General features: G+C 56.0%; 223 protein-coding genes, 2 tRNA genes and 2 pseudogenes (2 of these 227 running past the window's edge). 92 read left to right on the top strand and 135 right to left on the bottom strand.

Going from position 1 to position 230,686, the window contains the following annotated elements; translation table 11 throughout:
• The 4 genes in view from BUQ90_RS08435 to BUQ90_RS08420 are tightly spaced (at most 24 nt apart) and all read left to right on the top strand, a layout consistent with a single transcriptional unit that may run on beyond the window.
• Positions 1-747, top strand: partial view of an acyl-CoA dehydrogenase family protein gene (locus BUQ90_RS08435; protein ID WP_074204562.1) — the 3' portion only. It extends 558 nt beyond the left edge of the window; only the last 747 of its 1,305 coding nucleotides appear in the window; the start codon falls outside the window, past its left edge; the stop codon is at positions 745-747.
• A 10-nt stretch (positions 748-757) separates the two neighbouring features.
• Positions 758-1,843 (top strand): Zn-dependent alcohol dehydrogenase, encoded by a 1,086-nt coding sequence (locus BUQ90_RS08430; RefSeq protein WP_074204561.1) that lies wholly within the window; start codon positions 758-760, stop codon positions 1,841-1,843.
• A gap of 24 nt (positions 1,844-1,867) precedes the next feature.
• A complete protein-coding gene (locus BUQ90_RS08425; protein WP_074204560.1) occupies positions 1,868-2,929 on the top strand; it encodes a phosphotransferase family protein in 1,062 nt (353 codons plus the stop codon).
• 16 nt (positions 2,930-2,945) lie between these two features.
• A complete protein-coding gene (locus BUQ90_RS08420; protein WP_074204559.1) occupies positions 2,946-3,740 on the top strand; it encodes an SDR family NAD(P)-dependent oxidoreductase in 795 nt (264 codons plus the stop codon).
• 8 nt (positions 3,741-3,748) lie between these two features.
• On the opposite strand, the gene BUQ90_RS08415 is transcribed toward BUQ90_RS08420, so the two are convergent.
• Complete coding sequence (locus BUQ90_RS08415) at positions 3,749-4,399, bottom strand: hypothetical protein (RefSeq protein WP_074204558.1); 651 nt, start codon at positions 4,397-4,399, stop codon at positions 3,749-3,751.
• A 110-nt stretch (positions 4,400-4,509) separates the two neighbouring features.
• Positions 4,510-5,022 carry a hypothetical protein gene (locus BUQ90_RS08410; RefSeq protein ID WP_074204557.1) on the bottom strand — a complete coding sequence of 171 codons (513 nt, stop codon included), beginning with the start codon at positions 5,020-5,022 and terminating at the stop codon, positions 4,510-4,512.
• 258 nt (positions 5,023-5,280) lie between these two features.
• Between BUQ90_RS08410 and BUQ90_RS08405 the strand changes: the two genes are divergently transcribed.
• Positions 5,281-7,275 carry a pyrroloquinoline quinone-dependent dehydrogenase gene (locus BUQ90_RS08405; RefSeq protein WP_074204556.1) on the top strand — a complete coding sequence of 665 codons (1,995 nt, stop codon included), beginning with the start codon at positions 5,281-5,283 and terminating at the stop codon, positions 7,273-7,275.
• Positions 7,276-7,296: 21 nt separating this feature from the next.
• On the opposite strand, the gene BUQ90_RS08400 is transcribed toward BUQ90_RS08405, so the two are convergent.
• The 5 genes from BUQ90_RS08400 to rpsM form a co-directional block, all read right to left on the bottom strand.
• Positions 7,297-9,450, bottom strand: coding sequence for a prolyl oligopeptidase family serine peptidase (locus tag BUQ90_RS08400; RefSeq protein WP_074204555.1), 2,154 nt, complete (start codon positions 9,448-9,450; stop codon positions 7,297-7,299).
• A gap of 84 nt (positions 9,451-9,534) precedes the next feature.
• The gene (gene rplQ / locus BUQ90_RS08395) at positions 9,535-9,957 is read right to left on the bottom strand and encodes a 50S ribosomal protein L17 (protein ID WP_074204554.1); all 423 of its coding nucleotides are present in this window, start codon (positions 9,955-9,957) and stop codon (positions 9,535-9,537) included.
• A 136-nt stretch (positions 9,958-10,093) separates the two neighbouring features.
• Positions 10,094-11,152: a DNA-directed RNA polymerase subunit alpha gene (locus tag BUQ90_RS08390; RefSeq protein WP_074204553.1), complete on the bottom strand. Its 1,059-nt coding sequence runs from the start codon at positions 11,150-11,152 to the stop codon at positions 10,094-10,096.
• Between the two features lie 108 nt (positions 11,153-11,260).
• Positions 11,261-11,650 (bottom strand): 30S ribosomal protein S11, encoded by a 390-nt coding sequence (gene rpsK, locus BUQ90_RS08385; protein ID WP_074204552.1) that lies wholly within the window; start codon positions 11,648-11,650, stop codon positions 11,261-11,263.
• Between the two features lie 60 nt (positions 11,651-11,710).
• Positions 11,711-12,079: a 30S ribosomal protein S13 gene (gene rpsM, locus BUQ90_RS08380; protein ID WP_074204551.1), complete on the bottom strand. Its 369-nt coding sequence runs from the start codon at positions 12,077-12,079 to the stop codon at positions 11,711-11,713.
• 271 nt (positions 12,080-12,350) lie between these two features.
• Here rpsM and BUQ90_RS08375 point away from each other — a divergent pair, with 271 nt between their 5' ends.
• Entirely contained in the window at positions 12,351-13,814 is a 1,464-nt protein-coding gene (locus BUQ90_RS08375; protein WP_204244753.1) for an H-type lectin domain-containing protein, read from the top strand.
• Between the two features lie 33 nt (positions 13,815-13,847).
• On the opposite strand, the pseudogene BUQ90_RS08370 reads toward BUQ90_RS08375, so the two are convergent.
• The 39 genes and pseudogenes from BUQ90_RS08370 to BUQ90_RS08175 all read right to left on the bottom strand — a co-directional run.
• Positions 13,848-14,435: pseudogene (locus tag BUQ90_RS08370) on the bottom strand (RimK family alpha-L-glutamate ligase); the annotation flags it as partial.
• 51 nt (positions 14,436-14,486) lie between these two features.
• Complete coding sequence (locus BUQ90_RS08365) at positions 14,487-15,509, bottom strand: hypothetical protein (protein WP_159437070.1); 1,023 nt, start codon at positions 15,507-15,509, stop codon at positions 14,487-14,489.
• 96 nt (positions 15,510-15,605) lie between these two features.
• Positions 15,606-16,961 (bottom strand): NADP-specific glutamate dehydrogenase, encoded by a 1,356-nt coding sequence (gene gdhA / locus BUQ90_RS08360; RefSeq protein WP_074204548.1) that lies wholly within the window; start codon positions 16,959-16,961, stop codon positions 15,606-15,608.
• 134 nt (positions 16,962-17,095) lie between these two features.
• A complete protein-coding gene (locus BUQ90_RS08355) occupies positions 17,096-17,695 on the bottom strand; it encodes an SRPBCC family protein (protein ID WP_074204547.1) in 600 nt (199 codons plus the stop codon).
• Positions 17,696-17,755: 60 nt separating this feature from the next.
• Entirely contained in the window at positions 17,756-18,406 is a 651-nt protein-coding gene (locus BUQ90_RS08350; protein ID WP_074204546.1) for an adenylate kinase, read from the bottom strand.
• A gap of 39 nt (positions 18,407-18,445) precedes the next feature.
• On the bottom strand, positions 18,446-19,819 hold the full coding sequence (gene secY / locus BUQ90_RS08345) for a preprotein translocase subunit SecY (RefSeq protein ID WP_074204545.1): 1,374 nt from the start codon (positions 19,817-19,819) through the stop codon (positions 18,446-18,448).
• 177 nt (positions 19,820-19,996) lie between these two features.
• Positions 19,997-20,551: a 50S ribosomal protein L15 gene (gene rplO / locus BUQ90_RS08340; protein WP_074204544.1), complete on the bottom strand. Its 555-nt coding sequence runs from the start codon at positions 20,549-20,551 to the stop codon at positions 19,997-19,999.
• A gap of 45 nt (positions 20,552-20,596) precedes the next feature.
• Positions 20,597-20,776 carry a 50S ribosomal protein L30 gene (gene rpmD, locus BUQ90_RS08335; protein WP_074204543.1) on the bottom strand — a complete coding sequence of 60 codons (180 nt, stop codon included), beginning with the start codon at positions 20,774-20,776 and terminating at the stop codon, positions 20,597-20,599.
• 6 nt (positions 20,777-20,782) lie between these two features.
• On the bottom strand, positions 20,783-21,514 hold the full coding sequence (rpsE, locus tag BUQ90_RS08330; RefSeq protein WP_074204542.1) for a 30S ribosomal protein S5: 732 nt from the start codon (positions 21,512-21,514) through the stop codon (positions 20,783-20,785).
• 1 nt (position 21,515) lies between these two features.
• Positions 21,516-21,869, bottom strand: coding sequence for a 50S ribosomal protein L18 (rplR, locus tag BUQ90_RS08325; protein WP_074204541.1), 354 nt, complete (start codon positions 21,867-21,869; stop codon positions 21,516-21,518).
• Positions 21,870-21,872: 3 nt separating this feature from the next.
• Positions 21,873-22,406, bottom strand: coding sequence for a 50S ribosomal protein L6 (rplF, locus tag BUQ90_RS08320; RefSeq protein WP_074204540.1), 534 nt, complete (start codon positions 22,404-22,406; stop codon positions 21,873-21,875).
• Between the two features lie 2 nt (positions 22,407-22,408).
• Complete coding sequence (rpsH, locus tag BUQ90_RS08315) at positions 22,409-22,804, bottom strand: 30S ribosomal protein S8 (protein ID WP_074204539.1); 396 nt, start codon at positions 22,802-22,804, stop codon at positions 22,409-22,411.
• Positions 22,805-22,816: 12 nt separating this feature from the next.
• Positions 22,817-23,122, bottom strand: a complete 306-nt coding sequence (rpsN, locus tag BUQ90_RS08310; RefSeq protein WP_074204538.1) for a 30S ribosomal protein S14 — start codon at positions 23,120-23,122, stop codon at positions 22,817-22,819.
• A 65-nt stretch (positions 23,123-23,187) separates the two neighbouring features.
• Positions 23,188-23,763, bottom strand: coding sequence for a 50S ribosomal protein L5 (gene rplE / locus BUQ90_RS08305; RefSeq protein ID WP_074204537.1), 576 nt, complete (start codon positions 23,761-23,763; stop codon positions 23,188-23,190).
• Positions 23,756-24,079 (bottom strand): 50S ribosomal protein L24, encoded by a 324-nt coding sequence (rplX, locus tag BUQ90_RS08300; protein ID WP_074204536.1) that lies wholly within the window; start codon positions 24,077-24,079, stop codon positions 23,756-23,758. The genes rplE and rplX overlap by 8 nt, the downstream gene beginning before the upstream one ends.
• Positions 24,080-24,081: 2 nt before the next feature.
• Positions 24,082-24,450: a 50S ribosomal protein L14 gene (rplN, locus tag BUQ90_RS08295; protein WP_074204535.1), complete on the bottom strand. Its 369-nt coding sequence runs from the start codon at positions 24,448-24,450 to the stop codon at positions 24,082-24,084.
• A gap of 60 nt (positions 24,451-24,510) precedes the next feature.
• Complete coding sequence (gene rpsQ, locus BUQ90_RS08290; RefSeq protein ID WP_084192573.1) at positions 24,511-24,822, bottom strand: 30S ribosomal protein S17; 312 nt, start codon at positions 24,820-24,822, stop codon at positions 24,511-24,513.
• A gap of 9 nt (positions 24,823-24,831) precedes the next feature.
• Positions 24,832-25,035 (bottom strand): 50S ribosomal protein L29, encoded by a 204-nt coding sequence (gene rpmC, locus BUQ90_RS08285; protein WP_204244779.1) that lies wholly within the window; start codon positions 25,033-25,035, stop codon positions 24,832-24,834.
• Positions 25,036-25,073: 38 nt separating this feature from the next.
• The gene (gene rplP, locus BUQ90_RS08280; protein WP_074204533.1) at positions 25,074-25,505 is read right to left on the bottom strand and encodes a 50S ribosomal protein L16; all 432 of its coding nucleotides are present in this window, start codon (positions 25,503-25,505) and stop codon (positions 25,074-25,076) included.
• 30 nt (positions 25,506-25,535) lie between these two features.
• Positions 25,536-26,231, bottom strand: coding sequence for a 30S ribosomal protein S3 (rpsC, locus tag BUQ90_RS08275; RefSeq protein WP_074204532.1), 696 nt, complete (start codon positions 26,229-26,231; stop codon positions 25,536-25,538).
• A gap of 3 nt (positions 26,232-26,234) precedes the next feature.
• Positions 26,235-26,618 carry a 50S ribosomal protein L22 gene (rplV, locus tag BUQ90_RS08270; RefSeq protein WP_074204531.1) on the bottom strand — a complete coding sequence of 128 codons (384 nt, stop codon included), beginning with the start codon at positions 26,616-26,618 and terminating at the stop codon, positions 26,235-26,237.
• The gene (rpsS, locus tag BUQ90_RS08265; RefSeq protein ID WP_074204530.1) at positions 26,618-26,893 is read right to left on the bottom strand and encodes a 30S ribosomal protein S19; all 276 of its coding nucleotides are present in this window, start codon (positions 26,891-26,893) and stop codon (positions 26,618-26,620) included. Before rpsS ends, rplV begins: the two co-directional genes overlap by 1 nt.
• Before the next feature lie 2 nt (positions 26,894-26,895).
• On the bottom strand, positions 26,896-27,732 hold the full coding sequence (gene rplB / locus BUQ90_RS08260; protein ID WP_074204529.1) for a 50S ribosomal protein L2: 837 nt from the start codon (positions 27,730-27,732) through the stop codon (positions 26,896-26,898).
• Between the two features lie 5 nt (positions 27,733-27,737).
• Positions 27,738-28,046 carry a 50S ribosomal protein L23 gene (locus BUQ90_RS08255; protein ID WP_074204528.1) on the bottom strand — a complete coding sequence of 103 codons (309 nt, stop codon included), beginning with the start codon at positions 28,044-28,046 and terminating at the stop codon, positions 27,738-27,740.
• Entirely contained in the window at positions 28,039-28,665 is a 627-nt protein-coding gene (gene rplD / locus BUQ90_RS08250) for a 50S ribosomal protein L4 (RefSeq protein ID WP_074204527.1), read from the bottom strand. Before rplD ends, BUQ90_RS08255 begins: the two co-directional genes overlap by 8 nt.
• Positions 28,666-28,668: 3 nt before the next feature.
• Positions 28,669-29,529 (bottom strand): 50S ribosomal protein L3, encoded by an 861-nt coding sequence (gene rplC, locus BUQ90_RS08245; protein ID WP_074204991.1) that lies wholly within the window; start codon positions 29,527-29,529, stop codon positions 28,669-28,671.
• A gap of 192 nt (positions 29,530-29,721) precedes the next feature.
• Entirely contained in the window at positions 29,722-30,033 is a 312-nt protein-coding gene (gene rpsJ, locus BUQ90_RS08240; RefSeq protein ID WP_074204526.1) for a 30S ribosomal protein S10, read from the bottom strand.
• Between the two features lie 133 nt (positions 30,034-30,166).
• Positions 30,167-31,357: an elongation factor Tu gene (gene tuf, locus BUQ90_RS08235; RefSeq protein WP_074204525.1), complete on the bottom strand. Its 1,191-nt coding sequence runs from the start codon at positions 31,355-31,357 to the stop codon at positions 30,167-30,169.
• 149 nt (positions 31,358-31,506) lie between these two features.
• Complete coding sequence (gene fusA / locus BUQ90_RS08230) at positions 31,507-33,600, bottom strand: elongation factor G (RefSeq protein WP_074204524.1); 2,094 nt, start codon at positions 33,598-33,600, stop codon at positions 31,507-31,509.
• A gap of 138 nt (positions 33,601-33,738) precedes the next feature.
• Positions 33,739-34,209 carry a 30S ribosomal protein S7 gene (rpsG, locus tag BUQ90_RS08225; RefSeq protein WP_074204523.1) on the bottom strand — a complete coding sequence of 157 codons (471 nt, stop codon included), beginning with the start codon at positions 34,207-34,209 and terminating at the stop codon, positions 33,739-33,741.
• A 23-nt stretch (positions 34,210-34,232) separates the two neighbouring features.
• On the bottom strand, positions 34,233-34,604 hold the full coding sequence (rpsL, locus tag BUQ90_RS08220) for a 30S ribosomal protein S12 (RefSeq protein WP_067198316.1): 372 nt from the start codon (positions 34,602-34,604) through the stop codon (positions 34,233-34,235).
• A 212-nt stretch (positions 34,605-34,816) separates the two neighbouring features.
• A complete protein-coding gene (locus BUQ90_RS08215) occupies positions 34,817-35,290 on the bottom strand; it encodes a DUF3592 domain-containing protein (protein WP_074204522.1) in 474 nt (157 codons plus the stop codon).
• A 191-nt stretch (positions 35,291-35,481) separates the two neighbouring features.
• A pseudogene (locus BUQ90_RS17980) lies at positions 35,482-35,598 on the bottom strand (PEPxxWA-CTERM sorting domain-containing protein); the annotation flags it as partial.
• A gap of 635 nt (positions 35,599-36,233) precedes the next feature.
• A complete protein-coding gene (trhA, locus tag BUQ90_RS08205) occupies positions 36,234-36,869 on the bottom strand; it encodes a PAQR family membrane homeostasis protein TrhA (RefSeq protein WP_074204520.1) in 636 nt (211 codons plus the stop codon).
• 53 nt (positions 36,870-36,922) lie between these two features.
• Positions 36,923-37,300, bottom strand: a complete 378-nt coding sequence (locus BUQ90_RS08200) for a DUF1304 domain-containing protein (protein WP_074204519.1) — start codon at positions 37,298-37,300, stop codon at positions 36,923-36,925.
• Between the two features lie 74 nt (positions 37,301-37,374).
• Entirely contained in the window at positions 37,375-38,205 is an 831-nt protein-coding gene (locus BUQ90_RS08195; protein ID WP_074204518.1) for a TauD/TfdA dioxygenase family protein, read from the bottom strand.
• Positions 38,206-38,689: 484 nt separating this feature from the next.
• Complete coding sequence (locus BUQ90_RS08185; RefSeq protein ID WP_159437069.1) at positions 38,690-39,910, bottom strand: sterol desaturase family protein; 1,221 nt, start codon at positions 39,908-39,910, stop codon at positions 38,690-38,692.
• A 13-nt stretch (positions 39,911-39,923) separates the two neighbouring features.
• Positions 39,924-40,460, bottom strand: a complete 537-nt coding sequence (locus tag BUQ90_RS08180; protein WP_074204515.1) for an isoprenylcysteine carboxyl methyltransferase family protein — start codon at positions 40,458-40,460, stop codon at positions 39,924-39,926.
• On the bottom strand, positions 40,460-41,521 hold the full coding sequence (locus BUQ90_RS08175; protein WP_074204514.1) for a type III polyketide synthase: 1,062 nt from the start codon (positions 41,519-41,521) through the stop codon (positions 40,460-40,462). Before BUQ90_RS08175 ends, BUQ90_RS08180 begins: the two co-directional genes overlap by 1 nt.
• 155 nt (positions 41,522-41,676) lie before the next feature.
• Between BUQ90_RS08175 and BUQ90_RS08170 the strand changes: the two genes are divergently transcribed.
• The 5 genes from BUQ90_RS08170 (at position 41,677) to BUQ90_RS08150 (ending at position 46,030) form a co-directional block, all read left to right on the top strand.
• Positions 41,677-42,717: an AraC family transcriptional regulator gene (locus BUQ90_RS08170; RefSeq protein WP_074204513.1), complete on the top strand. Its 1,041-nt coding sequence runs from the start codon at positions 41,677-41,679 to the stop codon at positions 42,715-42,717.
• Between the two features lie 115 nt (positions 42,718-42,832).
• Positions 42,833-43,687, top strand: coding sequence for a sterol desaturase family protein (locus BUQ90_RS08165; RefSeq protein ID WP_074204512.1), 855 nt, complete (start codon positions 42,833-42,835; stop codon positions 43,685-43,687).
• A gap of 251 nt (positions 43,688-43,938) precedes the next feature.
• On the top strand, positions 43,939-44,766 hold the full coding sequence (locus tag BUQ90_RS17685; protein WP_074204990.1) for a phasin family protein: 828 nt from the start codon (positions 43,939-43,941) through the stop codon (positions 44,764-44,766).
• 145 nt (positions 44,767-44,911) lie between these two features.
• Positions 44,912-45,337, top strand: a complete 426-nt coding sequence (gene clpS, locus BUQ90_RS08155; protein WP_084192570.1) for an ATP-dependent Clp protease adapter ClpS — start codon at positions 44,912-44,914, stop codon at positions 45,335-45,337.
• A gap of 33 nt (positions 45,338-45,370) precedes the next feature.
• The gene (locus tag BUQ90_RS08150; protein WP_074204511.1) at positions 45,371-46,030 is read left to right on the top strand and encodes a DsbA family oxidoreductase; all 660 of its coding nucleotides are present in this window, start codon (positions 45,371-45,373) and stop codon (positions 46,028-46,030) included.
• Between the two features lie 6 nt (positions 46,031-46,036).
• Here BUQ90_RS08150 and BUQ90_RS08145 read toward each other — a convergent pair whose 3' ends face one another.
• The 8 genes from BUQ90_RS08145 to BUQ90_RS08110 form a co-directional block, all read right to left on the bottom strand.
• On the bottom strand, positions 46,037-46,465 hold the full coding sequence (locus BUQ90_RS08145; protein ID WP_074204510.1) for a VOC family protein: 429 nt from the start codon (positions 46,463-46,465) through the stop codon (positions 46,037-46,039).
• Complete coding sequence (locus BUQ90_RS08140) at positions 46,462-47,289, bottom strand: DUF1295 domain-containing protein (protein WP_074204509.1); 828 nt, start codon at positions 47,287-47,289, stop codon at positions 46,462-46,464. Before BUQ90_RS08140 ends, BUQ90_RS08145 begins: the two co-directional genes overlap by 4 nt.
• Entirely contained in the window at positions 47,286-47,933 is a 648-nt protein-coding gene (locus BUQ90_RS08135) for a lysophospholipid acyltransferase family protein (protein ID WP_074204508.1), read from the bottom strand. Before BUQ90_RS08135 ends, BUQ90_RS08140 begins: the two co-directional genes overlap by 4 nt.
• Before the next feature lie 106 nt (positions 47,934-48,039).
• On the bottom strand, positions 48,040-48,555 hold the full coding sequence (locus tag BUQ90_RS08130; RefSeq protein WP_159437068.1) for a thermonuclease family protein: 516 nt from the start codon (positions 48,553-48,555) through the stop codon (positions 48,040-48,042).
• Positions 48,556-48,622: 67 nt separating this feature from the next.
• Positions 48,623-48,967, bottom strand: coding sequence for a PilZ domain-containing protein (locus BUQ90_RS08125; protein ID WP_074204507.1), 345 nt, complete (start codon positions 48,965-48,967; stop codon positions 48,623-48,625).
• Positions 48,968-49,168: 201 nt separating this feature from the next.
• A complete protein-coding gene (locus BUQ90_RS08120; protein WP_074204506.1) occupies positions 49,169-50,119 on the bottom strand; it encodes a cation diffusion facilitator family transporter in 951 nt (316 codons plus the stop codon).
• A gap of 127 nt (positions 50,120-50,246) precedes the next feature.
• Positions 50,247-50,426, bottom strand: a complete 180-nt coding sequence (locus tag BUQ90_RS08115) for a PspC domain-containing protein (protein ID WP_074204987.1) — start codon at positions 50,424-50,426, stop codon at positions 50,247-50,249.
• A gap of 247 nt (positions 50,427-50,673) precedes the next feature.
• The gene (locus BUQ90_RS08110) at positions 50,674-50,916 is read right to left on the bottom strand and encodes a hypothetical protein (protein WP_074204505.1); all 243 of its coding nucleotides are present in this window, start codon (positions 50,914-50,916) and stop codon (positions 50,674-50,676) included.
• A 142-nt stretch (positions 50,917-51,058) separates the two neighbouring features.
• On the opposite strand from BUQ90_RS08110, the gene recF reads away from it, so the two are divergent.
• Complete coding sequence (gene recF, locus BUQ90_RS08105) at positions 51,059-52,153, top strand: DNA replication/repair protein RecF (protein WP_074204504.1); 1,095 nt, start codon at positions 51,059-51,061, stop codon at positions 52,151-52,153.
• A gap of 271 nt (positions 52,154-52,424) precedes the next feature.
• Positions 52,425-53,048 (top strand): molybdenum cofactor guanylyltransferase, encoded by a 624-nt coding sequence (mobA, locus tag BUQ90_RS08100; RefSeq protein WP_143182761.1) that lies wholly within the window; start codon positions 52,425-52,427, stop codon positions 53,046-53,048.
• A gap of 25 nt (positions 53,049-53,073) precedes the next feature.
• Here the strand turns inward: mobA and BUQ90_RS08095 are convergent, their stop codons facing one another.
• The gene (locus BUQ90_RS08095) at positions 53,074-53,340 is read right to left on the bottom strand and encodes a hypothetical protein (RefSeq protein ID WP_074204502.1); all 267 of its coding nucleotides are present in this window, start codon (positions 53,338-53,340) and stop codon (positions 53,074-53,076) included.
• A 199-nt stretch (positions 53,341-53,539) separates the two neighbouring features.
• Here BUQ90_RS08095 and BUQ90_RS08090 point away from each other — a divergent pair, with 199 nt between their 5' ends.
• Positions 53,540-54,970: an amidohydrolase gene (locus tag BUQ90_RS08090; protein ID WP_074204501.1), complete on the top strand. Its 1,431-nt coding sequence runs from the start codon at positions 53,540-53,542 to the stop codon at positions 54,968-54,970.
• 22 nt (positions 54,971-54,992) lie between these two features.
• Here BUQ90_RS08090 and BUQ90_RS08085 read toward each other — a convergent pair whose 3' ends face one another.
• A complete protein-coding gene (locus tag BUQ90_RS08085; RefSeq protein ID WP_074204500.1) occupies positions 54,993-56,594 on the bottom strand; it encodes an AbgT family transporter in 1,602 nt (533 codons plus the stop codon).
• Between the two features lie 224 nt (positions 56,595-56,818).
• On the opposite strand from BUQ90_RS08085, the gene BUQ90_RS08080 reads away from it, so the two are divergent.
• Both BUQ90_RS08080 and BUQ90_RS17680 read left to right on the top strand, forming a co-directional pair.
• Complete coding sequence (locus BUQ90_RS08080) at positions 56,819-57,661, top strand: class II aldolase/adducin family protein (protein ID WP_074204499.1); 843 nt, start codon at positions 56,819-56,821, stop codon at positions 57,659-57,661.
• Between the two features lie 118 nt (positions 57,662-57,779).
• Entirely contained in the window at positions 57,780-57,953 is a 174-nt protein-coding gene (locus BUQ90_RS17680) for a hypothetical protein (protein WP_159437067.1), read from the top strand.
• Here BUQ90_RS17680 and rimO read toward each other — a convergent pair.
• A complete protein-coding gene (gene rimO / locus BUQ90_RS08075; protein WP_074204498.1) occupies positions 57,946-59,310 on the bottom strand; it encodes a 30S ribosomal protein S12 methylthiotransferase RimO in 1,365 nt (454 codons plus the stop codon). The genes BUQ90_RS17680 and rimO overlap by 8 nt on opposite strands.
• 140 nt (positions 59,311-59,450) lie before the next feature.
• Here rimO and BUQ90_RS08070 point away from each other — a divergent pair, with 140 nt between their 5' ends.
• The 5 genes from BUQ90_RS08070 to BUQ90_RS08050 all read left to right on the top strand — a co-directional run bounded on the left by BUQ90_RS08070 (position 59,451) and on the right by BUQ90_RS08050 (position 62,272).
• Positions 59,451-59,861, top strand: a complete 411-nt coding sequence (locus BUQ90_RS08070; RefSeq protein ID WP_074204497.1) for a DUF1761 domain-containing protein — start codon at positions 59,451-59,453, stop codon at positions 59,859-59,861.
• 118 nt (positions 59,862-59,979) lie between these two features.
• Complete coding sequence (locus tag BUQ90_RS08065) at positions 59,980-60,312, top strand: ArsR/SmtB family transcription factor (protein ID WP_204244752.1); 333 nt, start codon at positions 59,980-59,982, stop codon at positions 60,310-60,312.
• Positions 60,309-60,875 (top strand): SRPBCC domain-containing protein, encoded by a 567-nt coding sequence (locus BUQ90_RS08060; RefSeq protein ID WP_074204495.1) that lies wholly within the window; start codon positions 60,309-60,311, stop codon positions 60,873-60,875. The genes BUQ90_RS08065 and BUQ90_RS08060 overlap by 4 nt, the downstream gene beginning before the upstream one ends.
• Before the next feature lie 11 nt (positions 60,876-60,886).
• A complete protein-coding gene (locus tag BUQ90_RS08055; RefSeq protein ID WP_074204494.1) occupies positions 60,887-61,432 on the top strand; it encodes a DUF4287 domain-containing protein in 546 nt (181 codons plus the stop codon).
• Between the two features lie 342 nt (positions 61,433-61,774).
• On the top strand, positions 61,775-62,272 hold the full coding sequence (locus BUQ90_RS08050; RefSeq protein ID WP_074204986.1) for a GNAT family N-acetyltransferase: 498 nt from the start codon (positions 61,775-61,777) through the stop codon (positions 62,270-62,272).
• 23 nt (positions 62,273-62,295) lie between these two features.
• Here the strand turns inward: BUQ90_RS08050 and BUQ90_RS08045 are convergent, their stop codons facing one another.
• Together BUQ90_RS08045 and BUQ90_RS08040 are read right to left on the bottom strand one after the other, a co-directional pair.
• The gene (locus BUQ90_RS08045; protein ID WP_159437066.1) at positions 62,296-62,778 is read right to left on the bottom strand and encodes an SRPBCC family protein; all 483 of its coding nucleotides are present in this window, start codon (positions 62,776-62,778) and stop codon (positions 62,296-62,298) included.
• A 28-nt stretch (positions 62,779-62,806) separates the two neighbouring features.
• Positions 62,807-63,487, bottom strand: coding sequence for a glutathione S-transferase family protein (locus BUQ90_RS08040; RefSeq protein WP_084192566.1), 681 nt, complete (start codon positions 63,485-63,487; stop codon positions 62,807-62,809).
• A 128-nt stretch (positions 63,488-63,615) separates the two neighbouring features.
• Here BUQ90_RS08040 and BUQ90_RS08035 point away from each other — a divergent pair, with 128 nt between their 5' ends.
• The 3 genes from BUQ90_RS08035 (at position 63,616) to BUQ90_RS08025 (ending at position 65,466) form a co-directional block, all read left to right on the top strand.
• Entirely contained in the window at positions 63,616-63,972 is a 357-nt protein-coding gene (locus BUQ90_RS08035) for a winged helix-turn-helix transcriptional regulator (protein ID WP_074204492.1), read from the top strand.
• Between the two features lie 105 nt (positions 63,973-64,077).
• Positions 64,078-64,608: a DUF7282 domain-containing protein gene (locus tag BUQ90_RS08030; RefSeq protein ID WP_074204491.1), complete on the top strand. Its 531-nt coding sequence runs from the start codon at positions 64,078-64,080 to the stop codon at positions 64,606-64,608.
• 78 nt (positions 64,609-64,686) lie between these two features.
• On the top strand, positions 64,687-65,466 hold the full coding sequence (locus BUQ90_RS08025; RefSeq protein ID WP_074204490.1) for a phytanoyl-CoA dioxygenase family protein: 780 nt from the start codon (positions 64,687-64,689) through the stop codon (positions 65,464-65,466).
• A 30-nt stretch (positions 65,467-65,496) separates the two neighbouring features.
• On the opposite strand, the gene BUQ90_RS08020 is transcribed toward BUQ90_RS08025, so the two are convergent.
• Complete coding sequence (locus BUQ90_RS08020; RefSeq protein WP_074204489.1) at positions 65,497-66,396, bottom strand: phytanoyl-CoA dioxygenase family protein; 900 nt, start codon at positions 66,394-66,396, stop codon at positions 65,497-65,499.
• A 179-nt stretch (positions 66,397-66,575) separates the two neighbouring features.
• Between BUQ90_RS08020 and BUQ90_RS08015 the strand changes: the two genes are divergently transcribed.
• Positions 66,576-67,220 (top strand): PEPxxWA-CTERM sorting domain-containing protein, encoded by a 645-nt coding sequence (locus tag BUQ90_RS08015; protein WP_074204488.1) that lies wholly within the window; start codon positions 66,576-66,578, stop codon positions 67,218-67,220.
• Between the two features lie 76 nt (positions 67,221-67,296).
• Here the strand turns inward: BUQ90_RS08015 and BUQ90_RS08010 are convergent, their stop codons facing one another.
• The 5 genes from BUQ90_RS08010 to serS form a co-directional block, all read right to left on the bottom strand.
• Positions 67,297-68,022 (bottom strand): esterase/lipase family protein, encoded by a 726-nt coding sequence (locus BUQ90_RS08010; protein WP_074204487.1) that lies wholly within the window; start codon positions 68,020-68,022, stop codon positions 67,297-67,299.
• Complete coding sequence (locus BUQ90_RS08005) at positions 68,019-69,092, bottom strand: potassium channel family protein (protein WP_074204486.1); 1,074 nt, start codon at positions 69,090-69,092, stop codon at positions 68,019-68,021. The genes BUQ90_RS08010 and BUQ90_RS08005 overlap by 4 nt, the downstream gene beginning before the upstream one ends.
• A gap of 7 nt (positions 69,093-69,099) precedes the next feature.
• Positions 69,100-70,188 carry a M23 family metallopeptidase gene (locus BUQ90_RS08000; protein WP_074204984.1) on the bottom strand — a complete coding sequence of 363 codons (1,089 nt, stop codon included), beginning with the start codon at positions 70,186-70,188 and terminating at the stop codon, positions 69,100-69,102.
• A 116-nt stretch (positions 70,189-70,304) separates the two neighbouring features.
• On the bottom strand, positions 70,305-71,072 hold the full coding sequence (surE, locus tag BUQ90_RS07995; RefSeq protein ID WP_074204485.1) for a 5'/3'-nucleotidase SurE: 768 nt from the start codon (positions 71,070-71,072) through the stop codon (positions 70,305-70,307).
• Complete coding sequence (serS, locus tag BUQ90_RS07990) at positions 71,072-72,355, bottom strand: serine--tRNA ligase (RefSeq protein WP_074204484.1); 1,284 nt, start codon at positions 72,353-72,355, stop codon at positions 71,072-71,074. Before serS ends, surE begins: the two co-directional genes overlap by 1 nt.
• 215 nt (positions 72,356-72,570) lie before the next feature.
• Between serS and BUQ90_RS17860 the strand changes: the two genes are divergently transcribed.
• The 4 genes from BUQ90_RS17860 to BUQ90_RS07970 all read left to right on the top strand — a co-directional run bounded on the left by BUQ90_RS17860 (position 72,571) and on the right by BUQ90_RS07970 (position 76,556).
• The gene (locus BUQ90_RS17860) at positions 72,571-73,572 is read left to right on the top strand and encodes a hypothetical protein (protein ID WP_239447372.1); all 1,002 of its coding nucleotides are present in this window, start codon (positions 72,571-72,573) and stop codon (positions 73,570-73,572) included.
• Positions 73,573-74,352: 780 nt separating this feature from the next.
• Positions 74,353-74,778: an RNA polymerase-binding protein DksA gene (dksA, locus tag BUQ90_RS07980; protein WP_074204983.1), complete on the top strand. Its 426-nt coding sequence runs from the start codon at positions 74,353-74,355 to the stop codon at positions 74,776-74,778.
• A gap of 234 nt (positions 74,779-75,012) precedes the next feature.
• On the top strand, positions 75,013-75,423 hold the full coding sequence (locus BUQ90_RS07975) for a PilZ domain-containing protein (RefSeq protein WP_239447371.1): 411 nt from the start codon (positions 75,013-75,015) through the stop codon (positions 75,421-75,423).
• Positions 75,424-75,515: 92 nt separating this feature from the next.
• Positions 75,516-76,556 carry a CaiB/BaiF CoA transferase family protein gene (locus tag BUQ90_RS07970; protein ID WP_074204482.1) on the top strand — a complete coding sequence of 347 codons (1,041 nt, stop codon included), beginning with the start codon at positions 75,516-75,518 and terminating at the stop codon, positions 76,554-76,556.
• Between the two features lie 7 nt (positions 76,557-76,563).
• On the opposite strand, the gene BUQ90_RS07965 is transcribed toward BUQ90_RS07970, so the two are convergent.
• The 3 genes from BUQ90_RS07965 to BUQ90_RS07955 are packed head-to-tail and all read right to left on the bottom strand — an operon-like array spanning position 76,564 to position 79,736.
• A complete protein-coding gene (locus tag BUQ90_RS07965) occupies positions 76,564-77,331 on the bottom strand; it encodes a LytR/AlgR family response regulator transcription factor (RefSeq protein ID WP_074204481.1) in 768 nt (255 codons plus the stop codon).
• On the bottom strand, positions 77,331-78,494 hold the full coding sequence (locus BUQ90_RS07960) for a sensor histidine kinase (protein ID WP_074204480.1): 1,164 nt from the start codon (positions 78,492-78,494) through the stop codon (positions 77,331-77,333). Before BUQ90_RS07960 ends, BUQ90_RS07965 begins: the two co-directional genes overlap by 1 nt.
• Positions 78,495-78,500: 6 nt before the next feature.
• A complete protein-coding gene (locus tag BUQ90_RS07955; protein ID WP_239447370.1) occupies positions 78,501-79,736 on the bottom strand; it encodes a DUF2891 domain-containing protein in 1,236 nt (411 codons plus the stop codon).
• A gap of 180 nt (positions 79,737-79,916) precedes the next feature.
• Here BUQ90_RS07955 and BUQ90_RS07950 point away from each other — a divergent pair, with 180 nt between their 5' ends.
• The 5 genes from BUQ90_RS07950 to BUQ90_RS07930 all read left to right on the top strand — a co-directional run bounded on the left by BUQ90_RS07950 (position 79,917) and on the right by BUQ90_RS07930 (position 85,133).
• Entirely contained in the window at positions 79,917-81,209 is a 1,293-nt protein-coding gene (locus tag BUQ90_RS07950) for an MATE family efflux transporter (protein ID WP_074204479.1), read from the top strand.
• Between the two features lie 208 nt (positions 81,210-81,417).
• Positions 81,418-82,734, top strand: coding sequence for a cell wall hydrolase (locus BUQ90_RS07945; protein WP_239447399.1), 1,317 nt, complete (start codon positions 81,418-81,420; stop codon positions 82,732-82,734).
• A gap of 127 nt (positions 82,735-82,861) precedes the next feature.
• Positions 82,862-84,235 carry a class II 3-deoxy-7-phosphoheptulonate synthase gene (locus BUQ90_RS07940; RefSeq protein ID WP_074204478.1) on the top strand — a complete coding sequence of 458 codons (1,374 nt, stop codon included), beginning with the start codon at positions 82,862-82,864 and terminating at the stop codon, positions 84,233-84,235.
• 2 nt (positions 84,236-84,237) lie between these two features.
• The gene (locus BUQ90_RS07935) at positions 84,238-84,471 is read left to right on the top strand and encodes a hypothetical protein (RefSeq protein WP_084192564.1); all 234 of its coding nucleotides are present in this window, start codon (positions 84,238-84,240) and stop codon (positions 84,469-84,471) included.
• A 116-nt stretch (positions 84,472-84,587) separates the two neighbouring features.
• Positions 84,588-85,133 carry a DUF4136 domain-containing protein gene (locus BUQ90_RS07930; RefSeq protein ID WP_074204477.1) on the top strand — a complete coding sequence of 182 codons (546 nt, stop codon included), beginning with the start codon at positions 84,588-84,590 and terminating at the stop codon, positions 85,131-85,133.
• Positions 85,134-85,138: 5 nt separating this feature from the next.
• On the opposite strand, the gene BUQ90_RS07925 is transcribed toward BUQ90_RS07930, so the two are convergent.
• The 6 genes from BUQ90_RS07925 to BUQ90_RS07900 all read right to left on the bottom strand — a co-directional run bounded on the left by BUQ90_RS07925 (position 85,139) and on the right by BUQ90_RS07900 (position 93,199).
• The gene (locus BUQ90_RS07925; RefSeq protein ID WP_074204476.1) at positions 85,139-87,415 is read right to left on the bottom strand and encodes a CHASE2 domain-containing protein; all 2,277 of its coding nucleotides are present in this window, start codon (positions 87,413-87,415) and stop codon (positions 85,139-85,141) included.
• A gap of 49 nt (positions 87,416-87,464) precedes the next feature.
• Positions 87,465-88,811: a FecR family protein gene (locus BUQ90_RS07920; protein WP_074204475.1), complete on the bottom strand. Its 1,347-nt coding sequence runs from the start codon at positions 88,809-88,811 to the stop codon at positions 87,465-87,467.
• A 2-nt stretch (positions 88,812-88,813) separates the two neighbouring features.
• Positions 88,814-89,515, bottom strand: coding sequence for a response regulator transcription factor (locus tag BUQ90_RS07915; RefSeq protein WP_239447369.1), 702 nt, complete (start codon positions 89,513-89,515; stop codon positions 88,814-88,816).
• A gap of 528 nt (positions 89,516-90,043) precedes the next feature.
• Positions 90,044-90,505, bottom strand: coding sequence for a DUF4396 domain-containing protein (locus tag BUQ90_RS07910; RefSeq protein WP_074204474.1), 462 nt, complete (start codon positions 90,503-90,505; stop codon positions 90,044-90,046).
• Between the two features lie 10 nt (positions 90,506-90,515).
• A complete protein-coding gene (locus tag BUQ90_RS07905; protein ID WP_338044522.1) occupies positions 90,516-91,268 on the bottom strand; it encodes a copper resistance protein B in 753 nt (250 codons plus the stop codon).
• 107 nt (positions 91,269-91,375) lie between these two features.
• Positions 91,376-93,199 carry a copper resistance system multicopper oxidase gene (locus tag BUQ90_RS07900; RefSeq protein ID WP_074204473.1) on the bottom strand — a complete coding sequence of 608 codons (1,824 nt, stop codon included), beginning with the start codon at positions 93,197-93,199 and terminating at the stop codon, positions 91,376-91,378.
• A gap of 69 nt (positions 93,200-93,268) precedes the next feature.
• Here BUQ90_RS07900 and BUQ90_RS07895 point away from each other — a divergent pair, with 69 nt between their 5' ends.
• Complete coding sequence (locus BUQ90_RS07895; RefSeq protein WP_074204472.1) at positions 93,269-93,544, top strand: metal-sensitive transcriptional regulator; 276 nt, start codon at positions 93,269-93,271, stop codon at positions 93,542-93,544.
• A 112-nt stretch (positions 93,545-93,656) separates the two neighbouring features.
• Here BUQ90_RS07895 and BUQ90_RS07890 read toward each other — a convergent pair.
• Positions 93,657-93,731, bottom strand: a tRNA-Gln gene (locus BUQ90_RS07890).
• Positions 93,732-93,812: 81 nt separating this feature from the next.
• The gene (locus tag BUQ90_RS07885; protein WP_074204976.1) at positions 93,813-94,910 is read right to left on the bottom strand and encodes a branched-chain amino acid aminotransferase; all 1,098 of its coding nucleotides are present in this window, start codon (positions 94,908-94,910) and stop codon (positions 93,813-93,815) included.
• A gap of 95 nt (positions 94,911-95,005) precedes the next feature.
• Between BUQ90_RS07885 and BUQ90_RS07880 the strand changes: the two genes are divergently transcribed.
• Positions 95,006-95,518, top strand: coding sequence for a MarR family winged helix-turn-helix transcriptional regulator (locus tag BUQ90_RS07880; RefSeq protein ID WP_074204471.1), 513 nt, complete (start codon positions 95,006-95,008; stop codon positions 95,516-95,518).
• 1 nt (position 95,519) lies between these two features.
• Here BUQ90_RS07880 and proC read toward each other — a convergent pair whose 3' ends face one another.
• From proC to BUQ90_RS07860, 4 genes are all read right to left on the bottom strand, one after another.
• Entirely contained in the window at positions 95,520-96,338 is an 819-nt protein-coding gene (gene proC, locus BUQ90_RS07875; protein WP_074204470.1) for a pyrroline-5-carboxylate reductase, read from the bottom strand.
• A gap of 2 nt (positions 96,339-96,340) precedes the next feature.
• On the bottom strand, positions 96,341-96,847 hold the full coding sequence (locus tag BUQ90_RS07870) for a type III secretion system chaperone family protein (protein WP_074204469.1): 507 nt from the start codon (positions 96,845-96,847) through the stop codon (positions 96,341-96,343).
• Positions 96,848-96,997: 150 nt separating this feature from the next.
• Positions 96,998-97,357, bottom strand: coding sequence for an accessory factor UbiK family protein (locus tag BUQ90_RS07865; protein ID WP_074204468.1), 360 nt, complete (start codon positions 97,355-97,357; stop codon positions 96,998-97,000).
• 67 nt (positions 97,358-97,424) lie between these two features.
• Positions 97,425-97,973, bottom strand: coding sequence for a TspO/MBR family protein (locus BUQ90_RS07860; RefSeq protein ID WP_074204467.1), 549 nt, complete (start codon positions 97,971-97,973; stop codon positions 97,425-97,427).
• A 269-nt stretch (positions 97,974-98,242) separates the two neighbouring features.
• On the opposite strand from BUQ90_RS07860, the gene BUQ90_RS07850 reads away from it, so the two are divergent.
• Positions 98,243-100,072 carry an ABC transporter transmembrane domain-containing protein gene (locus BUQ90_RS07850; protein WP_084192561.1) on the top strand — a complete coding sequence of 610 codons (1,830 nt, stop codon included), beginning with the start codon at positions 98,243-98,245 and terminating at the stop codon, positions 100,070-100,072.
• Positions 100,073-100,242: 170 nt separating this feature from the next.
• Here the strand turns inward: BUQ90_RS07850 and BUQ90_RS07845 are convergent, their stop codons facing one another.
• The 4 genes from BUQ90_RS07845 to BUQ90_RS07830 all read right to left on the bottom strand — a co-directional run bounded on the left by BUQ90_RS07845 (position 100,243) and on the right by BUQ90_RS07830 (position 102,861).
• Positions 100,243-100,695: an ExbD/TolR family protein gene (locus tag BUQ90_RS07845; protein WP_074204465.1), complete on the bottom strand. Its 453-nt coding sequence runs from the start codon at positions 100,693-100,695 to the stop codon at positions 100,243-100,245.
• Positions 100,696-100,737: 42 nt separating this feature from the next.
• Positions 100,738-101,256, bottom strand: a complete 519-nt coding sequence (locus tag BUQ90_RS07840) for an ExbD/TolR family protein (protein WP_074204464.1) — start codon at positions 101,254-101,256, stop codon at positions 100,738-100,740.
• A 115-nt stretch (positions 101,257-101,371) separates the two neighbouring features.
• Complete coding sequence (locus BUQ90_RS07835) at positions 101,372-102,121, bottom strand: MotA/TolQ/ExbB proton channel family protein (RefSeq protein ID WP_074204463.1); 750 nt, start codon at positions 102,119-102,121, stop codon at positions 101,372-101,374.
• An 83-nt stretch (positions 102,122-102,204) separates the two neighbouring features.
• Positions 102,205-102,861, bottom strand: a complete 657-nt coding sequence (locus tag BUQ90_RS07830) for an energy transducer TonB (RefSeq protein WP_074204462.1) — start codon at positions 102,859-102,861, stop codon at positions 102,205-102,207.
• 264 nt (positions 102,862-103,125) lie between these two features.
• On the opposite strand from BUQ90_RS07830, the gene BUQ90_RS07825 reads away from it, so the two are divergent.
• From BUQ90_RS07825 to BUQ90_RS07805, 5 genes are all read left to right on the top strand, one after another.
• Positions 103,126-103,974 carry a hypothetical protein gene (locus BUQ90_RS07825; RefSeq protein ID WP_204244751.1) on the top strand — a complete coding sequence of 283 codons (849 nt, stop codon included), beginning with the start codon at positions 103,126-103,128 and terminating at the stop codon, positions 103,972-103,974.
• Positions 103,975-104,106: 132 nt separating this feature from the next.
• On the top strand, positions 104,107-105,405 hold the full coding sequence (locus BUQ90_RS07820; protein WP_074204461.1) for a homoserine dehydrogenase: 1,299 nt from the start codon (positions 104,107-104,109) through the stop codon (positions 105,403-105,405).
• A 157-nt stretch (positions 105,406-105,562) separates the two neighbouring features.
• On the top strand, positions 105,563-106,537 hold the full coding sequence (gene glpX, locus BUQ90_RS07815; protein ID WP_074204460.1) for a class II fructose-bisphosphatase: 975 nt from the start codon (positions 105,563-105,565) through the stop codon (positions 106,535-106,537).
• A gap of 25 nt (positions 106,538-106,562) precedes the next feature.
• A complete protein-coding gene (locus tag BUQ90_RS07810) occupies positions 106,563-107,786 on the top strand; it encodes an alpha/beta hydrolase (RefSeq protein WP_074204459.1) in 1,224 nt (407 codons plus the stop codon).
• Positions 107,783-108,370, top strand: coding sequence for a uracil-DNA glycosylase family protein (locus tag BUQ90_RS07805; protein ID WP_074204458.1), 588 nt, complete (start codon positions 107,783-107,785; stop codon positions 108,368-108,370). Before BUQ90_RS07810 ends, BUQ90_RS07805 begins: the two co-directional genes overlap by 4 nt.
• Here BUQ90_RS07805 and BUQ90_RS07800 read toward each other — a convergent pair.
• Positions 108,367-108,858 (bottom strand): flavodoxin family protein, encoded by a 492-nt coding sequence (locus tag BUQ90_RS07800; protein ID WP_074204457.1) that lies wholly within the window; start codon positions 108,856-108,858, stop codon positions 108,367-108,369. The genes BUQ90_RS07805 and BUQ90_RS07800 overlap by 4 nt on opposite strands.
• 3 nt (positions 108,859-108,861) lie before the next feature.
• The gene (locus BUQ90_RS07795) at positions 108,862-109,815 is read right to left on the bottom strand and encodes an MBL fold metallo-hydrolase (RefSeq protein WP_084192645.1); all 954 of its coding nucleotides are present in this window, start codon (positions 109,813-109,815) and stop codon (positions 108,862-108,864) included.
• Positions 109,816-109,915: 100 nt separating this feature from the next.
• Between BUQ90_RS07795 and recJ the strand changes: the two genes are divergently transcribed.
• The 6 genes from recJ to BUQ90_RS07765 all read left to right on the top strand — a co-directional run bounded on the left by recJ (position 109,916) and on the right by BUQ90_RS07765 (position 117,761).
• The gene (gene recJ, locus BUQ90_RS07790) at positions 109,916-111,682 is read left to right on the top strand and encodes a single-stranded-DNA-specific exonuclease RecJ (protein ID WP_074204973.1); all 1,767 of its coding nucleotides are present in this window, start codon (positions 109,916-109,918) and stop codon (positions 111,680-111,682) included.
• Between the two features lie 183 nt (positions 111,683-111,865).
• Positions 111,866-111,940, top strand: a tRNA-Glu gene (locus tag BUQ90_RS07785).
• Positions 111,941-112,459: 519 nt separating this feature from the next.
• The gene (locus BUQ90_RS07780) at positions 112,460-113,671 is read left to right on the top strand and encodes a DNA cytosine methyltransferase (protein WP_074204455.1); all 1,212 of its coding nucleotides are present in this window, start codon (positions 112,460-112,462) and stop codon (positions 113,669-113,671) included.
• On the top strand, positions 113,668-114,702 hold the full coding sequence (locus tag BUQ90_RS07775; RefSeq protein WP_074204454.1) for a phosphoribosyltransferase-like protein: 1,035 nt from the start codon (positions 113,668-113,670) through the stop codon (positions 114,700-114,702). The genes BUQ90_RS07780 and BUQ90_RS07775 overlap by 4 nt, the downstream gene beginning before the upstream one ends.
• Positions 114,695-116,740, top strand: a complete 2,046-nt coding sequence (locus BUQ90_RS07770) for an ORC-CDC6 family AAA ATPase (RefSeq protein ID WP_074204453.1) — start codon at positions 114,695-114,697, stop codon at positions 116,738-116,740. Before BUQ90_RS07775 ends, BUQ90_RS07770 begins: the two co-directional genes overlap by 8 nt.
• On the top strand, positions 116,733-117,761 hold the full coding sequence (locus BUQ90_RS07765; RefSeq protein WP_074204452.1) for a hypothetical protein: 1,029 nt from the start codon (positions 116,733-116,735) through the stop codon (positions 117,759-117,761). Before BUQ90_RS07770 ends, BUQ90_RS07765 begins: the two co-directional genes overlap by 8 nt.
• 163 nt (positions 117,762-117,924) lie before the next feature.
• Here the strand turns inward: BUQ90_RS07765 and BUQ90_RS07760 are convergent, their stop codons facing one another.
• From BUQ90_RS07760 to BUQ90_RS07745, 4 genes are all read right to left on the bottom strand, one after another.
• Positions 117,925-118,491: a hypothetical protein gene (locus BUQ90_RS07760; RefSeq protein ID WP_074204451.1), complete on the bottom strand. Its 567-nt coding sequence runs from the start codon at positions 118,489-118,491 to the stop codon at positions 117,925-117,927.
• Positions 118,492-118,641: 150 nt separating this feature from the next.
• Positions 118,642-120,285 (bottom strand): recombinase family protein, encoded by a 1,644-nt coding sequence (locus BUQ90_RS07755; RefSeq protein ID WP_074204450.1) that lies wholly within the window; start codon positions 120,283-120,285, stop codon positions 118,642-118,644.
• Positions 120,282-120,704 (bottom strand): DUF2924 domain-containing protein, encoded by a 423-nt coding sequence (locus BUQ90_RS07750; RefSeq protein WP_074204449.1) that lies wholly within the window; start codon positions 120,702-120,704, stop codon positions 120,282-120,284. Before BUQ90_RS07750 ends, BUQ90_RS07755 begins: the two co-directional genes overlap by 4 nt.
• Before the next feature lies 1 nt (position 120,705).
• Entirely contained in the window at positions 120,706-120,948 is a 243-nt protein-coding gene (locus tag BUQ90_RS07745; protein WP_074204448.1) for a DUF3489 domain-containing protein, read from the bottom strand.
• 220 nt (positions 120,949-121,168) lie between these two features.
• Here BUQ90_RS07745 and BUQ90_RS07740 point away from each other — a divergent pair, with 220 nt between their 5' ends.
• Positions 121,169-121,396 carry a hypothetical protein gene (locus BUQ90_RS07740; RefSeq protein ID WP_074204447.1) on the top strand — a complete coding sequence of 76 codons (228 nt, stop codon included), beginning with the start codon at positions 121,169-121,171 and terminating at the stop codon, positions 121,394-121,396.
• Here BUQ90_RS07740 and BUQ90_RS07735 read toward each other — a convergent pair.
• Entirely contained in the window at positions 121,393-121,605 is a 213-nt protein-coding gene (locus BUQ90_RS07735; protein ID WP_074204446.1) for a helix-turn-helix domain-containing protein, read from the bottom strand. The two genes, BUQ90_RS07740 and BUQ90_RS07735, sit on opposite strands and share 4 nt — an antisense overlap.
• Before the next feature lie 94 nt (positions 121,606-121,699).
• Here BUQ90_RS07735 and BUQ90_RS07730 point away from each other — a divergent pair, with 94 nt between their 5' ends.
• The gene (locus BUQ90_RS07730) at positions 121,700-122,194 is read left to right on the top strand and encodes a hypothetical protein (protein WP_074204445.1); all 495 of its coding nucleotides are present in this window, start codon (positions 121,700-121,702) and stop codon (positions 122,192-122,194) included.
• Between the two features lie 128 nt (positions 122,195-122,322).
• Here BUQ90_RS07730 and terL read toward each other — a convergent pair whose 3' ends face one another.
• The 7 genes from terL to BUQ90_RS07695 all read right to left on the bottom strand — a co-directional run bounded on the left by terL (position 122,323) and on the right by BUQ90_RS07695 (position 132,408).
• Positions 122,323-123,843 (bottom strand): phage terminase large subunit, encoded by a 1,521-nt coding sequence (gene terL, locus BUQ90_RS07725; RefSeq protein WP_159437064.1) that lies wholly within the window; start codon positions 123,841-123,843, stop codon positions 122,323-122,325.
• A complete protein-coding gene (locus BUQ90_RS07720; RefSeq protein WP_074204444.1) occupies positions 123,833-124,261 on the bottom strand; it encodes a DUF5681 domain-containing protein in 429 nt (142 codons plus the stop codon). Before BUQ90_RS07720 ends, terL begins: the two co-directional genes overlap by 11 nt.
• A complete protein-coding gene (locus BUQ90_RS07715; protein ID WP_074204443.1) occupies positions 124,261-125,607 on the bottom strand; it encodes a site-specific DNA-methyltransferase in 1,347 nt (448 codons plus the stop codon). The genes BUQ90_RS07720 and BUQ90_RS07715 overlap by 1 nt, the downstream gene beginning before the upstream one ends.
• Positions 125,608-125,688: 81 nt before the next feature.
• Positions 125,689-126,285: a hypothetical protein gene (locus BUQ90_RS07710; protein ID WP_074204442.1), complete on the bottom strand. Its 597-nt coding sequence runs from the start codon at positions 126,283-126,285 to the stop codon at positions 125,689-125,691.
• Between the two features lie 944 nt (positions 126,286-127,229).
• Positions 127,230-127,961, bottom strand: coding sequence for an SDR family NAD(P)-dependent oxidoreductase (locus BUQ90_RS07705; protein ID WP_074204441.1), 732 nt, complete (start codon positions 127,959-127,961; stop codon positions 127,230-127,232).
• Positions 127,962-128,097: 136 nt separating this feature from the next.
• Entirely contained in the window at positions 128,098-129,846 is a 1,749-nt protein-coding gene (locus BUQ90_RS07700) for a flavin-containing monooxygenase (protein WP_074204440.1), read from the bottom strand.
• Positions 129,847-130,077: 231 nt separating this feature from the next.
• Positions 130,078-132,408 (bottom strand): TonB-dependent receptor, encoded by a 2,331-nt coding sequence (locus BUQ90_RS07695; RefSeq protein ID WP_159437063.1) that lies wholly within the window; start codon positions 132,406-132,408, stop codon positions 130,078-130,080.
• A 191-nt stretch (positions 132,409-132,599) separates the two neighbouring features.
• On the opposite strand from BUQ90_RS07695, the gene BUQ90_RS07690 reads away from it, so the two are divergent.
• Genes BUQ90_RS07690 through BUQ90_RS07680 form a run of 3 tightly spaced genes read left to right on the top strand, consistent with a single transcriptional unit; the run spans position 132,600 to position 134,705 of the window.
• A complete protein-coding gene (locus BUQ90_RS07690) occupies positions 132,600-133,364 on the top strand; it encodes a ThuA domain-containing protein (protein WP_074204438.1) in 765 nt (254 codons plus the stop codon).
• Entirely contained in the window at positions 133,361-133,948 is a 588-nt protein-coding gene (locus BUQ90_RS07685) for a carboxymuconolactone decarboxylase family protein (RefSeq protein WP_074204437.1), read from the top strand. The genes BUQ90_RS07690 and BUQ90_RS07685 overlap by 4 nt, the downstream gene beginning before the upstream one ends.
• Position 133,949: 1 nt before the next feature.
• The gene (locus BUQ90_RS07680) at positions 133,950-134,705 is read left to right on the top strand and encodes an SDR family NAD(P)-dependent oxidoreductase (protein ID WP_074204436.1); all 756 of its coding nucleotides are present in this window, start codon (positions 133,950-133,952) and stop codon (positions 134,703-134,705) included.
• On the opposite strand, the gene BUQ90_RS07675 is transcribed toward BUQ90_RS07680, so the two are convergent.
• From BUQ90_RS07675 to BUQ90_RS07645, 7 genes are all read right to left on the bottom strand, one after another.
• Positions 134,702-135,547 carry an SDR family NAD(P)-dependent oxidoreductase gene (locus tag BUQ90_RS07675; RefSeq protein ID WP_143182758.1) on the bottom strand — a complete coding sequence of 282 codons (846 nt, stop codon included), beginning with the start codon at positions 135,545-135,547 and terminating at the stop codon, positions 134,702-134,704. The two genes, BUQ90_RS07680 and BUQ90_RS07675, sit on opposite strands and share 4 nt — an antisense overlap.
• The gene (locus BUQ90_RS07670; RefSeq protein WP_074204434.1) at positions 135,475-136,794 is read right to left on the bottom strand and encodes a spinster family MFS transporter; all 1,320 of its coding nucleotides are present in this window, start codon (positions 136,792-136,794) and stop codon (positions 135,475-135,477) included. The genes BUQ90_RS07675 and BUQ90_RS07670 overlap by 73 nt, the downstream gene beginning before the upstream one ends.
• Positions 136,794-137,486 carry a TetR/AcrR family transcriptional regulator gene (locus tag BUQ90_RS07665; protein WP_084192556.1) on the bottom strand — a complete coding sequence of 231 codons (693 nt, stop codon included), beginning with the start codon at positions 137,484-137,486 and terminating at the stop codon, positions 136,794-136,796. The genes BUQ90_RS07670 and BUQ90_RS07665 overlap by 1 nt, the downstream gene beginning before the upstream one ends.
• The gene (locus BUQ90_RS07660; protein ID WP_159437062.1) at positions 137,483-138,679 is read right to left on the bottom strand and encodes a cytochrome P450; all 1,197 of its coding nucleotides are present in this window, start codon (positions 138,677-138,679) and stop codon (positions 137,483-137,485) included. Before BUQ90_RS07660 ends, BUQ90_RS07665 begins: the two co-directional genes overlap by 4 nt.
• Before the next feature lie 46 nt (positions 138,680-138,725).
• The gene (locus BUQ90_RS07655; RefSeq protein ID WP_239447397.1) at positions 138,726-140,030 is read right to left on the bottom strand and encodes an aromatic ring-hydroxylating oxygenase subunit alpha; all 1,305 of its coding nucleotides are present in this window, start codon (positions 140,028-140,030) and stop codon (positions 138,726-138,728) included.
• 763 nt (positions 140,031-140,793) lie between these two features.
• Complete coding sequence (locus BUQ90_RS07650) at positions 140,794-141,777, bottom strand: alpha/beta hydrolase (RefSeq protein WP_074204971.1); 984 nt, start codon at positions 141,775-141,777, stop codon at positions 140,794-140,796.
• A gap of 33 nt (positions 141,778-141,810) precedes the next feature.
• Positions 141,811-143,214: an MFS transporter gene (locus BUQ90_RS07645; protein WP_074204430.1), complete on the bottom strand. Its 1,404-nt coding sequence runs from the start codon at positions 143,212-143,214 to the stop codon at positions 141,811-141,813.
• A gap of 147 nt (positions 143,215-143,361) precedes the next feature.
• Here BUQ90_RS07645 and BUQ90_RS07640 point away from each other — a divergent pair, with 147 nt between their 5' ends.
• Positions 143,362-143,565, top strand: a complete 204-nt coding sequence (locus BUQ90_RS07640; RefSeq protein ID WP_074204429.1) for a tautomerase family protein — start codon at positions 143,362-143,364, stop codon at positions 143,563-143,565.
• Between the two features lie 5 nt (positions 143,566-143,570).
• Here BUQ90_RS07640 and BUQ90_RS07635 read toward each other — a convergent pair whose 3' ends face one another.
• On the bottom strand, positions 143,571-144,872 hold the full coding sequence (locus BUQ90_RS07635; RefSeq protein WP_074204428.1) for an MFS transporter: 1,302 nt from the start codon (positions 144,870-144,872) through the stop codon (positions 143,571-143,573).
• 40 nt (positions 144,873-144,912) lie between these two features.
• Entirely contained in the window at positions 144,913-145,338 is a 426-nt protein-coding gene (locus BUQ90_RS07630; protein ID WP_074204427.1) for a GlcG/HbpS family heme-binding protein, read from the bottom strand.
• Positions 145,339-145,476: 138 nt separating this feature from the next.
• On the opposite strand from BUQ90_RS07630, the gene BUQ90_RS07625 reads away from it, so the two are divergent.
• The 5 genes from BUQ90_RS07625 to BUQ90_RS07605 are packed head-to-tail and all read left to right on the top strand — an operon-like array spanning position 145,477 to position 151,044.
• Complete coding sequence (locus tag BUQ90_RS07625) at positions 145,477-146,952, top strand: aldehyde dehydrogenase family protein (RefSeq protein WP_159437060.1); 1,476 nt, start codon at positions 145,477-145,479, stop codon at positions 146,950-146,952.
• Positions 146,945-147,694 (top strand): SDR family NAD(P)-dependent oxidoreductase, encoded by a 750-nt coding sequence (locus tag BUQ90_RS07620; RefSeq protein WP_074204426.1) that lies wholly within the window; start codon positions 146,945-146,947, stop codon positions 147,692-147,694. The genes BUQ90_RS07625 and BUQ90_RS07620 overlap by 8 nt, the downstream gene beginning before the upstream one ends.
• Before the next feature lie 13 nt (positions 147,695-147,707).
• Positions 147,708-149,048, top strand: a complete 1,341-nt coding sequence (locus BUQ90_RS07615; protein ID WP_074204425.1) for an aconitase X — start codon at positions 147,708-147,710, stop codon at positions 149,046-149,048.
• Positions 149,045-149,467 carry an aconitase X swivel domain-containing protein gene (locus BUQ90_RS07610; RefSeq protein WP_074204424.1) on the top strand — a complete coding sequence of 141 codons (423 nt, stop codon included), beginning with the start codon at positions 149,045-149,047 and terminating at the stop codon, positions 149,465-149,467. Before BUQ90_RS07615 ends, BUQ90_RS07610 begins: the two co-directional genes overlap by 4 nt.
• Positions 149,464-151,044, top strand: coding sequence for a phytoene desaturase family protein (locus BUQ90_RS07605; RefSeq protein WP_074204423.1), 1,581 nt, complete (start codon positions 149,464-149,466; stop codon positions 151,042-151,044). Before BUQ90_RS07610 ends, BUQ90_RS07605 begins: the two co-directional genes overlap by 4 nt.
• Here BUQ90_RS07605 and BUQ90_RS07600 read toward each other — a convergent pair.
• Positions 151,041-152,111, bottom strand: coding sequence for a WD40/YVTN/BNR-like repeat-containing protein (locus BUQ90_RS07600; RefSeq protein ID WP_074204422.1), 1,071 nt, complete (start codon positions 152,109-152,111; stop codon positions 151,041-151,043). The two genes, BUQ90_RS07605 and BUQ90_RS07600, sit on opposite strands and share 4 nt — an antisense overlap.
• Positions 152,108-152,650, bottom strand: a complete 543-nt coding sequence (locus BUQ90_RS07595) for a hypothetical protein (RefSeq protein WP_074204421.1) — start codon at positions 152,648-152,650, stop codon at positions 152,108-152,110. Before BUQ90_RS07595 ends, BUQ90_RS07600 begins: the two co-directional genes overlap by 4 nt.
• Positions 152,651-152,737: 87 nt before the next feature.
• Between BUQ90_RS07595 and BUQ90_RS07590 the strand changes: the two genes are divergently transcribed.
• From BUQ90_RS07590 to BUQ90_RS07570, 5 genes are all read left to right on the top strand, one after another.
• On the top strand, positions 152,738-153,508 hold the full coding sequence (locus BUQ90_RS07590) for a GntR family transcriptional regulator (RefSeq protein ID WP_074204420.1): 771 nt from the start codon (positions 152,738-152,740) through the stop codon (positions 153,506-153,508).
• 156 nt (positions 153,509-153,664) lie between these two features.
• Positions 153,665-155,038, top strand: coding sequence for an aminomethyltransferase family protein (locus BUQ90_RS07585; protein ID WP_074204969.1), 1,374 nt, complete (start codon positions 153,665-153,667; stop codon positions 155,036-155,038).
• 10 nt (positions 155,039-155,048) lie between these two features.
• Positions 155,049-155,915 (top strand): methylenetetrahydrofolate reductase, encoded by an 867-nt coding sequence (locus tag BUQ90_RS07580; protein ID WP_074204419.1) that lies wholly within the window; start codon positions 155,049-155,051, stop codon positions 155,913-155,915.
• A 12-nt stretch (positions 155,916-155,927) separates the two neighbouring features.
• Positions 155,928-156,785, top strand: a complete 858-nt coding sequence (gene purU, locus BUQ90_RS07575) for a formyltetrahydrofolate deformylase (RefSeq protein WP_074204418.1) — start codon at positions 155,928-155,930, stop codon at positions 156,783-156,785.
• Positions 156,786-156,897: 112 nt separating this feature from the next.
• Positions 156,898-159,168: a TonB-dependent receptor gene (locus tag BUQ90_RS07570; RefSeq protein WP_159437058.1), complete on the top strand. Its 2,271-nt coding sequence runs from the start codon at positions 156,898-156,900 to the stop codon at positions 159,166-159,168.
• A 67-nt stretch (positions 159,169-159,235) separates the two neighbouring features.
• On the opposite strand, the gene BUQ90_RS07565 is transcribed toward BUQ90_RS07570, so the two are convergent.
• Positions 159,236-160,096, bottom strand: coding sequence for an alpha/beta hydrolase (locus BUQ90_RS07565; protein WP_074204416.1), 861 nt, complete (start codon positions 160,094-160,096; stop codon positions 159,236-159,238).
• A 1-nt stretch (position 160,097) separates the two neighbouring features.
• Entirely contained in the window at positions 160,098-160,790 is a 693-nt protein-coding gene (locus tag BUQ90_RS07560) for a cysteine hydrolase family protein (protein ID WP_074204415.1), read from the bottom strand.
• 127 nt (positions 160,791-160,917) lie between these two features.
• On the opposite strand from BUQ90_RS07560, the gene BUQ90_RS07555 reads away from it, so the two are divergent.
• Together BUQ90_RS07555 and BUQ90_RS07550 are read left to right on the top strand one after the other, a co-directional pair.
• A complete protein-coding gene (locus tag BUQ90_RS07555; RefSeq protein ID WP_074204414.1) occupies positions 160,918-161,397 on the top strand; it encodes a RidA family protein in 480 nt (159 codons plus the stop codon).
• The gene (locus BUQ90_RS07550; protein ID WP_084192550.1) at positions 161,390-162,406 is read left to right on the top strand and encodes an ester cyclase; all 1,017 of its coding nucleotides are present in this window, start codon (positions 161,390-161,392) and stop codon (positions 162,404-162,406) included. The genes BUQ90_RS07555 and BUQ90_RS07550 overlap by 8 nt, the downstream gene beginning before the upstream one ends.
• Here the strand turns inward: BUQ90_RS07550 and BUQ90_RS07545 are convergent.
• Positions 162,403-164,010, bottom strand: coding sequence for a sodium:solute symporter family transporter (locus BUQ90_RS07545; RefSeq protein WP_074204412.1), 1,608 nt, complete (start codon positions 164,008-164,010; stop codon positions 162,403-162,405). The genes BUQ90_RS07550 and BUQ90_RS07545 overlap by 4 nt on opposite strands.
• 119 nt (positions 164,011-164,129) lie before the next feature.
• Between BUQ90_RS07545 and hisD the strand changes: the two genes are divergently transcribed.
• The 4 genes from hisD to BUQ90_RS07525 are packed head-to-tail and all read left to right on the top strand — an operon-like array spanning position 164,130 to position 168,225.
• Entirely contained in the window at positions 164,130-165,458 is a 1,329-nt protein-coding gene (hisD, locus tag BUQ90_RS07540; RefSeq protein WP_074204411.1) for a histidinol dehydrogenase, read from the top strand.
• A gap of 1 nt (position 165,459) precedes the next feature.
• A complete protein-coding gene (locus BUQ90_RS07535; protein ID WP_074204410.1) occupies positions 165,460-166,224 on the top strand; it encodes an SDR family NAD(P)-dependent oxidoreductase in 765 nt (254 codons plus the stop codon).
• A gap of 4 nt (positions 166,225-166,228) precedes the next feature.
• Complete coding sequence (locus BUQ90_RS17570; RefSeq protein WP_143182757.1) at positions 166,229-167,158, top strand: cupin domain-containing protein; 930 nt, start codon at positions 166,229-166,231, stop codon at positions 167,156-167,158.
• Entirely contained in the window at positions 167,155-168,225 is a 1,071-nt protein-coding gene (locus tag BUQ90_RS07525; RefSeq protein ID WP_074204408.1) for an ester cyclase, read from the top strand. The genes BUQ90_RS17570 and BUQ90_RS07525 overlap by 4 nt, the downstream gene beginning before the upstream one ends.
• Here the strand turns inward: BUQ90_RS07525 and BUQ90_RS07520 are convergent.
• Genes BUQ90_RS07520 through BUQ90_RS07500 form a run of 5 tightly spaced genes read right to left on the bottom strand, consistent with a single transcriptional unit; the run spans position 168,222 to position 172,668 of the window.
• Positions 168,222-168,977 (bottom strand): HpcH/HpaI aldolase family protein, encoded by a 756-nt coding sequence (locus BUQ90_RS07520; RefSeq protein WP_074204407.1) that lies wholly within the window; start codon positions 168,975-168,977, stop codon positions 168,222-168,224. The genes BUQ90_RS07525 and BUQ90_RS07520 overlap by 4 nt on opposite strands.
• Positions 168,974-170,125: a cobalamin-independent methionine synthase II family protein gene (locus tag BUQ90_RS07515; RefSeq protein ID WP_074204406.1), complete on the bottom strand. Its 1,152-nt coding sequence runs from the start codon at positions 170,123-170,125 to the stop codon at positions 168,974-168,976. Before BUQ90_RS07515 ends, BUQ90_RS07520 begins: the two co-directional genes overlap by 4 nt.
• Before the next feature lie 14 nt (positions 170,126-170,139).
• Entirely contained in the window at positions 170,140-170,847 is a 708-nt protein-coding gene (locus BUQ90_RS07510) for an alpha/beta fold hydrolase (protein ID WP_074204405.1), read from the bottom strand.
• 4 nt (positions 170,848-170,851) lie between these two features.
• A complete protein-coding gene (locus tag BUQ90_RS07505; RefSeq protein ID WP_074204404.1) occupies positions 170,852-171,877 on the bottom strand; it encodes an amidohydrolase family protein in 1,026 nt (341 codons plus the stop codon).
• Entirely contained in the window at positions 171,868-172,668 is an 801-nt protein-coding gene (locus BUQ90_RS07500) for an NAD(P)-dependent oxidoreductase (RefSeq protein WP_084192549.1), read from the bottom strand. Before BUQ90_RS07500 ends, BUQ90_RS07505 begins: the two co-directional genes overlap by 10 nt.
• Before the next feature lie 77 nt (positions 172,669-172,745).
• On the opposite strand from BUQ90_RS07500, the gene ligK reads away from it, so the two are divergent.
• The 3 genes from ligK to BUQ90_RS07485 are packed head-to-tail and all read left to right on the top strand — an operon-like array spanning position 172,746 to position 174,725.
• Entirely contained in the window at positions 172,746-173,420 is a 675-nt protein-coding gene (ligK, locus tag BUQ90_RS07495; protein WP_074204402.1) for a 4-carboxy-4-hydroxy-2-oxoadipate aldolase/oxaloacetate decarboxylase, read from the top strand.
• A complete protein-coding gene (locus BUQ90_RS07490) occupies positions 173,413-174,474 on the top strand; it encodes a 4-oxalomesaconate tautomerase (RefSeq protein WP_074204401.1) in 1,062 nt (353 codons plus the stop codon). The genes ligK and BUQ90_RS07490 overlap by 8 nt, the downstream gene beginning before the upstream one ends.
• A gap of 59 nt (positions 174,475-174,533) precedes the next feature.
• Positions 174,534-174,725: a hypothetical protein gene (locus BUQ90_RS07485; RefSeq protein WP_074204400.1), complete on the top strand. Its 192-nt coding sequence runs from the start codon at positions 174,534-174,536 to the stop codon at positions 174,723-174,725.
• Positions 174,726-175,203: 478 nt separating this feature from the next.
• Here the strand turns inward: BUQ90_RS07485 and BUQ90_RS07480 are convergent, their stop codons facing one another.
• From BUQ90_RS07480 to BUQ90_RS17565, 3 genes are read right to left on the bottom strand one after another with little or no spacing between them, the layout of a single operon-like run.
• Positions 175,204-178,320 (bottom strand): efflux RND transporter permease subunit, encoded by a 3,117-nt coding sequence (locus BUQ90_RS07480; RefSeq protein ID WP_074204399.1) that lies wholly within the window; start codon positions 178,318-178,320, stop codon positions 175,204-175,206.
• Positions 178,317-179,492 (bottom strand): efflux RND transporter periplasmic adaptor subunit, encoded by a 1,176-nt coding sequence (locus BUQ90_RS07475; RefSeq protein WP_159437057.1) that lies wholly within the window; start codon positions 179,490-179,492, stop codon positions 178,317-178,319. Before BUQ90_RS07475 ends, BUQ90_RS07480 begins: the two co-directional genes overlap by 4 nt.
• Positions 179,493-179,499: 7 nt before the next feature.
• Positions 179,500-180,138, bottom strand: a complete 639-nt coding sequence (locus BUQ90_RS17565; RefSeq protein WP_074204397.1) for a TetR/AcrR family transcriptional regulator — start codon at positions 180,136-180,138, stop codon at positions 179,500-179,502.
• Between the two features lie 298 nt (positions 180,139-180,436).
• Between BUQ90_RS17565 and BUQ90_RS17675 the strand changes: the two genes are divergently transcribed.
• Complete coding sequence (locus BUQ90_RS17675) at positions 180,437-180,583, top strand: hypothetical protein (protein WP_159437056.1); 147 nt, start codon at positions 180,437-180,439, stop codon at positions 180,581-180,583.
• A 165-nt stretch (positions 180,584-180,748) separates the two neighbouring features.
• Here BUQ90_RS17675 and BUQ90_RS07460 read toward each other — a convergent pair whose 3' ends face one another.
• The 5 genes from BUQ90_RS07460 to BUQ90_RS07440 form a co-directional block, all read right to left on the bottom strand.
• Positions 180,749-182,083 (bottom strand): MFS transporter, encoded by a 1,335-nt coding sequence (locus BUQ90_RS07460; RefSeq protein WP_074204395.1) that lies wholly within the window; start codon positions 182,081-182,083, stop codon positions 180,749-180,751.
• Positions 182,076-182,444 carry a nuclear transport factor 2 family protein gene (locus BUQ90_RS07455; RefSeq protein WP_074204394.1) on the bottom strand — a complete coding sequence of 123 codons (369 nt, stop codon included), beginning with the start codon at positions 182,442-182,444 and terminating at the stop codon, positions 182,076-182,078. The genes BUQ90_RS07460 and BUQ90_RS07455 overlap by 8 nt, the downstream gene beginning before the upstream one ends.
• A 113-nt stretch (positions 182,445-182,557) precedes the next feature.
• Positions 182,558-183,013 carry a hypothetical protein gene (locus BUQ90_RS07450; protein WP_239447367.1) on the bottom strand — a complete coding sequence of 152 codons (456 nt, stop codon included), beginning with the start codon at positions 183,011-183,013 and terminating at the stop codon, positions 182,558-182,560.
• 18 nt (positions 183,014-183,031) lie between these two features.
• Positions 183,032-184,366 carry an MFS transporter gene (locus BUQ90_RS07445; protein WP_074204393.1) on the bottom strand — a complete coding sequence of 445 codons (1,335 nt, stop codon included), beginning with the start codon at positions 184,364-184,366 and terminating at the stop codon, positions 183,032-183,034.
• Between the two features lie 165 nt (positions 184,367-184,531).
• Positions 184,532-186,640 (bottom strand): tetratricopeptide repeat protein, encoded by a 2,109-nt coding sequence (locus BUQ90_RS07440; RefSeq protein WP_159437054.1) that lies wholly within the window; start codon positions 186,638-186,640, stop codon positions 184,532-184,534.
• 230 nt (positions 186,641-186,870) lie between these two features.
• Here BUQ90_RS07440 and BUQ90_RS07435 point away from each other — a divergent pair, with 230 nt between their 5' ends.
• The 4 genes from BUQ90_RS07435 (at position 186,871) to BUQ90_RS07420 (ending at position 194,289) form a co-directional block, all read left to right on the top strand.
• Positions 186,871-187,380, top strand: a complete 510-nt coding sequence (locus BUQ90_RS07435; protein ID WP_074204391.1) for a hypothetical protein — start codon at positions 186,871-186,873, stop codon at positions 187,378-187,380.
• A 105-nt stretch (positions 187,381-187,485) separates the two neighbouring features.
• Positions 187,486-188,367 (top strand): alpha/beta hydrolase, encoded by an 882-nt coding sequence (locus tag BUQ90_RS07430; RefSeq protein ID WP_074204390.1) that lies wholly within the window; start codon positions 187,486-187,488, stop codon positions 188,365-188,367.
• A gap of 186 nt (positions 188,368-188,553) precedes the next feature.
• Positions 188,554-189,468: a LysR substrate-binding domain-containing protein gene (locus BUQ90_RS07425; protein ID WP_074204389.1), complete on the top strand. Its 915-nt coding sequence runs from the start codon at positions 188,554-188,556 to the stop codon at positions 189,466-189,468.
• Between the two features lie 243 nt (positions 189,469-189,711).
• Positions 189,712-194,289, top strand: a complete 4,578-nt coding sequence (locus BUQ90_RS07420) for an autotransporter outer membrane beta-barrel domain-containing protein (protein ID WP_084192546.1) — start codon at positions 189,712-189,714, stop codon at positions 194,287-194,289.
• 246 nt (positions 194,290-194,535) lie between these two features.
• Here BUQ90_RS07420 and BUQ90_RS07415 read toward each other — a convergent pair whose 3' ends face one another.
• Together BUQ90_RS07415 and BUQ90_RS07410 are read right to left on the bottom strand one after the other, a co-directional pair.
• The gene (locus BUQ90_RS07415) at positions 194,536-196,074 is read right to left on the bottom strand and encodes an aromatic ring-hydroxylating oxygenase subunit alpha (protein WP_074204387.1); all 1,539 of its coding nucleotides are present in this window, start codon (positions 196,072-196,074) and stop codon (positions 194,536-194,538) included.
• Positions 196,075-196,141: 67 nt separating this feature from the next.
• Positions 196,142-197,392, bottom strand: coding sequence for a cytochrome P450 (locus tag BUQ90_RS07410; RefSeq protein ID WP_074204386.1), 1,251 nt, complete (start codon positions 197,390-197,392; stop codon positions 196,142-196,144).
• Positions 197,393-197,827: 435 nt separating this feature from the next.
• Here BUQ90_RS07410 and BUQ90_RS07405 point away from each other — a divergent pair, with 435 nt between their 5' ends.
• On the top strand, positions 197,828-198,238 hold the full coding sequence (locus BUQ90_RS07405) for a nuclear transport factor 2 family protein (RefSeq protein WP_074204385.1): 411 nt from the start codon (positions 197,828-197,830) through the stop codon (positions 198,236-198,238).
• A gap of 147 nt (positions 198,239-198,385) precedes the next feature.
• Here BUQ90_RS07405 and BUQ90_RS07400 read toward each other — a convergent pair whose 3' ends face one another.
• Entirely contained in the window at positions 198,386-198,970 is a 585-nt protein-coding gene (locus BUQ90_RS07400; RefSeq protein ID WP_074204384.1) for a hypothetical protein, read from the bottom strand.
• A 262-nt stretch (positions 198,971-199,232) separates the two neighbouring features.
• Here BUQ90_RS07400 and BUQ90_RS07395 point away from each other — a divergent pair, with 262 nt between their 5' ends.
• The 7 genes from BUQ90_RS07395 (at position 199,233) to BUQ90_RS07365 (ending at position 208,273) form a co-directional block, all read left to right on the top strand.
• Positions 199,233-199,781, top strand: a complete 549-nt coding sequence (locus BUQ90_RS07395; protein WP_084192545.1) for an RNA polymerase sigma factor — start codon at positions 199,233-199,235, stop codon at positions 199,779-199,781.
• Positions 199,778-200,773 carry a FecR family protein gene (locus BUQ90_RS07390; protein ID WP_074204383.1) on the top strand — a complete coding sequence of 332 codons (996 nt, stop codon included), beginning with the start codon at positions 199,778-199,780 and terminating at the stop codon, positions 200,771-200,773. Before BUQ90_RS07395 ends, BUQ90_RS07390 begins: the two co-directional genes overlap by 4 nt.
• 53 nt (positions 200,774-200,826) lie before the next feature.
• Complete coding sequence (locus BUQ90_RS07385; RefSeq protein WP_159437053.1) at positions 200,827-203,229, top strand: TonB-dependent receptor; 2,403 nt, start codon at positions 200,827-200,829, stop codon at positions 203,227-203,229.
• A gap of 107 nt (positions 203,230-203,336) precedes the next feature.
• Entirely contained in the window at positions 203,337-204,719 is a 1,383-nt protein-coding gene (locus BUQ90_RS07380; protein ID WP_074204381.1) for a vanadium-dependent haloperoxidase, read from the top strand.
• Between the two features lie 4 nt (positions 204,720-204,723).
• Entirely contained in the window at positions 204,724-205,743 is a 1,020-nt protein-coding gene (locus BUQ90_RS07375; RefSeq protein WP_074204380.1) for a hypothetical protein, read from the top strand.
• Between the two features lie 25 nt (positions 205,744-205,768).
• Positions 205,769-206,893, top strand: a complete 1,125-nt coding sequence (locus BUQ90_RS07370) for a YHYH protein (protein ID WP_074204379.1) — start codon at positions 205,769-205,771, stop codon at positions 206,891-206,893.
• 138 nt (positions 206,894-207,031) lie between these two features.
• Complete coding sequence (locus BUQ90_RS07365; protein WP_074204378.1) at positions 207,032-208,273, top strand: cytochrome-c peroxidase; 1,242 nt, start codon at positions 207,032-207,034, stop codon at positions 208,271-208,273.
• A gap of 158 nt (positions 208,274-208,431) precedes the next feature.
• Here the strand turns inward: BUQ90_RS07365 and BUQ90_RS07360 are convergent, their stop codons facing one another.
• Together BUQ90_RS07360 and BUQ90_RS07355 are read right to left on the bottom strand one after the other, a co-directional pair.
• Entirely contained in the window at positions 208,432-209,574 is a 1,143-nt protein-coding gene (locus BUQ90_RS07360; protein ID WP_074204377.1) for a S1 family serine peptidase, read from the bottom strand.
• A complete protein-coding gene (locus BUQ90_RS07355) occupies positions 209,547-210,194 on the bottom strand; it encodes a hypothetical protein (RefSeq protein ID WP_074204376.1) in 648 nt (215 codons plus the stop codon). Before BUQ90_RS07355 ends, BUQ90_RS07360 begins: the two co-directional genes overlap by 28 nt.
• A 94-nt stretch (positions 210,195-210,288) precedes the next feature.
• On the opposite strand from BUQ90_RS07355, the gene BUQ90_RS07350 reads away from it, so the two are divergent.
• The 3 genes from BUQ90_RS07350 to BUQ90_RS07340 all read left to right on the top strand — a co-directional run bounded on the left by BUQ90_RS07350 (position 210,289) and on the right by BUQ90_RS07340 (position 216,777).
• Entirely contained in the window at positions 210,289-213,621 is a 3,333-nt protein-coding gene (locus BUQ90_RS07350) for a caspase family protein (RefSeq protein WP_074204375.1), read from the top strand.
• On the top strand, positions 213,618-215,639 hold the full coding sequence (locus tag BUQ90_RS07345; RefSeq protein WP_074204374.1) for a caspase family protein: 2,022 nt from the start codon (positions 213,618-213,620) through the stop codon (positions 215,637-215,639). The genes BUQ90_RS07350 and BUQ90_RS07345 overlap by 4 nt, the downstream gene beginning before the upstream one ends.
• Positions 215,640-215,745: 106 nt before the next feature.
• Positions 215,746-216,777, top strand: coding sequence for a S1 family serine peptidase (locus BUQ90_RS07340; RefSeq protein ID WP_159437052.1), 1,032 nt, complete (start codon positions 215,746-215,748; stop codon positions 216,775-216,777).
• Positions 216,778-216,841: 64 nt separating this feature from the next.
• On the opposite strand, the gene BUQ90_RS17850 is transcribed toward BUQ90_RS07340, so the two are convergent.
• The 4 genes from BUQ90_RS17850 to BUQ90_RS07320 form a co-directional block, all read right to left on the bottom strand.
• Positions 216,842-217,111: a hypothetical protein gene (locus tag BUQ90_RS17850; protein ID WP_239447366.1), complete on the bottom strand. Its 270-nt coding sequence runs from the start codon at positions 217,109-217,111 to the stop codon at positions 216,842-216,844.
• A 33-nt stretch (positions 217,112-217,144) separates the two neighbouring features.
• Positions 217,145-219,082: a TIR domain-containing protein gene (locus BUQ90_RS07330; protein WP_074204371.1), complete on the bottom strand. Its 1,938-nt coding sequence runs from the start codon at positions 219,080-219,082 to the stop codon at positions 217,145-217,147.
• Between the two features lie 151 nt (positions 219,083-219,233).
• A complete protein-coding gene (locus BUQ90_RS07325) occupies positions 219,234-221,234 on the bottom strand; it encodes a DUF4231 domain-containing protein (RefSeq protein ID WP_074204370.1) in 2,001 nt (666 codons plus the stop codon).
• 31 nt (positions 221,235-221,265) lie between these two features.
• A complete protein-coding gene (locus BUQ90_RS07320; protein WP_074204369.1) occupies positions 221,266-221,709 on the bottom strand; it encodes a potassium channel family protein in 444 nt (147 codons plus the stop codon).
• 260 nt (positions 221,710-221,969) lie between these two features.
• On the opposite strand from BUQ90_RS07320, the gene BUQ90_RS07315 reads away from it, so the two are divergent.
• Complete coding sequence (locus BUQ90_RS07315) at positions 221,970-222,869, top strand: ABC transporter ATP-binding protein (RefSeq protein WP_074204368.1); 900 nt, start codon at positions 221,970-221,972, stop codon at positions 222,867-222,869.
• Positions 222,870-222,883: 14 nt separating this feature from the next.
• The gene (locus tag BUQ90_RS07310) at positions 222,884-226,474 is read left to right on the top strand and encodes an ABC transporter permease/M1 family aminopeptidase (RefSeq protein WP_074204367.1); all 3,591 of its coding nucleotides are present in this window, start codon (positions 222,884-222,886) and stop codon (positions 226,472-226,474) included.
• 155 nt (positions 226,475-226,629) lie between these two features.
• Here BUQ90_RS07310 and BUQ90_RS07305 read toward each other — a convergent pair whose 3' ends face one another.
• Positions 226,630-228,390, bottom strand: coding sequence for a helix-turn-helix domain-containing protein (locus tag BUQ90_RS07305; protein ID WP_074204366.1), 1,761 nt, complete (start codon positions 228,388-228,390; stop codon positions 226,630-226,632).
• Positions 228,391-228,908: 518 nt separating this feature from the next.
• On the opposite strand from BUQ90_RS07305, the gene BUQ90_RS17560 reads away from it, so the two are divergent.
• Positions 228,909-230,686: the 5' portion of a YadA-like family protein gene (locus tag BUQ90_RS17560; RefSeq protein ID WP_074204365.1), read on the top strand. 1,900 nt of this gene lie beyond the right edge of the window; the window shows 1,778 of its 3,678 coding nt (coding positions 1-1,778); its start codon is at positions 228,909-228,911; its stop codon lies off the right edge, out of view.

Below are 230,686 nucleotides of genomic sequence, written 5' to 3'. Positions count from 1 at the left end.
CGCTGCAAAATCGCGATCGTGATGGGCAAAACCAGTTTCGAGGGCAGCCGCTATACGCAGCAGTCCCAGATCCTTGTACCGACCGATGCGGCGGGCGTGAATGTCGTCCGCCACTTGCCGGTCTTCGGATATGATGATGCACCGCATGGTCATATGGAGGTCGAACTGAAAGACGTTCGGGTTCCGGCCTCCAACATCATTCTCGGCGAAGGTCGCGGTTTTGAGATCGCGCAGGGCCGCCTGGGACCCGGCCGGATCCATCACTGCATGCGGACCATCGGCGTCGCAGAAGAAGCGCTGGAAAAAATGGTGCGCCGCCTGCAATCGCGGATCGCTTTTGGCAAGCGCATTTCCGAGCATAGTGTCTGGGAAGAACGCGTCGCCCGCGCCCGGATCGATATCGACATGAGCCGCCTGCTCTGCCTGAAAGCGGCGGACATGATGGACAAGGTCGGCAACAAATATGCCAAGGCCGAGATCGCCATGATCAAGGTTCAGGCTCCAATGATGGCATTGAAAATCATTGATGATGCGATCCAGGCCCATGGCGGCGGCGGCGTTTCGAACGACTTCGGTCTGGCCAGTGCCTATGCGCACCAGCGGACCCTGCGTCTCGCCGACGGTCCGGACGAGGTGCACAACCGCACCATCGCCAAGATCGAATATGGCAAATATGCCGAAAGCGCCGAGGGCAGCAAGATGAAGAAGGAAGAGTTCTCGTCCGGCGACCTCGCCGTCACGCGCTAGGAGCGGATTCATGAAAGCTGCCATTCTCCGGGAAGCCGGCCAGCCGCTAACGGTTGAAAATGTCTCCATCGACAGGCCCAGGGCGCGCGAAGTGCTGATCCGCACGGCCGCCTGCGGTCTCTGTCACAGCGACTTGCATTTCATGAATGGCAGCTACCCGCATCCCCTGCCCGCGATCCCCGGCCACGAAGCCGCGGGAATCGTCGAGGCGGTGGGTGACGAGGTCCGCAGCGTCAAGGTCGGCGATGCGGTCATCACCTGTCTGTCGGCCTATTGCGGTCATTGCGAATTCTGTGTCAGCGGACGCCTGTCGCTCTGCCTTGGCGGGGACACCCGGCGCGGAGCAGAGGATGCGCCACGGATTTCGGCAGAAGACGGATCGGTGGTGAACCAGATGCTCAATCTGTCCGCCTTTGCCGAACAGATGCTGATCCACGAAAATGCCTGCGTCGCGATCGATCCGGAGATGCCGCTCGACCGGGCGGCGGTGATCGGCTGCGCGGTGACCACTGGCGCCGGTACCGTATTCAACTCGTGCAATGTCACGCCTGGCGAATCCGTGGCGGTTGTGGGTTGCGGCGGGGTTGGCCTGGCCACCATCAACGCGGCCAAGATTGCCGGTGCGGGCCGGATCATTGCTGCCGATCCTATCCCGGAGAAGCGCGAAATGGCGATGGCCATGGGCGCAACGGATGTTGTCGATGCCGGCACCGAAGGCGCTGCCGGGGAAATTGTCGAAATGACCCAGGGCGGCGTCGATCATGCAGTGGAAGCCGTTGGCCGCCCGCAATCTGCGCAGCTCACCGTCGATGTCCTGCGCCGTGGCGGCACCGCCACCATCCTCGGCATGATGCCGCTGGATGAGAAAGTCGGTCTCAGCGCGATGGACCTGCTGTCCGGCAAGACCCTGCAAGGTGCGATCATGGGGGACACCCGCTTCCCCGTGGACATTCCCCGGCTGGTCGATTTCTACATGAAAGGCGTCCTGAAACTCGATGAACTGATTTCGGACCGCATTTCGCTGGAACAGGTGAACGAGGGTTTCGAAGCCATGGAAAAGGGTGTAACCGCCCGTTCCGTCATCGTTTTTGACTAAATACCCAGGAAGAGGAAACTTCCCATGAACCCACAAGAAGATATGGTTGGCACCATGGCTGTGCCTGAAAAGGACAAGCTCGACGAAGCCAGTTTGCAGAACTGGATGGAGGCCAATGTCGAGGACTTTGCTGGCCCCATGACCATCACCAAGTTCAAGGGTGGCCAGTCCAACCCGACCTACAAGATTGAAACACCGGGCACGGACTATGTCCTGCGCAAGAAACCGTTCGGCAAATTGCTGCCCTCGGCCCACGCAGTGGATCGCGAGTTTCGGGTCATTGCCGGACTGCATCCGGCCGGATTTCCCGTGGCAAAGCCCTATGGCCTGTGTGACGATGATGATGTCATCGGCACGATGTTCTACATCATGGGCATGGCAGACGGGCGGACCCTGTGGGACGGCACTCTGCCCGGCATGGAACCGGAAGAGCGCAAGGCCATCTATCATGAAATGATCGACACGCTGGCGCTGCTGCACAGCTATGATCCAGCCGAGCTCGGCCTGGAAAATCACGGCAAGCCCGGCAATTATTGCGAGCGCCAGATTTCGCGCTGGACCCAGCAATACCGGCTCTCCGAACTGCAAAAGATCCCCGAGATGGATCAGCTGATCGAATGGCTGACCAAGACCATTCCCGAACAGAAAAGCTTCGGCATCGTCCACGGCGACTATCGTCTCGACAACATGATCTTCGAAAATGACGCGCCCAGGGTGATTGCGGTGCTGGACTGGGAACTGTCCACACTCGGCGATCCGATTGCGGATTTCGCCTATTGGCTGATGGCCTATGAAATGGAACCGGAAGGCCGAAGTGGATTGAAGGGCGTCGATCTGGCTGCCCTGGGCATCCCCTCCCGTGAAGAAGCGATAGCCCGCTATTGCGAGAAAGCCGGGATTGACGAGCTGCCGCCGATGGACTGGTATCTTGCCTATAATCTCTTCCGGATTGCTGCTATTCTGCAGGGCATTCAGAAGCGCGTTGTGGATGGTACGGCCAACAGCGCGGCTGCTGCGGAAATGTCCGACCGGGTGACGCCACTGGCGCAGGCCGGTTGGGAAGCAGCCAAGCGCGCTGGCGCCTGAGCGGGAGGAACAGAACATGGCGGATCTTCAGGACAAGGTGGCAATCATTACCGGAGCGGGAAGCGGCATCGGCCGTTCTGCCGCCCGGCTTTTTGCCGATCATGGCGCGAAAGTCATCGCCAGCGACGTCACCGATGCGGTGGATGAGACGGCCAGCGGATCGGACGGCAATATTATTGCGATCAAGGCCGATGCCGGGAGTGAAGGCGATGTGGAAATGCTCGTCGAGGCCGCGGAACAGCGCTTTGGCGATCTCCATGTCTTTTTCGCCAATGCGGGAATCGGCGGCGGCTTCGAAGGCATTTTCGACAGCAGCGTCGCGGAATGGCAGGAAGTCCTGCGCGTCAACCTGATCGGACCGTTTCTGGCGGCCAAATATGCCGGCAAGGTTATTGCCGAAAGCGGCCATGGCGGATCGATCATCTGTACCGCCAGTGTCGCCGGCATCCGCTCGGGCGCGGGCGGCCCCGCCTATTCGGCTTCAAAAGCCGGGGTGATCAATCTGGTGAAAGTCGCCGCCCAGCAATTTGCGACATCCAATGTCCGCTGTAACGCCATCTGCCCCGGGATTACCGAAACCGGAATGACGCAATTCATCTACGACAAAGCCCGCGAAAAGGGCAAGGAGGACCGGCTCGGTTACCTCAATCCCCTGCGCCGTGGTGCCGGACCGATCGAGATGGCGGAAGTGGCCTTGTTCCTGGCCTCCGACCGGTCATCCTATGTCAATGGACAGGCGATTGCCGTTGATGGCGGGTTAAGCGCTTCGCACCCTGTCACGCGCCAGGAATTTGGCCGGACAGCAGTCTAGCGAAACCTCTAGTTGGCCAGCGCGAGGCCACCCGAGCCCAGCTGGACAAAATCCACACGCCCATTGGTCGTTCCGCAGAGAAACGTGCTTTCGCCGCTGTTGGAAATGCTGCCTTCGACGCGCCAGCCATTGCCATCTCGTGTGACGGACTGGATCTGTTCGACCCTTGCTTCCTGGCCGGCCTGGCGTTCGGCGGCATTGGAGCAGACGTTGATTGCCATATCCATGGATCGCAGATCCCTGTCCTGATCGCGGCTGCTGCGGCGATCCGAACGCCGGTCATCATAGCGCCGGTCGTCACGTCGATAGTCGCGGTCCTCATAGCGGTCGTCGCGTTTGTCCCTGGATGCCGCGCTCGCAATGGCAGCAATGCCGCCGATCACGAGGATCCCGGCCAGAATATCGCCGCCGTCAATCCGGCCGCGATGCCGGCGATAGCCGCGATAGCCTCTGTAACCCCGATAGCCTCTGTAGCCGCGATATCCACGCCAGCCAGCCGCGGTTTCAGCCGCCGGCGACCAGCCGAGACTGTCCATGTCAATCGGCATCACCGGTGCGGTGGTGGCCGGACTAACCGGTGCGGCGGCAGCCGGAGTGGCGCCGGAAATGACGAGAGCCGCAGACGCGGCTACAGCGGAAACTGTTTTGGAAATATGCATATACTTACCCCTGTATCCCCAGATTCTGTACTCAAGAATCCATTATGTCACTATATATAGAAGGTTCAGCCTGTCACCAGGCTGAACCATAGTTTTACATCTGGGCGTGATCAGTAGCGCCGGGCATAATCCAGCCCTTTGTAGCGCACATTGGTCACCCGGCGGCCGTCAATGCGGCAGGTGAACCGGCCCTTGTCGACATAGCGACCATAGCGGCCTTTTTCGACCAGGATACGGCCCTTGACCCGATAGCCATAGCGAGTGCGGTCAACGTCACGGACCCGCGTTACGGTTGCCCGGCCACGCGTGGGTGCCCGGTTCTCGGCGGCGCGGATGCAGCGATTGATCGCCTTGCGCTTGCCGATCCGGCGGTAATTGTGCCGATAGCCGTTGTTATAGCCCCGATCACCATAATAGCCGCGGTCGTACCGAACATCGTGATAGCCCCGATCTTTCTTGCCCGAGCTGGCGATGGCAGCAATCGCACCGACTACGGCAACACCGGCCAATACTTCTCCAGCGCTGATACCATTGTCCTTGTCCCGGGCCTGAGCCGGGGTTGCAGAAACAGCCATTGCAGCAGCAGCAGCGGTTCCAACGAGCGCTTTATTGAGCGTGTTCATATCCACTTTCCTTTCACACTGCCCGAAACCATTTCCCGAGCTTGCAGAGCTGTTATAGGGGTGCCGTTTTGAGCAGGGACTGAACTGGCTCGACAGCCTTTGTTCAGGTTAAAGGCTATTTATATGAACAATAATTCTTGTTATTTTTCATCAATTAAATTCGATATCGGCCTTTGACCCCTCTGAAAATGAGGTGAAATCTGACAATCCGGATCCAGACCGCTGGGAGAAATCTGACAACTGTGCTAGCCCGGTGGGATGAAATTCAGACCGCGGCGCATCTTTCTGCTCCTCCTGCTTTTGCTGGGCGTCATCAGCATCGCCGGCGGGTCAGCCGTCTGGACGCTTTTTGGTTCGGCAGAGAAGCTCAAAATTAATGGACAGGCCGAAATTGTCCGCAAAGATATCGGCAAGCTCGGCCAGCGATGGGCCCAATATGGCGGCGACAGGGCCGGTCATCGCTTCGTTGCGGCCAGATCAATCACGCCAGACAATGTCGGCCAGCTGGAAATTGCCTGGATACACCGCAGCGGCGCACTGGCGGATCGCCCAGAAGGGGACCTGCGCCGGGCCGCCCTGCAAACCACGCCGATACTGGTCGAGGGATCCCTGATATTCTGCACGCAGTTCAATCAGGTCATCGCGATCGACCCCGGTACGGGCGCAGAAAAATGGCGGTACGATCCACAGGTCCCGACAGATGTCCGACCGGCCAATCAATATACCTGTCGCGGTGTCTCCTACTGGACGGAAGATGCAGAAGGGGAAGAATCCCTGTGCTCTTCGCGGATCCTGACCGGAACCGTCGACGCCCGACTGATTGCTCTGGATGCCAAAACCGGCGCGCTGTGCGAGGAATTTGGCGAGGGTGGCACCGTCCGGATCAAACCGTCCATCGCACTGCGCTGGCCCGGCGAGTTTCAGATCACCTCCGCCCCGGCCATCATGGGAGACATTGTGGTGACAGGGACGGCCATTGGCGACAACCTCCGCACCAATGCCCCCCAGGGCACCGTATTCGCCTTTGATATCCGGACCGGTGAACCGCTCTGGTCGTTCAATCCCCTCGCCGGTCCCACCAAAACCCCGACCGGGCACACCAATGTCTGGTCAACCATCGCCGTCGATGAGGCACGCGAACTGGTCTTCCTGCCAACCTCCAGCCCCAGCCCCGACTATTACGGCGGCAACCGGCCCGGCGACAATCGCTACGCCAACAGCGTTGTCGCGCTGAACGGCAATACCGGAGAGGTCGTCTGGCATTTCCAGACCGTGCACCATGACGTGTGGGACTATGATGTACCGGCTCAGCCAGGGCTTTATCAGGTCTGGCGCAATGGCGCAGCACGGGACGTGGTGGCCCAGGTTACCAAGACGGGTCTGATTTTCGTCCTCGACCGGGAAACAGGTGAACCGGTCTTGCCGGTCGAGGAGCGTGCCGTGCCGCAAGGCGGCGTGGATGGCGAATTGCTGTCTCCAACCCAGCCCTTTCCGGTCGCAACCCCGCCAGTGGTCCCGAACAAACTGGATCCCGCAGATGCTTTCGGCATCACACTCTGGGACAAACTGGCCTGCAAATCCCGGCTGGAAGCCCTGCGCGCCGAAGGCCTGTTCACTCCGCCCACGACTGGCGGTACCCTGTCCCTGCCCTTTACCGGCGGTGGCGCGAACTGGGGCAGCGCCGCCTATGATCCGCAGCGCAACCTGCTGGTCGTCAATATGAACAATATCGCCTCCTACATGCAGATGCATCCGGACAAGTCCGAACGTGAGCAGGTTGGGGAAATCAGCGATGATGACGAATTCGCACCGATGGAAGGGGCACCCTATGCGATGACCCGGGCGCCGGTGCTGTCCCCGCTGGGGCTGCCCTGCTCCCCGCCACCCTGGGGCGTGCTGGCAGGGATTGATCTCGCCAGCGGTGAAATTGTCTGGCGGCAGGTTCTGGGAACAACGGAAGACCTGGCGCCTGGGGGTCTGGGACTGAAATTGGGCACACCGGCCCTCGGCGGCCCGATGATAACCGCCGGCGGTCTTGTCTTCATCGGTGCAGCGGCTGATGACTATTTGCGCGCCTTTGATGTCGCGACCGGGCAGGAGCTCTGGAAAGGTCGCCTGCCTGCCGGTGGTCAGGCGACGCCGATGAGTTATGTGTGGAAGGGTCGGCAATATGTGGTCATTGCCGCTGGCGGCGCCTCCAATCTGGGCACCCGCCAGGGCGATCATATTGTCGCCTTCGCTCTGCCCGAATAAGACCTTCGGGCAGCAGCCGGCCTATTTCAGCTCCAGTCCGATCGCATCGGCCATGAAACCGTAGATGTCCGAATATTCGGCGATCACCTTGTCGGTCGGCTTGCCGCTGCCATGCCCGGCCCGGGTCTCGATCCGGATCAGATGCGGCTTTGCGCCAGTATTCGCGGCTTGCAGGCGTGCGATATATTTGAAGCTGTGGCCCGGCACCACCCGGTCGTCCGTATCAGCGGTCGACACCATCAGCGCCGGATAGTCGGTCCCGTCCTGGATATTGTGATAGGGCGAATAGGCGAGAAGTGTCTGGAAATCGTCTTCCTTGTTGGGATAGCCATAATCATCCACCCAGTAGCGCCCGGCGGTGAACCGGTCAAAGCGCAGCATATCCATGACACCGACAGCAGCATGGCCCGCAGTGAACAGGTCGGGGCGCTGGTTCATCACGGCACCGACCAGCAGACCGCCATTGGAGCGCCCTTCGATCGCCAGTCCGTCTTTCGGCGTAATCCCCTCGGCAATCAGATATTCACCGGCCGCGATGAAATCATCAAAGACATTCTGTTTGTTGTCCAGCCGCCCGGCATCATGCCACTCGGCGCCATATTCGCCGCCGCCGCGCAGATTGGCCGAGGCAAATACGCCGCCCGCTTCGATCCAGGCCAGCCAGGCCGGCTTGTATTGCGGCATAACCGAAATATTGAACCCGCCATATCCATAGAGCAGGGTCGGCGCGCCTTCCGCCAGGTCAAGGTCCTTCTTGTGGACGACGAACATCGGAATCCTGGTGCCGTCCTTGCTTTCGTAGAAGCGCTGGGAAACGGCGATCATGTCCGGATCGAACGGCAGTTCGGGCCGCGCCCACACGGTTGGTGCGCCGGCCGCGTCAAACTTGTAGATCGTGCTCGGCTGGTTGAAGCTGTCAAACGCAAAGGTGCCCGTTTCGTCCTTCGCCGATCCGTGCAACTGGCTGACCTGGCCCAGTCCCGGCAGATCGACCACGCCCAGCGGCTTGCCATCCAGCGCAAACAGTTCCAGCCGGCTTTTCGCATCATCGATATAATTGACCGCGATCTTGTCTCCGATCATCACCGCTTCATCGATCGTGGCGCTGTGTTCCGGGACCAGCTCAACCCATTCCCGGTTTTCTGCACCAAGATCAATCTTCACCACTCTCTGGCGCGGGGCGTCCTTGTTGGTGACAAAATAGAGCGTATCGCCCACGCCATCGATCAGCGACCAGCTGTGATCAAAGCCTTCGACCAGCGTTTCCGCGTTGATCTCCGGGGAATCCACCTTGACGAGCGTCATTTCATAGCGGTCATCCGTACCGGAAGAGGAAGTGATGACCACCCATTTCTTGTCGGATGTCAGCTCGGCAAAATGATTGAGTTCCGGACGGTCCTGCGTCTCATAGACCTTGATGTCCTTGGCCTGCACGGTGCCGAGCACGTGGACATGGAGACTGTGATTTGTGTTCAGCGACTGAAACGCCGCGCCTTCTTCCGGTTCCGGGAAGCGTGAATAGATAAAACCGCTCGATCTCGGCATCCAGGCGAGATTGGTGAACTTTGCCCATTCCACCTTGTCCGGCAGCACTTCTCCGGTGTCGACTTTCACGACCTTCAGCGTCCGCCAGTCCGATCCGCCATCCTGCACGGCGTAAACGAGATGGCTGCCATCACCTGACGGGGCCCATTCTGCCAGCGCTGTCGCACCATCGTCGGACCATGTCGACGGATCGAGCAGCACACGCTCCTCCCCGCCGTCCACATCGCGCACATAAAGGATCGCCTGGTTCTGGCCACCGCTCTTGCGCTCGTAAAAATATTTGCCGCCCGCTTCGACAGGCGCATCGAGATCGTCATAGTCAAACAGCCGGGTCATCGAAGCTGCGAGGGCTTTTGTACCGTCCAGCTTGTCCAGATAGCCATCAGTCAGTGCATTTTGTGCCGTAACCCATGCCGCCACATTCTCGTCCTCGCGGACGTCATTTTCCAGCCAGCGATAGGGGTCGGAGACATAGATACCAAATTGTTCGTCCACAACATCGACGGTACGCGTTTCTGGATAGGTCAAAAGGCTGGTGTCCTCATTCTCGGCGGTTTCCGCCAGCGCTGAAGTGGAAGTCACTGTCATGGTGGCCGCCGTGGCCAGGGCAATCAGACCGGAAATACGCATACCTGTTCTCCAACGAAAAAGAGGCCGCGAGCTTATCGCCCGCGACCTCTGATATCAATTGAAACCGTATGATGTCCGACCGGTTTATGCCTCTTCGAAGTCTTCTTCGACATTCTGGTCGGGACCGCTGTCCTGACCTTTGGCATCTTCGTCGCGGTCCACCAGTTCGATGACGGCCATTGCGGCGGCATCGGAGTCGCGGAAACCGGCCTTGATGATCCGGGTATAACCGCCATTGCGGTCGCTGTAGCGTTCGGCGAGAACGTCAAACAGCTTCTTTTCCTGCACATCGTCCATCAGCCGCGCATGGGCAAGGCGACGGTTGGACAGGCCGCCCTTTTTCGCCAGTGTGACCAGCTTCTCGACATAGGGACGCAATTCCTTGGCCTTGGGCAAGGTAGTCATAATCTGCTCATGCTTGATCAGAGCGGCCGACAGGTTTTTCAGCAAAGCCTGACGATGTGCTCCGGTCCGCTGCATCCGGCGGCCCTTCATTTTATGACGCATGGTATTTACTCCTCTTTGCCGACCCTTCCAGGCGGGAAACCGGTTCCCACTTTCCCTGAAGGGATCGGACGTTCAAAAAGGGGCCGTATCAGGTACCCCAGTTCAGGCCGGTTTCAGGGTCGGCCAGTTTCCCTGTTTAACCCAGCAGCTCTTGTTCAAGCTTCTTGGCCATTTCCTCGATATTTTCAGGCGGCCATCCGGGGATATCCATGCCGAGGCGCAGGCCCATGCTCGACAGCACTTCCTTGATTTCGTTCAGGGATTTGCGGCCAAAGTTCGGGGTGCGCAGCATTTCGGCTTCGGTCTTCTGCACCAGATCGCCAATATAAATGATATTGTCGTTCTTGAGACAGTTGGCCGAGCGGACGCTGAGTTCCAGCTCGTCGACCTTCTTGAGAAGGTAACGGTTGAGCTGATTGGCATCGCTTTCCTGCTGGCTCTGAGCTGCGGCCATGCCGATGGGCGAAGACACGCTTTCGAGGGCTTCCTCGAAATGCACAAACAGCTGCAACTGGTCCTGGAGAATGCGCGCGGCATAGGCGATCGCATCTTCCGGGGTTACCGTGCCGTCGGTATCGATGGTCAGGTTCAGCTTGTCAAAGTCGAGCTCCTGTCCGACACGCGCATTGTCGACCTTGTAAGAAACCTGGCGGATCGGCGAATAGAGCGAGTCAACCGGGATCAGACCGATGGGCGCATCTGCCGGCCGGTTCGCAACGGCAGGGACATAGCCCTTGCCGACATTGACGGTCAGTTCCATGTTAAGCGAAGCGCCTTCGTCGAGGTGACAGATCACCAGATCCGGGTTCATCACTTCGATGTCACCGGAAACCGCGATGTCGCCGGCCTTGACTTCCGCAGGGCCGGTCGCGGAAAGCTGCAGCCGCTTGGCGTCTTCGCCTTCCATCTTCAGCGCAATCTGCTTCACGTTCAGGACGATGTCGGTCACATCTTCACGCACACCCGGCAGCGAAGAGAATTCGTGCAGGGCATTTTCGATCTTGATCGACGTGACGGCGGCACCCTGAAGGGAGGACAGCAGAACACGGCGCAGTGCGTTGCCGATGGTCAGACCGAAACCGCGTTCCAGAGGTTCGGCAATGAAGGTTGCCTTGCGCTTGGGATCACCACCGGATTTAATGTCGAGAACATTGGGCTTTTTCAGTTCTTGCCAGTTCTTCATATTGACAGTCATGGACTTCCCCTAGTGAGTTCTAAAGAGCGGGCTGGACGTCATTTCCGCTCTGAAATTGTAAAAACCGGAGGCAACCAGCCGGAAAACCTCCGCAAACTTGAAAGGCAATCAGACCCGGCGACGTTTCGACGGGCGGACACCATTGTGCGGGATCGGCGTTACATCGCGGATCGAGGTGATGGTGAAACCAACGGCCTGAAGCGCACGAAGGGCCGATTCACGACCGGAGCCAGGGCCTTTCACTTCGACTTCGAGGGTCCGGACACCGTGATCAGCCGCCTTCTTGCCGGCATCTTCAGCCGCAACCTGTGCCGCATAGGGTGTCGATTTCCGAGAGCCCTTGAAACCCATCATGCCTGCAGAGGACCAGCTTATCGCATTGCCCTGGGCATCGGTGATGGTGACCATCGTGTTGTTAAATGTGGCGTTGACGTGCGCTACGCCTGCCGAGATATTTTTGCGCTCGCGCTTTTTGATGCGCTGAGGTTCGCGTGCCATGTGATCAATTCCTACCTAAATTCCAGAAAAGACATGTCGCCGTATGAAACGGGGACAGTCCTATTTTTTCTTGCCGGCAATCGCCTTGGGCTTGCCTTTGCGGGTGCGGGCATTGGTATGCGTACGCTGTCCGCGAACCGGCAGGCCTTTGCGATGGCGCAGGCCACGATAGCAGGCGAGATCCATCAGACGCTTGATGTTCATTGCGTTTTCGCGACGCAAATCCCCTTCAACCGTATGATCGGCATCAATCGTTTCGCGAATGTGCAAAACTTCCTGATCGGTCAGGTCCTGCACGCGACGTGCGGGATCGATTTTCAGTTTTTCGACAATTTCAGCCGCTTTTGTGCGTCCGATACCGTGAATATAGGTGAGCGCGATAATTACGCGCTTGTTTGTTGGGATATTTACCCCGGCAATACGTGCCAATATTTTTCTCCTGCTCCACAGAACCGGCGGAATTCCGGCCCTATCTCATCGCCAAGCTGTTAAAAACACACTCAAAACGCACAAAACCAGCGCGCACCACAAAGGTGTTGCCGGTCTTATCGGGTTTCGAATAATGGTCGCTTAGGCTGAGTCGCCGCCGCTGTCAATAGCAGTTTGCCGCGATTTCGGCGCTATCTGCACCAACCAGATTTTACAAGTTTGATCGCCGGGGTCAAATTATCCTTAACCCTGTTTGGATATGTTTCCGCGTATGTGGGGACTGAAACGGGCCAGAATGCGGAATGCGCGCTGGACAGCCATGCTGTTGGCATTGGCTGTGTGGCCGGCATTTCTGTCGCCTGCAATGGCGGGGCGCTTTGAAGCTGGCTCGTTCACCGCCCATGACACTTTTGGCAATCGCAATCCGGTCCGTGTCACCTTTCAGCAGCCGTTTGACACCGTGCCCATTGTCGTCGCCCTCGCCGACACGGCTGGCAACAACTCGGCCTCCATTCGCATCACCAATGTTTCGACAACCGGCTTTGACGAGCTGATCCTCGAACCGGACAACTGGGACGGTCAGCATATTGCCCAGAATGTCCACTATATCGCCGTCGAACCCGGACGGCATGTACTTCCAGACGGGCAGATTGTCGAAGCCGGCCGGATCAGCACGGCAGCAACCCAGTTCGGTTCCGGCGTTGCGGGCACGGCGAGCTGGCAATCGGTGAGCTTCTCGGAACTCTTGCCCGGCACGCCGAGCGTGATCGCCCAGATCCAGTCAGCCAACAGCGAAACGCAGAGCGTCGCCAATGCGCCGTCCCGGCCCCATATCACGGCGATCATGCAGGGTCTGACCAGCGCCGGCTTTCAGGTTGCTCTGGATCGCAGCCAGGCCAATAGCGGCCCGATACCCTCGTCGGAAACCATTGGGTGGATCGCCTTTCCAGGCAATCTCTCCGGGACGTTTCCCGATATTGCCAGCAACCCGGTCACCTGGAGTAGCGTGAATACCGGCGCGACCATTCGCGGCTGGGACAATGGCTGCTTCACCAGTGGCATTGGCCAGACCAGCAGCAGCCGTATCGTGGTGGCAAAGAAAATCAGCCGCAACAATGCTGACGGCGGGTGGTTTCGCCGATGCAGCCTGAACAGCAGCACAATCGGCCTGCGCGTGGACGAAGACCGCGATCAGGACAATGAACGCAGTGTCGCTTCAGCCGATGCCGAGCGAGCCTCGATCATCGCCTTTTCCCGCTCCTTCCACGCGCTGCTCGAACCCGACATTTCGGCCTCCAAGGTCCATGTCACTTTCGAAGATCCCTTTGGCGGTGAATTTGCCCTGCCCGACGCCGTCGTCGAGTATCTGATCACCGTCGAGAATGATGGCAATGCGCCGCCCAATCACGACAGCCTTATCCTGACCGAAGCCCTGCCCTCCAGCCTCTCGCTGGTCGTCAGCGATTTTGCCGGCCCGGGCAGCGGACCGATCCAGTTTCAGGACGGCAGCCCCAGTTCCGGACTGTCCTTCAGCTTTGCCGGATTCGGCAATTTTGCCGATTCTGTGGATTTCTCAACCGACGGCGTGAATTTCACCTACACGCCCAGCGATTCCGGAGACGGCACCGATCCCGCGGTCACCCATATCCGGATCCAGCCGGCGGGCTTCATGGCCCCCAACACCGGCACAGGCGCAACCAGCTTCGCAATCCGGCTGAAAGGGAAGATTAACTGAAATCGCGGCGCGGAACTCAATCCATCCGAAAACTCACCCCCTGCCCCGCGTTTTGGTCTTTCCGGCTTTCGCATGTTTCTCGACAAATTCGATAATCTGCCCGGCAACATCCTTGCCGGTGGCGATTTCAATTCCTTCCAGCCCGGGAGAAATGTTCACTTCCATGATCACGGGACCGTGATTGGAGCGGAGCATGTCGACGCCGCAGACATTCAGACCCATTTGTTTGGCGGCCCGAACCGCGGTTGACGGTTCTTCGAGCGTGATCTTGATGATCTGCGCACTGCCGCCACGGTGCAGATTGGAACGAAAATCATCGGGCGCACCCGTCCGTTTCATGGCCGCGACCACCTTTCCGCCCACAATAAGTGCCCGGATGTCGGTTCCGCCGGCTTCCTTGATGAATTCCTGCACCAGGATATTCACGTTCGCCCCGCGAAAGGCCTCTATCACCGACTTGGCACTGGACATGGTTTCGGCGAGCACGACCCCGATGCCCTGCGTCCCTTCGAGCAACTTGATCACTACCGGCGGACCGTTAACCGCCTTGATGATCTCCTCAGCCTGTTTGGGGTCATTAGCATAGGCCGTCAGCGGCGGATGCTGCTCCAGTAGAAAAGAATCGGCAAGGCGATTTTGGTCTAACGCATCGCTGGAATGGTGTTTTGGTTCTTAGCCACCGCAGGAAAAAACACTCAAATAATAGTCGGTCGTGTTGGAAGTGGTATGGACGGAATACTTTTCGCCAGTTGCTTCTCCGGCCGCTGCAACAAGATTCTCGCCAATTGATGCTTCCGCTGCCTCTCGTCGAACCTGCCGCCCTGATGCAGGGTAGGAATCGGCTCCTTGCCGCTGTGTCAATAATGTCCGCAATCTAACTCGGCCGATAGCGAGGTTTCCTCCCAACAATGTCCTGGATTTGAGAAAATCGGCTATCTGTCTCGCTTCCTGCAGATTTTTCTGCTGAACGACCGGATCGGAATTCTCGCACCAAAAAACGTCGATGGCATAACCTCTTCTTGCACCCGCCTTTACGGTTAATGAGACTGGCAGTGCCTCGGGATCAGACTGTGCGGCCATCACTCCCCTGCTGTCTTTGTTTAGCAAATTGTCGACAATGCCTCGATCTTGCTGTTCGGATTTTTCAATTCGTGCTGCCTCCTGTTCAGTTGTTGGAGGGGGTTGCGAGTCGGAAGAGTTTCCCCCGCTGGTGGGAGACCGCTCGCTTTCAACTTCCTTGTCAGCATCGATATCTTCGAGACATTTCGCCGGTTTGGTACCTGACAGCCGTGGGTTTCTCAAAAGGTCTTCCAGATGTTCTTTCCTGTTCAATTGCAGCTCGTGGGTGGCCGCGATCTGCCCGCCCACAACGCCAAAATCGAGGAGCCCCATATCGAACTCATCGTAGTTTGGGATTTTTTCGCCGATCAGTTCGCAGATTATGAACAACTGATTTTCTGCAGCTTCAGGATCTGAAATCCTTATCTCCGCCGCTCGGAAGTAGTTTTCATATAACGCAAGCAGCTTTTGATCGACATTGGCAGCCGAGCTGTTCAGCCCGGCACTATTGGTCGACACAAACGTCGCCCATGTAATGACCAGAGTTGCAGCCATCAATGCCAGCGTGGCGACCAAATTGAACAAGTTGAAGGAGCTTTTCGAACTTGCTCCAGTGTCGTCATCGTCCTTGGCCATCGGCATCATTCCCCATTTTTCCAAAAACCGGGCTGCTGTTGACCTTAGCTAAATGCAATATCAGCCCGTCTGAGATTTGAAAAACTCTTGCCTCGCTCAAACCACTCCGTAGGCCAGCATCGCGTCTGCGACTTTCTTGAAGCCCGCGATATTGGCGCCCTTTACATAGTCGACATAGCCGTCACCCTGGTCGCCATATTCCACGCATTTGTCGTGGATGCCTTCCATCAGCTCGGTCAGCATTTCGCCCAGACGCTCGTGGTTCCAGCTGATCCGCTCGGCATTCTGGCTCATCTCCAGGCCGGAAACCGCGACGCCGCCGGCATTGGCAGCCTTGCCGGGACCATACATGATTTTTGCATCATGGAAGACATGGACGCCTTCGAGAGTGGTCGGCATGTTCGCGCCTTCGGATACGGCCATCACGCCATTATCAACCAGCTCCCTGGCTTCTTCCTCATTGAGCTCGTTCTGTGTCGCGCACGGCAGTGCCAGATCACAAGGCACATTCCAGGGCCGCTTGCCCGCGTGGAAAGTCGCGGCAGTATAATGATCGGCATATTCGCTGATCCGGCCACGCTTGTTGTTCTTCAGATCCTTGATCCAGTCGATTTTTTCCTGATCGATGCCGTCCGGGTCGTGGATGAAGCCGCCACTGTCTGACAGTGTCAGCACCTTGCCGCCCTGTTTGGTAATCTGTTCGGCCGCATGGGTGGCGACATTACCGGATCCGGAGATCACGGCCGTCTTGCCATCAATGCTGTCCTTCTTGTGCTTCAGCATGTTTTCCATGAAATAGACCGCGCCATAGCCGGTCGCTTCGGGGCGCATCTGCGAGCCGCCATATTCCATGCCCTTGCCGGTCAGCACGCCTTCCCAGCGATTGGTAATGCGCTTGTACTGGCCAAACATGTATCCGATTTCCCGCGCGCCCACGCCGATGTCGCCAGCAGGGACGTCGGTGTCCGGTCCGACATGCCGATACAGTTCGGTCATGAACGACTGGCAGAAGCGCATGACTTCCGCATCCGACTTGCCCCGCGGATTGAAATTGGCACCGCCCTTGCCGCCGCCCATGGGCAGCCCGGTGAGCGAATTCTTGAAGGTCTGTTCGAACGCGAGGAATTTCAGGACACTTTCGGTCACGCTGGGATGAAAGCGAATGCCGCCCTTATAGGGACCGATGGCATTGTTGTTCTGCACCCGCCATCCGCGTTGTACGCGGATATTGTGATTGTCATCTTCCCAGCAGACGCGGAAGGAGACAACCCGGTCTGGCTCGGCAATCCGCCGCAGGATCTGCGCGCTGTGATATTCTTCCTTGTCTTCCATGAAATCGAATATATCGGTGGCGACTTCCTGCACCGCCTGGACAAATTCGGGTTGCCCGGGATTGCGCTTTTTCACGCCTTCCATGAATGTTGGAAAATCTACATGATCGGAAACAGCCATTGTCTCACTCCCCTTGGTTAGTGACTAATTCTGCGCCCGATTGTTAATCGCGATTTCCCTCGAATCACGATCATTTGATTTTGCATCATAAGGCCATTTTACTCGAATGGTAAAGCCTTGAAATTCCAGCCGGTTCAGCTCTCTTCTTCGACGGGTTCCGCATCCTCTGACGCTTCACCTTCCGGCTCCGGATCTGGTGCGAACAGCGCTGCGAGACGGGTCAGCTGCTCGCCAATCACGCCGTCCACAGCCGGACCAATCTGGTCGACCGGAAACTCCATATATCCGCCGACTTTATAGGTGAAACGGACCGCGGTCTGGTCACCTTCGGGCTTCATTTGCACGGTCAGCGTGCCGGTCACCGCCTCGCCCTGCAGCGGACCCAGCGCACCGGACATCCGCAGCATCCGATTCTTGTGTGCGAAAATAACGCGCATATGCTGCACGCTGCCATCAGAGGTCTTGATATTGTCTTCGTCCGTGGTGCTGATCAGTTCACAGAAACAGCCACCGGCCTGCGGCACGAGGTAGAAATTTTCCGCATTGCCGGTCCAGCTATGGTCGCCGTTCCAGTATTTGGACGGGGCAATCAGGGCCTTCCAGACATCTTCCGGCGATCCCGCGATCTGGGTCTGGTGACGAACGGTAAATCCGTTCTCGGCGCTATTGGTGACTTCTGCGGTGGCAGGTGATGCAACAAGTGCCAAGCCGATCAGCAGTGCGGATTTGTTCAAGACTGTTCCCCCTCGTTTGACTTGGGGGATTCCTAACGGACTGCGCGGGGCAGCGTCAATCTAATCCAGCGACAGGACCGCTTCAATCGCGTCGCTCACCGCTTGCATGCTGCCCATGCCGTCGACCTTGCTGACCAGATCACGTGCTTCGTAGATCGGCAGGATCGGCGCCGTCTTGGCGCGATATTCCTGCATCCGCGTGCGCACGGTTTCTTCGGTATCATCCGGGCGGCGCTTGAACTCGCTGGAGCCGCAGACGTCGCAGACGCCTTCCTTGGCTGGCAACTTGAAGGTATCGTGATAGCCCTCACCGCAATTGCCGCAGGTGAAGCGTCCGGTAATCCGGGTGACCAGCGCGTCTTCGTCGACCTCGAGTTCAATCACGCGGAACAGCTTGCGGCCCCGGGCCGAAAGGATCTCGTCGAGCGATTCTGCTTGGGCGGCGGTACGTGGATAGCCGTCGAAAATGACACCCTGATCCGGACCTAGCTCGTCCAGCTTGTCGCCGATAATGCCGGATACCACTTCGTCGGGAACCAGTTCCCCGGCGTCCATAAGTGCTTTGGCCTTGAGCCCGACCTCGGTGCCGGCCTTGACCGCTGCACGCAGCATGTCACCGGTCGACAGCTGGATCATCCCGTGTTCGTCTTCCAGACGGCTGGCCTGTGTGCCTTTGCCCGCGCCTGGTGGTCCCAACAAGATGATGTCCATGGCTGTGCCCCTTTTATGCAATTTTGTCTGATTCGGGTCCTAGCGCCGCCGCCGGCCACCCTTGAGCTTCGCTTTTTTCAGCAAGTCCCCATATTGCAGGGCCAGCAAGTGGCTCTGGATCTGGGTCACGGTATCTACCGTCACGTTCACCACAATCAGCAGGCTGGTGCCTCCGAGGAAGAACAGCGGCAGGTTGGTCTGCGCCATGACATATTCCGGCAGAACACAGACAAAGGCGAGATAGGCTGCCCCGACCACGGTGATCCGGGTCAGCACATAATCGAGATAATCCGCGGTATTCTTGCCGGGACGGATACCGGGAATGAAGCCGCCATTCTTCTTCAGGTTTTCAGCGGTTTCTTCCGGGTTAAAAACCACCGCCGTGTAGAAGAAACAGAAGAAGATGATGCCGGCAGCGTAGAGCCCCATATAGAGCGGTTGCCCGTGCGCCAGATACTGGTTGAGCGCAATGATGAAGTCGCCCCATGCCGATTCACCGGCCGTCGTGTTTCCGGCAAACTGACTGACGGTCAGCGGCATCAGCAGCAGCGAGGACGCGAAGATCGGCGGGATCACACCGGCGGTGTTGACCTTCAGCGGCAGATGGCTGCGGTCCGCCTGCATCACGCCATTTTGTGTCGCGCGTTTGGGATATTGTATGAGCACCCGTCTTTGCGCGCGCTCCATGAAGCTGATGAACAGGATCAGGCCGATAACCATGGCGAGCAGGCCAACGATCAGCAGCGGGCCGTAGGAACCGGTTCGGCTGCCTTCGAGCAGGTTGCCCACGAAACGCGGCATCTGGGCGACAATGCCGGCCATGATGATCAGCGAAATACCGTTACCGATCCCGCGGCTGGTAATCTGTTCACCCAGCCACATCAGGAACAGCGTACCGCCAACAAGGCTGATCACCGCGCCAACACGGAACATCGGACCAGGATTGACCACCGCCTGCAGTCCCGATTGAGAGGCGAAGCTCTCCAGGCCAACGGCGATAAAATAGCCCTGAATGGCGGTCAGACCGACCGTACCATAGCGGGTATACTGGTTGAGTTTCTTGCGTCCGGCCTCGCCTTCTTTCTTGATCGCAGCGAGTTGCGGCGACAGGGCTGCGGCGAGCTGCACCACAATCGACGCCGTGATATAGGGCATCACTCCCAGCGCAATGAGGCTCATCCGTTCCAGCGAACCGCCGGAAAAGGTGTTGAAGATATCGAGAACGCCGCCACGGGTCTGGTCATACAAATCTGCCAGAACGACCGGGTCGACACCGGGAAGCGGGACAAAGCTGAGCAGCCGGAAAATTACCAGAGCTCCGAGCGTGAACCAGATTCGCTTGCGCAGTTCGGTGGCTTCTCCGAACTTGGCCAGGCTCAAATTTGCTGCAACCTGATCGGCTTTTGATGCCATGCTAGTTATTCCTTGCCCCGCTGTTCATGGGAAACAGGTCCCAATTCAATGCATCGAACCCATATCGGATGTTGCGGTCTCAAAAACAAGGCTCTTGGACTTCAACCCGTCGCGACACAGGCGAAAAAGAGCGGCTCCGGAAGACGGGAATGTCTGCCGGAGCCGCTATTAACTTGATCAGGCTTTCTTTTTGGCCCGATTTGCGGCCTTTTTCTCTTTGGCCGGCTTCGAAGGGGTCTTCTTCTTTTCGCCCTTCGCGCGATATTCGACATCCGCTTTCAGGATCTCGACCTTGCCGCCAGCTTTCTCAACCGCTTCAACAGCAGCCTTGGAAGCACCGGCAACCGCAATCGTGATCTTGGCCTTGAGTTCGCCTTTGGCGAGCAAACGGACGCCATCCTTGCCACCGCGGGCCAGGCCGGCAGCCTGCAAAGCCGCGTGATCCAGCGTGCCCTTGTTGGCCAGCTTCTTCTCGTCAATAAATTTCTGGATCATGCCCAGGTTCACCACCGCATGGTCCTTGCCAAACGGGTTGTTGAACCCGCGTTTCGGCAGACGCATGTGGAGCGGCATCTGGCCGCCTTCAAAGCCGTTAATCGAGACACCGGAGCGGGACTTCTGGCCTTTCATGCCACGTCCGCCGGTCTTGCCTTTGCCGGAGCCTATGCCGCGGCCGATACGGGTGCGCAGCTTGCGCGCGCCGTCATTGTCTTTGATTTCGTTCAGTTTCATGTTTTGCACTCGCTTTCGCTTTAATTCGCACGGTTGTGGGGGATATTACCCTTCAACAACCTCTACCAGGTGATGCACCTTGCGGATCATGCCGCGAACTTCCGGCGTGTCTTCCAGTTCGGAAACCCGGTGCATCTTGTTCAGGCCCAGTCCGATCAGCGTCTTGCGCTGGCCTTCCGGGCGACGGATCGGTGAACCGATCTGCTTGACTTTGATTTTCGCCATGATGAATTACTCCGTTACGGCAGCAGCGTCAGCCTGGGCTTCCGCTTCCGAAGCACCCCCGCGGCCCAGCAGGTCGGCAACTTTCTTGCCGCGACGCTGAGAAACCGCTTTCGGGCTGCTCTGGTCACCAAGCGCCGCAAAGGTCGCCCGGATCATGTTATAGGGGTTGGACGTGCCGTTGGACTTGGTCACCACGTCGGATACGCCAAGACTTTCGAACACGGCACGCATCGGACCACCGGCAATGATACCGGTACCCGGAGGTGCCGAACGCACGGTAACCTTGCCCGCACCGAAATGGCCTTTGCCATCATGATGCAGCGTCCGGCCTTCACGCAGAGGCACACGTACCATTTTCTTCTTCGCCGCCGCAGTTGCCTTGGTAATGGCTTCCGGAACCTCGCGGGCCTTGCCCTTGCCGAAGCCCGCACGGCCCTTGCCGTCGCCAACCACAACCAGAGCTGCAAAACCGAAGCGCTTGCCGCCCTTTACGGTCTTGGAGACACGGTTGATGTGCACCAGCTTTTCAATCAGCTCTTCGCCCTGGTCCTGATCGCGCCCGCGACCACGGCCACGACCGCGTCCACCGTCACGACCACCACGTCCGCCACGGTTTCCACCGCGACCCTGGCGCTCGTTCGGGCGATCCTGCTTTGCAGCAGCATCCGTTGCCGGTGCGGCTTCTGCCGGTGCAGCGGTTGCTTCCGCGCCTTCTGCTGGTTTGTTTTCGTCAGCCATCTTAAAACTCCAATCCGCCTTCACGTGCTGCGTCGGCCAGAGCCTTCACACGTCCGTGAAACAGGAAACCGCCACGGTCAAAAATTACTTCCTTTACGCCAGCTTTCTTGGCTGCTTCCGCAACCCGCTTGCCGACATCAGCCGCCGCGGCGCTGTCTGCACCGGTCTTGACCTTGGAGGACTTGTCGAGTGTCGACGCTGCGGCCACGGTTGTTCCGGCTGCATCGTCAATAATCTGCGCATACATGTGCCGACTTGTACGATGAACGGACAAACGAGGCTTTGTGAGCCCGCGCTTCCGCAATTTGCTGCGAACGCGTTGCTGGCGCCGTTTGAATTGAGAAATATTCGCCATGGCTTATTTCTTCTTCCCTTCTTTGCGGAAAATATATTCTCCGCGATATTTGATGCCTTTGCCCTTGTAAGGCTCGGGTTTGCGCCAGCGCCGGATTTCCGCGGCAACCTGGCCAACCTGCTGCTTGTCGATCCCGCTGATTTCGACCGTGGTCTGATCAGGGGTCTTGATGGTGATGCCTTCCGGAATGTCAAAATCGACATCATGGCTGAAACCGAGTTGCAGGTTCAGGACCTTGCCCTTTACCGCGGCACGATAACCAACACCGCTGATTTCGAGAGTCTTGGAAAAGCCTTCGGTAACACCCTCAACCAGGTTCTGGACCAGGGTCCGCTGCATGCCCCAGAAGGCGCGTGCGCGTTTCGACTTGTTCGCCGGCGTGACCATCAGGCCGCCGTCGCCCAGTTCATAGGACAGGTCGTCCACCATCGGAGTGGAGAGTTCGCCCTTGGGTCCTTTGACCTTGACCAGCCCGTCTTCCATGCTGGCGATAACGCCGTCAGGAATGGCTACTGCTTTTTTTCCGATACGGGACATGATTAGAATACCTCGGCCAGTACTTCGCCGCCGACATTCTGCTGCCGCGCTTCCGCGTCGGACAGAACGCCTTTTGGCGTGGATACGATTGTGATGCCAAGGCCATTGCGTACGGTCGGCAGATCGGAAGATCCGCTGTAGATACGACGACCAGGCTTTGAAACACGGGCCACGTGGCGGATCGCCGGCTCGCCTTCAAAATATTTCAGTTCAATGCGCAGACCAGGGTGCTTGTTCACCTCTTCTTCGCTGTAGCCGCGAATATAGCCTTCGCGCTGGAGAACTTCGAGAACAGCACCACGCAGCTTGGACGCGGGAGAAACCACGCTGTCCTTGCGAGCCTGCTGTCCGTTGCGGATGCGGGTGAGCATGTCACCCAAGGGATCGGTAAAAGCCATGTTATCTTCCCTTTACCAGCTGGATTTCGTTACGCCGGGGATCAGGCCCTTGTTGGCCATGTCACGCAGCTCGATACGGCAGAGACGGAACTTGCGATAATAACCGCGCGGACGTCCTGTGGTTTCGCAGCGGTTGCGCACGCGGGTAGGATTACCGTTGCGCGGGATTTCCGCCATTTTCAGACGCGCCATCAGACGTTCGGTCTCGTCGAGAGACTCGTCATTGGCCATCGCCTTCAACTTCGCATATTTGCCGGCATATTTCTTGACCAGCTTCTTGCGTCGTTCGTTTTTGTTAATGGAACTCAGTTTCGCCATGACTTAAGTTCTCTTCCTTTCTTGCGTGTTCCCGACCGGGAACGGGTAAATTGGTTGCGCAGAAATTACGCTGCTTCTTGCTCTTCTTCCTGCGGGAACGGGAAACCGAACAGTTTCAGAAGCTCACGGGCTTCGTCATCTGTATTGGCACTCGTCGTCACAATGATGTCCATGCCGCGGACGACGTCGATGTCGTCATAGGCAATTTCCGGAAAAATAATCTGCTCTTTCAGGCCCATGGCAAAGTTGCCACGTCCGTCGAAGCTTTTCGGGTTCAGACCACGAAAGTCCCGGATCCGCGGCATCGCCACGGTCACCAGACGGTCAAGAAACTCGTACATCCGCTCGCGGCGCAGCGTGACCTTGCAGCCAATCGGCATGCCTTCACGCAGCTTGAACGTCGCGATCGAGTTTTTCGCCTTGGTGATGACCGGCTTCTGACCGGCAATCAATTCCATTTCAGCGGCTGCGGTCGCGACTTTCTTCTTGTCCTGACTGCCTTCGCCAACACCCATGTTGATCGTGATCTTGGTGATCTTCGGAACTTCCATGGGATTGGAATAGTTGAATTTTTCCTGCAGCGCCTTGACGACTTCCTCGTCATATTTCTTGCGCATGCGAGCTACATATTTGTCAGCCATCGACTTTCTCCCCGGACTTGACAGCTACGCGCTGCATTTTTCCGTCTTTGGTCTTTTCGAAACGCACCCGGGTCGGCTTGCCGTCTTTCGGATCGGCAAGTGCCACCTTGCTGATGTGCATCGGCGCTTCGCTGCGTTCCAGACCGCCCTGCGGGTTGGCCTGGGTCGGCTTGCGGTGACGGATCGCGACATTCACGCCGGAAACCAGCACCTTGCTGTCTTTCGGCATGACCTTGGTCACTTCACCGGATTTGCCCTTGTCCTTGCCGGACAGAACGACAACCGTGTCACCCTTTTTGATCTTTGCATTGGCCATGTTCAGAGTACCTCCGGAGCCAGGCTGATGATTTTCATGTGCTTTTTGGCACGCAGTTCGCGGACCACGGGGCCAAAGATACGCGTGCCGATCGGCTCCTGCGCATTGTTGACCAGAACGGCAGCATTGCTGTCAAAGCGAATGACCGATCCGTCTTTCCGGCGGATGTCCTTCTTGGTGCGCACGATCACCGCACGGTGCACGTCGCCCTTTTTCACCTTGCCGCGAGGAGCCGCTTCCTTGATCGACACAACAATAATGTCGCCAACGCCGGCAAAGCGACGCTTTGAGCCGCCCAGCACCTTGATGCACTGCACGCGTTTGGCTCCGCTATTGTCAGCGACCTCCAGGTTCGATTGCATCTGGATCATGGATCCAATTCCTTCTTCATTCCGCTCCGGATTGCCCGGGCCCAGTTAAACTTCGTTGCTTCAGCTCTCGGCTTTCACTTCGCCTTCGTCTTCGGCCGTGACTTCCGAAACCTTTGGAGTGGCAGGAGCGGCGGCAGCGCCAACGCGTTCCAGCACCTTCCAGGTCTTCAGCTTGGAAATCGGCTTCGTTTCCTCAATGCGCACGGTCTCGCCGGTGCTCATCTCGTTATTTTCATCATGCGCATGGTATTTTTTCGACCGCCGCATGATCTTTCCGTAGAGCGGGTGCTTCACCTTGCGCTCGACGTTGACGACAATGGTCTTGTCGCCCTTGTCTGACACTACCGTGCCGGTGAGAATACGTTTTGGCATATCGGTTCCTTACGCCTTTTCTGCAGCAGCGGCTTTCGCGCGCTCGGTCTGCAATGTTTTGATCTGTGCAATGGTCCGGCGGACTTCGCGCATCCGGCTCGGCTTTTCGAGCTGGTTGGTCGCAGCCTGAAAACGGAGGTTGAATGCCTCTTTCTTCAGATCACCGAGATCGGTCTCGAGCTGATCGTCGGTCTTGGTGCGCATGTCTTCCATCTTGGCACTGCTTGAATTTTTCTTGTCGGCCATGACCCTTATCCTTCCAGGTGTGACGTATCGCCAAGGCGCGCCACAACTTTCGTCTTGATGGGAAGCTTCATCGCAGCGCGCTCGAAAGCAACGGCAGCGATCGGTCCCGGAACACCGTCCAGTTCGAACATGATCCGGCCCGGTTTCACCTTGGCAGCCCAGTATTCAACCGAGCCCTTGCCCTTGCCCTGACGGACTTCTGCAGGCTTCTTCGAAACCGGCACATCCGGGAACACGCGGATCCACAAACGGCCCTGCCGCTTGATGTGACGCGTGATCGCACGGCGGGCTGCCTCGATCTGGCGTGCAGTGATCCGCTCGGGTTCCAGGGCTTTCAGGCCATAGGAACCGAAGTTCAGCGTCGTGCCGCCGGGCGCCTTGCCCTTGATCCGGCCCTTGTGAGCCTTGCGGAACTTTGTTTTCTTTGGTTGCAGCATGATGCTCTACCTATTCCCTAAATCTAGCAGTTATCGCGACGGACGGACGCCGGAAGTCTGTGCTTCCACCATCAGCCGGTCCTGAGCCATCGGGTCGTGCCCCATGATCTCGCCTTTGAAAATCCAGACCTTGATACCGATAATGCCGTAAGCGGTGAGCGCTTCATGCTCGGCATAGTCGATATTGGCGCGCAGCGTATGCAGCGGCACGCGGCCTTCGCGGTACCATTCGACGCGCGCGATTTCTGCACCACCGAGACGGCCACCACAGACAATCTTGATGCCTTCGGCGCCGAGACGCAGTGCGGACTGAACCGCGCGCTTCATCGCCCGGCGGAAAGCCACACGACGGATCAGCTGATCGCCGATGCCCTGCGCCACCAGTTTCGCGTCCACTTCCGGCTTGCGGATTTCAACGATGTTCAGCGACACGTCGCTGGACGACATTTCACTGAGCTTGCGACGCAGCTTCTCGATGTCCGCACCCTTTTTGCCGATGATGACACCGGGGCGGGCAGCATAGATCGAAACGCGGCAGGTTTTGGCCGGGCGCTCGATGACAACCTTGGAAATCGCTGCCTGCGGCACGGTTTCGAGGATATATTTGCGCATCTTGATGTCTTCCATCAAGAGATCGCCATAATTGTCCCCTTCCGCATACCAGCGGCTGTCCCAGGTCCGGTTGATCTGCAGGCGAAGCCCGATAGGATTACTCTTTTGACCCATGGTTTACGCCTCTTCTTCTTCATGCTCGCGAACGACGATGCGGACGCGGCTAAATGGCTTGATGATCTTGGCGGAGCGGCCACGGGCGCGGGCTTTCCAGCGCTTCATGGTCAGTGACTTGCCGACACTGGCTTCGTGAACGATCAATGCGTCAACATCCAGATTGTGGTTGTTTTCCGCATTGGCGATCGCCGAGGCCAGAACCTTGCTGACATCCTTGGCCATGCTCTTCTTCGAGAATGACAGGATGTTCAGTGCGTCTTCCGCTTTCTTGCCGCGGATCAGTTGCGCAACCAGATTCAGCTTCTGGGCAGAACCACGAATGGAATTGCCAACAGCCAAAGCTTCATTGTCGCCAACGCGGCGGGGTGATGATGCCTTACCCATTATTTCTTGCCTTTTTTGTCAGCGCCATGGCCGTAATAGTTGCGCGTGGGCGCAAACTCGCCAAGCTTGTGACCGACCATGTCCTCATTCACCGAGACGGGAATGAATTTCTGGCCATTATACACGTTGAAGGTCAGTCCAACGAAATCCGGAAGAACAGTGGAACGACGCGACCAGGTCTTGATCGGCGCGTGACTATTCGCTTCCTGTGCATCCTGCGCTTTTTTCAGCAGGTGGAGGTCAACAAATGGACCTTTTTTGATGGAACGAGCCATGCTTACCTCTTCTTCTTCGCGTGACGCGACCGGATGATCATCTTGTCGGTCTGTTTATTCTTGCGGGTCCGTGCGCCCTTGGTCGGCTTGCCCCACGGGGTCACCGGATGGCGGCCACCGGAGGTCCGGCCTTCACCACCACCATGCGGGTGATCGACCGGGTTCTTGGCGACACCACGGGTGAGAGGACGACGCCCTTTCCAGCGGGTGCGTCCGGCCTTGCCGAAATTCTGGTTGCTGTTGTCGGGGTTCGAGACCGCGCCAACAGTGCCCATGCAATCGCTGCGGATATAGCGCTGTTCGCCCGAGTTCAGACGCACAATCACCATTCCGCGGTCACGACCGACAATCTGGACATAAGCACCGGCGGAACGGGCAATCTGACCGCCCTTGCCTGGTTTCATTTCCACATTGTGGATGATCGTGCCGATCGGCATCTGCGACAATTTCATCGCATTGCCCGGCTTCACGTCAACCTTTTCGCCAGAGATGACCGTGTCACCTACTGCGAGACGCTGCGGAGCGATGATGTAGCTCAACTCGCCATCGTCATATTTGATCAGCGCGATGAAGGCCGTCCGGTTGGGATCATATTCGATCCGCTCGACCGTTGCCGAAACATCAAATTTCCGGCGCTTGAAGTCGACCAGGCGATATTTCTGCTTGTGACCACCAGCAATGCCGCGCGATGTCACGTGGCCCTTGTTGTTGCGACCACCTGTCTTGCGCTTGCCTTCAACCAGCTTCTTGACCGGCTTGCCCTTCCAAAGGCCGCTCTTGTCGACCAGGATAAGACCACGCCGGGCGGGGCTGGTTGGTTTATAGGATTTGAGTGCCATTGCCCTTAAACTCCCGTGGTGATGTCAATCGTCTGACCTTCGGCCAGCGTGACAATCGCCTTTTTGACATTGTTGCGCGTATAGGGACGACCCCGCCAGCGCTTGGTCTTGCCCTTCTGGACCATCGTGTTCACACCCTTGACCTTGACGTCAAACAGCGCTTCCACAGCAGCCTTGATCTGCGGCTTGGTCGCGTCATTTGCGACCTTGAACACCACAGCGTTATTTTCGCTGAGCAAGGTGGTTTTTTCTGTAATGTGCGGGCCGACAATTACGTCATAGTGACGAATGTCCACAGCTTCTTTTTTAGCCATTGAAGCGCGCCTCCAGCTTTTCCACTGCGGCGCGGGTCAGCACCAGAGTTTCGTGGTTGAGAATGTCGTAAACATTGGCACCGGCTGCCGGCATCACGTTCAGACGCGGAATGTTGTTCGACGCCTTCGAGAAAGCATCATTCACCGCTTCACCGTCCATGACCAGGGCCGACTTGCCGAAACCGAGCTTTTCGATATTGGCCAGAAGCGCTTTGGTCTTGGCATCTTTCAGTTCAATATTTTCGAGCACGATGAGATTGTCGTTCTTCGCCTTGTCGCTCAGCGCCATTTTCAGACCCAGTGCACGAACCTTTTTGTTCAGCGACGGATTGAAATCGCGCTTGCGCGGACCGTGGGCCTTGCCGCCGCCGACAAAGATTGGCGCCCGGCGCGAACCATGACGAGCGGTACCACCACCCTTCTGGTTGCCGAACTTCTTGCCGGTACGAGCGACATCACCGCGTTCCCGAACAGCACGGGCCGTTCCGCGGGCTTTTTCACGCTGCCAGTTGACGACGCGGTGCAGAATGTCTGCGCGGGCCTCAACGCCAAATACGTCATCATTCAGCTCGATGTCGCCCTTGGCCTTCGCGTCGAGGGTTTTGACTTTGAGTTTCATCGCTTAACCCTCCTTCTCGTCAGAGTCTTTGGCATCATCTGCCTTGGTTTCCTCGGCCGGCGTTTCTGCAGGAGCTTCCGCTGCGGCTGCCGCCACTTCTTCGTCGGTCGGACCAGCTGGGGCTTCGATCGCGGCATCCGCTTCGATCATGCCAGCCGGTGCATCTTCAGTCGCTGTTTCATCGGCGTTGCGACGCATCGCACCCGGGAACGGAACACCTTCCGGAGCCGGCACCTTGACGGCATCCTTGACCAGCAACCAGCCGCCCTTGGCACCGGGAACGCTGCCGCGGACAAAAATCAAGCCGCGAGCAGCATCTGTGCGCACGACTTCGAGATTTTGCTGGGTCCGGTTCCGCGCGCCCATGTGGCCCGCCATTTTCTTGCCCTTGAAGACCTTGCCCGGATCCTGGTTTTGACCAGTCGAACCATGGGCACGGTGAGAGATGGAGACACCATGTGTCGCTCGCATACCACCGAAGCCCCAGCGCTTCATCGCACCGGCAAAGCCCTTACCCTGGGTCACGCCCTGGATGTCGACCATCTGGCCGGCAATAAAGTGGTCTGCGGTTACGGTTGCACCGACGGGGAGCAAGCCTTCTTCGCTCTCAACCCGGAACTCGGCAACACGCGCCTTGGGCTCGACTTCCGCTTTCGCAAAAGCTTCCCGCTGTGGTTTGTTTACATTTTTCGCTTTACGGGCACCTGCACCAAGCTGAACAGCATAATAGCCATCCGGATCCTGCTTGCGGGCTCCGACAACCTGACATTCTTCCAGCGAGAGAACGGTAACCGGCACGTGCCGACCGTCTTCCTGGAACAAGCGGGTCATCCCCATTTTTTTCGCGATCACGCCAGTACGCACGATCATTTCTCCTTAACAGAGGCCGACGGGACCATTCCCCCCGGCTTGCCAACCCAAATTGTCATGCATCACCCCGTCCGGGCTGTATTGCACCACATCAGATGTGGCGCGAGACGGGGGACGCTACCCGGTAACAACCGGAGGTATCCCAATGTCTTCGAGGGCCTCCGACTATCCGAAGGCCAGACTGGCTCAGGCCAGTTTGATCTCGACATTCACACCGGCAGCCAGGTCGAGCTTCATCAAAGCATCCACAGTCTGCGGTGTCGGCTGCACGATATCGAGCAACCGCTTGTAAGTCCGGACCTCGAACTGCTCACGCGACTTTTTGTCAACGTGCGGGCCGCGGTTTACGGTAAATTTCTCTTTGTGCGTCGGCAATGGAATCGGTCCACGGATCAGCGCGCCAGTCCGGCGAGCCGTGTCAGCGATATCGCCGGTTGCCTGATCCAGTACCCGATGATCGAATGCCTTGAGGCGAATGCGAATATTCTGCGTTTCCATAAACCTTATACCGATGCGAAAGAGCCAAAAATAAACCGCCCCGATTTTCTGCCCGAAACGTCGGACGATTAAGCCGGAGCGGCGAAAAACTGGCCGCCCGAATCAGTGACCCGGGCGGCGATGCAGTCCTATATTACTTTGTTACGGTGCTGACAACCCCTGAACCAACGGTCCGGCCGCCTTCACGAATAGCGAAGCGGAGGCCAGCGTCCATGGCGATCGGCGCGATCAGCTTGACGCCAATTGTCACGTTGTCACCAGGCATAACCATCTCGGTGCCGTCCGGCAGGATCACTTCACCGGTAACGTCCGTCGTACGGAAGTAGAACTGCGGACGATAGTTGGCGAAGAATGGCGTGTGACGGCCACCCTCGTCTTTCGACAGCACATATACTTCGGCATTGAACTCGGTGTGCGGGGTAATCGAACCCGGCTTGCAGAGAACCTGGCCACGCTCAACTTCTTCACGGGCAACGCCGCGGATCAGAGCGCCGATATTGTCGCCGGCTTCGCCGCTGTCGAGCAGCTTGCGGAACATTTCAACACCGGTAACGGTGGTCTTGGTGGTGTCCTTGATGCCAACGATTTCAACTTCGTCACCAACATTCACAACACCGGTTTCCACACGGCCGGTTACAACCGTACCACGACCGGAAATCGAGAACACGTCTTCGATCGGCATCAGGAAGTCCTGATCAACCGGACGATCCGGCTGCGGGATGTGCTCGTCAACGGCAGCCATCAGCTCAAGGATCTTTTCCTTGCCGATATTGTCGTCGCGGCCTTCGAGGGCAGCCAGAGCAGAACCGGCAACGATGGGAATATTGTCGCCATCGAAGTCATAGGAAGACAGAAGTTCACGAACTTCCATTTCAACCAGCTCGAGCAGCTCTTCGTCATCAACCTGGTCAACCTTGTTCATGAAGACAACCAGAGCAGGTACACCAACCTGACGGGCGAGCAGGATGTGCTCACGAGTCTGGGGCATCGGGCCGTCGGCTGCGTTCACAACCAGAATGGCGCCATCCATCTGGGCCGCACCGGTGATCATGTTCTTCACATAGTCAGCGTGACCCGGGCAATCGACATGCGCGTAGTGACGGGCTTCGGTTTCATATTCAACGTGTGCCGTTGAAATGGTGATGCCACGCTCGCGCTCTTCGGGAGCCTTGTCGATGTTCGCGAAGTCAACAGCTTCACCGCCGGTTGCTTCTGCCAGAACTTTTGTGATGGCCGCAGTCAACGTCGTTTTACCGTGGTCAACATGACCGATGGTGCCGATGTTGCAATGCGGCTTGTTGCGCTCAAACTTCTCTTTAGCCATTTTATTTACCTCTGATTTTCTATCGTCTTGATAGTCTGTGCCGCGCTTTGGCGAGACTATCCAAATCTGTCAACACCCTTTTGCGCATCCGGCTTTTTTTGCCCGTCGCGCAAAAGGAAGCGCAAGTTATTTCAAAAAGAAATCCGGCCTTAGGCCATCTTCTCCTTCAGCTCGGTGGCAACATTGTTCGGCACTTCCTCATAGTGAGAGAATTGCATCGAATATTGCGCGCGACCCTGGGTGAACGAACGCAGTTCATTCACATAGCCGAACATGTTGGCCAGCGGCACCATGGCATCGACTGCCTGGGCGATACCGCGGGTGTCGGTACCCTGGATCTGACCACGGCGACTGTTGAGGTCACCGATCACGTCACCAAGATAGTCTTCCGGCGTGATCACTTCGACCTTCATGATCGGTTCAAGCAATTTGATGCCGGACTTCTGCGCCGCTTCCCGCATCGCGGCACGTGCCGCGATTTCGAAAGCCAGTGCCGAAGAGTCAACGTCATGATAGGCGCCGTCATAGACCCGGATATGGAAGTCGATGATCGGGAAGCCGATCAGCGAACCGGTTTCCGCGGTTTCGCGCATGCCCTTTTCAACAGACGGGATATATTCCTTCGGAATGTTACCGCCCTTGATTTCGTCTTCAAAGGTGATGCCCGCACCGCGCTCGCCCGGCGTGACTTCAAACTTGATCCGCGCGAACTGACCGGAACCACCGGACTGTTTCTTATGCGTATAGTCCGTGTCGACCGGCTTGCCGAGGGCTTCGCGATAGGCCACCTGCGGCGCACCGACATTGGCTTCGACCTTGAATTCACGCTTCATGCGATCGACCAGGATGTCGAGGTGCAATTCGCCCATGCCCTTGATGATCGTCTGACCGCTTTCATGGTCAGTCGTCACGCGGAACGAAGGATCCTCGGCTGCCAGACGATTGAGGGCGACGCCCATTTTCTCCTGGTCGGCCTTGGTCTTCGGTTCCACCGAAAGCTCGATAACCGGATCCGGGAATTCCATCCGTTCCAGAATGATCGGGTTGGACGCATCACACAGCGTATCGCCAGTGGTGGTTTCCTTCATGCCGGCAAGCGCGACAATGTCGCCTGCAAATGCCTCGTCAATGTCCTTCCGGTCATTGGAGTGCATTTCCAGAATACGGCCGACTTTCTCTTTCTTGTCCTTGACCGAGTTGAGCAGCGTGCCTTTTTCCAGCTTGCCGGAATAGATGCGGCAGAAGGTCAGTGAACCGACAAACGGGTCGTTCATGACCTTGAAGGCGAGCGCAGAGAAGGGCTCGTCATCCGAAGACGGACGCGAGGCTTCTTCGTCGCTGTCAGGCAGAACGCCCTTGATCGCCGGAACGTCGAGCGGACTCGGCATGAAGTCGACAACCGCGTCGAGCAAAGGCTGCACACCCTTGTTCTTGAACGCCGAGCCACAGAGAACCGGAACGAAGCTCTGGTTCAACGTACCCTTGCGGATCAGTGCCTTGAGCGTTGCCGCATCGGGCATGTTGCCTTCGAAATAGGCTTCCATCGCCTCGTCGTCCTGCTCGATAGCCAGTTCGATCAGCTTCTCGCGATATTCCGCAGCTTCTTCCGCCATGTCTTCGGGGATTTCGCCATAGGTATATTCGGCGCCGAGATCTTCGTTCTTCCAGGTGATCGAACGCTCGTTGATCAGGTCAACGAGACCGACCAGGTCGGCTTCAATGCCGATCGGCAGATACAGAACAGCCGGGGTCGCACCGAGACGCTCGATGATCGAATTCACGCAGAACTTGAAGTCGGCGCCGGTCCGGTCGAGCTTGTTGATGAAGCACATCCGCGGCACTTTATATTTGTCCGCCTGACGCCAGACGGTTTCGGACTGCGGCTCCACGCCGGCCACGCCGTCGAAACAGGCAACCGCGCCGTCGAGTACACGCAAGCTGCGTTCGACTTCAATGGTGAAGTCCACGTGACCCGGCGTGTCAATGATGTTGATCCGGTGCTCGGGACCCTGGCGGTCTTCGCTGTTCCAGAAACAAGTGGTCGCAGCAGAAGTAATGGTGATACCCCGCTCCTGCTCCTGCTCCATCCAGTCCATCGTCGCCGCGCCATCATGCACTTCGCCGATCTTGTAGGACTTGCCGGTATAATAAAGGATACGTTCCGTGGTGGTCGTTTTCCCGGCATCAATATGGGCCATGATGCCGATATTGCGATAGCGTTCGAGCGGATGGCTGCGTGCCATAGTCTTTACTCCAGTGTGAAGGGGAACCAAAATCTGGCCGCCCTATAGTTAATATGGCCGGTTTTGACCAGCCTTGATTGGTTTCAATTGCTACGTTTGAAAGAGCCGGAGCAACAAACCCCGGCTCGTTCGGAAATACTACCAGCGATAATGCGCGAAGGCCCGGTTGGCTTCGGCCATCTTGTGCGCATCTTCCCGCTTCTTCACCGCGTTGCCGCGATTGTTGGAAGCGTCGAGAATCTCACCGGACAGACGCGCTGCCATGGTGGTTTCACTGCGCGAGCGGGCGGCAGAGATCATCCAGCGGATGGCCAGTGCCTGGGCACGCTCGGGACGCACTTCAACGGGAACCTGATAGGTCGCACCACCGACACGGCGGCTGCGGACCTCGATGCCCGGCTTGATATTGTTCAGCGCATCATGGAACAGCTGCAGCGGATCTTTCTTCGCCTTGGCTTCGACGCTGTCCAGCGCACCGTAGACGATTTTCTCCGCGACGGATTTTTTCCCGTCGAGCATGAGGTTGTTCATGAATTTCGAAAGAACCTGGTCCTTGAACTTGGGATCAGGAAGGATAACCCGTTTCTCGGGACGACGACGACGTGCCATTTTCTATAACTCCGTATCTGATCTTATTTCGGACGCTTGGCGCCATATTTGGAACGGCTCTGCTTGCGGTCCTTGACACCCTGGGTATCGAGAACGCCGCGCAGGACGTGGTAACGCACACCGGGAAGGTCGCGCACACGGCCGCCGCGGATCAGCACCACGCTATGCTCCTGAAGGTTGTGGCCTTCACCGGGAATATAGCTGATGACTTCGCGCTGGTTGGTCAGGCGAACCTTGGCAACCTTTCTGAGAGCGGAGTTTGGTTTCTTGGGAGTCGTGGTATAGACACGGGTGCAAACGCCGCGCTTCTGCGGGTTGGCTTCCATTGCCGGAACCTTGGACTTCGTCTTCTGGGGCACCCGCCCTTTACGGACGAGCTGATTAATCGTTGGCATAAAGTCTTCACCTTATAATACTAGATAAACTAGGGTTACTCTGGCGCCCGAAGGCGGCCCAGTGTTTTGCCTATGTCAGTTTTCCGCTGCGCCGAGTGCGACCCGCAACAACAGAAGCGCGGCCCTTAGCGGGGATTCGTTTGAGGGTCAAGGGGTGACCGGGGAAGGAAATCCGGCGATTGCCGGTGGCCACATAACCCCGAAAGCGAAAGTCAGGGCGCACTTAGCTCGTCATCAACATCCGCACCATCGGTTTCAGCATAGCCACCCGCCTGCCAGCCCACGGCCAAGGCACCCAACGCCAAAACCGTGAATGCCATTACCGGCCGCCAGGGATGATGCCGTCCCTCGATATCCGCGCGCTCGGGGTTGTGAGGATCATATCTTATGGTGACCGGCAGATCGACCTCGCCCGGCTCATCTTCAAAAACAGTGGAACTTTGCACTTCATACTCGTCCGCTGGACCAGTCCGAAAACGAACAATAGGCGCATAGGAAACGGTTCCGTCAGAGGTCCGCTTTTGCCAACGGACTATCGTGCCGCCGACACTGACACCGTTGATCAGCCGCAATGCGCGAAAGGCCAGGCCTGCGGCGCCGATCAACCCGGCCATACCCAAAGTGCTGAAGACCATCGCGGGCGTATTGGCAAACAGCCGTGCGAGAATATCGGTCAGATCGGGCATGGTGACGGGAATAGCACGGCATAACCGCAATTTGGGAGGAATATGTTGGAAAACCGGAATAGTGGAATCCGGTCCCAAAATGAGCAGCAGCGACTATGGCAGCATTATCCCGAAAGCGGACATTGGCGCGCAAACAAAAGCCCTGTTAGAGCGATCTGGCAGGGCTTTTGGGTAAACGTTTTGGCCGGATACTATGTGTAGTTGACTTTCAAAGTGGTTTTACGCTGACGCCGCATCGCGCCGCCAATAGCACCGAAACCAAAGATCATGAATGCCCATGTGGCCGGTTCTGGAACTGCAGACGTGGAGATTCTATTCGCCACCCAAATTCCGGGACCGCCATTCCCGCCGGTGACTTGGTTAAAGAAACTGGCGTTCGGTGCAGTCGAAAAGTTGTTGACGAAAATGCAGAAACTGTTTGCTGAGCCGAGACAACTACCGTCGTCTGTCACATCCGTAGCGAGAGTCAGAACATCTCTGGAACTGTTGTAGGCATATTCTGCTGAGTAGGGCAGAGTCGACGAAATTATGTTCAGTCCATTGGTTGTCCTATTAACATCTGAGCTGTTATCAAATGTGACAGAAAATACGACTGAAAACGGATCCGCTGGAGCAACGGATCCATTACCGAAGCGCAACGAAAAGTCTGAACCAGTAATGTCGAGAGATTTCATCACTATCGCTGCATTTGCGCAACCGGGGGCAGCAAGCATCGCGATGGCGGTAGAAATCAGAAGAGTTTTTCTCATAATTTTCCCTTTTGTGGCTCTGTATTTGCCAAGCGACAAGAAATTATTACTTCCTTGTGCTTTTGATCAATCCCACGGTCAGCTAACAAGTTAACAACAAGTTTCCAATTCAAATCTCAGAAGATCTATCCAGCCTGTCTCAGTTTGGTACGTTTCCCGACTTCCGCTTTTGCGCCCAAAGCGGACTGTTCCATCTACCCAACCAGCCCCGCCCAGATCGAAACGAAGAAACTCGCGCCGCCGAACATGACGAAACCGTGCCAGATCGAATAGCGGAAGGGCAGCGTCTTGCGGGCGTAGACGATCGCGCCGAGGGAATAGAACAGGCCGCCCGCCAGCATGGCCCACAGGGATAGCGGCGGCAAATGGTCCATCAGTTCGGGCACACCGATCAGACCCATCCATCCCATGCCCAGATAGGAGGCCATCGACCAGCGCGAGTCCAGGCCCTTGCCGAACATCTTGAACAGCATCGCCGGAAAGGCCAGCGCCCAGATGATGGCCAGCAGGAACAGGCTGAACTCGGTATCCGCCATCACGAACAAGGGCGTAAACGTCCCCGCTATCGTCAGATAAATCGCGGCATGATCGATCCGCCGCAGCATCAGGCGCTGGTTGTGATAGGGCGACAGATGGTAGAACATTGAAATGATGTGCGAGAACAATGCGCCGATCACATAGACTGCGATCGCCGCAATCACCGCCGGGCCGTGATCCGTCGCCCGCACCATGAGCGCCGCACCGGCGAGCAGGATCAGCAGCAATCCGATGGCATGAACAATAAAGTCCGCGCGGCGTTCGGGTGTCCTTGAAGTAGGGTAAGTTTGCATGGGATGGGGTTCACAGCATATTGACCGCGATGAGTCACGCCCAAATCGTGCGATCAGCCCTTTCGTCCCCAAGACAACCAGACCAGCACAAGGCCCACGACCGCCGGCAATGTCTGTACGACCGCTATGCGCGGGGCGACAGTGACTGCACCGAATAATCCGGCGACGGCGACAAACAGCAGGAAGCAGGTCGCAACATTGCGCCGCCACAATGTGTCCTTGATAAACAGTGACCAGATCAAACCCGCCGCCAGAAAGCTGTTATAAATCCCCTGATTGGCGGCCATGGCCTTTGTGGGTTCGAACAGGTCGACGGGAAAACTGGAAAAAACCACCGGCCCCCTGGTGGTCCAGGCGAAGATTTCAAACCAGGCAATATAAAGATGCAATACCGCGATCAGGCCGATGACAATGGCTGCGAGTTTTGACATGTTTCTGCTCCCTGGTCCCAGACCATCACTATAGGCCGCCAGTCCACAAGTACAAACGCTCGCTATTGAGGCACTCAAACCCCCGCCAACGCTCCACCGGCTAGCGTGATCCGGTGCATCAGACGCTCCTGGCCCGGATAGTCATTATTGGCAAAATGCCAGGTGCTGCGATTGTCCCAGAAGGCGACCGAGCCGGGTTGCCATGCGAACTGGCAGGTGAATGCGGGCTGGTCGACATGCTTGTAAAGATGATTCAGCAGCGCGAAACTCTCTTCCCGCGTCCAGTCTTCGAAGCCGATCGTATGGCCCGGATTGACGTAGAGGATCTTGCGCCCGCTTTCGGGGTGGCGGATGACGGCAGGATGGATGGCGTCGCCGACCCGGTCCATGCCGCCGAGCGTCTGCGCCAGATCGGTTTTGCGGTAATAGCCATCCTCGCCATAAATATGCCGGTTGCTGTGGATCGCGCGCAGCCCTTCCAGCGTCCGCTTGAGGCCATCGGACAGCGCATCATAGGCCGCCGCCAGATTGGCGAAGCGGGTGTCGCCACCGCTGTCGGGCAGCGTGCGGGCAACCAGGATCGAGCCGAGCGCAGGTTCCGCGTCATAGCTGTGATCGGTGTGCCAGCCGCCGCCGATATTCATCTGCTGGTCTTTGGTCTTGCGAACCTCGGCAATTTCCGGATGGGCGTCGGAGGGCTTGAAGAACTTGTTGAGCACGATGTCGCCAAAACGGGTCGCGAACCGGTGATGCTCTTCAGGCGGCAGATCCTGGTCGCGAAAGAAGAGCAGGCCGTGCTCGACAAAGGCGGCCTTCAGATCGGCGAGCGCGGCATTATCAATCTCCGCCAGCTGGACATCGCCCACGACCATGCCGCAGCCTTCGGAATAGGGAGTGAGTTTCATGGGGATGAGTCTAGCGCAGAAATCAGGCTATTGCCAAATCCCTCCTTTGCCCTTTCCGTCATCCTGAACTCGTTTACCTTCGGTGGCCTTCGGCTCAGGATCCATGGTGCAATCATGAACAGTAGTGTGAACGGAGAAATGGATGCTGAATCAAGTTCAGCATGACGCGCATGGGTCCTTGCGTGACTCCCACTCCTGGCGCCTTCGCGTCTTCGCGTGATCTGCAATTTTGGGATATCCCGATACTCAGCCGCGACACTCCCGCCGGCGAGACGAAAGACCCCCTTTCCTACTCGCCCTTTCTCCGTCAGAATTCCGGCTCCGGCTCTTTGAAATTTTGCATTCAGGAATGTTGTGAGTATTTTGTTTCGCAAGACTGTCACCCTGCGCATTGGCCTGGTGCCACGATATGTTTTTGCTGATTTTCAGATAGTTAGTGGCCGCAACGCCGCTCTTCCATCAGGTTGACACAGTGTCACCTTTGTCACCCTTGCGACCGGAGTTCGCCCAGTTCCGCTTCCACGGGAATTCCGTCCTCGGTCTCAGGCTCCCCTTCCGGTCCGAACACCTTCTGGTCCGGGAGGAACGGCGCGATATACAGCCCCGCCATGGTCATCGGATAATTGGGCGCGGTGCCGATGCCGATGCGGTCGTGGGGGCGTTCGCCCTTCACCTTGTGGAAGGTGCCGAACAGGATATCGAACAGGATGAACTCGCCGCCATAGTTGGAGTCACCAACCTTTTTGTCGGGATAATGGTGGTAGCGATGATTATCGCCGATCGAGAATATATATTCCCAGAAGCCCAGTTTGAGGTCGATATTGGCGTGCTGGAAAATACCGATGGTCAGCTGCATGAGAATCGCGATCATGGCGATTTCGGCCGATGGTTGCAGCAACGCATAGGGAAAGGCAAACAGGATCGCCTGCCCCACAACTTCCACCGGATGACTGCGGATGCCGTTCAGCCAGTAGAGGCGCTTGACCGAATGATGCGCCGCGTGAAAGCGCCACAGAAACGGCACTTCATGCAGGGCGCGATGCAGCCAGTAGCGGAAGAAATCCTTGATCAGGATGAACAGGAACACCTGCACCACGATCGGCAGGTGACCGGGCCAAAGGCCATGGCCATAGGATTCCAGCATCTCGATCATGCCGACCAGGAAAAGGACCTGGATCAGATATTTGGCAAAGCCGTTCCAGAATGCACCGGAAATGAACATCATCAGGTCGACCGAGCTGTCATTACCGCCTTCCAGCCAGTTACGACTATAGGGCAACAGCCGTTCCAGCGGTGCCACGATCAGGCCAATGACAACAGGGATGAGCGCCAGCGTTGTGATCGACTCTGTCGACGCGCCCGCCTCGGTAGCTGTGAGACCAATGAAAAACCCGGCAATCATGATGACGGGAAAAAGCGAATGCTGCAATATGCGTTTCAGCAGGGTCCCTTCCAGCTTGTAAGACAGTCCGTCCAATTGCCGCAAAGCCGCGTTCATCGGCCTGACGATTATCCAGGACCCGATGGCTTCGACAAAGTTGAGCGGAATCCCGGCCCATTTTTCGATAAACCTAGCAATTCCAGCCTGTTCAGGCAGGTGCCGGTTTTGATAGGATTGCAATTCCGTGGATGGACCGCCTGCCATATTGACCCTCGCGCTCTGATTCTTCGCGAGCATAATGACGATTATTGGACTTTTAGTCAATTACAAGATCCGGTCAGGCATTATCTCCGCGACCTTGCAACACGGCATTTTCCACTCCGATCCGGTGACGCAAAAGCAGGGCGTTGAGGATGGAGAAAAACAGTGCCACCCACGGCAATCCCAGCATTAGCGGGACAATGGCGATTTCCAGGACAACGACGGTATAGTTGGGGTGCGAGAGGAATTGATAGGGGCCGCGTTTCACAAGGTCGAAATGGGGAGCAGAGATGATCCGGGTGGTCCACCATCTGCCGATGCTTGCCAGCGTCCAGACCCGGAGGATCTGGGTTCCGACAAAGAGCGCCAGCATCAGCGGCGCGATTGGGCGCAGCGGATCGACCATCAGGAAGATCACCGCCAGCCAGGAGCCATGGAGCAGAATGAACCAGTGATAATGGTCAGCTCCGAATTCCTCGCCGCCTTCCGCCAGCAGGCGCCGCGTATTGCGGTTGGCGTAAACCAGCTCCGCCAGTCGCTGCGCGACAATGTAGATGAGTATCCAGGTGACCAGCGTGGGAGACGTGCTGAAGATCGTGCCGATCTGTTCCATTAATCCTCCCTCGGGTCGAGAATGGCGAGGGCCGAAGTGAAACCAGGGCCCAGAGCCGTCAGCAAAACTGGCCGGTCCGGTTTGCCACGCAACAAATGCTCGAGAACGAACAGCACGGTGGGTGACGACATGTTGCCATATCTTTCCAAAACGCTTCTTGTTGCGGTGATAGCTGCAATTTCCGGGGCGAAATAATTTTCCAGCGCATCAACCACCCGTCCGCCACCGGGATGGCAGGCTGGCTCGGAAAGGTCTGCCATTGCGAGGCCTTGCTCTTCAAGGAACCGGTCGCAAAACGGGGCGAAATCGCGGGCAACAAACGTCGGGATATCGCGGGCGAGAACCAGATCAAAACCGGTCTGACCGATTTCCCAGCCCATCATATCGCGTGTGTCGGGCCAGGTTTTCTGTTCAAAGCCGCGGAAGGCCGGACCAGGCTTGCAATCCGGACGGCCGCTGATCACCGCGGCAGCACAGCCGTCCGCGAACAAGGCCGTGGCGATCATGTTTTTCTTGTCAAACTGGCTGTAGTCATAAGACAGGCTGCAGAGCTCAAGAGAAACAAGCAGGATATTCTGACCTTCTCCGCCATTGGCCAGATCAGAGGCCAGTCGCAGTCCCAGAACGCCACCGGCACAGCCATAGCCAAAAACCGGAACCGTCCGAGTGGAAGAAGGGAAGCCCATGGTCTCGATCATGCGGCTGGGAATGGAGGGGGTCATTGTACCGGTTGTGGAAATCATGACGATGGCATCAATGTCAGCGGGGGTCATACGGGCGCGATCCATTGCTTCAGCCGCAACCTGTTCTGCGAGTGTCCGGCCAACGCGATCATAACATGCCGCGCGGTCGGGCCAGCTACGCTGTTCGAGATAATAGTCCGGCTCACATGCCAGATAGCGCTGGTCAATTCCCGAATTGCCGAGGATTTGCTCCAGCCGGGCTGGCAGGGCTGCGCCGCGGGCGCGAGCCAGAATGGCGAGAACCTCTGCCTGACTGATGCGATGGTCGGGGACAGCAGTGGCAATGGATTGCAAGCGGGGATGTTTCAAACCGGGCATGGGGCATATTCGCGGAGCATGCGCTTGTTGTTACACGGTCAATCCATCGAGACCATATAATTCTCGCCAAAAAATCGATAGCCCGAGCCATCAAATAGCCATTGCGATGGCGACGGTAATCACTAGCATGGCATTAAACAGGGAAGGCAGCCATTTTGAACCTGACGGTTTTTGAACAACTGGATACGCTCTTGCGGTTGCTTGCCATTGGCGGCCTGTTCACGATGATCATCCTGCTTCTGACAAGTGCCACCCGGCCCGGTTTGAAATGGACAGCGATCGGATTGATGATTGGCGCGACCGGCTATCTGGTCAATTCATCTACAACCATGCATTTGTCGGAACCTTACCGGACTTTTGTCGACGGATTATCGATTTCCACAACATTCTGGATATGGCTTTTTGCACATCGGTTGTTTGAACGACAAATTGCCAAACCGCTTTTCCTGGCGCCCTTGCTGCTTGCACTGTTCTGGATCGTCGCTCACATCTTGCCCCATCTTCAATGGTTTACATTTTACGCGATCCATTTTGTCTCGCTGGCAATGGTCATTCATCTGATCCTGATCGCACTGGTCGGTCGCGCAGATGATCTTGTCGAGAAGCGCCGCAAAATCCGGATGTTCCTGCCACTATTTGTCGGGCTCCAGGTCGGTGGAGTTCTGACCTATGAAATTCTGTTTGGTGCCGTAGATGGATATCCTGTCATTTCTTCAATCAACGCCACCTTGATTCTGACGCTGGTTATGGGCGCGGCGCTTTCACTGCTCCGCGTCGACAACGAGATATTGTCAGAAAAGCCGGCTGCTGAGCAGGTTTCTGTGCCTGCAAACCATTTCTCGCCGTCTGAAACTGTGCTGCATGATAAATTGATGTCAGCGATGGAAGCAGGACAATATCGAACTTCATCCCTGACCATTCAGATGCTCGCCGAATATCTGGACACCCCCGAACATCGCCTGCGGGCTCTGATCAATCGCAAACTCGGCCATCGCAACTTCTCCTCCTTTCTGAACGGCTATCGAATCCGGGAAGCGAAGACCAAATTGGCAGATCGCGATTTGGTGGATGTGCCCATTCTGACAATCGCGATGGATCTAGGCTATGGATCGCTCGCCCCGTTCAATCGCGCGTTCCGTTACGAAACCGGCCAGACACCTAGTGATTTCCGCAAAAGTACCATTGATCAAAACTGAAAAAACATGATCCTTTTCGAAATTGCACAGCCTTTTTTGACATTGAGGAGAATTGTCCCGGCCAATGCACCACTGTCTTGCCATCACATAGGCCACAAGACTGATGGAGAGAAATATGCCGGACCTTATTGATGCAATTGTCGACCATATGATCGGAGCCTTTACTTTTGATCTCGGGCGATATCTGATTGCCGCAGGAGTGTTGTCCCTGCTCCTCTGGATATTTCGTAAATGGAGCGATGCGCGGCGGATCCAGTCAAGGCGAGCCGGCATTGCGGACTACAAGCGAGAGTTCTTTTCATCGATGCGGACGGTGCTTGTCTTCGGACTGACCACGATATCCACCGTGCTCATGGAGGCGGCAGGATGGGTCACCATCACCGCTGGAGAAATCATCTGGCCGTTATTTGTCCTCCAGCTGCTGGCCATGATTGTGGCACATGATGCCTATTTTTACTGGATGCATCGCTGGCTCCACACCAAAACGATGTTCCGCTTTTCCCATCTGCACCACCACAAGTCGCGGACCCCGACGCCCTGGTCAGCGTACAGCTTCTCGTCCTTTGAAGCTGTGGCGGAAGCTGCATTTGTACCTGTATATCTGCTGATCGTGTCGGTTTTGGCCGGAGGCATGTATCCGTTTGCCATTTTCCTGTTCCTTGCACACATGATCATCCGCAATGTCATGGGGCATTCCGGCGTCGAGCTTTTCCCCGCCGGATGGACACGCGGTCCGCTGGGCTGGATCACAACGACCACGCATCATGATCTGCACCACAGTCAGGGTCACAGCAATTTCGGACTCTACTTTACATGGTGGGATCGCTGGATGGGGACCGAGCATCCGGAATATGAAGCGAAATTCAACGCTGTTGCGAAACCGATAGGATGGAATGTGAAGGCCGCATCCCAGATCAGTATCATCGCTTTCGCCTTGCTATCAGTCGCAACCACTGCGCGATGGGTCTGACAGGAACTGGAACAACTGGACGGTTGATTGACCACTCACCGCATCAAGGCCACTGCCTGACTTTGATGCGGTGCATGAATTGGGCTTCTGCAGCATTTTTCTGCTCGATATGACAGTATATTTCCAATTATATATCTGTATTTGTTATGTTTATCTGAATTTCAAATTTTATTGTGCACTGCAACATTTATCCTTGACATCGCGCCCTGCCTCCCTTATTTGTGCACTGCAACAAACAAATGGAAGCTCTTATGGCCGACACGAACAACCCAGTATCCGAAACCCAGCCTGCCGCAAAACGGCCGGCTACGCTTTCTGCTGAAGCTGCCTATGCCGCAGCTGCGTCGGCAGAACCTGTAAAGACGACCGAGACCAAAGCGGAACCGGTTGTCACCAAAAAGGCAGCAGCGCCGGCAGTGACCACTGCCAAACCTGCCGCTCCCGTGAAAAAGGCTTCAAAACCCGCTGCAAAGAAGCCTGCAGCAAAGAAAGCGACAGCGAAGAAGGCCGCGCCGAAAAAAGCCGCCACCAAAACTGCCGCGAAACCGAAATTGAAAAAAGGAACGAAGAAAATGGCTACTGCAAAGAAAACTGCTGCCAAGAAGGCTGCACCGAAAAAAACTGCAACTGCAAAGAAGACCAACCAGGACGTAACCGCAAAAATCCGCGCTCGCATTGAAGAGCTCGCTGCGACCGCCCAGGAACGTGCCAAGGATGCCGCCGAACGCGCAACCGAAGTTTCGAAAACCGCCGTTGAATTCAATCGCGAAAATGTCGAAGCACTGGTAGAAAGCGGCAAGATCGCTGCCAAGGGTGCACAGGAACTGGGCAAGACCAACGTCAAGTACACCCGGGAAAACCTTACCGAAGCCAGCCGTGTTCTGAAAGACCTGTTCAGTGTAGCAACGCCGCGGGACTTCTTTGAAAAGCAGGCTGACTACATGCGCAGCAACCTTGACCGCGTCATGGACCAGACCTCCAGCAATGCCGATGCTGTGACCAAGATCGCCGGCAAGGCGTATCAGCCGATCGCTGATCGTGTCAGCGACATCCGCAAGGAACTGAAAAAGGCTGCTTAAGCTTTTTACAGGATGAACCAAAAGGGGTCGCTCCTGCCGGGAGCGGCCCTTTTTGTTGGGACGGACGGCAATTTGTCGATATTCGGCCCTGACTGATCAAAGGACCACTTGCCCTCGGCGGCAAAAATACCATATTCTTTTCGACATGAGTGACTCAGAGATTCTCTTTCCGGTAACCGCAACAACCGCCTCCGATCTGGCTCTGGCCATTCTGGCGGCGGGCGATGATGATTCGCCGGAAAATCCGGATAGCCCAGGCAATGGCGATGGTGATGATACGGATCTCGGTATTGCCACAAAAACGCGGGTCAAAACCAAGAAGCCGAGTCCCTACAAGGTCCTGCTGTTGAACGACGATTACACGCCGATGGAATTTGTGGTTCTGGTCCTGAAACGCTTTTTCAAGATGGATATCGACGAAGCGACACGGGTCATGCTGCATGTCCATCAAAAAGGCGTCGGTGTGTGCGGCACATTCAGCTACGAAGTGGCGGAAACCAAAGTCACGCAAGTCATGGACTTTGCCCGCAAGAACCAGCACCCGCTGCAATGTACTCTCGAAAAAGCCTGAGCACTTCGCAACTCCAATATAAAGGAAATACCCATGTCAGAAACCCCGGTCGTCACCGTAGATATTGTCTCTGACGTGGTCTGTCCCTGGTGTATCATCGGGTTCAAGAAACTGGAGCAGGCAATGCAACGTTTCGAAGGCAAGGCCCGATTCGAGCTTGCCTGGCATGCCTTTGAACTCAACCCGGGGATGCCGCCGGAAGGTCAGGACATCAACGAGCATATGGCCCAGAAATATGGCGCTACGCCCGAACAGAGCAAGGCGAACCGCGATCGTCTCCGTGATGCGGGGAGTGATCTGGATTTCGAGTTCCAGTATCGGGAGAACATGCGCATGGTGAACACGTTTGATGCGCACCGACTGCTCCACTGGGCTGGCGAGACCGGCAAGCAGACTGAATTGAAACTCGCTCTGTTCAAGGCCCATTTTACCGACGGTCAGGACGTGAGCGACCATGAAACGCTGGTAGATATTGCCAAATCTGTTGGTCTGAGCGCGGAACGCGCTGCCAATATTCTGGAAACCGGGATGTTTGCTCCCGAGGTTCGGGCGGTGGAAGCGGAGTGGCAGGATCGCTTCATCACGGGCGTGCCAGCCTTTATCTTCAACAAGAAATTCATGGTACCGGGTGCCCAGGACAGCGACGTGTTTGCCCAGATCATCGAAAGCAAGATCCTGGCCAAGGCGGCCTGATTCTGGCTATTCGACTGTCTCCAGCAGCTCGATGATATTCCCGAACGGATCGCGCCCGTAGACAGCCTTGAGGGTTCCGAAATCCACTGGCGGCCCGACAAATGTCATGCCCGCCAGTGACAGGCGCGCGCATTCGGCGGTGATATCTTCAACCTCCAGCGCAAAATGAGGATAGCCCAGATCCTGCGGTTCCGAACGCCTGTCTCCTTGGTTGGGCCGGGAATATTGCCACAGCTCAATCCGGATATTACCGGTCACAAGCATCGCCATGCGGGCTTCAAACCCCGGAATGCCCACCGCCTCACCTGCTTTCTTGTGATCGGCGGAGATCGTCGATTCCTGCTCCACGACAAAGCCAAGCGCATCGCGATAAAAATCCAGCGCAAGATCGAGATCGGACACACCAATAGCTATATGATGCACACCCCTGATCATCCCGCCTTGTCCCCTCCCGACAGCGATCTGGGTGGCCGCGGGAAAAATGCTGAAGTCCGCGCAATATAGTCCGCATATTGGGGTTTCGTCTTTTGCAGCGATTTTTCGAGCATCGGCGCCCCGCTCCATTTCATCAGCGTGAACGACAGGAACAATGGCCCCACAACGGCGACCCAGACTGGCCAGCCGGTGGTAGCCGCGACAAGCCAAATGCCCCACCAGGCACAAAAGTCACCGAAATAATTTGGGTGCCGGGTGTAGCGCCACAGACCCGTGTCCAGCACCTTGCCCTTGTTTGCAGGGTTAGAGCGAAAAGCCTTCAATTGCATGTCGCCAATCGTCTCGAAAAGAATGCCGGTCAGCGCCAGCGCGATCCCGGCCCACGCGACCGGACCGATTGTCTGATCTCCCGCCAGCAGGATGCCGAGCTGCGCGGGCAGGCATACCAGAAAGAGCAATGGGATTTGCAAGGCCCAGGCCTTGAAAAAGGCGGCCTTTGCGAAAGACCAGCCCAGCTTGTCCGTCGCCCGGCCCAGAATTCTGGCATAACGGGGGTCTACCCCTTCCTTCCGCCAGCGCAGGAACAGAAAGGTGCCCAGACGCAATCCCCAGAACAGGGTGAGTGCCCAGATCACCCAGGCCAATATGCCCGGCTCTGGCACTTGCATGATCGACGCGCCCGCCATGATTGCCATGCCGTAAGCCCAAAAGGAGTCGATGAAGGACACGTCTCCGATTTTGACCGAGATCAGCCAAAGGATGATCATCAGGCCAACGAGAAGCGCAAAATTGGAAGCCAGTGCAATCAACAGTTCGGGAGTCATGGGTTCTCGCCGGAATTCCCGTCCGGTGATCCTGCGTCCGTCGCGACCAGGTCGCGCATTGCTTTGTCAGGATATTTCGGGATCACGCTGTGGTAGAACTCGCTGATCCGCGCCATGTCCGCCTTGTAATCACCTGTCAGCTTCACCGATGGTCCCAGGCCGCCAGTTTTCTTGGGATAGTCCATCATCCCGATGATCAGCGGCACCTTGGCCTTCAAGGCGATGTAATAGAAGCCCGTGCGCCATTGCCTGACGCTGCCACGCGTGCCTTCCGGGGGAATGGTCAAAATGAAATCGTCGCGTTTGCGGAATTCCTCAACCATGGCGTCGACCATATTGTTGGATTTGGATCGATCGACCGGAATACCACCCAACCGCCGCATCATGTCACCGAACGGCCATTTGAACAATGTGTCCTTGCCGATCCAGTAGGAGTTGATGCCCAGCTGGTTTGTCAGTCCGAAAAAATAGAGGAAGTCCCAATTGCTGGTATGTGGTGCCGCGATGATCACACATTTGCGCGGCGGCGGGTTCTCCTGGACAGCTTTCCACCCGTTCAGCTTGTACATGAATACCGAAAAACGCCGCACGATTTCGGACAGCCAATTGGGTTTGATTTCGCTGTGCACTTTGCCTCCCCGCATGTGCATATCTTTGCACCGGTTGGAACATAGGTGGTTTCTGGCACAGCGCAATGAAAGATGTCCCAAAGGGCATTAAAGGGCAGCTCGAAACCTGAACGCCCAGGCTTCACGAACCACGCGGATTTTCAGCGCGCCAGACTTCCGGTCGCTGAAACGGACCCTGCCAGATCCCGCGCCGGGCTTTCTTCGCTTCGGATTCTTCCGTTCCATAAGTTGTTTCATCGAACCGGCCGCCAGAAACCGCATGGCCGGACTGCACCAGCGAAGAGCCCAAGTCCCGGTTTTCGCGGTCACGACAGGTGACAATGGCCCGTCCAAACTGATCCCTCGCCTGGACAGTGCAGGACCAGACTCCCCGTCCGAGAATTTCCTTGAGCTGTTGGCGCGCCGCCCTACCGCAGGGCCAGGGACTTCCCTCTCCACTGGTACACGTCTGCCGAAATTCGGGCGCGTCGATACCCTGCAAGCGATATTCTTCATCTTCCGATTTGAAACTGTCGCCATCAATCACGGCAATGGATTTGCCATCGATCCGGAGAACCTCATTGCGCATGAACAGGCCTTGCCATAGCATGACCCCGCCGATGAGAAGCAGCGTCAAAATCAGGGAACTTTTTTTCAATTTGGAAGATCGTGCCATGCCGGAAACCCGACTAGCCGCGATACCCGGATTGGCGCAAGCCGAACCGTTATTGTTTCAACTGGGGATATTTCGTCACAATATGGTCGAAGACTGCGGGATACAGGGCCTTGGTGAATTCGCACCCGTAAAAGTCCCCTTCGATCCAGCAAATCTTGCTTTCAATCGCGTTGAACGACGGCAGGGTCATGAAAATATTCTTTTCTCCGGTCAATCGGGTCATGCAACGCATGCGAAAACCGGTCAGTGACAGATCCATGATCATGGCCTGTACCCGTCCCAGGCCCGGCTCGCGGACCTCGGCTTCGATTTCCACGCCAGTCCGGGTGGAGACGCGGTCGTCCCCACGCTTCATCTGCTTGTCCAATTCCCTCTGATCTGGCCGTGCGTTCATCTTGAGCACTTTCCTCGCTTTTCCGCATTTGAGGGCCCGCATGACTGAGTGGCCAGCGCGCATCGCCCGGCCAGCCTGCATCTGATCCCTGACAGAAATCTAACAGCAGTTGCTTATGCAAAAGTTAACAGGAGGCTTATCGGGTCAGGTTAACGGGAGAATTCGGAAGCAGGATGACACGGCTCGCGCTCGAAAACCCGATCAGGACTGGCAATCCGTCTGGCATTCTCCGGATTCCTCATCCTCCAGCTCAATCTGAATGGTAATGTGGTGGATGGCAAAGCGGGCCTTCATGTCGCGCTGCACATCAGCGAGAAATCCCTTGCCCGGATGTCCGTCAGGAATGACCAGATGCGCGGTCATCGCATTCTCGCTTGTGCTCATCGGCCAGATATGAAGATCGTGCACCGTTTGCACACCGGGCAATTGGGCCAGCGCATTCATGACTTCCTCGGCATCGATATCGCGCGGTACACCGGCCAGGGACATGCGTACCGCTTCCCGCAACAGGCCCCAGGTGCTCCAGAAGATCAACGCCACAATCCCGAGACTGACCAGCGGATCGATCCAGTTCAGACCAGTGAGGAAAATCGCAATGCCGCCAAGGACGACACCAGCCGAAACGCCGGCATCTGCCATCATGTGCAGAAACGCGCCGCGGATATTGATATCTTCTTTCTGTCCGCGGACGAACAACATGGCGGTGGCAAAATTGATGACGATACCGATCGAAGCCACAATGATCACCGTTGTCGAGGCGACGGGACTGGGTGTCCTGAACCGTTCGATCGCTTCCCAGGCGATCGCACCGCATGCCACGAGCAGGAACAGGCCGTTAAGCAGAGCTGCGAGGATGGAAGAGCCACCCAGTCCGTAAGTAAATTGTTTGCTGGGGGGGCGTTTGGACAGTTCGGCACCGGCCCATGCTACGGCCAGGCCGAGTACATCGGACAGGTTATGTCCCGCGTCTGCGATGAGCGCCATCGAACCGGCGAGAATGCCAAAGGTAACTTCGACAATGATATAGATGATGTTGAGAGCTATGCCAAAAGCAAAGGCCCGGCTGAAATCCGTGGGCATGTGGCCGTGCGGGCCATGGCGATCGTGATGGCTGTGAGACAGGTGACTGTGATGATGGTGATGACCTGACATCAGCGCTCCGATAATCTGTCCGACGGACTATGCCATCATCAATTACACGTTATTATCGGAGCGGTCTACTGAACTTATATAACTTTTTCCGTATGTTATATCATGATTTGAAGGGCTGAACCGGAGTTCAGTCGACGATCAGGCCGAGAGCGATGTAAATCAGGACCGGCGCGCCGATACCGAACAGGGCAGCGGCAACAAAGCCAATCCGCCAGATCGTAACATCAATTCCGCTCCAGTTGGCGAGACCGGAACATACGCCCATCAATTTGCCATTGGCCTTGTCGAGACGAAGTGCGTTTTTCATCGGGTTGCTTTTTCCTTTTCTGGTTTCGGTTGAAGTGGGCCAGCTGCGGGGGGTGCTGGTGGTCTGTTTTTCCTTGCTGGTCATCAGATCACCATGGAGCCGGCATTGTTGAAAGCGGGAGCGATGCTCGTGCTGATCAGAACTGCGGCAGAAGCCAGGGCAGCAAATGCAGCGGCGAAGTGGTTTTTCAAATTCAGGGTCATGAGTTTTCCTTTTGGGTGTAATTTGGCTGGTTCAGATTTGCTGATCAGGCGATCAGGTTTGCGGCATTGTCGACTGCAGGTCCGATGCTCGCGCTGAGCAGGACGGCGGAGGAAACAAGAGCGGCAAAAGCGGCGGCGACATTGTGAGACATATTCGAGATCATTTTTCTTTCCTTTTCCAAAACTGGGTCTTCGCGGTTTTGTTTGCGAAGTTGCCCCATACATTGCACAGGCCGTGCCAGTTTTAATTTATCTTTATATTTCAACAGTTTATGCGATTTTTCCATATTTCGCCATGTCATCCAATCCTGATTAGTGGGAAATATTCCTAACTTTTAGCATTTCCTGAACGAGAAATGAATGAACCTGTAAAATCCCGCGAATTTTCTTCTCAAGCTGCGGGGCCGGGGCTAGGACAATTCCCGCATCATGACGATATCCCGGCTGACATTGCAGAATTTCCGAAACTACGCAGAGTTGCGACTGGACGTCTCACCGGGGCTGATCATCTTCAGCGGGGAAAATGGGGCTGGAAAAACCAATATTCTGGAAGCGGTTTCCCTGTTGGCCCCGGGACGCGGACTGCGCCGGGCACCGCTGCGAGACATCGCACTGGCCGGAGGTGGCGGCGATTTCGCGGTGGCCGGTACCATTGGCGAAACCCGGCTTGGCACCGGCATCAGCGCCGAACATCCGGACCGGCGCAAGTCGCGGGTCAATGGCGCACCGGTTCCAACCAACGAACTTGGCGAGTGGCTTTCGCTCTTGTGGCTGACGCCGGCCATGGATCGGCTGTTTCTCGAAGGCGCGGCCGGTCGGCGGAATTTTCTCGATCGCCTGGTGACGGCGCTGGAACCGGGTCACGCCAGAAATACCGCCCGATATGAAGCCGTGCGCCGCGAACGCAACCGGTTGCTGGCGGAAGAGTTTTCTCCCGATCCGGAATGGCTGGATGCCCTCGACCGTCAGCTCGCCGAATTTGGCAGCGCCATCGCCGAGGCCCGATCTCGCAATGCCACCGCGCTCAATGCACGGATCGGAACGGCAGATGACAGTCTGTTTGCCGCAGCGGAGCTGATACTGGACGATGGTGGCTTGCAAACGGAAGAACAGCTGCGCGCCGCTCTGGCAGCCGGCCGACAGGCAGACAGGGCCGCCGGGCGTACCCTGCTCGGCCCGCATCGCACCGACATGACCGTGTTTCACAAGGCCAAGAACCAGGCTGCAGCATTGTGCTCCACCGGCGAACAAAAGGCCCTGCTCCTGTCGATCGTGCTCGCCCATGCCGATCTGATCGGCGAGCAGCGTGGCATGCGTCCGGTCCTGCTTCTGGACGAAGTGGCTGCACATCTCGATCCGGGACGACGCGCAATATTGTTCGAGCGGCTGACCGACCGGGGCGGACAGGTCTGGCTAACCGGCACCGAACCGGAGCTCTTTTCGGATGCCCCGGCCGGCGCCCAGAGGCTAACGGTCCACAACGCAACAGTCAGCCCGGACGAAAGCGAAGATCGAAGAAGTTAAGAGATTCTTCAGCACGAAATTTCACGAATAATTGGCTGAGCGACCCTATGCTTTCGGCCATGCGATCGAAATTGACATCTGCAGCGCGCATTGCCGGAGGCAGCATTGTCGCCATACTTCTGGCCGTCCAGGCGTTCGCGTTTCCGGTTGCGGTCTGATCGATATGGCCAGCACCCCCGGTGCCTGCCTTCCCTGGCAATGCCGTTTCATGCCTGTTGCCGCCCGCAAGCCGCATCACTAGGATAAAATCCTTACTCAGCAGGAATTCGGTTTGCCCGCATCAGACAGCCCCCATTGCCTCGTCATTCTGGCCGGTGGTCAATCGCGCCGAATGGGCAGGCCCAAAGCCACCATTCTGTTTGACGGTCAACGGCTGATCGACCGGCTAATCGCACGTTACGAAGACATGGCCGACCGGATCATTCTGTCCGCTCCGGAAGATTTTGGCACTGGACTGCCGTTCATTGCTGATGATCCGGATAGCCCGGGCGGCCCGGTGGGCGCGATCTACACGCTGTCGAAGAAAATCAGAGATGTCTGTCCCGGGGCGGAGCGTTTTGTCACGGTACCGGTGGATGCCCCCTTCCCCCCCAAGGATCTGATTTCAAGACTGACCGGTCCCGACGGCTGTACGGTGGCGGAGGGGCAGGAAAGGCTGCATCCGACTTTCGGCTGCTGGGATCCGGCCATCATCTCCGCGGTTCATCATACACATGAGACAGGAGATCGCGCGCCTTCCCTGCACTGGCTGGTAAAACAATGCGGGGCCAGGACGGTATTCTGGGAAGAAGACAAGGCATTTCTCAACATCAACACGCCGGAGGAGCTGGCAGCTGCAAAAGACCGGGAAAAGGAAAAGCCGGCGCACGGGAGGAACGTGCACCGGCTTCGTTGATCCTGAGGAGGATATTGCTTCCGCGTTATTTCATGCGGCGCAATTCTTTCCTGGTCAGGCTGGTCATCAGCTTGCCGTCAGTTTTGGAAAGTGTCTCCGCCTGAACCCGGATGACCTTGCCCTTGTAGATGACCATGACATCGCCATCGTCGGCAACACGGTTCACCTTGGCAACGCTTGCGCCATTGGCGTCGTAGAGGCGTTCGTTGCGTGCAGCATCCGCTGCAAATGCGGAAGAAGCGGTGACTGCTGCAGCCACGGTTCCGAGGAGCAAAGATTGAAATTTGGTCATGATGGTCGTTCCTTCTTGGGAGAGGTTTGAGGATCATGAACTTCTGAATTTAAGTTGCAATGTGAAATGTTGCACCTGCGAGTTGCATTTTTGCAATTGACCACCGCGACCCCCCGGCGACGTAGCGAAAGGGTCGCGGTTGCCAGCAGTCTCCCAATCGGGCAATTATCCGGTTGCTATCAAAAACGAGGGGAAGATTATGAAGAAGCTGGCACTCGTTCTGCCGATTTTGGCGCTTTCAGGCACCGCACAGGCACAAGCCACATTGTCCGAGTCGGATATTCTCGCCAGCATCGATGGCAGATATGAGCAACTGGCTGATACCGCTCGCACAATCTGGGAACTGGCAGAAGTCGGCTATCAGGAAGAAAAGTCCAGCGAGCTTCTCAAGCAGAATTTGCGTGCGCAAGGGTTTTCCATCAAATCCGGCGTGGCTGGAATTCCCACAGCATTTGTTGCGGAATACGGAACCGATGGTCCTGTCATTGGCATATTGGCGGAATATGATGCCCTGCCCGGCATAAATCAGGATGCTCTGGCCGTCCGGTCACCGATAGCCGGGAAAAACGCATCGCATGCTTGCGGCCATAACCTTTTTGCTGCCGGTTCGGTCGAAGCCGCCATTGCCGTGCGCAAATGGCTCAAGGAAACCCGGACTCCCGGCAGGATCCGGCTCTATGGAACACCAGCCGAAGAAGGCGGCAGCGGCAAGGTGTATATGGTCCGGGAAGGTCTGTTTGATGATGTCGACTTTGCCATCCACTGGCATGCAGCAGACGAAAATTCCGCTGCAGCGCGCACAACCCTCGCCAACCGGTCTGCCAAATTCCGTTTCCGCGGTGTGTCCGCACATGCCGCGGGTGCGCCGGATCGCGCCCGGTCCGCACTGGACGGGGTCGAAGCGTTCAACATGATGGTCAACATGATGCGCGAGCATGTGCCGCAGGATTCGCGCATACATTATGTCATCACCGAAGGCGGGACCGCTCCCAATGTTGTGCCGGATTTTGCCGAAGTCTTTTACTATGTCCGGCACCCGGACCCGGATGGTGTAGAGGCGATCTGGTCACGGGTCGAAGAAGCTGCCAGAGGCGCAGCGCTGGGGACGGGAACCACGGTGGACTGGGAAGTGATCCACGGGAACAACCCGCTGCTCGTGAATGAACCGATGGCCCGGATGATGGACAGCAAACTGCGGCAGCTGGGCGGGATCACCTATAGTGCTGAGGAACAAAAATTTGCAGAGACGATCCACGCCGGGTTTGACAAACCGAAAAATGCGCTGGGCAGCCAGGCCATGATCCAGCCCTATGATGTGACGCTGGGTTACGGGTCCACAGATGTAGGAGATGTATCTTTTGCCACCCCGACAGTGGGAGTCCGGACCGCGACCTGGGTGCCAGGGACTTCGGCGCACAGCTGGCAGTCTTCTGCGGCGAGCGGCATGTCAATCGGGTTCAAGGGTACCGAGCTTGCGGCCAAGGCGATGACACTGGCTGCCATTGAGCTCTACACCAATCCCGATCTGCGATCCGAAGCACGAGCGGCTTTTGATGAAGCGCGCGGGCCGGACTATGTCTACAAATCGCTGCTGGGCGATCGCAAGCCGCCGCTCAACTATCGCAAATAATCCGGCGTCGAACGGCCTTTGATCAACTGGTAGGTGGCGGTGCGAACACCGGTGCTGCCGGTCCAAGCGGAATTTCGAATGCCACCCAGACCATGATCAGGGCCAGACCCGCGCCCAGCAGCCAAAGCGCATAGGGCAGCATCATGGCCGTCAGATTGCCGATCCCGAAATCGGCTTTCCAGCGCTGGCAGAAAATCAGGATCAGCGGGAAGTAAACCATCAGCGGCGTGATGATATTCGTCGCACTGTCACCCACACGATAGGCAGCCGTAGTGGTTTCCGCGCTCACACCGATCAGCATCAGCATCGGGATAAGTATCGGCGCCAGCAATGCCCATTTGGCACTGGCCGAACCAACAAAAAGATTCATCACACCGACAAATATCACGACCAGCGCGAGCAATATCGGGGCTGGCATGTCCAGGCTCTGCAAAAGCTCAGCGCCGTGCACAGCTGTGATCAGACCGAGGTTGGACCATCCGAACATGGCGACAAAATGGGCGACCATGAACGCCAGTACCAGGAAATAGGCCATGTCCTTCATGCTGTCGCTCATCATGTCGACCAGATCGCGATGCGTCTTGATATTGCCGAAGCCCTTGCCGTAAGCCCAGCCCGCGAGCAGGAACAGAAGAAAGAAACCGCCAACCAGTGACTGGTAGAACGGTGTCAGTTGCGCTTCGGCGGCAGCGCTTTCGTTAATCAGCGGGGTGCCGGGACCGAACAGCATGATCAGCCAAAGGGCAATCACGCCCAATACCGCGAGACCGGCATAGCGCATCCCGCGCCGCTCCTTTTCATCCAGCGGACGGTCTTGCACCTCATCATCAACGGAAACCGCATCACCGGACTTGCTATCGCTGGGGTTCAGGGGGCCGGAATAATGGCCAAGCCGCGGCTCAATGATCCGGTCGGTCACATACCAGATGACCGGCAGGAACACGAAGGTCATGACAAAAATGAAATACCAGTTGCCGGCAATATTGGCTTCCCAGCCAGGAAACACGGTTTCTGCGGCGGCCTGGGTAATGCCAAACAGCAACGCGTCCAGCTGTCCGGGGAACAGATTGGCCGAAAAGCCTCCCGATACTCCGGCAAAAGCTGCCGCGATTCCGGCAATGGGGTGTCTGCCAGCAGCCGCAAATATGACGCCTGCCAGCGGGATCAGCACAACATAGGCCGCGTCGGCGGCCAGATTTCCCATCATCGCCACCAGTGCCACGATCGGGGTAAGCAGGAAGGTCGGCGCCCCGCTGACCCCTGCCCGCATCGCCGTGCCGAACAACCCGGATCGTTCCGCAACACCGGCACCGAGCATGACGACCAGCACATAGCCCAGCGGATGGAAATGCGTGAAGGTCTTGGGCATCTCGACCCAGATACGCTGGATATTCTCTGCCGACAGCAAGGCCGTTGCGGCGATAACCTGGGATTGTCCGGTATCCGGATCAATCGCGACCGGATGAACCGCGGACCAGCCCAGCCAGTCGGCAATGACCGACAGCGCGATCACAAACAAAATCAGGTAGAAAAAAAGGAAGACCGGGTCGGGGAGCTTGTTCCCTGTCCGCTCGATCCAGCCAAACACGCCCTTGTTCAAAGTCTCCGAACCACCAGTTGTCATATGATCTTCCTGTAACACCCTTTTGACGGGACCTAACAGTCTGAACCGGATAGCGGTCAAGAACAATGATTTGTGATAGACAGTATCTATCGCTGACAGGAATTGTGTCAGGACAGCCGACTCCCGCTGGCCTCGCAAAAAAGCTTGTGCTACCTTCCGCGATGCAAAATGAGAATTGTCCGAAAGGCATTCCGTCCGATATTTTTCTGTCAGGAGAACTACTCATGGCCACCGCCGTCAAAGATGCTGCCACCGCAATGCCCGTAACCGCCGGGTTCAACATTCCGGATCCGTCCACTATCGATCGACTGGAGGGGAAAGTTTCGCCGGAAGAATGGCAATTGCGCTGTGATCTGGCCGCGACCTATCGCCTGTGCGCCATGCATGCCTGGACAGATCTGGTCTTCACCCATATCTCCGCACGGCTGCCCGATGAGGATGGCGAAGAACGGTTCCTGATCAACCCCTATGGCGTGATGTTCGATGAAATGACCGCGTCTTCGCTGGTCAAGATCGACCTCGATGGAAATATCAAGCAGGATACGCCCTATTTCATCAATCCGGCCGGGTTCACGATCCACAGCGCGGTACACAGTGCGCGTGAGGATGCCGGCTGTGTTATTCACGTGCACACGCCTTATGGCATCGCCGTTTCGGTCCAGAAGGACGGCCTGCGGCGCTACACGCAGTTTTCGATGCAGGTGCATGATGACGTGGCCTATCATGACTATGAGGGTATCGCGCTGGAACTGGACGAGCGCGAGCGGCTGATCGCCGACATGGGCGACAAGAGCCTGCTCATCCTGCGCAATCACGGCACGCTGACCGTCGGACCGAATTGCGCCATCGCATTCCTGCGCATGTATTTCCTTGAAAATGCCTGCAAGACCCAGATCATGGCGCAGTCCGTGGGCAGTGCCGACAAGCTGCACGAGGAAAGCGAAGACATGGGACACCGCGTCTTCCAGCAAAGTGCACCCGCCTTTGCGCCGGGGCTAGGAGACAACCTGATCTGGCCCGGCCTGATGCGCAAGCTCAACCGGACCAATCCCGGATTTGATTACTAGCACGCAATCGCCGGCGTCTTCGACTCTTTGGACATTTTCCGGACGACCGGGAAATATCATCTCGTTTCCCGCTTCAAGGTGTGTTATAACAATGACACACACTTGAGGAGAATAGAAAATGAGCAAATCTGAAGAGCTGTCAGTCGCCGAATTTTTCCGGTTCGGGATGGAAGCGGCAAATCATAGCGCTGCGCTGGAAATGCAACGGCAAGAGATGTCGGAAAGATCGGAAAGAGGAGCCAGAGTCTCCGCCGAAGGAGCTGCCGACCGGAAGGACAGCGAACTCAGCTGACCGGCACGCCATAAAGGTCATGCGCGTCGGCGTCTTCGATCAGCGCATCGACAATGTCTCCGACGGCAAGCGTCTCTCCGGCATCGCGCAGGAAGACATTGCCGTCAATTTCCGGCGCATCGGCCTGTGACCGGGCGGTCGCACCGATGTCGCCATCTTCGTCCGGTTCGCCAATGTCATCGATGATTACGGGCAATGTCCGCCCGACCTTGGCCTGCAACTTTGCGGCGCTGATCCCTGCGGTTTTTTCCATCAGGCGCTGATAACGCTCTTCCTTGACCTCTTCCGGCACGGCCCCGTCCAGATCATTGGCAGCAGCGCCTTCGACCGGTTCGAAACGAAAGCCGCCGACCCGGTCGAGCTGGGCTTCTTCCAGCCAGTCGAGCAGATACTGAAAATCCTCTTCCGTCTCACCCGGGAAGCCGACCACAAAGGTCGAGCGAATGGTGAGGTCCGGACAGATGTCGCGCCAGCTCTTCACCCGCTGCAGCACCTTTGCTTCATTGGCGGGCCGCTTCATCCGCTTCAAAACATTGGGCGCGGCATGCTGGAAGGGAATGTCGAGATAGGGCGTGATCTTGCCGTCGGCCATCAGCGGGATGACCTTGTCGACATGCGGATAGGGATAGACATAGTGCAGCCGGGTCCACACACCCAGTTCGCCCAGCGCTTCCGCGAGATCGGTCATGTGGGCGCGGACTTCCCTGCCCTGGCCAACCGGACCATTCCACGGCCGCGACTGGTGCCGGATATCGACGCCATAGGCCGATGTGTCCTGCGAGATAACCAGCAGTTCCCTGGTGCCCGCCGCCACCAGCTTTTCGGCTTCCCGCAAAATGGCATCCGGCCGACGCGACACGAGATCACCGCGCAGCGAGGGGATGATGCAGAAGGAACAGCGGTGATTGCAGCCTTCGGAAATCTTGAGATAGCTGTAATGACGCGGGGTCAGTTTCAGGCCTGCTTCCGGCACCAGGTCAACAAACGCCCCCCGTGCCGCGGGAGCTGCGGCATGTACGGCGGTGACGACATCTTCATATTGATGGGCACCGGTGACAGCCAGCACCTCAGGAAAGCGCGCGCGAATGGTATCGGCTTCATTGCCCATGCAACCGGTGACGATGACCCGGCCGTTTTCCGCCATGGCCTCGCCTATGGCTTCAAGGCTTTCTTCCTTGGCGCTGTCCAGAAAGCCGCAGGTATTGACCAGCACGACATCCGCGCCGGCATAGTCCGGCGACAGGTCATATCCGTCGGAACGGAGCTGTGTCAGAATGCGTTCGCTGTCGACCAGCGCCTTGGGACAGCCCAGGGACACCATGCCGACTTTGGGCGGGGAAGGAATTGCGGTTGCCATGATGGGGGAGCCTTTAGGCGGAATTTCTGGCCGAGTCACGCCTCCAGTGCCGCGGCAGCGCAGCAAACCCCGTCGCTGACTGGCGAAATTCGGAATTTGAGTGTAAAACCAGCAGGTTCATAAATTTTGGGGAGGATGAAATGAATATATTTGACGTCAACTGGATCGCGGTCGTTGTCGCCGCACTGGCCGGCTTTGTGGTCGGGGGGATCTGGTACGGCCCGGTCATGGGCAAGAAATGGATGGGTGCTGTCGGACTGACCGAGGAAGACATCAAGGGCGGAAATATGGGGATGATCTATGGCGGAGCCTTTGCCTTCAGCCTTGTCGCCTCCTGGACTCTGGCCCATACGTTCGCAACCTATGCCGTGGACCTGAGCTTTGCAGTCAAGGTGCTCACCGCATTTGGTGTCGCACTGGGCTTCATCGTGCCGGCCATCGGAACCAATTATCTGTTCTCGCAAAAGGGCAAGGCGCTATTTTTCATCGACGCGGGCTACTGGTTGCTCTTCTACACGGCCATGGGTTGCGTGCACGCCTGGCTGGGTTGACGGTACTGTAACCGACCGAAAAATGGACGAACTGGACGCTTGAACGCCGCCTGAAACCTTGCGACTTGACTTATATGTAATAATGTAATTACATATATACATGCTTGACGAGTCGCATATGGATCAGATCTTCCACGCCCTGTCCCACGAGACACGGCGCAAGATACTCGATCTGCTCCGGGATCAGCCCGGACAGGGCGTGGGCGTGCTCGCCCGATCATTCGATGTCAGCCGTATCGCGATCATGAATCATCTGGCGGTGCTGGAAAAAGCCGGTCTGGTGATCAGCGAGAAAGACGGGCGATCCCGCCTGCTCTATCTCAATCTGGTGCCCTTGCAGATGATCCACGAACGCTGGAGCGATGAATATGGCGCCTATTGGGCGGGGAGAGTGACCGCGCTCAAGGATCTGGCTGAAAGGAAAACCGCAGAGGGAGGAGAAAAACCATGACAGACAGCAGCAATGCGCCGGAACCCGCAAAAAGTTCAGGCAAGGCCATGTACAAGGCGATGATCAACGCCCCGATCGAGACCGTCTGGAATCTTCTGGTCCAGACTGACGAGGTCCTGCCCTTTTTCTTCGGCGCCGTGTGCCACACCACCGGCCTGAAACCCGGCGCTCCGATGGCGATGCAGAGCCGAAATGGCAAATATACCAGCGTGGTTGGCGAAGTGCTCGAATTTGATCCGCCGCATCGCTACGCACACAGCTTCAAGTTCACCCAGTTTGACGATCCCCCCTGCATGGTCACCTATGACCTGAAAGAATCCAACGGGGTCACCGAGTTCACACTGACAACAGAAAATGTTGCGACCGGTACCCGCACCGAAAAATCGATGGCACAGGGTGGACCGTTCATCACCGGCAACCTCAAGGCGCTGGCCGAAACCGGATCGCCCTTGCTCAGCGGCAAGATGGTCACCTGGCTCGGACCAGTCATGGGATTCATGACACCCAGACAATGCCGTAGCGAATATTGGCCGCTGAGCAGCCTGCATGACAAATTGAAATAGAGGAGGAGCAAATGGCAACACCGGAAGAAATGGCGCAAAGCATGATTGCCAACATGCCCGAAAAAACCGGAAAGGCGCTCGAGGACTGGCTCAAAATCGTTCACGGCACGGGAATGGAGAAGCACGGCCAGATCGTCAAATATCTGAAAACCGATCACGGCATGACGCACGGTTTTGCCAATCTGGTCGCCAGCAAGGCGCTCAATCCCGAGCCCGTTGGCGAAGCAGATCTGGTGACCGCGCAATATGGCGGAGCCAAGGCCGGATTGAAGCCAATTCACGATGCAGTCGTGGCCTTCGCGCAGACCCTGGGAGCAGATGTCGAGATTGCCCCCAAAAAGGCGTCGGTCAGTCTGAGACGGTCCAAACAGTTTGCCCTCATCACGCCTGCAACAAAATCCCGCGTCGATCTCGGGCTGGCGCTGAAAGGCGAGAAAGCAGAAGGGCGGCTGGAAAGCTACAATGCCATGTGTAGCCACCGGGTGCGTCTGGAAAATGTCGATGATCTGGACGACGACGTGAAGGCCTGGATGCAGCTGGCCTATGAACGCAGTTAGGGGACACAGCTGACCGGCACCTTGACGGTCATGATACTGGTACCTATTCAAAAGACAGTCCCGCAACAGAGAGACCTCCGGATGTTAGTGCAGATTACCGCCTGAATTGAGGACATCGGAATATTCCGTTCCCCGAACGCCATGATCCTTCCTCCGGAAGATCGCGGATCGGCGGGACGCAATTATTGCCAGTGACATTCTGACACACAGATCGTCGACAGATCCTCCTCTTCAGGCTGGTGCCCCGCCCTTGCGCATGCGGCACCCTCGCCGAAACGGACGTTCCTGATGGAATGGCCGCCGGCCTGCCACACGAACATTCATGAGATTCAAGAGGACATTATGAGCTATTCCCCAATTACCATTCGCCCCTTTGCCGAAGCCGATATGGACAGGGTGCAAGACATCCGTGCCGCCGCGTTTAAACCCGTCTTCGGGTCTTTTCGCGACTTGCTCGGCGACTCAATTGCTGCCGTTGTTTACGCCGGTGCAGAAGCCGAGCAGGCCGATCATCTGGACCAGGTCTGTGATCCGGACTCCCGTTTTCACATCTGCGTGGCGACAGTTGATGACCGGGTTGCGGGCTTTTGCAGCTGGTCCGTCAACAGCAAAAGCAAGGTCGGCCAGATAGGTCTCAACGCCGTCCATCCGCATGATAGCGGACAAGGCATCGGAACCGCTTTGTACAACCATGCGCTCGGCCAAATGAAAGAGGCGGGCATGCTGGCGGTGACTGTCGGGACCGGCGGCGATGCCAGCCACGCCCCGGCCCGGCGCGCCTACCAGAAGGCCGGTTTTGCAAAGGCGATTCCGTCGCTGTTATATTGTCAGCGGCTTTAACGGGCGAGCGGTGCCGGGCATTCTCATCCGGCCTGCGCTTCTTTTTGCGTGGACGGATGGGGATGGCCGGTGCCGGTGTCCAGAAACTGCTTGAGACTGTTTGTGAAGAACATGTCCCAGCCGGCTGAACAAATACCATGGCACAACAGATCCGGCACCAGGCCAATATGCTCCAGCGTTATTTCAGCGCCCTCCTCACAGCTTTTGATATCCCAGCGTACGCGGGTATCCAGCCACTCCTGCTCGATGTCTGCGGGCTGCCCTTCGTGCAAATGGAGTGCTTCAACGCAGCGCATCTCCACCAGTTTTCCCGGCTCCAGCGCCACGGCTTCGAATGTCCAGAAGCTCCGTCCCGGCGGAAAGGTGAATTTGGAGCGATCTCCCGTTCTGACCATGGGCCGGTCGGGCGTTGTCCACCATTTGTGCATGCCTTGTGTCAGCGCCCAATAGGCTTTGTCGACGCTTGCGGAAACGGAAATGGTACGGGTGAAATTTTCATTGGGCATCGGGGTATCCTGTCGGGTTGCTTTCATTTTACGAAGCCCAGTGCGGCGGCATGGTCTTCGCCATTCCGGGCCACGCCTCGATACGGGATTTCCAGGCTTCGAGTTTGGGAAAATCCCGGTCCGGCCGGTCGAGATCCAGCATGGCCATGTCTTCTGGCTTCAACTCCAGTGCCCGCTGGATCAGGCGAATGTCCGGAAAAGCTACGGCATCGGCTGCAGTCGGATTTTCCCCGCACAGATAGGGCCGGATTTGGAGCATGTCTTCGAGTCTCTGGCATTCGGCTTTGAGCCGCCTGGCCGCTTCCTTCTTTTCCGCTTGCTCCTCCGCTGGCAGCGCAGTTACTGATTTTCCCTCCACCAATATTGGAAAGAACACCGCATTATGCGCAGACCGCAAATAGTCCGCGCTTTCGAAAACGGACTGCCAGATGCTGGCAGCTTCATTGGCGTTTCGGCCGAATAGCGGCTGATCGGGGAATTCCCGGTCAAGCCAGGCGAGAATGCCGATCGAGTCGCGCAGGATCAGGTCTCCTCTCACCAGAGAAGGGACAGTCCCGCGCGGATTGATTTTCAGATATTCGGGTGCCTTGTGTTCGCGCTTTGACGCTTCAAGATAATGGATGTCATAGCCCAGTTCCTTGAAGGCAAGCCCCGCCAAAACCCGCCAGGGCCGAGGCGCACCGGATACAGCATATATTTTCATCGACATGGAGAATCACTTTCCTGGTTGTTGCATGATTTGCCGGAAAATGAATCACGTGGTAACATTTCACAAGTAGGCAGAATTTTCGTATATAGTAGTATTATTGGTACCAAGTATCTTTTTTGGAGCGTAAAATGAACCGGTTGAAATCGAGCCAAAAACCCCCTTCTGCAGCATTTGAAAGCGAGCCCTGTCCGATGCCGGACATTGCCAAGCTGATCGGGGGCAAATGGAAATTGATCATTTTGCAGATCCTGATTTTTAAAGGGATGAAACGTTTCAATGAGCTGCGCCGGATGATCGACGGCGTCACCCAGACCATGCTGACAAAACAGCTCCGCGCGCTGGAAGCGGATGGGCTGGTCAAACGGAAAATCTATCCCGAAGTGCCCCCCAGGGTGGAATATACGGCGACCAAAAGAGCGCATGACCTGCAGGACATGTTCATGGCCATGCATGACTGGTGGGTGGCGGGACAGGAAGAAAAATAGCCAAAACACAGGCCGATACCGCCAGCCGCCCGGCTATTGTGTTGTTCGGAATTCCCATCCATAGTCAGGCAAAACCATATCAAACAGGATGGAGAGGTTCCGGTCATGCATATCAAAGGCGCGCTTGCCACGGCTCTTTCACTGGCATTTCTGTCGGTCCCAGCTGCTGCGCAGGAAACACCCCAGAGAGCCCAGATTACCATGGGCAATGGCGCTGCCAACGCGATTCAGGTCGAGGGTGTGACCCGGCAAAAAGCGGACACAGTTGCATCGTCCGTCCGGGTTGACGGCGCCGACGTGTCTACTCTCAGGGCCAACAGTACCAGGCTGACCTTTCCCGAAGTGACAATTGAAAAGCCCGGCTGGCTCGTCCTGCACCCCGTGATCGACGGACGTCCGGACGGAGATATCGTGTCCGGTTTCACGTATCTGGACGCGGGACAGAACGCCGATGTCGCCATCCGGATTCAACATCCTGCCGGTGCCGGTGACAAGTTCCTGGTCATGTTACACAGCGATGTCGATCAGGATCGCGTCTTCGATTTCGTCTTCGTGGAAGATGGCATCAATGTGGAAGATACGGCGGTATTTGAAGGAACCCGGATGATCGCCCATTTGATCAGCCTGCCGGAATAGACTGGTAGGCGGAAAGCCGGATGGTCCATCACCTGCCGAAAGCAGACTCCATTTCCCATCCGTGCTACTGGCTCCTGCATGATCGATATCGAGCGGCACAGACAAGACCTGACCACATGGGGGATCACGAGGATAGACCAGCTGTTCTCGTTGGCAGAGGTGGAATCTGCCCGTGATCCCATTGTCCGGATCGGCGCAAAACACGGCTTGCACTCTGCGACTGGCTGGGAGCGATCGCAGTCGAGATTTACCGGCGCCAAGGAGTTTCGTGCCGCGGTCAATGCGCTGACCCATTCCGACAGTTTCCCAAATCTCGTCACGCCGGACCTGCTCGACCTTGCCGAACGTCTTCTGGGTGAATCGGTCACCCTGATGCCGCCCGGGCAACAGATTTTGTTCACGCTCCCGGGCGCGTCATCATGGTCGGTTCCGCATGATGTCTGGCATGTGGACGCGCCGAGGTCCGGCAAAAATATCTCGCCCGGCCTGCAATTATTTGCGTTTCTGGACGATGTTGAACCCACGGGCGGTGGGACACTTGCCGTCGCGGGATCGCACCACCTGCTCAATCATGCGGGCCAGCTTCGCTCCAAAGAGTTCAAGCGGCGGCTTGCCAGAGAACCCTATTTCCGGTCCCTGTTCAATCCGGACCGCGACCCGATTGCACGGCTTGATGAGACTCAGGGAAAAATTGGCGATGTCAATGTGCGGGTCATGGAATTGACCGGCCGGGCGGGTGATGCCTGGTTCATGGATCTCAGAATTTTGCATTCACCGGCACCAAATGCCGCCGATAGCGCGCGCATGATGCTGACATGCCGGTTGCCCGGAACGTCGGTCGGCACAAATTGGTACTGAGACCCGTCTTCCAGCTATCCAAAACTGGCGTCAAACCGGCCCGGCACACGCGCGTTCCGAGACTTTTTCGTAGAGATCATCACCTTCGCTCCAGTCGGTCACCTTGCCGCTGAACAGGAATTCCGGCGGCACGACTTCGGGATTTTCACCTGGTCCGGTTGGCGGGGTGAAATAGCCCAGTGCATAGCTGCCCATGCAGTAACCGAGCAGATCGCGCAGCGCGGGATCGAAGTCCTTTGCAATATGCGGCGGACAAGAGAGATACTGGTTCTCCTCCTGTCGCAACCAGCCCAGCGCATAGGTAATGTTGAGCCCCATCCGGTCATGGTCAGCCTGGTTCGCCCCGCCGCTGTGGATGACCGATCCCGAATAGACCAGTACCGAGCCGGCGGCCATTTCGGCATACCGGATCTCCTCCGGCCTGGCTTCGCGTCCGGCTTCCCATTTGCTGGATCCGGGCACCACCTGCGTCGCTCCGTTTTCTTCGGTAAAGTCCGTGACGGCCCAGATCGTGTTGAATTGCGGTTCGATGCTGTCTTGCAAAAACCCGCCCCAGGCCAGCCGGTCACGGTGCAGCGGCTGCTTGCCCTGCCCGGGCCGGATGCGGATCAGCTGCGTCAGATGCAGCTGGATGCGTTCACAGAACGGATCGAGAAAGGCATTGGCTCCGCCCAGGATCAGCTTGTTCATGACCAGTTCGCGGCAGGCCGGAGAACGCGCCACCAGAGCACCGGTTCGCGTGGTGTGGCGCCCGGTAAAATCATCCCGCCCCGGTTCGGTCGCCTCGACATAGGGCATAATTTCGGATTTCAGCTGATCCAGAGCTGCGGGATCGAGGACATTTTCAACAATCGCTGCCCCGTCATCGCGCAGAACCTGTGCCAGCGTATCGGGATCACTGTTCGCCGGAAGCCTTTGCAACTCGCCCATCGTCTCTCTCCTTTTCGAAGAGCCTAGGACCGTTGCGAGACAATCTCAAGCCGCGGAACCTGCCAAAGCTCCTCCAATAACATGGTTAACAGTCTGAAAAGGAGTTTGCTTTCAGGCCATATGTCAGATAGTTTGAACATGGGTCTGCAAAATCGAATTTTCAGATGTGGGGTAAATCAATGCGACTGAAGAAATCTTTAACCTATGCAACCGGCGTAGCAACGGCGCTGATGATGGCTGGCACGGCGTCCGCCACAACGATATTCCATCACGATCCTGGTGTTGGGCAGCAGAGCACGTCCCGTGGAGCTGGTAGCGCACCGATGGGGCGATTGACCGTCGACTCGGCGATCTCGATTTCCAGCTTTGGCATTCTGGCAGACATCGACGGGGACTCAGATCTACAATTCCTGATCTTTGACGCGAATACAGGAGCCAATCTGTTTACATCGGCCATTCAATCTTTTGTTGATGTTGGAGAAGACTATTATTTCAGCAACCCATTAAACTTTACGTTTAACACCGGGACCACCTACAGCGTTGGTGTATCGAGCAGCAACGGGGCGACTTACCGTCTTGACACGATGGCCAATTCAGTTGGTGGGTTCAACTTCTTCACCGGAAATCAGAACCTCAATGGCGCATTCGGCTCCAGCACGCTTGATTTGGACCAGTTTTGCTGTGACGTCGCAACGGCTTTCGTTATCGCTGATGCGGGTGCGGTTCCTGAACCGGCAACCTGGGCTTTCATGATCTTCGGCTTTGGCGCCGTCGGTAGCGCCCTGCGGACCCGTCGCCGCAAAGTGACCTTCCAGACGACCTGATTCAGATCAGATAAAGCAGCTGCAGTAATAAAATGGGCGGGTTGGCAACAACCTGCCCATTTTTATTGCCAGTAACTCAGGCCTTGCCTGCCAGTGTATCGGCAATGATCCGCCAGACTTTCGGATTGAACCCGAGGCCGAGATGCCCGCCATCGACCCGAATGTTGCGCGCCTGAGGATTGTAGATGTCCTTCGCGATATCCGGACCGACAATACCGTCGCGGTTGGAATAGATGACGGTCAGCGGCTGTTTGAAACCGATGCTGTTCCGTTCATGTACTTCCCGTTCGAATTCATCCAGTTCGATGCTCGCCGACCGGGCATAGCGGGCACCGACCGCGGTATATTTGGGTCCGCCGATAATCGGTGTGCCCATGGTGATCACTTCACGCACCATTTCGGGAAATAATCGTGCCGCCTCGCGTGCGATGACCCCGCCAAGGGACCAGCCAATCAGTGTGAAGGGCTGCCCGCCATTTTCGGAGAAACGTGCCTCCGCCACCTCGCCAAAATGAGCGATGTAGCGGTTTACGGCACCCGTGTTCGTCCCAAGATTCCAATCCGATGCGTCATAGTTGAGGCGCTCGAGAAAGCGTTGCAACGGAATCATGGAACGCTCGCTCGCACCATAGCCAGGCAAGAGGAATATCGGCCGTCCATCGCCGCGCGGCGCGGTTATCAGCCTTGGCCATTGCAAACTGAACCGGGCGAGATCGAGCGGAAAGGCAAATTCGCTGACCTGCGCCAGCGGTCCAGGTGGACGCAGACCGGTCGGCATGGGAATTTCTTTGATGTCGGTCATGACGTCGCTGCCTTTTCTTCGTCGCTTTCTGCCGGCGCGCCATTGCCGGGAATGATCTCGACAATGACGTCTTTCTCTTCAAGTTTCTGAACCTGCGGTTCCCAAAAGCCATAAACATCATTGCCGCGGTAGATACGCACTCCCAGCCCATCCTTGACGACATCGTTCATCGCCATTCCAACTTCGTCCTGTTCAACCTCCCGCTGAACCAGTTTCACCCGGCCAGTCGCGGAGGCCAGATCACTGAGATAATCTGAAATTTTCGCGCCTTCGCAACTGCCGGCGAGCAGCAACCCGGCAAAGCTGACGGGATTGATCACCGTGGTCGCGCCGGCCTGACGGGCCAGCAATTCATTGTCGGCGGCCTTTACCGACACGCTGATCGGCAGATGATAGGCAAGATGACGCGCGGTCAGGACAATCAGGATGCTGGTGTCATCCCGACCTGCCGACACGATCATTGACCGGGCGCGGGATATCTTGACGTCGAGCAGCACAACGTCCCGCGTGGCGTCGCCGTTGATGACCGCACAGCCCAGTTGCTCCGCCGCAGCCAGCGCCTCGTCATAGGGATCAATCACCACGATATCTTCCGGATTGGTCCCGCGCGCAATCAGCTCCTGGACAGCTTCCTTGCCGCTGGTGCCAAATCCTGCGATCACGATATGGTCGTGCAAATTGCCTTGAATAAGTTTCATGCGCCAGTTGTCCCAGGTTCTCTTGAGTACGAAATTATAGGCCGTGCCGACGAAGATTAGCACGACAAAGATGCGAATAGGAGTCACCACCAGTGCATCGAACATGCGCGCGCGTTCCGTAACTGGCGCGATGTCACCATAACCGGTTGTGGTGATCGAGATCATCGTGAAATAAATGACATCCAGAAAGCTGACATCGCCGTCATAGCTGTCCTGGAGACCGTTGCGATCAAACCAGTGCACAGCGACAGCCGTGCCGATAAGACCGAGCACAAACAGAACCCGCCACGCGATATCTGCCCAGACCGGCAGGCTCGAACGCCGCCGCAACGTCAGATAGTCAGACAGCATGTGCCGGGTTCTGCGCGCCATATGTCGATCAGGTCCGCTTCGGCAGGTGGAGAGCCGGGTCTACCGGCTTGCGGTTCTTGCGAATTTCAAAGTGCAGTTGCGGTTCCTCAACATAACCGCTTTCGCCTGCCAGACCGATCACGTCACCCGCCCGGACCTTTTCGCCCCGTTCGACATTCAGCCGGGCCGCATGACCATAGGCCGTGACCCATCCCGATCCGTGATTGATGAGGATCAGCCCGCCAAAAACGTCGATCTCGTCCCCGCTGTAAGCGACAACACCATCCGCAGCTGCACGAATGGGCGTGCCTTCCGATACCGCAATGTTCAGACCGTCATTTACCACGCCACCGCCTTTGCTACCGAATCCGGATAGCAGCTTTCCTTCGACGGGCCAATTGAATCGGCCGGCAAAGGCTGAAGGCGGAGCGACACGCTTCTCCGGCATCACCGCCTTGCGCCAGTCAGAGGGTGGCGGCGAAACGGTTACCTGGCTGGCAGGGTCCGCCAGCGCCGGTTGACCCCCAGTCACGATATCATCGATATCCAGCCGGAAGGCCGCCGCGCGCTGCTCGAGGCTCATATTGACCGGATCCGCAGGTGCGGAGGCGGGCAACAGCAATTTCTGGCCAACCCGCAATACATAGGGTTCTTCCAGTCCATTGAGATCAACAACCTCTCGCCAGGGCACCCCGTAGGCCCGGGCGATCGCAATTCCCGTTTCACCGGAACTGACCCGGTGATAGCGACCGCCGGGGATGGACAGTCGTTGCCCGGGGTTGATCACATAAGGCGCAACCAGCCCGTTTTTCTTCGCGATAATCTGGGAACCGGCGCCGGTGGTGTTGGCGATTCCGCGCAACGTGTCACCCGGCTTCACCACATAGGTCATGTCCTCGACATCGAGTGCGACCGGCACGACGCCGCGCGCCTGCCAGGGTGCGGGTTGCGAGTCGATCCGGGCTGAACCGAATGCGGCCTCGTCCGTTCGCAGCATAGGTACGCGGTCCGGTGCGGTGTCAGGAACTGCTTCATTTTGCGGCCAGCTATAGTCCTGACCCGGCGGGATGCAGGCCGACAACGTTCCAGCCAGAACGAGAAGGATCAGATTACGCATGGATGCCCCCATGAACAGCAGGTCTTCAAAACTGGCCGTCTTTCTAGCAGCAAAACAGGGTCTTGCCAGCCCAGGTTGAGCCGAACCGGTTCGACGGCACAAGGCGACCGGAACGGCTACTTGCCGTAGAGCCGCGCAAGTGCGTCCATCGATTCATAGTGGGTCAGATCAAGATGGAGCGGCGTAACCGATACATAGCCATCCGCGGTTGCTTCAAGATCTGTACTGTGCGCCGGCGTTTCCACCATCGGCCCCAGTCCGAACCAGTGATATTCAAAGCCCCGCGGATCCCGATTGCTGACAATCTGCAACCGGCCATAATCGCGAATGCCCTGGGACACCACGCGCACCCCTTTCACGTCATCAGCGGGACCGGCGGGAAAGTTGATGTTGACCAGCGTCCGGTGATCCATGCGCTGCTTGATCAGCGGGCGGAGGACCTTTTCGCCCCAATGCAAGGCGGCATCGAACGGGACATCATTGCCGAGATCCCCTCTTGCATAACACTGGCTGAGCGCGATGGATGGAATGCCGGCCAATGCGCCTTCCATTGCCGCCGATACTGTACCGGAATAGGTGACGTCTTCTCCCAGATTGGCGCCGCGATTGACCCCGGACAGGATCAGGTCGGGCGGGCCGTCTTTCATGATCTTCGCAACCGCCATCATCACGCTGTCGGTCGGCGTGCCATCAACGGAATATTGCTGATCCCCGCGCTGGCGGATGCGCAGCGGGCGCGTGAGGGTCAGGGAATGACCGGCGCCGGATTTTTCTTCAGATGGCGCGACAATCCACAGATCATTGGACAATGTCTGGGCGATATCGAGCAGCACCTTCATGCCGGGGGCATCAAAACCGTCATCATTGGTCAACAAAATGCGCATCAGTTTTGCGGTTCCAGTGTGGTGACGCCGCCCATATAGGGCTGCAATATATCCGGGATTGTAACAGATCCGTCAGCCTGCTGATAATTTTCGATCACCGCGACAAGCGTCCGGCCCACTGCCAGCCCCGATCCGTTCAGCGTATGCACAAATTGCGTCCCCTTCGCTTCGCCGTCGGGCCGGAAACGCGCATTCATGCGCCGTGCCTGGAAATCGCCAGTGTTGGAAATGCTCGAGATTTCGCGATAGCTCCCCTGCCCGGGCAGCCAGACTTCCAAATCATAGGTTTTCCTCGCTCCAAAACCCATGTCTCCCGTGCAGAGCAACATCTTGCGATAGGGCAGTTCCAGCGCCTGCAGCACCGATTCGGCCGCCGCAGCCATCCGTTCATGTTCTGCGTCACTGTCTTCGGGCTTCGTGATGCTGACCAGTTCGCATTTTTCAAACTGATGCTGGCGGATGAACCCGCGTGTATCACGTCCGGCCGATCCGGCCTCGGACCGGAAACATAATGTCAGGGCGGTCAGGCGCATCGGCAAAGCCGCTTCCTCGACAATTTCTCCCATGACCGAACTGGACAGGCTGACTTCTGCGGTGGGGATTAGCCAGAGATCGTCGGTCGTCCGGAAGGAATCTTCCGCAAATTTCGGCAGCTTGTCGGTACCATACATGGCCTCATCCTGCACCAGAACCGGCGGGTTGCATTCGACATAGCCATGATTGCCGGTCTGGTGATCCAGCATGAACTGGCCCAAAGCGCGATGCAAACGTGCCATCTGCCCGCGCAGAAAAGTGAAACGCGCACCGGACATGCGGACACCGGTTTCAAAGTCCATCCCTAAGGCCGGACCGATATCGGCATGTTCCTGCGGTGCAAAATCAAAGTCCCGTGGCTGGCCCCAGGTTGCGACCTCCAGGTTGTCGGATTCATCCGCGCCAGCCGGTACATCCGCAGCCGGCAGATTGGGGATGACAGCCAGCGCATTTTTCAGCTCTTCGCCAACCTGTCGTTCTTCCTCTTCAAGGGTCGGCAGTTTCTGCTTCAGTTCGGCGACCTCTGCCATCAGGGCTTGGGCGGTTTCTTCATCACCCTGCCCCTTGGCCTTGCCAATCGCCTTGGAAGCTTCGTTGCGGCGCGCCTGCCCCATCTGAACCTCGGTCTGGAGCGCGCGTCTGCGTTCGTCGAGTTCCAGTATCCGGGCCGAGACCGGGTCATCGCCGCGACGCGCCAGAGCCGCGTCAAAATCGGCCGGGTTTTCTCTAATATATTTCAGATCATGCATGGGCTCATGCCTATGCCGAGCCTGCCGGGTACGATCAAGGGCAATCCTCGCAAAAATAGGGCGGCCGGTTTGACCCGGCCGCCCCAGAATGGAGTTCAAAAACCGCTGCTCAGGCGTCGGCTGCCTTTTTCCCGATGCGGCGGCGCGCGAACAGCGCTGCTGCTGCTGCACCGAAGAGCAGGACGACGGGAGGTGCCGGAACCGGAGTCCCGCCTGTGGAACCGCCGGTCGAACCGCCCGAGGATGAGCTGCTGCTCGAAGAACTTGAACTCGAGCTGGAAGAACTGCTGCTCGACGAGCTGGAGCTGCTCGAGCCGCTTGAGGTTCCGCCAAAGCTCGAGGATCCGCCGGTTGCGCCGGAAGAGGTCGAACTGCTCGAAGAACTGGAGCTTGAGCTGGACGAGCTGCTGCTCGAGGAGCTGCCACCGCTGCTCGAAGAGCCACCACTGCCTCCGGATCCACCAGAGCTGCTGCCCGACGATCCGCCACTGGACGAACTGGAGCTGCTGGAGGAACCGGAACTGCTGGACGAACTGGAAGATCCGCCGCTGCCACCGGAAGAACCGGAGCTGCCGCCCGATCCGCCGCTGCCACCAGACGAGCCGGAACTGCCGCCCGAGCCACCACTGCTGCTCGAGGAGCCCGAGCTGCTGGACGAACCGGAGCTGCTGGAGCTGCTGGAACCGCCAGAAGATCCGCCCGAAGAACCGGAAGATCCGGAACTGCCCGATGAACCACTTGATCCCGACGAGCCGCCGGTCGAACCGGTGCTGCCCCCAGGATGCGGTTTGCCGCCATTGGAACCCCCACTGGAACCGGACGAACTGGACGAGCTGCTCGAGGAACTCGAACTGCTTGAGGATGATGAGGAGGATGATGACGAGCTGCTGCCACCGGTAGACGTACTGACGCCGCCCGTGGAAGTGCTGACCCCGCCGGTGGACGTGCTCACGCCGCCGGTCGAGCTGCTGATGCTGCCCGAAGATGTGCTGGTCGACCCACCACTGGTCGAACTGCCGCCGGTCGAGGTGCTGGTGGAACCGCCGGTGCTGGTGGACGAGATGACGACACTGCCGCCACCGCTGCCACCGCCGCCGAAGAATCCGCCAAAGAATCCGCCGCCGCCACCGAAGCCACCGCTGCCACCGATGACAACAGGAACCGAACCGCCGCCGCTTTCCAGAACGGGAACCGGAGGCAGGGGAGCCGGGATATAGGGTGGCGGAGGAAGAGGTGCAGGCGTCTGCGCAATTTTGACAACACTCGGTGCACAGGCCGTCACGGTCTTGGTCGTAACCGTCCGCCGGATACGTTTGACCTTGCGCGCCGATTCACCCTTGCGCAAAACCCGTTTGCGATATTTCTTTTTCGAGTCAGCTTTTTTGACATAGGGAGCCGCAGGTGCTTCCGTCACATGGACTGCGCCGCCGCCGATCAGTGCACCGCCACATGTGCAAGCACATAATTTCGCTAAAGCCATCCGTACCGACATAGTATCTTCTCTCTTCCGCTTTGGAGCCTCCAGCGCAAACCCCCTGTGCAGGTGGTGCCCTTTCGGTTCCGACATGGATCAGAAGCGCAGAAGAAAAAGTTAATAACAATTGCGTTAACCTTGTTTGGGCCAATTAAATTCCGGAAAATCAGATCAATCCGTGACCGGGCAAAGTTAATGTCCCGATTTGATACCAATTTCGGCTGAAGTGTTGAGAAAACCGGTCAGAACAGCTTGCAAGTCGGCAGGCGACATCCGGAATTCCCGCAGCTTTACGCGCCGGTCCCGAACCGCGAAGTGGGTGATCGCAATCCAGGACGAACGACACCGCTGCACCGGAAAGTCAAAATTTTCTTCCGGGTTTCAATTTGCGACTTGTCTCCGATACGACCCATGGTTATAGGCCCGCCCTATGGCCTTCCCTCACCAGTCCGGGCAGGATTGGGGGCAAATGTTGGAGAGTGTTGTGGCGTCCTCGGCGAAGAAAAAATCCAACTCGAAGAATATGACGACCAATGATGTTGTCCTGCCTGACGGCTATCACCCTGCTGACGACGAAGAGTTCATGAATGAACTTCAGCTGGCATATTTCAAACAGCTGCTAGAGACCTGGAAACAAGAGATAATTGACGAGTCCAAGGAAACGCTGGCACATTTGCAGGACGGACCGATACAGGAAGCTGACCTGAATGATCGCGCATCCAGCGAAACCGACTGGGGACTGGAGTTGCGAACCCGCGACCGCCAGCGCAAGCTGACATCCAAGATCAACGCCGCTTTGCAGCGAATCGAGGACGGAGAATATGGCTATTGTCAGGTCACCGGCGAGCCGATCTCGCTCGAGCGCCTGAAGGCCCGGCCCATCGCTACGATGACGGTCGAGGCGCAAGAAGCGCATGAGAGAAACGAGAAAATCTCTCGAGATCAATAGCTTAAAATACTCTTTGCAGATTTTTTGTTGAATATAAAGTAATCGACTCAGCTGCACTGGCCAGGCGTTCGCGAATGACGACGTGCCTCGGACGCGGATGCCCCTTCCCAATCCATCAGAATGTCCTGATCATCAAGATCAACAAAACCGCGCGAAATTTTAACCAATTTTCCATCATTTGCGCGCTATTCGGTCTGTTAACGAGCGAATGATCAAACCAGGAATGGGTTGCAAATGATAGAGCCATATGACGAGAATCTCGGCCCTGACAATCAGACCAGCGGGATGCCAAAGCGGGAAGTCGATCGCGACAGCCTGTTTCTTCAGGCCCGTCTCAAATTTGTTGACGGCGATGATTGCGGCGACGTGCGGGTGCGCAACCTGTCGGCTGGCGGACTGATGGCAGAAGCCGCCGTCCGGGCCAAACGCGGTGACCGGATCGAGCTCGAATTGCGGAATATCGGCAAGGTGACCGGCCATGTGGCCTGGGTGGCCCAGGGTCGTTTCGGTGTCGCCTTTGATCACGCCATTGATCCAAAACTGGCGCGCAAACCGGTGGGTCAGTCGAAGCTGGAACTGCCGCATTATCTGAGGAAGCAGGCCGCCAAACACAAGCCGCTTGCCCACGGCCAGCGCCCGCGCTGACCCCGTCAGCCGGCAACGGCTATTCAGAAGACTTGATTTCCTCCGCCTGCCCGGCCTAGGACGTTTAATCACGCGATTAAACGGAGCAGATCATGGCGGGACCTCTTGCAGGAATACATATCGTTGAATTTGCCGGGATCGGCCCCGGACCTTTTTGCGGCATGATGCTCGCCGACCAGGGCGCGACTGTCACCGTCCTGCACCGGCCGGGTCGTCCACCGGATCCCCGGCTGGCACTTTCCAGATCACGCAAGCTGGTCGAGATTGACCTCAAATCTGCCGAGGGAATCCGGCAGGCACGTGACATTGTCCGCGAAGCGGACGGCCTGATCGAAGGTTTCCGCCCGGGCGTGATGGAACGACTCGGACTGGGTCCCGATGTGCTGCTCGCCGATAACCCGGGGCTGGTCTACGGCCGGATGACCGGATGGGGGCAATATGGCCCGCTTGCACAGGCAGCGGGGCATGACATCAATTATATTTCCATCTCCGGCGCGCTCCATGCATTCGGCCGCGCTGGCCAGAAGCCGACACCGCCGATCAACATGGTCGGCGATTTTGGCGGTGGCGGCATGATGCTGGCGCTCGGCATGGTATCGGCGCTGCTCCATGCCAAAACCGGCGGCAAGGGCCAGGTGGTGGACTGCGCGATGACCGACGGCTCGGCGGCGCTGATGGCGATGATTTTCGATTTTCAGAACATTGGTCAGTGGCAGGATGAACGCGGTGTCAATCTGCTCGATACAGGTGCGCATTTCTATGACTCCTATGAGACATCCGACGGCAAATATATTTCCATCGGCTCGATCGAGCCGCAATTCTATGCGCAGCTCCGCGAAGTTGCGGGGCTGGCAGATGACAGCGAGTTTGATGCCCAGATGAACCCGGCGATGTGGCCAAAGCTGAAAGACAAGCTGACCACCCTGTTTCTTTCCAAAACCCGCGACCAATGGTGCGAGCTGATGGAAGGCACGGATATCTGCTTCGCACCGGTTTTGTCACTGACGGAAGCCAAGCAGCATCCACATAATGTCGAACGTCAGGCCTTTGTCGATGTTGGTGGACATTTGCAGCCGGCTCCGGCCCCCCGCTATTCCGAAACGGTATCAGACAAACCCGAACCGCCTGCTTGATTCGGGATCATCGCGTGCGAATATTCTGGCCAATCTTGTTCTTGTAGCTGGGCCCCACCGGAAATTCCGCACCACATTGCAGGACACACAGAACCTGCCGGCCGTCGCGCCGGAACTCCCGGATTCCGGCTTTGCGCACGATCGTCGAACGATGAATACGCAAGAAATCTCCACTCGGCAGCCGGTCTTCCAGAACATGCATCGGTTCATGCACCAGCCGGGACAAACCGGAAGTCAGGCACAGGCGCATATAGTCTCGTTCGGCGAGGATATACGCGATATCTCGGCAAAGGATCTGGACCGAGCCTGCTCCATCTTGCACCCACAGATAGGGCGGCGGCTGCGCTGTATCGCCCTGCCGGCGGATACGCAGTCTCTCACGGGCCCGGGCCACCGCCTCCTCCAGCTGGGCCTGTTTCACAGGCTTGAGCAAATAGTCTGCCGCATCCAGCCGAAAGGCCTGGGCTGCATAGCTGCTGTGCGCGGTGGTGAAGACGATTTCCGGCACCTTGTCCCCTGCCGCCGCATTCGAACGGATCATATCTGCCACCTCGAGTCCGGAAAGGCCGGGCATATCCACATCCAGCAAGACCAGGTCCGGTCCGTGATCGCGCACTTTCTGGCAAGCTTCCTCTCCGGAGTCACACAGATCAATCAATCCGACCGAATCCAGTCGCTGACAAAGTGCCCGCAGGCGATTGCGCGCCAGGGGCTCGTCATCGACGACCAGAACATGAATCGGACTGCAAGCGGCCGGATCTCCGTTCGCGGACATCACCTGACCTGCAGCGCTTTGGCGGCATCCGGAACGATGATTGTGGCCACGGCAAATCCTTCCGCATCATGGCCGGTTTCCAGTGCAGCCTCATATCCGTAAACGGCCTTCAGGCGCTCCCTGACATTGGCCAGACCGGTCCCGGCTTGCCACTCCTCCGTTCCGGTGCCCGATATTGCTCCATCATTTGCGACAACCAGCCGCAATCTGTCGCCGTCTCGGCGGGCCGATATCTCGACCCGGACAGCGCCAGAGAATTGCGCCACGCCATGCTTGATCGCATTTTCCACCAGTGGCTGAATGATGAGAACCGGAACTTCCCAGTCCCGGACATCAACTGCAATCTCGCAGGAATAGTTCAACCGGTCAGGAAACCGCACCTTCTCGATCTCCAGATAGCGAGACTGCTGTTCGATCTCTTTCTCAACCGTAGTCATCCGGTGCTGTCCTTCGTCAAGCACCACCCGCATGAGATCGGCCAGCTGCTCAACCAGCTGCTCGGCTTCCGAATTGCGGCGATCAATGATCAGGCTGCTGACCGAATTGAGCGCGTTGAAAACAAAATGCGGATTGAGCTGGAATCGCAGTGCGCGGAGCTCGCTTTCCCGGGTCAATCGATCCAGCAGCCTGCTCTTCTCCATCGCCTTTTGTGTCGCGCGGTCATGGGACCATGCCAGATAGCCGCATCCCCAGCTGGCCAGGATCAAAAAATGCACAAATGTCGCCAGCAGCAGCGCGGCACGTGTTTCTGCCAATGACCCGGATAAATTCGCCCCGCCAAATCGGCCGGAGAAAAAAGCCTGCTGGTCGACGAATGTCATTCCAAACCAGGAAATAAGCAGTGCCAGCGCAAGTCCGGGAATGATCAGCACCGTTAATCCGCTGGAAATCCGCCCGCTTCCCAAAAAAGCCAGGACGCGATAAAGAACCCAGGTCGTCGCCAGCGCGAAACCCGTCAGCAGCAGATATTGCCCCGTCGCGCGGGCGGGTGACGGGGGTTGCAATATTTGGACATAGATGGTGGCGAACAGAAAATAGGTGCCCCAGACCGCGAGCATGCTGCCAATTGCGATACCGGGATTGACCGGGAACAGGTAGCGAAGCGCGGAGGCCGGTGGATGGTCACTCCGGTTTTCCAGTGTTCCCGGCACATCCGTAATCATTGTCAGTCACCCGTCCGGATCAGCCGCGGAATCCGCCGCTGGCTCAGGCGTTTCAAAGGGTCGGTCGATCCCGCGCTGCGTTCGCAAATAGGTCGCAAAACTGGCCAGCCAGTGGCTGCCGGCATAGTGGGGAGTGCTGACAGATGCTTCGCCGGCTTCGCCATGGATGCGAGCGGTTGCCAGTAATCCCGCCCGACGCGCATCGTCGGCGGGCAAGGCGGAGGCGACACCCTCCAGCGCCCATGCGCGCGACAGATTCACGCCATCGAGGTGAACCAGCTTGCCATCGGTCGGATCATTGACAATTCCGGGTTGCAACCAGTCTCCGCTGCCTTCGGTCGGCAGATCGGGCAGATATCCGGATAGCCACGCGGCAAATTCCGCTTCATCCATGATCCGCCGCATCAGGTCGGCGACCATCAGGCAAGGAGACAGGAAATCCTCGCCCGATGGCTCATAGCCAATCGGGCAATTGCGGTCATCGCGGTGAAAAGCCAGGGACTTTTCCCGAATGAGTGCTTCCATTTGCGCATCCTCTGCGCCGCGTGCCCAGTCGAGGATCAGACCAAAGGCAAAGGCGGACTGGTTGTGCGTCCCCAGCCGGATCGGATAAGCCAGTTTCGGGACCCAGTCCCGGATCCGCTGCGCGACAATCACCTCCAGTGGCTGCAATTCGTCAAGCCAGGATTGTGCCTGCTCAGCTTTGGCGTCCGAACCCGCCGCAATCTCCCGAAGTTCCGCCGTCAGCTGGAGAAACCAGGCCAGTCCATAGGGACGTTCGAAAGACGCGCGACCTTCGACGTTGAAATAGCCGATTTCCCCGGCAATGCGATCGGTCGTAAAATTGCTCGCCAGAGCCGCAACAATTTCCGCATCCATTTCCGGCACCAGATTCTGCCCCCACAGACGGACCAGCAGCCAGTGTCCATGGACGGCGCTGTGCCAGTCAAAACAGCCATAGAAGACCGGAGTCAGACGGACCGGTTCAGCGACATCCGCCGCACTTTGCATGACATGGCTGATCTTGTTGGGATATTGCCGATTGATACAGCTCAGCGCAGTGCGTGCAAAAGCATGTTCGGCTTTGCGCGGTCCCCGGATCTCGTCGTTCGGATCCGGCGCGACATTCCTGCGCTCGAAAAAACCCCGCTCTTCGCCCATATCTGCTCCCTGGTCTGCCTGAGGCGCGCAACCGGATAGCAGTGTCACGGCAAGGATGGATATAACCATGGGCAGGCGCATGAATGACTCTCCGAAATTGCCGCGAATCCTAGAGATGGATTGACCGCAAGGCAAAAGGCTATAGGGCAAATCCGCGAAACGCAAATTGCCAGTTCCGGCCAAAACCCAACTCAGGACCGCCCGATTTCTTCCCAGCAAGCCATATTTCTCAGCGGCAAACCCATCCGCCACATCACGGTAATGACGCTGACGGCCAGTGTCGGCCTGCTCACCATGTTCATCGTCGATTTTGTCGATCTGCTCTATATCGCACAGCTGGGCGACAGTGCGCTGACCGCAGCGATGGGATTCGCAGCAACAATCCTGTTCTTCGGAACTGCGTTCAATATCGGCCTGATGATCGCCACCAGCGCCCTCGCTTCGCGCAGTATCGGACAGGGAGATCCCCGTTTTGCACGGCGCTATCTCACCAATATCCTGGTGCTCAGCATGATGATCATGATTCCGCTTGCGATTATCTTTTTCGTGTTTGCGCCCCAGTTACTCGAACTGGCGGGCGCGGACGGGATGGCACGAGACGCCGCTTCGGGATATATCCGGATCGTTGCCCCGTTCATGCCATTTGGCGTGGCCGCCATGGTCTGTTCCGGGTTTTTGCGAGCGCATGGTGCTGCACGACGCGCGATGAATGTTACGCTCAGCATGGGTATCACCAACGCGGTACTGGATCCCATTTTCATTTTTGGACTGGACCTCGGGATCAACGGAGCCGCTATTGCTTCCGCCATTGCCGCGATCGTGTCTGCGGGCGTGGCGATCGTCCCGGTGATCAAGAGCTATGGCGGGTTTGAAAAATTTTCCGCCGAATTTTTCCGGATCGACCTCAAGCCGATCATGGCAATCCTGCTGCCGGCGATCATGACCAATGTCGCGACACCTGTTGGCGGTTTCATTTCCTACCGGTTTATCGCGGGCTATTCGGATGATGTTGTCGCGGGATTCGCGGTCATGGGCCGGATCACACCCGTGGCCTTCTGCCTGCTCTTCTCCCTGTCCGGCGCGGTCGGGCCGATTATCGGCCAGAATTTTGGCGCCGGGAAGTTTGATCGCATCCGCCTGACCATCCAGCAAGCGATGCTTTTTGCATTGGGCTACACCCTGCTGGTCTGGCCGTTGCTGCTCCTGCTCAACGAGCCGATTGCCGATATATTCAATCTCGAAGCCCAGGGACGCGACCTGTTCTGGACTTTCGCGCTGGTGTTGACACCTTTGTTCTTTTTCAACGGCATTCTGTTCATTTCCAATGCCGCCTGCAACAATCTTGAACGGCCGGCCTGGTCGATGATCATGAACTGGCTGCGCAACACGCTGGGCCTGATACCCTTTCTGTGGATTGGCGGGGCGCTTTACGGTCTGGAAGGGATATTGATCGGGCCAGCCATCGGCGGCATCATCTTTGGCATATTGGGCTATGCCGTCAGTCGCTATCTGGTGAACCTGCATGAATCAAAAGCACGAGCCTCCGAAACCTGATCTGCCCGAGCCGCGATATTCCGGCTTCAAAACCAGCGGACATGCCAAAAATGGCGGAAGAACAGCATTAACCATTTAATCCGCATTCCCTCGCCGTCCCATCCTGAAACAAGTCCGAATCGCCTGCGGAATCCGTTGCAAATCCGGGCTATACAGCCGCTTCCGGTCAATTTGCAGACCGGTTTTGCAGGAAGGCCTTTTGCGACAGATGCATGTCCCCCCGCCCTATGTTCCGCGGCTGAGCGAAAATGATCTGGCCACAGACGGGCCAGCAGGCTTTTCGCTGCCGCATCAGCAACCGGCGCCGGTCCAGGAACCTGTGCCACTGGTTCACGCCGCGGTGACATCGGCAAATGCCCCTGCACCGAACACAGACCGAGGAAAAATGCCCGGCTGGCTGCACCTCAGTAGCCGCGAGAAAGTGCTGTTCGCGCTGCTTATTCTGGGGATCATCCTGATCCCGGTGACCATGCCCCGCGCCAGCCTGGACGCGCGCGGATTTCAGCCTGCCCAAATCGCATTGCTGCCGGTAGAAAAGCCGGAGGAAAATTTTGCCGGCTCGGCCTTCTACTTTATCGATCCGGGCTATGCGATCCCGCAAAATTATGGAGACCTGGCGATTGATCCGCTGGCCGAACAAGACAGCGGATTGCCCAACACATCCGGGGATTTGGCCAGTCCGGAACTCGCGACGGCGCATCTCATCCGACCCGTCGCCTTTCGCGGTTCAGCCCTCGACAATGGCCGGGCGTTACAGTGCCTGACGTCGGCGATTTACTACGAAGCCGGTCTCGAGCCGGATGCCGGTCAAAAGGCCGTCGCTCAGGTCGTGTTGAACCGCGTGCGTCATCCAAGCTATCCTCCCACGGTATGCGGGGTGGTGTTCCAGGGCAGCGAACGCGCAACCGGCTGCCAGTTTTCCTATACATGTGACGGATCCCTCCGCCGCAAGCCCTCGCGTTTCCACTGGAAACGGGCCGGCAAGGTGGCCGCTGCGGCACTGTCCGGGAAAGTCGCTTCACCGGTCGGCACTGCGACCCATTATCACACTACGGAAATCTATCCGTACTGGGCCCCCAGTCTGCGCTTCCTCGGGACAATCGGGGCCCACCGTTTCTACAGCTGGAAAGGCAGCGCAGGCAAAGCCAGCGCCTTCAGCCAGAAATATCGCGGACGGGAGCCGCTCCCGGCTCCGAAACCGCGCAGTGCAGCGGCCAGCACCCCCAAATCGCTCGACCCGATCGCGCTGGAAAAAGCCTATGAACAAGCGCGGCAAAAGGCTGAACGGGAAGCGGCCCGACAGGAAAAAGCCGCAGCCGTGGCAGCGGACCGGGCCCGGCGTTTGCGCCTCAGTCCTGCACATGCCGCCAATACGAGCCGCACTTACCGGGCACCCGATTACAGCGCAGAGGCACTCAAAAAAGGCGGCGACGGGGCTTTTGCCGGACAGAAACTGCCCGATGTCAGTCAGATAAAGCCCGAATACCGAAAATCCGGAACCTGGAAAGCGGAACCGGGCAGCTGATCCGGACACGGAAACAGACCGACGCGGCCCGGTTACAGTCGCAACCAAACAAGGCTTTTGCTTGCCTTGCCCCTTGAATCGGGACTAAAGCCACCCGATTTTAAAACAGATTAAGCGGAGTGCACTCATGGCGACAAACTGGACGCCGAACGGCTGGAAGAATTTTGAAGGGCTGCAGATGCCCGAATACCGTGATTCCGCAAAGCTCGCGGAAACCGAACAGCTGCTGGGCACCTATCCTCCGCTGGTGTTTGCCGGAGAAGCCAGAAGCCTGAAAGCAGATCTCGCCGAAGTGGCGGAAGGCAAGGCTTTCCTCCTGCAGGGCGGCGACTGTGCGGAGTCGTTCGCGGAATTTCATCCCAACAATATTCGCGATACCTTCCGGGTCATTCTGCAAATGGCGGTGGTCCTGACCTATGCGTCCAAGCTCCCGATCGTGAAGCTGGGCCGGATGGCCGGTCAGTTCGCCAAACCCCGCTCGGCGCCGACCGAGGTGCAGGATGGTGTGGAAATGCCAAGCTATCGCGGGGACATTATCAATGGCATCGAATTTGATTCCGGTCGCCGGGAACCCGACCCCGACCGGATGATCCGCGCCTATAACCAGGCCGCAGCCACACTCAATCTCCTCCGCGCTTTCTCCACCGGTGGCTATGCCAACCTGCAGCAGGTCCACGGCTGGACCCATGATTTCATGTCGCGCAGTCCCTGGGCCAAGAAATTCGAGGAAATGGCCGACCGGATTGGCGAAGCGCTGGCATTCATGGAAGCCTGCGGGATCAATCCCGATACGGTGCCGCAACTCAAGGCGACATCTTTCTACACCAGTCACGAGGCTTTGCTCCTTCCTTATGAAGAAGCGCTCACCCGCCAGGATTCACTGACCGGCGACTGGTATGACACCAGCGCCCATTTCCTGTGGATCGGTGACCGCACGCGCTTCGAAGGCTCGGCCCATGTCGAATTCCTGCGCGGCATCAGCAATCCGATCGGCATGAAATGCGGTCCCTCGCTCGAGGCCGATGATCTGCTGAAAATGCTGGATACACTGAACCCGGCCCGCGAAGCCGGGCGAATCACGCTGATCTCGCGCTTTGGCCATGACAAGATCGAAGCCGGACTGGCACCCTTGGTTCGTGCCGTCAAAAAGGAAGGCCATCCGGTCATCTGGTCTTGTGATCCAATGCACGGCAATGTGATCAAGGCTGACAGCGGTTACAAGACCCGGCCATTTGACCGGATTCTGGCAGAGGTGCGCGGATTCTTCGCCGTCCACCGGGCCGAGGGTACATTTGCCGGCGGCATCCATTGCGAGATGACCGGGCAGAATGTCACCGAATGCACCGGCGGAGCCGTGGCGATCACCGATGCGGCGCTGGGCGATCGCTATCACACCCATTGTGATCCGCGGCTCAATGCGGCGCAATCGCTGGAACTGGCATTCCTGCTGGCAGAAATGCTGAACCAGGAGCTTTCTGACCGCGCTCGCGAGGCAGCCTGATCATGGCCGAGAAAATCCGGCCGGAACGGATGCGTCCGGAAGATTATGCACCAGGAGAATCACCGATGAGTCGAGGCGCAACCTATGTCCGCAAGGAAATCGTCCGCAACGGCGTCGGCTTTGGCAGCGCGCTGGCAATCGTCATCAGCTTCACCACCCACAAGTCGATCATCTGGGCGATCATTCACGGTTTCCTGTCCTGGCTCTACGTAATTTACTACGCGCTGACTCGCTAGGCCCGACAACATGCCGTTTTGCGACGGGGCGAGCGATAACCGGCGGCTATTTCCGTGACATTTCAACCGGTCTGTATTATCCTGATTAGACAATCGGTTACAGGTCCGGGAGCGCCATGATCCGTTCAGCCATTCTGACAGTTTTGACCGCGACCCTTGTCGCAGGCTGCGCTGGCCCGATTGAAACCCGGATCATGACACAGGCTGCGGCGCCGCTTCCCGACAAACAGACCTATGATTTCGGATCGGTCGCGGAACAGGATAATGAACTGTACCGGGCCGCTCGCGAACTGGTTGATTCAGCTTTGAAATCGCGCGGATTTCGCACGGCGGAAAATGCATCCACTCTGGTCGACCTGACCCTGGCCGACCGCCCCGCTGATATCGCCATCAGGGTGGGCGAAGCCACGCAAGAACTCGTTCTGGCAGATGTGAAGGCACAGAAGCCGCTGCAATCCTGCAAGGATCGCGAGCACCGGCTGACCATCACCTTTGCCGACCGGGTCTCCGGGGCAATGCTCTATTCCGGGACCGCGGCGGAATATCACTGCAAAGGCACCATTGAAGAATCCCTGCCGCATCTTGTCCGCGGTGCCATGGCGGAGTTCGGATCGGGATCCGGCACCCGGCAATTTGTCCGTACCCGAAGCGGCGTCGAATAGCCCGGTCACTCCGCAATATCAGGAGCGACCGGCAGCAAGACGGTGAATCGTGCACCGCCATTCCGGAGATTTTCAGCACGAACCGACCCCCCGTGGCGCTCGATTACGGCTGCCACAAAACTGAGACCGAGACCGCTGCCCTTGACCTGTCCCTGGGCCTGGCTGTCATCGCTGGCGAAACGCTCGAACAGCTGGCCAATCATGTCCGGCGATACGCCCGGTCCCTGGTCACTGATCTCGATCGAGACGAAAGGCTGCTTGTCCAGATCAATCCGCCGGAGGCCGATATTGATTGCGCCCTTGTCCGGACTGTATTTGATCGCATTGTCGATCAGGTTGACGAATGAACGGTGAAGACTGCTCGGTTCGCCGACGATGAAAGCCCCATCCGACTTGTCCTCGACCCGGCACTTGATCTTGCGTGCTTCGGCGAGCGGCCAGAGGCTGTCGCTCGCCTCGACCACAAGGTCGGACAGCAAGATATCCTCACCCGCAAATTCACTGGACTTTATCCGGGCCAGCCCGACAAAATTGTCCGCCAGCGCGAGCGTCCGCCGGGCGTGCTCCTCTATCCGCCGGGCGGAGTCGGATGGCGCGGTACTGTCGAGCAGAGCGAGGATCGCGGCCTGAGGCGCCCGCATGTCGTGGGACAGGAGCTGCAGCACTTCCTCGCGCTCTTCGGCGGCATTGGCAACTTGCGTTATGTCCGCAAGATAGTGGATATGGCCGCGCAAATCGCCGTCATCGGACAATATCTGCGCCCGCCGCATCGCGAAGACTTCGTCGTTGAGAGAAGTGAACTCGACATAATCAAGCTCCTGCGACTGCCGATCCATCGCCAGATATTCCCGCACTTCCGGCAAGTCTCCGGATGTCACAAATCGTGCCAGCATGTCATCAAGCGCAAGTTCCTGATCTTTCCCGGCCGGTTCAAACCCGATCTGGGCGAGCTTGTTTACAAATTTCACCCGGCCTTCGAGATCGGTGATGAACATCGGGTCGGGCAGGTTGGACAGGGCATCCGAAATAAACCGCCGCAAATCTCGCATGTGAGAAATCGCATGCGTCAATTCCTCCGCCTGGCCGGTCACCACATCCACTGGCCCTGCCGGCCGGGCGACTACGGGGATATCTACCTTGCTTGCCCGAAAATTCTCCAGCTCCTCGTCCATGAAATCGCTCGTCGCCTGCAGTCGCCGCCAGCCCCAGACCGGATAAACCAATGCCAGTCCCACCAGCGCTGCGCCCGGAGCAAACCAGAGGCGGAATGCCAGCAACAGCGCCGTCGCACCGAGGACCATTGCGATGAGGCCGATGGATATGAAGATGGTCGAACGGGGGCGCCAGCGCCAGAATCCGGCGAGCAAGATCCACAGTGGAGCCAGCGACAGCGCCAGCTGCTGCCAGAAAGCCAGCGGCGCGACAAAATCATCCCGTTCCAGCGCCCCCAGCAAATTGGCCATGATTTCCACGCCGTCCATGGATCCACCATCATTGAGGGGGACATTGTGGCGGTCCCCCAGACCACTGGCCGTGGCACCAATCAGCAGGACTTTGTCCTCCAGAAAGGCGGGTGGCACTTCGCCATTGGCAATGGAGGAGTAGGAAATGGCAGCGAAGCTGTTGCGTTCTGACCAGGGCATGAGCAACGGATCGTCACACCGGTCCAGCCTCTGAAAAGCGGGAGACGGTCGGCCGTCACGCAGATGCCGATAAAGCTGTTCCATCAGATGTGGCCAGTTCTGCGGCCGCTCGCCCTCCCCGGCAAAGCACAGCGCGGCGCGGCGCACGACGCCGTCGTCGTCAAACACCAGATTTACATGACCCACACCCGCTGCCACCTGCCGGAATTGTGGCAAGGGTTCCTTCACATCGAAAGCGGCGCCATCGCGGCCAGGGAAAACGAAATGCAACGGCAGGAACAGGCCCGGATTTCTCGCCATGGCGTCTGACAGCAGCTGATCATTTTTTGGATCCCCGCGTTCGCTGAGAATGATATCAAAAGCGATTGCTTTGGGGTTTCCGGCCTCCAGGCGCCGGAACAGTTCGGCATGGCGGTCACGTGACCACGGCCATTTGCCGAATTGCGCGAGACTGTCCTCGTCAACACCGATGATCAGCACTTCGCTGCTGGCTTCCGGCCGCTCTAGTCCGGACAGCTGATCGTAAAGCAGGTGGTCCACGCGGGACAGGCTGTTCCAGTGAATCAGCAGCGCCACAACCAGCGAAGACAAGATCGCGACACCGGCCCATTCTATCCCGAGGCGACGGCGCAGTTTCATGGCAGAAATGGTCTCCGGGGCGAGATGCCGCGTTCAGGAAAATAAGGCGTCAGCCGGCAACGGTCAATTTTTCAAATTCCGTCCATTTTTCCACCGGTTCGGGATCATCCGGATCGCCGGTAAACTGGGTGACCCCAACCCGCCAGAAATAGTCGCCGTCGGGAAGATCGGACAGGGTCAAAACATCCGCGGTCAGGCCCGCCTCGTCAACCATCGGCACCGCCGACTTGTCGCCCGCCACCAGCTGGAAGCGATAAAGACGGGTCCCCTTGCCTTCTCCGGCCCATTTGAAACGGAAACCAAAATCCCCCTGCCCCGCAGTGCCATTGATGGTGCTCAGCACGCGCTTGAACGAAAATGTTGCGGGCAGCCCCTCGAAACCATCGGACGCCAGGGCAGACGCCTTGCCAAAATAGCGCCCATCGGGAATCGCCGCGAGGGTCATCACCGGCTCGCTGCTGTTCTTTTCATCCAGAACATCCACAAAACCGGCGTCGCTGGAAATCAGCATGCGATAGCCCTGCGCCGTATCGCCAGGCTCAAACTCAAAGCGCAATTCGGGATCCGACTGAATCTTCGCCGGTTCGACCATGGCGGGCTCGGCGAGCAGGCTGGCGGTCAGCAGGTCTCCGCTCGCGGTTGCCGCAGCGCCCTGCCCGGCCGGTACAGACACGGCATCTGCGCTGGCAATATCCTGCCCCGCCGCCACATCCACCTGACCTTCGACCGTTTCGGCAAAGGCCGTCCCGCTGCTGTCATCCACCCGCACACGATAATCGGTTCCGCGCACCGCCGACACCGCGACCGGTGTACGGACCCGATAGCGATCAGCCTTGCGGTCAAAGGGCGTGACCTTCGACCGGACCCGGCCATTGTCGACCGAAAATTCATAGTCCACGCTGTCGGTCAGCAGGATATGCCGCAACCGCGTGATCCGGACCGTGCTGTTGGACGGCATCGATATCCGTGAACCGTCTTCGAGGCTGAGCGTCACAAAGCTGCCCGCCCGGGTGATGATCTGGCTGCCTTCCGCAATATCCAGTCCCCGCGCCGGGGTCAGCTGCCGGCCATCTGCGGCAATCGAAACCTGGCCCCGGAAGGCACTCAGGCTGGCCTGCGTTGCGCGATATTTGAGCAGACGGAAAGGAATCGTGACCTTCTTGCCGATAGAGATCTTGCGCGGATTGGCGATCCGGTTCAGTCGCTGCACGATCCGGTAATCGCCGGGCTTGCGAAAATAATTCTCGCCCAGCTCATAGAGCGTGTCGCCAGGCTTGAAGATATATTCAATCCGGTCACCGTCACTCACCGGCTGGGCTGAAACAGCGCCTCCCGCCAGGAGAAGCGGCAGGCAGGCTAGCCGGATCGAGATGCGGAAATTCCGGTCCAAAGCCATAATCACTTCCCGTTGCCAAGTGTCTCCAGCCTGTAACCATAACCGAAAACAGTGAAAATCCGAAACCCGTTTTCAGGAGAAAGGGAAAGCTTCGACCGGACCCGGGACACGTGCATGTCAAGCGTGCGCGTGGTCAGGTGGGCATTGGTACGCCAGACGGTTTCCATGATGTAACGCCGCGACAAGGTCCGGTCACGATTGCGGAACATCAGGTCAGTGAGTTCAAACTCCTTCGCGGTCAGCGCAATTTCCTTGCCATCATGATGCACTTTCTGCTCGATCCGGTCGAGCTTGTAGTCGCCATATTCAACCGAAGGCTCCATGGCCGAACTGCCGCTATTGCGACGCAGGACGGCGTTGATCCGTGCCGCGATAACATCCGGATCCTCCGGCTTGGTGACATAGTCATCGGCGCCGGCGTTCAGGGCATCGCTGATATCCTGTTTTGCCGTCCGGCTGGTCATCATGATCACCGGCGGACAGTCATCCACGGCGTCCTGCATCCATTCAAGGATCTGGATCCCGGTCTTGCCCGGCATGTTCCAGTCCAGAATGACCAGATCAAACGTGTCGCGGAGCAGCGCGCTGGTCAGCGCCGTGCCATCGGAATAGCCGACGGCAACATGTCCCTGCCCTTCAACAATCCTGGTCAGAAACTCGATGATTTCCGAATCATCATCGGCAATGGCTATCCGCATGTTCATACCTCGTCAGCTCTGCTGGCCGGTCGAGCTCCTTCCCGATTGCGGCCGCACCCATATCACTTTGTTCTAAACAGGGTTTTAGGCTTTTTTATTCACCTTTGGCGAGTCCGGAACGTGCCGTGTTACAATCCTTTACATCGCGAAACAGGGAATTCTGATACAAGCGCACCTGAAATCGTCACGCATCTCCTCCATGATGTACAAGCCGGCAGGCCCGACCTGCCGGCTTTTTTCGTGCCTGCAGGGAGGGGGCCGCGTATTGGCGCGCTGCCGCGGCAGTTTGAAGCCCGATGATAAAGGTGACAAAGGTGACAGTGTGTAACCCATCGGTTCCGGTCGATTTTGCCTTGTATTTCAGCAAGTCAGGCAAAGCTGACTGCGGATGACATATATACAGGGCAAATTCCTTTGCGGCGTGGTGAAAAGCGGGACAGGATAGCAAGCACCGGGTGGTGTAGGAAAGGAACTGTGTTCGTTGCGGACACCAGCTGCCGTCCGCTTCATCTCGAAAACAGACTCAATCTTTCCTCAATGGCACGCTTTCAAATCCCGACTCAGCAGCCACCAGTTGACGGGCCAGGCTGCAACAAATCCCGCCGGGATAGCAACAATAATTGCGATCCAGAATTGCTGGGCAAGCAGACTTCCCGCCGTCATTCCGCCCATGTAGTAGTCAGTAGCATTCATGGCGAACTCCATGACGCCAATGGAAATAGCTTCGCCGATCCAGATCAGTTTGAGAGCTTCCAGAAAGGTTTTGCCCTGGTCGCGCATTACCGGCAACAAGCCAAGCGTGAATCCAGACAAGTAAGCCAGCGATGTGGCCAAGATAATGGTAGGCCAGACGCCAAGTCCGAGCGCCATCGCGATAATGAGACCTGATACTTCGCCAATAACGCAGCCTGTGAGGCAGTGCAGCGTCGCCTTGGCGGAAGTCATAAAAGCATTGGAGCTTCCATGTTGATGGCAAGGCGTGGTTTGATCACTCATTCGCTTTCCTCTAAAACCAGAATCGCAGGCCCACGACATAGTTTGTGACGCTGGGGTCTTCGCCATCAGCGATAGCGAAATCGCGACTTCCGCCTAGCTTCCATTCCTGCTCGATGCCGAAATAAGGACCAAACTCAGGTGTGATTTCGTAGCGCAGGCGCAATCCCGCTTCGATACTGTCAATGCCCGAACCGATTTCCAGCTCGGGAATGTCCTGAGCCGAAAGATTGATTTCCGCTCTCGGCTGCAGGATCAGTTTCTGCGTGAGGCGGTGGTCATATTCACCTTCAATTCGCGCTGTCAGATCGCCTTTCGTGGACAGGAAAGTAGCCAGGTCGATCTCCAGAAAATAGGGAGCAATGCCTTGCACTCCCAGCGCAAAATGGGTTCGCTCTGGCCCATTAAAGTCTTGCCTGACACCCCCCTGCAAGTCGAAGAAGGGACCGATGGCATGGCTCCATAGTGCCTGGACCTCGGCTTGCTCTATCTGTGCACCAAAACTGCCTTCGCCCTCACTCTTGAACCAGAGTTTATCGGTATCGCCCCCATAATAGCCCTGAACATCCCACAGATAGCCATCTTCGGCCTGCCGTGCGCGATACTCTAGCCGATCACCCTGAAACCAGAAGACCGACATGTTGCCATGTTCCTTGTAAAGCGCCTCCCGGGATTCTCGCATCGCGTCAGCACCCCAAATGGCGTCCGCGGCATTTGGCGGGCCAGAAGTTTTCGATTTTGCCTGTCTCGCAGGGTCGATGTTCATGTCTTGGCTCACATGAACGCTGTCATTCATTTGACTGTGATCATGTTGAGCAAGCGACGGTGCCGATAACAGCGTCGTGACTGCCAAAGCGAGCAATAGCTTATTCATCACCCCGCCTTTTCCGGAAAGGCGACGCTGACCGTCTGCATCATCCCAGCATGCATGTGATAAAGCAGATGGCAATGAAAAGCCCAGTCACCCGGTTCGTCAAATTTGGCATCGAAAGTTGCACTGCTACCGGGCTGCACAATTACGGTGTGCTTTTTGGGCTGGGCGTGGCCAGCGCCATTGACCAGTTCAAAAAATATACCGTGCAGATGAATTGGGTGCGCCATCATCGTATCATTTACAAGCTTCACCCGAACTTTCTCATCATGGGCGAAACGCAAAGGGCTATCGCTAACGGCGCTATATTTTTTGCCGTCAAATGACCACATATAGCGCTCCATATTGCCAGTGAGATGAAGCTCCATCTCTCTGTCTGGATCGCGGTGGTTGTGGTTGGGTGTGAGGGCACGCAGCATTTTGTAGTTCAAAACCCTGTGTGGAACATCGTCCAAACCCAATCCCGGAAAGCCCATGCGGTCCTGAGGGTTCATCGCTACCATGTCGATGCCGGCATTCACGTCCACACTGCCAGGCAAAAGCGATGTGTCGCGCATTCGCATTCCGCCCATGTCATGTTCGGAGTGATCCTCGGAAGCTTTTTGGGCTGGCTTGGGAATTCCGGCGGCACCATGGTTCATGTTGGAATGATCCATACTGGCGTGATCCATCCCGCCATGGCCATCATGCCCGCCTTCGACCATGCCGCCATGGCCCATATCGATCACGGAAAGCAGCGGTGGATCGCGCAGTTCGGGGAAACCGGCTCGCTGTCCGGGCTGGGATGTCAGTGTAGCCTGCGCCATGCCGGAACGGTCCATGCTTTCTGCTGCCAAAGCAAAAGCGCCGGCCTTGGGAGTGATGATCACATCATAGGTTTCCGCAACACCGATTTGAAATTCGTCAACCTGAGTAGGCCTTACATTCTGACCATCAGCCTGAACCACCGTCATCGTCACGCCGGGAATACGAATATTAAAGAAGGTCATGGCGCTGCCATTGATAACGCGCAGTCGGATGCGTTCGCCCGGTTCAAATGGCAGCTCAAGATTATCTGCCGGACCGTGCCCGTTGATCATGTAAGTATAGGTGGGCGCAGACACATCGGCGATATCGGTCGGCATCATCCGCATCCGGCCCCACATGAGCCGCTCTTCTGCGCTCATGTCATAACCGTCAAATGTCGCTGTCTTCTGTTGGCTGAAATAACCTTCGGCAACCTTGAGCTTCTTCATGATCCGGTGCGGATGCATGGATGCAAATTCGCTAAGCAGGATGATATGTTCCCGGTCATATTCAACCGGGTCCTTGCCCTCAGGGTCAATAATCATGGGGCCATAATGTCCCATCTGTTCCTGAAGGCCGGAGTGGCTGTGGTACCAGTAGGTGCCTGACTGGCGCACATCAAATTCTGCAGAGAAGGTTTTGCCCGGTTTGATGCCGGGAAAGCTGATACCCGGCACACCGTCATATTGAAACGGAAGCAGCAGGCCATGCCAGTGCACGCTGCTGTCCTCGTCGAGCATGTTATGCACCATGAGTTTGGCCTTGGTGCCTTCACGCAAGCGGATCAGCGGCCCGGGTATGGTGCCATTCATGCCAATGCCATGACCAGACCGCTTGCCCGTTCGAAACAGGCCATCAGCAATGTGCAAGTGCGCGTCCGGACCGCCGATTTCGTCCATGCCCTTATGGAAGGTTTTACCCATCTTCCCCATCGCCCAGGCAGGCATTTGCAATGATGCGAGCGCCGCAAAGCCCGCCAGACTCCGAACGACAGTGCGGCGATCTGGTTCAAAAAGATGGTTGTTGAGGGCATTGGTCATGGATATTGATACTCCTGCGATGGAGGGTTATATATACCCCCATAGGGTATATCAATAGAAAGGTGGAAAATGGCTTCTGCGACTCACAAAGACAAGCTCAACCGCCTCAAACGCATTGAAGGACAGGTGCGTGGGATCGCTAACATGGTTGAGGAGGATCGCTATTGTATGGATATCCTGACCCAGATGCAGGCGGTGAAATCGGCATTGGCGAGAGTGGAAAATCAAATACTCAAAGACCATGCGGCATGCTGTGTGGCTGAAGCGATTTCATCTGGCGATGAAGCTGAGCAGAAAGCGAAATTTGATGAGTTGGTAGAACTTTTTGGCAAGGTGAAGCGATAACCCAGCATTCGCCTTTTACGTCATAAGCGAACATGGGATGAATCGCTCTACCGAGGCATCCTCTCTCGATTATCCACCGGACTTCGCCATTCCAGGCAATGTGTGAAAAAGATGGTTGGGGTGGCAGGATTCGAACCTGCGCATGGCGGCATCAAAAGCCGCTGCCTTACCACTTGGCGACACCCCAGCACTGTGCGCTGCACTAGCCAGCGAGAGCGCCTGTTATCCGGTTTGGCGGCAGGGGGCAAGAGCCGTTTTTACGGCCCCGTCAGAACAGGCGCTTGACCCAGCCATGCTTGTCCTCGACGACTCCGCGCTGGATATCCGCGAGCCGGGCGCGCAGTTTTCCGGTGAGCTGGCCGGGGCCGCCGCTGCCGATCGTGAAATCGCCTTTTTCGGACTTCACCGTGCCGATCGGTGTCACCACCGCCGCGGTGCCGCAGGCGAAGGATTCGATCAGCTTGCCGCTGTTCGCGTCTGCTTCCCACTGGTCGATGGCATAGGGTCGTTCCTCGACCGTCAGGCCTTCTTCCCGGGCCAGCATCATGATCGATTCCCGGGTGATGCCCGGCAAAATGGTGCCGCTCAGCGGCGGCGTGATCAGCCGGCCGTCATCCATCACGAAAAAGACATTCATTCCGCCCAGCTCTTCGACCCAGCGATGTTCCGCTGCATCGAGAAATACGACCTGGTCGCAATCCCGTTCGATTGCTTCGGCCTGGGCGACCAGGCTGGCCGCGTAATTGCCGCCGCATTTCGCCGCGCCGGTTCCGCCTGTTGCGGCCCGGCTATAGTCCGTGGACACCCAGATACTGACCGCCGAGGCGCCGCTTTTGAAATAGGCGCCGGCGGGCGACGCGATGACCATGTAGAGATATTCCTTCGCCGGACGGACGCCAAGGAAGACCTCGCTCGCGAACATGAATGGCCGGAGATACAGCGAGCCGCCATCCACCGGCGGAAACCAGTCGCGCTCGACATCGACGAGCAGTTCGATCGATTGCATGAACGTGGATACGGGCAGTTCGGGCATGGCCATCCGGCGGGCCGAAGCCTGAAAGCGCCGGGCATTTTCTTCCGGCCGGAACAGCGCGGTGGTCCCGTCGGCGAGGCGATAGGCCTTCATGCCTTCGAAGATTTCCTGCGCATAGTGCAGGACCGAAGACGCCGGATCCATCGCGATCGGCTCGCGCTTTTGCAGACGGGCATCATGCCACCCCTGACCTTCGCGATATTTGATCATCACCATATGATCAGTGAACAATGTCCCGAAGCCAGGATCCGCAAGCTGTGCCTGACGCGCTTCCACGGACGTCGGGCTGTCGCTTTTCTCGATGAGAAACTCCAGATTTTCAGCTCGCGCCATGATCAGCTCCGTCGGGTCCGTTCGGCTGCACATAGTTGCACAGCATCGATGGTTTGTCTTGCATTCACCCGGGCAGCCTGTCAAGATACGTCAACATGGCTGACATATCTCGCCCCTCCACTTCTCCCGGCGCGTCGCCGCTCTTCCTGCGCGAAGACGAAATTCGGCGCGGCGTCGAATTGCTCTATTTCGGCTATACCCGCCTCACCAACGCGATTGACCAGGTGCTGGCGCGACAGGGACTCGGGCGAGCGCATCACCGGGCGCTCTATTTCATCGCCCGGCAACCGGATCTGACCGTGGGCGAATTGCTCCGTCTGCTGGCGATCACCAAACAGTCGCTCGGCCGCGTGCTCAAGGAATTGCACGAACGGGACATGGTGATCACCCGGCCTGGTCAGGTCGACCGGCGACAAAAGTTGCTGCGCCTGACGGAAAAAGGTGCGGCGCTGGAAGCGGATCTGTTTGCGCAATTGCAAGAGAAACTCTCCGCAGCCTATGTCAGTGCCGGACAGGAATCGGTAACCGGCTTCTGGCATGTGCTGGAAGGACTGGTCCCCGAGTCCGATCGCCAGATGGTGTTCGACCTGCGCAAGGACCGCGACTGAATCAGTCGGCGTCGCGCGCCTCTTCCGCCATTTCGATATTGCGCTCCATGGCGGCTTTCAGAACATCATGGAGCAGTATGTTCACCCGCTCGTCGGCATCCATCACGTCCAGCCCCTTGCGCGTCACGCCATAGGGACTCGCCACCTGATCCGCGAGTGTACCGGGATCATATGACGAAGCGGCAGCCAGTTCCGCTGCGCCTTCGACCATGGCGAGCGCCAGACGCGCCGCCTGATCCGGTGCCATGCCGAGATCTTCAGCCCCCCGCGCCAGAGCGTCGATAAAGCGGAACAGAAAGGCCGGACCGGATCCGGAGAGCGCCGTGGCGACGTGCATCTGATCTTCATTGTCCAGCCATTCCGGCGGTCCCAGCGGATCGAACAGCGCGTTCATCCGGGCACGGAGATCCGCGCTGTCATCCTGACTGATCATGATCATGGGCGACTTGCCGACCGTCACCGCCATGTTCGGCATCAACCGGACAATCGTACCAGATTGCGGCAAAGCCTGGTGCAGCATCGCCAGTTCGGTTCCGGCGAGAATCGAGACCAGCGTGCTGTCCGGTCCCAGCCGCACGTTCAGTTCTGACGCGACATCGTTCAGCATATGTGGTTTCACCGACAAAAGCACCAGATCCGGAGAATCGCCAGCCGGCATGTCGGCCCGGGCAGTCAGGCCTTTCGGCAAGCGCGAGGGGGCGGGATCGATGACCGTCACGGCCTCTGGCGGCGCGCCCTGGTCCAGCCAGGCCTGCAATATGGATCCTCCCATATTGCCGCAGCCGATGACCCAGATGGTGTCGGGCCAGACGGCAGTCATGATCAGGCCTCACCCTGCGTATCGACCATCGCATGTTCAATCGCGTCTTTCGGGCTTTTGTCGCTCCACATGACAAATTGAAACACCGGATAGAAGCGTTCCCATTCGTCAATTGCCAGATCAACAATCGCCTGCGCCTGATCCAGACCGAGCATGCCGCTGCCGCCGAGCATGATGGCGTGGCGGAACAGCAGGATATTGTTGTTGGACCAGAGGTCGAAATGGCCGAGCCACAATTGCTCGTTGATCAGGCCGAGAGTTTCGTAAACCGCCTGCCTCTTGTCTTCCGGCACCCGGATGTCGGGGAGCAGCAGCAACTGCAGGACATGATCCTCGTCGCGCCAGATGGCCCGCAGCTGATAACTGGTCCAGTTGCCCTTGATCTCGACCGAAATCTCTTCTTCGCTGACATGATCGACCGACCAGCCGCGCGCCTCGAAAAAGGCGGCGAGCATGTCCACGGGAGGGGCTTCCTCCTGGTCCAGTTCCGACCACTGGTCGTCAAGCATGGCGATTCCAAATCCGTTGCATAAGAGGCTTAGTGGCCCAGCGGGTGAGGCAGGGCAAGCTGATGCCGGGTGCCCGTCCATATTGTTTGTGGGAAGACTGTGGATAATGGCCGAGGCGCCCCAAGGGCGATATGGCCGGCTGGATTCAGTCTATTTGGAACTGTCCGGCTTCTTTGCTGCGGGCTTCGCAGCCGTTTTCGAAGCTGCTGGTTTGCGGGCGGCAGGCTTGCGTGCTGCGGTTTTGCGGGCAGCGGGTCGCTTCGCCGCCGGCTTGCCCTTCTCCAGTTCTTCCACGCGCTTTTTCAACGCATCCGCTTCGGCACGAGCGGTTGCAGCCATTTCCTTGACCGCGTCAAATTCTTCCCGCGAGACGAAATCCATCCCGCCAAACCATTCCTTCGCCCGCTCTCGCGCACCTGCTTCAGCTTCACGGCCAACTCCGGCCACGGTGCCGGCGAGTCCGTTCAGGACTTTGGCGAGATCATCGAAAAAACGGTTCTGGCTCTGCATGTCTTGTCACTCCGTTAGTGGCCCGGCTGACCGTCAGGGGAAGGGCCGGGCAAAAATTCCTGTTGCCCTATATCTGGGTTCTGGCGGCGGGTACCACAAGGGTCTCCGCATTGGGATTCAAAATATCGATCTGCTTGTTCAAAATGCCAGCGAAACTGAGCCACGCGAGATAAGGTACCATCAGCCAGGCCGCTGCCTTGCGCACGCGGCCAAACACAATGGTCGTGGCCAGCGCGAGGGTAAATATCACGACAATCAGCCAGAAAGCCGCCGATACCTGATGCATGCCGAAAAATAACGGGGACCAGAACAGGTTGAGTGCGAACTGGACCAGGAACAGCGTGATCCCGAGACCGCGAAGCGGCGCGCCGCGCGCGTGCAATACCATCGCCAGAGCGGTCCCCATCATGATGTACAAAATCGACCAGGCCACGCCAAAAGCCCAGCCCGGTGGCTGTGCGTCAGGCTTGACAAGTGCATTGAACCAGCGGTTTTCCTCGCCTGACCCGGCAAGCTGTCCGGAGATAAAGCCCAGTATGACCACGGCCGGGACCACAAACAGAACCCAGCGCAGCAGCGACATGCGCAATTGCCCTTTTGATGCAATCTGATTCACTCACAATCCCCATATCGTCGCATTTGCCGAATCATGGCCGACAAACGCCAGAATTGCGACGTATGTAGGCAATCCTGCCGGATTTGACCAGCCGGTTCACCATGTTGGAAATCGGGACTTTCGAACAGGGATACACCGGGCTGTTGCATCACCCGCACTTGGTTATTCCCAAAGAATCCCCATCTGTATCTCATGTTGTTTCTGCTTGCCGCACCGCCATCGCCCATCGCCATTGTGAGGCCTTCGCGGGGCTGCTACAGGCCATCTCCATGAGCGATGAGTCACAACCGGCAACGGCCAATTCCGAAACCCGTGCGTCCGAAGAGCCACCCAAGGGCAAGATCGGAAATCTGCGGATGATCTGGGACCGGGCGATCGGTTACCCGAAGCAAATCACATTTGCGGTGATTGCGCTGTTTGTCGCATCGATGTCGACACTGGCGATTCCCTGGGGCTTCAAGAACATTATTGATGAAGGCTTTGCCGCCAATGGCACCGATATCGCGCCCTATTTTCAGCAGCTGCTGATGGTTGTTGCGGTTCTTGCTGTCGCTACCGCTTGCCGCTTCTATTTCTTCAGCTGGCTTGGCGAGCGGGTGGTAGCCGACATCCGCCTGGCGGTGCAACGCAATCTCCTGCGCATGGCGCCGAGCTTTTTCGAAGAAAACCGCCCATCGGAAATCGCCTCTCGCATGACCGCTGACACCGCCGTGATCGAGCAGATACTGGGAACCACGGTTTCGGTAGCCACACGCAATGTCGTGACCGGCGTCGGGGGCATCATCATCCTGTTCATCCTCGCACCGAAGCTGACCGCCGGATTGCTGATCGCCATTCCGGTCATTGTCCTGCCGATCGTCTATATCGGCCGCAAGCTGACCAATGTGTCCCGATCCAGCCAGGACCGCGTCGCGGATGTCGGGGCCATGGTCGCCGAGACTCTGGGTGCAATGAAGATTGTCCAGGCCTTTGGGCAGGAAGATCGCGAGCATCGCCGGTTTCAGGGATCGGTGGAAAGCACTTTTGACACCGCCAAGCGACGGATCCGGCTTCGGGCCACGCTGACAGCGATCATCATCGGGCTGGTTTTTACCGGCATCACCATGCTGATGTGGCGCGGCGCGATCGGTGTGGCCGAAGGCACGATATCCGGCGGTACAATCGCCTTTTTCGTCCTGACCGGCGGACTGGTGGCCGGCGCATTTGGTGCGCTGACCGAAGTCTATGGCGACCTGCTGCGTGGCGCTGGCGCCGCCGGGCGGCTGGCGGAACTGCTGGCGGCGGAACCCGGCATTGCCGCGCCGAAATCCCCGATTGCCCTGCCCGTTCCCCCGCGCGGCCAGATCTCGTTCGACAATGTCACCTTTGCCTACCCGACGCGAACGGAGACTGCGGCACTCAAAAGCTTTTCCCTCAAGGTCCTGCCGGGCGAAACAGTGGCGGTTGTCGGTCCCTCCGGAGCCGGCAAGTCCACGCTGTTCCAGCTCGCCCAGCGCTTTTATGATCCGCAGTCGGGGAGCGTGCGTATTGACGGGGTTGCCCTGCCTTCTGCAGATCCCGCGGATATTCGCGAGCGGATGGCTCTGGTGCCACAGGACACGGTGCTGTTTGCCGCCACGGCACGCGACAATCTGCGCTATGGCCAGTGGGACGCGACCGACGAAGAGATCTGGGAAGCCGCCCGCGCCGCCAATGCCGAGCAATTCCTCCGCGAATTGCCGGACGGGCTGGACAGTTACATGGGAGAATCCGGAACCCGGCTTTCCGGGGGCCAGCGCCAGCGCGTGTCGATCGCGCGGGCACTGCTCCGCAACACGCCCATCCTGCTCCTCGATGAAGCCACCTCGGCGCTGGATGCGGAAAGCGAGAAACTGGTCCAGGATGCGCTCGACAAGCTGATGGCCAACCGGACCACCATCGTCATCGCCCACCGTCTGGCAACGATCCGGTCCGCCAACCGCATCATCGTGATGGACGAGGGCAAGATTGTCGAGCAGGGCGATCATGACAGTCTGATTGCCCGCAATGGTCTCTACGCCCGTCTCGCCGAACTGCAGTTCAACAACGGGGAACGGTCGCAGCCGAAAATCAGCGCCTGACGGCGATCTTGCACCTCAGGTGAAGGCCCAGTCCGCTGCCGATGGAAGCGACACCCTGACTGACTGCCAGCAAGGGCTGGCAGCGGTCTCATGACAGGTCCACCGGGAAACGGGCAAAAAAAAGGGCGGTGTTGCCACCGCCCTTTTCGATATCATTCTCATAGCCCGGTTCAGTTGGGCATCCGGTCGGCCTTGCCGAACTGGCCATATTGTTCGTTGCCAACAAAGCCGAATTTCGACACGCCGCTGTCCTTGATCACGGCCAGCACCCGGTCGACATGCAAATAAGCCGAGATCGGATCAGGCTGGAATTGCAACTCGGGCTCCGGCACCATCGATTTGGTTTGCGCCAGATACTGAGTAACCTGATTCAGAGTCACCGGGGTGTCATTCCATACCAGCTCGTTGGTTGCCGTGATACCGAGCCGGTTCTTCACCGGATCGATCTGATCAGGCGGAGGCGGATCCTGGCTGTCTACCGGCAGGTCCAGCTTCACTGCGTGGGTCTGGATCGGAATGGTGATGATGAACATGATGAGCAGAACGAGCAGGACGTCGATCAACGGCGTCGTGTTCATTTCCATCATCGGCGTGCCATCATCCTTGCCGCCACTCATTGCCATTTGCGTTTCTCCTTAAACTTCAAAAACGTCCGCGCGAAGCGACTATTCTACTGCGATCGGGGTCGACAGGAAGCCAACCTTGGCGAAGCCGGCCCGTTGCATCGAATAGATCGCACCACCAATGCATTTGTACGGCGTGTTGATATCACCGCGGATATGCACTTCGGGCATGTCTTCCGGGGTCATGTTTTCCACGCCACCGAAAACCTCGATCTGGTCTTCCAGCTGTTTCACCGCCCGTTCCACCAGGTCATTTGAATCCACCGGTGTCGTATTCCAGTAGATCCGGCAAGTGCCGCCGGGATTGGCCCCGGCATATTCCGGATCACCAGGATCCCGACCTGCAGCGTCAGTGGTAGTCACAGCCAGCAGCACATTCTCACGCTTCGTTGTCGTGGGCTCGAATGGCAAAACCGGCAGCGTCATTTCAACAGTCTGAATCACGACCGGAACCGCGATCAGAAAGATGATCAGCAAAACCAGCATAACGTCCACCAGTGGCGTCGTATTAATGTCTGATACGGGGGTGTCTTCTCCACCACCTCCAACATTCATTGCCATGGGAAATTATCCTCTCAGTTAAACAAAACCTGACGGGTCACTTGTCCCGCCGGGAGGTTCGTCGGCCGGACCGGAAACGGGGCATCGCTGCCCGGCCCGCGGTCCGGCCGTCGAATTATTTCTTCGCGGCAGCCGGCTTGGCAGCAGCAGCCGGTTTCGCAGCAGCGGCCGTAACGGGCTTCACGCCGCCGTCCGATGCAATGTAGCCCAGCACATCATTGGCAAAACCGCTCAGGTTTTCCGCGATACGCTTGTTGCGTCCCTGCAGCCAGTTATAGGCAAGCACGGCAGGAACAGCTACACCAAGACCCAGTGCGGTCATGATCAGCGCCTCACCAACCGGACCGGCAACAGCATCAATCGATGCCTGACCAGCGATACCGATTTTGATCAGTGCGCGGTAAATACCGATAACCGTACCGAACAGACCGATAAACGGTGACGTTGCGCCCACCGTTGCGAGCCATGGCAGGCCGGTGGCCAGCTTGGAGTTGATCAGGTCCTGCGAACGCTGAATGTTGCCGTGAACCCAGTCATGCGCTTCAACCGGATCGGTCAGTTTGCCATGATCTTCTTCGGCCTTGATCGCGTCGTCGACGATCTGGCGATAAGCGGAGTTTTTCTCCAGCTTGGAAGCTCCTTCACGAAGGCTTCCGGCCCGCCAGAACTGCTGGCTGGCAGCCTGACCCTGTTTCATCACCTTGTTCTGTTCAAACAGTTTCGAAAACAGGATATAGAAGGACGAAACGGACATGATGACCAGTACGCCAAGCGTAAACCAGGCAATGACGCCGCCCTGTTCCATGGCTTCCATGAAACCAAACGAGTTCTGCGGTGGTGCTGCAGCAAGAATTTCAATCAACATTTTAACATTCCCCTCAGGATAGGATTATTTCAAATTTAGAGTGATGACGGACCGGATCATATCCGGTCCGTCAATAATTTCGATTATCTGGGCATTTCCCAGCGAATACGGCTCGACCATGTTCCGGCCACCGGGTTACCTTGACTGTCAAGTGCCGGACGGAAACGTGCCCGACGCGTGATGTTTTTGCAGGTGGCTGCATCAAGGTCAGCATGACCGCTGGAACCGGTAATCTGGCAATCCGCCACACGACCTCTTGCGTTCACAGTCACACGGAAACTCGTGGTGCCTTCCCGTTCCTCACGCAAAGCACGTGACGGATAGTCATTCTGGTTCGCCCATCGACCCGGGTTTCCACGTGGCTCCGGAGTCGCCCGCTGAGGCGGGGGAGGTGGCGGAGGTGCAGGTGGTGCAGCAACGACCGGTGGCGGCGCAGGCGGCGCGATTGGTGTTTGCTGGATAACCGGCCGTGGTGCCGCTGGTGGCGTCACGATTGGCGGAGGCGTCACCACTGGTGGCGGCTCAATCGGCTGTTCTGGTGGCGGTGGAGGTGGTTCCTCCGGTTCTTCCGGCGGTTCCTCTTCCTGGATATCGATCATGTCGAGCTCTTCTGCCACTTTTTTGACCGCATTATAGGCCAGGCCGGTGACCAGAGCATATCCAAACAACACGTGGATGAGTATCACAAGCGCGATCGATACGATCTTGCTGGAACTCATCTGTTGGTCAGCATAAGCCATTCAGAAATGTAACTCCTTTTCTTCCCCAGGAACGCAAATCATCCCCGAAAGGACGATCCCAGAAAGGACATGTGGCTTGCAAACCAATGCGATCCCAGATTCCCCATGACAGCTTTTCGTTCGAGTGAAAGCCGCCTTAAAGATGTTTTAACGCGGGAGAAGGACACAGGCAATCGGTTTGTTAATTCAGCATTGATTAACCTGTCAAAAACACAAGATAGGTATTATCAGGGACCGCGAAATTGCCATTTAGTCTGGAAAAAAATGCTCCGTCTCAACGTCGTTTCACTCGTATTTGCAGCTGCCTTAACTGCTGAAATTCCGGCCTTTTCGCAGGATGTTCCGCGGGCAGATCCATTGCAATATGCCGATGTGGCGGACCTCGCCGTCGATGCGCCGGTCATTGCGCACATAACAGTTAACAGAGCGATTAAAGTCGACCCGGAACGGGCGCTGGATGCCCCTGCCGGAACCCGGCGATTCTATATTATCGGATCAGTAAATGCATTGATTCGGGGCCGGGGAGGCATTGGCGATACGATTCGCTATATCGTGGACGTCCCGATGGACGCACGCGGCCGAACGCCCAAATTGAAGAAACGCGAAATGCTGGTTTTTGGTCGCCGGGTTCCCGGAAATCCGCAGGATATCCAGCTGGTTGCACCGGACGCACAGATAGAATGGAACCCCGCACGGGACGCCCGGACCCGGCAGCTGGTCCGGGAAATCGTGTCCCGGGATGCCCCGCCGGCCATCACGCGAATCGGAAGCGCCTTTCACGTGCCCGGAACAATTATCGGTGAAGGCGAAACCCAGATCTTTCTGGAATCAGAAAACGATCAACCCCTTTCGATTACGATCCTGAGCCGGTCCGGGCAGAAAAAGCGCTGGGCGGTTTCTCTCAGTGAAATTGTCGACGAAGCGGCCCAGGCCCCGGTCCGGAATTCACTCTTGTGGTATCGTCTGGCCTGTTTCCTTCCGCGGGATCTGCCCGACGACGTCCTCAACGGGGTTTCGCCGTCCGAAGCCAATCAGGCGCGGCTGGACTATCGCCTGGTGATCCAGGATCTCGGCAATTGTCCCCGGTCACGCCCGGCATCCGTCCGGAACTGATCAGCAGCCGCTCCGGCCGGTGCGGATTTCATCTGGCATTATGAACCTGTGACGTTATGAAACGTACCGCCCGTCACCCTGTCCGGCCGGGCATGCCCGCCGTTCCGTTTTCCGCTTTGTCAGGATGATATTATGACTACCCCGTTTCGCATCGCCATGGCCGGTCTCGGGACCGTTGGCACTGGCGTAATCCGGCTGATCAATGAAAATGCCGCGATGATTGCAGATCGCGCGGGCCGGCCGCTCGAGATTGTGGCCGTATCCGCCCGGGACCGCAATCGTGATCGCGGTGTGGATCTTTCCGACTTCGCCTGGTGTGATGATGCCCGCGCGCTCGCCGGGACACCGGATGCGGATTGTGTCATCGAACTGATTGGCGGTTCCGACGGGCCGGCGCTCGAGCTCGCACGCGACAGTCTGAATGCCGGCAAGTCCTTTGTAACGGCCAACAAGGCGATGATCGCGCATCACGGAATGGAGCTCGCGGAGCTGGCGGAAAATGCATCGGTTTCACTGAAATATGAAGCAGCAGTGGCCGGGGGGATTCCGGTAATCAAGGGTCTGCGCGAAGGCGCGGCCGCCAACCGGATAGACCGCGTGTACGGTATACTCAACGGCACCTGCAACTACATCCTCTCCACCATGGAAAAGCATGGCAGCGACTTTGAGGAAGTCCTCAAAAAAGCGCAGGAGCTCGGCTATGCCGAGGCCGATCCCGGCTTCGATATCGACGGAGTGGATGCAGCCCACAAGCTCGCCATTCTCGCGGCGCTCAGCTTCGGCAAGGCGCTGGACTTCGGTGGGGTCGAGACGGCCGGGATCCGCAGCATCATGGCTGCGGATATTGGCCAGGCCAAGGCGCTGGGATACCGGATCCGGCTGCTCGGCATGGCGCGCCTGAACGATGGCAAGCTGTTCCAGCGGGTCAATCCCTATCTGGTTCCGGAAAGCCATCCCCTCGCCCATATCGACGGATCGACCAACGCCGTTGTCGCGGAAGGCAATTTCTCCGGCCGCCTGATGTTTCAGGGTGCCGGGGCGGGCGACGGCCCGACGGCATCAGCGGTGGTGGCGGATCTGATCGACATCGCCCGCGGGGACAGCGGCTCCGTTTTCGCCATGCCGGTGCAAACCATGGCCAGGGCGGACCGCGCCGAAAGCGGTAACCGCGAAGGCAAGAGTTACATCCGGTTCGTCGTGGCCGACAAGCCCGGCGTCCTGGCGGAGATCACTGCCGCCATGCGCGATGCCAGTGTTTCCATTGAAAGCCTGATCCAGACCCAGAAAACCGATGATGGCTCTGTCCTGATCTCGATGGTGACCCACAGCAGCCGGGAAAGCGATATCGGCGCAAGCCTGGCCACGCTCTCCAGCTCCAGCAGCATTCACGGCACGCCGATGGTCATGCACCTGCTGAGCGAAGCGGACTAGGTCCGGAATATTCGCCTGTCCACCGGGATCCGGGAGCCCTGTCCGGACCCGGGACACAAAATCGGCAAAAGCGGAACAAGGCTTCTCGACATTATAATAAGGCTCCCCTATCGAGAGTTCCAAATTCAGACCCTTGCAAGAAGGACCAGACATTCTGATGCCCAAATCAAGTGATATTCTCGACCGCGTACTGGTACTGGAAATGGTGCGCGTTACGGAAGCAGCAGCCATTTCTGCTGCCAATCTGATCGGCCGAGGTGACGAAAAAGCGGCCGATGCGGCGGCCGTCGAAGCGATGCGCGAAGCGCTCAACGCGCTCGAAATCTGCGGCACTGTCGTGATTGGCGAAGGGGAGCGGGACGAAGCGCCGATGCTGTTCATTGGCGAAAAGGTCGGTTGCGGCTGCGAAGGGGAATCACCGGAAATTGATATCGCGCTGGATCCGCTCGAGGGCACCACGATCACGGCCAAGGCCGGCCCCAACGCGCTGGCGGTGCTGGCGATCGCGGAAAAGGGCAACCTGCTCAACGCGCCGGATGTCTATATGGACAAGCTCGCTGTGGGTCCGGGCTATTCCGACGATATCATCGATCTCAACAAGTCCGTCCTCGAAAATGTCAGCGCTGTGGCGAAAGAAAAAGGCGTGCAGCCTTCGGACATTATCGTCTGTGTACTCGACCGGCCGCGGCATGAGAAAATCATCGCCGAGCTGCGCGAAATCGGCTGTGGCATCATGCTGATCCCCGACGGCGATGTCGCCGGGGTCATTGCGACCACTGACGAGGAAACCACTGTAGACATGTATATGGGCAGCGGCGGTGCGCCGGAGGGCGTGCTTGCGGCAGCCGCGTTGCGCTGCGTCGGTGGACAGTTCAAGGGCCGCCTGACATTCCGCAACGACGACGAACGGCAGCGGGCACATAAATGGGGCATTGAAGACCTCGACAAGATCTATGACCTGAAAGAGCTGGCAAAGGGCGACGTTATCTTTGCGGCAACCGGCGTCACCGAAGGATCGCTTCTGCAAGGCGTCAAAAAGCTGCGCGGCGGAACGATGACAACGGAAAGTGTGGTGATGCGGGCCTCTTCGGGCACCGTGCGATGGGTGAAAAGCGAGCATCGCCCCAAATGATCGCCAGCCCGGACCAGGTAGCGGCGTGACGAGAGCGGGACCTCCCCGCCTCCGCCTGCTCGGCCTGGGCCTGGCCTTGCTGGCCACCGGTTGCATTTCCCCGGTGGACTATGGCGATGTCCGCCATTCTGAACTGGTCGCCGATCCGCGATGTGATGTCGCACCCGCCACCGGCAACGCCACTTCGTCTCACCGCTATTTTGTTGTCACCAGTCGCCTGCCGGATTGCCGCGGAAGCGACATCCTCCTGACGCGCCATCGGGGCGACCGGATGCGCTACGGACGCTTCGCCGATCCCCGGGAAACAGAAGCCGAAACGGGTTCGGACAAGTCCCCTGTCCCCCTGTCGCTGTCCGGCGAGCAGCAATGGTGGACCGACCTGTCCCGGATCATGGACAATCGCGAGGGCCGGGCCCTGGTCTATGTCCATGGTTTCCGGGACAATTTTCGGATCAGCTCGGAGGACACGGCACAGATTGCCCGGCTGACCGGATTCACCGGACCGGTCATTCAATATAGCTGGCCAACCCAGGGTGAGTTGCTGAAATATGTTGTCGACGAGACCAACATGTACTGGGACGAGCGCAATTTCCGGCGCTTCCTGATGAAACTGGCCGAACAGCCATGGACACGAGAAATCGTTTTGATTTCGCACTCGCTCGGTGCGCGACTGGTCATTCCCGCGGTGGAATATGTCGACCGGAATTCGGCCAGTCGGGACTCAAGCAACATTTCGAATATCATTCTGGCGTCGCCGGATATTGACCGGCAATTTTTCGAACGCGAGATAGCAGCCGAGACACTGGCCGGTCGACGGATCAAAACCGGCCGCCGAATCACGGTTTATACCTCGGCAGAAGATCGCGCACTGGATCTCTCCTATCGCATCCACGGCTATCCCAGGCTCGGGTCTCCCGATTGCTTCGATCCCTTTCGGGCGGCTGCGCTGGAAGAAAAGGGACTGCCCGCCCGCTGCTATGCGGTTCTGCCGGGCGCAGACATGATGCCGGCGAAAAGCGGGCTGACGGTGATCGATACTTCAGCGGTGAGCAAGGGCGCGAATGGTCACAGCGATTTTCTGCGCAGCGCCACCGCCTGCCTCGACTTTGCCGCTGTCGTCAATGGCGAGCGGGAGCGGCGCGCCGGGCGGGAGGCGACCCATTTGCCGCATGTGTTCACACTGCCGGCTCTGCCGAAAGGGGAAGAGCCCGATCATCCCCTGATCTGCCGCCGCACGCTGTTGCAATGACGAGAGATCACGCGTCGCTCGACAGGCTGTTGTCCGATGTTCGTGCCTGCACCATCTGCCAGGACCTGCCCCTTGGCCCGGATCCCTTGTTACAGGCCGGCAGACGGGCACGCATATTGATTGCCGGACAGGCGCCCGGCCGCAAGACCCATGAGAAGGGCCGGCCCTTTGATGATGCCAGCGGCAAACGCCTGCGCCAGTGGCTGGGGGTGACCGAGGATCAGTTTTACAATCCCGACCTCTTCGCGATCATTCCGATGGGTTTTTGTTTTCCTGGCACCGGCAATGGCGGCGACCTTCCACCCCGTTCCGAATGCGCTCCGCAATGGCGCCAACACCTGCTCGACAGGTTGCCGGGGATCCAGCTGACGCTGATACTCGGGCAATATGCGCTCGACTGGCATCTGGGGGCACAGAAATCACGGACGCTGACAGAAACCGTCAGGCGATGGGAGGAGTTCTGGCCCGCCGCCCTGCCCCTGCCCCATCCCAGCCCGCGCAATATCCGATGGTTCAGAGCTAATCCGTGGTTTGAAGATGATGTGATCCCGGTGCTGCAAAAACGCGTGCAAGATCTGGTCTAGAAAATCCCGAGGGCAAGACCCGTCGCCAGGGTGGCGCCGATTTCTGCGCAATGCTCCCGCTCTTTGTCGGCAATGATCTTGGGTGCCAGGATCTCTTCCTCGGTCTGGACATGGGTGCAGATAATAGTTGTATCCACCACCTTCTTCAGCCGCCAGCCGGTCGCGATCCGCTCGAGCTGTTTCATCGCGTTTTCGCCATCCGACCCAGCGCAGATCATCGCAGCATAGGGCCGGCCTTCGATCTTCCCGAGCACGGGATAATAGCAGCGGTCAAAAAAGGCCTTCATCACCCCGGCTATGGCCGCGAGATTTTCCGGGGTGACAAAAATATAGCCATCCGCCGACAACAAGTCGTCCGACTGGCAATCCTCGGCTGTCATCAGGACGGTCTCCGTCCCCTCTTCGCTCCCGGCAGCATCGGCCGCGGCCCGGGCCATCTGCTCGGATCCGCCAGTATAGCTGTAATAGATGATGAGCAGACGGGGCACGGTTCAGATATGCCAGTCCGGCTGAAAATCCTCGACCTTCGCCTGCAGCGCATCGCTGGTCTGTTCAAATCCCGGAAAGGCATTGACCGGGAGGCGCAGAAAGACATTTCCCGACGCTTCCGGTGGCGGCAGGGTACCGGCCCGGATATTGACCTGCAGCGACGGCAGAATCAGCTTGGGCGCCGCCAGTTTGCTGTCCCGTTCCCGGCGCATCGCGATAAAGTCGGCCTCGGCCTTGCCGGCACCGACATGGATGTTGGATTGCCGCTGCTCGGCAACACTGCTTTCCCAGACATATTGCTCCCGCCCCTGCGGCAAATAGTCATGACAAGTGAACACCCGCGTATCGTCCGGCAGGGCGAGAATCTTCTGGATCGAATGATAGAGCTCAGCGGCATCGCCCCCGGGAAAATCGCAGCGGGCAGTTCCGAAATCGGGCATGAACAGGGTGTCCCCGACAAAAATCGCATCACCGACATGATAGCAGATACAGGCAGGCGTATGACCAGGCGTGTGCAGAACCCGGATCTCGCAACTCCCCAGGGCCAGTGTCTGGCCATCGGCCAGAAGGAGATCGAATGCCGCGCCGTCAAAGGCCACGTCATCGGCTTCGAAAATCGGGGCAAAGACCTTTTGGACCGCGGTGATCTTCTCCCCGATCGCCAGTGTCGCCCCGGTTTTCATGCGCAGATAATGCCCGGCGCTCAGGTGATCGGCATGGGCGTGCGTTTCCAGAACATGGAGCAGTTGCAGATCCTGCTCCGCGAGACGCTCCAGCAACCGGTCCGCGCTGGCCGTGGTCAGGCGGCCGCTGCTGTGATCAAAATCAAGAACCGGATCGATAATCGCCGCGCTGCCGGTTTCCGGGTCATGCACCAGATAGCTCACCGTGTTGGACACGGGATCAAAAAACGCTTCCACTTCCGGGCGCTGCGGCGAGCCTGCATCATCGGGCATGTGTTTCTCCAGTCGGCCGGTCCGGCGCGTGTCATCCGGCCGGAGCATCTTCGGGCAATTTGCCGCTTGTCTGAAACAAGCAATGCTATACATCCGCTCCATGTCAACTGTTCTTGATGTCACCCAATCCCTGTCCGGACAGGAATGGCGATGGCGCAGCACCAGCGCCGATGCCCGCGATCCCGGCTTTCAGCCCGATGATCTGGTGACCCAGCTGCTGCTGGCCCGGGGCGCATCGCGCGAGACTCTGGACGCCAACCGCAATCCGACCATTCGCAGCTTCATGCCCGACCCTTCGGTCTTTCAGGATATGGACAAGGCCGCCGAACGCATTGCCGATGCCATCCTGAAACGCGAGAAGGTCACCATATTCGGAGACTATGATGTCGACGGGGCGACCAGCGCCGCACTGCTCATCCGCTTGCTCCGTGCACTCGGACTGGAGGCCGGCTATTATATTCCCGACCGGCTGATGGAAGGCTATGGCCCGTCCGGCGAAGCGCTCGTCAAACTGGGACAACAGGGCAGCGACCTTGTCGTCACGGTTGATTGCGGTGCGATGGCCTTCGAAGCGCTCAACATGGCCAGGGCGGCCAATGTCGAGGTGATTGTTGTCGACCATCATAAATGTGCGGCCGAGCTCCCCGATGCCCTTGCCCTGGTCAATCCCAACCGGCTGGACGAGAGCGATGCCGGAGCCGAGCACGGCCATCTCGCTGCGGTCGGCATGGCGTTCCTTCTGGGCGCTGCCATTATCCGGACATTGCGCCAGCGAGATTATTTCCGGGACCGCCCCGAACCCCGCCTGCTCGAACTGCTCGACATTGTTGCGCTGGGAACGGTCGCCGATGTCGCCCAGCTGCGCGGGCTGAACCGGGCCTTCGTTGCGCAGGGTCTGAAAGTCCTGTCGGGACGCAAGAATATCGGGATGTCCGCCCTGATCGACGCCAGCCGTTTGAAACGGGCGCCGATTTCCTCCGATCTCGGCTTTGCGCTGGGGCCGCGCATCAATGCCGGCGGCCGTGTCGGCAAGTCCGATCTCGGTGTCCGGCTGCTGACCACCGAGGATCCGGAAGAAGCCCGGACAATTGCCACCGAACTCGATCATCTCAATCAGGAACGCCGGGCGATCGAGGCGCATGTCCTCGAGGAAGCCGAAGCCATGTGCCGGAACATGCACAATCAGGAGATTGCCGTACTCTCCGGCAAGGGCTGGCATCCCGGCGTGATCGGCATTGTCGCGAGCCGCATCAAGGAAAAGCTGAACCGGCCCGCGATCATCGTCGCCGAAGACGATGCGGGGATCGGCAAGGGCTCCGGCCGATCCATTGCCGGTGTCGACCTGGGCGCGGCGATCATCGCTGCAAAAGACAGCGGGCTGCTGATCGCCGGTGGTGGCCATGCGATGGCGGCGGGCATCACGATTGAATCCGGCAAGATTCCGGCCTTCACCGAATTTCTGAACGAGCATCTCGCCGACCGGGTGGGCCAGGCGCGGTCGGAAAAATCCCTGCTGGTCGATGCGGTCCTCTCACCCAGGGGTGTCAATCCGCTGTTCGTGGAGGCGATGGAGGAAGCCGGGCCATTCGGGATGGGCTGGCCCGCTCCGAAAATTGTCGCCGGGCCGGTCCGGATCATCAAGTGCGATATTGTCGGCAAAGACCATGTCCGGCTCATTGTCTCGGGCGATGACGGCGGATCGATCAAGGCCATTGCCTTCCGCGCCGCCGAAACCGACATGGGTCAGGCCCTGCTCAGCGCACCGAAATCCCGCAAATTGTGGATCGCCGGACGGGCGAAAATCGACGACTGGGGCAGCCGCCCGGCTGCCGAGATCCATGTCGAGGATGCCGCCTGGGCGGATTGAGGCGCGGGCAATGATGAAACGGGCCTGAATTCCGAGCTTCCTCCCTGCCCCGATGCTGTTTTTGCACCGCCACCTGACCGGCAAAAAAAACGCCGCAAAGCCGCATGATTGGGGTTGACCAACGCGCAGGACATCCCTAATTGCCGTGGCTCGCCGATCGGTGATGTGTTTGCGCACTGGTATGGCCCCTTCGTCTAGCGGTTAGGACGCGGCCCTTTCACGGCTGAAACACGGGTTCGATTCCCGTAGGGGTCACCACGCAGTTTTCTCTTTTTTATCAATAGCTTAATGCGATTTTGAGTGCGATTTTGTGGCGCTATTTCGGGGGCTTGCCCACCTGAGAACCGGTGTTTCAAACAAAGAGACTGAATTGCGCAGGACTTTAAGTGCAAATAACTGCCTCAGTCTCAAACAGGCGGAAAAGTGTTTTCAAAACGAATGACTGCTTTGCGCCCCAATCTCCGGCATTCCGGCATTTCATCTTGGTTCCCGAAAGTGGGCGTCTGTTCGAAAGTGAGATGAAGTGGCTTTGAACTGCCCGGAGATTGCTGGAGACCCCAGCTTCTGAGAGGCTGGGGTACGGCACAAGTACGGCGACAGACAAGTTTACACCTGAGGTTCTTGAGCTGTCAGTACGCTGGGTGCCGAACCATGCAGGCAGTATAGAAGGCTTCGCGAATTGGAGGCGAGTTCGCATCAGATTGACAGCTTCGTTTGCGACGTTAACAACCGTGAATTAGAACTCGAAATTATCTGAAGCGCTGCTATTGCAGATTCATGATCTGTCAGGCGCGCCCAGCAAGAATCAAATTCGCTAGCCTCTATAGCGGTTGTGGCGGGATGGACCTCGGTTTCATGAATGCCGGCCTCGCACCGTTTGCCTCGTTTGAGCTCGATCAGGATGCATTGAAAACCTTTACGGCGAACGTTCACTCAAACGTCCACAGAATCGATCTATCTTCTTGGGACGCTTCTCTAACCAGCGAGGTGGCAAAATGTGATGTTTTGATAGCCGGACCACCTTGCCAGGGGTTTTCAACGGTAGGCAAAAACAATTCTGGCGATCTGAGAAATGGCCATTTGGTTAACGTCGCTAAGATAGCGGCAGCCGCTAAACCCAAGATCGTGATCATTGAGAACGTTCTCGGCCTACTTAGCAAGAAACATTCGGTACTTTTCGAACAGACTCTAGAAGTTCTATCCTCGAGCGGATACTCGGTTTCTTGGGATGTTCATAAGACTTCCGACTATGGGATCGCTCAGCAGCGTAAGCGAGTCATCATTCTTGCAACCTTGGGAAGACAGAAGTTTGAACTCAAGCTCAAGTGCGCCGAGCGGGTCAACTTAGCGCAAACACTGAAAAACGTTGAACTAGTTGAGGACAAACCGAAGAGGCCGCTGAAAGTCGGATCGATTGAGCATCAAATTGCGGGTCGAATACACCCGGGCCAAAAGCTCTCAAACGTAAGAGGTGGGCCAAGATCAGTCCATACGTGGGAAATTCCTGAGGTCTTTGGACCAGTTAGCCGAGAAGAGATTTCTTACCTCGAAACGATTGTGAAACTGCGTCGACAAAAGCGTCGGAGAGAAAACGGGGATGCCGATCCAGTGGATGAGAGATTCATGGAAGAGTACTTTGGAGATCAATCAAAAATGATCTCCAAATCCTTACTCGAAAAGGGCTATCTTAGGCGGATCGGAGAATATGTGGACCTTACAAACTCCTTCAACGGCAAGTTTCGGCGGCTTTCTTGGGATGATGTCGCCCCCACTGTGGATACGAGGTTTGGTCAACCAAGATATTTTCTTCACCCATCAGAGAACCGCGGCTTTTCGATGCGAGAGGCTGCGCGTGTGCAAAGTTTTCCCGATACGTTCAAGTTCGAAGGCAGCGAGTCATCGATTTACCGAATGATCGGAAACGCTGTTCCTCCCAAATTCGGCGAGGTAATTGCGGAGGATGTTTTACGAATTTGGAACGAGATGTGACGAAATCCGAATTTCAAGACATGCTTAGGAAATGGTGTTTAGCCGACGCTCAGGGGCAAGGAGAATTGTTGACATTGAAGGCTGACATCGAATTTCTAGGTGAGCGACTCTTTGATGAATATAAGCCAACTAAGAACACAGCTGACGGCCCGTTTGGTGTGCGTCTATCGAAATGGATTGGATCAGCACAAGATGAGGCAGATCAGATAAAGTTGTTCAGACTCTTAAAGCATCTTTTTTTTATCGGGCAGGACGACTTGGAGGCCGCCTCTAGAACAGCATTCAGTAAACACGTGCTGGAATGGCTGATCAACAGGCTCGGAGTAAATGTGTTTTCCGCAGCCGCCAAAAGCCAGATGGAGGATGCTCTCACGTTGGTTCGCTACACGGGGATTACGGACAGCTTCAATCTCGGCGAATTTCTGCGGATCAATGACATTCACGGGCACAGTGTGCGATACACATGGGAGCAGGAGATTGACGACTGGGATCAAGATGAATTCTGTCGGCGAGTAATGCGACGTGGAATACAGAACGAAATCGAAAAACGATACCTCGTACTTTTGGAGGATTTTGTAGGAAGCGGGTCGCAGGCTGAGCGGGCTATCCGAAGTGCTCAAGCCATTAGAAAAACTGACGGCACATTTGCATATGAGGTGCTTTTCTGTCCGCTTATAATTTGCCCGGACGGGGCAGAATGGGCGACACGCTTACAGGTAGATTTCCCTAACTTTCATTACAGTCCTGTCTTGGAATTGCATGATGACGGGTTCATTAAGCCGAATGCCGTGCCAGGTGAGAATACTGAATTTCCGGAACTTCGGGATTGCCTATCGCGACTGCACCCAACCGTTGTCGGCCCGCCCCCCGTGGACCAAGACTTCGGCCCATTCGGATATCAGCAGACAGGGGCTGTATTTGTGAAATACGACAATTGCCCTGATAACACTTTACCAGTCCTTCATCGGAAGCGTAACAATTTTTGGGAGCCCCTCTTCAGGCGGGCGTCGAGGATGCCCATCAATGCATAACATCAAAAATCCCTTTAATGATGTCTACATGGCTGAGACAATTCCGGCACAAGAATTTGTCAACATCTTTAGTCCAGAGTTGCTGAAGGAAAGTTCAACGCACCAACTTTTTCAGCCGGGTAGCGTCATTCTTATTGGCCTACAAGGAACCGGCAAGTCAGCATTACTGAATTTGCTCAAGCCGGAAATTTTGTCTGCCTATCTAGAAAGCGATGAACCTTGGCCGCTACCAGAGCATTGCTCCAAGTTCATTTCAGCCAATATCGTCTTACGCTCAAGCGGAGCGCTTGATTTCGGTCAACGCAAAATCGAGCGGACTGATGACCTCAGTGTTACCGGGCTCTATTTTGCTGATTTCCTCAACTATTGGATCGTTGACGATCTACTCAGCAACTTAGCGTTACTCGGCTCGTCCAAGGGGGAACAGCTATCAAGGCGCCTCGGTTTAGCGATAGACAAAGGAAGGTTGGACGAATTCTCTCGCATTTTAGCCAAAGACCTAAGCTGGTTTGGAGGTCTGTCTAGCGTTTCGGACTTTGATGGCCTCCGGAGAGCCATCAAAAGTCGAATTTACGCCTACGAAAGTTTTTTGAATTTTAACTCAGACAGCTTGCCCACCGAAATTGTGCGCTCGAAGACCAAACCGGGGGAGCCCATAGGCTCGACTTATGATGCTCTTCGGGAAGTTGGAATTTTGCCACCGGAAGTTCCTTTATTTGTCACAATCGATCAATTCGAAGACCTAATGGACCTTGAAAAGGACAAGAATGGAGGGTTTCAGCCCGTATTCCGTAGTATCGTTATGCGAATGCTTGGAAGTCGAGATGGTCGAGTATCATATCGCGTTGGCGCGCGGCCTTACTCCTTGACCACAGGTCTTCAGGGCTTTGGAAACAACGCCTTCACAGAAGAAATGCGTGAGTATCGCATAGTGGATATTGGCGATCTGCTCACGAATCGAGAATCGAAGCGCTCCCATTTTCCGAGATTCTGCGATGATGTCCTCTACAGACGCCTCAAAGCGTCTGGCTTTAAGGTTTCTCAGCGGACGCGCTACACGAGATATATGTTTGGTGGCAGAGTATCACCTGAAAGCAAGCTTGAACGATTTACAAAGAAGAGGTCGCGAGAGAAGGCAATCTCAACTGACCCTGTCATTCCTAAAAACCTCCGCGCTACACTCGTTAACATGGCCAGACAGGACCCACTTTCAGCCAAACTAGGTGAGGCTTGGCTAAGGCAAAACCTGGAAAAGCTCGAGATAAGTAGCGGGCTTTTGCAATCGCAGCCTTGGGACCAGAAGCCAAAGCAATGGTGGAAGAAAGAGCGCAAACAACTTGCGATGCTGCAAGTCTTCTCTGCAACACGTCAACGCATGGTTTGGTGTGGTGCAGATGACGTAATTGCTGTCTGTGCAAATAACATTCTGACTTTCCTAAGTGTCTGCCAGTTCATTTGGGCTGAGTACTTAAGAAGTGCTGAAGTGGAGGAATTTTCTGTTCCGAAGGAGATCAAGCCATCAATCCAAGCTATGGGCATCATGTCGGCAAGCGAATATTGGTTCCGGAAGGTTAAGGCGGAGCCAAAAGGCGGCGATGATCGCCATCGTTTCGTGAATGTCGTCGGATCGTTCTTTCGAGATAAATTACGGGATGATAAGAGAATGTCTTACCCCGGAGCGAATGGGTTTTCGCTTTCGGTTAATGTTTTGGAAGAACATCAGAGTGTTGACGAGTTTTTGGATAGTTGCGTTGCATTTGGAGTTCTGGAGAAGGCTCGACACACCCCAAAAAGCAAGTCGAGAGGGCAGAGTATGAAATGGTATTTGTCATCTATCCTAACTCCGTACTTCCAAATACCAACTCCTCATACGAAGGAGCCCTTTTATGCCAATATTAAAGATGTGAAGCGTTGGCTCCACAGGGCGAAGGTAGTTAGCATTTCGAGAGAGCTCCCATCTCACGGAATAAAAAAAGCAAATCAGTCAAATTCGAGTCAGATAGAACTCGATTTCTTGGATGACACCGAAGATGATTAGAGGCGATCAGCCCTTCCGTCCTTGGGGTAGAATCGATAATGTACTTAGTGCAGTTCCAATCGAAGATTGGTCATTCATTGGCTGCGTTTCCGCCGAGGATCGCTGCAGCGCGGTTCCATCAAACTTTCACAACTATGGAACTATCTCTAATAAACTGGTTTTTCGTATCGCTGACAAACCATCGGCTTCGACTGATGTCATCGAGAACAAGACCGATCAATGTGAAGCGGTGTTCAAAGCTAACGGCTTTGACAACGAGGATTTCTTTTCGGTGGCATTGTCAGACCCCTTCGGCGAATACGCCAACAAGATTGATGATTTCTTTGGGAACCTTGATACTAGCAAGCTGCTGATCGACATCACCACCCTTCCCAAAAGGGTATATTTTCATTTGATCAAGAAGGTTTATCAGAACCCTGATGCATTCACTGATGTATTGATAACCTACTCCGAGCCTGCGAGTTATTGCTCGGAGAGCTTGGCGTCCAATCCGGAGCCGTGGGATGCCTTGCCGGGTTTTAGGATTGGTCGGGGACATGCGTCACAACAGAAAATCTTGATCGGAATTGGCTTTGAGCCTCTTGGGCTTCCCAGCCTAAGTGAAGCTGGGGAGTTCAATAACTCATCGATTAGCTTCCTGTTTCCTTTCCCAGCCGACCAAACAGCGAATGCGAAAAACTGGCGTTTCATTCGTGAAATTTTCCCCAATGCAGGGCAATCCCAATTCGGAGTGAAGCGAATTGACGCTAAGAATGTTCCAGAGATTTTTGACCTTATTTGCGGTGAGGGAGATAGTGGAGCAATAGGTCTGCTACTTGCTCCCTACGGTCCAAAGCCAATGTCCGTCGCTATGGCGTTGTATGCGGCGAAGTTCTCAAGGTCGCAAAATTCTCCTGTCGGGGTCTACTACACTCAACCGACCTACTATCATCCGGACTATTCCACCGGCCTAAAGATGGTAGGGACCAGCCCGATGATTAACTGTTATGTCATCAAAGCTGCCTCCAACTTTCTTTACTGACTGTAAAAATACAACTCCTTGAATTTACTCCAAGTTGGGTTGGGTTGCGAGTTGAACGTCTGGTTCTGTGGGAGGCCGGCAAAGAGCAGACCGACAGCTATCGGCCCAATTTTTCTATCTACAGGCGACCGCCGTTACGTGGCGAAGGCGGCCTGCCTGGGAGCTAGGAAATTAGACCACCAAGTGTCTGCCATTGGTTTTCAAATTTCTTAAGCAGCGCTCGTTCGGCATCTTTCGAAGCATTAGCTTTGCGGGGATTGGCAGCTGGTTCTAGATCGGTCCAAACCTTATGTGGCTTCCGCCTTTCACCCGAGTCTTTCGGCTGACGGTAATAGCCAGATATATTCATTTGCGCAGCCTTTTCGGCTATTAGTACCGGCAGGATGATGGCTCGATATTTGGAGGGAGAGTTCACTGCCAACAATACGACCACATCAGCTTTCAGCGCAAACTCCGATCTCGAGTTAAAAAGTGGTCGCTTTTTGTCGACAATGTCACTGTCGCAAAAACCATATTGGACAGCCCATCGCGAACTTGGTGAGGGCAATGGGTTACTGGTACCTTTAACTTGCACATTGAAGCTTTCACCGCCCTTAGACGCAATGAAATCAACGTTAGCTAAGGTCTTCGACGTGTATGCAAGATCAACGATGAGAAAGCCGCGAGCTTCCAGCTCGTTCATGGCAATTCGTTCGGCAATGCGACCAACATTCTTTGACTTGATCTCCATTCTAACAAGCTTCCCTTAGCGATAATCAATTTTCAACGTAGCCAGTTCACTGAAGATTGCAATTGGACTCGCAAGCCGAGTGGCGGCTTTCCTTACTTCTTGAACGAGAAATGGAGAGCCTGCTTTCGGCCCAAAAACTGCCGCAAACCGTCACCAACCTATCACCTCAACCATCTGCTCTTTCCAAACAACACACCGAAACGCCGTCTGACTAAGTTTGCGCCTGGTCACATTGGCAGCCTTCTTGCCATCCAGCACTTGCCCAACAAGCTGCGGCGGCAACCAACCGATCCTGAGCAGTTTCCCTACCCACTGCGGCGTCTGATTGCGTTCAGCTGCAATCTCGGCAACGGATCGCCCGCCGACAATCTCTTCCCGAACCAGATAGGATTCAGCCAGCAGCATTGCCAGCTTCTCATCAACATGGATGGTCTCGTTGGAACTGGATGCGATCATCAGCTTGGTTTCACCACCAGAACTGATTTTGACGGCCTTCACATTGAGGGTGATTTCGCTGGTTGCCTCGCCCCAATCCCAATCCCGCCGCAAAACGATTTCAATGCCTTCTTCGGCAACAGTAATCTTCGAAACTATAGACTGAAGCGTCTCCCGAACAGATTGCAGACTGTTGGCATGGAGAGCAGACGCCAAGGCCTCACCGGCCTTGATCTTCTGCTTTAGGCCCTCTGGATCAAAATGACGCGCAAGCTCTGATTGATCAGTTAGAAATTCCCGTAGACGATCAATCACTGCCGTTTCCAGATCATGCGCAGGAATGCGCATGATCTGTATGTCTGGCTTAACGTTCTGATCTTGACCAGTCACATAGTAGCGATAACGCTTTGTCTTCTTGGTCGCGTGGTTGGCAACGAGTCTGCGGCCATGCTCATCCTTGAGCAATCCATTGAGAAGTGAAGGCGCCTTGGCGCGCAGCCCTTCCCTGCCCCCACCATCATTGCCATCGAGCCGATCTTGCACCTTTTGCCAGAGTTCTTCATCGACAATGGGATCATGTTCACCGGGCCAGGCCTTGCCCTTGTGAACCATCATTCCGCGGTAGATCTTGTTGCGGAGCAGATGCTGCAGCCCGCCGCGAGTGAAGGCTTTCCCGCCAACAACCCGGCCATCGAGATATGTGCGCAGTTTGGTTTTGACGCCCAGCCGCTCCAACCTTTCACAGGCAGCAGCCATGCATCCACATTCCAGAAAGGTTTCAAAGACAAGATTTACCGTTTTGGCCTCATCCGGTTCGACATAGAGTTTTCGGTCTTCCAACCGGTATCCGAGCGGTATCGGACCGCCCATGAACATGCCCTTCTTCTTCGAAGCCGCAAATTTGTCACGGATGCGCTCAGACGTGACCTCGCGTTCAAACTGCGCAAAAGACAAGAGCACATTAAGAGTAAGCCGGCCCATGCTGGTGGTCGTATTGAAGGATTGGGTGACAGACACAAAGCTCGCACCCGCTTCATCCATGACATCCACAATACGCGCAAAATCTGACAGACTACGGGTAAGCCGGTCGACCTTGTAAACCACAATCACATCAATGTTCCCGGCTTTCACTTCTCCGAGCAATGCGTTCAAAGCAGGTCGCTCCATATTGCCGCCGCTAAAGCCGCCATCATCATAAATTGTTTCGTCCAGCTGCCAGCCTTCATGTGCCTGGCTCATAACATAGGCCCGGCAAGCCTCACGCTGTGCATCCAGACTGTTGAACTCTTGCTCGAGACCTTCTTCTGTGGATTTGCGGGTGTAGATGGCACATCGGCGTTTCTTGGCTTCTTCCCTCATGCGGCATGCTTTCCGGTGAGGCCAAAGAACCGGGGACCAGACCAATGGGCTCCCGTCACCTCCCGCGCAATCTCGCTGAGCGAGCGATAATGCTTGTCGCCCATGATAAAGCCATCATCGACAACCAACACGGCCAGTGTTTGGCCATTCCAGCTGCGCACCAGCCTTGTACCGGGTTTCAAGCTATCGGAGCCGGACAGGGCTGCCCTGCCCTTTTTAGCAATGCGTTTTAACTTGGTGATCGTTTTTGGTGAAAGTCCACCGAAGTGTTTCTCCTGCAGCCGATAGGCAATACCAAGCCGCAGCATGCCGGATGAAATATCCGGCGCTTCGGAGCGATAGACATGCTGCCATTCGACCCGAAGCTGCTTTTTTGGCATGTCCTTCAAAGCTTCGATACGGTCATTGAGACTGTCCATATCAGGCGCCCTCACCCGATATGCGATATGTCCGTTCCTTGCCCTCAGGCTTCTCGCTGGCGATCTCGAAACCGCGTTTTCGGATACCGGTCAGGGCTGCTCGCGCCGTATGCGGCTTCCAGGCCGTTGCTTTCAAAATATCAGCCAGTGTCGCGCCTTGTTTGCGTTTCAGCATGGCGACCAGCTGTGCAGCCCGAGTTCCCTTTTCTGGATGTTTGATCGTGTTTTCAGTTTGCTCGGTCATGGATGATGTCCTTGATTTCGGCACGGGCACCACGCCTGCGCTTCCACCACCCAAGGCCCCGACTGTCATATGATCAGGGCAGTTGCAGCCACCGGGGCGCTGCGATTCACGTTGGCAGCAATGCTTGCTTTCAGGCGGAAGTCCAGTCGAATGAGCATGTTCTTATGAAACTAAAAGCTGGGGCTGGACTTTCAGCAAATATCCCGGATTGGTCTGCAAAATGACATATGCCCGAAACCAAGACACCCCAATCCATCCCGTTATCGGCAAGTTATCTGCGTTGATCACCTGCAAGCTGGAAGATGCGCACAGACTTTCAATTTCAGGTCATCGACCAACAAACATTGAGGATACATTGCAGGAGGTCAATCAGATCAACGCCATGGCAGGCGAAATCACCGTTCTTTGCGAGGCTGTCGAAGCAATGCTTAGCGATTGCGCCAGCTAATCGCAGCCATCAAACAAATCCGCAATTGAAACGTCCAGGGCTTTTGCAAATTTGTTCACAATAACAATTGTTGGATTGCGCTTTCCTCTTTCGATACCGCTGACATAGGTCCGATCAATATCGTGTTGAAGTGCGAATTGTTCCTGACTGAGGCCGGTGGCTTGACGATGTTTCCGAACATTGGCGCCAAACTGTTTGCGGATATCCATCAAAAAGCTTCAACAAGCCTGAAGCTTTCCGGTCCACGGACGATGAGTTACATTTTGCTGGACTTGTCAGTTCTTCCAAGCAAACAGGGTGATCATGAACGCACCCACCAATATCTACTCCCATAGGCTGGAAAAAATTCTTGAACATGAATTCCTGGCTGGTATCGGAAAATGCCTTTGGAACAGGGGCATCCATGATTTTGAAGTGTTGCATAGTGAAATCGATGACAATGGCTATGACCTGATTATCGAAGCCTGCGGCAAAGTCCGGCATATCCAGCTCAAATCGAAGATCACCGGCGGAAGGCGCGCCCAAATCAATGTTCACAACAAGCTGCTCGACAAGCCATCAGCCTGCGTCATCATTATGGAATATGATCCGGCGACATTGGCAGTTAAATCCTACCGCTTTTTTGGAAGCGAAGCTGGCGTGAAAATTCCGGACATTGGAGAGCGCGTTGTCAAACACAGCCGGGCCAACGCAAAAGGCCTAAAAGCGATCAGACCCAATCTGCGCAATGTCCCGCAGAGCTGGTTTGAGGAAATCAGCAACAGCGAAGAACTTTGCTGCAGACTATTTGATATCTAGGCAAACTCCAACTTTTATCAGATGGGCTTGCCTGCCCGCTTTGTTGTCGGGACATGCGATTTGACTGCCCTTCGGTAGCTTATCAATTGATTGCCTGAGACAAAGTTTGATGGGCTTTGAAAATCAGATCAAAAACTTGTTTCGTAACCGCCACCTTCAAAAAGTTGTCCAAAAAGCATCTTGCTAACATCCGTATCAGTCCTAATCGGTGCCGGCCGTTTGCGTACCCAGTTCAGCAATTGAGAGAGTGCATCAACCTGATCGTCATATTTGGCGCTTGGAAAACCCAGCAGTTCTAACTCGAAGTCAGCGCGCCAAGAGGCCTGTTCTGGCAGATGTAGCTGCCCAACTTCGATCATCGCGGTAACACCCGCCAGACGAGTCACCTTGTCACCCTCCGGCTTCTGCGGCATCGGACGCGGCACTCCAGAATTGTTACCATGCCTCAGTTCCTGGATGAGCTGGGTACCGGATGCGGCATCTTCAATTAGCAATACCTGAACTTTATGAAATTCAGCCAACCGGATGACCTGTTTTTTGAGTTCTGGAAAGGTAAGCCGCTTGCGATAGACATCGAGTATGTAGACATCCCGGCCCTTCACATGTGCGGTAATGCATACCGACCAGTCGCTGTTGATGCCATCCTTGCTGGCTGTATCCCAACTTTGTATGATTTGGCCTGGCAGCGATTGTGCTAGCGGCGCGAAATAATTCTGCAACCACTCCGGCTCAACCATATTGCCATGAGGCGGGACTGGATCCTGCTGATATTGGGCGGAGAAGACTGCGCTACCCATCTGGCCTTTGAGGTCAGTCAGAGTTTCCAAACTCTCGCGTTCCGGATGAAGGATATCTCCTTCCTTACGTGTCCATAGCTGGCCATAGGTGAGCGGTACCGATTCATCTTCTGTGGCGATCGCCGGGAGGTTCAAATGTTCCCAGCCACCGTCTTCCACTATCAATCCAGCGAGATCATAAGCGTGCAGCCGCTGCATCACGCAGATGATGGCTCCATTTGCTTTGTCATTGAGGCGCGAGGACAATGTGGTGCGATACCAGTCATTGACATTTTCCCGCGTTGTTTCGCTTAAAGCATCATCAGGCTTGATTGGATCGTCGATAATGATGATGTCACCACCGCGTCCGGTCAGTGTACCAGATATTGAAGTCGTATGGCGCCCTCCGCCAGCGGTGGTTTCAAAATCATGGGTGGCCGATCGCTTGGCTGAAATAACCGTGCCCGGGAATATGCGCCTGTACCAGGTCTGCTCCATGATCGTGCGGCATTGCCGAGCAAGCTTGCCACCCAGCTCACCTGAATAGCTGACACAGACAAAATTGAGAGAAGGATCCTGGCCCAGCATCCATGCCACCCATGCTACAGAGATGGTAATGGACTTCAGGTTACGGGGCGGCAGGGTCACCAGAAGGCGCCGTATATCAGCGCTTTCTACTCGGTTTAACTGATAGCAAATTGCATCCAGGTGCCAGTTCCAGGTTAAATCAGCACCACCCGCGATTGCCGGGAAGGCCTTGCGCATGAACAGACCAAAATCACGTTTCAAAAGTTCTTCATACAAGGCTTGCGGATCATCTGCCTGTTCAATCAGTTTGACAAGACGGCCGATCATATCTGCATTATGAACCATCGCTCGATGCCCCATTGTTCGTCAGTTGCTTTTCAAAATCGGCCAGCAACGCTTGATCATGTTTGGAAAGCCCAGATTTACCCTCGCGGCTATCTTCGACTCCAAAAACTCGCATTACCAGTTCCAGAACAGCAGATTGTGCGCGCACGTCTCCCTTTGCTGCTTTCTGCACCATCGACTTGATCATCAACCTCTGCTTTGAGATCTTTCTGGACTTGCCATCTTCATTGATAGTTACCCGTTCAGCCATCTCCTCGCGCAAATCCGTTTTCAAACCCTTGGCTCCTTTCGGCTTGCCTCTCGGATTACCGGATTGACCGGGCTTGAAGCGCGTATGTTCGGGCGGCTTGCGGTAGCCAACATCATAGTCGCCTTTCCGATTATCATCGGTTGCCGGTTTTTCACGATCATCTGTCATCAGGCCACCCCGGCATCAGAACGGCGAAAGGCGGCAATCTCATCGAAACTCACACCGCTGCGATGAACGGTTTCCACGCCAATCTCGCGCATGCGGTGGATGATCGTGTCGGCATAGAGAGGGTCGATCTCGATACCGAAGCCGCGGCGGCCGGTAATATGTGCCGCATGGAGCGTGGTCCCCGAGCCCAGAAAGGGATCGCAGATAATGTCGCCGGGATCGGAGCAATCGAGAATGGCATCCGCGATCATGGCGACCGGCTTGACCGTGGGATGATCAGCAAGATCCTTGTCACGCCCTTTGCGAGGCACATTTGCGCCGGGATAGTCCCAGACATTGGTGCGATAACGACCAGTTTCCCCGAGACCAAAATTGTTTTTATGCTTGGCCTTGCCCGATTTGAACACAAAGACCAGTTCATGCTTCGAGCGATAGAAGGTCCCGTTAGATGCGTTGGTCTTGTTCCAGACAATCACCTGCTTGCGTTCCGTGTAAACACCTTCAGCAGCGTCAATAATCTCGCGCATATGGCGGTGATCCATGAAATGATAGTGGATGGAACCATCGGCGCTGTGCATCACGCACAAGCGGAACACGCTGCGCAGGAACTGCGTAAATTCGGCTTCGCTCATTTCCCCGGAAGCAACCGCAAATTCGCGGTGTCGGTGTTTGCCAAGACCCGAAACATGACCGTCAATCGGCACATTGTAAGGAGGATCAGCAATGACCATAGCTGCTTTGCCAGCATCTGCCATCAGGCGGTCCCACACCTCAGGATCGCGGGCATCATCGACTAACAGGCGGTGATCACCAATATGCCATTCATCACCCGCTCGGCACACCGCAAAAGCGTCCGGATCAGACAGAGTTACTGGTGGTTCAATGGTGGGGAGTTCGGGCTCGCCGACGTCTGCATCGAAATTGATATCAGACAATTCAAAGCCCGTAACAGCAAAATCATAATCTGTTTCGAGCAGGAAAGATAGTTCTTCGCTGCGTTTCGCTTGATCCCAGCCAGACAATTCGGCGAGGCGGTTATCGGCGAGCATGTAGGCGCGCTTGTCGGCTTCGCTCATATGGGTCAGGCGGATAATGGGGATGCCCTTTAGGCCCAGTGCACGGGCAGCTTCCAATCGGCCATGACCTGCAAGCACAACGCCCTTTTCATCGACAATCAGCGGATTGAGAAACCCGAACTTTTCGATACTCGCACCAACTTGAACAATCTGTTTGGCAGAGTGCGTGCGCGAGTTCTTGGGATTGGGTGAAAGCGAATCCAAGGCGACGATCTCGATCGCAGGGTGTTTAAAGCTCAGCTCGTTGGCAGCGGTATTTTGATTTTCCATTTGGACACTCCAAAAATATTGAAGTCGTCCAAATATGTGTTGGTCGCCAGCAAATCACTCACGAAAACCGAGTCAATTAAGTTACCTTTTCTCGGAAATGATGTTTAGCATCCTGCGTTCAGATGGAGGATCCACATCCAGGTATGTCCTCATGATATGATTGACGGCTCTTAGCGCACGTTCATGAACTGATTGATTTTCAGATTCTTCAGGAAACTGAAATGGCTCCATCTCAGGATACTCGATTTGTGTTTTCCCCAACTCCATGGCTTTCTTCACATCGCGATAGAGCCCCTTGATGATCGTTTGCTTTTTTGAGGTTTTCCGCTTTCCGTTGGCTTTTCTCTCGTGGCGGGAAGATGGGAAGCGTCGTCCCGAACGCAGGCGCTTTGTGAGGAAATCAATAAATTCAACTGGAACGTCGGAGCGGCTGATGTACTTGATGCGATCAGTTATCAGTTTTCGCTGTGCAGTGTTTCCGGTTGGCCGGCCGCGTTTTCTGGGACGAGAAGCGTCCAACTCGTTCGCAACGACATCCATTTCCTCAGGACTAAATAGCGGCGGATCAAAAAACTGGACAATTTCGAGCAATTCATGATCGCCCAGTCTTTCACCATCGCAGATTCTATCAATCTGCAATTTGATTCCAATCGCTTCAAGGTGACCAAAATCTACCATGCACGAGCATATCAAACGAAAGTAGGCCCGACCAGACATGCATTTAACATAATCGATCTTATCGACCCGGATACAGTGTCCGCAATATCCCGAAAGCGGAAGCTAGGTTTGCTCGTTCAGATATTAATCGAGTGCTATCTCATTTTACCGGATTCAGTTCGGCATTCTTGTTGTTCGGTTGGCCAACCGTTTGGGATCACCGCTTGTCATCTGCGCTGGCTCCACATTTAGGACATGGATCGATCACCCAAGGATAAAAAACTATACCAGACTGCGTAATAAATCCATGCCCACAAGGCCTTGGTGTGAAGTAAATTCGCAAAGCATATAGTGCGCTAACAGCCGAAACCGCAATCCACAGGTAGTTCAAAGGAGCGGGCACCAAGTCTGACAAAATCATTGTTATCGCGATGAACGAGGAAACCATCAATTTTGCTGACAAGCCTGACGTTTTTTTCATTTCACGTAGCACCCAACTTTCGCCCCACGTCTAGTGCCCCCAATTCCATTTGCAAACTACGCTATCCAGCTCGCGGTCGCTAGTGGAATGTTGTTGTGGCAATCCTTCCAGCAACAAAGTGACATTGCACTCATTCCAATGTCCGCTTTTGCGCCCAAAGCAGACGCCGGGGTTATGACCGCTTAATCCTGAAAGTGAACGTTAGGTTAAATCGTTTTTAGCGACAGCAACTGGGCCGAAAGCGGACATTAGCAATTAGTGGTAACTGCGGCGATCATTGGACCCAACCAACTTAGCAAAGCTTCAAATAAGGGCCTGGGTAGCGGCCAGTTGCGGGCGTATTTCTCTACGGACAGGTCGAAAATCATGCTGCTCCGGACTTCATGTGCGATGTATCTGTCTGGGTCGGCTTCGATAAAACAATTTTCGCAAAGCCGAAGCAGTCAATGAAACCGGCAAGGCTGCAAAAACTATGCAGAATTGGTCAGCGAAGCATCAGCCCGCCATCCACAATTAACGACTGTCCGGTTACATAACTGGCCGCATCTGATGCCAAAAACAGAACCGTGGAGGCCACTTCTTCGGGCTCTCCCCACCGGGCCATAGGCAAAATCCGCTTGAGGTTGTCAGTGAAACCAACACGTTTTTGAAGCGCGCTAGTGACCTCGGTTGAGATGTAACCCGGAGCAACGAGATTGACCCGGATATCATCTCTGGCCCACTTGTCGGCTAGAGCTCTTGTGAGACCCAGCAGACCGGCCTTTGAGGAGGTGTAGCCCGGAATGCTTCTGATAGCGATGAAACTGGCAGCTGATCCGATGTTTATTATTGCTCCCTTTCTCCTGGAAAGCGATTCATAAAAACCGAAGGCGAGATCTGCCGGTGCAACAAGATCAACTTCCAGAGTGTGTTTGAACCCTTCCATTTCAAACTCGGCTCCACCCGAATTGGAAAGCCCCGCATTATTGATCAGGATGTCAATCTCACCCACTTCTTTCGGCAACGCTTTTCTTGCAGTTGCATCGGCCAGGTCAATTTGCGTGTAGTCGAAGCTGGACAGATTGGCCTTGTAGGATTTTCTATCTTTCCGCGTGCCGGTTATATGGACATCTGCTCCCGCCCACCGGAAAGCCTGGGCAATGGCCAATCCAATTCCCTGGCTGCCTCCCGTTACAAGCACTTGCTTGCCAGAAAATTGAAACTCGGTGTTTGACATAATTCCTATCCCGAAATTGTCTGCCGGCAGGAGACCTGGAGGTATTGCGGCAGCCAGGAAAAACACGATTCAGCTCGCACCCGCACTGCGGAACCCGTCATATCAATAGCTCTCCGCCCGTCAGCATTTTGGTCCGCTAACCCCAGGTCCTGATGGCAACATCCTCGAAGCGCGCCTTCAATTGCAGCGCCAGATAATGCGAATAAAAGCGGGACTGCTGCAAATTCCCGCCGTGAAACCAAAGTCCTCGCTGCGCTGTGGGTTTCCACATGTTGCGCAGTTCTCCATCCCAGGGTCCGGGGTCATTCCGCGTATTGGAACCATATCCCCAGCACTGACCAATTTTTTCTGCCACCTCCGAGGAAATGAGTCGCTTGACCCATTCTTCCATGGATCCAAATCCCGTTGCGTAAACGATGGTATCTGCGGCGATTTCATCACCGTTACTCAGAACCAGTCCATTTTTGGAGACGCGCTCGATTTCTTTGCCGGACAGCAAATCTATTCTTCCGTCGGAGATCATTTCTGACGCTCCCACATCGATATAATACCCGGATGCGCGGCGGAGATATTTAATCCAGAGGCCGGTTCCGTCTTCGCCGAAGTCCAGTTGGAAGCCTGCCCCCAACAAATTCTGGTAAAATTGTGCATCAGATGCCGCAATACTGGTCCACAGGTCGCGGTGCATTCGTTCGAGAAACCGAAGCGGGATAGAAGCGCTGAGGAAATCGGCATGTTCCGTCGTTATCCCGGATTTCAATGCCGTCTCGGAATATAGTGGCGCCGCCAGTTGCGCATTTGTTTCTGCTCTCAGAACAAGCGTCGTTGATCGCTGAACCATTGTCGGGGTATTCCCGTGTTCCACAAGATCAGCACAAATGTCATGGGCCGAGTTATTCCCGCCAACAACAACCACCTTTTGTTCGGCATAGTCTTCCCCGCTGCGATACTCGCTGGAGTGTAACTGCACGCCCTCAAAATTTTCCTTCCCGGGGAGATCGGGAGTTATCGGAAAGCCGGCGTTACCAACAGCCATTACGAGATGTCTGGGCTGCAACCGGATTACTTCACCGTTCCGGTGGACAACAGCCGTCCATTGGTTTGCTTTGTCGTCATATTTGCCCGAGACAAATTCGGTACCAGTCCAGATATTCAGCTCCATCATGGAGGCATAGGATTCCAAAAAGTCCGCCAGCTTGTCCTTTGGAGTGAAGACCGGCCATGTATCGGGAAATGGTATGTAGGGCATGTGATCGTACCAGACCGGATCATGGAGGCTAAGCGATTTGTAGCGAGAGCGCCACTGGTCTCCCACGCGAGGATGCTTGTCCAATATCAACGCTGGCACCCCAAGTACGCGCAGCCTCGCACCCAGGGCCAGACCCCCTTGTCCGCCACCAACGATCAGCACATAGGGCTGCTCCTCCCGGCCGATTTTCTCCTGCTCGCTCGCAACGCGATCCAGCCAGTTGCAGGAGAGATCGTCATAAAGTCCGCTTGGTCGCTTTTCGCCGAGTTTTTCCTCATGGCCGCGTAACTGCTGCAAAGCAGTGAACAGCATTTTGGCCCGCCCGTTCTGAAGCCTCACATACCCCTGACATGACCCGAACACGGTATCGAAGGAGATCATTCCTTCCATCGAGGATGGAGCATCAACAACCGAAAAACCGCTAGGGCAGACAAGAGAGACAGTATCATCGAGCAATTGGCGAATTTCTTGCGGTTTTTCTACGGTGACGATGTTCCAGGAAAAGGCAAGCAAGTCCCGCCATGCTGCGTCACCTGCAAACAGCTCAGTTGCGGCTTCTCCGTTTTGCTGGTCCAGAGCTTGGGCAAAACTCTTCAGCCATTCGTCAATGGCTCCGGGGGTTTCTCCTCGATTCATCTGCCGGTCTTTCCTGTATTTGTGGCATGCCAGTCTGCAACTGCTGTCCGAGCTTCGCAAAAACGCTGCGAGAAATGATGTTCGGCTATCATCAAATTTGTGAGATTATAATAGAAAAGTTCGACGCCAACCTGCGAGACTGTCGAGCTGCCTGCAAGCGGAAAACAAAAATGGACGGGCTGATGAGCCCGCCCAGTGTTTTCCAAGCCGGGAGAAATCAATATTCAGGGCCTAGAAATCAAATCCGAATTCAACCCCATAACGCCGGGGCGGGGTGACAGTGCCGAAATCCACAACTGAGTTGGTGAAGCTCGAGTTTTGCACTTCGTTGTTCAGATTCTCCCCGAAAACCGTGATCCGGTACCTGTTGTTGTCCGGTCCTCCGAAATTCAGCGACATTGATGCATCGACGATGAAGCTGTCGTCCATCAAGCCACGATGAGAATTGAAAATCTCCACGAACTGTTCGCCGACATATCGTGCCTGTGCATTTACACTCAGCTCACCAAATCCTAGATCTGCGGTGTAGGTCGCTGATGCACTGCCGGTGAAATCCGGGGTGCGCCGAAGTTCCAGAGTGGATAGATCCACCGGGATCAGCGTGCCTGCTGGCTGTGCCGGAGCAGATTGGAACTGCCCCGAGCCCAGAAAGCCGGGATAGTTGGTATACTCCGCATCCAGATAACCGGCCGAAAAGTCAAACCGGAGTTCCGGTATCGGCAAGGCACTTATTTCCACTTCGACCCCCCGAATGCGCGCAGCTGCGACATTCCGAACCGTGGTTGAAGTAAAAGTCGGTGGTGGTCCCGGCTGGATAGCCTCTTCCTGTTTATTGGAATAGTCATTCCAGAAGCCGGCAAAGTTTATCCGCAGGTTCCGGTCCAGAAGATCAAGCTTTCCACCAATTTCATAGCTGTTGATAAACTCCGGGTCGAACGGTGTGGTTACATCCGCAACATTGCCCGCTCGCGCACTGAAGCCTCCCGCATTATACCCGCGTGTAAACGAACCATAGAAAAGCAGATCGGGCGCAGGCTCATAAGTCACCATGATGCGTGGAGTGAATTCGAACCAGTCCTCCGTAGCTCCGCCAGAAGAGCTTGTTGGGCGGCCAGCAGGAACTCCATCTGTCACCTGATAAGCGGCTGTTGGCGGCAACGGCGCGTCCTTGAATTGCGTAAAGACTGTCTTTTTGTCCCAGGTCAGTCGTCCTCCCAGCGTCACTTTCAACTGATCGGTGATTTCCCAGTCCACCTGGGCGAAAAGGGCTGTGGACCTGGACTGGAAATCGTCCTCATCGCCTGCCCCGTTGACGAACAGGATGCCATAAGGCACCGGCACGCCGACATTTGCAAGGTCCAGCTTGATGGCCTGTTGCAAGGAGTAGTCGCTAAAGAAGTGAAAGGCACCGGCGACAAACTGGACGGGCCCGTCAAAGTTGGAAGCGACGCGTATTTCACCACTATATTGATAAAATTGCTGGTTTCTTACGACGTTGAAGACTGTTTGATTCGATCCGTCAAAATCGATGAAAACTGACTCGTTGCTCTTTCTCCACCCAACAATTGTTGTGAGATCAAGTTCGTCGCTCAACACAAAATCCCCGTTGAACGTGACGGCGTCAAGGCTGGCATCCATGAAATGCGCATCTGTCGAGGATGACACCGGATTGGCCGGGTTATCACAAACTTGCTGGATCAGACAGAAGAGATCCGGGCCAAATGCGGCACTAACGGTCGCTCCGGGCACAGGCAAACCTGCTATGACGTCGGGTACGATTGCGATCGGGAGCGGGGTGGGGGCGTTGACGCCTCTTGGTACATAGGGGGTCAGATCACTTTGATCCTCCGCATGATCAACTGTTATGGTGATATCTGCAACGCCCGGCGATTCCAGTCTGAGTGCAGCTCCGACTGACCAGCGATCTCTCGCCCCGCGCGATCCGCCGGCTGTGTTTGCGTATATGCCGTCATCCTTTTGGCGCTGGCCGCGAAACATGATTGACGCAATATTACCAAATTGCGGCAGGTTTACTTCGCCGTTAAGGTCCAGCCGGTCGTTGTTTCCAACAGTTACCTGAGCGCGAAATCCCAGCTCTCCTGTTGGCTTCCGCCGAAAAGCATTGATGGCGCCGCCTGTGGTGTTGCGCCCGAACAGGGTGCCCTGTGGTCCGCGCAAGACCTCCAGCCTTTCCAGATCAAACGTATCAAGAAGATTGAAGGCCGACGTCCCGAGATATACCCCGTCAATGAACGTGCCCACCGCGGGGTCGAAGCTGCGCTCCGGGTCCTGGGAGTTTACGCCTCGAATGGACACCTGCGTCAGACCCGGTCCGATTGACACTTCCGACAAGGTGAAATTCGGTATTTGTCCGGTGAGGTCACGAATATCACGGCTATTGAGGCGTTGAATGGCGTCCTCATCAAAGGCCGAGATCGCGATTGGAACGTCCTGGATTTGCTCTTCGCGTTTTTGCGCGGTAACGACGATGATACCCAGTCCACCAGTCTGCTCCGCCCCCTCGTCGGCCTGTGCCATGAGCTGACCAGGCGTGAAGGCCATTGCGGCCGAAACCAAGAATGCGATTTTTTTCCCACACCGGAATCCGAGTGCCATCTTCATCTCCCAAATTTGTTTCATCTCAGCATTTTTACAGTGCTGTACAATTTTAGATATACAGAATGATACAAGCTTGTATAGTTATATTTTGACAGCTCTGATTGTTCGCTGCTATCGAAAGGGATGGAGGTTTGATGTCGGCAGAAACCAAACAGCGCCTGGAGGCCCATCTGATTGCGGGTGGCATGGCACATGATTTTGACTTCGCTCGCCTCGAGTTGCTCAAAATCCTCGGAGAAGACGAGCGGGTGAGAACCAAAGTGTCCTCGAGCTGGGAAGAATTTGAGGGCGAGTTCAACAGTCTGCTGATCAGTTATACATGCAATATTGTCCCGTCAGACCGCACGGCAGAGCAATTAAAGGAGTTCATTGAAGGGGGCGGCAGATGGATAGCGCTTCATGCAACCAACTCGCTGCTTGAGTGGACAGAGGACGGCGTGGTTTGTGCGCCAGCCAACGGACCGTTCCTCGGGCTTATCGGCAGCGCCTTCCAGGGGCATCCGCCGCTGGGGAAATACACCGTTGCGAATGCCGCACCAGATCACCCGCTGGTTGAGAACATCGGGAACTTTGAAGTGGAAGACGAACTTTATCTTTCGGACTTTTCGGCACCGGCAGAAGTTTTGCTGAGCGCCAGATTTGGCGGGTCTGCCCCAGGGTTTACACGGGAACACTGGGAAGAAACCGATCATCCGGTAATGTACATCCGGAAACTGGGAAAAGGGGAAATCTTGTATCTTACTCTTGGTCATGCGCGGGGACATTATGACGCGCCGCATCGTACTCCCTATTTTCCGGAAATCGAACGCGGCGCGTGGCAGACACCGGAAATGTATGAACTGATCCGGCGGTCAGTCTTGTGGGGGCTAACACCGCAAATGGAACGGAATAGTGCATGAAGTATGACCAGCCCGGCTTGCAGCCGATTCCGAAGGAACAACTACCCGACGACCTGAGCGAAATGCTCGGCGACTGGGTCTTCAATCTGCACAAGACGTTGGCATATTCGCCAGATACCCTGAAGGCATGGATGCCGTTTGCCATCCACATTTTGCAAAGCAACAGGTTACCGGTAAGGGACCGCGAAATTGCCATCCTGCGTGTTGGCTGGAATTGCCGAAGCGCCTATGAATGGGGCATGCATGAACGTGTTGCCCGATCAGTCGGGTTCAGTGACGATGACCTGGAGGCGATTTGCGTCGGCCCCATTTCAGAAAACTGGACGGAAAGAGAATCTGCGATTCTGGCAGCCGCAGATGACATTCACGCGCAGTCGACAATCACGGATAGGGTATGGAAACAGCTGAAGCCGTGTCTCGATCCCGCAGAGTTGATTGATCTGGTCTATCTGATCGGACAGTTCCACATGATATCGGTCACCCTCAACGCCATGCGAACGCCGCTTGAGGAGGGGGTGTCTTCGTTGCCAGAAGACAAGCCTCACTTCACCCATGCCGGGCACGCCATCACGACAAGGAAATAATATGAATTTGAATATGGAAGGCCGTAAAGGCATCGTAACCGGAGCAACGAAAGGTATTGGCAACAGGATTGCGCAAGCGATGCTTGAGTCAGGCATGTCCCTCGCCTTTTGCGCGCGAAATCAGGACGAAATTGATACTGTTGCAAAGGAATGGACGGACAAGGGGCATAAGGTTCAGGGAACATCTGTTGATGTCGGCGATGGCGAAGCTTATCGCAAATGGCTGAAAGATGCGGCAGAATGGCTAGGCGGTTGTAATGCGTTCGTCCCCAACGTTTCTGCAGGTGGCGGAGCTGAAGAAGAGAACTGGCGGAACAATTTTGAGGTAGATCTCATGGGCACCGTCAGAGGCATGGATGTCCTGCGACCCTATTTGGCTGAAAATAACGGTTCTGCAGTCTTCATTGTTTCCACGGCAGCACTCGAACATTATCCCTTTGTGCAAGCGTATAATGTTATGAAGGCCGGTCTCATCGTATATGCCAAGCAGTTGTCGCAGGTTGTGGCGAAAGATGGCATTCGTATCAATTGCGTTTCACCTGGAGCCATTATGTTTCCAGGGGGGAACTGGGAGCGCCACAAGGTGAACTATCCCGACTATTATGAAAATACCGTAGCCTCGATTCCGTTTGGTCGGCTCGGCACACCTGAGGAAATTGCTGACGCCGTGATTTTCCTTCTCAGCGAACGCGCGTCATGGATCACCGGGATCAATGTTACCGTGGATGGCGGGCAAACCAAGCGTGTCTCTCTTTAGCAAAACGCGGTTGCCCCGCCATCAACTGCCAAATCTACGCCAGTGATAAATGTGGCATCGTCGCTGCAAAGAAAAAGAGCTGCTTTGGCAATGTCGTCCGGCAGCGTTATTCTGCCAAGCACCTTGCCGAGCGGGTGGATGTCAATGCGGGCCTGATAATTGGCCTGCCGCTCTTCGCTGCTATTTCCCAGATTGGCCTCCATCATGGGCGTCAACGTCGACCCCGGGTGTATCGCGTTGCAACGAATATTATCTCCGTTCTCAGCAAAATAGAGTGCCAGCGATTTTGTCGCTGACCTCAACGAACCCTTGGCAGCCGAATATGCCGGCAATTGGCCATTTGGCTTGAGCGCAAGGGTCGAGCCCATGTTGAGAACTGATGCGGCTTGCGATTTCCTCAGCATGGGAAGCATGGATTTCACAGACAGGAATATGGAATCGGCGTTGATATTCTGAAATCGCGTCCAGAAAGCATAGTCGATTTCATCAATGTTGCCGAAACCGGAAATACCGGCTGCGTTAACAAGTATGTCCAGCGCAACTTCATCATCTTCAAATCTCTGCGCGACCGCAGTCCAAGAGCTTTGACTGGACACATCAAGGGCAACCGCAATTGCAGAATCAGCAACTTGCGCAGCCAGTTGTTCCGCCGCATCCGCGTCGATATCGGCGACAACAATGTTCGCACCTTCTTTCGAGAACAGCCGACAAACTTCGGCACCAATGCCACCAGCAGCGCCGGTCACCAGTGCGGTTTTACCCTTCAGTTTCATGCGGAATTCCTGAGTTTTGCATAGGGCCGAAATGCTCCGACAAGGAAGAACAATGCCACCGGTGCGCACGCCGCATTGACGATGGCAAGGGAGTAGCGAACCCCGTCAGGCTGGGGAAAGGCAAAATCGCTGAACAGACCGACAACAATCGGCCCGAGCCCCAGTCCGATGACATTGATGATGAGCAAATAGAATGCCGTAACCTGACCGCGAAGCTCGTTTGGTGTGATCAACTGAATAGCTGTTGCCGCCATCGGGTACGGCATCGTGGACATGATCATGGTCGGCGCAAAACATGACAGGGCCAATGTCCCGTTTGGCAAGAGCGGTGCGATGCCACCGAATAGCCCGGTACCCACAAAGCCAAAGGCCGCCACTCTCAAGGGCGCGTCCTTAAAACCTTTGGCCGTCATTTTGTCACAAATCGTACCCGCCAGAATGGCTCCTGCTGGCCCAAGAACGAGGTAGAGCGCCCCGTAGGCAAAACCAATTTCCGGCGCCGTCCAGTCAAAGACCCGAATGAACAATGCAGGAGTCCAAACAGTAGATGCATAGCCCGACATTGTGATCATGCTAAACCCCGCAAGCAGCAAGGCAAAGCCTTTCCCCTGTCTCCAGATGTGGCTAAAAACCTGCTTCACGGGCAGCATTTTTTCACTTTTTCGCCCTCTCCGCTCGGGTTCCTTTAACATCAGGAGCAGCGGTATGATAAAAAGTCCCGGAATCGAGATGACGACAAAAACCCGTCTCCAAGGTTCAAGGTCATCTATCAAGCCCGGAGCATCCCATGCAGCGATTGCGGCAATTGCAGCACCACCAGCCATATAGGCGAGACCGATCCCGACAAATGCCGTCATTGTGAATATGCTCATCGCGCGGCCCAGCCGTTCCGGTGGGAAATAGTCCGAAATCAGGGAATAGGCAGTGGGGGTTACAGAGGCTTCTCCTGCCCCAACCCCCACCCGCGCTAGAAACAGCTGACCAAAAGTCTTTGCAAATCCGGACAGAAGTGAAAAAAGGCTGAATACGGCTACGCCGATGGCAATTATAGGTTTCCGCGACTGGGAGTCCACTCGTCGCCCTATGGGAAGTGCCAAAAGTGTGTAGAACAGTCCGAAAGCCAAGCCTTGCAACAGACTGAACTGGGTGTCATTGATCGCCAGATCCGCCTGTATTGGTTCGACCAGGAGGTTGATGATTATCCGGTCAAGATAGGACAGAATGTTGGCGATTGCCAATATGATCAGGGCCGTCCATGCGAGGACAGGGGCGGGCCAGGGCTTTTCGCCCGCCGGAGGAACCTCCGCTGCCGCCATCAGGTTTTCTTGCTATTTTCCACGGATTTTTCCAGCAACCGAACCCCCGCCGATGTGCTGATTAACGTTTTCAGAAATACCACGAGGGAATCCTTGCGCTCCCTCTCGTTAAAGGTGATACCATCCTGCTGAGCGATGCCTTCAAGCAAGAAGCGCACGATGTCACGTCGCAAGTCAAACCCCAGCCCAACCGTTTCCTTCTGAGGGAAGAGTTTAAGCGCGCATTTTCTGCGTTCCTGATCATATGCAGCCATCGCCGGATTGAACAATTCTGCAAGTTCCTTATCGGTTCGGGAAGCCTGAGCCAGTTCTGCAAAGGCAGCAAATTCGGGTGTCTGCAACTGTTCCCATGCGATATCGATCGCAGCATTGAGGAAATTTTCGTCATGCGGCAACTTCTCCATAGCGTCCTGATACATTGCCAGACGCCTCCTGGTTACATGTCGAATAATGGCATGGAGCAGGTCCTTGCGGGAGCCGAAATGATAAAGCATCGCAGATCTCGTGATACCTGCCCGCTTTGCGACCATTGTCGTCGACAGTTTCTTATGCCCGTTTTCAGCCAGGCTGATCATGCCCGCATTGAGTATTCGCAATCTGGTTTTTCTGCTTCTTCTGATTTCTCCTTCGTTCAGGGCAGCGGGATCTCTTAGCGAACCCCCATAGTCCGAGTCAGTCTTGGCAGCATTCATCGTATAAACTCCACAGGCAACAAGTTAACTCGTCTCTGATGAAAGTGTCTGGCAAATTGCAATTCATCTATCGAGCACTTGAGCCTAACGCCTTCGAACCTCTCGAGCATAGCAAAAATCGCATCATTCAATTCCAGCCGCGACAATGCGGCTCCGACACAGAAATGGATTCCGTTTCCAAACGCCATGTGCGGCTTTGGCTGCCTGGCATCCAGATCTAAGGATCCGCTGTTTACTCCCCAAACTGTCTCGTCACGATTAACCGAACCGAACCGGACGTGAATAAGCGAGCCATCGGGAATTAGAACACCGCCCACTTCCTGATCACCCACGGCCTTGCGAAACTGGCCCTGAATGGGACTTTCCACCCGCAAGATCTCTTCAACAAAGCGGGGAACCAGATCCGGGTTGCTCTTGAGCCGATCGAACATGTCGGGAACCTGCGCGAAATGGGTAACCGCGAAATTCAGTGTGGAAGTCGTGGTCTCATTGCCAGCCACCAGCAATTGGGTAAGGATCGACAATATTTCTGAATTTTCTAGCGTCCTGCCATCGGGCATCTCCGCGTTGGCGAGAGCGGATATCACGTCATCACCTTGTTGGCCGCGCCGCTGGTCGGCAAGCGCAACCATCTCCCGATGACAGGCGAGAGTAAGTGAAGCAATCTCGTTCGCACGGTCATCATCTGTCAGAAATCCGATTTCATCGGCAAATGCATCCGACCAGATTTTTAGATTTTCATCACCCAGATGCCGCATCCCGAGATATTCGCCAATCACCGCGATCGGCAGCGGGACTGAAAACGCGGAGAGAAAATCGAAAGTGCCGGTTTTCTTCTCGATATCGTTCAGCAAATTCTGGATTTGCAACGACACAAAAGGGCGAACCTGCTTGAGCCGCTTTGGCATGAAAAACGACCCAACCAGTTTTCGATATTCATCATGTGATGGCGTGTCATTGTGGCTCAGGGTCAGCGCCATTGGCCATCCTTGCTTGCGGATTTCCTGAGCCTTTTCAGGTAGCCCCCCCTTGCGCATAGATATGCGGTCGACCGCGCTTGAAAAGCGGTCATGATTACGCATGATTTCCTCGGCAATATCATATGTGGTGACAAACCAGATGCCGGTTTCCGGCTCTTCCCAAACCGGGGCCCGCTGGCGCAAATGACGATAGCCTTCATCCGGACTGTTCATAAATCCGTCCTCTCGCGGACGAAATCTCTGTTCGAGGGTCAAAGTGTCAGTCATCTTTAATATACTGGCCAAGGATTTCATGAAAATGCCGGATACGTGCTTCCTGGTAACTGGCGGTAACCGGGCCGGCCGTAGTCATCGCACGCAATCCGTGCTGCAATGATTCGAGATTCCCGGAATCTTCGTCAAACACATCACAATACCCCCCGAGTTGCGGGGCTTCATGATGACTCGCATCCGGGCCGATGATCTGTGGCTCCAATCGACCAGAAGGTTCGGCCGCCGGATCCAGAAACATGATGTCCATTACGGACATTTCCGGATCCTTCTTGTAAGGGCGAAACCGGTAGACCAAATATGATCCCCAGCCCGCCCAGCACACGAGATTGGGAAAAATATGGTAGTGAATGGTGTCTATCAATTCCGAGTCGGTTGCCTGTTCGGCAACTTCTACGCCAGACTCTACCAGACCCTGCCGCCGCAATTGACCGATGGCGGCGCGCGGTTCAAACTCCCCGTCCGGCACTTCTATTTCATCAGCTGCGACACCTCTTACTGCTGCCCGAAAAACCTCGACATCAGAAATCGGCCTGATATTCGGACTGTGCAATCCCCGGGGAGAAATCATGCGGGTATGCTTGGAATTTTCCCAAACATCATATTGCGTGTTCGCATCACCAAGATATGGCGCCGCACCACGATGGGTTTCAGTGACATGGAAACTTTCAATAAATGCTTCGAGGGCGACCTTCCAGTTACATCGGTTGATTTTTTGAACATGGACAGTTTTCGTGCGCGCCCCGAGAGACCAGCCTCTCGTTCTGTAAGCCTCTGGAACGTTCTCCAAAAAGTCCTCCAGGGGCTCGGCATCTGCATTCAGGTTGACAAATACAAAGCCCTCCCAAAGCTCAACACGTGCTTCGGGGAGACCGAACGCATCCTTGTCAATATGCCCGAAATCCCATTCATTCGGGATAAACTTGCAACGGCCGTCAATATGCCATGCAAATCCGTGGAAAGGGCACTTGAAGTCCCGCGCTTTGCCGTCTTCATCCCGCAACAGCCGGCCGCGATGCAAGCAGACATTGTGCAGCGCCTTGACGCTGTCCTCACTGACCCGCACAATCAAAAGCGACGTATCGCCTATCTGGTAGACAAGGTAATCACCCTTTTCCGGAATATCTTCCACCCGACACGCCATCTGCCAGGCCTTGCCCCAAACGCCGTCAAACTCCTTGCTCGCAAACTCTGCTGAGTAATATCTTTCCTTGGGAATCGGCTTGAGGGTGACCTCCGCCTCACCTTTGTTGAGCAAAACGTCCGGCACCGCGCGGTTGTCGGCGGCAAGCATTTCCGCCACAGTCGGCCTAGGCGCCTCAGTTGATCGAACAGGCATTTTCGCGCCTCCATACCTCAGTCAATGCTGTAATAACATTTTTATACAGAGTTGTACAATTATCGCAACTGGTTTTGTGCCAGCTGCCGTTATTCTGATAAGCCATTACCTGTTTGTTGTTTAGGCCAACAAACCTGATCGCTGTTACAATTGATTCAAACAAACATATGCTATGATGAGCTAGTGAAACGCCAGACCCGATCCCATCTGCGACATTGCCAGCCAGAGTGAATTTCTCCTCCGCAAGCCGGACGACAAACTGTAAAGTATGGCCGGCCTTCCGTTATCGAAGAAAACTTGTAGTCTACGTCCGCTCCGGTATTCATACTTTCTGACCTGTTAACCGATGAGCCTGTTGTACCTTTTTGGCCCCTGGAAATGCAGAACTTCGAAGGAGTACGACTTCACTTCCGTTGTATGTTTTTTGTTGAAAGATCAAGTCTGGCGACCATGACCACAACACAGCCTTGAGTCGCTATCGATGCCACCAAAAACAGGCGCTAGCCCCTTCAGATATGCCTTATCTCACCAATAGTTTTCAATTTCAGTACGATCCGATCATGAGATTTCTGATTCCTATTTAGGGTAAGCCGAGATCCGGACCGTAAGTGGAGCGTTCGCTTTTGCGCCCAAAGCTGACACTGGCGACTTGTCTTCCTCTATTTCCTTCCGATGCATCATCCCATGAACTTGACATAATGAGCCTTGTCGATCTCCATCATGTTGAATCGATATTGGCTAAAAGCAGGTGCCGGAAGCTATCGACATATTCTGATTCGAAACGAACAGTCAGCGCAGCATCTGTCACTTGTGAAAATCCATGCACCGCGCCGGGAACGACGTGTAATTCAGTGGGTACGCCTTCAGTCATCAGTCGATTGGCATAACTGATGCTCTCGTCGCGAAAGAGATCAAGTTGACCAACCCAGATCCAGGCAGGCGGCAGATTATTCAATCTTTCGGCGGCAGCTGGTACGGCGGGGGAAACAGGCTTTTGTGGGCCGAGATATGACTGCCAGCCAAACTGATTTTTCTGTGGCGTCCACACATATTCGCCAACCAGCGGGTTTGTCGGTTGCTCGGGCATTCCAGTTTGATGATCCAGCATCGGGTACACTAAATGCTGGGATGCAATGGAATCCGTTCCCTCGTCGCGAACTGCCTGACACAAGCCAGCTGCAAGCCCTCCACCGGCACTATCGCCACCGACCGCAATGGCGGCCGGGTCTATGCCGACGGCCGCGGCATTTTCAAACAGCCAGTCCAGAGCCCCCAGACAATCCTGCATGGCTGCAGGATAGGGATTTTCCGGGGCCAGCCTGTAATCGACCGACAAAACTGTGATTCCCAGTTCGCCACACAACCGCAAGTTCCGCCTGTCATGGGCCCGGGCACAGCCGGCGACAAGTCCACCCCCGTGAATATGGAGAAAAGCCGGGGATGGGCGGTTGCCCTGCTTGTTTAGGTACATCAGAGCAGTTATCTCCGCCAGCCCGTCCCGGCTGGTCAGGCGAATCTCCTTGCGTTCCAAATGTGCAGGAACAACGCGCACGAAATTTTGATCCGCCTTTTCCTGAAATCGTTTCCGCACTTCTGGCAGCTTTTCCATAGTAAGAATTTCATCAGGAAACGCATCGACAAATGACCGCAGTTCCGGGTCAACCAAATGTTGGGACAATTTGCGTGGCGATGAATCAGACATACCGGTGACCATGAGAAACAGGGAAATGAAGCTTCATGTCGATTGAGTTGACGAATCTCTGAGATCGCGTTCGATCTGTGAATGCAGGCTGTTGCTAACCGGGAAAAAGAAAATGATCAGGGCGGACAACAGAATTCCGGAAATGGGAATGATTGTCATCCAGAAGCCGATCGCAGCCAGCGCCTCTGGTGTCTGATTGATCACATCCTTCCCGCTCTGGTAGCCAGCTGCCTCCAAGCCGAAGCCCAGCGCCCAGGCACCAATCCCGAGCGAGACTTTGTTTGCGAAGGAAACCAATCCGAATAACGGCGCTTCCACTCGGACGCCGGATTGCCATTCCCCGAAATCGGCCGCGTCAGCGAGCGCAGCGTAGAATGTCATCAAGACGGCATGAATCCCGCAACCGGCCAGAAAGAACAGTGCGGTTCGTGTCCACAAACTCATGTCACCGATCGCGAAGATTACACCAAGGCACAGACTGGCGAGCAAACATCCGGAAATCCAGGTTGTTGATTTGCCCTTCATCCGGCTGACCTGGACCCACAGTAACGGAGAAATAATTCCGGCCAGACCGATGGCTGTCAGCGAGTATTTTGCCAGAGTTCTGTCACCAAGATTCCACTGGCTGTAATAGACGATTGCCTTGTTGATAATCGTGTAGCAACCGGTGAAGGCGATCACGGCGAAAAACACGATCCAGAATGCACGATTGGATGCCAGCGACTTGATGTCTCCGAGCGTCGTTTTTTGGGCAGCCGCGTTTTCATCTTCCAGGCGTTCCAGAGGCGGTTCGCGCGTGAAGGCAAAACAGCTCCACAGCGCAAGTACCGCGACACAAGCGATGATCAGCGCCACCATCCAAAACCCCTGCGCATCATCGATTTTTCCATTTCCCTGGTCGCCGAAAAATTCGATGGCATCAAATATCAGGAACGATACAGTGAGTGCAGCCGCAGCGGTAAATACATTTTTGACGCCGGCAATGGATGCGCGCTCCTTGCCGTTGGTTGACAGCCGCGCAATCATCGCCGTGTAGGGCATGTAGACGGCGGTATAGAAGGTGCGGAATATCAGGTGCACCACTAGTGCCCAGAGGAACAGATCAGCCGTATTGCCAATAGCCGGCTTCCAGAACATCGCCGCGAAACTGGCCGCAAAAGGTACCGCCGCAAACAGTAACCAGGGGCGATAACGGCCCCAGCGCGTCTTCAGCCGATCGTTGATCCAACCCATGACCGGATCGGTAATTGCGTCCCAGATCGCGGCAATGAAAAAAATCGCTCCGGCATCCTGCGCTGACAACCCAAGTACTTCCGTGTAGAAGTTCATCAGGGTGATCGCGGTCATCATCCAGGCCAGGAATATGCCGTAAACACCGACCCCGTATCCGGCCTTGCGCGAATTGGATAGGGGCTGAGACGCGTCTACTGGCTGCATGCTGTTATCCGTGACGAAAAAGTTTTGGAGCCCAAAAGCTAACGAGCCGATGCCCAAATCGCAAATTGTATTTACAACTTTACGCGTTTCGCCACTTTGGCTAGCCTTGTCCGCGAATATTCCGGATCAATTGGAGGAAAACTTCCCATGGCCATTGTCAAAGTCACCATGCTCAAGGGGCGCGATCAGGAAACCAAGCAGCGTATGGTCGCGGGAATCACCGAAGTGATGAACCGTGAAATTGATCCCGATCCGAGCCACGTACGGGTGGTGATAGAAGAAATTGAACCAGGCAATTACGCGGTCGGTGGCAAGTGCCTGGACCCCGGAACAAAATTACCGAAGAAATAGACCGTTCAGCTCACCAGTGCGTCCTTTGGCATCAACCAAACCGCTGCAATCGCGAAAATCAGTGATAGTGCAAATATTGCAATAGTGAGCGGTAGCGGCAGTTGAGCGGCAACCAGCAGGCCGCCCACATAAGGCCCCGCAATGCCGCCAAAACGTCCAGCCCCGATCGCCCAGCCTATCCCGGTTGTGCGGATCTCGGTCGGGTAGAGCCCAGCGGCCATGGCATAAAGGCCAACAAAGCCGCCATTGACGAAGATTCCCACAACAAAACTCAGCAACAGGGTAACCGCAAAACCGGCGCTGATGGTACCAAATGCCAGCAGGCTGACGCAGCCGATCGCCAAGAACAGTCCGATCAGACGGGTCAGTCCCTTTTTGTCTGCAAGATAGCCGAGCATCAGCACACCCAGGATCCCGCCGCCGTTGAATGCAATGCCCGCGTTGATTCCCTGATCTTGGGTAAAGCCATTTTCAACAAGGATTTTCGGTATCCAGCTGATCAGGAAATAGAGCGTGAAAAAGCAGAAGAAATATGCAGCCCAGAGCAGCAATGTTTTGCGCCGGTTATCTGCCGTCAAAAGTGAATGCACCTGCGCCGAGGGAATGTCTTTGTCTTCTCCTTCAGCAAGTTCATGCAATGCCGGGAGCTCCATCCTCGCCCGCACCCTGTTTGTGATTTGCAGCGCACTGGCCGGACGTCTTTTGGCCAGATATTCGAGCGATTCCGGCAGAGCGAAATATACGACCGGAATGGCAAGGACCGTGATCAACAAACCGAACAGGAAAACCGATTCCCAGCCATGAACGGGGATCAGCCAGGCCGCGAGAAAACCGCCGCCGGTTGCGCCAATGGGATAGCCGCATTGCAAGATACAGACTGCGAGGTTCCGGTGCCGGGCGGGCATATATTCCGCCACCAGTGCGGTCAGGCTCGCCAGCATGGACCCGATACTGAGACCCACCACGAAGCGGGCGGCCACAAGCTGCCAGAGTGTTTGGGACCAGGCGGTCGCGGCCAGTGAAATCGCGTTGATGACCAGGGCGATGAGGATCATCTTGCGGCGACCGATAACATCTGTGACCGGCGCTAGAAACATCGCGCCGACCGTCATTCCCGCCAGACCGGCGCTAAAAACAATACCGAGATTTGTCGCGGACAGGGACCAGGCGTCACTGATCGCAGGGGCGGCATAGCTGATCGCGACAATGTCGAAGCCGTCGAGAATATTCAGCGCAAAGCAGATCAGCAGCACCAGCAACTGCAACCAGGATACTGGCTGGTCTTCTATGCTCTGGCGGATATCCATACCGTCTCCATCAGGCGACTACTCTCTGCGATATTGCCCGTCAGCCGGTCGCCGCATTGAAGCCGACAGCTTCTATCCCCGCAACAGCGGCCGCTTCATCCTTGTCGGAAATATCCCCTGTTACCCCCACTGAACCGAGCAGGTTGCCATCAGCATCCTTGATCAGCACGCCACCCGGCACCGGGATCAATGCCCCGTCGGCAGCCGTGTTGACAGCTTCGACAAAAAAGGGCTGCTGCTGGGCCCGTTCGAAAATGGCACGCGATCCGATCCCCAGACCTATTGCACCATAGGCCTTGCCAAACGCTATCTGGAACCGAAACAGGGATGAGCCATCCTGAGACTGAACGGCTTTCGCGCAACCTCTTGAGTCCAGAACAACAGCGGTCAGGGGATCGAGGTTGTTCCGCAAACCATAGCCAAGAGCAAAAGAGATGATCTGATTAGCGGTATCAAGCTTGAGCAATTGCGTCTCTCCTCAACTTGTCTTTACAACTTTGACAGTGCTTTCTATATCGTCAGGGATCGTTGAAGTCTATCAATTGTCTCAATGCCGCCGAACAACTATGGTTCTGGCAGCCAAACTCTAGCCGATGAGGTCAAATTGACGCGCACAGCCCAATCCCTGCCCCACATCATCGAGGTTGGAACAATGCTGTCAGGCCGTGTGCGAATCTGTGACGGTGACCGCTTGTCAGTGACCAACCCTGCCAATGAAAGCCATGTCACAACGATTGTGGAAAGCTCGCCGGAACAGGTGGCGCAGGTTGTAGAGACAGCCCGGCAGGCATTTGTTGATGGCATCTGGTCACAGTCTGCACCCGAAACACGTCAGGATGTGCTGCGCAAAACTGCTGGCCTGATCAGGGAAAGTGCCAGCAATCTGGCAAGCCTCGACAGTCAGACAACAGGATTGCTTTTCCACCGATCAACCCTGCGCCATACGGCTGCGGCGGCCGACTGGTTTGACTATTTTGCAGATTTGCTGGCCGAGCAAAACCATACTGTCTTCCAGACGGCGGAGGATATCGTAACGACAGTGTCGCGCGAACCCGCCGGCGTTGCTGCGCTGTTCACGCCCTGGAATATCCCTCTTATGGCGGCGTCTTTGAAGCTTGCCGCCGCTTTGGCCATGGGCAACAGCTGCGTGATCAAGCCATCGGAGCAGAGCCCGCTTGGCACCTGGGAACTGGCGAAGCTGCTGCACAAGGCCGGATTGCCGGAAGGTGTGCTGCATGTCGTCAACGGTCGGGGCGAAATCACCGGCTCAGCGCTGGCCGCTCATCCGGACGTGGACCTGATATCGTTCACTGGCGGCGAGCATGCCGGACGGGCCATTGCGACAGCGGCCGCACAGAGATTTGCCAAAGTAACCATGGAACTGGGTGGAAAATCGGCCAATATTATTTGCGACGATGCGGATTATGACTGTGCCTTGCAGGCTGCAATTGGCGCAGTCTATGGCAATAACGGCCAGGCCTGTCTCGCCGGTTCCCGTATATTGGTGCAAAAGAAAATCGCGGATCGCTTCATCGCCGATTTCGTGGATCTGGCCAAGGCGATCAGGCTTGGCGATCCCTTTGATGAACGTGCGGAAATGGGGCCGCAATCTTCAAAGTCGCAGATGGACCGGGTGCTGTCCTTTGTGGAGATCGCGCGTGAAGATGGCGGACAGATTCTGACCGGTGAGCAACAATCAACGGATTTTGACAAAGGCTATTATGTCGATCCGGTCGTCGCCCTGCCCAAATCGAATGCGGACCGGATCTGCCAGGAAGAAATTTTCGGACCCTTTGCCTCCATATTGACATTTGATGACGATGCCGAAGCGGTGGCTATCGCCAATGACAGCCGGTTTGGCCTCGCAGGCTATGTCTGGAGTGGTGATCAGAAACGTGCCCGGGGGATCGCCAGCCAGCTGCGAACCGGATATGTCATGGTCAACAGTCCGATGGTCCGCGAGCACGGCGCGCCATTTGGTGGTTTTGGCCATTCCGGCCTGGATCGCGAAGGCGGACGCTGGAGTGTGGATTTCTACAGTGAAGCCAAAACGACGGTTGTGAGGAGTGACCATGCTTGAGGGGAAAACCGTCATCATTACCGGGGCGGCACAGGGCATTGGTGCAGAGCTGGCTTCCGGCATGGCTGTTGCCGGCGCCGCTGTCGCGATACTGGATGTTCTGGACGGGCAAAGCGTGGCAGCCGACATTTTACAGGCTGGCGGCAGAGCGCTGGCGCTGGAAACCGATATTACCGACGACGCTTCTCTTTGCGACAGCGTGGATCGGATCACGAAAGAACTGGGGCCGATTGACATCCTGGTGAACAACGCTGCGCTGTTCGGCACCTTGCCACCTTCGCCCATGGAAGAAATCAGCAACGATCTTTGGGATCAGGTGATGCGGGTCAACGTGCGCGGGGTCTGGCAATGTGCCAAGGCAGTGGTTCCCTCGATGGAAAGTCAGGGCGGCGGTTCGATCATCAACATTGCCACCAACCGGATTTTCAAAGGCTTTGCGAACATGCTGCACTATGATGCTTCAAAGGGGGCAGTGCTGGCGATGACCCGGGCGATGGCTGCCGAGCTGGGCGACCGCAATATCCGGGTCAACGCCATCGCGCCCGGTCTGACCATGAGCGACAATGTACTGGCCAAGGACGGTATCGCAGAACGCAACAAGGTGATTGTACAGGGACGCGCGCTGGGACGTAGTCAGGAACCGCGAGACCTGCTCGGTGCTGTGCTTTTTTTCGCGGGGCCCAATAGCGATTTTATTTCCGGCCAGTCCCTGATTGTCGATGGCGGCGGGATCATGATGTGATGATGGTGACGATATGCAACTGACAGATATGGAAAAAGCGATACTGGATGGCAGCGAGGGCGATGCGCGCGCGCATGCGATGGATTTGCTGGTCCGCTATGGCAAGGCACTGGGTGCCGAGCGGCTGGTGGACACGAACAATGTCTGCGGCGGATTTGTCGGTGCCCTTCCCGGCCGCCGGGACCTGTTGCCGCCAGTGCCAGCAGGTGAAGAACGCGACATGGACGCGGTGTACTCGCTGCTCAATCTGGACAGCGACCGGCGGCTGGAAATCCCGCCCGTCAAGGCCATGACCTATCGCCTGATCGATGCGATGGATCCGGACAAGGCTGAAATCCAGCGGGTTTCTGCCGAATCACAACAGGTCAGTCGCGATGTCGGAAAATTCTGCGGCAAGGTCGGGATCAACCAGTGCAATACCTGCACACCCTATCAAATCGGCAATGTTCCGGTAATGGGCGAACATTGCGCCTGGATGGAAAGCTCGGCCGTCATCTATATCAACTCGGTCATCGGAGCGCGAACCAATGTCGAAGGGGCGCATAGCGCTTCCGCAGCAGCTTTGGTCGGCAAAATTCCCTATTGGGGGTATCACACGCTCGAGGGTCGCCGCGGCACCCATTTGATCGAAATCGACTATCCGGTGGAATCAATGCTGGAATGGGGGTTGCTCGGATACTGGATCGGCGAAAAGGTCAAGAATGAGGTTCCGGTCCTGACCGGCATCCACTCACCGCCCAACCCCAACAAGCTGAAACATTTTGGTGCGGCGGCGGCAAGCAGCGGCGGCGTGGAAATGTATCACATCGTTGGCGTGACCCCGGAAGCCCGCTCGATCGAAGATGCGTTCCGGGACAATCCGGTGAAAGACAAGCTGCGGTTCGGCAAGGCAGAGCTGGAGGAAGCCTATAGCTGGTTCAGCACCGCAACCGACCGCGATGTGGATTTTGTGGTCATTGGCTGCCCGCACGCATCGCTTGAGCAGGTGCGGCTGGTAGCGCAATTGCTCGACGGCAAAAAACTGTCACCCAGCAGCAATTTGTGGATCTTCACACCCAAGGCGTTGAAAGCCATGGCAGACCGGGTGGGTTATACCAAGGCGATCGAGGCAGCCGGAGCGCATTTGATGAGCGACAGCTGTTCTGCGCTCAGCAAGGTCTATCCCGAAGGCGTCAAGGTGGCCGCCACGGACAGCTGCAAACAGGCCCATTACCTGCCTGCGATCCTGAAGTTCCAGACATGGCTCGGCAGCACCGAGCAATGCGTCAACGCCGCTCTGACCGGTAAATGGAGTGGCGGACTGGAAAGCCACAAGGATGCCGGCAAGCTGGTTGCACCGGGAGCGTTGCAGTGAGCGAAAGGAAGACAATTCTGACAGGCCGCTCTGTGGTCGACGGCGTGGCCGAGGCGGAAGCGCTTGTCACCAGCCAGGCGATTTCCGGATTTGGCGGGATTGATTCTGATACCGGCGAAGTGGTCGAGGTGCGTCACGAACTGCGCGGCCAGAGCTTCAAGGACAAGATACTGGTTTTCCCCGGCGCCAAAGGCTCATCGGGATGGGCGAGTCATTTCCAGTCGACCCGGCTCAAAGGTGCCGCACCGGCGGCGATGATCTTCAAGGTGATGACTACAAAAATGGCGCTGGGTGCTGTTGTAACCCGCGTTCCCGCCGTCACCGATCTGGATCAGGACCCGCTGAAGGTAATCAAGTCGGGCGACTGGGTGAAAGTGGATGGCACCAATGGCATTGTAGAGGTGACCCACAAGTCATGAGCCGGAAATATGACGCAATCATAGTTGGCGGTGGCCATAACGGTCTGACCTGCGGCGCTTATCTGGCGCGGGCCGGCAAAAAGGTGCTGGTGCTGGAGCAGAAGGACATTATTGGCGGCGCGGCGGTCACAGAAGAATTTTCTCCGGGATTCAAGGCTTCGACCTACAGCTTCATCATGGGACATCTGCATCCCAAGGTAATCAAGGAACTGGAACTCAGGAAATTCGGGCTGGAATATATTTCCATCGACAGCGTCGCCAATCCCACTGAAGATGACTGCATCGTAACCACGACCAAGGACCCCGAGGCAACCCGCAGGCAGATTGCACGATTCAGCCAGAAGGATGCGGAAAATTACCCCAAATTTTTCGAGGCGCTGTCATCCACCGTCTCACTGATGCGCAAGTTGCAGATGGAAACGCCGGTCAATCCGTTTGACCGCTCGCTGTCCGGCATGATGAAGACTGCGCGCTTCGCCTGGCGCTACCGGAAGAACGAGAAAGAGATCAACAATCTGGTCACTTCTCTTTCGCTCAGCGCTCATGACTATGTGTCGCGCTGGTTTGAAAGCGATATCGTGAAAGCCAAATTCATGTTCTGGGCGACCATTGGCGGCAATGTCGGTCCCTATTCACCGGGAACGGCTTTTTACATTGTTTCCCATCTGGTTGGGCAAAACGGCATGTGCTTCGCCAAAGGCGGCATGGGCGGGATCAGTGATGCCATTGCCGCCTCTGGTCAGGCTCATGGCATGGAGATACGGACCGGGGCCTTTGTCGAGGAAATCCTGGTCAGTGGCGGCCGTACGACCGGCGTGCGTTTGAAGGGTGGGGAAGAGATCAAGGCGAAGCTGGTGGTGTCCAATGTCAGCGCGAAACTCACCTTTGGCCAAATGGTGAAGCGCAATCATCTGCCGGAGGAATTTGCCGAGCGGATCGACGGCTTCCGGACCCGCGGCATGGGTTTCAAACTGCTTTGTGCCGTTGACAAAAAACCGGACTACAAGGGCTTCAGCCAGGAAAAATGCGGTATCGAATATCCTGGCTATGCGCATATCTGCCCGACACCGGAATTTCTGGAACGCGCCTTTGATGAAGCGAAATATGGCTGGTATTCCTCCGATCCGTTCCTGTCGCCTAGTGTGCCAAGCTACTATGATCCAACGCTTGCGCCGGAAGGAAAACATATTGTCACCTTCCAGGGCGGGGTGACGCCCTATGAGCTGAAAAACTCGACCTGGGAGAATGAGCGCGAACCGCTGGTCCGCAATGCCTTCCGTGTAATGGATCGTTTTGCGCCCGGCTTTTCGGACAGCGTGATCGACTATAAACTCTACCTGCCGAGGGATATCGAGGAAGATATCTGGATGCCCGGCGGCAATACCCAGCATGGGGAACTGTCACTTGATCAGCTGTTCTTCAACCGCCCTGCCCCCGGTTATGCGGATTATCGCTCGCCCATCCAGGCGCTTTATCAATGCGGCGCTTCCACCCATCCCGGCGGAGCAGTATCCGGCGTAAACGGTCACAATGCCGCACGCGAGATATTAAAGGACTGGCGGCGGGTGGCGCGTTAAAAGGCGTCCTCGCCTTTTTCAAGAAACTCGTCAGCCGTGACCCACGCTTTTTTCTGTTCACCAAGCATGTCATTTGGGACCGGTGCCCAGACTATTTCCCTTGCTTCTCCCAGAAATTTTGCCGGCTTGTCCCAAGTCTCTCCACCATCAGTCGACCGATAGACTTCTCCGAATATCGAAATCGCAAAAAGCAGCATCGGATCCGCGGCATTGCCCGATATGTGCCAGATCGTCGTATTCTGATTACCCGGCAAATCCACCGCTTCCCAGGTTTCGCCATTGTCGCGGGTACGCAACAACATGCTGTCGTCACCGGAAGGCCGGTCCCCGATCGACAGGAACATTACGCCCGTTTGGTCCGGCCTTCGCGTAAGGCAGCGGAAATAATGATAGGGCAAATCGGGAATATCGATTTTATGAAAATTGCCGCCATCATCCCGGCTGCGAAAAAGCCCGACTTCCGTGGCAACAAGTATCCAGCGCTCATGCTCGAAATCGGCAAATTCGACATTGTGCAGGTCCTGATCCGGCAGATCGAGACCGATGCGTTCCCAGTTGTCACCGCCATCCCTTGACCGCCACAGGCCGTCAATTTCTATCGTCACCCAGATCTGCTCGGGATGCACAGGATCATATTTGACCGAAGTCACGCGGTTGGTGTTGATAAATGGTGCTTCGATATGGTTGGCAAAAGTCAGCCTTTCCCAGGATCTTCCATTATCGCGGGACCGATAGAGTTCAGCAGGCCGCGTTCCGGCAATGATAAAGTCGGGATTGAAGGGCGACTGCGCGATTTTGAGAATATGCAGCCCGTCCATCGGTGAAGGCACATGGTTCCAGCGCTTTTCTGTTTCCATCCAGCGATAGACACCGTCATCGGTGCCCGCCAGCACCTCGCCGGGACGGTCCGGATGCACCGACAGGCACCAGGTCCGGCTTTCATTGTAGACCCCGCCCGTATGGGTATTGGCCCGTTGCCAGCTTTCACCCAGGTCGCGACTGAACCAGCCGGAATGCCCAACGCTGGCGGCATAGAGCATGTTTGTTGTCTGATCGTTGCCATTCATGATAAAATTTCCTGTCCGCTGCTGGCAATTGCCAGACGATGTTCTGCGGTGGGACCAGCGGTTACGGTCAATTGCACCATACCCGCTTCTGATACCCGGGTTGCCTCACCCGCTGGAAGGATCAGGGCGTGATATCGCGCAGTACCTTTGATGACCGCGGAATCAACTTCCTTGTCGCTTCCGGACTCGTCCGGGAACTGCGAGAGGCATCTGATCGAGTCGCCAACGGGTTTTATTGCCTGGCGGGAGATCGAAATTCTCGCGTTCCGCCACGCAGCGGCGCGGTCTGCGTCAAACACGGCACCATCGAGCAGGCCGAAGGCCGGCGCGACATATGTTTGCTCGTCTCCGCTGAATGCAAAGAGCAGCGGTGCCACAAAGCTGCGGTCATGCATGACCAGATCCACATGGCAATTTGCCAGATCAACCGGCAAATTGACGTCCGCGCGTCCGCGAACGGTGATCTGGCGGATCAGGAAATCCGTCGTGACGATTTTGTCACCATGTTCAATATGTGGTCGATAAAGCAAATGCGGCATGCTGATATATTAATCGGTTATCTTGTATTTACAACTATGGAAATTTGTCTTGTTTGACAATACAAGTTGCTATGCTATGGGCCTCGGATGGGGAATACAAAAACAGCTGATATCACCGATGACGAGATCCTGGGCGGTGCAACCGAAGGCCTGCCACGCTACCTCGTAATCAAAAATCACCTGCTGGACCAGATACGGTCCGGCCAGTTGTCTACCGGTGACAAGGCGGAATCGGAGAATGCGCTCGCCAAACGCTTTGACGTCTCGCGATTGACCGTCCAGCGCGCCGTACGCGAACTGGTTACTGAGGGGCGGTTGACCCGTGTGCAAGGGTCTGGGACTTTTGTTGCGCCCAAACCCAAAGGTTTTTCACTGTTTGAGGTGCAGGACCTGGCTAGGGAAATCGAACTCCAGGGCGGTGAGCCGCATACCGATGTGCTGATTCAGCGCCAGCTTGTTCCGGAAAAGAAGGTCTGTGATCTGCTGGAACTTGATGACGGGGAACCAGTGTTTGAGGCCGTCTTGCTCCAACGAAATGGCGATACGCCAATCGCGATAGAAGACCGATATGCACGCTGTGATGTGTTTCCCAATTTTCTGGAAAAGGATTTCAGCCAGGAAAGTCTCTACGACTATTTTTCCCGGCGCACCGAGCTCGGCCAGCTGGAAACCACTCTCAGCGCGATCATGCCCTATCCGCTGACCTGTCAGAGACTGGGCTTGGGGAGCGGTGACCCATGCCTGCATCTTGAACGGCGGAATCGCGTTGATGGGCGAGTTGTTACGTTGTCCAGATTTACCTTCGCCGGTTCACGATTCAACCTCACCAGCAGCTACAACGCCGCCGCACAGTTTTAACTCTCTTTCACCCAGCAGCCTGCCACATGGCTGGCTGACAGAAAATTCTTGCGTCCTGATAAAGTTGTATTTACAACTTCCTCCACTGAAATTTTTGAACTCGACCTGATCCGTGACTTCGCGTTCGGAGCAGGCATGGATGAGGGAACAGGAAAAATGGCTCAATCGCTTGAAGACAAGCTGAAAAATTATGACAGTCCGGTGGACATGCTGCGCAACGCAGAAGGCGGACCCTACCAGTTTCCGATCAAGAGCGAATTTTCCAACTGGCGGGACGAGCAGGAAGCCTTTCGCAAGACGGCCGTGCTGTTTGATCAGTCCTATCACATGACCGATCATTACATGGAAGGACCGGACGTCAAACGTCTGCTCACCGACCTGGGAGCCAACAGTTTCAAGACGTTCGGCAAGGACAAGGCTAAGCAGATCGTCGTTTGCAATGAAGACGGTTACATGATCGGCAATTCCATTCTGTTCGGACTAGAGGACGAGAAGATCAACATCGTCAACCGGCCCAATGCCGGGAACTGGGTCCAGTTTCATGCCGAAACCAAAGGCTATGATGTCGTTGTCCACAAGGACGAACGCAGTCTGGACAGCGACCAGCCTCGCAAAGGCTATCGCTTCGAGGTGCAGGGGCCCAATGCCTGGGCGATCCTGGAGCAACTCAATGGCGGGCCGATCACCGGATTCAAATTTTTCGGGATGGGCGAAATCAACATTGCCGGCCGCAAGGTGCGCGCCTTGCGTCACGGCATGGCGGGCGCACCCGGCCTTGAGCTTTTCGGTCCCTATGGCGATTATGACCTGATCCGCAACGCGATCATCGAAGCCGGAAAAGATCACGGCATGTTGCTTGCCGGATCCAAAACCTATTCGACTGTGGCGCATGAGTCGGGCTGGGTGCCGTCCGAGTTGCCCGCTATTTACTCTGGTGAATCGATGAAGGAATACCGCGAATGGCTTCCTGCCAACGGGTTCGAAGCGAACAGCTCGCTCGGTGGAAGCATGGTCTCGGACAATGTCGAGGATTATTATTTGACACCCTTTGATCTGGGCTATTCGCACATCGTCAAGTTTGACCATGATTTCATCGGTCGCAAGGCGCTCGAAGAAATGAAAGACAGCCGCGATCACAAGCGCAAGATGACCCTGATCTGGGAGCCCGAAGACGTGGTCCGGGTTTTCTCCTCGCTGTTCAATGAGGGGGATCGCTACAAGTTCATGGACATGCCGGCATCGCATTATGCGACCTATCCCTATGATGCGGTCATGCACGGCGGCCGGCAGGTCGGCATCAGCTGCTATCCTGTTTACTCATCGAATTTCCGGCGCTGGATTTCCCTGTGCCTGCTGGATCCGGAAGTCGCCGAGGCCGGCAAAGAGTTGTATGTGCTGTGGGGAGAACCCGACGGTGGTAGCGCCAAGCCTGTAGTCGAACGACATGTGCAGACAGAAATCCGTGCAACTGTAACCGATTGTCCCATCTCGACCGAAGCGCGCGTAACCTACAAGAAATGGGCTGCCTGAGGTGACTGCCATGGGCAGTCCCGTTGCGAGCGAGGCCGTTCGGGACCTGCTCGAGGGCTATTCTGCAGAGGTTACAACACCGGATCGCCGGTCACTCGATACCGCGGCAAAAATGATGCCGGCGAATGCTCCAGTCTATGTCGCATCCCTGCCCAGAGATACACCGGAATCGCAACTGGATGTTGCGCGCATGCTCAAGGAACTCGGGCTCCAGCCGGTACCACATATTGTCGCGCGAAATATCCCGGATCGGCGGTCGTTTGAGAAAATTATCTACGATCTGTCCCGCTATGCAGGCGTTGATCGGGCGCTGATACTGGGCGGCGATCGTGACCGGCCGGTGGGCGACTATCATTCGAGCCTGCAGCTGCTGAAAAGCGGCATACTGGAAGATCATGGAATCAAAAGAGTAGCCGTGGGTTGTTATCCGGAGGGCCATCCCGCAATTGCGGATGACATCCTTGAAACAGCGCTATTCGAGAAAATCGATACGGCCAGCAGAGGGGGCATTGACCTCCGCCTTATCACCCAGCTGTGTTTTGATGCGGACGCCATTTGCGGTTATCTCGCGGCACTGCGATCGAAAGGCGTCACGTCCAAAATCCGGGTCGGAATCGCCGGACCGGCCAAGACTCCAACCCTGCTCAAATATGCGGCGATCTGCGGAGTTGGCCCTTCATTGAAGGCACTCAAAAAGCAGAGGAAAATTACGCGCGGTCTCCTCAAAACACAGACACCGGCGACACTGCTCAGGAATATCGCTGAGCAGAATCGCAGGAATGCCCTCCTTGATATCACGGGCGTTCATTTCTTCACCTTCGCATCGCTGAGCGGCACCATTGACTGGGCCGAAAAGCAATTGGGCAGAGGAAGCTGAAGAGCGCACGATATGGGAGAACAGTCCGGAATCCTGAAATTTTCCTGCTATGACCAGCCCGGAATTGTGGCCGCCGTCTCCGGGTTTCTATTCAATACCGAAGCCAATATCCTGTCAGCCCAGCAATTCCGCGATCCCGAGACCAACCGGTTTTTCATGCGGGTGGAGTATTCCGAGCCAGATTCCGCAGGCCCCAAAGCAACAGAACAGCAGTTTCAGGATCTTGCGGACAAATATCATATGGACTGGAGCATCAGCGCCAAAGGCCAGCCAAAAAAGGTTCTGATGTTTGTATCAAAATTCGATCACTGTCTGGGTGACCTGCTATACCGGATGCGGATCGGAGAATTGCAGATGGATGTGGTTGGCATCATCTCCAATCATCCCCAATCAAGTCTCAACCTGACCACGGTCGGGGATATTCCGTTTCACCATCTGCCGGTCACACCGGAAACGAAACCACAGCAGGAAGCCCGGATTTGGGAGATATTTGAACACACCGGCGCAGAACTGGCTGTGCTTGCGCGCTACATGCAGATCCTGTCGGATGATCTTGCGGGCCGACTGGCGGGTCGCTGCGTCAATATCCACCACAGCTTCCTGCCCGGCTTCAAAGGTGCCAGGCCTTATCATCAGGCCCATCGACGAGGCGTCAAAATGATCGGTGCGACCGCTCATTTCGTCACTTCGGACCTCGATGAAGGTCCGATTATCACCCAGGATGTCGAACATGTTTCACACAGTGACTCGCCGGAAGACCTGGTCAGAAAAGGCCGGGGGATCGAACAACGCGTCCTGTCTCGAGCTGTCACTTACCTGCTTGATGATCGCGTGATCTTGAATGGCAGCAAGACGGTTGTCTTTACATGATAGTTGCTGATTGGCCACAGTTTGGGCCCAGAATGCAAAGTTGTATTGCCAACATTGCTTATAGCTTGTAACAAATATGCAAATTTGGGTCCAATTGGGAAAGGGATGGATAATGATGACAGGAAACTTCTCGAAACGGGTGTTAATGGCAACGACCGGACTGGCACTGGCCACCGGTTTTAGCGGGGTGGCGCAGGCACAGACCGAGGAGTCGGCTGAAGATGGCAATGTCATCATTGTTACGGCCCAGAAGCGTGAAGAAAATGTGCAGGAAGTTCCGATTTCCATCACGGCGATCGGCGGTGACGAGCTTGTTTCAAAAGGTATCAGCGATGTAACCAAGCTCGATGCAGCCGTGCCCGGGTTGAGTATCAGTAAGTCCGGCTCAGATGCCCGGCCATCCGTGCGTGGTGTGCGAACCGTCGAAGTCGACCTGTTCAATGATCCGACAATCGGATTCTTTGTGGATGGCGTATACAAGGCTCGCACCAGTCAGGCCTTGGCCGCATTTGTGGATCTTGAACGCGTGGAAGTGCTTCGGGGCCCACAGGGCACTCTCTATGGCCGAAACACCTATGGTGGCAGTATTGGCGCGATTTCCAAAAAGCCACAGTTTGATTTTGGCGCAGAAGGCAATGTGACCTATGGCAATTTCAATGACCTGCGGCTCGAAGGTATTGTAAATGTTCCCGTAGGCGACAATACGGCGTTTCGCGTCGTCGGCGTCTATCAGGAGAGCGATGGTTATGTGAACGTTCTGCCGTCAAGAGATCCGGCGGCAAACACCGCGCAAGACTTTAACGACAACGACCAGATATATGTCCGGGGCAGTTTCCGTCATGATTTTGATGTCGGCGAGATAATCGTGCGCGTCAGCCATTGGGATCAGGAAGGCTTCGGCGCCGGTGGTTTCGGGTATACAACTGTCGGGACGCTTCAGGACGCTGCCGGAAATCTCGATGTTGGCGGCACTTTGAACCGGACCAACCCGCGGACACGCTCGTTCCCGGGGCCTTCGGATGTTGATCCTTACAACGTCTATCGGAACACCGACCTGGACCGTGACATAGAAGAAACCACGGCGAATATGGAAGTTAATCTGGAGCTTGGTGGTGTAATTCTCAGGTCAATTTCGGCCTGGTCGGATTTTCAGGCTGTGCGAATTGGCGACGAGGATTTCAGCGACTCCGCACAAGGTTCGATACTGACCCTCGACACGGATTCCGAAACAATTAGTCAGGAATTCCAGTTGGTTTCCGACCATGGTGGTCCATTCACCTGGGTTGTTGGGGGATATTATTTTAGTGAAAATGGCTCGGAGGATTTCATTTTTCTCAACGAAGTCAGTGGCGGTGCGTTCACCTTCCTGCAGGAAGTGGATACGGACAGCTATGCGGTATTCGCCCAGGGCGACTACGCTTTTGGTGAGCAGTTCAAAATTACGGTGGGCGGACGTTACACTGTTGATGACAAGCGTTTCCGTTTCCGGACACCGACCAGCCAGGCGACTCCCGACTCAGATTCCTCTGACTCTTTTGACAAGTTCACGTGGAAAGTTGGTGCGGAATTCACTCCCACTCCGGACAACCTGATCTATGCCAGCGTATCGACTGGCTTCCGTTCCGGCGGTGCCAACAACCAATTTGCCCCAACGCCAAACTATGGACCGCAAACCATCACAGCTTATGAAATCGGTTCCAAGAATACTTTTGCAAATGGACAAGGGGTCGCAAACATTTCGTTTTTCTACAACGACATGAACGACATTCTGTCAAACACGTTTGTTCAAGTTGGTCCATCACTGGTCGTCGCACGCAGCAATGGCGGGTCATCCAGAGCCTATGGTGCCGAACTGGAACTGGCCTATGATTTCGACAATGGGTTCAAGGTCGATGCCAACTTCTCTTACCTGAATGCGAAATTTCAGACATTCACGGCGAGTGCTCCCAGCGGTTATGGCTTGTTCACCGGCTTTGACGTTGTGCCCGGAACAACGAATCTTCTTGATCTGTCGGGTAATGAAGTACCGATTTCACCAACATTTACAGGATCAATCGGAGCAAGCTACGAGTTTGATCTGGGTGGTTCGGGCACTCTAACGCCTGCTGTGCAGTTCTTCTTCTCGGACAGCTATTTCGTGAATGAATTCAACTATGACGCCGGCATTCAGGGACGAGACGTTGGCAAGCAGGGCAGCTATACCAAGACAGATGCCTCGCTCACTTGGATGGATGCCAGCGAACGGTTCATGCTGCAGGCCTTTGTACGCAATCTGGAAGATGAGGCTGTCTTGAACGCTGGTGTGATCGGGGGACAAGGCGCGATATTCCAGAACTATGCACCTCCTCGTACCTACGGAGTTCGCGCCGGCTTCAAGTTCTGATCGCAATCATCGTTCGTCACGATGGAAAAAGCCGGAGGGTTCTCCCCCTCCGGCTTTTCGCCATCTGCTACATATCTATCAAAATCTCGGCCAGCGCCTGCGGTGCTGTGATCATAGCATCATGACCAGTTGAAAGTTCCAGAAACCGCCATCCAAACTCGGATTTGGCTCGCATTGATCCAGCGACAATCGCCGGCTGTTGCAGCAGCGGATCGGTACATCGTATATATGATTTAGGGATTCGTTCTGTCGTTTGATCTGCCAGCGAAATTGGGTCCAGGCAGGTCTTCAAAGGGTGAGGAGTAAGATGATCCTGAACCCAATCGTAGCCAGGATGATCTTTCGGGATTCCAAATGCTGACGGTGGAAGTGGCGGTAGCGCAACACCATCGGTCGCCAAACTTCGAAAAGCGGCTTCGCGTTGGGCAACAAGATGTTGTGACAGCTTCTGCCCAGCAGTAATAAATGACTGACCATCTTCAGGGATCACAGCATCCAGATACACCAGGTGCCGAATCCGATCGCTGAACCGATGCGCCAGAGCGGTGATGATCATCCCGCCGAAACTGTGTCCAACGAGAGTGAAATCCTGCAACTTCTCCCGTTCTATAAGTGCTGCAATATCATCTATCTGGTCCTGAAGCCCGAGCGTGCTGCTCAGAGCATCTGACTTGTCGGCCAATCCCAAAAGGGACGGAGAATATAGCCGGCGGAAGGGCTGTTTCTTGAGGATCTCCTCTGCCACAAACTTCCAGCACCAGCCCCCATGCCAGGCTCCGGCAATGAACAGCAGAGGAGAATCGGATGGCCTCCCGCCGTCTGAATTCCGCGCTCCGGGAGCAGTTTGACATCCATTCAGCAGAAGCCCCAAACCCAGACCCGTCATGCCGATTGAAAACTGGCGTCTATTCATGGCCTTGCCGCGCATTTCAGGGCTGGTTGCCTACCTCCACACCCTTGCTCAGCAGTTCCAGCGTCCCCTGCACGTTACGAACGTCTCCAAAGCTCTGGAAGACAGTAGTCAGACCGGCCATATGATCTTCTTCAAACCTGGCAGCATTACAGTCCGAAACCATGATCACACGATAATCCAGCATCATCGCGTCTCGTGCCGAGGTCTCGCAACAGAAATTGGTCACCGTACCCCCGATCAGCAGATTTTCTATCCCGCGCGCCTGTAACTGTTCGTGCAGATCGCCGTGGCCCGGAACAAACGCGCTGTGGCGGGTCTTGACCGATCGGATGTCACCTTCCTGGACGTCCAGTTCTTCACACAGTTCAAAGCCCCAGTCCCCTGGGGTGAGGCTGCTGCGATGAGCTTCTGCACCCTGGGGTGTGAAGAAATATTTATGGTACAATTCTGCTACGGAGCTGCCGTCGGTCTCACCCGCCTGCAACTGGACCCAGGCCACATGACCACCCATTTCGCGCATTTTTTGCGCCAGCAGGTTGATGTTGGGCATGATGGCGATGGCACTGTCGGCCTTGACCTTGCCTTTGACAAAGGCGTTTTGCATGTCGGTCACCATGAACGCGGTCACCTTCGGATCAAACGCATCAAATACATGTTTGCGGCCCCGCTTTTTCATTACCCGGTCAACAACATAATGCGGCATTTCCATCGTTTGCTCCTCTCTCTGCTATACCTGTCCAAAGACTATGAAGGCATGGCAAGGCTTGTCAATAAGTTGTATTGTCAAGTTTGCAAAATTTGGGCAAAAGACGCGCTGAACGGATTCGGAGACAAAAATGACCGAGAGGGTCGAAACAAAGCTGACTGAGCTGGGCTTGTCCCTGCCAGCCCCGCTTGTCTTGCCGAGTCCGAACAGGATCGCGGCAAAACTGGTTGGAACTACGCTATATATATCTGGTCATGGCTCAGACCTTTTGGACGATGACAGCGTGAAGCGGCATGGACGGGTTCCGGATCGGGTGAGCGCTGAAGAAGCCTATGAAACCACCAGGGCACTGGCCCTGAAAATGCTGGCGACGGCCAAATGGGCAATTGGCGATCTCGACCGGATTGCCGAGATTATCAACCTCAAGGGCTATGTTTACTCCCATCCGGATTTTGATGCGATGAACGCTGTCATAAACGGCGCATCTGACCTCCTGTTCGAAGTCTTCGGTGATCCTGCCGGGGTCCATACCCGGTCAACCATCGGTGTTACGGCTTTGGTCAAAAACCAGTCGGTCGAGATTGATGCGGTAATGCGCCTCCATGAATGAGCATTTTTCGAACATGCCCGGTCAGGACTCCGACCAGGACCGTATGGAGTGGCTGCGCCGCTCAAGATTTGAGGCCGGTCTGATTCTGGACAGCAGCAGGACAAACTTGCACCACCTGGACCATGTCTGGCACGGCCCACAGCCGGTAAATGATGTCAACGGCAGAGATGCCTTGACCGAAACTGTGCTGCAACCGCTGTCAGCCAGTCTGGAACATGTCGAAGAACGGCTCGACATATTGATTGCCGGATCTTTCAAGGGGTCTGACTGGACAGCCTGTTGCGGCCACTATGCCGGACTCTGGACCGGGCCGCTTTTCGGCGTTCCCGCAACAGGCCGCCCGGCCTGGCTGCGTTTCGGACGGTTTGAGAGATGGGACGGCGACAGAATCAAGGAAACCTGGGAGATTTTCGACCTCCCGGGAATGATGATGCAAGCGGATATCTGGCCGCTCGGACCGGGTCTTGGCCGGCCACTGGTTTCGCCAGGTCCCGCAACCCGCAATGGAATTGTTCTGGAATCAGGCAGCGCTGAAGAGGCGCATCGGACACTCACCTTGACCGAGGAGATGATCGACGCGCTGCTTGCCTATGACGGACAGGATTTTGAATCGATGCGGATGCCGGACTATTGGGCTCCGCATATGGCCTGGTATGGCCCGGCCGGTATCGGCACCATGCGCGGTTATGAAGACTATCGACGCGGGCACGGCAAACCGTTTCTGGGCGCGTTTCCTGACCGGCAGGGTGCGCTGCACAAATGCCGGATTGCCGAGCGAACCTATTGCGCTTCTACCGGCTGGCCCAGCGTTCAGGCGACGCATAGCGGTGACACATTTCTGGGGATCCCGGCCACCGGCAATCGTGTCGGCATGCGGGTGATGGACTTCTGGCGGCGGGATGGCGATTTGCTCAGCGAAAACTGGGTCTATATAGACATGATCGACCTGCTTGCCCAGATGAATGTCGATATTTTCGGACTAATGCGGGAACCGATTGGCGGTTCCTAGACGATCGCTTCGAGCAACAACAGGACCGCTATGCTTGCTGCGAAGAATAACAGCAAAAGCCAACTGACCCTGTCCACCATTCCCGGCAACCGGTACCAGCCATCCTGCGCGATCGCCTCGCCGCTTGCAGCAAATTTCTGCCGCTGGCCGACCACGGAATAGGGCGACCAGTCCTTCTGGCGGCCAGTCCAGATCAGACTGGCAATGATCGATACCAATATGTTCGTCCCACCGCCTATTGCACAATACCAGGGCCACGCAATGTCGGTATAGCTGGCCACATACCAGACCATGACAAAGCCAACGGCAACGCCCACAAGCAGACCTTTTTCGGTCGTATGTTTCGAAAAGAAGCCCAAGGCATACATGCCCAGCTTCGCTCCCACGAAGAAACTGCCGATCTTGCTCAGCACTTCCAGGATCGAGCCTTCGGTATTGGAATACATGATCGCCGGGATGATCACCACAACCGCCCAGAAAATCGTCAACCAGCGTGACATTTTCAAATAGTGCCCCTGCCCTTCGGGTACATCGGAGAACTTCTTGTAGAAATCCACGATAGAGACCGTGGCTAGCGAGTTGAAGGCTGAACTGAGGGTCGACATGGATGCAGCGAGGACAGCCGCTGTCAATATTCCCATCAGGCCGGGGATGCTGGCTTCGGTAGCGAATGACAGGATGATTTCATTATCGTTTTCAAAAGGCTTGCCGCCATAATAGGCGTAGCAAAGCACACCGACGAAAAAGAACAGGAAGTAGATCGGAAAAGCGGCGAAACCCATCAGCAGATAGGCCTTTTTGGCACCACCGATCGTCTTCGCTCCCAGAGTCCGCTGGACCATCATCTGATTAGCACCATAGACCGTTATGTGAAACAAGGTCATGGCTATTACGCCAGACCAGATTGTGGTGGGCCTGGTGATATCCGGGTCGGTGACGACGGCGCTCAGCTTGCCTTCAGCCTTCAGGCCCGCGAGCGCTTCGGCTAGCGGCACCGGCAGATTGTTGATCAGCGTGAACATGATGACCATCGCTCCGACGAACAGAACCACGGCCTGAAACACATCGGTCCAGATCACCGCCAGCATCCCGCCCATGGCCGTGTAAATCAGAGCGATAATCGTTATGATGATGATCGCCCAGACCACGTCGATCCCGGTAACGAATTGCAGGACTATGGCCGTGGCATAGAGTATCGCTGCGGTTGTCAGCGCCTGCGAAATCAGGAAGATCAGTGACATGACAGAGCGCGAGGTCGGGCCGAACCGTCGTTCCTGATATTCATAGATCGACGCCACTCCGCTATTGTAGAAAAACGGCAGGAACAGAGTGATAACGGCAAATATCACCAGCGGATAATTGAGGTGAATAGCCAGCGCAGACAGGCCATCGCTATAGGCCCAGGCAGGGCCACCAAGAAAGGACAGCGCGCTGACATAGGTCGCAATGACCGAGATTCCGATGGCCCACCATGGTGTCTCCCGGCTGCCCAGATAATAGTCCTTTGCGGACTGGACCTTGCGGCCGAGAAAATAGCCCAGAGCAAGGTTGGCGACCAGAAACGAAACAACAATCGTCCAGTTCAGCACCCCGAAGCTATGCATCACCCTCTCCCCGAAACGTTCAACTTGTACTAACTTGTATTTACAACTTTGCAAGGCTGTAATAAGTGATGCGACGAACAGGCTGTATATGCCAGCCGCAAACAACGCAGGAGCAAACAATGGCCACCTGGCTCAAAAGGGCAGTTACCGCAGAGGTGAGAGCGGATGCGGATCGCAAGGTTCGGGATATTGTCGAGGGCATTTTGAACGATATCGAGTCGCGCGGTGATGAAGCAGTACGAGAACTGTCTGTCAAATTTGATGGTTGGGATCGCAGCGATTACCGGCTCAGCGATGACGAGATCAACCAGTGCATCGAGAGCCTCGACAAGCAGGCGATCCATGATATCGAATTTGCCCAGAAACAGGTGCGAGGCTTTGCCGAGAAGCAGCGGAAAGCTCTTCAGGACATCGAAGTGGAAACGACGCCTGGTGTGATTCTCGGGCACAGGAACATCCCGGTCAACGCGGCTGGCTGCTATGTTCCGGGAGGCAAATATCCGCTGCTCGCCAGTGCCCATATGTCCGTCATCACCGCAAAAGTCGCGGGCGTGCCGCGGGTTATCACCTGTGCGCCACCCTTTGAAGGCAGGCCCGCGCCGGCGATTGTCGCCGCACAAGCCATGGCAGGCGCTGACGCGATCTATGCCCTGGGCGGGGTTCAGGCCGTGGGTGCAATGGCTATCGGCACGGAGAGTATTGATCCGGTAGATATGCTGGTAGGACCGGGTAACGCCTTTGTCGCGGAAGCCAAGCGGCAACTGTTCGGACGTGTCGGCATCGATCTGTTCGCAGGCCCAACTGAAACCATGGTGATTGCGGACGAAACAGTCGATGGCGAAATCTGCGCCACCGATTTGCTGGGCCAGGCCGAACATGGCCCCGACAGTCCGGCGATCATGATCACCGACAGCGAGAAGCTGGCCCGTGATACCATGGCGGAGGTCGAGCGCCTGCTCGACATCCTGCCGACACGGGAGATCGCCCGGCAGGCCTGGGACAATTTTGGCGAGGTCATCCTTTGCGCCGATCATGCCGAGATGCTGGAAGTGGCCAATGACTATGCCAATGAACATGTCCAGGTGATGACCGGTGACGATGACTATTTCCTCGACAACATGACCAATTACGGCGCGCTGTTCATTGGCCCGCGGACCAACGTAGCCTATGGGGACAAAGTGATCGGCACCAATCATACCCTGCCGACCAAAAAGGCCGCGCGCTATACAGGCGGTCTCTGGGTGGGCAAGTTCCTGAAAACATGCACCTATCAGAAGGTGCTGAGCGATGAGGCGACGACAATGATGGGCGAGTATTGCAGCCGGCTCTGCGCGCTGGAGGGCTTTGCCGGTCATGGCGAGCAGGCCAATATTCGGGTGCGACGCTACGGAGGGCGCAATGTGCCCTATGCCGGTGCCGCCACGCCGCGCGAACCCGTGGAAGGCTGAAATGGCGCTACCGGAAACCCCCTCGCTACGCCTTGATGGAAAACGGGCTGTTATCACCGGTGCCGGTCGCGGGATCGGCAAGGCGATGGCCACAGCCCTGGCCGCAGCTGGCGCAGCGGTCACGCTGATTGCCCGAACCGAAGCCGAGATTGCCGCGCTAGACAGTGAACTGAAAGGAGCCGGATATCTGGCTGATCATGCGGTGCTGGATGTCACGAACATGTCCGGTGTGTCCGCCTTTTTCGACGAGTGCGATGCCTTTCACATTCTGGTCAACAATGCCGGCACCAACCGGCCCAAACCCATGCAGGATGTGTCGGAGGAAGATTATGATGCGGTCCTCGATCTCAATGTGAAGTCAGCCTTTTTCGTGGCTCAGGCCTGTGTGAAAAAGATGCTCGAACAGCAGCAAAACGGTTCGCTCATTCATATCGGATCACAAATGGGGCATGTCGGCGGGCCCAATCGCTCGCTCTATTGCGCTTCAAAATGGGCGCTGGAGGGGATGAACAAGGCGTTTGCGCTGGATCTGGCAAAGCATGGGATCCGCTCCAACACCATCGCCCCCACCTTTATCGAAACCGAGCTCACCAGACCGTTTTTCGAGGACGAAGCTTTCATGGCCAGCGTACTCGAGAAGATCAAACTGGGCCGCATCGGAAAACCGGAAGATTTGATGGGCGCCGTGCTGTTTCTGGCCAGTGATGCGTCCGCGATGATGACAGGCAGCTCCATGGTCATTGACGGTGGCTGGACAGCGGAGTGATGCGATGACTAACTGGACAACGCAGCGCATGGAGGCGGAACGGGTGGTCCGCTACGCGGATCTGATCCCTTGCCTCAACGCCTTCATCGACACGCGCAATCCCGGCAGCGAGGCGAAGGAGAATTTCACCATTATCGGTCCCGGCGTTTCGGAAAATCCGGATCAGCATGTACATATCGCCGAGCCGCATGGTTTCAACATCGGCGGTGCGCGCCAGCCGCCGGGATGCATCAATTCGCAGCACAGCCATGACACCGCAGAGGTGTTTGTCGTGCACAGCGGAAACTGGCGTTTCACGCTAGGTGAGGAAGGCCGGGACGCGCATGTTGATTGTGCACCCGGCGATGTCATTTCCCTGCCCACTGGAATGTTTCGCGGATTCACCTGCTTGCCACGGCATGAGGGGGATACAGATCCGGCCTATCTTTTTGCCGTACTGGGCGGTGATGACCCGGGACGGGTTTTGTGGGCACCCTATGTATTCGACATGGCCGAAAAATTCGGTCTGGTTCTGATGGAAGACGGGTCTCTGGTTGACACCGTAAAGGGACAGGCCGTGCCCGAAGGTGCAAGGCCTATGCCCCGGACAACCGCAGAACAGATAGCAGCTTTGCATGTGCCGACCAGTGAGGAAGCAAAAGCGCTGGTTTACCGTCATGCCGAAGGTCCGGGAGACATCATTGCCAATGGCGGGACTTTCAAGCGGGAACATGGCTTTGGCCTCCGGCGACATGATCTGGAACGAAATACCGATCGCGATTGCGAGGCGCAGGATCACGCGCATGTCTGGTTCGTGCATCAGGGCAAGGCCCGGATGGAGTGGGATCAGGGCGGCCTGTCGCTCGACGCGGGCGATGTAATTACCGTTCCTCCAGGCCTAAGCTGCCGGTTTGTCGCAGATCAGAACACAACCCTGTTTCAGGTCTGGCGATGACAGAAAAATTGCCGGTCACGATAGTCGCCACCAGCAGCGAACAGGACCTTCTCAACCCGCAACCCGGGCGGCGGATGGACATGCCGGGCTTTGACGAGGAATTTGTCGACTTCCCCGATTATATCGTCCGCATCACCGACCGTATCTGGCATCAGCGCCAGGTCGGGCTTTGCCTAGACTATTATGCGCCGGACTGCACCATTCATACCCTCGCCGGTGATATAACGGGAGCACAAACCGTGGTGGACAATACCCATGCGACACTGGCGGCTTTTCCGGATCGGCGGCTCGATCCGGATAATGTCATCTGGTCGGATGAAGGCGGAGGCAGCTTCTATTCCTCCCATCTGATCACAAGTCCCATGACCAACGAGGGAGACACCGAATTCGGACCCGCAACCGGGCGGAAGGTCGAGGTGCTGACCATTGCCGATTGCCTGTGCCGGGAAAACCGCATTGTCGAAGAATGGCTTGTCCGGGACAATGGCGGTCTGGTGCTGCAGTTGGGTTTTGACCTGGATGAAGTGGCGGAACAGCAGGCGCGGGAGCTTCCATCGCTTCTGGACTGGCACAAGTCAGCGCATGGTGAACTCCTCGCCAAAACGATTCCGGAACCGGATTTTCCGGAGGTTCCGGAACGTGACCCCCACGAATTTGCAGAAGCGGTATTTGGGGGACTCTGGTCGAAAATATCCTTGCAACTGGCTGCAAATATTTATGATTTTCGCGCCGCTGGTGATTTTCCCGGCAATCGGCACTTATCCCGACCTGGCCAGATCACCGATTTTCGCGGACAGATTCATGCGGCCATTCCTGATGCCCAAGTGCAAATCGAGCATGTCGCTGACATAGCTTATTTGGGTGAAGCGCGAGACATGGCAATACGCTGGTCATTGGCAGGTACCCACAAGGGCGATGGCATCTATGGTCCGGCAAGCGAAGCGCCCGTGTTCATCATGGGCATTACCCACTGGCGGGTCATCAACGGCCAGATACACAGGGAATGGACCGTGTGGGACGACCTGGCCGTCCGCCGCCAGATCGCCGAATACCGCCTGCAAACCTAGAGCAGGCCGCGCACCTTTTCCGTCAGTGCGCGCGCGCCCGACAGCATGAAAGCATGATCCGATCCCAGCAGGAACAGGCTGGCACCCTGTCCGCGATAGGTTGGGATATCATCCAGCGACGGGGTGAACAGTCCGACAGGCTTGCCCGCCTCCTTTGCCGACTTCAGGATATGGGCCACCGCATCCTGCACCCGGGCATCGCGATAGTTGTCGCAATCCAGCGCAACGGTGAGGTCCATCATGCCGATGAACAGAGCATCCAGTCCTTCGGTGGCCGCGATAGCGTCCATGTCGTCCAGCGCTTCCCTGTCTTCGATCTGCGCGATCAGCACGGTCTGGTCAGCGGCGGTGGAAAGAATGTCCTGCATGTCTTTCGCGCCATAGCCTGCTGCACGCGAAGACCCTGCATAACCTCGGCCGCCCGGACCATAGTGACCATGTCGAACGGCATCCGATGCTTCCCGGCCGGATCGAATATGCGGCAGTAAAAGTCCCGTGGCACCGCAATCCAGGGCATTCAATATCTGGTCGGCCGAACTGTGCTGCGGCCGGACAACCAATGGCAAGCCAGCTGCGCGAGCTGCCAAGGCACATTGATCGATCTGGCTGCGGTCAAAAGGCGCATGTTCGGCATCCAGACACAGGCAGTCCAGATCCGCCCGGGCAAGCACTTCCACCAGCATTGCTGACGGCGTTTTGAGGAAGCTGCCCAGAACCGGATCACCAGCTGCGATTTTTGCTTTCAGGTTCACGCGGCCACCCTGACACCGCCCTTGCTGGCCAGTTCCGCACCATCTGCCAGTGTTTTCAGTTTCAGCCAGACGATATCCGGGTCCACCGCCCCAAATCCGGCAAAGGTCGAAAATCCGCAATCGGTGCCGGCAATCACTCGTTCGGCGCCAAACAGATTGACAAAGCGGCTGATCCGCTCGGCAACTGCTTTCGGGTGTTCCACAAAATTGGTGGTGCTGTCGATCACACCAGGAATCAGGATTTTGTTATCGGGGATCTGGTCCGCCATCTCGGCAAAGGTCGCCCAGTCATGCGCATGGCGCGGATTGGCAGTCTCGAACAACAGCGCCGCCGGTTTCGCCTTCATCAGCGTCGGCAGGATCACTCCCATCTCGACGTCACAATGATGCGGTCCTTCATAATTGCCCCAGCAGACGTGCATGCGCACTTTTTCCGCCGGCACGTTGCGCAGTGCATGGTTGAGCATGTCGACATGGCGGCCGATCCGCTGGAGATACTCTTCATCGCTGCGATCCTTGTACATCATGTGCCGCCCAAGCCCGAGGTCGGGGCTGTCAAGTTGCAGAAACAGGCCATCGCTCACAATGGCCTCATATTCCGCGCGCATCGCTTCCGCCAAAGCTTCCAGATAGGCATCGTCATCGGCATAGTACTCATTGGGCTGGAACAGGGCAATCACGCCGGGCGATGCCGCGTTCATAAAGACGCCTTGCGGCTTGTGCACCTCAATGGCTGACTGAAACCGCCGCAGATCATCTTCAAGCGGCTCCATGGACTTGACCCTGATCTCACCAACACATTTGGGCCTCCGATAAGTCGGTGTACCACCCGATTTTGCCTGTCGCTCGAGAAAACCGGGAAACTGCTCCAGATCGGCCGGAGGGCGACGTTCGCTGTCGCCATCGAAACCGGTAATCCGATCCTTGATATAGGTGGCATAGCTGATCTTCGACATCTCGCCGTCAGATACGATCGAAATACCCGCTTCCACCTGCTTGCGAACGGTTTCTTCCACAGCCTCTCCAATGACATCGCTGAATCTGCCAAGATCAACCGCCTCCCCTTTTTCAACGGCAAAAACCAGATCGGTGACCGCTTTCGAGCGGGGCAAGGAACCCACGTGTGTCGTCTTGATTTCAGTTCCCACGAAATTTCCTCTCTTTAAAACTGCTTCAGATAATCCATTAGAATGCGACGAAAGACAGCGGGTTGCTCCAGCGGGAGCATATGACCGCTGTCCGGTACGATGTGCAGCTGGACGTTGGGCAATGCCTGAGCAATTTTCCGGTGCCATTCCGGCGGACAAAGGGCATCTTCCTCACCGCATCCGACGAGGGACGGAATCTGGATGTCCTGCAAGATGCCCCAATTGTCGTTCCGGGTTCGAAGAGCTTCGCTCTGGCTGATGAAGGCATCCTCACCCAGTGCCAGTGCCATGCTCAAAAGATGATCCTTCATCGGACCATTTTCACGATTGACTGATGCCAGATAACTGGGTTTCAGCTCATCGCGAACGATGCTCGCCAGTGCGCCGTGTCGCACACGTTCCTGTTGCCCTGGACGGGCCGCTGCCCGGTCCGGCAAATCTGCACCCGGATTTGTATCGAGCAGCACTAGACCCGCCAGGCGATCCGGAAACAACCGGGCGAATTCAAGAGCTATGATCCCGCCCATGGAAAAGCCTATCAGGACCACCGGGCTGGGTATTTCATCTGCCATGCGCCGGGCCATAGCTGCGATACTGTCATCCGAGGTCACATCAGCATCGACCAGTTTCCAGCGATCCGCGCGCAAATCTGCCCGGACGGCATCCCATAACGTCGCATCGCACATGTTGCCGGGGATCAGAACAATTGCAGGACGGACCATATGATCAACGCCCTTCGCTTTTCAACTGTGCATCCAGCCGGGGAAAAACCTTCCGAGCATTGGCTTCGAAAATGGCGTGGCGGTCTTCCTCACTAATTTCCAGTGCATCAATATAACGTTTTGTATCATCGAAATAGTGTCCGGTTTCCGGATCAATTCCGCGCACAGCCCCGACCATTTCCGAGGCAAAAAGGATATTCTCTACATCGATAACTTCCGCCAGAAGATTAATACCGGGCTGGTGATAGACACAGGTATCAAAAAACACGTTATTCATAACATGGCCATCCAGCGATGGTTTCTTCAACATGTCCGCCAGTCCCCGATAGCGCCCCCAATGATAAGGAACCGCGCCACCACCGTGGGGAACAATGAATTTCAAAGTGGGAAAATCTGCAAACAGATCGCCCTGGATCAGCTGCATGAATGCGATGGTGTCAGCTGCGATATAAAAGGCACCTGTGGCGTGCATCGCCGGATTGCAGCTGCCCGATACGTGGATCATCGCCGGAACGTCCAGTTCACACAATTTCTCGTAGATCGGATACCAGTATCGGTCGGTCAGCGGCGGATGCCTGAAGTGCCCGCCGCCAGGATCGGGATTAAGGTTGCAACTGACGAAATCCATCTCGGTCACACAGCGCTCCAGCTCCGCGACGCTAGCACTGAGGTCACTCTCCGGCGATTGCGGCAACATGCATCCACCATAGAAAATCCCGGGAAACAATCGGGTCACGCGGTGGATCAGGTTGTTGCAATGCTCGGACCATGTGCGGCTGACATCCTGGTCGCCGACATGGTGCGCCATGGCAGATGCTCGTGGAGAAAAGACGGTCAGGTCGGCACCACGTTCCCTCAGCAACTTCAATTGATTGGCTTCGATAGACTCTCGAATTTCGTCATCGGAGATTGCCGGATAGGCAGGTAGTTCGGCGCCGCCGTCAAACGCCTTTTTTTGCGCTTCACGCCATTCGCTATGCGCCGCTGGCGCGGTGGTGTAGTGGCCGTGGCAGTCGATGATCAGGGGCATTTTCGTTCCCCACTTTCTGCCATTTCGCGCTGCCGGACAATTGTCCCCCGCGTCATCAGCGGCTCGACTTGTAAAGCTTCCAGCGTTTTGGCAACCTCTTCCATTTCGGCCGCCCGGCGCCAGCCGTGAGTCATCATTCTCTCCAGATTATAGGCCACTCTGTCTTGCCAGTCCCCTCCCAGAGACCCTACTACCTCTTCCTCGACGCCAGCATTGCGGGCGGCGTGCATCATTTCTGCGGTCAGCGCCTCCTGGCCCTTGATCAGAACAGAACGGATCATCTTGATGGTCGAAGCCCGTCCGATCTCTTCTCCGACCAGCTTGCAATTTGAGAACCCGGTAGCAGATAGCTGTTTCAGACCCTCGGAAGCATCCGGTCCCGAGAGCAGAAGCGGCACAGTCGCTTTTTTCGGTTCGACCGGCGACATGATTGCTACGTCCACATAACGCCCGCCAGAACCCACGATAATGTCAGCAGCTTGTTTTTTTGTTCCCGGTGCGACGCTGTTCATGTCGAAAAAGAATGCATTTTGCGCAATGTGCCTTGCAGCTTCAGTCGCGGCAGCAAGAGCCTGATCTGCCGTAACGAGCGAAAGAACGGTATCCGCGCCATCAAGCGTGGTCCGGTAGTCCTGTGCTCCGGTGACGCCGAATTTTGCAAAAGCATTCTGGTATGACGGCTCTTCCGCCCGAAGGTCACTAGCCCGAATTGTTTGTCCAGACCCGATAATAGCCGGCGCAAAGGCCCTCGCGGCCTCGCCAAAACCGATTATGGAAAGTTGTAAAGACATCTTGCCTTTTCCTGCCTTATCGGCGCAAAATGCGCAAGGCTGCAATAGGACCAAAAAAAGATGCGGAGCAGGATCAAATGAACAACATCGTCGTCCAGAATATCACGCGCACGCCTTTGGAGGTCGTTGATGGCCTTGCGGATTGCGGGGTTGCGACCGTGCACGAAGCACAGGGGCGTTCGGGCTTGCTCGCCAGTTACATGCGTCCAGTTTATCCAGGTGCACGGGTTGCGGGCAATGCAGTGACGATATCCTCGCCACCGGGGGACAACTGGATGGTACATGTCGCCATTGAGCAGTTGCAGGAAGGCGACATATTGCTTCTGGCACCAACCTCACCTTGCGAAGATGGCTATTTTGGCGACTTGCTTGCCACTTCGGCGAAGGCCCGAGGCTGCCGCGGGCTCGTGATTGATGCCGGCGTTCGCGACGTGCGCGATCTGACCGAAATGCAATTCCCCGTCTGGTCAAAAGCGGTTTTTGCGCAAGGGACGGTCAAGAACACCCTGGGCAGCGTGAACATACCTGTGACTTGCGCGGGGGCACATGTAGAACCGGGCGATGTGGTCGTTGCCGATGACGACGGTGTCTGCGTGATAAAGCGTGAAGAGGCAGCTACGATTCTGGAAAAGGCCCGGGCCCGGGAAAACAATGAAGAAGAAAAACGCAAACGCCTGGCTTCGGGCGAACTGGGACTCGACATGTATGACATGCGGGGACGTCTCGAGAAAGCCGGCCTGAAATATGTCTGATCCCGGAATAGACTGCATGTGGATGCGGGGTGGCACGTCCAAGGGCGGGTTTTTCCTGAAGGATGATTTGCCGGATGATCCGAAGGAAAGAGATGCAATATTGCTGCGTATCATGGGTTCTCCGGATCCGCGCCAGATCGACGGCATGGGCGGCGGTGACCCGCTGACCAGCAAGGTCGCGATCGTCAGCAAATCTGATCGCCCAGATGTCGATATCGACTATCTGTTTCTTCAGGTATTTGTGGACGAGGCCATTGTCAGCGATACGCAAAATTGTGGAAACATGCTTGCAGCGGTTGGTCCGTTTGCCATTGAACGCGGGCTGGTTGCCGCCGGAGATCCGGAAACCGGCATCGTCATCCACATGAATAACTCCGGGCGGACTGCCAAAGCCACCATCCAGACGCCCGGCGGTGCAATCACCTATTCCGGAACAACGCAGATTGATGGCGTGCCAGGCAGCGCTGCACCGGTTGCGCTTGAATTTCGGGACACCACTGGATCTATGTGCGGCGCGTTGCTGCCAACTGGCAATGCAATCGATCGGGTTGATGATATTGAATGCACGTTGATGGACAATGGCATGCCCTGTATCATCCTCCGCGCAACGGATATTGGCATAATTGGCTACGAGAGCCGTGAAGAACTCGACGCAAATGACGCGTTGAAAGCGCGCATCGAAGCCATCCGCCTGCAGGCGGGGCCGATGATGAAGCTGGGTGATGTGCGCGATAAATCCGTTCCCAAGATCATGCTGGTCGCGCCTGCTCGCGATGGCGGTGCCATTTCGGTGCGAAGCTTCATCCCCCATCGCGCCCATGCCGGCATCGGCGTGCTCGGTGCAGTTACTGTTGCGACCGCTTGCCTGACTTCCGGTTCCGTTGCAGCTGATCTGGCAGCCATTTCCCCTGGAACACAAAAAACCATTACGGTCGAACATCCCAGCGGCGAAACCAGTTGCCTGTTAACGGTCGATGAGCATGGAGAAATCAAATCCTCTGCCATATTGCGAACAGCCCGAAAGCTGTTCGATGGCAGGGTTTTTGTCGGTTAGGATTCCTCCGATCCATCTCAAAACTGGGACACAATGATTGACAGAAGGCTCAAGCTTGGATGTTGATTAGCAAATATATTACCGATGTTGCAGCCCAGGTATCGCTGTCTTTTTATTGCGCCGACCATCAATTGCTAACCTTTGCGAAGAAGAATACATATCTCGAACTGATTGGAATGTCCGCCCTGGCAAATCTGACTGGTCAGGCTGCTGAACACTTCCCAGCCAAGCTTAATTTGTTCCCTGTTTGACTGACGTTTTTCCCTGTTCGGTCGGCTAGGGAATTCGTCGCAAAATCCCCCGGAAATCGGCAGTTTTCGAGCATCAAAAATCCTCAATGCTTCCGAAACCGCAAATTTTCCCTGTAGATTCCCATGGAACAGGGAATTCGAGCGCAGAGACCAGTTCGCTGAAGACTGCAACCGTCACCACGCAGTTTTCTCTTTTATATCAATAGCTAGTACGGCTTGGCGCGCGATTTTTGGGCGTCTTTTCGGGGACTTGCGCGCCTGAGAATCTGTGTTTCAAATACAGAGACTGCATTGGGCGAGACTTTGACCGGAAACTACTGCGCCAGTCTCAAACCGGCAGAAAAAGTGTTTTCAAAATGAATGTCCGCTTAGGGCGCAAAAGCGGACATTGGTTCGCCCTCCATTTCTGGATAACTGAGGGGCACTCCTGTCAGAAACGGGAATGTCTGACTGGGGCCACCCGGACCGTCCCCACAGCCTAGGTCCTGGACAATGCGAGTTTCCCGAAGCGGGGTCGGGGGAACTTCTCGAAGCCGGTAAAAAGCAGAAACATTTGCGGAACCAGAAAAAAGGAAATGACGGTGGAGAGCAATACGCCGCCGGCTATGGCCGTAGCAAAGGGTGGCCAAAACCCTCCTTCGGACAAGATGAGCGGCAGGAACCCGCCAAAAGTCGTGATGGTGGTGGACCAGATATGTCGTGACGTGGCCATGACCTCGCCCGTGATAGCTTTATGGTCGCCCCGCTTTGCCAGGGGGTTGGATTTGAGTCCGGAAAGGATGATGATCGCGGCATTGATCGCCACTCCAATCAATCCAATAAGTGCGACAATTGGCTGAAAACCGAATGGAAACTGGAAGATGGTGAGCGAAAGCATTCCCAGTCCGGTGGACAGGATGGCGACAATGAACACGATGGCCGCAAGCCTGAAAGAGTTGAATGTCAGTACAACGGTTGCCAGCATGATGATCGAAATTATGCCGAATATACTCAAAAGCACGCCAAAATTGTCCGCCCGTGCTTCCTCGTCACCGCCGAACTGAAAATCATAACCTGGGGGTATTTCATGGCCGGCTTCCTCCCAGGCCAGTTTGAATTTCTCTATCGCAGTGGAAGGAATCTCTCCGGCGGCCACATATCCGGAGATGATGTTGACGCGATTGCCCTGAAAACGTCGCAAGGTTGCTGGCGCTGGCAATAGCTCAAGCTCGCCCAGTGCAAGGACCGGTACGGAATTTCCGGGCTGATCCTCCCTCACAAATTCTATTGAAGCGAGATCAGACAATTGATTGCGATCTTCTTCCGCGGTCCAGATCCGGATATCCAGTTCTTCCGTGCCCTCGATTATTGACCCGCTGACAACGCCGTCCAGTTCTGCCCGGATCAATTCCGACGCCTGCCCGATACCGAGGCCGAACTGGCGCGCACGATCGGGATCCAGGTCCAACCATAGCTTGGGCTCCCCTCCGGCAAAGGACGGATTGGTCGCGGTCACTTCGTCGATCTCTGCAAAGATCAGTCGGGATTTTTCGCCCAGATCCTGCAATATATTCATGTCATTGCCGAAGATCCGAAGCTCGATCGGCGAAAATGTCGGCGGTCCTTGGGAAAGCTGCCGGCTGATCACCTGGACGTCTGGCAAGCTCACCTGCAATGCCTGGCCCACCTCGTTTATTGTCGACTTCACCTGACCGACAGACCGGGTGGTAATCATCGCCTGGGCATAACTGGCATTGCCGTCCTGATTATTTGCGATGTTATAGTAAAAACTCGGAGCGGAACGTCCGACAAACCAGGACACCTGAACAATCTCCTCGTTTGTTTCCAGATATTGCTGTGCTTCCAAAACGGCTCTGGTTGTCTCCTCTATTGCACTCTGACTAGGCAGTCGCAATTCGACATAAAACTGGTTGCGATCTGCTTCGGGAAAAAAGGAGGTCGGCAAGGTGGTTACACCGTAAAACCCGATCAGCGGAAGCAGGCACGCAATGGCAATCGACCTTTTCGGCATCGCCAAACTTTTCAGAAAAAGCGCTTCAAAACGCTGACCCAGTGCGGCCGCCTGAATACCTGATTGCAAAAATCCAAACCGGCCTTTCCCGCTCTTTTTCTGAGACGGGGGCTTCAGAAAAATGCCGGCCAGTGCCGCAATGGCTGTCATGGCCAGCGCAAAAGAGGCAACCAGGGCAACGATCACACTGCTTCCGATTCCGCCAACAAATTCCCCGGCTCCCCCGGGCAGAATGACCAAAGGTAAAAACGCCAGTACCGTCGTCAGTGTGGAACTGAACAGCGGAAGCCACAGGCGCTGGACCGAGCGCCGCACGGATTCTCTTGGCGAGGTCCCGTCCAGCAAATGCCGGCGAACGGAATCTGTCATGACAATGGCTGCATCAACCAGCAGACCCAGCGCAACAATCAGGCCGGTAATGGAGATCTGGTTGATCGGTCTCCCTAGCAGGTTGAGGATGATCAGTGAAGCCAGCCCGGTGAGCGGAATGGCAGCAGAAACTATCAGGGCCGAACGCCACCCGAGTGTGACAAACAGGACCAGGACGACCAACCCGGCACCGATGAGCAAATTGCCGACAAGCGTTGCAAAGCGATCGCTGGCATAACCGCCCTGATCGAAAATGATATCCACTTTCACGCCGTCCGACACCGCCAGCTCAAACTCGTCCACCAGCTGCCTGACATCGCTTGTCCAGTCGGCCACCCGCAATCCCGCCTGCATGCGGGTTGCGACGACTATGGCGGGTTTGCCATTGTGATAGGCAAGGTCTGTTGCGGGTGATGCAATGCCGCGCGAAAGCGTGGCGACATCGCCGAGACGAATGGAAAGCCCCTGCGGTGACTGACCGATAATCGTCTCTCTCAGCCGGCTCAGCCCGTCAATCTCGCCCCGCACTTCCAGATTCAGTTCGGTTTGCTCACCTTTGAACTGCCCGGCGGAAACCTTTGCGTCGGCTGATTCAATCGCTTGGGCAATCCGGGACTTGGAAAGTCCCAGCGCTGCCGAAGCCGACCTGTCCAATGCGACGCTGATTTCTTCTTTCGATGCCCCATGCAAGGTCACCAGTTCTGTTCCCGGAAACGCCCGCATGCGGTCCTGCAACTCAAGCGCCGACCGCCGCAGCACCACCAGGTTCAGATCGCTTTCCGCTTCCCAAGTCAGCGCCACCAGCACGGTATAGGCTCCCGCGCGGGTATCATCGAATATCGGAACGCCGGCACCGGTGGGAAGATCGGGGGTCACATCTGTCAACGCATCCCGAACAAGTCCAAAGGGCGTGTCCGGTTCGGTTATGCTGTCCTTCAACACAACGGTTATGGACGAAAGTCCGTTGGTCGAAACCGACCGCAACTCGTCAACTTCGTCCAGCTGCTTCAGTCGCGCTTCAATTCTCTCGGTTACCAGCTGTTCGACCCGCGCGGCGCTGGCTCCGGGAAATGATGTAAGAACGGTTGCCACCCGATTTGTAATGCGCGGATCTTCTTCATTTGCCATCGACCCCAGGGCGCCCAAACCGCCAACCAGGATGAGCAGGACAAGAAGCACCAGCAATCGCCGGACATCATAGAACAGCGTCGTCACCGGCTGGAAATCCCGTCACCCGCCGCAGGGCGTTTCTGATGGTGATTGAAGACCGTTGATTGCTTGACCGAAACCCGTTGTCCGGGGACAAAACGAAACGGACTGTTGCGTATGACCATACTTCCACTGGAGAGCGCGCCCCTTACAAAACTGCGATCGGCTTCACTGTGCAGGATTTCAACATCCTGGCGTTTCACGATACCGGCCACATGCTCCGTACCACGGTTGTCAGATTGTGATTGCGGGCTGACCACATAAACAGCCCACAGGCCGCGCAGGCTCTCAACCAGAGCGGAATTTCTGACCCACATGCCTTTGGCCAGCAAGGTTTCCTGCAAAGAGATCCGCACCGTTTCCGAGGCCACGAAACCATTGCTTTCAGGCAGGACAAATCGCACGGTAATGGTATTTGTAAGCGGGTTTACATCGTCAACCACGCGCTCTGCAACCGCCACAGATTCCCGCTCTCCGTTGGTGATCATATATTCGGAACCCAGGACAATCTGATCCCGAAACCTGGTGGGTATGCCAACATCCGCTTCCATCGACCCGCCGCCATTGAGGCGGAATACCGTCTGGCCTGCACCAACGACCGCGCCCGTATCGGCGCTGCGACTGACTATCTCCCCTGAAAAGGGTGCCACCAGCAGGGAGTTTCGCTGATTTGTTCCCAGTCTGCGCAAGGCACCGGACGCCTGATCTACCCGCGCTCTGGCAGAGTCTCGTGCGGCCCGTGCATCATCCAGTTGCTGCACGGACGCAAAATCCGGAGCCAGTTTTTCGAGCCGGTCATATCTTGCAGAAGTTTGCACCAGCAGCGCTTCAGCTTCCTTCAGCACCGCGGAAAGTTCAGACTCCTGACTGGCCAGCTCGTCAGTATCAATTCGCGCAAGCGGCGTTCCACGTCCAACCCTGTCGCCCGCATCCACAAATACCCGGCTGATCCTGCCCGGCAACTCAAATCCCAGATCTGCTACATTGGATGCGCGAAGACGACCGGCAAAGGTTCGGGACACCAGATATTCCGGCTGTTCTTGCACAATATCCACCGCAACCGGTGTTGCCGGTTTCACATCCTGTTCCGCAGCTCTCCCGATATCGAGATACATCCAGAGCGCCAAGGAGATGAAAGTCAGGGCGACCCCGGCCAATAGCCACCTTCGGTCTTGCATGGAAATTCTAGCGATCATCGGATGCCCCATTTCCGCCCCGGAAGGAAACTCCGCGGGCGACCAATTCTGCCCCTCTGGTCGCAACCGCGCGCTGCTGCGCTTTTGTCTTGAAGTTACGGGTCCGGGCATGCCCTTCGACGAACAGGGATGTCATCCCATGTGCCATCGACCAGACCGAGAAAGCATGAGTCTCCGCCTCCTTCTTTTCGAACCCGAAATGTTCGGCATTGTCTCGCAAACAGTCGCAAAGGACACCGTAAGCCTCATCGGCTGCCGATTTGGTTGCCGCATCGGTAATGCCGGAGGTCAGCTGACCAAACATGACACGATAGATTTCGGGATGGCTGATGCCGTGCATGATGTAAGCCACACCAATCGCTACCAATTGCGCGTCGGCAGGAAGCTTGTTCTTCTTGCGCGCACGCGACGTCACGCGGGCAAGCTTGTTGAACCCCTCGATCGCCAAAGCCTGTAAAATGGCATCGCGGTTGGCAAAATGCTTGTAGGCCGCCATCGCACTGACCCCGATCCCTTCCGCGATGCGGCGCATGGTCATCGCCTCCTCGCCTTGAGATTCGAGAATGGTGCGCGCTTCATTCAGAATGGCGCTTCTCAAATCACCGTGATGATAGGATTTCGTCTGCAACGCGAATCTCTTAGTATATGATGTAAACATTGTATATGCTGTAAACTTCAAATTGCCAATTGATTTATATGCTATACGCATGACAACGATATTTGGATGACACGGACTCGAAAAACAGGCCGGACCATATTCTGCCAAGCGATACGCTCTGGTTGTCGATTCATATGATCGCGGGCTCTGATGACCCTCCAAATGTAACAATAACTCGCTACGACAACATCCTTCAGAGGCAATCGTTTCGCAGTTGCTGCGAGAACTGGGTTTCGAACCCGTTGATCTGGGAACTGGTCCCGCTGCTATGCGTGCCGCTCAAGCGCGTGGCGATGTCATCCGGTTACTGATGATTGACGGCAAGCAGGGCGGACGTGCGCACCTGGTTCAGAAAAGACTTCCAGAACCTGATCTGTCGACAATCGGTTCGCGCGAAGCCTCCAGTTATCACTAGTATTTCTGACCGGTCCTAACGTCCGCTTTCGGGATGAAGCGGACATAAGAAAATGCGAGACTGAACCGCTGAATATGAGGTGAAATACAGCCATGCTTGCGATGCTATCTGCATGATCCATGGCAATTTGGTGACACGTTTTGGAGTGGCCCGATTTGCAAATCTTCAATTCGCGGATGGATCGGTCTTGGCCGCTTGTCGGACTTCTTTGCTGAGCAGCAGTGAGATCAATCCTGCGACAAAAACGAGCACCGCGCTTGCGCCAAACATCGCCTGAAAGCCCCCGATATTCTCAAGAGTTGGAAGAATCGCTGAGGCGATGACAAACCCGATGGTCGTGATCGAAAACAGCACAGAAAGGGATGTCGCAGCCACCTCGGGGGTCGCGACCCGCATGGCCAGCACCAGATTGGCGAGGTAGAACAGGAACAGCGGGACATTTTTCGTGAAGTACCAGGCGATATACAGGCTGTCCGACTGCCAAAGCGCCTCGTCAACCAGATATCCCATCATGATTGGCAGCGCCGCCGCGCCAGACCAGAAGGCGATCGGCCCCGGTCCGAAACGGTCAACAATCCAGCCACCTACGGTCAGACAGAACAGACCCATGACAATGTTGGAGAGGGCAAGCATCGAAGTGAACTGCGACTGGCTCCAGCCCATTTGCCGGATTGCAAAGAGACTGCCGGTTGTGTCGTTGAGATTCTGATGCACGCCGTAGGTCAGCAATAGGATCGCCACCAAGAGGGTCTGACGCCGGAACAGATTGCGAAAAGCTGCGACAAGTATTGCGAACCAATTTTCGGGAATGACTGTCTTTGCATCCTCCGCAACAGCGCCGCTCGTCCAAGGGAGCAGTTTTTCGCCCTTGCGTTCCCGAACCAGAACAATCGAAAGCGCTGGAAGCGCAAAGAATCCGATCATACCCAGCATGGAGAAAGAGAACCCGTAATATTGCAACAAGTAGCTGGTGATCGCCGAACCGCCGGCGATGCCGAGCACCTTCCCGCCAAACATGAAGCCGTTCATGCGGCCCATTTCCCCCTCGGGCGTAAGATCGACTACCAGCGCGTCAAGGGCGACATCCTGCACCGCGGTGAGAACGGACAGCGCAAAAATCATGCCGATCACGACTGCGGTGTCGCTGGCTGAGGGAGAGAGGGCTGCGGCCATCACCAAAGTGGCGACAATGCCCGCTTGCGAACCGATCAGCCAGGGGCGCCGTCGACCCATAGGCCGCCAAGTATAGCGGTCCATGAACAGGCCAGCGAGGAACTTCAGGCTCCATGGCAGACTGGCGGCAGCGACTGCTGATGCGACGACTGCGGTCGATTGGCCATTGGCAGCGAGCCACGTGGGGATGGCTGCGAAAAAGATGCCCTGCGGAAAGCCTTGCGCCAGATAAAGCAGCGCACCCATGAGCAATCGGAGTTTCGGGCTGTCGGCAAATGCGGGCAGCTGAAAAAGTGATGACGGCAGCGCCAGTCTTGCTTCAGTCATAAAAGTACCGTTCCTCGATGATCTTCCCGTCTCGGACGGTGTAAATGGCGATCTCGCTAAATGGTTGGCACTCACCGGTGGCACGGCGTTTGATCAGCATGTCGATGAACAGTGCAAAGCGATTTCCGGTAATGAACGGGCCATCGATGCTGAGTTCCTCCATCGCGCTGTGACTGAGCCAGCCCGTCAATTTTTCTCGTGCCGCATAAAATCCCGTAACGATCGCTGGAGCATGTTCTGTCGTGGCCTCAGGCTCAATGCTGACAATATCACTGGCCCAGTATTTCTCCGCTGCAATAATGGCTTTGCCAGACCGGATCAGGGCAGAAAAATCATGCGCGAGGAGTTCGATATTGCTCATATCATAGGGATCATGTCAGCTGGTTGAGAGAAAGCACCCGGCGGATGACGGGTCGCAATTGCACCCGCCGGATGGTTCGCTTGCGCGTGTTTTCGAAAAGACCTAAGGGCGACCTATCGAACCGTATATTCGCGCAAGAGGATGCTGCTCTTCACGGTCCGGTATTCCGCACGATTGCCGGATTCTGTGATCTGCTGTTCGGCAGACGATTTCATGAAGGCATCATATGCCTTGTTTCGCCGCTCGGATTCAGCTGCATCCGGTATACTGGCAAAGGTCGTCATAAGATAAAGTGTCGGCTCGCCATCACGCGGGTTCTCGTTGATGAGAATCTTATAGTCGCTGATCCAGCCCTGGGACTTGGCAAACTCCTGAACTTTGGTCCACTGACCTGCGAGATGGGTCGCATATTTAAATGCTCCACCGTCTTTGATGTAAATACCGCTGACATTGGAATATTCTCCGGCTACAAGCGGGAATTCCTGTGCCGACACAGCAGTTGGCAATGCCATTGGGGCGGTTACCAGAATGGCTGCAGCAGCCATTTTCATTTGTGTAATCATTTTCATTCTTCTTCTCCTTCGTTGTTAAACTTGTTGGTTGCGGCCCATTTCCGGCACCGCCTCGGGATTTCCCACTTTGGCCAGCAGGCATAATGCAAGGGCGACCAGCGTGATCGTGGCGACTGCGTAATAGGTCATGGCGTAGCCGCCGCTTTGGACCAGCCAACCGGAATTGCCGGACATCAGTGCCCGGCCCAGATTCGGCACTGCCATGAACAGGGCAAACTGGCTGGCGGCCACGGCCGGGCTGCAAATGCGCATCGCCCAAACGATCATCAGGATCATCAGCAGAAGGGCCACGACATATTGAGTGATGAAAATGGCAATGAAGATCCGGTCGTCTTCCCAATTATCGAATGTCGCTCCGCCAATCGCCGCGCTGACACCCGACAGGAGGAACAGAATGATGATCGCTTTGCGCAGGCCGGTGAAACGCACGATCAGCGGGGACAAGACTCCCGCAGCAAGGGCGGCGATCAAACTGACGATCGCTGAAAAACTGGAATAGTGATCGCTTCCCCAGCCGAGATGCTGGATGGTTAGCGTCGGACTGACGGCGTCAATAAATGACCAGGTCACTTGCGCCAGGGCCAAGCACAGAAGGAACACCAGGATTAGCGGCGAGGCAATCGACCGGAACAATCCGACAATGATCGGAAGCCAGGCGCTGTGCTGCCGTTCCTCACATTCGCGGGAAGCCGCACCTTTGCTCCATGGCAACAAACGCTCGCCGGGGCGCTCGCGGATCAGCACAACCACGGATGAGACAATTGCTACAAAAGCCGCAAAGGCCAGCGTTGTCGATGCGATGTCGCCCGCAACAAGTAATTGTCCAGCCACGAAACTGGCTCCGGCTATTCCTACCGATTGGGAAGCGTACATCAGGCCATTCACGAGTGTACGCTCATCATCGGGAACAATGTCGACCACCATCCCGTCAACCGCCACATCATTAAAGGTGGCGCAGAGGTTGAGGGCAAAACAATATCCGGCCAACAGCCCGATCTGTTCAACTGTTGGCGCATCTATCGCCATAACCAGCAAGACGATTGCCATCATGGCTTGTGCAGCGATAATCCAGACGCGGCGGCGGCCCATGGGTTTGAAGGTAAAACGGTCCATCAACAGGCCGTTCACGAGCTTCAATGACCAGGGTAGCAGAGCTGTACCAATGAATACGCCCACTTCCACGGGAGTTGCACCATTGGCCGCGAGCCAGGCCGAAATGCCTACGGTCGTCAGTCCGACGGGTACGCCTTGCATGAGATAAAGAATTGCCACAACGATGAGGCGCGCCGGCTTGCTTTGGGAAAGTGAAGGAAGGGCCGGCCCAACCGGCAGTTTGGCAGCTTGCTCCATTTCTTCCCCCGCATCCAGCAGGCAAAGCTCTCCTGTCAACGGAACGGGAGGATTCCCGAGCCGCCTAAAAGGGTTCAACTTGTCTGCAATTTCAGTGCGTTGTTATTGGATCCAAATGTAACATCGCGTCAACGGCGCTACCGTCAAAAAAGCGTCAATAATTTCTCAATTGACGTCAGATCGCCCTACGGGAAGGTCGGGCCAGCCATATTTTTCCCAAGCCGCAACCATTCCAATTCGTTCGGCGAAATCCATAAAGTCCGGATGCAATCGAACCTGGTTTATCGGCTCTGCGTCGGTCCAGAGCGACATGAAAGAGAAGAAATTAGCAGTAGTTATCTGCTGACCAAGGGTTTTGAAGACCATCTGCGCCTGGCCCATCCAGATCGCCGGTATTGTGATCGTGGTATCATAGGGATCGTGCAGTGTCGTGTGGAGCATTTCCAACACCATGCAATAATTTTTGCGGTCCTGTTCTTCACCGCTCCAAAGCCCCTTCGCAGCCATCAGCCAATAGGCATCCATGGCGTCTGGGTCGAGCGGTGCACTGCCCGCCGGTGGAAATATTACGGTGTTCATCAACTTCTTTGTTAGCTGATAGGTTTCCACCGCAGCATCATTGTCGCCCGATACTGCCAACGCGGCTGCGAGCCACAGAGATGGAAAACCAAGATCGACCATCCTCTGCCCCGCCTCAATGGCGGCATCAACATTACCAAGGTTGAGATACACGCCTGAAAGTATAGCGTAATTACGGCCATTTACCGGGTCTTGATCTATGCTGGCTTCAATATACGGCAAGGCGTCCCGGGAGCGCCCGCAATAGAGCAGGAAAGAACCGACACGGTTTAGAACATCGGGATTATTGGGTTCCAGCCGGTAAGCCTCGAAAGCCAGGTCAAGCGCACCGACAATATTATTTTGCGTCCACGCATAAAAGGCAAGCACGATACGGGCATGCGCCTGCTGGGGCGACAGGCTGAGCGCTTTCTTTGCATATCCGGCAGCTTTTTCGCATCGCTCCAATCTGTCCAGACAAGGCGTGTAGACCGTCATGTTAATCTCTGCTTCGGCCAGCGCTGTCCAGCATTCCGCAAATTCGGGATCGACCGCCAAGGCCTTTTCGAGCAATTCAATCGCCGTTGGTAGTACCCCTTCTCCGATGGCCCTGATGGTTAGCGCCCGGCCTTGCAGATAAAGCCCATAAGCTTCCCTATTGCTCGTCAGCTTGCGAGGTTTGGTTTCATGCTCTCTCAGTTTGAGCGCATCACTCAGCCCGTTTGTTACCGCCTCTACAACTTCTGCCCGGGCGGCGAACATATCGTCGAGACTCCCGTCATAGCTATAGGCCCATGATTCAAAGCCACTATCCGCATCAACCAGACTGACAGCAACACGAACCTGTTCTTCCTGCCGGTGAACCGAGCCTTCCAGAAGATGAGATACATTAAGCGCATCAGCAATTTCTGATGGTGTTTTATCCGAATCTTTAAACTGAAAGGATGAGGTTCGACCAGCAACAAGGAGCTGTGGCACTTGCCCCAGACTTGTGATCAGTTCGTCAACAACACCATCGGCAAAAAATCCGTGATCATCCGGGTTGGCGATTGATATAAATGGCAGCACGGCAATCCGGGCCTTGCCATGCTTCCGGTCCGATATGGTTTGGGAGACTGGTGATCGCACCGACCAGGCGTTGAGCAAGCTGGCATGTTCCGTCAGATTATCCCGTTTCTCCAGCTCTGATAATGCCGTTGCAATCGCAGTCTGCAAACGCTGCTCTGCCTGATAGCGATGCCCTGCCAGCCAGCCTTCAAATGCCTCGCCAAAATTCATCTGATCCAATAAGGATTTGGCTCCGATGGAATTCAGTCTATCGGTCGCTTCGCGGCAGTCACCGTCAGCCAGGCAAACATGCAGTTCAGAAAGGTCGGTTCGGACTGTTTCAGGTTTAAGGCTGATCCGTGATCGCGAAACATCCAGAAGGTTACAGTCGGCCGATGTCAGCACTTTGCCCAAGTCCAGCAAACACTGTCGCAAGCTTGCCCGAGCCTGTGCTTCAAACCGGCCCGGCCACAAAAGCTTGCTCAAATGATCGCGGTCAATCGGTTCATCCGGTGCCAGGCAAAGCATTGCCAACAAGGCGCGCGCACGGCGATTGGAGATCGAAACTTCTGAGCCATCCTGAGCGGTAAACTGAAAACGCCCAAAAAGTACAGCCTGCGCCGACCCACCAGATCCAGTGAGTTTATCTTGCTGCTCTGCTGAATCCAAAAAGCCGCCCCTAACCAACATATTGGAACATAATGCAAATTGGATTTGGTACAATCGCTAAATCTGCCAGTGTTTTGAACCGAGGTGAGGGGCGTTTTCTAACGTCCGCTTTTGCGCTCTTAGCAGTCATGACAGCTTAATCCCGAAAGAGGACATTAGGAATTTGATGTTAGCTTTGAAATTTGAATACACCTACTCTACTATCAATCCATGAGACAGACTGGAAATCAATGAGCGCCTTGGTGAGTGGTCTTGTTGGGGCTGCGATGGCGATCGCTATTACCGCCATATCCACCAAAACGCGTAGGCCGGTAAAATCAGATACAGAGGGATGGAAAACGCTGCAGACCGGCTGGTTGATCAATGGCACATTGATAGGTTCGGCGGGGATGAGTGCCTTCTTCGGACATATTTGGCTGTTTGTCGGGTCATCACGGGCGGATGCCGAAATGCAAATGCTCTATGCGCTGGCATTGTTTTTGGTTTTTGGGCTGTGCACAATCTACTTGGCTTGGTCCAGTTACGCCAAATCAGTCTTGTGGAAAGGTAACCAACTAAAAATTGTGCGTGTATTCGGTTCAACTCGTACTGTTCCGTTTGGGGACATTCGCAACGTTACCAAAAATGATTTGCTGGGATTGTATCGGCTGAGCTTCAAAGACGGTAAGACTATCCGAATTCTAAAGGAGATGCGAGGCATTGAGCAATTGCTGGCGAAGCTTCCAAGAAGGAAGTTCTAGTTCGCTGAGTTACGGCAGCTACATCCCGAAAGCGGACATTATGGATAGGCCGGCCCAATAACAGATTTTCTGGCTTGGCTGAGTTGTTTTGAGTAGGCTGATGGAATGACAAATTCCCTTGCAAGCGACCTTTGCCGACTTGTGGCCTTCGGATTGCTCGCTGTGGCTTCTCCAACGAGTGCACAACAGGTTGAAAGGAAGGTTGGTTCAATCGCACATTTGCCTGCTCTTGCAGGCGACTATTTCGCGTTGTCTTCGGAAAAAGTCGGCCGAACATTTCACATCTACGTTCGGCTACCGGAAGGATATGAAAGCAATCCCAAACAAAGCTACCCGGTCGTCTATCTGCTCGATGGCGACTCAACATTTCCAATGCTCGCTCCATTGCATCTATTTATGCATTACGACGATCAAATGCCTGAGGCGATTATAGTTGGCATTGCCTATGGTGGATTCAAGCCTGGCGTGAACATGCGACATATTGATTTTCGGATGGCTTCGGATGAAGGCAAGCCAGGTGGAGCACCGCAGTTTCTCTCCATGCTGGAAGGCGAGTTGATTCCGCGCATTGAGGGACGGTTCCGAACTGATCCTGCCCGGCGCATCATCGTGGGGCAGAGTCGAGGAGGTAGTGCGGTTCTACAGGCAGCCTGGCTGAAACCGGGTCTCTTTTGGGGGCATATTGCCAGCAACCCTGGCCGCGAGCCAGATACCAAACTCCTGTTCGGTATGGACTTGCCCCCACCGAATATGCAGCGTGATGGCTATTTGATTGTCACTTCGGGCTCGCGTGATCGCGACTATCTGCGGGGAACCGCGCTTGCCTGGCGGGATCGAATTGCCTCTCGAGACGATTTTCCCTGGGATACAAGGTTCGTCGACATTCCTGGCGGCACCCATGCTGCCGATCTCGGGAACGCCTATCGCGCAGCTATGAGGATTATGTTCGATAAAGCCCCGGCAAAGGGCACGAAATCTCAAGACTAAAACAGAACAAGACAGGCCGCTTTATCCCGAAAGCGGACATTAGAAACAGTTTCATAGTGGAAAGGAAATGACACAATTTTGGCTGTTATCAGACTGGCCACAAAACGCGATTCTCCGATTGATTTATCAGGCATTGTAACTTTGTTGCGCTGGCTCGCGAACTGGTGGTGTCTGAGGAGAGTCTGCATGAAATTGCGTGATCTGGAATACATCACCGCGATCGACCGATATCTGAACTTCGGTCGGGCCGCGGAAGCCTGCAATGTTTCGCAACCGGCCTTGTCCGCACAGGTGAAGAAACTGGAAGAACGGCTGGGCGTGGAGATTTTCGCCCGGAATAACCAGAAGGTCATCGCAACCGAAGCCGGACACCGGATCATTGAAACTGCGAAGGACATGTTGAAGTCTGCCAGACAGATCAAGGATTATGCAGCAGAATATCGGGATCCATTGTCAGTTCCACTGAAAATCGGGATCTTTCCTACTCTGGCTCCATTCATCGTACCCTATGTTGCCGGTACGGTGAAAAGCCTCAGCAGAGAAATGGATATGGTTTTCCGCGAAACTCCGACGCGAAAACTGATTTCCGAATTGCAGAATCGCCGCATTGATATCGCAATGGTCAGCGGACCGGTGGACCATCCGTCTGCGAATTTCACCCCCGTGTTTCGCGAGTCTCTTTTGCTGGCCGTTTCAAAAAATCACCGGCTGGCCAACCGGAGCCGGATTGATGCAAGCGAAATCATTTCAGAAGAGCTGATCTTGCTGGACGAAGATCACTGCCTGCGTGAGGACACATTGCGGTTGTGCGACGACAAGAATGTGGGCATCGACATGCCCGAAGATCTGGCCGCGACAAGTCTTCTCACGGCGACACATTATATTACTCAGGGATTTGGATCGACGTTGCTGCCGGCGCTGTCGCGAGATTTTCTGGGCGCGGCGAATCCCGACATTCGCATGGTGGAGATTGATGATCCAGGCTACGGCCGGACGATCGGTTTTCTTTCCCGCAAAGGGTGCCCGCGTGAACATATTCTGATGGCACTTTGCGACAAGATTCGGTCCGATCCACCATCTGGCGTAACAGCGGTCATGTAAGATTGCCGTCTCAGACACAGCTTCTACAAGCTCTCTTTGCGCCTGCTCGTACGCCGAGCGGGCTTTACGCATTTATATATATTTTTCAATATTTTATGCGATAATATTTACTTATGATCACCATCAATAGCTTATATTATACAAGCTGAACTCCCCAACATATCACTCCGTCCCAGAAGGCACGGCGCTCAGAACCTGTCGTGTCGCGGGACCATTATTCCCGCAAAGAGGAAGGTGTAAATCATGACTAAATCCCCCATTGGTTCGGCACGCTCGATGTCGAAAAAACTGCTTGTTGCATCGTCAACAATTGCCCTGCTGACGTCAGCTCAGGCTCATGCCCAGCAAATTATCAATGACGGTGACAACATAACCGTAACCAGTGCCGCAGATGGTGAATCCATCACTGCCGCCCCCGGTGTAACAAGCATCGTTGACGGCGCACCCGTCGTGATCGTGAACAATACTGATGTCACGCTCGACAATGCTGGCACACTCCGGACAACGGGCGTCACCCAGACCGTCCAGGTCAACACGGGCACCACCGGTGCGATCATCAACAATGCGGCAACAGGCGTTCTGGAAGCTGACTCGCGCGTGGTGAATTTTGACGGCAGCGATGCCACGCTCAATAATGACGGTGTCATCCGCGGAACCGGCAGTCAGCGCAATGGCGCGGTTTATGCCAATCGGACATCCAACAATATCGCGATCAACAACAGTGCAACCGGCCTGATCGATGCTGGCGTAGAAGGCGCCGCTATTGCCATTGAAATTGGCGGCGGCGGTGCCGCTCGCAGCGGATCCATCGTCAATGCGGGAATTGTTCAGGGTCGCGGACAGGCCGCACCTACTGGCGGAACTGCCGGCGATGGCCTGCGATTTTTTGGCCCCGGTCTCGCTCCGGCCTATGTCTATGATGGCAACATTACCAATAGCGGAACCATTGCTTCCGAATCCAACCAGGGCACGGTGGCCGGCATTCGCTTCGCCAACCGGATCGGCTTTCAAGGCACTTTGGAAAACCAGGCTGGCGGCACCATTTCCGGTGCGCAAAATGGCCTCTATTTCGGCAATGATGCCGATCATGCAGGCGGTATTGTCAACAATGCTGGTACCATCTCGTCGGACAGCCGTGCGTTGAACATCGATGGCACCGGACTGGTTGTGAACAACCTCGAAGGTGGCCAGATTCTGGGCACAGGCAACCAGCGTAACGGGACCGTCTATGCTGACAGCACGGCACAGGACTTTGTGCTCAACAATGACGGCACAATCGATGCAGGCGCTGGTCTGGAAGGTGCCGGTTTCTCGGTAGAACTGAGTGCAGCCGGCAACGCCTTTGACATCAACAATACCGGTACGGTGCAAGGCCGCGGCAATGCAGGTGCTGGACTGACAACAGCCGGTGACGGCCTGCGCTTCGAACGCACGCGCAATGCAGGCGCGCTCGATGGTTCATCCGCCGGTCTATTCACTGGCAACATTACCAATAGCGGCACAATTGACAGCGAAGCGGCCAACGGTACCGCCGCTGGTATCCGGTTCGTCAATGGTGTCAGCTTCAGCGGCACGATCGACAACCAGGCTGGTGGCACGATTTCCGGTGTCCAGAACGGTCTGTATTTCGGTAACGCCACGCCTGCTGGCGGTGGAGATTTCACCGGCGCTGTAGTCAACAATGCTGGCACGATTTCATCGGACAGCCGCGCGCTGAACATCGATGGGACGGGGCTGGTGGTGAACAACCTCGAAGGTGGCCAGATTCTGGGCACAGGCAACCAGCGTAACGGGACCGTCTATGCCGACAGCACGGCACAGGATTTTGTTCTCAACAATGACGGCACAATCGATGCCGGTGATGGCAATGAAGGTGCGGGTTTCTCGGTGGAACTGAGCGAAGCCGGCAACGCCTTTGACATCAACAACACGGGCACTGTACAGGGCCGCGGCACCGCTGCTGCCGGTTTGGCAACCGCAGGCGATGGCCTGCGCCTCGAACGGACCCGGAATGCTGGTGTTCTCGACGGCACATCCTCCGGCCTGTTCACCGGCAACATCACCAATAGCGGTCTGATCGACAGCGAGGGTGATAGCGGAACGACCTCCGGTATCCGTTTCGTCAATGGTGTAAGCTTCAACGGTACGATCGACAATCAGGCAGGCGGTACCATTTCGGGTGTACAGAACGGTCTGTATTTCGGCAATGCCACTCCAGCAGGTGGCGGTGATTTCACCGGTGCCGTGGTCAACAATGCCGGTACCATCTCCTCCGGCAGCCGTGCATTGAACATCGATGGCACGGGGCTTGTGGTGAACAATACGGGTTCCATCCTCGGAACCGACAACCAGCGCAACGGGACCGTCTATGCCGACAGCACCGCACAGGATTTTGTCCTCAACAATGATGGGACAATTGATGCAGGCGCAGGCAATGAAGGCGCCGGTTTCTCGGTTGAGCTCTCGGCTGCCGGGAACGCTTTCGACATCAACAATACGGGCACTGTTCAGGGCCGCGGTACGGCTGCTGCCGGTCTGGCCACTGCTGGCGATGGCCTGCGCTTCGAACGCACGCGCAATGCGGGTGTTCTCGATGGCACATCCGAAGGCTTGTTCACAGGCAACATCACCAATAGCGGTCTGATCAACAGCGAAGGTGACAGCGGAACCACGGCCGGTATCCGGTTTGTCAATGGCGTGTCCTTCAGTGGCACGATCGACAATCAGGCTGGCGGCACCATCTCCGGTGTCCAGAACGGTTTGTACTTCGGTAACGCGACCTCTGCTGGCGGTGGAGACTTCACCGGCGCTGTGGTGAACAACGCGGGCACGATCTCGTCTGGCAGCCGCGCGCTGAACATCGATGGCACGGGACTCGTTGTGAACAATACCGGTTCCATTCTTGGTACCGGCGCGCAGCGCAATGGAACCGTCTATGCCGATGGCACAGCCAATAATTTCGCGCTGAACAACAGCGGTACGATTGACGCCGGGGTTGCCGGGTCGGGTGTGTCATTCCAGCTGGGAACAACGGACGGTGACGTACGCAGCTTCACACTGGTTAATGGCGGAACCATTGCCGGTCGCGGCGATGCCCTGCCCTCCGGTGCTTCTGCTGGTCTGCGTCTGTTCAATGGCGCGGGTGCGGGAACCACGGTAACGGTGGCGGATGATATTGTGAACAATGCCACGATTTCTTCGGAAACCGGTCCGGCCCTGTTGATCGAAAACATCGCCTTTACCGGCGACTTCCTCAACAATGGTACTCTGACGGGACCGATTGCCGTGGACGCCTCTTCCGCACTTTCCGGACTGAACTTTGTCCAGAATGGCGGAGCGATCTCCGGCGACTTTGTCGGCTCGGCACAGGTTGATAATCTGACCTTTGCCGGTGGCACCAGCCTGCTGGAAGGCGATGTCACAGGCAATGTGGCTGTCAATGTCGCGACCCCAGCATCTGTCACGGTTTCCGGCGCACGGAGCCTGGAAGGATCGCTTTCGGTCGATGGCACCCTCGCCTTCGATCTGGGCGTCGACAGTCTTGCGGTTGATGGCGATACCAGTTTCGCAGCCGGCAGCACGGTGAATATCACGACCAGCCAGACTTCGGCTGATCTGGTTCTGAATGCGCCGATCGCTGTGCTGACGGAGACCGGTACCTTCACGGACAATGGTGTCACGGTGAATGTGACGGACGATGATTTCCTGATCGACTACCAGGTGGATCTGGGATCGATCACGGTTACGCCAACCGCGACAGATCTCTCCAATGTGTCCGCAGATGCCAATATCTCCGGATTTGGCTCGGCGATCACATCGGCTGTTGCCAATGGACGTCTGCCCGGCGCTGTGTTTGACGGATTGAATGCCGCAACCAGCACGGCAGAGTTCGAAGCGACTGCGCTGACCGTGCTGCCCGCTATCAATGATGGCATTGCCCGGGAAATTTTCGAGACACAGCGTTTCGCCAGCAGCCTGCTGACGGACCGCCTGGCTGGAGAAGAAACCGGTATCTGGGGTCAGATCTTCTACCGCAATGCCGACCGCGATGCGGACAGCCTGAGCGCGCTGGGATATGATGCCGACACCATCGGCTTCACCCTGGGTCTCGACAAGCGCCTGAGTGAAACAGCTACTGTGGGCGTTCTGCTCAACTATGCGGATATCGATATCGATGCCAACGGCCTCGCTGGTGCGCAGAGTGACGTGAACAGCTATCAGATCTCCGCCTATGCAGGCCTGGATTTCGGATCGGCTTTCGTCAATGCGGAACTGGGTTACTCGTTCAACGATGTCGAAAGCAGCCGTGTGGCGGTTGGTGCTCCAATCACCAGTGAATCCGATGCAGACGGTGTCATTGCAAGCCTGTCGACCGGATATGCACTGGAAACCGGCAGCTTCACTCTGACCCCATCGGCAGGACTGCGCTATGCCAGCCTGTCACAGGACAGCTTCACCGAAACCGGTGGTCTGGGGCTGACACTCGACACGGACAGCAACGAGTTCCTGGAAGCGACACTGGGTCTGCGTATTGCCGGCAAGGCAGATGAATCGAAGGACCTGTCGGTCGTTCCTTTTGCCAATATTGCCTACAGCTATGACCTGATCGGTGACGGTGTCGGTGTGAACGGCAGTTTCAATGGTGGACTGGATAGCTTCCGACTGACTGCGGGAGAATCTTCTCAATCCCGCTTTGACCTCGGAGCCGGCCTCAATCTCGTCAACAAGAACGGGTTGAGCATCGGCGCGGAATATCAGGGGCGTTTCGCGTCTGATTACCAGTCCCATTCGGGCGGAGTGAAGGTACGCTTTGAGTTCTGAGTAAAAAGCTGACCTTTTCGTCCGGGAAAGCCGGCTGGTGGGTGCACCAGCCGGCTTTTTTTTGCATTTGCCGACAAGCAATTGGCTCGCCGGGAATTCGATTCCTGCAAATGTCTAATTCTGCGCCCGAAGCGGGCGTTAACAAATGCGAAATGAGATTTCCCAGCTCAGTCGCAAGCGGAATGGCAGCTTCATCCCGAAAGCTGATGTGGCAGATTAAAACCCATGCCCGGGAAACTAATGTTTTCAGCGCGATAGCTGCTCTTTGAGCAATTTGTGAAAATGCCGGATTTTGGTTTCGCCATAATTGGCAAAAACGATTTCCTTCGACTTGATTGATCGCATCCCCTTTTGCACATGCGGCAGATTGACGACGTCCTGATTGAACACTTTTGCGAGCATGCCCAATTCGGGAGCATCAACATAGTCATCGTCGAAATCCAGCCAATGGACTGCTGCTGGTTCTGGCCGCTTCTCACCCTCCGGAACGGGTAGCATCAGCATGACTTCGTGAATGCACTCTTCCGGATTGTCGCCATGCGGACGGAAGCGATAGAAAATCGGGTCGAAGCAACCCCAGGGACTGATGTTGGGGAACAGGTTGTAATAGATGGTGTCGACAAATTCTGCGTCACTGATCTTGTCCACTTCATCGCCCAGTGTTTCACGCCATTGTTCGCGCTGGGTATCGGCATCGGCCTTGCGCCTTTCCTGAACAGGACCAGTGGTGGTGGGATCAGGTTCGTCCTCCCACCCTTCGGCCAGCGCCCCGCCGACCCAGTTGCATAGCTGGATATCGGCATGATCCAGCTCACCTTCCAGGTGATGGGCTGCTTCATCGAATATGCCGGTCTTGCCATTTCGGGCAGTAACTTTGACGCGACCTTCCTCGAGGCGTTCATATATGTTTCCGGATAGCGCATGTCGGACTTTGCTATAGGTTTTGGCACCTTCCAGCGGTTCGGCCACCACTGCCGGATTGACATGCGGACTGAGTAATCCATTGGGTGAAATGGCGCGAGACAAATTTCCGAACACATCATATTTGCTGTTCGCATCACCCATCACGTCGAGCAGGGTCGGATGGGTCGCAACCACATGATAGGCCTCCATGAATGCTTCCTGCGCCGCCTTCCAGTTGCACCGCAGTTTCTTGGCAACATGGACGGATTTGTAGCGGCGTTCGAAGGGAATCGGCTCGAAATGCCGGTCGATATCGCCAAGAAATTCTTCCAGCGGCTCGGCATTGTCATCCGGGTTGATGAATACCCAGCCCCCCCAGCGCCCGAGTTTTACGGGTGGCAAGCTGTGTGTTTCTTCACTGACGCTGGGAAAATCCCATTGGCAGGGCACTTCTTTCAGCGTTCCGTCAATCTTCCAGCCCCATCCATGAAACGGACAGCGAAACTCATGCAAGCCCCTGGCATCTTCTGTCAGCAGCGATCGGCCGCGATGCAGGCAGGCATTGGGAAAGGCCTTGATCTCATCGGCCGTCGTGCGGACAATGATGAAAGACAGACCCGCAATGTCATAGACGAGGCTGTCGCCGACATTGGGAATATCATCCTCATGGCACGCCATTTGCCATACCCGTTTCCACAACCGTTCGACTTCAAGATCGAAAAAGTCGCGGGAATAGTAAATGCCGGGATCAACAATGGTCGGACCAGGTTCCATGGGGCTGTCTTCGCGAAATCTCGAAGGGACATCATGCGTGTCCATATCCAGCAGTTCATTGTAGCCGATCCCGTTCGACCGGTTTGTTCCGGTTAGCGTCTCTACCATTTCATCCTCTCCTCATCAGAGCATTCATATCTGATGTTTGTGTTTTCTCGATCGTGTCGCCCCTGTTTCAGTCAGGGTCGAAAACCAGTTCAAGCGACTGCACGCCCCGCAATATGTGACTGGCCGCAAATTCAAATGGTTTGTCCGGATCGGCAAAGCGCAGGTTATTGAGACGCTTCAGGATGATGGGAAGTGCCGTGAACATTTCCAGCCGTGCCAGGGTCATGCCGAGACATGTATGCACGCCGGCACCAAAGGCGATATGGCTTTTGGCATTTTCCCGTCGCACATCGAATTGTCCGGCGGTTTCGAACTTGCCTTCGTCCCGATTGGCGGAACCGTAACGCACAAGCATCGGTTCTCCTGCCTTCAGAGCAACGCCGCCAAGCTCCGTATCTTCCTTCACGATCCGCCACATGTTGTGCGAGGGGGACAGGTGCCGAACCGTTTCTTCAATCATATTGGCCATGAGTTCATCATCTTCCAATACAGCTTCCAACTGCTCCGGATGCGACAGCAACTGCGCCAGGGCATAGGTAAGTGCATGGGCCGTCGCTTCCTGGCCTGCCGTGAAAATCTGCTGGACAATGGAGTAGATTTCCGGTTCTTCGAGCGGACGTTCCCCCTCTCCGGTTGACAACGACGCCTGAATGAGGTCCGAGACGATATCATCACCTGGATTGTCCCGCCGCTCGGCCATGGCCTTCAGGAAATATTTCTGCATGTCGATTTCACTGCGGGCAAGAGCCGGACGTTCTTCCGGCCTCGCATTGCCATTGAGACGGAGAATCGCAGCACGAACCCATCCCTGGAACATCGGAATGTCCTCCCGTGGAACCCCAAGTGCATCGGCAATGACAATACCGGGCAGCATTTCGGCAAACCGGGATTTGAATTCGACTTTTCCTTCATCGACAAACGTGTCAATCAGGTCATTGGTGACCTCTGTGATATAGGGAGCCATGGCCATGACCCGGGTATGCGGCAGGGCCTGCATCGCAATCCTTTTATAGCGAGCATGCTCCGGCGGGTCAGCCGTCAGCATGGTATCACAGCGGCGCATTCCTTCGGACAGGATGGCCTCTTCCTCGTCGCTCAGATTCCCTGCCCCACCCGAATTCAGAAGTGCACTGAAGTTGCTGGAAAAAACCTTGGGCTTCTTGTTAACCTCCAGGGCCAGATCATATGTTGAAACTGAAATAATGCCGGTTTTGGGATCCCGGAAAACCGGGGCCTCTCGCCTCAACCGTTCATAATATGGGTATGGATCAGCCAGGTTTTCCGAGCTGGTGGCATTGATTTCCTCAAGCGTTTTCATGGGTCATCCTCAATTGTCCGCAACGGTTCCCGGGGCTTCCATCGCCACTGTTTGACCGTCGCGCGTCAAGAAAGGCTCATCCTAGGGTCGAAGGCCAACCAGACTTTGATTTGAATCAAAACACGGACCCTCAAAATAGCTAGTTACGCCAAGAGAACTCCGGCTTTTGCGAGTGATCCGTTGAGGAAGGCATGCAAGCGAGAAATCGTTTTCAATTCCGGCGCCATAACTTGAGGGATTTTGGCATGCATGCTTACATACACTTCTATGCACTAGGCACCAAAGGCCGCTCAATCCCGAAAACGGACGTTAGCTCATACTGTTTCGAACGACCAAATCTGGTGTGTTAGTTGAGCAGCCCACAATATTTATTTTGCGGGTTGGATTGGCCATGATAGCCTCGCCAAAGTTCAAGAGACAGCAGGGGGCGTTCAAATGGATGATCTTACCGAAAAAAACCGCGCGCTTATCACCAGTGCATTTGACGGATTGGCCAAGGGTGATCCTTCGAATTTCATGCCCCTATTCGATGATCGTATCGAATGGCAGGTCATGGGGTCGAGCGCATGGTCGAAGCATGCCAAAGGTCTCGACGCCGTTACTCGCGAGCTTGTGGGCCCACTCTTCGCGCGGTTTGCCGGACCATATCTGACTGCAGCAGAGTTAATAGTCGCTGACGGGCAACATGTGGCAGTTCAAGCGAAGGGCAATGCTGAAACCCATGAGGGTGAGCGCTACGACAATGACTATTGCTTCATTTTCACATTGCGTAACGGTAAGATCGTCAAGGTCGTAGAGTATATGGACACGATTCTAGCGGATCAGGCACTCGGCACCAATAATTGAGTTCTGATCCTGGGTCGTTAGCGGAAGGCCAGCTTATGATCCCACAACGTCCGCTTCTGCGCCCAAAGCGGACTCTAGTGACAGGGCCGCTTAAACCCGAAAGTGGACTCCATCATGCTGCCGCTCTGAGACAGCAGCGCTAAACAGTCAATCCACTGGTTGCCCGGCTTCCCATGACCACCCTTCGGCCAGCACCTCGACATAGATTTCATGACCTAGAAAGATGTAATGATGCAGGCCTTTGGCCTCTTCTTCGTCCAACTCCGCAAGCCAAGGCGAACCTTCTATTTCAAAAGCTCGTGGATTTGGGGCCTTACCTGTCTCAAGCCAGTATATCCCTCTTCTCTTTATATTATCCCGGATATCCTCTTCCGGTGACAGGTTGCACGGCAGAGCCGACCAATCATAGTCATCTTCCGGAATTTCTTGATCGTCGGCATAGGCTCCCAAGGTACGGCCATAGCGGCCATTTTCGAAATTGACTCGCACCAGTCGAAAGGGTGCATCTCTTTCATCGCGTTTGGGTTCAAAGGCCGGTCGTCCAGAAACAATGGACAAACCTTCTATGGAATCCGGTAATGGTTCGGGTTTCTGGTGATCATCGAGCATAAAATAGGCGGTGAAAGTGGCCGAAAGAGGTTTGCCAGATGGCGTGGAAAACAATTCAAGGAGAGGCACAGCCGGATCCACTGACCATGGTACTTGGAATGGAATCAATTTGGGTTTTGTCATTATCGCCTTCAGCTACCCTGAACGTTCATGATCTGTAAACTCAGGTGTTGAAGACCTGTCAGATCGTAGAGAGCAGCACTCTGATACAACAAACTCCTAATGTCCGCTTTTGCGCCCAAAGCGGACGTTACGGTTATTCATCCGTTTGCCGTAGGTCACATCCCTTTTTCGAGCAGCTCAAGACATGCGTGTACCGGTATATTGTTGAAACCTCTCCATCCGCTGATAGATTGGCCACACAAAACTGCACAGGACAGTCTTTTTGGATCAGCGACACAGCGGCCTTTTGTCCGTTTTTGAAGAAAATCGACAACCGTTGCTGCGGTTCCTGATGGCGCGGACTCGCGACGCTGCTCTGGCCGAAGATCTGTTGCAAAATGTCTGGATAAAAATCCGGGACCTGGAGCATGCACAGCCTGTCGAAAATCCACTGGCCTATCTGTTCAAGAGCTGTGAAAATGCGGTTCGCGACGCGAAACGTTCAGCAGCTCGCAAATTGGCTCGTGAAACGCTTTGGGCAGAACAGGTTGATGTTCATGTTGGCGGCGGTCAGAATAATCTGACGCCCGAAAAAATTGCCATGGAGCGCGATAACTTGCGTGCCGTTTTGGCTGAACTGGAAAAAATGCCGGAGCGAACGCGCGCGATATTTCTGGACTTTCGGCTCCAGGAAATTCCGCAGAAAGAAATCGCCGATCAATATGCAATAAGCATCAGTGCTGTCGAAAAGCATCTCCAGCGCGCCTATCGCGTGATCCGTGAATATCGGGAAAAAATGGAGAAAGATGATGCGGGTGGAGCCGGGCCATGACGTCTGAACCTCATATGAATGATCACAATCCTTCCAATGACCCGATCTGGGAACAGGCCGTCCGCTGGGTGCTGCAACAGCAGGAAGACCGGATGGATGTTGATGACTGGGAAGCATTTTCCGCATGGCTGGAACAAGATCCGGCACATGGCCAGTGCTATGACCAGGTGGTTGAGGCTGATGCTGATCTTGAAACAATGGCGGCAAAAAATTCCGGACCAGAGACAAACCCGGAACCACAGGTTCCTGCAAACACCAAACACAAGACGCCTGGTGCAGCCAATGACAATCGATCCTGGTGGGCAGGATTTGGGGCGATTGCGGCCGTATTGATCGCTGCTATCGTGTTTTGGCCGGGACAGTCCGGGCCGGAATATGCCCTGATGGAGACCGCGCCTGGCGAGGTTCGAACTGTCGCAATTGGTCCCTCAATCACCATGACCATGAATGGCAATAGCGAGCTGGCGGTCAATGAAACGGGCAAGACCATCCGGATGATCAGCGGTGAAGCCAGCTTCGCAGTGACCAGCGATATTCCAGGCGCGATCAGGGTTGAAGTGGCTGACTTGATGCTGGTCGATGTGGGGACCGTTTTCAATGTCATCCGGGATGACGGGGAAATGCGACTGGCAGTTACGGACGGCGCGGTGATGGTCAATCCGGATGAACAGAGAATTATGGTCGAGGCGGGAACAGAAATCCGCATGCAGCTGGATAATCTGTCCTATACCAGCCGGCCGGTCTCCAGCGAGTCTGTCCTGGCCTGGCAAGATGGTCAGCTGGTATTTGAAAACCGGTCCCTAGCCTCGGTCATCGCCGATATTGAGCGGATATTGGCAACCAAAATAACCGTTCCGGATGAATTGTCCGGGCAACGGTTAACAGGCACGCTGAACCTCGCCAATGAAGAAGCCGTGGTGATGGCCGATCTGGCTGCTGTTCTTGAGGGAACTGCCCGGAAAAATGGCGATATCTGGATCATCTCCAACTGAATGACCATGATGCTTGTCCGTTTGTTCGAGATAAACTAGTCCCCTCCGGGATGGTGGGACTCAAGAAATTTTACGGGATTTTCCCGATCGTGGCGCTCGCCTTGCCTGCAACGACGGTTCTGCCTTTTTCTGGCGCATTGGCACAATCGGAACGGATCCTTTCATTTGATGTTCCGGCGGGGCGACTGAGCACCGCGCTGGGTGTGCTGAGTCGACAGGCAAATATTTCCGTCATCGGCACCAGTGCCGCACTGGGCGACATCCGCACTTCCACAATCAAAGGGCAATATACACCGAGACAGGCACTGAACCTGCTGTTTCGCGGCACGCCCTATCAGGTCCGCAAGGTGAATGACCGCACATTCCGGATTGAGCGTCGGTCCGCCATCCCTCGTTCGAACCCGGTACAGTCCCGCGCTGCCAAACCGATTCAGGCTACAGCCCCCCGGCCACAGCCCCCCAACCCCATTATCGTCCAGGCGACCAAGCGGGACTTTGCGATGCTCGATTATCCGGGGGGTGTGGATAGTGTTTCGCTGGACGGACTTACCAGTGGTCAGCTGTCCGAAGGTCTCGATGGTTTGCTGACAAAAATACCAGTGACCAACAGCACGGCGCTGGGCAGCGGACGGAACAAGCTGTTTATTCGTGGTATTGCTGACAGCAGTTTTAACGGGCCAACCCAGTCGACCATCGGCATGTATCTCGGTGAACAGCGGTTGCTCTACAGTGCGTCCAATCCGGACCTTCGGCTCTACGACATGGAGACGATCGAGCTTCTCGAAGGTCCGCAAGGCACGCTCTATGGAGCAGGTGCCATTGGTGGTGTCATCAGAATGGTGCCAGCGGCACCCAAGATTGACCGAATTAGGGGTTCAGTCTGGGGATCCGCCATGGTCACCAAGGGCGGTGATCCGGGCTATGATCTCGGCGCCATGATCAACCTCCCGACGGTCGAGGGACAGGCTTTGCGCGGTGTCATCTACAAGGGTCAATCGGGTGGCTTTATCGATGACAGCCGGCGCGACCTGGAAGATGTCAACCGGGTCAGGGTAGAAGGCGGCAGACTGGCCCTGCGGACCGAATTTTCCAGCATATGGTCTCTCGACTTGTCCGGATTTGCCCAGATGACCGAAGCGCGCGATGGCCAGTATGTCGATGCCAGTTTGCCGGGCCTGACGCAAAGCTCCCGCGTCGGACAGCGCTTTGACGGCGACATTTTCGGCCTCAATATGGTGCTGAAGGGTGCGATCGGTGAGATTGATCTGCTTTCTTCAACCGGCCTGGTGAGTCATGATCTGAACACCCGCTATGATGCGACTGTCCTCGATGGGCCAGGTGGCGGTGATCTCTATGATGAGAGACGCCAGGTGTTGCTGGTCGATCATGAGACCCGCCTGTCCGGGAAAATCGGCAACCGGTTTTCCTGGCTGCTCGGCGGCAGCGCACTGGACCACGAGGACGATATAGATCAGCTGTTCATCAATCTGGATGGGCAAGACCCGCCACCATTTGTCAATATCGTCTACGATGTCCGCGAATATGCCCTGTTCGGCGAAGCGAGCTATCAGGTACAAGATGGCCTGACGCTGACAGCCGGTGGCCGCCTGGCTGTTACCGAAGGCCGGACCAGGCGCATATTTGGTGCTGCCCCGCCGGTGGAGCCGCAAACGGATGAAACAAGATTCCTTCCCGCCGCCGGACTGTCTGTGCGGTTAAGTGACGGTATCGGAGCTTACCTTCGCTACCAGCAAGGCTTTCGGACAGGAGGCATCACAGTCGAAAGAACCGACAACGGAACACCCCAGATATCGCGATTTGAGTCAGATCGGGTACGGTCAGTGGAAGCCGGGCTGAAAGGGCGTCTGGAGGGCGACGCACCAATTGATTTCAAACTGGCTGGATTTTACTTGCGCTGGAATGACATCCAGGCCGATTTGATTGAACCGGAAGGTTTCACCATCACAAGAAATATCGGGGATGCAGAGATATTCGGCCTGACTTTTCAGAGCTCCGCCGCATTGTCACCCAACCTGAACCTCCGCAACAGCTTTTTCCTCAATCATTCGGAAGTCATGCGGCTGACGCCCAATCAGGGAGCAATCAGTTCGATGCTCCCCAACATCGCACCCTATGGCGCGCAGCTTGACCTGCAATATACCCACCAGTTGGCCGGGGATTCCGTTCTCGTTGGATCTGCTGGCCTGAACTATCACGGCAGGTCGGTGCTTGATATAGGCCCAACCGAGCAGGTGCGGCAGGGCGATTATGCGAGTGCCGATCTTTCACTCATCTGGCGCGATCCTGACTGGGAGGTCGGGCTGGAGGCAATCAACATCACCAACACCCGTGGCAATCGCTTTGCCTTCGGCAATCCCTTCACCATCCGGCGCGAACAACAGGAAGTTCCGTTGCGGCCCTTCAGTCTGAGGCTGTCCGTCAAAACTACATTTTAATCCTTACAAATCAAACGATTAGAAATTATTTCCGCACGATGTTCCTGCAGCAGTGCGGGTGAAGCGACATGGCGACGTTATCCTGTCGAAAGGATAGCAAAGCGATCATGGACCTGAATCGACGTCAAGTGCTGGGAACCGGAGCAGCGGCCGCAGCCATCGCTACATTGCCCGCCTGCAGCACCAGTTCCTATGGCAGCAAGACCAGCTACCTCACCCCGATCCTCAAGCCACAATATCAGAACACGGTGTTTCACTGGGTCGATATTGTGATGCAGCAAGTACGCGACCAACGGGTCCCTCCACCGCGTGCCGCGTACAATTTTGCTGCGCCCATGGTGGCCGGATTTCTGGCAGCCAATGCTATCATTGGCCGTTATTCCGAGCCCTATGGTATCGGCGCCGCCCCCCGAGGCGCCGATCCTGAAGTCGCTTATGGCGTGGCTTTCACCACGGCGGCTTCAGAAAATTTCCAGCAACCGTTCCTCTTTGAGCGCAATGCATTCAAAGACCGGTTTCCTGATGGTGAAGCCAAATCACTTGGCATCAAATGGGGACGCGAAGTAGGCCTGAAAATCGTCAGAATGCGGACCAATGATGGGGCGGAGCCGAACAAGGCGAATTTCTATCTGGGTCGCTACCAGCGCCGTGATGATGCGTTGAAATGGACGCCAACCGGACCGTTTTACAGCGCCAAGCCCGGCCCGGCATTTGGCAGTTTTACCCGACCGCTATTCCCCGGCCATGGCAAAATTACACCCTGGTCCATGCAAAGCGGATCGCAGTTCCGCAGTGCGGCTTTTTACGATCCGGCGAGCCCCGAATTTGCCGAGGAATTCGACACGATACGGCGGCTTGGCGGCAAGGACAGCAGGATCCGGACTGCGGATCAGGCCGAGATTGCGCTGTTCTGGGAAGATGGTCCATGGGGCATCACGCCGCCCGGTCATTTCATCCTGATCGGCATGCAGGTGCTCCAGGATCGCGGCCTGGACTTTCTCGATCTGGCGCGGGCGTTTGCCCTGTTCGGTGCGACGCAATGCGACGCCTCGATCAACGCCTGGGACAATAAATATCATTATGATGTGATCCGTCCGGAAACCGCGATCCGTCACCGGGCCGAAAAATTCGGCAATGCCGACCCGCGTGTTTCCCGGCACAAGAATTGGCAAAGCTATATCCCAACGCCGGAATTCCCGGCTTACACATCAGGGCATTCCACATTTGGTGCCGCGGGTGTGGAGCTGGCAACACTGCTGCTTGGCACCAGCGAGGTCAGCTTCAGTCATGAATCGCCAGATCAGGTCCTCTGGCCAGTACTCAAGGGCCGGCGCCGGCATTGGACAAACCTGGAACAGACCGCCGAAGAAAATGGCTGGAGCCGGCTTTATGGCGGCGTGCACTGGAAACTCGACCATGACGCGGCAATGACCGCGGGCCGGGCGATTGCCCGCAACGCCTTTCGTAACATGTTCCCCAAAAAGGCCTAGTCAGATGAACAGAACCAAGCTCCTGGCCTTGGCCACCGGATTTTCCCTGATCATGATTTTGACAGTCCCGGCAGCAGCAAAAGCACAAAGCGTGTCCCTCAATTATGACACATTGTCTTCGCTGGAAGAACCGCTGGCATTCGATCTGGGGGACGTGACGGTCGAACTCACCGGGTTGGTCGATATTCCCGTGACGTTCGACATCGACAGCACCCCAGATGCACAGGATATTGATATCGGATTCACCAGCAATTTTCAGGTTACAGCCGAAACCCAGCTGTCCAATCGCTGGACTCTGGGTGTGGCCTATTTCGGGCAATATGATGAAAGTGCCAATGACTATGGCGACAATGTCGCCGCCTATGTCGGCACCAGCTGGGGTACGGTGATTGGCGGCAATGTCTCCGGCCTGGTCCGCGAAGAAACCCGTCGTCTGCGCGGTGCAGGTAATGCGGACCTTGCTTTTGACAGCTTCTATGGCGGCCTCGACAACTGGGGTGGCGGCTATGTTGGCCGGTACGGCCCGTTTCGCCTGAGCGGCGTGATGGACGAAAACGGGGACTTTGAAATTGGCAGCACATTTCAGCGCCCCATTGGACAAAATGACTATCGCTTCTCCGCCCGTTTCGCAGACGGCACCTTCACCTCGCAGGATGGCACCACCACCTTTGACACCACGGGTGGTGAACTGGTTGGCGAACTGACCTTTGGCAGTAGTGTTTTTGACCTTGGTGCCGGTTTTGAGCGACTTGAGTCACCGGGCTTCGATGCGGATCGCTGGTTCGTATCTGCCGGGGTGCGGACGAAAATCCAGAGCTGGACGCTCTCCGCAGAAGCCCATTATGGCGATGTGGAAGGCATGAGCGAGAAATCCGCGGCTGTCGGAGTAAGCCATGACATCGCCCGTGGCCTCTCGCTCAATCTCGGCCTCAATTACGAAGATGCGAATATCAACATCAACGGTGTGAACCTTCATGCCAGCGATGAATTCAAAGGTATTTTCTCGCTGCGCTACAGTTTCTGACAAATGAGGATTCAAAAGAATTGCGATGAGCAGAAATCACCAGTCCCGCGCAAAATCATTCCTACTGGCGAGCATCGTCCTGCCTCTCGCGATGCTCGCTACATATGATTATTTGTCCGCCCAGCGTGGACCATCTGACCGCAGCGGTCCACCGGCCGAGGCCCTCAAGGCCTGTGCCAAAAAGCAGGAAAATGACAGCTGTTCCTTCCGTACGCGCCGTGGAGAACGGTCCGGCACATGTTTTTCGCCTCCCGATCAGGATGAGCTGGTGTGCCAGCCTGCCAGTCACGCACGTCGCGGACACGCATTCCGCCAACCGCCCACCCGCCGTCACACGGTCACCCAAAGCAATGGTGCAGCATTGCTGGTTCCCGCAACCGAGCAACCGATCGCGCTTAGTATAGTCACCGACGACAAGGCGCAAAAATGGCGCGTGCTCCGATCCAACGGAATTGCCCGGCATCTGACGGGTAAATTTCCCAATGCGGGTAACCCCCACCGGATATCTGTGCAGCAACACAGCTACCGCGTTCCTGCCGCTCCGCAGTTGACTGGCGGCATCCGGAATGCCCTGGGCCAGGTTTTCGGCGTGGCCGTCAACGGCGTCGTTTTTGATCCCGGGGCCAATGAATTTTACCAAGGCGACCGCAGTAGCGGCTGGCAATATGAACCACTGCGCAATGCATTGAACATGGGACTCGATACCAATCATGCCCATGTCCAGCCACAGGGAGCCTATCACTATCATGGTCTGCCAACATTGCTGCTGGACAGGCTGAATGTCAGTGCACAAGCGCATTCGCCCCTGATCGGTTGGGCTGCGGATGGCTTTCCCATCTACGCTTTATATGGCGATCCCGAAAATATTGGCAGCGTGATCGAAATGACGTCGGGATACCGTGTTAAAAAAGGCAGCCGGCCTTCCGGGAATGGCAATCCCGGCGGGACATATGACGGAACCTTCACGCGCGACTATGATTATGTCCAGGGTGCAGGAAATCTGGATGTGTGCAACGGCCGGTTTGTCAGGACACCGGATTTTCCGGATGGCACCTATGCCTATTTCCTGACCCGCGACTGGCCAGTAATCCCGCGCTGTTTCAAGGGAACTCCGGGGCCCGACTTTGTGAGGCGAAGTCGGCAGCGTTAAAAAACCACATTAAATCAGTAATATAAACAAAAATTCGGAATTATCTCAAATCCGTGTGCGGATCGGGAACGGCCGCGGCGTTGTCCCACTATAACAGGGTGAAAAATCAGCGCCCGAAATTGAGATGGAGAGTATCCCATGATCAAGCTCGGTATCCGGGGAAGCAAGTTGTCTATAGTCGCCGTAACGGCCTCTCTGTTTTTGCAGGCCTGCGGCGGCGGGGGCGGCGATGGTGATGGCTCCTCAACGGTTACTCTCCCCGTTGCGACGACACCCGCGCCAACACCAACGCCGACCCCCACACCAACCGATCCGACATTGGCGGAAACTGTGGCGGAATATACCACCATCGACCTCGATAATCTCCTCAACTATGCCGATCCGGCACTGCCGGCCTATTATGACAATACGCTCAACAACCGCGACAACCAGCCGGCCAACAACCAGCTGGAGGACCGTATCGCGACACTCGGCCGGGTGCTGTTTTATGATACCCAGTTGAGCGTCAACAACACGATCAGCTGCTCCAGTTGTCACCAGCAGTCGGCCGGCTTTGATGATCCCCTGCAGAAAAGTGTCGGTTTCCTGAACGAGGAAACCGGGATGCATGCCATGCGGCTGGGCAATGTCCGCTACTTTGGCCCGGGCGACATGTTCTGGGACAAGCGCGCAGACTCGCTGGAGGAACAGGCCACCGAGCCAGTGAAGAGCCCGGTCGAAATGGGCTGGGATGATGCGGCGGGCGGCGTGCCAGCGCTGATCACGCGCATGGAAGGTCTGGAATATTATCCGGCACTGTTTGAATTTGCCTTTGGCAACGCGACGATTACCGAAGCACGGATGCAGCAGGCGCTGGCACAGTTCCAGCGCGCGATGATCTCCTCCGACAGCCGCTGGGATCGCGCCTATGCGCAGGTGTTCAATCCCAATGCCGACAACCGCAATTTGAACGCCACGCTTCCAGGCTTCACCGCTTCCGAAAACCGGGGACGACAATTGTTCATGACAGGCCGCAATAACGGCGGTGCCGGTTGCTCTGCCTGTCATCAGCCACCCACTTTTGCCCTTGCGGGAAACAGTGACAGCAACGGCCTCGATGCAGGGGAAACCATCGAATTCAAATCGCCCTCCCTCAAAAATGTCGCGCTGTCGAACTTCTTCATGCACGATGGGCGCTTCTCATCACTGGCCGAGGTGGTTGAGCATTATAACAGCGGTATTCAGAGCGGTCCGGCGCTGGACAATCGGCTCACCCAGGGAAACAATCCCCAGCAGCTCAATCTGTCCGATGCGGACAAACAGGCGCTGGTGGACTTCATGGAAACACTTTCGGACGAAAGTCTGGTTGCAGATGCCCGCTTTACCAATCCTTTTCGTTGAATCCGTGAGATTTTGAAACGTCCGCTTTTGCGCCCATAGCGGACATTGGGGTGGGGGCAGAGATGACGTAATCCCCAAAGGATCTATGGCTTCGGTCGAACAAAAGCGGAATCTGCGAGGCTAATCCTGTGGCGCAATATCGGTCGCGATTGGTCGGCCTATCGCCGCGATATGCCTGATCGGGCACCGACTTGTGCGGAAATGATCCATTTCGAATAGTAAGAAATGTCGACATAGACCCCTGGCATATTCGGCAATCCGCACCCTTTGCCCCAGGATACCAATCCCACCAGACGAACGGCTCCACTGGACCGCCGCCTGACCAGCGGGCCGCCGCTGTCGCCCAAACAGGAGTCGCCATAGGCAATGTCGGGAGATTTGGACCAGCCGAGCGCGCAAATCATGCCTTTCTTTATGCTGTCTCGGAGTGATGCATATTTCTTGCAACCCTTGCGCGACAGATGGCGCACCGGGACATAGTGGAGTCGGGCCGGGTTGCGCTGGATTTTGCCCTCCTGATCTAGGCGGACATTCTCCGCACCCACCGCCAAAGGACCCGTAAGTCCCCACCCGGAGACTTCAAGAAATTCGGTGTCCGGGATCGGAACTGCACCCAATGGCACGCTGTGCAGTCTGATCGATTGCAACCTCCCCGATTGGATCCGACCGACCTTCCCGGCGGTGGATATCCGGATCAGTGCGATGTCCGCCTTCTTCTTGCCGGGCTGGTAATCCTTGTGAATGACAATCGAATCAATCGGATAGGTCGCACCATCCTTTTGCAAATTCTGCGTTCCCATCCGCACCCGGCGATGCGTCAGGACCTTGCCGGCATTCGCGCCGATGAACGGCTTGCCTGCGACGCAATGGGCGGCCGTGACAATCCACAATTCCCCGAGATACGCTCCGCCGCATCGGTGCTGTCTTTCGAACGCGCTGCGTTCGCGGAGAAATTTTTTCCGCTCGCCGCCGGGATTCTGTGCAGCGATCGGGGAAAGCCGCGCATCATGGTCGATCTCAGTCTGCGTATAGGGGATGGTGGAATAGATCTGGACTTGCCAGGGCGCATGTCCAGGCGGCGCGATCCAGCCGCGAATGATTGGTTCCCCGTCGCCTGGTTTTCGCCTTGGAGGATATTCGTCCCCCTCATCTTCCGGCAGGATATTCGGTCCCGGCGGTGTCGAGTCCATTGGTGCCGGTCCGGGTTGGGCCAGAACCGCCGTCGCCAGCAAAGCCATTGTCAGAGCCGGGAGGAAACGGCCCAGCATTTCGTTCAGGATTCGATCGCGCGATTGTCGCATCGCGCTTGACGTTCCGCATCCGTCTCCTCGTCATCTTCAGCCAAAGGGATTGAGCTCATTTTAAACCGGTTGATTTCTGCCGGCGACATCCAGTGCATCCCGCTTGCGGGGGCAGCATTGATTGTAAACCAGTAAAATTCCGTCGCGATGCCGATGGCCGTGAAAAATTCCAGGAAATCCCCGTGCTCGGCATGATCCCGCGACAATTGGTTGGCCGCATAGGGTGGCGGACCATCATCCTCCCAGCTGTGCACACCGATACATGCACCGGGCTGGATGATCCGGAAAGTGCCGGCCAGGAAAAAATCGGTGCCACCGGACGCGACCAAGCCGTCCGAAGGGACAATTGTGGTGAACCCGTCCTGGTGCAAGCCCCAGGCCGCATCCAAATAGTCATTATCATCATCTGATCCGGGAACATTTTGCATGACCAGGATCTTGATGTTCTGATCGTTTCGCCGTGCGGCCTTGATATGCTCTTTTGAATTGGGCACAAGCGTTCCGCTTGCGACAAAATACCCGTCAGCGACCGCCATTTTGAAGGACTCATCTTCGCTCGGTGGGGGCGGAGCGGAGATCATCAAAATCGCTGACAACAAAGAAAAACTCGTCTGGATCATCGCCCTCCCCCTCAAAAAACCGAATAGTCTTCGTAGCTTGACAGTCTATACAATGTTTGAAAGCATGTAAAATTGCGAGCAAGGTGCACATGATATGGCAACTGATCCAGAGTGCTATCCATATGTCAGGCGTTTGTTGCGGCTGTTGCTCGTCGCAACCCTTCCCCTTTTTGTGGCCTGTTCCACAGAACCGGAATTCGGTCAGGCCCCGATTGATCTGCAACCAAAAGTCGTCCCGCAAAGCCTGCCTGCCGATGGTGTCGAAGTCGCGGCCTGGACTCGCGATGACCGGTTCATAATCACCGCAGTAGGCGCTACCCGCTCTGTGACGATATGGGACGTCGCGAACGGTCATATTGTCGACCGCCTTCGCCTTCCGGCTGAGAAGGGGCAAACCGGCGAACTGATGGCGCTTCGCTCAATCGAGGTATCTGAGGACGGACAGACGGCGATAATTGATGCCGTAACCGCCAAATTTGGAAAGGACGAAAAGTACAGTCCCGCCCGCAATCGAAGATATTCTCTTGATCTGCACAGCCGGAAGGTAACCGCGATAGCCGCGCCGAATGACGAAATCATCTGGGACGGAAATGATATTGAATGTGTACGCGAAGCGCTCCAGGTGCTCTATGAAGATAGTGACACGATGTGCGTGTATGACGAAGCGGACGAGGAACCGCAAAGCTTCGAAGAAGCTGTCCGATATGCCAACGCTCATTTACCGGCTTTGCCCAATTCGCACGATGGAATTTGGTCGTTGCACAGGAAACCCATTGTGGAGGCCGAATTCAATCCTGGCGCAGATGCTGGAGGCCTGTTGCTGGTCAGTGAATCGGACGGAGAAGAGCGCGAATTGACGCATGACCGACTGGCCAAATTCGATGCGGCCTCCATGTCTCCCGAGGGACGCTGGGTGGCGATGAGCAATGACAAGATGGACTATGACTCTGACTATGATGCAGACGTTTCGATCATCGAAATCTACGACATCCAATCCGCCAAATTTGCGCAACAGGTCAGAATTATAGGTGATTACAATCAGACCAACTGGATATCGGACAACGAGCTGGTTGTAACCCAGATTTCCTCGAGTGGTGATCGTGTGGGAGAAGATGAGGAAAATCTTGGTCCTCCTCCTGACGCAGTTATCGTGGATGTCGCCAGTGGGAAAATCGAAGATAAAGTTGAGGCGCGCTGCTACATGATGCCTGCTCCCGATCACGGCTTTGTTGGCGCTGGTCTTGCGAATTGTCGTACCGTCGACAACGATGATGTCGGGCTTCAAAAATATGACGCCAAAAAAGAAATCTGGGAGGCTTTTGGTTCTCTGGAGATACCTGAGGGAGCGTTTGTCGATCTGCTTGCATTGTCAGCCGATGGGCGGAGGTTAGCGGTTGTCGTACAACGCGAAAATCGGCAAATTGTCGGCCATATTCTGGATTCCCGCACCGGCGAGCCGTTATTCTCCAAGTCCTTCAAGGATATTTCTTCCATAGCCAACATGGCCTTTGCACCCGATGGCAACAGCCTTTTAGTTTCCAGCAATGGCAGAGTTTTCATATGGCGGGTTGATGAGGATAAATGGGGTCCGACGTCGCTCACATCACTGGACACAACCGTTTTGGAGCGACACGGGGCAATTCTGGCTGTGGCCGGCGAATATGATGACGCGATAAGTCTTTTTGATTTTGAAACCGGAGAGACCTTACCGGCGCTCGAATTCGGCAATGTATCGGGCGGCGGATTTTTCCCGGACAAACCCCTGTTCTGGGCCTTTTCGGCTGAGGACGGGCTGCGGATTTGGGATACCAGGAACTGGTCGGTTGTGCTCACCACCTATTTCTTTGCCGATCAGGGTTTTCTGGCGGTGACTCCCGACGGCCGCTATGACAGCAATATCCATCCCTATAACGCCAGGTTTCGCTGGCTGGTCCCGGATCAGCCATTTACATCGCTCAATCCAGATGCGTTCAGTCGTGACTATTTCGCACCCGGTTTGACCGAAAGGTGGATCAGCTGCCGCGTTGCCGGCAATTGCGCGAACAGTTTCGACCCGGTCAGACCAATTGTGGAGCTTAATCGCCGGCTGCCCCAGGTGGATATTGTCAATGTCGCGCCGGGAGAGAATTCCGCTGAAGCGATCGTCACCATTGAAATAAATGAAACAGGAAAACCGGATACCGGGACCAGCGGCGTCTTTGATCCACGCATTTTTCGCAATCACCAGCTTGTTTTTCGTTCTGTCGAAACCGATCAACGCTCACAGAATTCCATCGCGAGCTGGCGATCGGCGCATGCCGCATCCAAGGCCGTTACAAAAATCTCGGACGGCCGCTATCGCTTGCAGAAGACCGTAACCCTTCCAACCGGTTCCAGACCGGAAGACCTGTCACAACTCATCACCGCCTATGCCTTTAACGAAGATCGGATCAAGAGCGAAACGGCTGCCTATCAATACGAGCGCCCTCCCCTGCCCGCGAGGCAACCGCGAGCCTATGTCCTGACGATCGGCATTGATCACTATCAGGAACAGCGCCTCAATTTGAATTTTGCCGGAAATGACGCGATCCTCCTAAGTGACAGGCTGTCGGATATCCCAGGCTATGATACCCGGCAATTGACGATCCGCACTGTCGGCCCGAACCCCGGGGATCAGCGCGCTGGTGCACCGAAATATGTCTCCAAACAAATCATCCGGGATCTTCTTTCACTGCTCTCCGGGTTAGATGGGAGCGAGGCAAGGAAACGACTGGACGCGCTGGGAATAAATGCTGCCAATCTGGAAAAGGCGACACCCGATGATCTCATTATCTTCAGCTATGCGGGACATGGCTGGACCGATCGAACGGGGGAGTTTTACCTCGTCACTTCCCAGGCTTCCTGGAAGCAACAAGATGGAACACCTGAAGCCGAAGGCCTGGTTTCCTCGCGGGAGCTGGCCAACTGGATGACCGACATAGATGCCGGCGCTATGACCCTGATTGTCGATGCTTGCCACTCCGCCGCCAGTGTTGAAAATGGCAGCTTCAAACCGGGCCCGATGGGTGATCCGGGACTGGGTCAGCTCGCTTTCGACAAGGGTGTGCGGATTCTGACGGCGACTCAGGCTGATGATGTGGCGCTGGAAGATGCCAATCTCAAACAAGGCCTTCTCACCTACGTCCTGGCGGCGGAAGGACTGGGGGAAAAGGGTGGCAAGGCTGATCTCGATTCAGATCGCAAGATTGAACTTGCCGAATGGCTGAATTATGCGGTGCAGCGCCTCCCCGCGTTGCAAGTTGATGCCCGCGTCGAGGGCATTCGCAGCGACGCAGTGGTATTCCATGATCTGCAAGACAGCCAGACGGAAAAGCGAATTCAGAAGCCGTCGCTGTTTGACTTCAACATTCTCGCCAGCCCGATCATTTTGCGGACCAATATGAAATGAAAAACTGGTTCGCCCTGCCGTTGCTGTTGCTGTCCGTAATGGCCCTGTCTGGCTGTTCCGGTTTCTGGTCAAAATCAAACGACGACAAGCCGATCGGCACGAAGAGCATCGATACCCAATTGACCAATCTCAACGCCCTGTTTGTCGGGGTTGATACTTATCAGTTTTCAAGGACAAACCTGCGCTCCTCGGAATTTGAAGATTTGCAGGGGGCGGTTGGCGATGTCTTGCGCTTCAAAGACGCGTTTCGGGAAATTTACGCAGTCGAATTTGATCGATCCGGCGACGGAAATTGCGAAACGTCAAATCATCTGTCGACCACATTGATCAATTCCTGTGCGACCCGCGCCAGAATAATGGACGAACTGGACGCCCGGATCGCGGCGCTCAGCCCTGGCGACACGCTGCTTTTCTACTTCGCCGGTCATGGATCACAATATCAGGATGATGAAAATTATGATCAGGATACGGGATATAATGGCACGATCCTGCCCTATGATGCCCGCAATCCAAACGGGTCGGCCGGTGAAATTTTCGATATTGAGCTCAAGCAAATAAAGGACCGTGCCACCGCTGCGGGCATATATTTTGTCTCAATTTTCGACAGCTGCAATTCCGCCACCGCCACACGCGATGGCGCCAACGGACAGTCGCGCAGCGTTCCACCCTTGTCCGGTGGTCCGCCGCAAGATCAGGCAAGCCGCCCACCGGTGGCGGGATCGGGCGATGGCTATTGGGTGCATCTCGCCGCCGCGCAAGATGGCGAAGAAGCGCAGGAAACCGTCAATGGATCGATCGGGCGACGCGCGGGAGTCTTCACCAGCGCATTGATCGAAACACTGCGCATGCCTGCGATGCGCCATGCAACATTCGGAGATATTATTGCGGAGGTCCAGCTGAGGGTGTCACGAAATGGGCATTCCTCTCAGACGCCATCCGCAGAAGGAGAATTGACGGCCGCCTGGGGCGCGCGCGCGCGGTCTACCATCCTGTTTGAGGCAGAGAACCGGGACGGCGAAGTCCAACTGCTCGCCGGGTCCCTGTCTGGTATGACCGTGGGATCAGCTTTTGCATTTTATGCAACGCAACAGGATGCGGTCGACAGAAACGCCCAATTGGCGACCGGGCAAATCATCGAACTTGGCCCGAATTCCGCGCGAGTCAGAATCACGCCGGGATCATCGGACAAGCTTCCGGAGAAAATCTATGCCGAAGAAACCGCCCATTTCTTCGCACCGGACATATTGAAAATCAGCAACCAAATACCGGCTAATGATGGGGGTGACCGTGTGCAGCTGGCAATTACTGCCATGAACTTTGTCGATATCACACGAGCCGGCACCATTCACATTGTCGGATCAGAGGAAATTCCCGGGCACGCCAGATTGCAGGCCAATGACGGCACGAAAATCGCCGACCTTGGCGAGATCGAAGATGCGGGTTTTCCCGCCAGGCTGGAAGCGGAGCTGAAAAAGATCGCGCGCGTGGACCAGCTACTCGCCTTGCGCACGACCAGCCCGACACGCCAGGCACAAACGCATTTTGGTGCCGTGGACTTCTGCATTGCAGCCGAGGGATACCGCCCCTCCAGTTGTCCATCACTTGAAAATGGCGGTGTAAGACACATCGATCTGAAAGAGAAAACCATAGCCACCGTCATCAATCGTGGCGACAGACCGGCGTTTATCTACCTATTGGCCATTGATCCCAAGAACGGCGTTGTGCTGGTGTTGCCGCGACCCGGCGAAATAGATCAGAAAATTGAACCCAACCGTCCTTATCGCCGAGGCCCGATATCTTTCCAGGTTCCAGGACCCTATCGGTTCATCACAATTGCCAGCGAAGAACGCATCCGGGTTGACGCATTTCAGCAAAGCGGGAGCGGAATCAGGAATATCGACATTTGCAGCTCCCCGCTCGAAAAACTGCTCTGTTCCGCCAGCCAGGGAACCCGCGATCCGGAGGTTTCCGAAATCGGCAACTGGTCGGCGGTCGTGGCTTCAGCAGTAGTGAACTGAGGTGATCATGAAGACCCGGCCAGGACTGATCCGAATTTTTGTGCCATCCCTTTTGATTATCGCCCTGAGCGGATGTGATCCGAAACCTTCGCCTTCCGGAAATGATTTGGAATCAACAACAAAGACGGCGAAAACCAGTCGTTCAGAACGCTGCAAGGCGCGGTTGGAAAAGGATGGCGGCGGCCGCATTGTCGGGGGCAAGCCCGCCAAACCCGGGTCAGCTCCCTGGCAGATCGCGATCATGTCCGCGCCGGAATATAGTCAGGCTGAACGCGCCTTCGATGCCAGACTGGAACAAGGCGATGAATGCAAAAATTATTTGGAAGAACGAGAGGAGTTCGAGCTCGCGCACAAATGTGGCGGATCTTATATTGGCGATGGCTGGATCGTCACCGCCGCACATTGCGTGGACAGGGTATCCGCCCCGGATGGCAGCAAAGGCGATGCGGTCAATGATCGTTACCTGATATTGGGCACCCAAAATCTGACAGCCGCGGATAGCCGGTTCGCTGTGGATGCCGTGGTAATCCACGGAAATTACAGTCGAACCGCAAAAATGGCCGATATCGCATTGATCAAGCTGAGTAACGATACCGAGACTCAATCCCGTCTGGCCGACCTGGTCGCACAAGGCCGCCTCGCCGCAATCGATGTAATGAACCCCACCGATCGCGATTTCGAGACACGGGAGGACCTGAGAGTTACTGGCTGGGGCTATATGGGACAGCGAAATGCGAACCGGGATTTTCAACGGCTGCGTGATAGCCAGGGCGAGCTGCAACGAAAACCGGCCGCGTTACAACAACTTACGATCAATTATCTGGATGATGCCATTTGTCAGGAGCATTATCGCGACTTTGGTGCCGGAAGCCTGTGTGCCGGTGCAGTTATTTCGGACGGGAGCCCAGGCTCGGCAAAAGACAGCTGTCAGGGAGATAGCGGTGGTCCGCTGACCCGACTTGACGATGGCAACAAGCGAACGCTTGTCGGTATCGTTTCACGTGGCAAAGGATGCGGGGCGCCGGAAATCCCCGCCGTCTATGTCCGCGTATCACATTATGTCGAGTGGATCAGAGCAGCGATGCAGAAAGCCCAGCCTGCTGCCGTGATCCGTTGGCCGGCAGCCGTGCAGGAATAGCTGGCCCGGCAACTTGTTGACACCAGGCGAGACAAGTCTTGGCGTCCAGTCTACCAAATGGCGCTTACCGATCATCCTCGCCGGTACGATCATCCTCGCCGGTACGATCATCCTCGCCGGTACGATCATCCTCGCCCGTCCGGTCATCTTCGCCGGTGCGGTCATCTTCGCCGGTGCGATCGTCTTCACCTGTCCGATCATCCTCACCCGTGCGATCATCCTCTCCTGTCGTACGATCCTCTTCCGTGACATCACCGTCTGTGGCCGGTTCCTGACAGGCCGACAGGCCCAAGGATGCTGATATCAATATTGCTGCCATTGTGGTTTTACGCATAGTTCTGGTCCCCCTCAAAGTTCCTGATCTCGTTTAGATGAAACCCATGGTTTTTACCAGTTTGATATATTCCGGCTCTTCGCGAACGGGAGCGAGCAGTGGATCGGCATATAGCGCGGTCAGTCCCGCATCGCGCAATTGCCAGGCCGCATCCAACGCGGCCAATGATCGAGTGGTGTCACCCCATTGCGCATAAACCTGCGCATATTGGTAATGGCTTTTGTCTCCATATTCCGCCTGCAGCTCGGCCAGCGCCGCTTCCGCCCCCGACCGGTCATTTCGTTTGTGCGCAATAATGGCATAACCTGGCAGGCGCCGAACTTTGCTCATCTTGTTGGAGAAGGACTCGTCGGCCGCATCCAGCTGTCCGAGCATCAGCTGTGCGAAACCCAGCAGTGAATAATAGTTGCCGATATCCGGATTGAGCCCAATTGCCCGTCTATATGCACTCATTGCCAGTTCATATTTTTGTCCAAAATAGTGAATGTCACCCATGGCGCGAAAGGCTCTCGAATTGAGGGGGTCCAGTTTTGATGCGCGACTTATCGCCGCGCTGGCCGCAGGATAGTCGCGCAGCCGGGATTTGAAAGTTGCATAGCGACTGAGCTGATCAGCATCGCCAATGCCCAGCGCGTAGGTCCGTTCATAGGGCACGCGGGCGGCCTTCATATCGAGTTTGCCAGACGCCAGCGCAAACCCTAGCGCAGAATGACCCGCCGCCAGATCCGGCACCAATTCGGTTGCCTTGCGCGCGGCAAGAACTGCCTCGTCGTAAAGACGTACGCGCTCTTCGAAGTCGGCATAAAGATTGCCGATAACCGCAAGAGTCCGGGACCGCGCGGCCGCCGCACTGGCATATTCCGGATCAATCGCAAGAGCCTCGTCAAATTTCGCAAGCGCCTCGCGATCGGACTGCTCATCGATTGCCGCCTCGTAAAGCTCCTTGCCGCGAAGATAGGCATCAAAAGCGGCAATGCTGTTCGTTCCTCCAACCTGTGTGGTCCGGTCAATTGCGGGGCCATCGTCCATGACCGCTGCCAGTGATGTTGCAACCGCTACGGCAATTTCGGATTGCACCTCGAATATATCGGTCAACGGCCGCTCGAAGCTTTGACTCCATCTGCTCGCCCCGGTGCGCCCGTCGCTCAAATCTGCAGTGATTTTAACCCGGTCCCCCGCCTTTTGTACATTGCCATCGAGGAGAAATGTCACGCCAAGTTTGTCCGCAATTTCCTCCGCACCACCCTGGTGCCCGCGAAATTCGTCCGAAGACGTCTGTCCGACGACCTGCAGCAATTTGTTCCGCGACAATTGCGTTCTGATCTCAGACGTCAGACCGTCAGAGAAGTAATTTTGCTCCGGGTCACCGCTCAGATTTTCAAATGGCAGAACCGCCACGCCATTGTCTGGTGATGATCCGGAAAAAGGATCAATGAGCCACGTTGTCAGCCCCGCAGCCGCCATGGCGGCCACACCGCCACCGATGAGCAGATTGCGCCGGTTCGGAACAGGATGAGCCAGTAGATCGTGATTGGCGGGCAATTCCCCGCCATCATGGAGCGCCGCAACTGCCCGCAGCATCTTTTCGATTTCTCCATCATTGGCGTCAATCCGGGACCTGGAGATATCAATGCACTGGAACTGGCCGAAGCCGAGCGGCGGCTCGCTGCCATCCAGTGACAGAGGGACAAGGCGGCCGCTATCCCGCCCGCGGGTCGATTCATCATGAACCCAATGTGAGTTGACCGATGTCTTCGACCAGAGAACAACAACCGCCCTGGCGCGATCCAGGGCGGCCTCTGTCGCATTGGCAAAGCGTTCGCCACCCTCCAGCAAGCCGTCCCACCACACCGCAAAGCCCGCCCGTTCAAGCAAGTTTATGATCGCCCGGGCTTCTTTCTGATCCGTGCGGGAATAGCTAAAAAATACGGTGGTTTCCCGCGCGCGGTCTGGAAAGTCGTTGTCCGGCATTTCAAGGTCTGTCCCGTTCAACCGCTAGTTGAAGAAATTCTACTGGATTTGCAAGCGCTTGTAAAATGATACTGCCAGATCGACCCATTGAGACCGGGGCACCGGAATTCTGCGCAAGTCACAGCCTTCCGATGGTTGGCTCGGTTCTCTGCTATACGGGCACCGTAATATGCTTGCCGCCAAATACGGCCTGCCAGTTTTCGATTTCGGCAACGACAACATCATCGGTTGCGTGGACCAGCTCTGTTACCTTGTCATAGTCGAGAGCCTCATCCGGTGCTGTCAGCAACAGCAATATGCGGCTCCTGATGGCATCCAGTTTTTCAGCCGTGACTTCTGATATGGCGGCAAATCGCTCGAAATCGCCAAAATAGCGGATGCCGGCAATTGCAGCTCCAAAGGTGGGAAACAGGACGCCAAGTACGGTGAATGTTTTGGACAAGGTACCGACAAACCCGCTGTCCAGAATATTAACCGTCGAGCCCAGCTTCAATAGCAGATAGGTTGCGACGGACAGGAGGGCCAGTTTGAAGAGAAATTCGGAAAACCGGTCGAGGTTGTGATGGACGTTCTGCAGTCGCTGAGCTTTGGAGAAATGATAATCACGCTGCGGGGTGACATGGCATGTGTCGAGCGTTTCGAGTGCTGTCCGCAAATATCCGCTTGTGACTTTGGCACGCGGCAGGCCGATGTCGCGCAGTGCCTGGCGGACATACCATTCCGGCCACGATGTATCTGTACTTCGGGGCCATCGTCCGGGAGGTCTTGCAACGCCTAGAATCAACAGCAGCGGACTGTGGCGGAAATATTCGGCGACACGGCGGGTTTCGAACCAGCGTTCGTGCCAACGATATTTCTGTCCGCGGGAGGTGATAATGACTATCGCCACAAGCAGCAGGAACTCGAACAGGGCAAACCCCCATTTTTGTTCGGCAGGCACCAGCGGAAGGTAGAGAATACCGCCGACAATGGCGAGCGCGGACAACAGAAAGTTTACGACCATTCCTGCGCGGTAATGGTCGGAAAGCCGCGCAGAAATACCATCGGCCCAGGCGAAGGATTTCAGGGCAAATCCCGTAATTTTCTCCGTCAGGGCCGGGTCGGCGCCGGGAAGGTGCGTGATCTTCTCGGTCAATTTTGCGCCGCTCCCCTGCGCCACCTCTTCCGGTTTTTCGTAGACCTGAACGAGGGAGCGAAAACGAGATTTTTCGCCGGAAAACAAGGCTTCCACACGGCGATAGGCGTGGACCAGACGGGAACTGCGTTCACGCCATTGCTCATTGCTCAATGTCTCCAGGCCCCGGCCATCGGTTGCTTGCACGGATTGCCGAACCTCTTCCGGGCAAATGACTTCCGTCACCAGTGCCGAAATCCGGGCGTCCCGATCATCCTCCAATTTCTCAGTTTGTGACAAGGCCAGTGATTCAGGAGCGTGCAGAATTCGCCAGTTTTCGGGATCCGACGGATTGATCCAGATAACCGGGGCACCAAGATCAAGCGCGGTTGCCACAGTATGGCCGGCCCCACCGATATTGGCGGTGCTGGCACCATCCCAGACTGCCACCAGAACATCCGATTGTTCGATCAGGATCCGGCCTGCCAGCTGGGCTCGCTGCGCACTTTCCAATGCAAAAGCCTGGGCCTTGGCGAAGTTGTCCGGTGCTTCAAGCATGGCCAGATACAGTTCACCAATGGCATCATCCTGATCAGCAAGTTCAAACAGGCTCGCCCGTTTGGCTACCTGATCAATGCGTTCCGCCCGGCTCTGTGTCGATTCATTTCCGGCCTTTTCTCCAGCCAGCAAAGCCTTCGCATCCTCAACACTGGCCGGCATCGCATTGACCGCCAAATTCAATTTTTCGCCAAATGGCAGCGGGCTGATGAGCTCCCAACCCCTCGCCAGCGCCAGATTGGCGGCGACCTGATCGGTCCCGTCAACCAGCAATGTATGCAGGCGGGTTGGCTCAATTTCCATTTTGTCGAACGGAGAATGCGCGTCACCGGTGGCGCGATCAATTGAGTCAAAAACTCCTGCAATGCAGGCCTCGATCTGCTTGGAATTGGCCGCGTAGAGCGGATGGACGGACCGATGACCGGTCACGCCCACGCTCAGCCGGATATTGGGCGGCGGAGGAGCGGAAAAACCGGTCACAACGTCCCGCTCATGACCGCAATCAAATCGTCTAGTCTTCTACAGATGACCATAGCCGCTCCATCATGAGATAAGTGAAGGATGCGCTCCACGCTATCAGCAGCAAACCCGTTAGCGCCTCTATTCCGGCAACCAGTCGCATCGCACCTTCCGGAGCAATGTCGCCAATGCCCAGCGTCGTGTAAGACACGATCGAAAAATAGAAATAGTCGGACGCATCCGGTGCATGGATCCCAACCAGGCTGCCATTCCCGGACAAGTCAATCAGCCAGTAGGCGACCGCAAACAAAACGACTTCAATCAGATGAGCGATGAATATCAATGTCAGAACAGCCAGCATCGGGCGACGCATGTCGGCTTCAAATTCCGAGATTGCCGATGCGCCCATCCGCAATATTCTGAAATGCAGGTTCAGACATAGTGCAATTAGCAGGGCAGACACGGCAAGCGGGACAACATATTCTTGCATCGCCATGGCATTGAATTATGCGGCTCTTTTGTCAAGCTCGGTCGCGCATCTAGGAAATCAGGCGACAAGATAGTGCGCTGATCAGGGCGGTCTCAAAAGGTTGATCCGGGCCTGCTCTATAAGTGTCCGCTTTGTCCCGATAGCGGACATAGTGGCAGAATTGACCAGCATAGAGTTCGGGATTTCATTCAGCGCTTGCCACGAGTGAGTTATGCATATAACACAGCTGCAATTCAATTCGAGACGCCTTGATGGAGTAGGTTGGAATGCTGGAACTCAAAAATGTCACCCATGTGTACCCAAATGGCACCAGGGCGCTGGATGAAGTGACCCTTTCCATTCCCAAGGGAATGTTCGGACTGCTCGGGCCCAATGGCGCCGGCAAATCGACATTGATGCGAACGGTGGCAACCTTGCAGACTCCAACTCAGGGATCGATCCGTTTCGGTGAGCTCGACATATTGGCCGATCCCGAAAAATTGCGTGAAAAACTCGGATATCTGCCGCAGGATTTCGGTGTTTATCCGCGCATTTCTGCCTATGATATGCTCGAACACATGGCGGTGCTGAAAGGTATATCCTCAGCTCCTGACCGCAAGGTCACGGTCGAAACCCTGCTCAACCAGACAAATTTGTGGGACGTTCGAAAGAAGGCCATTGCAGGATTTTCCGGCGGAATGCGCCAGCGATTCGGCATTGCGCAGGCACTTATCGGCAATCCCGAACTGATCATTGTCGATGAACCCACTGCAGGCCTCGACCCGGAAGAGCGGAACCGGTTTCTCAATCTGCTCGCCGAGATTGGCGAGAATGTCGTTGTCATCCTGTCGACCCATATCGTCGAGGATGCATCCGACCTCTGCCCGCAGATGGCGGTCATCTCCAATGGCCGGATTCAACTGGAAGGCGCGCCGCTGGACCTGATTGAAAGAGCGAAAGGGACGGTCTGGTCCAAGACGATCGACCGCCACAAGCTGGACGAATATCAGGACCGCTACGAAGTCATATCAACGCGGCTTTTTGCCGGTGCGACCAGCATCCATATTCTGTCACAGGACGATCCCGGCAACGGGTTCGAACTGGTCGACGGGGGGCTGGAGGATGTCTATTTCTCGACCCTGGCAGCGACCCGCCGGGATGCGTCCAGTGCGTCCAGAGCGGCCTGATCCGGAGAAGCAGAATGTTCGGAAAAATCGCCACCTTTGAACTCCGCTATCAGTTCCGCAATCCCGTATTCTGGGTCGTTGCGGTGCTTTTTTTCCTGCTGACGTTCGGCGCTGTAACCGCGGACAATATCAGTATCGGGGACGGCGGCAACATCAATGCCAACAGCCCCTCGGCCATTGCCGAAACATCGATCATTTTGACCATTTTTTTCATGTTCGTGACCACGGCATTTGTCGCAAATGTCATTGTCCGGGATGACGAAAGCGGCTTCGGTCCGATGGTCCGCTCTACCCAGGTCAGCAAATTTGACTATCTGATGGGACGTTTCACCGGCGCATTCGGAATTGCCGCGATTGCCTTTCTCACCGTGCCGCTTGCAATCTGGCTGGGCTCACTCATGCCGTGGATGGATCCGGAAACACTGGGACCCAACAGGCTATCCTTCTATCTCTATTCCTATTTCCTGTTGGCGCTGCCCGGAATTTTCCTGACATCGGCCATTTTCTTTGCGGTCGCCACCATTACGCGATCGATGATGTACAGCTATCTCGGCGTTGTGCTGTTTCTGGTCCTGTACATCGTCTTCAGCGCGGTCGTGCAATCGCGGCCCGACTGGCTCGAACTGGGCGCCTACATCGAACCCTTTGGGGGCGGGGCCTATGAGTATATCACGCGTTACTGGACGGCGGCCGAAAGCAATAGCAAGATGGCGCCTTTTGCAGGCATTCTCCTGGCCAACCGGTTGATCTGGATTGGCGTGGCGCTGCTGGCCCTGCTCTTTGCCTGTTCGCGATTCAGCTTCGCCGAACGCGGCGTTTCCGCCCGGCAGCTGCGCAAACAGAAAAAGACGGCTGAGCGTTTAGCGGCCGTCCTTCCCACGGTCACGGATTCTCTTCCGGATGCCGAGCCGGAGAACGCGGCCTGGGACCGGCTGCTCACCCGGACCCGCTTCGAAATGACGCAGGTGTTCAAAAGTCCGGCCTTTTTTGTGCTCATCATCATCGGGCTGTTCAATGCTTCGGCTTCGCTTTTCTTTGGAAACGAAAGTTACGGAACAGCTCCCTATCCGGTGACCTTTGCGATTTTGCCGCAACTTCAGGGCTCCTTCACCATCATTCCGATGATTATCGCGATTTTCTACGGTGGAGAACTGGTGTGGCGGGATCGCGATCGCAAGGTCCACGAGATAGTCGATTCAACCCCGCTGCCGAACTGGATCTACATGGTTTCAAAAACCGTTGCGGTATTCGGGGTGCTGCTGGCAACCGTGATGATTTCAGTAATCGCCGCAATCACTATCCAGCTTGCAAAAGGTTATACCCATATCGAGTTTGGCAAATATCTTGCCTGGTATATCGCACCACTGACCATCAATTTCCTGATCATCGCGATCCTCTCGGTATTCGTGCAAGCACTGAGTCCCAACAAATATATCGGCTGGGGCATCATGGTCCTCTATGTGGTCGCGACGATTACCTTCAATGCGCTCGGTTATGATCATCCGTTATTGCTTTACGGATCAGGAATCAGCGTTCCGCTATCCGACATTAATGGGAATGCCGTCGGCTCCACCGGCGACTGGTGGGTGCAGCTCTATTGGGGCGCATTCGCACTGATGCTGGCGGTAGCGGCACATCTGCTGTGGCGGCGCGGCACCGAAACCAGTCTCCTGCCACGAATCCGGCAACTGCCCAGACGCCTGATCAGTCCGGCCGGAGCCGTGTTCGGGGTCGCCGCCCTGGTCGCCGGAAGCAGCGGTGCCTACATCTTCTACAACACCAATATTCTCAATGAATATCGGACCAGCGATGATGTCGAGGCACTGCAAGCGGAATTTGAGAAGAAATATCTGAAATATGAAACGGTCAAACAGCCATCACTGACCCGGATCAAACTTGCGGTGGACATTTATCCCGCCGAAACCCGGATGGAAGCATCGGGTACCTACTCCATGATCAACGACACAGGAGCGCCAGTGGAAGAACTGCATGTGCGCTTTGGTGATCCGGAAACAAAGAATGTCTCTGTCGATCTGCCGGGTGCGACACTGAAAATGCAGGACGATGAATTCCGCTACTATATCTATCGTTTTGATACCCCGATGCAGCCGGGAGAAACGCGGGAACTCAGCTTCCGGTCGCAGCGCTGGCAGCGCGGTTTCCGGGCCTCGGGCAATGATACACGGCTGGTAAAGAACGGGACGTTCCTCAACAATGCCGAGTTCACACCGGCCATTGGCATGGACCGGAGCGGCCTGTTGTCCGATCGGGCAACCCGCCGGAAATATGGCCTGCCTTCCGAGCTGCGGCCGGCCAAACTGGAAGATCTGTCAGCACGGGAACGCAATTACCTCTCTGACACCGACTGGGTGATGTCGGACATTACAATCTCGACCGTCGCCAGCCAGACCCCGATCGCCCCCGGCGAGAAGCTTTCGGATGAAGTCAGGGACGGACGGCGCATCGCACGTTTCGTGTCCAAAGCTCCGATACTGGCATTTTTCTCGATCCAGTCCGCAGACTATGCGGTCACTGAAAAGGAAGCAGATGGCGTGCAATTGTCAGTTTTCCACGATGCCGGACATGCTTACAATGTCGATACGATGCTGGCAGCGATGGAAGCATCTTTGGCCTACTATAAAACCAATTTCGGCCCCTATCAGTTCGATCATGCCCGGGTCATCGAATTTCCCGGCTATGCCAGTTTCGCGCAGGCCTTTGCCGGGACCATGCCCTATTCGGAGTCCATAGGCTTTATCGCAGATCTCAGGGATCCCGAAGATATTGATTATGTGACCTATGTGACCGCGCATGAAATGGGCCATCAATATTGGGCCCATCAACTGGTCAGCGCGGATCAGCAGGGTGGCACCCTCATGGTCGAAACTCTGGCGCAATATTCGGCGCTGATGGTGATGAAGAAACTTTATGGCGAGGACAAAATTCGCCGGTTCCTGCAATATGAGCTGGATCGCTATCTGAGTTCGCGCGGCAGCGAAGTGATAGAGGAATTGCCGCTGAATCGCGTCGAGAACCAGGGATATATCCACTATCGCAAGGGGGCGGTGGTCATGTACCTGTTACAGGACCGTTTGGGCGAGGATCGCGTGAACGAGATGCTCGCGGGACTGCTCGACAAGTACCGGTTCAAAAGCCAGCCTTATGCCGCATCGACAGATCTCGTCGATGGTTTCAAATCCTTGGCGCGCGATGATGCGGACAGACAGCTGGTCGTGGATTTGCTGGAGAAGATCACGATATATGACATGAAGGCTGCCGAAGCCGAGGTCAGAAATCTGGACAATGGCCAGTTTGAGACCACCATCACCGTTGAGGCAGCCAAGTTTTACGCGGACGGACTGGGCAATGAAACAAAGGCGGCTCTCGCGGACAGCATCGAAGTGGGCCTTTTCGCCGAACGTCCGGGAGACGGAACCTTTGACAGCAAGGATGTTGTGATGATGGAACGTAAACCGATCCGGGATGGCAAGCAGATAATCAAGATTGTCACCAGGAAGAAACCTGCCTTTGCGGGCGTTGATCCCTACAACAAATATGTCGACCGAAACAGCGACGACAATGTCATCGCTGTTTCGGAGAGTTAAAGTTTGGGAACACTCGTCCTGGATTGAGATGTGCCCGCTTTTGCGCCCATAGCGGACATTAGCTTGGTGACTGCAATATCCCGAAAGCGGACATAAGCTGGCAGCCTACGAATATCATTTGCGTTCGTTCCCAAATAAATACCCTCGGAGAATCTTTAAACCTCATTCCTGAGTGATTTAAGCGCCTCGCTGGGCGTTGTTCGAAATTCCTGGCGGTATAATTTGGCGAAGTGCCCTACGCTGGAAAATCCGGAGGCATTGGCGATTGCAGTAATCGTATCAAATTGGCGAAGCAATATCAGGTCGCGGGCATAGCTTAAGCGGATGGACCGGATGAAGGCCGCAGGTGTCAGCCCCTGTGCCTTTTTGAGCCGGCGGCCCAGGGTTTTTTCCGTGACCCCCAAAGCCGAAGCCAGAGCCCCTGCGCCAAAGCCGCGCTGGCTGATATTTTCGATCACCGCCTGCGTCGCGCGTTCGAGAAAACCCTGCCCGGCCGGAGCGGAAAGTGTTTTGTCGAGGCTGCTCGCATGAAGAGCATCTAGCGTATCGCCAACAACCTCTACGGCGGTCTGTTCTGGTGCTGGCTGTTTCTGCGAAATGTCTATCTTGTCCCGAAGCCTGACCGCTTCGGTGACGGCGGCATTTCTATGCCTCTGCATGGCGTTGATCATGATCGAGATCGCCGCCATCATGAATATCGCCTCCAATATGGTCGAGCTGGTATAGCTCAAAGTAATCGGCCGCATCATGATCAGTTCAAAGGTAGAGCTGGTGGCGGTGACAGAGACCGGAAATTTGAAGAAGTAGAGAGACGAAAACAAGCCGATGGTAAGCGCCAGCAGCGACGCAAAAACCGGAACGGCCTGTTTGACGCCATCGAACATTTTTCGGCCCGCCACATAGAGAAGAACGAAGGGGTTGATGATGAACAGGATCGACACCGGTGTTCCCCAATCAAACGGATCAACCATCGCCCAGATAGTGGCGATCACCCCCAGCCCGGTCAGCCAGTGAAACACCGCCTGCTTTCTTTGCCGGGGGTCGGTATCGATGGTCAGTAATATCCTGCAATATTGAATATTGGCCAGCATCACCAGGCCGGATGCCAGTTCAACAAGCGGCCGCCATTGGACCGTCGAAATGGTCGATCCGAATATGATATGGGGCCATCCATCGTAGAGGAAGGTGACGAAGAACATCCCGATCAGATAGGCCGCGTAAAATTGATAAAAGCGCGGATGAATCTGGCGAAATAATATTAGCGTGAAGATTGTCATGATGATGCAAAAGCCCAGCATCAGGGCGGATATCGCGGAAAATGTGCTGGACCAGTTGGACAGCAGTCTGACCGAACTGATAACCGGCGTAACGGCGGGTGCGTAGGTGCCGGACAGGCGGACATAATAGGTTTCTTGCCCTCCCGGTTCGATGCGGAATGAGACAGCGGTTTGCAGCCGGTCATTATCGCTTTGCGCCTTCGGGACTGTCCGGCCATCGCGCGATATCTGCACCAGTTTTCCGCCCTGATCCTGAAACAGGGTCACGTCGTCCATCACGGTTTCCATGAATGAAATGCCCCATAGCTTGTCATCCGTATGGGGGTTATGCGCTTGAAATTTCAGCCATAGGGCACCCGGAGGGCGCGGTATTGCAAATGGGCTTTGCGAGAATGTGAAGGTCTGGGCGGCTATCGCATCCGCAGCGATTGTCCCGGATTGATCGACAAAGGAACTGGCGGCGAGAGGCTTTAACTGACCGCTGGGCAGATCCGCGAGGCTGTTGGCAATCGCTCTGTCAGCGCCCTGATCAATAGCGTTGTCGTCGCTGGTTTGCCCATGGCCGGGCGTTGTCCATGCCAGGCCGATCAACACCATGGCCAGCAGCAAAAATACACATTTTTGTGCAAATCCGATCACCGCGATTCGCCTGAAAGCCTGCAGATTTCGCGCTGTTCACCAATGACTGCGGGCCGGCAACACCATATTTCGGACAAAATTGAACGCATCTCGGACAATCTGGCCACGACCCCTTTTTCCCTCCCTTTACCGCTGTTTACATCATCTCAGAAACGGATCGGAACTGCAATGTCCGGAAACGGGATATTGCAACGGACGGACTTGGCCCAAGCGCCAGTCATCGTCGCAGCCCTCCGTTTCCACGCCGGTTTTCGACCAGAGACCGGACGTTTGAAAGCACCGGGGAGGACCATATGAGCCACTATTTTACGCGCTGTCGCACGACCGAGATTCGAGCCTTCGTGGCTCGATGTCGAGGGAGCATGAGTAGGCACCCGCGGGAATGGGCGGGGTGCTCCCCGGTGTCCCGTCCGTTTCGCGCGTGCCCTCAAGGCACTCCAGATATCCCACAAAGCTTCATTGCACCAAGCCGCCCGCCAAACCGCGATGGCGCTGACCTCATTTAAGGAATTTGCATTATGACCCTTTTGACCGAAACCATTCGCCCTCAAACCATCCGGCGCGGTCTGTTAATCGCGACCAGCATCGCCGCGCTTTCGGCCGCCAGCCCGGCTTGGGCTGAAACCTGCTTGCTTGATCGCAACAATAACGGCGAAGTCGATCCGGGCACCGATAATGATGGCAGCGCGGATACAGCGGGTAGTGATTTACAGCTGGCTTGCGGTGTTGGAGCGACGGCAACTGGCCCTGGAAGCACGGCGATCGGAGCTGACGCGACAGCAACAGGCGCAAGTAGCGTGGCAATTGGTAGGGATAGCGTGGCCAGCGGCACCGCCAGCACCACCATAGGTGCTCAGGCGACCGCTGGTGAGATTGGCACAGCGATTGGCTTTGACAGCGAAGCTAGCGGTGATAGCGGTGTTGCGATTGGGGCGCAGGCGACGGCGTCTGGTATTTCAAGTACTGCAATTGGTGGCGTTAGTGAAGCAACCGGTACTACCAGCACAGCGATTGGCTTTGACAGCCAAGCTAGCAGTATTAGCGACACTGCTGTTGGTGGCGGGAGTATAGCCAGTGCAGGCTTTAGCACCGCCATTGGCGGAGACAGTGAAGCAACTGGTACCGCCAGCACTGCTATTGGAGCTTTTAGCGATGCCACTGGAACTGCCAGCACAGCGATTGGCTTCCAGACTTTTGCCACAGGCGAACGGTCCATTGCTATTGGTTCGGATGGCGAAGATACCGGTGGCGTTGGTGCTGTGGCATCGGCCGATGGTGCGATCGCCATCGGCAATGATGCCTTGGCTTCCAGCGAGCGGGCGGTGGCACTTGGTCTGGGCGCAGTGGCTTCGGGCTCGACCGCGCTGGGCGGCGGGGCGCAGGCAACTGGCGCTGGTTCGGTTGCTGTCGGCATCGATGCACAGGCGACGGGGGATCGTTCGATTGCGATTGGCGAAGACGGCGGAGATGGCGATACGCTGGGCGCGGTTGCTTCTGGGGAAGACAGCACGGCAGTCGGCAATAATGCATTGGCCAACAATGCCCAAGCAAGCGCGTTCGGATCCGGAAGTGCGGCGAGCGGGACCGGCAGCATCGCCATTGGAGCTTCCAGCCAGGCCAGTGCTGCACGCAGTACCGCCGCCGGATTTAACAGCGTGGCCAGCGGTTTGGGCAGCGCCGCCATCGGGGCTTCCAGCGAGGCTAGTGGTATCAACAGCACCGCTATCGGACGCGACAGTCGGGCCAGCGGGGTCGGTGGCACCGCTACCGGAAGTTTCAGTGAATCTAGCGGTATCAGCAGCACTGCTACCGGCCAGGCTAGTGTGGCCAGCGGTGAACGCAGCACGGCCATCGGAACTTCCAGCGACGCAACCAGTGCATATAGCACCGCACTCGGTTCTTTCAGTGAAGCCATTGGTGACCGCAGCACCGCCATCGGTTCAAGAAGTGTGGCCAGCGGTGACCAGTCTATCGCTATTGGTGCAGATGGCGACGATCCCAACAATATTGGCGCTCTTGCCGCTACCGCCTCCGCCAGGGGCGCGATTGCAATCGGTAATGAAACACAGGCAACGGCGATTAATTCGGTGGCGCTGGGCGCTGGATCCATTGCCAATCGCGCCAACAGTTTATCGGTCGGCTTTGTCGGCGGTGAGCGGCAGATAACCAACGTTGCGGCAGGCACCGAGAATACCGATGCTGTGAACCTGGCGCAACTCAACGCGTCCATAGCGACGGCAGGCGCCAGCGGTTGTCGCAACAATCCCGGACTTGACGGCATCCCGGGCAATGCCGA

The organism is Parasphingorhabdus marina DSM 22363, assembly GCF_900128895.1.
In the GTDB taxonomy this organism is placed as follows: Bacteria; Pseudomonadota; Alphaproteobacteria; order Sphingomonadales; family Sphingomonadaceae; genus Parasphingorhabdus; species Parasphingorhabdus marina.
The sequence above is the reverse complement of the archived record's forward strand: the minus strand, read 5'-3'. Positions and strand labels throughout refer to the sequence as shown.

Coding starts and splice junctions, on each gene's coding strand:
- BUQ90_RS08430 (WP_074204561.1), top strand. CDS start 758: ATGAAAGCTGCCATTCTCCGGGAAGCCGGCCAGCCGCTAACGGTTGAA.
- BUQ90_RS08425 (WP_074204560.1), top strand. CDS start 1,868: ATGAACCCACAAGAAGATATGGTTGGCACCATGGCTGTGCCTGAAAAG.
- BUQ90_RS08420 (WP_074204559.1), top strand. CDS start 2,946: ATGGCGGATCTTCAGGACAAGGTGGCAATCATTACCGGAGCGGGAAGC.
- BUQ90_RS08415 (WP_074204558.1), bottom strand. CDS start 4,399: ATGCATATTTCCAAAACAGTTTCCGCTGTAGCCGCGTCTGCGGCTCTC.
- BUQ90_RS08410 (WP_074204557.1), bottom strand. CDS start 5,022: ATGAACACGCTCAATAAAGCGCTCGTTGGAACCGCTGCTGCTGCTGCA.
- BUQ90_RS08405 (WP_074204556.1), top strand. CDS start 5,281: ATGAAATTCAGACCGCGGCGCATCTTTCTGCTCCTCCTGCTTTTGCTG.
- BUQ90_RS08400 (WP_074204555.1), bottom strand. CDS start 9,450: ATGCGTATTTCCGGTCTGATTGCCCTGGCCACGGCGGCCACCATGACA.
- rplQ (WP_074204554.1), bottom strand. CDS start 9,957: ATGCGTCATAAAATGAAGGGCCGCCGGATGCAGCGGACCGGAGCACAT.
- BUQ90_RS08390 (WP_074204553.1), bottom strand. CDS start 11,152: ATGACTGTCAATATGAAGAACTGGCAAGAACTGAAAAAGCCCAATGTT.
- rpsK (WP_074204552.1), bottom strand. CDS start 11,650: ATGGCACGCGAACCTCAGCGCATCAAAAAGCGCGAGCGCAAAAATATC.
- BUQ90_RS08375 (WP_204244753.1), top strand. CDS start 12,351: ATGTGGGGACTGAAACGGGCCAGAATGCGGAATGCGCGCTGGACAGCC.
- BUQ90_RS08365 (WP_159437070.1), bottom strand. CDS start 15,509: ATGGCCAAGGACGATGACGACACTGGAGCAAGTTCGAAAAGCTCCTTC.
- gdhA (WP_074204548.1), bottom strand. CDS start 16,961: ATGGCTGTTTCCGATCATGTAGATTTTCCAACATTCATGGAAGGCGTG.
- BUQ90_RS08350 (WP_074204546.1), bottom strand. CDS start 18,406: ATGGACATCATCTTGTTGGGACCACCAGGCGCGGGCAAAGGCACACAG.
- secY (WP_074204545.1), bottom strand. CDS start 19,819: ATGGCATCAAAAGCCGATCAGGTTGCAGCAAATTTGAGCCTGGCCAAG.
- rplO (WP_074204544.1), bottom strand. CDS start 20,551: ATGAAACTGAACGAAATCAAAGACAATGACGGCGCGCGCAAGCTGCGC.
- rpmD (WP_074204543.1), bottom strand. CDS start 20,776: ATGGCGAAAATCAAAGTCAAGCAGATCGGTTCACCGATCCGTCGCCCG.
- rpsE (WP_074204542.1), bottom strand. CDS start 21,514: ATGGCTGACGAAAACAAACCAGCAGAAGGCGCGGAAGCAACCGCTGCA.
- rplR (WP_074204541.1), bottom strand. CDS start 21,869: ATGGCGAATATTTCTCAATTCAAACGGCGCCAGCAACGCGTTCGCAGC.
- rplF (WP_074204540.1), bottom strand. CDS start 22,406: ATGTCCCGTATCGGAAAAAAAGCAGTAGCCATTCCTGACGGCGTTATC.
- rpsH (WP_074204539.1), bottom strand. CDS start 22,804: ATGGCTTTTACCGATCCCTTGGGTGACATGCTCACCCGCATCCGCAAC.
- rpsN (WP_074204538.1), bottom strand. CDS start 23,122: ATGGCGAAACTGAGTTCCATTAACAAAAACGAACGACGCAAGAAGCTG.
- rplE (WP_074204537.1), bottom strand. CDS start 23,763: ATGGCTGACAAATATGTAGCTCGCATGCGCAAGAAATATGACGAGGAA.
- rplX (WP_074204536.1), bottom strand. CDS start 24,079: ATGGCCAATGCAAAGATCAAAAAGGGTGACACGGTTGTCGTTCTGTCC.
- rplN (WP_074204535.1), bottom strand. CDS start 24,450: ATGATCCAGATGCAATCGAACCTGGAGGTCGCTGACAATAGCGGAGCC.
- rpsQ (WP_084192573.1), bottom strand. CDS start 24,822: ATGCCAAAACGTATTCTCACCGGCACGGTAGTGTCAGACAAGGGCGAC.
- rpmC (WP_204244779.1), bottom strand. CDS start 25,035: ATGGAAGACATGCGCACCAAGACCGACGATCAGCTCGAGACCGATCTC.
- rplP (WP_074204533.1), bottom strand. CDS start 25,505: ATGCTGCAACCAAAGAAAACAAAGTTCCGCAAGGCTCACAAGGGCCGG.
- rpsC (WP_074204532.1), bottom strand. CDS start 26,231: ATGGGTCAAAAGAGTAATCCTATCGGGCTTCGCCTGCAGATCAACCGG.
- rplV (WP_074204531.1), bottom strand. CDS start 26,618: ATGGGTAAGGCATCATCACCCCGCCGCGTTGGCGACAATGAAGCTTTG.
- rpsS (WP_074204530.1), bottom strand. CDS start 26,893: ATGGCTCGTTCCATCAAAAAAGGTCCATTTGTTGACCTCCACCTGCTG.
- rplB (WP_074204529.1), bottom strand. CDS start 27,732: ATGGCACTCAAATCCTATAAACCAACCAGCCCCGCCCGGCGTGGTCTT.
- BUQ90_RS08255 (WP_074204528.1), bottom strand. CDS start 28,046: ATGGCTAAAAAAGAAGCTGTGGACATTCGTCACTATGACGTAATTGTC.
- rplD (WP_074204527.1), bottom strand. CDS start 28,665: ATGAAACTCAAAGTCAAAACCCTCGACGCGAAGGCCAAGGGCGACATC.
- rpsJ (WP_074204526.1), bottom strand. CDS start 30,033: ATGGAAACGCAGAATATTCGCATTCGCCTCAAGGCATTCGATCATCGG.
- tuf (WP_074204525.1), bottom strand. CDS start 31,357: ATGGCTAAAGAGAAGTTTGAGCGCAACAAGCCGCATTGCAACATCGGC.
- fusA (WP_074204524.1), bottom strand. CDS start 33,600: ATGGCACGCAGCCATCCGCTCGAACGCTATCGCAATATCGGCATCATG.
- rpsG (WP_074204523.1), bottom strand. CDS start 34,209: ATGGCACGTCGTCGTCGTCCCGAGAAACGGGTTATCCTTCCTGATCCC.
- rpsL (WP_067198316.1), bottom strand. CDS start 34,604: ATGCCAACGATTAATCAGCTCGTCCGTAAAGGGCGGGTGCCCCAGAAG.
- BUQ90_RS08215 (WP_074204522.1), bottom strand. CDS start 35,290: ATGCCCGATCTGACCGATATTCTCGCACGGCTGTTTGCCAATACGCCC.
- trhA (WP_074204520.1), bottom strand. CDS start 36,869: ATGCAAACTTACCCTACTTCAAGGACACCCGAACGCCGCGCGGACTTT.
- BUQ90_RS08200 (WP_074204519.1), bottom strand. CDS start 37,300: ATGTCAAAACTCGCAGCCATTGTCATCGGCCTGATCGCGGTATTGCAT.
- BUQ90_RS08195 (WP_074204518.1), bottom strand. CDS start 38,205: ATGAAACTCACTCCCTATTCCGAAGGCTGCGGCATGGTCGTGGGCGAT.
- BUQ90_RS08180 (WP_074204515.1), bottom strand. CDS start 40,460: ATGGAACAGATCGGCACGATCTTCAGCACGTCTCCCACGCTGGTCACC.
- BUQ90_RS08175 (WP_074204514.1), bottom strand. CDS start 41,521: ATGCCCGGTTTGAAACATCCCCGCTTGCAATCCATTGCCACTGCTGTC.
- BUQ90_RS08165 (WP_074204512.1), top strand. CDS start 42,833: ATGCCGGACCTTATTGATGCAATTGTCGACCATATGATCGGAGCCTTT.
- BUQ90_RS17685 (WP_074204990.1), top strand. CDS start 43,939: ATGGCCGACACGAACAACCCAGTATCCGAAACCCAGCCTGCCGCAAAA.
- clpS (WP_084192570.1), top strand. CDS start 44,912: ATGAGTGACTCAGAGATTCTCTTTCCGGTAACCGCAACAACCGCCTCC.
- BUQ90_RS08150 (WP_074204511.1), top strand. CDS start 45,371: ATGTCAGAAACCCCGGTCGTCACCGTAGATATTGTCTCTGACGTGGTC.
- BUQ90_RS08145 (WP_074204510.1), bottom strand. CDS start 46,465: ATGATCAGGGGTGTGCATCATATAGCTATTGGTGTGTCCGATCTCGAT.
- BUQ90_RS08140 (WP_074204509.1), bottom strand. CDS start 47,289: ATGACTCCCGAACTGTTGATTGCACTGGCTTCCAATTTTGCGCTTCTC.
- BUQ90_RS08135 (WP_074204508.1), bottom strand. CDS start 47,933: ATGCGGGGAGGCAAAGTGCACAGCGAAATCAAACCCAATTGGCTGTCC.
- BUQ90_RS08125 (WP_074204507.1), bottom strand. CDS start 48,967: ATGAACGCACGGCCAGATCAGAGGGAATTGGACAAGCAGATGAAGCGT.
- BUQ90_RS08120 (WP_074204506.1), bottom strand. CDS start 50,119: ATGTCAGGTCATCACCATCATCACAGTCACCTGTCTCACAGCCATCAC.
- BUQ90_RS08115 (WP_074204987.1), bottom strand. CDS start 50,426: ATGAAAAACGCACTTCGTCTCGACAAGGCCAATGGCAAATTGATGGGC.
- BUQ90_RS08110 (WP_074204505.1), bottom strand. CDS start 50,916: ATGGAAAAATCGCATAAACTGTTGAAATATAAAGATAAATTAAAACTG.
- recF (WP_074204504.1), top strand. CDS start 51,059: ATGACGATATCCCGGCTGACATTGCAGAATTTCCGAAACTACGCAGAG.
- BUQ90_RS08095 (WP_074204502.1), bottom strand. CDS start 53,340: ATGACCAAATTTCAATCTTTGCTCCTCGGAACCGTGGCTGCAGCAGTC.
- BUQ90_RS08090 (WP_074204501.1), top strand. CDS start 53,540: ATGAAGAAGCTGGCACTCGTTCTGCCGATTTTGGCGCTTTCAGGCACC.
- BUQ90_RS08085 (WP_074204500.1), bottom strand. CDS start 56,594: ATGACAACTGGTGGTTCGGAGACTTTGAACAAGGGCGTGTTTGGCTGG.
- BUQ90_RS08080 (WP_074204499.1), top strand. CDS start 56,819: ATGGCCACCGCCGTCAAAGATGCTGCCACCGCAATGCCCGTAACCGCC.
- BUQ90_RS17680 (WP_159437067.1), top strand. CDS start 57,780: ATGAGCAAATCTGAAGAGCTGTCAGTCGCCGAATTTTTCCGGTTCGGG.
- rimO (WP_074204498.1), bottom strand. CDS start 59,310: ATGGCAACCGCAATTCCTTCCCCGCCCAAAGTCGGCATGGTGTCCCTG.
- BUQ90_RS08070 (WP_074204497.1), top strand. CDS start 59,451: ATGAATATATTTGACGTCAACTGGATCGCGGTCGTTGTCGCCGCACTG.
- BUQ90_RS08065 (WP_204244752.1), top strand. CDS start 59,980: ATGGATCAGATCTTCCACGCCCTGTCCCACGAGACACGGCGCAAGATA.
- BUQ90_RS08060 (WP_074204495.1), top strand. CDS start 60,309: ATGACAGACAGCAGCAATGCGCCGGAACCCGCAAAAAGTTCAGGCAAG.
- BUQ90_RS08055 (WP_074204494.1), top strand. CDS start 60,887: ATGGCAACACCGGAAGAAATGGCGCAAAGCATGATTGCCAACATGCCC.
- BUQ90_RS08050 (WP_074204986.1), top strand. CDS start 61,775: ATGAGCTATTCCCCAATTACCATTCGCCCCTTTGCCGAAGCCGATATG.
- BUQ90_RS08045 (WP_159437066.1), bottom strand. CDS start 62,778: ATGCCCAATGAAAATTTCACCCGTACCATTTCCGTTTCCGCAAGCGTC.
- BUQ90_RS08040 (WP_084192566.1), bottom strand. CDS start 63,487: ATGTCGATGAAAATATATGCTGTATCCGGTGCGCCTCGGCCCTGGCGG.
- BUQ90_RS08035 (WP_074204492.1), top strand. CDS start 63,616: ATGAACCGGTTGAAATCGAGCCAAAAACCCCCTTCTGCAGCATTTGAA.
- BUQ90_RS08030 (WP_074204491.1), top strand. CDS start 64,078: ATGCATATCAAAGGCGCGCTTGCCACGGCTCTTTCACTGGCATTTCTG.
- BUQ90_RS08025 (WP_074204490.1), top strand. CDS start 64,687: ATGATCGATATCGAGCGGCACAGACAAGACCTGACCACATGGGGGATC.
- BUQ90_RS08020 (WP_074204489.1), bottom strand. CDS start 66,396: ATGGGCGAGTTGCAAAGGCTTCCGGCGAACAGTGATCCCGATACGCTG.
- BUQ90_RS08015 (WP_074204488.1), top strand. CDS start 66,576: ATGCGACTGAAGAAATCTTTAACCTATGCAACCGGCGTAGCAACGGCG.
- BUQ90_RS08010 (WP_074204487.1), bottom strand. CDS start 68,022: ATGACCGACATCAAAGAAATTCCCATGCCGACCGGTCTGCGTCCACCT.
- BUQ90_RS08005 (WP_074204486.1), bottom strand. CDS start 69,092: ATGGCGCGCAGAACCCGGCACATGCTGTCTGACTATCTGACGTTGCGG.
- BUQ90_RS08000 (WP_074204984.1), bottom strand. CDS start 70,188: ATGCGTAATCTGATCCTTCTCGTTCTGGCTGGAACGTTGTCGGCCTGC.
- surE (WP_074204485.1), bottom strand. CDS start 71,072: ATGCGCATTTTGTTGACCAATGATGACGGTTTTGATGCCCCCGGCATG.
- serS (WP_074204484.1), bottom strand. CDS start 72,355: ATGCATGATCTGAAATATATTAGAGAAAACCCGGCCGATTTTGACGCG.
- dksA (WP_074204983.1), top strand. CDS start 74,353: ATGACGACCAATGATGTTGTCCTGCCTGACGGCTATCACCCTGCTGAC.
- BUQ90_RS07975 (WP_239447371.1), top strand. CDS start 75,013: ATGATAGAGCCATATGACGAGAATCTCGGCCCTGACAATCAGACCAGC.
- BUQ90_RS07970 (WP_074204482.1), top strand. CDS start 75,516: ATGGCGGGACCTCTTGCAGGAATACATATCGTTGAATTTGCCGGGATC.
- BUQ90_RS07965 (WP_074204481.1), bottom strand. CDS start 77,331: ATGTCCGCGAACGGAGATCCGGCCGCTTGCAGTCCGATTCATGTTCTG.
- BUQ90_RS07960 (WP_074204480.1), bottom strand. CDS start 78,494: ATGATTACGGATGTGCCGGGAACACTGGAAAACCGGAGTGACCATCCA.
- BUQ90_RS07955 (WP_239447370.1), bottom strand. CDS start 79,736: ATGCGCCTGCCCATGGTTATATCCATCCTTGCCGTGACACTGCTATCC.
- BUQ90_RS07950 (WP_074204479.1), top strand. CDS start 79,917: ATGACGCTGACGGCCAGTGTCGGCCTGCTCACCATGTTCATCGTCGAT.
- BUQ90_RS07945 (WP_239447399.1), top strand. CDS start 81,418: ATGCATGTCCCCCCGCCCTATGTTCCGCGGCTGAGCGAAAATGATCTG.
- BUQ90_RS07940 (WP_074204478.1), top strand. CDS start 82,862: ATGGCGACAAACTGGACGCCGAACGGCTGGAAGAATTTTGAAGGGCTG.
- BUQ90_RS07935 (WP_084192564.1), top strand. CDS start 84,238: ATGGCCGAGAAAATCCGGCCGGAACGGATGCGTCCGGAAGATTATGCA.
- BUQ90_RS07930 (WP_074204477.1), top strand. CDS start 84,588: ATGATCCGTTCAGCCATTCTGACAGTTTTGACCGCGACCCTTGTCGCA.
- BUQ90_RS07925 (WP_074204476.1), bottom strand. CDS start 87,415: ATGAAACTGCGCCGTCGCCTCGGGATAGAATGGGCCGGTGTCGCGATC.
- BUQ90_RS07920 (WP_074204475.1), bottom strand. CDS start 88,811: ATGGCTTTGGACCGGAATTTCCGCATCTCGATCCGGCTAGCCTGCCTG.
- BUQ90_RS07915 (WP_239447369.1), bottom strand. CDS start 89,515: ATGAACATGCGGATAGCCATTGCCGATGATGATTCGGAAATCATCGAG.
- BUQ90_RS07910 (WP_074204474.1), bottom strand. CDS start 90,505: ATGAGTGATCAAACCACGCCTTGCCATCAACATGGAAGCTCCAATGCT.
- BUQ90_RS07905 (WP_338044522.1), bottom strand. CDS start 91,268: ATGAACATCGACCCTGCGAGACAGGCAAAATCGAAAACTTCTGGCCCG.
- BUQ90_RS07900 (WP_074204473.1), bottom strand. CDS start 93,199: ATGACCAATGCCCTCAACAACCATCTTTTTGAACCAGATCGCCGCACT.
- BUQ90_RS07895 (WP_074204472.1), top strand. CDS start 93,269: ATGGCTTCTGCGACTCACAAAGACAAGCTCAACCGCCTCAAACGCATT.
- BUQ90_RS07885 (WP_074204976.1), bottom strand. CDS start 94,910: ATGGCGCGAGCTGAAAATCTGGAGTTTCTCATCGAGAAAAGCGACAGC.
- BUQ90_RS07880 (WP_074204471.1), top strand. CDS start 95,006: ATGGCTGACATATCTCGCCCCTCCACTTCTCCCGGCGCGTCGCCGCTC.
- proC (WP_074204470.1), bottom strand. CDS start 96,338: ATGACTGCCGTCTGGCCCGACACCATCTGGGTCATCGGCTGCGGCAAT.
- BUQ90_RS07870 (WP_074204469.1), bottom strand. CDS start 96,847: ATGCTTGACGACCAGTGGTCGGAACTGGACCAGGAGGAAGCCCCTCCC.
- BUQ90_RS07865 (WP_074204468.1), bottom strand. CDS start 97,357: ATGCAGAGCCAGAACCGTTTTTTCGATGATCTCGCCAAAGTCCTGAAC.
- BUQ90_RS07850 (WP_084192561.1), top strand. CDS start 98,243: ATGAGCGATGAGTCACAACCGGCAACGGCCAATTCCGAAACCCGTGCG.
- BUQ90_RS07845 (WP_074204465.1), bottom strand. CDS start 100,695: ATGGCAATGAGTGGCGGCAAGGATGATGGCACGCCGATGATGGAAATG.
- BUQ90_RS07840 (WP_074204464.1), bottom strand. CDS start 101,256: ATGGCAATGAATGTTGGAGGTGGTGGAGAAGACACCCCCGTATCAGAC.
- BUQ90_RS07835 (WP_074204463.1), bottom strand. CDS start 102,121: ATGTTGATTGAAATTCTTGCTGCAGCACCACCGCAGAACTCGTTTGGT.
- BUQ90_RS07830 (WP_074204462.1), bottom strand. CDS start 102,861: ATGGCTTATGCTGACCAACAGATGAGTTCCAGCAAGATCGTATCGATC.
- BUQ90_RS07825 (WP_204244751.1), top strand. CDS start 103,126: ATGCTCCGTCTCAACGTCGTTTCACTCGTATTTGCAGCTGCCTTAACT.
- BUQ90_RS07820 (WP_074204461.1), top strand. CDS start 104,107: ATGACTACCCCGTTTCGCATCGCCATGGCCGGTCTCGGGACCGTTGGC.
- glpX (WP_074204460.1), top strand. CDS start 105,563: ATGCCCAAATCAAGTGATATTCTCGACCGCGTACTGGTACTGGAAATG.
- BUQ90_RS07805 (WP_074204458.1), top strand. CDS start 107,783: ATGACGAGAGATCACGCGTCGCTCGACAGGCTGTTGTCCGATGTTCGT.
- BUQ90_RS07795 (WP_084192645.1), bottom strand. CDS start 109,815: ATGCCCGATGATGCAGGCTCGCCGCAGCGCCCGGAAGTGGAAGCGTTT.
- recJ (WP_074204973.1), top strand. CDS start 109,916: ATGTCAACTGTTCTTGATGTCACCCAATCCCTGTCCGGACAGGAATGG.
- BUQ90_RS07780 (WP_074204455.1), top strand. CDS start 112,460: ATGATCTGTCAGGCGCGCCCAGCAAGAATCAAATTCGCTAGCCTCTAT.
- BUQ90_RS07770 (WP_074204453.1), top strand. CDS start 114,695: ATGCATAACATCAAAAATCCCTTTAATGATGTCTACATGGCTGAGACA.
- BUQ90_RS07765 (WP_074204452.1), top strand. CDS start 116,733: ATGATTAGAGGCGATCAGCCCTTCCGTCCTTGGGGTAGAATCGATAAT.
- BUQ90_RS07760 (WP_074204451.1), bottom strand. CDS start 118,491: ATGGAGATCAAGTCAAAGAATGTTGGTCGCATTGCCGAACGAATTGCC.
- BUQ90_RS07755 (WP_074204450.1), bottom strand. CDS start 120,285: ATGAGGGAAGAAGCCAAGAAACGCCGATGTGCCATCTACACCCGCAAA.
- BUQ90_RS07750 (WP_074204449.1), bottom strand. CDS start 120,704: ATGGACAGTCTCAATGACCGTATCGAAGCTTTGAAGGACATGCCAAAA.
- BUQ90_RS07745 (WP_074204448.1), bottom strand. CDS start 120,948: ATGACCGAGCAAACTGAAAACACGATCAAACATCCAGAAAAGGGAACT.
- BUQ90_RS07740 (WP_074204447.1), top strand. CDS start 121,169: ATGACATATGCCCGAAACCAAGACACCCCAATCCATCCCGTTATCGGC.
- BUQ90_RS07735 (WP_074204446.1), bottom strand. CDS start 121,605: ATGGATATCCGCAAACAGTTTGGCGCCAATGTTCGGAAACATCGTCAA.
- BUQ90_RS07730 (WP_074204445.1), top strand. CDS start 121,700: ATGAACGCACCCACCAATATCTACTCCCATAGGCTGGAAAAAATTCTT.
- terL (WP_159437064.1), bottom strand. CDS start 123,843: ATGGTTCATAATGCAGATATGATCGGCCGTCTTGTCAAACTGATTGAA.
- BUQ90_RS07720 (WP_074204444.1), bottom strand. CDS start 124,261: ATGACAGATGATCGTGAAAAACCGGCAACCGATGATAATCGGAAAGGC.
- BUQ90_RS07715 (WP_074204443.1), bottom strand. CDS start 125,607: ATGGAAAATCAAAATACCGCTGCCAACGAGCTGAGCTTTAAACACCCT.
- BUQ90_RS07710 (WP_074204442.1), bottom strand. CDS start 126,285: ATGGTAGATTTTGGTCACCTTGAAGCGATTGGAATCAAATTGCAGATT.
- BUQ90_RS07705 (WP_074204441.1), bottom strand. CDS start 127,961: ATGTCAAACACCGAGTTTCAATTTTCTGGCAAGCAAGTGCTTGTAACG.
- BUQ90_RS07700 (WP_074204440.1), bottom strand. CDS start 129,846: ATGAATCGAGGAGAAACCCCCGGAGCCATTGACGAATGGCTGAAGAGT.
- BUQ90_RS07695 (WP_159437063.1), bottom strand. CDS start 132,408: ATGGCCTTCACGCCTGGTCAGCTCATGGCACAGGCCGACGAGGGGGCG.
- BUQ90_RS07690 (WP_074204438.1), top strand. CDS start 132,600: ATGTCGGCAGAAACCAAACAGCGCCTGGAGGCCCATCTGATTGCGGGT.
- BUQ90_RS07685 (WP_074204437.1), top strand. CDS start 133,361: ATGAAGTATGACCAGCCCGGCTTGCAGCCGATTCCGAAGGAACAACTA.
- BUQ90_RS07680 (WP_074204436.1), top strand. CDS start 133,950: ATGAATTTGAATATGGAAGGCCGTAAAGGCATCGTAACCGGAGCAACG.
- BUQ90_RS07670 (WP_074204434.1), bottom strand. CDS start 136,794: ATGGCGGCAGCGGAGGTTCCTCCGGCGGGCGAAAAGCCCTGGCCCGCC.
- BUQ90_RS07665 (WP_084192556.1), bottom strand. CDS start 137,486: ATGAATGCTGCCAAGACTGACTCGGACTATGGGGGTTCGCTAAGAGAT.
- BUQ90_RS07660 (WP_159437062.1), bottom strand. CDS start 138,679: ATGAACAGTCCGGATGAAGGCTATCGTCATTTGCGCCAGCGGGCCCCG.
- BUQ90_RS07655 (WP_239447397.1), bottom strand. CDS start 140,030: ATGCTTGCCGCCGACAACCGCGCGGTGCCGGACGTTTTGCTCAACAAA.
- BUQ90_RS07650 (WP_074204971.1), bottom strand. CDS start 141,777: ATGTCTGATTCATCGCCACGCAAATTGTCCCAACATTTGGTTGACCCG.
- BUQ90_RS07645 (WP_074204430.1), bottom strand. CDS start 143,214: ATGCAGCCAGTAGACGCGTCTCAGCCCCTATCCAATTCGCGCAAGGCC.
- BUQ90_RS07640 (WP_074204429.1), top strand. CDS start 143,362: ATGGCCATTGTCAAAGTCACCATGCTCAAGGGGCGCGATCAGGAAACC.
- BUQ90_RS07635 (WP_074204428.1), bottom strand. CDS start 144,872: ATGGATATCCGCCAGAGCATAGAAGACCAGCCAGTATCCTGGTTGCAG.
- BUQ90_RS07620 (WP_074204426.1), top strand. CDS start 146,945: ATGCTTGAGGGGAAAACCGTCATCATTACCGGGGCGGCACAGGGCATT.
- BUQ90_RS07615 (WP_074204425.1), top strand. CDS start 147,708: ATGCAACTGACAGATATGGAAAAAGCGATACTGGATGGCAGCGAGGGC.
- BUQ90_RS07605 (WP_074204423.1), top strand. CDS start 149,464: ATGAGCCGGAAATATGACGCAATCATAGTTGGCGGTGGCCATAACGGT.
- BUQ90_RS07600 (WP_074204422.1), bottom strand. CDS start 152,111: ATGAATGGCAACGATCAGACAACAAACATGCTCTATGCCGCCAGCGTT.
- BUQ90_RS07595 (WP_074204421.1), bottom strand. CDS start 152,650: ATGCCGCATTTGCTTTATCGACCACATATTGAACATGGTGACAAAATC.
- BUQ90_RS07590 (WP_074204420.1), top strand. CDS start 152,738: ATGGGGAATACAAAAACAGCTGATATCACCGATGACGAGATCCTGGGC.
- BUQ90_RS07585 (WP_074204969.1), top strand. CDS start 153,665: ATGGCTCAATCGCTTGAAGACAAGCTGAAAAATTATGACAGTCCGGTG.
- BUQ90_RS07580 (WP_074204419.1), top strand. CDS start 155,049: ATGGGCAGTCCCGTTGCGAGCGAGGCCGTTCGGGACCTGCTCGAGGGC.
- purU (WP_074204418.1), top strand. CDS start 155,928: ATGGGAGAACAGTCCGGAATCCTGAAATTTTCCTGCTATGACCAGCCC.
- BUQ90_RS07570 (WP_159437058.1), top strand. CDS start 156,898: ATGATGACAGGAAACTTCTCGAAACGGGTGTTAATGGCAACGACCGGA.
- BUQ90_RS07565 (WP_074204416.1), bottom strand. CDS start 160,096: ATGCGCGGCAAGGCCATGAATAGACGCCAGTTTTCAATCGGCATGACG.
- BUQ90_RS07560 (WP_074204415.1), bottom strand. CDS start 160,790: ATGGAAATGCCGCATTATGTTGTTGACCGGGTAATGAAAAAGCGGGGC.
- BUQ90_RS07555 (WP_074204414.1), top strand. CDS start 160,918: ATGACCGAGAGGGTCGAAACAAAGCTGACTGAGCTGGGCTTGTCCCTG.
- BUQ90_RS07550 (WP_084192550.1), top strand. CDS start 161,390: ATGAATGAGCATTTTTCGAACATGCCCGGTCAGGACTCCGACCAGGAC.
- BUQ90_RS07545 (WP_074204412.1), bottom strand. CDS start 164,010: ATGCATAGCTTCGGGGTGCTGAACTGGACGATTGTTGTTTCGTTTCTG.
- hisD (WP_074204411.1), top strand. CDS start 164,130: ATGGCCACCTGGCTCAAAAGGGCAGTTACCGCAGAGGTGAGAGCGGAT.
- BUQ90_RS07535 (WP_074204410.1), top strand. CDS start 165,460: ATGGCGCTACCGGAAACCCCCTCGCTACGCCTTGATGGAAAACGGGCT.
- BUQ90_RS17570 (WP_143182757.1), top strand. CDS start 166,229: ATGACTAACTGGACAACGCAGCGCATGGAGGCGGAACGGGTGGTCCGC.
- BUQ90_RS07525 (WP_074204408.1), top strand. CDS start 167,155: ATGACAGAAAAATTGCCGGTCACGATAGTCGCCACCAGCAGCGAACAG.
- BUQ90_RS07510 (WP_074204405.1), bottom strand. CDS start 170,847: ATGGTCCGTCCTGCAATTGTTCTGATCCCCGGCAACATGTGCGATGCG.
- BUQ90_RS07505 (WP_074204404.1), bottom strand. CDS start 171,877: ATGCCCCTGATCATCGACTGCCACGGCCACTACACCACCGCGCCAGCG.
- BUQ90_RS07500 (WP_084192549.1), bottom strand. CDS start 172,668: ATGTCTTTACAACTTTCCATAATCGGTTTTGGCGAGGCCGCGAGGGCC.
- ligK (WP_074204402.1), top strand. CDS start 172,746: ATGAACAACATCGTCGTCCAGAATATCACGCGCACGCCTTTGGAGGTC.
- BUQ90_RS07490 (WP_074204401.1), top strand. CDS start 173,413: ATGTCTGATCCCGGAATAGACTGCATGTGGATGCGGGGTGGCACGTCC.
- BUQ90_RS07485 (WP_074204400.1), top strand. CDS start 174,534: ATGTTGATTAGCAAATATATTACCGATGTTGCAGCCCAGGTATCGCTG.
- BUQ90_RS07475 (WP_159437057.1), bottom strand. CDS start 179,492: ATGCAAGACCGAAGGTGGCTATTGGCCGGGGTCGCCCTGACTTTCATC.
- BUQ90_RS17675 (WP_159437056.1), top strand. CDS start 180,437: ATGCGTGCCGCTCAAGCGCGTGGCGATGTCATCCGGTTACTGATGATT.
- BUQ90_RS07460 (WP_074204395.1), bottom strand. CDS start 182,083: ATGACTGAAGCAAGACTGGCGCTGCCGTCATCACTTTTTCAGCTGCCC.
- BUQ90_RS07455 (WP_074204394.1), bottom strand. CDS start 182,444: ATGAGCAATATCGAACTCCTCGCGCATGATTTTTCTGCCCTGATCCGG.
- BUQ90_RS07450 (WP_239447367.1), bottom strand. CDS start 183,013: ATGAAAATGATTACACAAATGAAAATGGCTGCTGCAGCCATTCTGGTA.
- BUQ90_RS07445 (WP_074204393.1), bottom strand. CDS start 184,366: ATGGAGCAAGCTGCCAAACTGCCGGTTGGGCCGGCCCTTCCTTCACTT.
- BUQ90_RS07435 (WP_074204391.1), top strand. CDS start 186,871: ATGAGCGCCTTGGTGAGTGGTCTTGTTGGGGCTGCGATGGCGATCGCT.
- BUQ90_RS07430 (WP_074204390.1), top strand. CDS start 187,486: ATGACAAATTCCCTTGCAAGCGACCTTTGCCGACTTGTGGCCTTCGGA.
- BUQ90_RS07425 (WP_074204389.1), top strand. CDS start 188,554: ATGAAATTGCGTGATCTGGAATACATCACCGCGATCGACCGATATCTG.
- BUQ90_RS07420 (WP_084192546.1), top strand. CDS start 189,712: ATGACTAAATCCCCCATTGGTTCGGCACGCTCGATGTCGAAAAAACTG.
- BUQ90_RS07415 (WP_074204387.1), bottom strand. CDS start 196,074: ATGGTAGAGACGCTAACCGGAACAAACCGGTCGAACGGGATCGGCTAC.
- BUQ90_RS07410 (WP_074204386.1), bottom strand. CDS start 197,392: ATGAAAACGCTTGAGGAAATCAATGCCACCAGCTCGGAAAACCTGGCT.
- BUQ90_RS07405 (WP_074204385.1), top strand. CDS start 197,828: ATGGATGATCTTACCGAAAAAAACCGCGCGCTTATCACCAGTGCATTT.
- BUQ90_RS07400 (WP_074204384.1), bottom strand. CDS start 198,970: ATGACAAAACCCAAATTGATTCCATTCCAAGTACCATGGTCAGTGGAT.
- BUQ90_RS07390 (WP_074204383.1), top strand. CDS start 199,778: ATGACGTCTGAACCTCATATGAATGATCACAATCCTTCCAATGACCCG.
- BUQ90_RS07380 (WP_074204381.1), top strand. CDS start 203,337: ATGGACCTGAATCGACGTCAAGTGCTGGGAACCGGAGCAGCGGCCGCA.
- BUQ90_RS07375 (WP_074204380.1), top strand. CDS start 204,724: ATGAACAGAACCAAGCTCCTGGCCTTGGCCACCGGATTTTCCCTGATC.
- BUQ90_RS07370 (WP_074204379.1), top strand. CDS start 205,769: ATGAGCAGAAATCACCAGTCCCGCGCAAAATCATTCCTACTGGCGAGC.
- BUQ90_RS07365 (WP_074204378.1), top strand. CDS start 207,032: ATGATCAAGCTCGGTATCCGGGGAAGCAAGTTGTCTATAGTCGCCGTA.
- BUQ90_RS07360 (WP_074204377.1), bottom strand. CDS start 209,574: ATGCGACAATCGCGCGATCGAATCCTGAACGAAATGCTGGGCCGTTTC.
- BUQ90_RS07355 (WP_074204376.1), bottom strand. CDS start 210,194: ATGATCCAGACGAGTTTTTCTTTGTTGTCAGCGATTTTGATGATCTCC.
- BUQ90_RS07350 (WP_074204375.1), top strand. CDS start 210,289: ATGGCAACTGATCCAGAGTGCTATCCATATGTCAGGCGTTTGTTGCGG.
- BUQ90_RS07345 (WP_074204374.1), top strand. CDS start 213,618: ATGAAAAACTGGTTCGCCCTGCCGTTGCTGTTGCTGTCCGTAATGGCC.
- BUQ90_RS17850 (WP_239447366.1), bottom strand. CDS start 217,111: ATGCGTAAAACCACAATGGCAGCAATATTGATATCAGCATCCTTGGGC.
- BUQ90_RS07330 (WP_074204371.1), bottom strand. CDS start 219,082: ATGCCGGACAACGACTTTCCAGACCGCGCGCGGGAAACCACCGTATTT.
- BUQ90_RS07320 (WP_074204369.1), bottom strand. CDS start 221,709: ATGGCGATGCAAGAATATGTTGTCCCGCTTGCCGTGTCTGCCCTGCTA.
- BUQ90_RS07315 (WP_074204368.1), top strand. CDS start 221,970: ATGCTGGAACTCAAAAATGTCACCCATGTGTACCCAAATGGCACCAGG.
- BUQ90_RS07310 (WP_074204367.1), top strand. CDS start 222,884: ATGTTCGGAAAAATCGCCACCTTTGAACTCCGCTATCAGTTCCGCAAT.